Origin of the sequence: Methylobacterium sp. R2-1 (assembly GCF_014191355.1) — a bacterium.
Lineage (GTDB): Bacteria > Pseudomonadota > Alphaproteobacteria > Rhizobiales > Beijerinckiaceae > Methylobacterium.
The window spans coordinates 54,696-219,676 of the sequence record NZ_JACHWM010000014.1 but is presented as its reverse complement, the minus strand read 5'-3'; the positions used below and the strand labels follow the sequence as shown (position 1 = coordinate 219,676).

The 164,981-nt window shown below is 68.4% G+C and carries 174 protein-coding genes, 1 tRNA gene and 3 pseudogenes (1 of these 178 only partly in view); 87 read left to right on the top strand and 91 right to left on the bottom strand.

Annotated features, from left to right (window positions below; genetic code table 11):
• The 14 genes and pseudogenes from FHU13_RS20180 to FHU13_RS20120 form a co-directional block, all read left to right on the top strand.
• Positions 1-97, top strand: a pseudogene (locus tag FHU13_RS20180) (elongation factor Tu); the annotation flags it as partial.
• A 79-nt stretch (positions 98-176) separates the two neighbouring features.
• Positions 177-485, top strand: coding sequence for a 30S ribosomal protein S10 (rpsJ, locus tag FHU13_RS20175; protein ID WP_003597088.1), 309 nt, complete (start codon positions 177-179; stop codon positions 483-485).
• A gap of 50 nt (positions 486-535) precedes the next feature.
• Positions 536-1,276 carry a 50S ribosomal protein L3 gene (gene rplC / locus FHU13_RS20170; protein ID WP_183437624.1) on the top strand — a complete coding sequence of 247 codons (741 nt, stop codon included), beginning with the start codon at positions 536-538 and terminating at the stop codon, positions 1,274-1,276.
• Entirely contained in the window at positions 1,276-1,896 is a 621-nt protein-coding gene (gene rplD, locus FHU13_RS20165; protein ID WP_183437623.1) for a 50S ribosomal protein L4, read from the top strand. The genes rplC and rplD overlap by 1 nt, the downstream gene beginning before the upstream one ends.
• Complete coding sequence (locus tag FHU13_RS20160; protein ID WP_183437622.1) at positions 1,893-2,189, top strand: 50S ribosomal protein L23; 297 nt, start codon at positions 1,893-1,895, stop codon at positions 2,187-2,189. The genes rplD and FHU13_RS20160 overlap by 4 nt, the downstream gene beginning before the upstream one ends.
• Positions 2,190-2,214: 25 nt before the next feature.
• Positions 2,215-3,051 (top strand): 50S ribosomal protein L2, encoded by an 837-nt coding sequence (gene rplB / locus FHU13_RS20155; protein WP_183437621.1) that lies wholly within the window; start codon positions 2,215-2,217, stop codon positions 3,049-3,051.
• Between the two features lie 5 nt (positions 3,052-3,056).
• Positions 3,057-3,335, top strand: coding sequence for a 30S ribosomal protein S19 (gene rpsS / locus FHU13_RS20150; RefSeq protein ID WP_003597098.1), 279 nt, complete (start codon positions 3,057-3,059; stop codon positions 3,333-3,335).
• A 1-nt stretch (position 3,336) separates the two neighbouring features.
• Positions 3,337-3,720, top strand: a complete 384-nt coding sequence (gene rplV / locus FHU13_RS20145; protein ID WP_009865531.1) for a 50S ribosomal protein L22 — start codon at positions 3,337-3,339, stop codon at positions 3,718-3,720.
• 10 nt (positions 3,721-3,730) lie between these two features.
• On the top strand, positions 3,731-4,477 hold the full coding sequence (gene rpsC, locus FHU13_RS20140) for a 30S ribosomal protein S3 (RefSeq protein WP_003597102.1): 747 nt from the start codon (positions 3,731-3,733) through the stop codon (positions 4,475-4,477).
• 33 nt (positions 4,478-4,510) lie between these two features.
• Positions 4,511-4,924, top strand: coding sequence for a 50S ribosomal protein L16 (rplP, locus tag FHU13_RS20135; protein WP_017485512.1), 414 nt, complete (start codon positions 4,511-4,513; stop codon positions 4,922-4,924).
• A 12-nt stretch (positions 4,925-4,936) separates the two neighbouring features.
• On the top strand, positions 4,937-5,152 hold the full coding sequence (rpmC, locus tag FHU13_RS20130; RefSeq protein ID WP_003597107.1) for a 50S ribosomal protein L29: 216 nt from the start codon (positions 4,937-4,939) through the stop codon (positions 5,150-5,152).
• An 11-nt stretch (positions 5,153-5,163) separates the two neighbouring features.
• The gene (gene rpsQ / locus FHU13_RS20125) at positions 5,164-5,430 is read left to right on the top strand and encodes a 30S ribosomal protein S17 (RefSeq protein ID WP_183437620.1); all 267 of its coding nucleotides are present in this window, start codon (positions 5,164-5,166) and stop codon (positions 5,428-5,430) included.
• Between the two features lie 324 nt (positions 5,431-5,754).
• Positions 5,755-5,967 carry a hypothetical protein gene (locus FHU13_RS27900; RefSeq protein ID WP_246714759.1) on the top strand — a complete coding sequence of 71 codons (213 nt, stop codon included), beginning with the start codon at positions 5,755-5,757 and terminating at the stop codon, positions 5,965-5,967.
• Positions 5,968-5,971: 4 nt separating this feature from the next.
• Complete coding sequence (locus tag FHU13_RS20120; RefSeq protein ID WP_246714758.1) at positions 5,972-6,442, top strand: AAA family ATPase; 471 nt, start codon at positions 5,972-5,974, stop codon at positions 6,440-6,442.
• 145 nt (positions 6,443-6,587) lie between these two features.
• On the opposite strand, the gene FHU13_RS20115 is transcribed toward FHU13_RS20120, so the two are convergent.
• The 21 genes from FHU13_RS20115 to FHU13_RS20015 form a co-directional block, all read right to left on the bottom strand.
• Positions 6,588-7,046, bottom strand: a complete 459-nt coding sequence (locus FHU13_RS20115; RefSeq protein ID WP_183437619.1) for an NUDIX hydrolase — start codon at positions 7,044-7,046, stop codon at positions 6,588-6,590.
• Between the two features lie 242 nt (positions 7,047-7,288).
• Positions 7,289-7,753: a MarR family winged helix-turn-helix transcriptional regulator gene (locus FHU13_RS20110; protein ID WP_183437618.1), complete on the bottom strand. Its 465-nt coding sequence runs from the start codon at positions 7,751-7,753 to the stop codon at positions 7,289-7,291.
• Positions 7,754-8,045: 292 nt separating this feature from the next.
• Positions 8,046-8,462 (bottom strand): 50S ribosomal protein L17, encoded by a 417-nt coding sequence (gene rplQ / locus FHU13_RS20105; RefSeq protein ID WP_183437617.1) that lies wholly within the window; start codon positions 8,460-8,462, stop codon positions 8,046-8,048.
• A gap of 228 nt (positions 8,463-8,690) precedes the next feature.
• Positions 8,691-9,710 (bottom strand): DNA-directed RNA polymerase subunit alpha, encoded by a 1,020-nt coding sequence (locus tag FHU13_RS20100; protein ID WP_017485517.1) that lies wholly within the window; start codon positions 9,708-9,710, stop codon positions 8,691-8,693.
• Positions 9,711-9,806: 96 nt separating this feature from the next.
• Positions 9,807-10,688, bottom strand: coding sequence for an MBL fold metallo-hydrolase (locus tag FHU13_RS20095; protein WP_183437616.1), 882 nt, complete (start codon positions 10,686-10,688; stop codon positions 9,807-9,809).
• A gap of 37 nt (positions 10,689-10,725) precedes the next feature.
• Complete coding sequence (gene rpsK, locus FHU13_RS20090) at positions 10,726-11,115, bottom strand: 30S ribosomal protein S11 (RefSeq protein ID WP_183437615.1); 390 nt, start codon at positions 11,113-11,115, stop codon at positions 10,726-10,728.
• A 170-nt stretch (positions 11,116-11,285) separates the two neighbouring features.
• Positions 11,286-11,654, bottom strand: a complete 369-nt coding sequence (gene rpsM, locus FHU13_RS20085; RefSeq protein ID WP_012454040.1) for a 30S ribosomal protein S13 — start codon at positions 11,652-11,654, stop codon at positions 11,286-11,288.
• A gap of 313 nt (positions 11,655-11,967) precedes the next feature.
• Positions 11,968-12,570, bottom strand: coding sequence for an adenylate kinase (locus tag FHU13_RS20080; RefSeq protein WP_183437614.1), 603 nt, complete (start codon positions 12,568-12,570; stop codon positions 11,968-11,970).
• Between the two features lie 158 nt (positions 12,571-12,728).
• A complete protein-coding gene (gene secY, locus FHU13_RS20075) occupies positions 12,729-14,072 on the bottom strand; it encodes a preprotein translocase subunit SecY (RefSeq protein WP_183437613.1) in 1,344 nt (447 codons plus the stop codon).
• 114 nt (positions 14,073-14,186) lie between these two features.
• Positions 14,187-14,696: a 50S ribosomal protein L15 gene (rplO, locus tag FHU13_RS20070; protein ID WP_183437612.1), complete on the bottom strand. Its 510-nt coding sequence runs from the start codon at positions 14,694-14,696 to the stop codon at positions 14,187-14,189.
• 13 nt (positions 14,697-14,709) lie between these two features.
• Positions 14,710-14,904, bottom strand: coding sequence for a 50S ribosomal protein L30 (gene rpmD / locus FHU13_RS20065; protein WP_183437611.1), 195 nt, complete (start codon positions 14,902-14,904; stop codon positions 14,710-14,712).
• Positions 14,905-14,915: 11 nt separating this feature from the next.
• Positions 14,916-15,494, bottom strand: a complete 579-nt coding sequence (gene rpsE / locus FHU13_RS20060) for a 30S ribosomal protein S5 (RefSeq protein ID WP_183437610.1) — start codon at positions 15,492-15,494, stop codon at positions 14,916-14,918.
• Positions 15,495-15,585: 91 nt separating this feature from the next.
• The gene (gene rplR / locus FHU13_RS20055; RefSeq protein WP_017485522.1) at positions 15,586-15,948 is read right to left on the bottom strand and encodes a 50S ribosomal protein L18; all 363 of its coding nucleotides are present in this window, start codon (positions 15,946-15,948) and stop codon (positions 15,586-15,588) included.
• Between the two features lie 11 nt (positions 15,949-15,959).
• Positions 15,960-16,493, bottom strand: coding sequence for a 50S ribosomal protein L6 (gene rplF / locus FHU13_RS20050; RefSeq protein WP_183437609.1), 534 nt, complete (start codon positions 16,491-16,493; stop codon positions 15,960-15,962).
• 16 nt (positions 16,494-16,509) lie between these two features.
• The gene (rpsH, locus tag FHU13_RS20045) at positions 16,510-16,905 is read right to left on the bottom strand and encodes a 30S ribosomal protein S8 (RefSeq protein ID WP_108940104.1); all 396 of its coding nucleotides are present in this window, start codon (positions 16,903-16,905) and stop codon (positions 16,510-16,512) included.
• A gap of 12 nt (positions 16,906-16,917) precedes the next feature.
• Complete coding sequence (gene rpsN / locus FHU13_RS20040) at positions 16,918-17,223, bottom strand: 30S ribosomal protein S14 (protein WP_012454048.1); 306 nt, start codon at positions 17,221-17,223, stop codon at positions 16,918-16,920.
• A gap of 41 nt (positions 17,224-17,264) precedes the next feature.
• On the bottom strand, positions 17,265-17,831 hold the full coding sequence (gene rplE, locus FHU13_RS20035) for a 50S ribosomal protein L5 (protein WP_012454049.1): 567 nt from the start codon (positions 17,829-17,831) through the stop codon (positions 17,265-17,267).
• On the bottom strand, positions 17,824-18,138 hold the full coding sequence (gene rplX, locus FHU13_RS20030; RefSeq protein ID WP_017485523.1) for a 50S ribosomal protein L24: 315 nt from the start codon (positions 18,136-18,138) through the stop codon (positions 17,824-17,826). The genes rplE and rplX overlap by 8 nt, the downstream gene beginning before the upstream one ends.
• A complete protein-coding gene (gene rplN, locus FHU13_RS20025; RefSeq protein WP_012253654.1) occupies positions 18,138-18,506 on the bottom strand; it encodes a 50S ribosomal protein L14 in 369 nt (122 codons plus the stop codon). The genes rplX and rplN overlap by 1 nt, the downstream gene beginning before the upstream one ends.
• A 422-nt stretch (positions 18,507-18,928) precedes the next feature.
• Positions 18,929-19,210: a hypothetical protein gene (locus tag FHU13_RS20020; protein ID WP_183437608.1), complete on the bottom strand. Its 282-nt coding sequence runs from the start codon at positions 19,208-19,210 to the stop codon at positions 18,929-18,931.
• A 261-nt stretch (positions 19,211-19,471) separates the two neighbouring features.
• Complete coding sequence (locus FHU13_RS20015; RefSeq protein ID WP_183437607.1) at positions 19,472-20,011, bottom strand: thermonuclease family protein; 540 nt, start codon at positions 20,009-20,011, stop codon at positions 19,472-19,474.
• A 995-nt stretch (positions 20,012-21,006) separates the two neighbouring features.
• On the opposite strand from FHU13_RS20015, the gene FHU13_RS20010 reads away from it, so the two are divergent.
• The 3 genes from FHU13_RS20010 to FHU13_RS20000 all read left to right on the top strand — a co-directional run bounded on the left by FHU13_RS20010 (position 21,007) and on the right by FHU13_RS20000 (position 23,955).
• Positions 21,007-21,387 carry a hypothetical protein gene (locus tag FHU13_RS20010; RefSeq protein WP_183437635.1) on the top strand — a complete coding sequence of 127 codons (381 nt, stop codon included), beginning with the start codon at positions 21,007-21,009 and terminating at the stop codon, positions 21,385-21,387.
• 110 nt (positions 21,388-21,497) lie between these two features.
• Positions 21,498-22,751, top strand: coding sequence for a diguanylate cyclase (locus FHU13_RS20005; RefSeq protein ID WP_183437606.1), 1,254 nt, complete (start codon positions 21,498-21,500; stop codon positions 22,749-22,751).
• Positions 22,752-22,842: 91 nt separating this feature from the next.
• Positions 22,843-23,955 carry a phosphatase PAP2 family protein gene (locus FHU13_RS20000; protein ID WP_183437605.1) on the top strand — a complete coding sequence of 371 codons (1,113 nt, stop codon included), beginning with the start codon at positions 22,843-22,845 and terminating at the stop codon, positions 23,953-23,955.
• 18 nt (positions 23,956-23,973) lie between these two features.
• Here the strand turns inward: FHU13_RS20000 and FHU13_RS19995 are convergent, their stop codons facing one another.
• Positions 23,974-24,414: a hypothetical protein gene (locus tag FHU13_RS19995; protein WP_183437604.1), complete on the bottom strand. Its 441-nt coding sequence runs from the start codon at positions 24,412-24,414 to the stop codon at positions 23,974-23,976.
• A 204-nt stretch (positions 24,415-24,618) separates the two neighbouring features.
• On the opposite strand from FHU13_RS19995, the gene FHU13_RS19990 reads away from it, so the two are divergent.
• A complete protein-coding gene (locus FHU13_RS19990; RefSeq protein WP_183437603.1) occupies positions 24,619-25,098 on the top strand; it encodes a DUF992 domain-containing protein in 480 nt (159 codons plus the stop codon).
• A gap of 87 nt (positions 25,099-25,185) precedes the next feature.
• On the opposite strand, the gene FHU13_RS19985 is transcribed toward FHU13_RS19990, so the two are convergent.
• From FHU13_RS19985 to FHU13_RS19970, 4 genes are all read right to left on the bottom strand, one after another.
• Positions 25,186-25,272 (bottom strand) — tRNA-Leu (locus FHU13_RS19985).
• 34 nt (positions 25,273-25,306) lie between these two features.
• On the bottom strand, positions 25,307-26,494 hold the full coding sequence (locus tag FHU13_RS19980; protein ID WP_183437602.1) for an FAD-dependent oxidoreductase: 1,188 nt from the start codon (positions 26,492-26,494) through the stop codon (positions 25,307-25,309).
• A 14-nt stretch (positions 26,495-26,508) separates the two neighbouring features.
• Positions 26,509-26,775: a zinc-finger domain-containing protein gene (locus tag FHU13_RS19975; RefSeq protein WP_183437601.1), complete on the bottom strand. Its 267-nt coding sequence runs from the start codon at positions 26,773-26,775 to the stop codon at positions 26,509-26,511.
• 387 nt (positions 26,776-27,162) lie between these two features.
• The gene (locus tag FHU13_RS19970) at positions 27,163-27,570 is read right to left on the bottom strand and encodes a VOC family protein (protein WP_183437600.1); all 408 of its coding nucleotides are present in this window, start codon (positions 27,568-27,570) and stop codon (positions 27,163-27,165) included.
• A gap of 363 nt (positions 27,571-27,933) precedes the next feature.
• On the opposite strand from FHU13_RS19970, the gene map reads away from it, so the two are divergent.
• From map to FHU13_RS19940, 6 genes are all read left to right on the top strand, one after another.
• Complete coding sequence (gene map / locus FHU13_RS19965; RefSeq protein WP_183437599.1) at positions 27,934-28,791, top strand: type I methionyl aminopeptidase; 858 nt, start codon at positions 27,934-27,936, stop codon at positions 28,789-28,791.
• A gap of 14 nt (positions 28,792-28,805) precedes the next feature.
• Positions 28,806-29,552, top strand: a complete 747-nt coding sequence (gene radC, locus FHU13_RS19960; protein ID WP_183437598.1) for a RadC family protein — start codon at positions 28,806-28,808, stop codon at positions 29,550-29,552.
• Positions 29,552-30,508: a hypothetical protein gene (locus tag FHU13_RS19955; RefSeq protein ID WP_183437597.1), complete on the top strand. Its 957-nt coding sequence runs from the start codon at positions 29,552-29,554 to the stop codon at positions 30,506-30,508. The genes radC and FHU13_RS19955 overlap by 1 nt, the downstream gene beginning before the upstream one ends.
• Positions 30,509-30,763: 255 nt before the next feature.
• Positions 30,764-32,203: a circularly permuted type 2 ATP-grasp protein gene (locus FHU13_RS19950; protein WP_183437596.1), complete on the top strand. Its 1,440-nt coding sequence runs from the start codon at positions 30,764-30,766 to the stop codon at positions 32,201-32,203.
• 107 nt (positions 32,204-32,310) lie between these two features.
• Complete coding sequence (locus FHU13_RS19945) at positions 32,311-33,255, top strand: alpha-E domain-containing protein (RefSeq protein WP_183437595.1); 945 nt, start codon at positions 32,311-32,313, stop codon at positions 33,253-33,255.
• A gap of 672 nt (positions 33,256-33,927) precedes the next feature.
• Positions 33,928-35,361 (top strand): MFS transporter, encoded by a 1,434-nt coding sequence (locus FHU13_RS19940; RefSeq protein ID WP_312889621.1) that lies wholly within the window; start codon positions 33,928-33,930, stop codon positions 35,359-35,361.
• 112 nt (positions 35,362-35,473) lie between these two features.
• Here FHU13_RS19940 and FHU13_RS19935 read toward each other — a convergent pair whose 3' ends face one another.
• The 4 genes from FHU13_RS19935 to FHU13_RS19920 form a co-directional block, all read right to left on the bottom strand.
• On the bottom strand, positions 35,474-35,713 hold the full coding sequence (locus FHU13_RS19935; RefSeq protein ID WP_183437594.1) for a hypothetical protein: 240 nt from the start codon (positions 35,711-35,713) through the stop codon (positions 35,474-35,476).
• 40 nt (positions 35,714-35,753) lie between these two features.
• Complete coding sequence (locus FHU13_RS19930; protein ID WP_183437593.1) at positions 35,754-36,206, bottom strand: hypothetical protein; 453 nt, start codon at positions 36,204-36,206, stop codon at positions 35,754-35,756.
• 8 nt (positions 36,207-36,214) lie between these two features.
• Complete coding sequence (locus tag FHU13_RS19925; RefSeq protein WP_183437592.1) at positions 36,215-36,616, bottom strand: glycosyl hydrolase; 402 nt, start codon at positions 36,614-36,616, stop codon at positions 36,215-36,217.
• Between the two features lie 157 nt (positions 36,617-36,773).
• Positions 36,774-37,235, bottom strand: coding sequence for a hypothetical protein (locus tag FHU13_RS19920; RefSeq protein ID WP_183437591.1), 462 nt, complete (start codon positions 37,233-37,235; stop codon positions 36,774-36,776).
• Positions 37,236-37,772: 537 nt separating this feature from the next.
• On the opposite strand from FHU13_RS19920, the gene FHU13_RS19915 reads away from it, so the two are divergent.
• Both FHU13_RS19915 and FHU13_RS19910 read left to right on the top strand, forming a co-directional pair.
• Entirely contained in the window at positions 37,773-38,633 is an 861-nt protein-coding gene (locus FHU13_RS19915) for a transglutaminase N-terminal domain-containing protein (RefSeq protein ID WP_183437590.1), read from the top strand.
• A 212-nt stretch (positions 38,634-38,845) separates the two neighbouring features.
• On the top strand, positions 38,846-39,592 hold the full coding sequence (locus FHU13_RS19910; protein WP_183437589.1) for a peptidase: 747 nt from the start codon (positions 38,846-38,848) through the stop codon (positions 39,590-39,592).
• Between the two features lie 6 nt (positions 39,593-39,598).
• Here FHU13_RS19910 and FHU13_RS19905 read toward each other — a convergent pair whose 3' ends face one another.
• Entirely contained in the window at positions 39,599-40,312 is a 714-nt protein-coding gene (locus tag FHU13_RS19905) for an SIR2 family NAD-dependent protein deacylase (RefSeq protein ID WP_183437588.1), read from the bottom strand.
• A 22-nt stretch (positions 40,313-40,334) separates the two neighbouring features.
• Positions 40,335-41,606, bottom strand: a complete 1,272-nt coding sequence (locus tag FHU13_RS19900) for a hemolysin family protein (RefSeq protein ID WP_312889623.1) — start codon at positions 41,604-41,606, stop codon at positions 40,335-40,337.
• A 422-nt stretch (positions 41,607-42,028) separates the two neighbouring features.
• Here FHU13_RS19900 and FHU13_RS19895 point away from each other — a divergent pair, with 422 nt between their 5' ends.
• Together FHU13_RS19895 and FHU13_RS19890 are read left to right on the top strand one after the other, a co-directional pair.
• Positions 42,029-45,079: a glycosyltransferase gene (locus FHU13_RS19895; protein ID WP_183437587.1), complete on the top strand. Its 3,051-nt coding sequence runs from the start codon at positions 42,029-42,031 to the stop codon at positions 45,077-45,079.
• A gap of 108 nt (positions 45,080-45,187) precedes the next feature.
• Positions 45,188-45,418, top strand: a complete 231-nt coding sequence (locus FHU13_RS19890) for a hypothetical protein (RefSeq protein ID WP_183437586.1) — start codon at positions 45,188-45,190, stop codon at positions 45,416-45,418.
• A 119-nt stretch (positions 45,419-45,537) separates the two neighbouring features.
• Here the strand turns inward: FHU13_RS19890 and FHU13_RS19885 are convergent, their stop codons facing one another.
• Together FHU13_RS19885 and FHU13_RS19880 are read right to left on the bottom strand one after the other, a co-directional pair.
• Positions 45,538-45,789 carry a hypothetical protein gene (locus tag FHU13_RS19885; protein WP_183437585.1) on the bottom strand — a complete coding sequence of 84 codons (252 nt, stop codon included), beginning with the start codon at positions 45,787-45,789 and terminating at the stop codon, positions 45,538-45,540.
• 264 nt (positions 45,790-46,053) lie between these two features.
• Positions 46,054-46,173 (bottom strand): annotated as a pseudogene (locus tag FHU13_RS19880) (PDZ domain-containing protein); the annotation flags it as partial.
• Between the two features lie 15 nt (positions 46,174-46,188).
• Here FHU13_RS19880 and FHU13_RS19875 point away from each other — a divergent pair.
• A pseudogene (locus tag FHU13_RS19875) lies at positions 46,189-46,272 on the top strand (transposase); the annotation flags it as partial.
• 243 nt (positions 46,273-46,515) lie between these two features.
• Here FHU13_RS19875 and FHU13_RS19870 read toward each other — a convergent pair.
• The 4 genes from FHU13_RS19870 to FHU13_RS19855 form a co-directional block, all read right to left on the bottom strand.
• Entirely contained in the window at positions 46,516-47,997 is a 1,482-nt protein-coding gene (locus FHU13_RS19870) for a DegQ family serine endoprotease (RefSeq protein WP_183437583.1), read from the bottom strand.
• A gap of 216 nt (positions 47,998-48,213) precedes the next feature.
• Positions 48,214-48,996 carry a phasin family protein gene (locus FHU13_RS19865; protein ID WP_183437582.1) on the bottom strand — a complete coding sequence of 261 codons (783 nt, stop codon included), beginning with the start codon at positions 48,994-48,996 and terminating at the stop codon, positions 48,214-48,216.
• Positions 48,997-49,176: 180 nt separating this feature from the next.
• Complete coding sequence (locus FHU13_RS19860) at positions 49,177-49,530, bottom strand: phasin (RefSeq protein WP_183437581.1); 354 nt, start codon at positions 49,528-49,530, stop codon at positions 49,177-49,179.
• A 283-nt stretch (positions 49,531-49,813) separates the two neighbouring features.
• Complete coding sequence (locus tag FHU13_RS19855) at positions 49,814-51,076, bottom strand: glycosyltransferase (RefSeq protein ID WP_183437632.1); 1,263 nt, start codon at positions 51,074-51,076, stop codon at positions 49,814-49,816.
• Positions 51,077-51,302: 226 nt separating this feature from the next.
• On the opposite strand from FHU13_RS19855, the gene FHU13_RS19850 reads away from it, so the two are divergent.
• Together FHU13_RS19850 and FHU13_RS19845 are read left to right on the top strand one after the other, a co-directional pair.
• Positions 51,303-52,577, top strand: coding sequence for a glycosyltransferase family 4 protein (locus tag FHU13_RS19850; RefSeq protein ID WP_183437580.1), 1,275 nt, complete (start codon positions 51,303-51,305; stop codon positions 52,575-52,577).
• A gap of 106 nt (positions 52,578-52,683) precedes the next feature.
• Complete coding sequence (locus tag FHU13_RS19845; protein ID WP_183437579.1) at positions 52,684-52,860, top strand: hypothetical protein; 177 nt, start codon at positions 52,684-52,686, stop codon at positions 52,858-52,860.
• A gap of 43 nt (positions 52,861-52,903) precedes the next feature.
• Here the strand turns inward: FHU13_RS19845 and FHU13_RS19840 are convergent, their stop codons facing one another.
• The 3 genes from FHU13_RS19840 to FHU13_RS19830 all read right to left on the bottom strand — a co-directional run bounded on the left by FHU13_RS19840 (position 52,904) and on the right by FHU13_RS19830 (position 57,947).
• A complete protein-coding gene (locus FHU13_RS19840; protein WP_183437578.1) occupies positions 52,904-54,838 on the bottom strand; it encodes a C1 family peptidase in 1,935 nt (644 codons plus the stop codon).
• A gap of 413 nt (positions 54,839-55,251) precedes the next feature.
• Entirely contained in the window at positions 55,252-56,940 is a 1,689-nt protein-coding gene (locus FHU13_RS19835; protein ID WP_183437577.1) for an acyl-CoA dehydrogenase family protein, read from the bottom strand.
• Positions 56,941-57,056: 116 nt separating this feature from the next.
• The gene (locus FHU13_RS19830; protein ID WP_183437576.1) at positions 57,057-57,947 is read right to left on the bottom strand and encodes a DMT family transporter; all 891 of its coding nucleotides are present in this window, start codon (positions 57,945-57,947) and stop codon (positions 57,057-57,059) included.
• 117 nt (positions 57,948-58,064) lie between these two features.
• On the opposite strand from FHU13_RS19830, the gene FHU13_RS19825 reads away from it, so the two are divergent.
• Positions 58,065-59,012 (top strand): YihY/virulence factor BrkB family protein, encoded by a 948-nt coding sequence (locus FHU13_RS19825; RefSeq protein ID WP_246714767.1) that lies wholly within the window; start codon positions 58,065-58,067, stop codon positions 59,010-59,012.
• Here FHU13_RS19825 and FHU13_RS19820 read toward each other — a convergent pair.
• From FHU13_RS19820 to FHU13_RS19805, 4 genes are all read right to left on the bottom strand, one after another.
• Positions 58,924-59,964, bottom strand: coding sequence for an alginate O-acetyltransferase AlgX-related protein (locus tag FHU13_RS19820; RefSeq protein ID WP_183437574.1), 1,041 nt, complete (start codon positions 59,962-59,964; stop codon positions 58,924-58,926). The two genes, FHU13_RS19825 and FHU13_RS19820, sit on opposite strands and share 89 nt — an antisense overlap.
• Before the next feature lie 79 nt (positions 59,965-60,043).
• Positions 60,044-61,444, bottom strand: a complete 1,401-nt coding sequence (gene cysN, locus FHU13_RS19815; RefSeq protein ID WP_183437573.1) for a sulfate adenylyltransferase subunit CysN — start codon at positions 61,442-61,444, stop codon at positions 60,044-60,046.
• On the bottom strand, positions 61,444-62,373 hold the full coding sequence (gene cysD / locus FHU13_RS19810) for a sulfate adenylyltransferase subunit CysD (RefSeq protein ID WP_183437572.1): 930 nt from the start codon (positions 62,371-62,373) through the stop codon (positions 61,444-61,446). Before cysD ends, cysN begins: the two co-directional genes overlap by 1 nt.
• Positions 62,373-63,182, bottom strand: a complete 810-nt coding sequence (locus FHU13_RS19805) for a phosphoadenylyl-sulfate reductase (protein ID WP_183437571.1) — start codon at positions 63,180-63,182, stop codon at positions 62,373-62,375. The genes cysD and FHU13_RS19805 overlap by 1 nt, the downstream gene beginning before the upstream one ends.
• A 254-nt stretch (positions 63,183-63,436) precedes the next feature.
• On the opposite strand from FHU13_RS19805, the gene FHU13_RS19800 reads away from it, so the two are divergent.
• From FHU13_RS19800 to FHU13_RS19790, 3 genes are all read left to right on the top strand, one after another.
• Positions 63,437-63,940 (top strand): Lrp/AsnC family transcriptional regulator, encoded by a 504-nt coding sequence (locus FHU13_RS19800; RefSeq protein ID WP_183437570.1) that lies wholly within the window; start codon positions 63,437-63,439, stop codon positions 63,938-63,940.
• Positions 63,941-64,052: 112 nt separating this feature from the next.
• On the top strand, positions 64,053-65,828 hold the full coding sequence (locus FHU13_RS19795) for a sulfite reductase flavoprotein subunit alpha (RefSeq protein ID WP_183437569.1): 1,776 nt from the start codon (positions 64,053-64,055) through the stop codon (positions 65,826-65,828).
• Between the two features lie 206 nt (positions 65,829-66,034).
• Entirely contained in the window at positions 66,035-67,873 is a 1,839-nt protein-coding gene (locus FHU13_RS19790; RefSeq protein ID WP_183437568.1) for an NADPH-dependent assimilatory sulfite reductase hemoprotein subunit, read from the top strand.
• A 158-nt stretch (positions 67,874-68,031) separates the two neighbouring features.
• Here the strand turns inward: FHU13_RS19790 and panC are convergent, their stop codons facing one another.
• The 5 genes from panC to FHU13_RS19765 form a co-directional block, all read right to left on the bottom strand.
• A complete protein-coding gene (panC, locus tag FHU13_RS19785; RefSeq protein ID WP_183437567.1) occupies positions 68,032-68,889 on the bottom strand; it encodes a pantoate--beta-alanine ligase in 858 nt (285 codons plus the stop codon).
• Between the two features lie 77 nt (positions 68,890-68,966).
• The gene (locus FHU13_RS19780; RefSeq protein ID WP_183437566.1) at positions 68,967-69,323 is read right to left on the bottom strand and encodes a hypothetical protein; all 357 of its coding nucleotides are present in this window, start codon (positions 69,321-69,323) and stop codon (positions 68,967-68,969) included.
• Between the two features lie 72 nt (positions 69,324-69,395).
• Entirely contained in the window at positions 69,396-70,001 is a 606-nt protein-coding gene (locus FHU13_RS19775) for a helix-turn-helix domain-containing protein (RefSeq protein WP_183437565.1), read from the bottom strand.
• A 264-nt stretch (positions 70,002-70,265) separates the two neighbouring features.
• Positions 70,266-70,820, bottom strand: a complete 555-nt coding sequence (gene ssb, locus FHU13_RS19770; protein WP_183437564.1) for a single-stranded DNA-binding protein — start codon at positions 70,818-70,820, stop codon at positions 70,266-70,268.
• A 205-nt stretch (positions 70,821-71,025) separates the two neighbouring features.
• Complete coding sequence (locus tag FHU13_RS19765) at positions 71,026-72,042, bottom strand: NADP-dependent oxidoreductase (RefSeq protein WP_183437563.1); 1,017 nt, start codon at positions 72,040-72,042, stop codon at positions 71,026-71,028.
• A gap of 91 nt (positions 72,043-72,133) precedes the next feature.
• On the opposite strand from FHU13_RS19765, the gene FHU13_RS19760 reads away from it, so the two are divergent.
• Positions 72,134-72,553: a DUF4174 domain-containing protein gene (locus FHU13_RS19760; RefSeq protein WP_183437562.1), complete on the top strand. Its 420-nt coding sequence runs from the start codon at positions 72,134-72,136 to the stop codon at positions 72,551-72,553.
• 57 nt (positions 72,554-72,610) lie between these two features.
• Here FHU13_RS19760 and FHU13_RS19755 read toward each other — a convergent pair whose 3' ends face one another.
• Positions 72,611-73,144, bottom strand: a complete 534-nt coding sequence (locus FHU13_RS19755) for a hypothetical protein (RefSeq protein ID WP_183437561.1) — start codon at positions 73,142-73,144, stop codon at positions 72,611-72,613.
• A 226-nt stretch (positions 73,145-73,370) separates the two neighbouring features.
• On the opposite strand from FHU13_RS19755, the gene FHU13_RS19750 reads away from it, so the two are divergent.
• Entirely contained in the window at positions 73,371-74,156 is a 786-nt protein-coding gene (locus FHU13_RS19750) for a phosphodiester glycosidase family protein (protein ID WP_183437560.1), read from the top strand.
• 178 nt (positions 74,157-74,334) lie between these two features.
• On the opposite strand, the gene FHU13_RS19745 is transcribed toward FHU13_RS19750, so the two are convergent.
• Positions 74,335-75,453 carry an NADH:flavin oxidoreductase/NADH oxidase gene (locus tag FHU13_RS19745; protein ID WP_183437559.1) on the bottom strand — a complete coding sequence of 373 codons (1,119 nt, stop codon included), beginning with the start codon at positions 75,451-75,453 and terminating at the stop codon, positions 74,335-74,337.
• Positions 75,454-75,622: 169 nt separating this feature from the next.
• On the opposite strand from FHU13_RS19745, the gene FHU13_RS19740 reads away from it, so the two are divergent.
• The 5 genes from FHU13_RS19740 (at position 75,623) to FHU13_RS19720 (ending at position 79,380) form a co-directional block, all read left to right on the top strand.
• Positions 75,623-76,615 (top strand): glutathione S-transferase family protein, encoded by a 993-nt coding sequence (locus FHU13_RS19740; protein ID WP_183437558.1) that lies wholly within the window; start codon positions 75,623-75,625, stop codon positions 76,613-76,615.
• A 72-nt stretch (positions 76,616-76,687) separates the two neighbouring features.
• Entirely contained in the window at positions 76,688-77,212 is a 525-nt protein-coding gene (locus tag FHU13_RS19735) for a hypothetical protein (RefSeq protein ID WP_183437557.1), read from the top strand.
• A 133-nt stretch (positions 77,213-77,345) separates the two neighbouring features.
• On the top strand, positions 77,346-78,254 hold the full coding sequence (locus tag FHU13_RS19730; RefSeq protein WP_183437556.1) for a co-chaperone YbbN: 909 nt from the start codon (positions 77,346-77,348) through the stop codon (positions 78,252-78,254).
• Between the two features lie 85 nt (positions 78,255-78,339).
• Positions 78,340-79,008 (top strand): LON peptidase substrate-binding domain-containing protein, encoded by a 669-nt coding sequence (locus FHU13_RS19725; protein WP_183437555.1) that lies wholly within the window; start codon positions 78,340-78,342, stop codon positions 79,006-79,008.
• A 165-nt stretch (positions 79,009-79,173) separates the two neighbouring features.
• Entirely contained in the window at positions 79,174-79,380 is a 207-nt protein-coding gene (locus FHU13_RS19720) for a Trm112 family protein (protein WP_183437554.1), read from the top strand.
• Positions 79,381-79,465: 85 nt separating this feature from the next.
• Here the strand turns inward: FHU13_RS19720 and FHU13_RS19715 are convergent, their stop codons facing one another.
• From FHU13_RS19715 to FHU13_RS19690, 6 genes are all read right to left on the bottom strand, one after another.
• Positions 79,466-80,458 (bottom strand): TIM44-like domain-containing protein, encoded by a 993-nt coding sequence (locus FHU13_RS19715; RefSeq protein WP_183437553.1) that lies wholly within the window; start codon positions 80,456-80,458, stop codon positions 79,466-79,468.
• A 158-nt stretch (positions 80,459-80,616) separates the two neighbouring features.
• Positions 80,617-81,735, bottom strand: coding sequence for a nitrogen regulation protein NR(II) (locus tag FHU13_RS19710; RefSeq protein ID WP_183437552.1), 1,119 nt, complete (start codon positions 81,733-81,735; stop codon positions 80,617-80,619).
• Between the two features lie 126 nt (positions 81,736-81,861).
• Positions 81,862-82,563, bottom strand: a complete 702-nt coding sequence (locus FHU13_RS19705; protein ID WP_183437551.1) for a transglutaminase-like cysteine peptidase — start codon at positions 82,561-82,563, stop codon at positions 81,862-81,864.
• A gap of 215 nt (positions 82,564-82,778) precedes the next feature.
• Entirely contained in the window at positions 82,779-83,444 is a 666-nt protein-coding gene (locus FHU13_RS19700; RefSeq protein ID WP_183437550.1) for a transglutaminase-like cysteine peptidase, read from the bottom strand.
• Between the two features lie 709 nt (positions 83,445-84,153).
• On the bottom strand, positions 84,154-84,777 hold the full coding sequence (locus FHU13_RS19695; RefSeq protein ID WP_183437549.1) for a PilZ domain-containing protein: 624 nt from the start codon (positions 84,775-84,777) through the stop codon (positions 84,154-84,156).
• 358 nt (positions 84,778-85,135) lie between these two features.
• Positions 85,136-85,756, bottom strand: coding sequence for a PAS domain-containing protein (locus tag FHU13_RS19690; protein ID WP_183437548.1), 621 nt, complete (start codon positions 85,754-85,756; stop codon positions 85,136-85,138).
• Between the two features lie 251 nt (positions 85,757-86,007).
• Between FHU13_RS19690 and FHU13_RS19685 the strand changes: the two genes are divergently transcribed.
• Complete coding sequence (locus tag FHU13_RS19685) at positions 86,008-86,832, top strand: rhomboid family intramembrane serine protease (RefSeq protein ID WP_183437547.1); 825 nt, start codon at positions 86,008-86,010, stop codon at positions 86,830-86,832.
• 230 nt (positions 86,833-87,062) lie between these two features.
• On the top strand, positions 87,063-87,947 hold the full coding sequence (locus FHU13_RS19680) for a transporter (RefSeq protein WP_183437546.1): 885 nt from the start codon (positions 87,063-87,065) through the stop codon (positions 87,945-87,947).
• Positions 87,948-88,068: 121 nt separating this feature from the next.
• Here FHU13_RS19680 and FHU13_RS19675 read toward each other — a convergent pair whose 3' ends face one another.
• Positions 88,069-88,941 (bottom strand): hypothetical protein, encoded by an 873-nt coding sequence (locus FHU13_RS19675; RefSeq protein ID WP_183437545.1) that lies wholly within the window; start codon positions 88,939-88,941, stop codon positions 88,069-88,071.
• Positions 88,942-89,167: 226 nt separating this feature from the next.
• Here FHU13_RS19675 and FHU13_RS19670 point away from each other — a divergent pair, with 226 nt between their 5' ends.
• Positions 89,168-89,884, top strand: a complete 717-nt coding sequence (locus FHU13_RS19670) for a carbonic anhydrase (protein WP_312889620.1) — start codon at positions 89,168-89,170, stop codon at positions 89,882-89,884.
• 377 nt (positions 89,885-90,261) lie between these two features.
• Positions 90,262-90,693, top strand: coding sequence for a CBS domain-containing protein (locus FHU13_RS19665; RefSeq protein ID WP_183437544.1), 432 nt, complete (start codon positions 90,262-90,264; stop codon positions 90,691-90,693).
• A gap of 27 nt (positions 90,694-90,720) precedes the next feature.
• Here FHU13_RS19665 and FHU13_RS19660 read toward each other — a convergent pair whose 3' ends face one another.
• Genes FHU13_RS19660 through folE form a run of 3 tightly spaced genes read right to left on the bottom strand, consistent with a single transcriptional unit; the run spans position 90,721 to position 93,039 of the window.
• Positions 90,721-91,791 (bottom strand): patatin-like phospholipase family protein, encoded by a 1,071-nt coding sequence (locus FHU13_RS19660; protein WP_183437543.1) that lies wholly within the window; start codon positions 91,789-91,791, stop codon positions 90,721-90,723.
• Positions 91,788-92,210 carry a phosphoribosyl-AMP cyclohydrolase gene (gene hisI / locus FHU13_RS19655; protein ID WP_183437542.1) on the bottom strand — a complete coding sequence of 141 codons (423 nt, stop codon included), beginning with the start codon at positions 92,208-92,210 and terminating at the stop codon, positions 91,788-91,790. Before hisI ends, FHU13_RS19660 begins: the two co-directional genes overlap by 4 nt.
• 19 nt (positions 92,211-92,229) lie before the next feature.
• On the bottom strand, positions 92,230-93,039 hold the full coding sequence (folE, locus tag FHU13_RS19650; protein WP_183437541.1) for a GTP cyclohydrolase I FolE: 810 nt from the start codon (positions 93,037-93,039) through the stop codon (positions 92,230-92,232).
• A 224-nt stretch (positions 93,040-93,263) separates the two neighbouring features.
• Here folE and FHU13_RS19645 point away from each other — a divergent pair, with 224 nt between their 5' ends.
• Both FHU13_RS19645 and yidD read left to right on the top strand, forming a co-directional pair.
• Positions 93,264-93,725 (top strand): iron-sulfur cluster assembly scaffold protein, encoded by a 462-nt coding sequence (locus FHU13_RS19645; RefSeq protein ID WP_183437540.1) that lies wholly within the window; start codon positions 93,264-93,266, stop codon positions 93,723-93,725.
• An 8-nt stretch (positions 93,726-93,733) separates the two neighbouring features.
• On the top strand, positions 93,734-94,054 hold the full coding sequence (gene yidD, locus FHU13_RS19640) for a membrane protein insertion efficiency factor YidD (RefSeq protein WP_183437539.1): 321 nt from the start codon (positions 93,734-93,736) through the stop codon (positions 94,052-94,054).
• 130 nt (positions 94,055-94,184) lie between these two features.
• Here the strand turns inward: yidD and FHU13_RS19635 are convergent, their stop codons facing one another.
• The 3 genes from FHU13_RS19635 to FHU13_RS19625 form a co-directional block, all read right to left on the bottom strand.
• Complete coding sequence (locus tag FHU13_RS19635) at positions 94,185-94,952, bottom strand: Bax inhibitor-1/YccA family protein (protein ID WP_183437538.1); 768 nt, start codon at positions 94,950-94,952, stop codon at positions 94,185-94,187.
• 216 nt (positions 94,953-95,168) lie between these two features.
• Positions 95,169-97,751, bottom strand: a complete 2,583-nt coding sequence (locus FHU13_RS19630; RefSeq protein WP_183437537.1) for an ABC transporter permease — start codon at positions 97,749-97,751, stop codon at positions 95,169-95,171.
• 112 nt (positions 97,752-97,863) lie between these two features.
• Complete coding sequence (locus FHU13_RS19625) at positions 97,864-99,279, bottom strand: sensor histidine kinase (RefSeq protein WP_183437536.1); 1,416 nt, start codon at positions 99,277-99,279, stop codon at positions 97,864-97,866.
• 171 nt (positions 99,280-99,450) lie between these two features.
• Here FHU13_RS19625 and FHU13_RS19620 point away from each other — a divergent pair, with 171 nt between their 5' ends.
• From FHU13_RS19620 to FHU13_RS19590, 7 genes are all read left to right on the top strand, one after another.
• Positions 99,451-100,200, top strand: a complete 750-nt coding sequence (locus FHU13_RS19620; protein ID WP_183437535.1) for a pyridoxine 5'-phosphate synthase — start codon at positions 99,451-99,453, stop codon at positions 100,198-100,200.
• The gene (gene acpS, locus FHU13_RS19615; protein ID WP_183437534.1) at positions 100,197-100,607 is read left to right on the top strand and encodes a holo-ACP synthase; all 411 of its coding nucleotides are present in this window, start codon (positions 100,197-100,199) and stop codon (positions 100,605-100,607) included. Before FHU13_RS19620 ends, acpS begins: the two co-directional genes overlap by 4 nt.
• Before the next feature lie 141 nt (positions 100,608-100,748).
• Complete coding sequence (lepB, locus tag FHU13_RS19610) at positions 100,749-101,555, top strand: signal peptidase I (RefSeq protein ID WP_183437533.1); 807 nt, start codon at positions 100,749-100,751, stop codon at positions 101,553-101,555.
• 59 nt (positions 101,556-101,614) lie between these two features.
• Positions 101,615-102,385, top strand: a complete 771-nt coding sequence (gene rnc, locus FHU13_RS19605) for a ribonuclease III (RefSeq protein WP_183437532.1) — start codon at positions 101,615-101,617, stop codon at positions 102,383-102,385.
• A gap of 5 nt (positions 102,386-102,390) precedes the next feature.
• Complete coding sequence (gene era, locus FHU13_RS19600) at positions 102,391-103,335, top strand: GTPase Era (protein WP_183437531.1); 945 nt, start codon at positions 102,391-102,393, stop codon at positions 103,333-103,335.
• 193 nt (positions 103,336-103,528) lie between these two features.
• Positions 103,529-104,455, top strand: a complete 927-nt coding sequence (locus FHU13_RS19595; RefSeq protein ID WP_183437530.1) for a class I SAM-dependent methyltransferase — start codon at positions 103,529-103,531, stop codon at positions 104,453-104,455.
• 13 nt (positions 104,456-104,468) lie between these two features.
• Positions 104,469-105,197 carry a pseudouridine synthase gene (locus FHU13_RS19590; protein ID WP_183437529.1) on the top strand — a complete coding sequence of 243 codons (729 nt, stop codon included), beginning with the start codon at positions 104,469-104,471 and terminating at the stop codon, positions 105,195-105,197.
• Positions 105,198-105,201: 4 nt separating this feature from the next.
• On the opposite strand, the gene FHU13_RS19585 is transcribed toward FHU13_RS19590, so the two are convergent.
• Positions 105,202-105,825, bottom strand: coding sequence for a Pr6Pr family membrane protein (locus tag FHU13_RS19585; protein WP_183437528.1), 624 nt, complete (start codon positions 105,823-105,825; stop codon positions 105,202-105,204).
• 109 nt (positions 105,826-105,934) lie between these two features.
• Here FHU13_RS19585 and FHU13_RS19580 point away from each other — a divergent pair, with 109 nt between their 5' ends.
• Positions 105,935-106,726, top strand: coding sequence for a hypothetical protein (locus FHU13_RS19580; RefSeq protein WP_183437527.1), 792 nt, complete (start codon positions 105,935-105,937; stop codon positions 106,724-106,726).
• Between the two features lie 210 nt (positions 106,727-106,936).
• Positions 106,937-107,242 carry a hypothetical protein gene (locus FHU13_RS19575; protein ID WP_183437526.1) on the top strand — a complete coding sequence of 102 codons (306 nt, stop codon included), beginning with the start codon at positions 106,937-106,939 and terminating at the stop codon, positions 107,240-107,242.
• Between the two features lie 6 nt (positions 107,243-107,248).
• Here FHU13_RS19575 and FHU13_RS19570 read toward each other — a convergent pair whose 3' ends face one another.
• From FHU13_RS19570 to rlmH, 8 genes are all read right to left on the bottom strand, one after another.
• A complete protein-coding gene (locus FHU13_RS19570) occupies positions 107,249-109,171 on the bottom strand; it encodes a potassium transporter Kup (protein WP_183437525.1) in 1,923 nt (640 codons plus the stop codon).
• 94 nt (positions 109,172-109,265) lie between these two features.
• Positions 109,266-109,922 carry a DUF2939 domain-containing protein gene (locus FHU13_RS19565; RefSeq protein WP_183437524.1) on the bottom strand — a complete coding sequence of 219 codons (657 nt, stop codon included), beginning with the start codon at positions 109,920-109,922 and terminating at the stop codon, positions 109,266-109,268.
• A 27-nt stretch (positions 109,923-109,949) separates the two neighbouring features.
• Positions 109,950-110,546, bottom strand: a complete 597-nt coding sequence (locus FHU13_RS19560; RefSeq protein ID WP_183437523.1) for an RNA pyrophosphohydrolase — start codon at positions 110,544-110,546, stop codon at positions 109,950-109,952.
• Between the two features lie 142 nt (positions 110,547-110,688).
• Positions 110,689-112,377 (bottom strand): methyl-accepting chemotaxis protein, encoded by a 1,689-nt coding sequence (locus FHU13_RS19555; RefSeq protein ID WP_183437522.1) that lies wholly within the window; start codon positions 112,375-112,377, stop codon positions 110,689-110,691.
• A 311-nt stretch (positions 112,378-112,688) separates the two neighbouring features.
• Positions 112,689-113,894, bottom strand: coding sequence for a divergent polysaccharide deacetylase family protein (locus FHU13_RS19550; RefSeq protein ID WP_183437521.1), 1,206 nt, complete (start codon positions 113,892-113,894; stop codon positions 112,689-112,691).
• A gap of 344 nt (positions 113,895-114,238) precedes the next feature.
• On the bottom strand, positions 114,239-115,561 hold the full coding sequence (locus FHU13_RS19545; protein ID WP_183437520.1) for a S41 family peptidase: 1,323 nt from the start codon (positions 115,559-115,561) through the stop codon (positions 114,239-114,241).
• Positions 115,561-116,964, bottom strand: a complete 1,404-nt coding sequence (locus FHU13_RS19540) for a murein hydrolase activator EnvC (protein WP_183437519.1) — start codon at positions 116,962-116,964, stop codon at positions 115,561-115,563. Before FHU13_RS19540 ends, FHU13_RS19545 begins: the two co-directional genes overlap by 1 nt.
• The gene (gene rlmH / locus FHU13_RS19535; RefSeq protein WP_183437518.1) at positions 116,961-117,458 is read right to left on the bottom strand and encodes a 23S rRNA (pseudouridine(1915)-N(3))-methyltransferase RlmH; all 498 of its coding nucleotides are present in this window, start codon (positions 117,456-117,458) and stop codon (positions 116,961-116,963) included. The genes FHU13_RS19540 and rlmH overlap by 4 nt, the downstream gene beginning before the upstream one ends.
• A gap of 240 nt (positions 117,459-117,698) precedes the next feature.
• On the opposite strand from rlmH, the gene FHU13_RS19530 reads away from it, so the two are divergent.
• Both FHU13_RS19530 and FHU13_RS19525 read left to right on the top strand, forming a co-directional pair.
• Positions 117,699-119,009: an MFS transporter gene (locus FHU13_RS19530; protein WP_183437517.1), complete on the top strand. Its 1,311-nt coding sequence runs from the start codon at positions 117,699-117,701 to the stop codon at positions 119,007-119,009.
• Between the two features lie 319 nt (positions 119,010-119,328).
• Complete coding sequence (locus FHU13_RS19525; RefSeq protein WP_183437516.1) at positions 119,329-121,281, top strand: putative bifunctional diguanylate cyclase/phosphodiesterase; 1,953 nt, start codon at positions 119,329-119,331, stop codon at positions 121,279-121,281.
• A gap of 40 nt (positions 121,282-121,321) precedes the next feature.
• Here the strand turns inward: FHU13_RS19525 and FHU13_RS19520 are convergent, their stop codons facing one another.
• A complete protein-coding gene (locus FHU13_RS19520) occupies positions 121,322-121,948 on the bottom strand; it encodes a 2-hydroxychromene-2-carboxylate isomerase (RefSeq protein WP_183437515.1) in 627 nt (208 codons plus the stop codon).
• Positions 121,949-122,122: 174 nt separating this feature from the next.
• Here FHU13_RS19520 and FHU13_RS19515 point away from each other — a divergent pair, with 174 nt between their 5' ends.
• Positions 122,123-123,364 (top strand): argininosuccinate synthase, encoded by a 1,242-nt coding sequence (locus tag FHU13_RS19515; protein WP_183437514.1) that lies wholly within the window; start codon positions 122,123-122,125, stop codon positions 123,362-123,364.
• A gap of 79 nt (positions 123,365-123,443) precedes the next feature.
• On the opposite strand, the gene FHU13_RS19510 is transcribed toward FHU13_RS19515, so the two are convergent.
• A complete protein-coding gene (locus tag FHU13_RS19510) occupies positions 123,444-124,109 on the bottom strand; it encodes a hypothetical protein (RefSeq protein ID WP_183437513.1) in 666 nt (221 codons plus the stop codon).
• Positions 124,110-124,238: 129 nt separating this feature from the next.
• On the bottom strand, positions 124,239-124,940 hold the full coding sequence (gene gph, locus FHU13_RS19505) for a phosphoglycolate phosphatase (protein WP_183437512.1): 702 nt from the start codon (positions 124,938-124,940) through the stop codon (positions 124,239-124,241).
• Between the two features lie 182 nt (positions 124,941-125,122).
• Here gph and FHU13_RS19500 point away from each other — a divergent pair, with 182 nt between their 5' ends.
• From FHU13_RS19500 to gorA, 5 genes are all read left to right on the top strand, one after another.
• Positions 125,123-125,644: a hypothetical protein gene (locus FHU13_RS19500; protein WP_183437511.1), complete on the top strand. Its 522-nt coding sequence runs from the start codon at positions 125,123-125,125 to the stop codon at positions 125,642-125,644.
• Between the two features lie 170 nt (positions 125,645-125,814).
• On the top strand, positions 125,815-126,525 hold the full coding sequence (gene rpiA / locus FHU13_RS19495) for a ribose-5-phosphate isomerase RpiA (protein ID WP_183437510.1): 711 nt from the start codon (positions 125,815-125,817) through the stop codon (positions 126,523-126,525).
• Positions 126,526-126,566: 41 nt separating this feature from the next.
• The gene (locus tag FHU13_RS19490) at positions 126,567-127,163 is read left to right on the top strand and encodes a DUF2059 domain-containing protein (RefSeq protein ID WP_183437509.1); all 597 of its coding nucleotides are present in this window, start codon (positions 126,567-126,569) and stop codon (positions 127,161-127,163) included.
• 68 nt (positions 127,164-127,231) lie between these two features.
• Positions 127,232-128,389, top strand: coding sequence for an O-antigen ligase family protein (locus FHU13_RS19485; protein WP_183437630.1), 1,158 nt, complete (start codon positions 127,232-127,234; stop codon positions 128,387-128,389).
• Positions 128,386-129,786, top strand: a complete 1,401-nt coding sequence (gene gorA / locus FHU13_RS19480; RefSeq protein WP_183437508.1) for a glutathione-disulfide reductase — start codon at positions 128,386-128,388, stop codon at positions 129,784-129,786. The genes FHU13_RS19485 and gorA overlap by 4 nt, the downstream gene beginning before the upstream one ends.
• Position 129,787: 1 nt before the next feature.
• On the opposite strand, the gene FHU13_RS19475 is transcribed toward gorA, so the two are convergent.
• Positions 129,788-131,197 (bottom strand): TAXI family TRAP transporter solute-binding subunit, encoded by a 1,410-nt coding sequence (locus FHU13_RS19475; RefSeq protein ID WP_183437507.1) that lies wholly within the window; start codon positions 131,195-131,197, stop codon positions 129,788-129,790.
• 95 nt (positions 131,198-131,292) lie between these two features.
• Between FHU13_RS19475 and FHU13_RS19470 the strand changes: the two genes are divergently transcribed.
• The 4 genes from FHU13_RS19470 to FHU13_RS19455 all read left to right on the top strand — a co-directional run bounded on the left by FHU13_RS19470 (position 131,293) and on the right by FHU13_RS19455 (position 135,207).
• A complete protein-coding gene (locus FHU13_RS19470) occupies positions 131,293-131,919 on the top strand; it encodes a RecX family transcriptional regulator (RefSeq protein ID WP_246714755.1) in 627 nt (208 codons plus the stop codon).
• Positions 131,920-132,002: 83 nt separating this feature from the next.
• Positions 132,003-132,434, top strand: coding sequence for an OsmC family protein (locus tag FHU13_RS19465; RefSeq protein ID WP_183437506.1), 432 nt, complete (start codon positions 132,003-132,005; stop codon positions 132,432-132,434).
• 101 nt (positions 132,435-132,535) lie between these two features.
• The gene (locus tag FHU13_RS19460) at positions 132,536-133,747 is read left to right on the top strand and encodes a putative DNA modification/repair radical SAM protein (RefSeq protein WP_183437628.1); all 1,212 of its coding nucleotides are present in this window, start codon (positions 132,536-132,538) and stop codon (positions 133,745-133,747) included.
• Positions 133,747-135,207, top strand: coding sequence for a UdgX family uracil-DNA binding protein (locus FHU13_RS19455; protein ID WP_183437505.1), 1,461 nt, complete (start codon positions 133,747-133,749; stop codon positions 135,205-135,207). The genes FHU13_RS19460 and FHU13_RS19455 overlap by 1 nt, the downstream gene beginning before the upstream one ends.
• Before the next feature lie 260 nt (positions 135,208-135,467).
• Here FHU13_RS19455 and FHU13_RS19450 read toward each other — a convergent pair whose 3' ends face one another.
• Together FHU13_RS19450 and FHU13_RS19445 are read right to left on the bottom strand one after the other, a co-directional pair.
• On the bottom strand, positions 135,468-137,072 hold the full coding sequence (locus FHU13_RS19450; RefSeq protein WP_183437504.1) for a DUF2336 domain-containing protein: 1,605 nt from the start codon (positions 137,070-137,072) through the stop codon (positions 135,468-135,470).
• A complete protein-coding gene (locus FHU13_RS19445) occupies positions 137,069-138,199 on the bottom strand; it encodes a transglycosylase SLT domain-containing protein (RefSeq protein WP_183437503.1) in 1,131 nt (376 codons plus the stop codon). Before FHU13_RS19445 ends, FHU13_RS19450 begins: the two co-directional genes overlap by 4 nt.
• A 177-nt stretch (positions 138,200-138,376) precedes the next feature.
• On the opposite strand from FHU13_RS19445, the gene FHU13_RS19440 reads away from it, so the two are divergent.
• Both FHU13_RS19440 and FHU13_RS19435 read left to right on the top strand, forming a co-directional pair.
• The gene (locus tag FHU13_RS19440) at positions 138,377-139,036 is read left to right on the top strand and encodes an aldolase (protein ID WP_183437502.1); all 660 of its coding nucleotides are present in this window, start codon (positions 138,377-138,379) and stop codon (positions 139,034-139,036) included.
• A 37-nt stretch (positions 139,037-139,073) separates the two neighbouring features.
• A complete protein-coding gene (locus FHU13_RS19435) occupies positions 139,074-139,661 on the top strand; it encodes a glutathione S-transferase family protein (RefSeq protein WP_183437501.1) in 588 nt (195 codons plus the stop codon).
• Positions 139,662-139,818: 157 nt separating this feature from the next.
• Here FHU13_RS19435 and FHU13_RS19430 read toward each other — a convergent pair whose 3' ends face one another.
• From FHU13_RS19430 to FHU13_RS19420, 3 genes are all read right to left on the bottom strand, one after another.
• The gene (locus tag FHU13_RS19430; protein ID WP_183437500.1) at positions 139,819-140,376 is read right to left on the bottom strand and encodes a hypothetical protein; all 558 of its coding nucleotides are present in this window, start codon (positions 140,374-140,376) and stop codon (positions 139,819-139,821) included.
• Between the two features lie 118 nt (positions 140,377-140,494).
• On the bottom strand, positions 140,495-141,100 hold the full coding sequence (locus FHU13_RS19425) for a flavin reductase family protein (RefSeq protein ID WP_183437499.1): 606 nt from the start codon (positions 141,098-141,100) through the stop codon (positions 140,495-140,497).
• Between the two features lie 9 nt (positions 141,101-141,109).
• Positions 141,110-141,709 (bottom strand): nitroreductase, encoded by a 600-nt coding sequence (locus FHU13_RS19420; RefSeq protein ID WP_183437498.1) that lies wholly within the window; start codon positions 141,707-141,709, stop codon positions 141,110-141,112.
• Positions 141,710-141,843: 134 nt separating this feature from the next.
• Between FHU13_RS19420 and FHU13_RS19415 the strand changes: the two genes are divergently transcribed.
• Together FHU13_RS19415 and FHU13_RS19410 are read left to right on the top strand one after the other, a co-directional pair.
• Entirely contained in the window at positions 141,844-142,764 is a 921-nt protein-coding gene (locus FHU13_RS19415) for a hypothetical protein (RefSeq protein ID WP_183437497.1), read from the top strand.
• 15 nt (positions 142,765-142,779) lie between these two features.
• Positions 142,780-143,172, top strand: coding sequence for a hypothetical protein (locus FHU13_RS19410; protein ID WP_183437496.1), 393 nt, complete (start codon positions 142,780-142,782; stop codon positions 143,170-143,172).
• A 13-nt stretch (positions 143,173-143,185) separates the two neighbouring features.
• Here FHU13_RS19410 and FHU13_RS28270 read toward each other — a convergent pair whose 3' ends face one another.
• Entirely contained in the window at positions 143,186-143,311 is a 126-nt protein-coding gene (locus tag FHU13_RS28270; protein WP_281411634.1) for a hypothetical protein, read from the bottom strand.
• Positions 143,312-143,379: 68 nt separating this feature from the next.
• On the bottom strand, positions 143,380-143,511 hold the full coding sequence (locus FHU13_RS28265) for a hypothetical protein (RefSeq protein ID WP_281411633.1): 132 nt from the start codon (positions 143,509-143,511) through the stop codon (positions 143,380-143,382).
• 125 nt (positions 143,512-143,636) lie between these two features.
• Between FHU13_RS28265 and FHU13_RS19405 the strand changes: the two genes are divergently transcribed.
• Positions 143,637-145,031 carry a PLP-dependent aminotransferase family protein gene (locus tag FHU13_RS19405; protein ID WP_183437495.1) on the top strand — a complete coding sequence of 465 codons (1,395 nt, stop codon included), beginning with the start codon at positions 143,637-143,639 and terminating at the stop codon, positions 145,029-145,031.
• Between the two features lie 27 nt (positions 145,032-145,058).
• Here the strand turns inward: FHU13_RS19405 and thrS are convergent, their stop codons facing one another.
• The 4 genes from thrS to FHU13_RS19385 all read right to left on the bottom strand — a co-directional run bounded on the left by thrS (position 145,059) and on the right by FHU13_RS19385 (position 150,232).
• Positions 145,059-147,086: a threonine--tRNA ligase gene (gene thrS / locus FHU13_RS19400; protein WP_183437494.1), complete on the bottom strand. Its 2,028-nt coding sequence runs from the start codon at positions 147,084-147,086 to the stop codon at positions 145,059-145,061.
• Between the two features lie 110 nt (positions 147,087-147,196).
• Positions 147,197-147,922, bottom strand: coding sequence for a hypothetical protein (locus FHU13_RS19395; RefSeq protein ID WP_183437493.1), 726 nt, complete (start codon positions 147,920-147,922; stop codon positions 147,197-147,199).
• Positions 147,919-148,884 carry an ROK family protein gene (locus tag FHU13_RS19390; protein WP_183437492.1) on the bottom strand — a complete coding sequence of 322 codons (966 nt, stop codon included), beginning with the start codon at positions 148,882-148,884 and terminating at the stop codon, positions 147,919-147,921. Before FHU13_RS19390 ends, FHU13_RS19395 begins: the two co-directional genes overlap by 4 nt.
• Complete coding sequence (locus tag FHU13_RS19385) at positions 148,844-150,232, bottom strand: dicarboxylate/amino acid:cation symporter (RefSeq protein WP_183437491.1); 1,389 nt, start codon at positions 150,230-150,232, stop codon at positions 148,844-148,846. Before FHU13_RS19385 ends, FHU13_RS19390 begins: the two co-directional genes overlap by 41 nt.
• A gap of 526 nt (positions 150,233-150,758) precedes the next feature.
• Here FHU13_RS19385 and ileS point away from each other — a divergent pair.
• From ileS to bioD, 9 genes are all read left to right on the top strand, one after another.
• Positions 150,759-153,734, top strand: coding sequence for an isoleucine--tRNA ligase (gene ileS, locus FHU13_RS19380; protein WP_183437490.1), 2,976 nt, complete (start codon positions 150,759-150,761; stop codon positions 153,732-153,734).
• Positions 153,731-154,246, top strand: a complete 516-nt coding sequence (gene lspA / locus FHU13_RS19375) for a signal peptidase II (RefSeq protein ID WP_183437489.1) — start codon at positions 153,731-153,733, stop codon at positions 154,244-154,246. Before ileS ends, lspA begins: the two co-directional genes overlap by 4 nt.
• Positions 154,247-154,412: 166 nt before the next feature.
• Complete coding sequence (locus tag FHU13_RS19370; protein ID WP_183437488.1) at positions 154,413-155,105, top strand: hypothetical protein; 693 nt, start codon at positions 154,413-154,415, stop codon at positions 155,103-155,105.
• A 191-nt stretch (positions 155,106-155,296) separates the two neighbouring features.
• Positions 155,297-156,679 (top strand): pitrilysin family protein, encoded by a 1,383-nt coding sequence (locus FHU13_RS19365; RefSeq protein ID WP_183437487.1) that lies wholly within the window; start codon positions 155,297-155,299, stop codon positions 156,677-156,679.
• 72 nt (positions 156,680-156,751) lie between these two features.
• Complete coding sequence (locus FHU13_RS19360; protein ID WP_183437486.1) at positions 156,752-158,035, top strand: M16 family metallopeptidase; 1,284 nt, start codon at positions 156,752-156,754, stop codon at positions 158,033-158,035.
• Positions 158,036-158,218: 183 nt separating this feature from the next.
• Positions 158,219-159,151 (top strand): ring-cleaving dioxygenase, encoded by a 933-nt coding sequence (locus FHU13_RS19355; protein ID WP_183437485.1) that lies wholly within the window; start codon positions 158,219-158,221, stop codon positions 159,149-159,151.
• Positions 159,152-159,425: 274 nt separating this feature from the next.
• Positions 159,426-159,662: a DUF4431 domain-containing protein gene (locus FHU13_RS19345; RefSeq protein WP_183437483.1), complete on the top strand. Its 237-nt coding sequence runs from the start codon at positions 159,426-159,428 to the stop codon at positions 159,660-159,662.
• Positions 159,663-159,842: 180 nt separating this feature from the next.
• A complete protein-coding gene (locus tag FHU13_RS19340; RefSeq protein ID WP_183437482.1) occupies positions 159,843-160,616 on the top strand; it encodes a ferredoxin--NADP reductase in 774 nt (257 codons plus the stop codon).
• Between the two features lie 155 nt (positions 160,617-160,771).
• A complete protein-coding gene (gene bioD, locus FHU13_RS19335; protein ID WP_183437481.1) occupies positions 160,772-161,452 on the top strand; it encodes a dethiobiotin synthase in 681 nt (226 codons plus the stop codon).
• A gap of 14 nt (positions 161,453-161,466) precedes the next feature.
• Here the strand turns inward: bioD and FHU13_RS19330 are convergent, their stop codons facing one another.
• Entirely contained in the window at positions 161,467-161,811 is a 345-nt protein-coding gene (locus FHU13_RS19330; protein ID WP_183437480.1) for a photosystem reaction center subunit H, read from the bottom strand.
• Positions 161,812-161,844: 33 nt separating this feature from the next.
• On the bottom strand, positions 161,845-162,264 hold the full coding sequence (locus FHU13_RS19325; RefSeq protein WP_183437479.1) for a response regulator: 420 nt from the start codon (positions 162,262-162,264) through the stop codon (positions 161,845-161,847).
• 267 nt (positions 162,265-162,531) lie between these two features.
• Between FHU13_RS19325 and FHU13_RS19320 the strand changes: the two genes are divergently transcribed.
• The 4 genes from FHU13_RS19320 to FHU13_RS19305 form a co-directional block, all read left to right on the top strand.
• Positions 162,532-163,206: a YoaK family protein gene (locus tag FHU13_RS19320; protein WP_183437478.1), complete on the top strand. Its 675-nt coding sequence runs from the start codon at positions 162,532-162,534 to the stop codon at positions 163,204-163,206.
• A gap of 17 nt (positions 163,207-163,223) precedes the next feature.
• Entirely contained in the window at positions 163,224-164,246 is a 1,023-nt protein-coding gene (locus FHU13_RS19315; protein WP_183437477.1) for a WD40 repeat domain-containing protein, read from the top strand.
• 10 nt (positions 164,247-164,256) lie between these two features.
• A complete protein-coding gene (locus FHU13_RS19310) occupies positions 164,257-164,517 on the top strand; it encodes a hypothetical protein (protein WP_183437476.1) in 261 nt (86 codons plus the stop codon).
• Positions 164,518-164,584: 67 nt separating this feature from the next.
• Positions 164,585-164,981, top strand: partial view of a DUF2937 family protein gene (locus tag FHU13_RS19305; RefSeq protein WP_183437475.1) — the 5' portion only. Its footprint extends 134 nt past the window's final position; 397 of the gene's 531 nt are visible here — the first part of the coding sequence; it begins with the start codon at positions 164,585-164,587; the stop codon falls past the right edge of the window.

Sequence of the window (164,981 nt, the reverse complement as noted above, 5' to 3'; positions counted from 1 at the left end):
GATCGTGCCGGTGGCCATGGAAGAGAAGCTGCGCTTCGCCATCCGCGAGGGCGGCCGCACCGTCGGCGCCGGCGTCGTCGCCGCCATCAACGACTAACCGCAAGCATCATCGACAGGGGACGTAAGAGGGGCGGGCCCTCGCGCCCGCTCCTCAACGTTTCCGCCGAGGTCAGGTCATGAACGGTCAGAACATCCGCATTCGCCTCAAGGCGTTCGATCACCGCATCCTCGATGCGTCCACCAAGGAGATCGTCTCGACCGCGCGCCGCACCGGCGCGCAGATCCGGGGCCCGATCCCGCTGCCGACGCATATCGAGAAGTTCACGGTGAATCGCTCGCCGCACATCGACAAGAAGTCACGCGAACAATTCGAGATGCGCACGCACAAGCGGGTGCTCGATATCGTCGACCCGACGCCGCAGACCGTGGACGCGCTGATGAAGCTCGACCTCGCCGCTGGCGTGGACGTGGAGATCAAGCTCTAAGTCCGCGCTGGATTTAGAGCTTACCGTTTCATCGCGCGAGGGAGAGACCTATGCGCTCAGGTGTCATCGCACGGAAGGTCGGCATGACCCGCGTCTTCACGGACGCAGGCGAGCATGTGCCCGTCACCGTGCTTCAAATCGATCAGTGCCAGGTTGTGGCACACCGCACGACCGAGAAGGACGGCTACGTCGCTCTTCAGGTCGGCGTCGGCAAGGCCAAGGTGAAGAACGTGTCGGCGGCCGAGCGCGGTCGCTTCGCGGTCGCCAAGGTCGAGCCCAAGAAGAAGCTCGCCGAGTTCCGCGTGTCGCAGGACGCGCTGATTCCGGTCGGTGCCGAGATCACCGCGGACCACTTCATCCCGGGCCAGTTCGTCGACGTGACGGGCACCAGCACGGGTAAGGGCTTCGCCGGCGGTATGAAGCGCTGGAACTTCGGCGGTCTGCGCGCCACCCACGGCGTGTCGATCTCGCACCGCTCGATCGGTTCGACCGGTGGCCGCCAGGATCCGGGCAAGACCTTCAAGAACAAGAAGATGCCGGGCCACCTTGGCGTCGAGCGCGTCACCACGCAGAACCTCAAGGTCGTCCGCACCGATCCGGAGCGCGGCCTGATCCTCGTCGAAGGCGCCGTACCCGGCGTTGCCGGCGGCTGGATCCAGGTTCGCGATTCGGTGAAGCGCAAGCTGCCGGCCGATGTGCCGCTGCCGGGCAAGTTCCGTGAGAACGGTTCCGCCGGCGGGTCCCAGGTCGACGCGGCCCCCGAGGCTCCGGCGTCCGAGGAGAACGCGTGATGAAACTCGATATCACCACGCTCGACGGCGGCTCCGCCGGCTCGGTCGAGCTCAACGAGGCGATCTTCGGCCTTGAGCCGCGCGCCGACATCCTGCAGCGCATGGTGCGCTACCAGCTCGCCAAGCGGCGCGCCGGCACCCACGCGGTCAAGAACCGCTCGGATGTCGATCGCACCTCGAAGAAGCTGTACAAGCAGAAGGGCACCGGTAACGCCCGCCACGGCGCCGCGTCCGCTCCGCAGTTCCGCGGCGGCGGCCGGGCCTTCGGTCCGGTGGTGCGCGACCACGGCCACGACCTGCCCAAGAAGGTCCGTGCGCTCGCCCTCAAGCACGCCCTGTCGTCGAAGGCCAAGACCTCGACCCTGATCGTCGTGGACGATATCAAGGTCGATAGCCACAAGACCAAGGCGATGATCGAGCGCTTCGAGAAGCTCGGCCTGTCGAGCGCACTGATCATCGGCGGCTCGGAAGTCGACGAGAACTTCGGTCGCGCCGCCCGCGCCATCCCGAAGATCGACGTGCTGCCCGTGCAGGGTGTCAACGTCTACGACATCCTGCGCCGCGACACGCTCGTGCTGACGCGCGCCGCCGTCGACGCGCTGGAGGAGCGTTTCAAATGAGTGCCGATCCGCGCCACTACGATGTGATCGTCTCCCCCGTCATCACGGAGAAGGCGACCAATCTCACCGAGCAGAACAAGGTTGTCTTCCGGGTTGCCCCGAAGGCTACCAAGCCGCAGATCAAGGAAGCGGTCGAGCGTCTGTTCGACGTCAAGGTCACGGGCGTGAACACGCTCACGACCAAGGGCAAGAAGAAGTTCTTCCGCGGGCAGCGCGGGCAGCGTTCGGACGTGAAGAAGGCGATCGTGACCCTCGCCGAGGGTGATTCGATCGACGTCACGACCGGCCTCTGAGACTTGAAGCGTTAGGATCAAGCCGATGGCCTTGAAGACATTCAAACCGGTCACGCCGAGCCTGCGCCAGCTCGTGCTCGTCGACCGCCGTGAGCTCTACAAGGGCAAGCCGGTAAAGGCGCTGACCGAGGGCAAGAGCTCCTCGGGCGGACGCAACAACCTGGGCCGCATCACCGTCCGCTTCCGCGGCGGTGGCCACAAGCGGGTCCTGCGCAACGTCGACTTCAAGCGTCGCGAGAACCTCAACGTTCCCGCGACGGTGGAGCGGATCGAGTACGATCCCAACCGCACCGCCTTCATCGCTCTCATCACCTTCCCCGATGGGAAGCAGAGCTACATCCTCGCCCCCCAGCGCCTGTCGCCGGGCGACAAGGTGGTCGCGGGTGAGAGCGTTGACGTGAAGCCGGGCAATGCCGCCCCGATCGGCTCCATGCCCGTGGGCACCATCGTCCACAACGTCGAGCTGAAGATCGGCAAGGGCGGCGCGATCGCCCGCTCCGCCGGCAACTACGCTCAGATCGTCGGACGCGACCAGGGCTACGTGACGCTGCGCCTGAACTCGGGCGAGCAGCGCCTCGTGCACGGCCAGTGCTTCGCGAGCGTCGGTGCGGTGTCGAACCCGGACCACATGAACATCTCGCTGGGTAAGGCCGGCCGCAACCGCTGGCTCGGCAAGCGCCCGCACAACCGCGGTGTCGCCATGAACCCGGTCGATCACCCGCACGGCGGTGGCGAGGGTCGCACCTCGGGCGGCCGGAACCCGGTGACGCCGTGGGGCGTGCCGACCAAGGGGAAGAAGACCCGGTCCAACAAGCGGACCGACACCTTCATCCTGTCCAGCCGCCATAACCGCAAGAAGTAACAGCCATGGCACGTTCCCTCTGGAAAGGGCCGTTCGTCGACGGCTACCTCCTCAAGAAGGCCGACGCCGCCCGCGGCGGAAGCCGCAACGAGGTCGTCAAGATCTGGAGCCGCCGCTCCACGATCCTCCCGCAGTTCGTCGGCATCACCTTCGGTGTGCACAACGGACACAAGCATATCCCGGTCTACGTTACCGAGGAGATGGTCGGTCACAAGTTCGGCGAGTTCTCGCCGACCCGCACCTTCCCCGGTCACGCGGCCGACAAGAAGGCGAAGAGGCGCTGAGATGGGCAAGCCTGCCACCCCCCGCGCGCTCCCCGAGAACGAAGCGAAGGCCGTCGCGCGGATGCTCCGCGTGTCGCCCCAGAAGCTCAACCTCGTGGCGGCGCTGATCCGCGGCAAGAAGGTCGATACGGCCCTTGCCGACCTCGAGTTCTCCCGCAAGCGCATCGCTCGCGATGTGAAGAAGTGCCTGGAGAGCGCGATCGCCAACGCCGAGAACAACCACGACCTCGACGTGGACGATCTCGTCGTGTCCCAGGCCTTCGTCGGCAAGGCGCTCGTTCTCAAGCGCTTCCACGCCCGTGCCCGCGGTCGCGGCGCGCGCATCCTGAAGCCCTTCTCGAACCTCACGATCGTGGTTCGCGAAGTGCGCGCTGAAGCGGCCTGAGGAGACCACCATGGGTCAGAAGATCAATCCGATCGGCCTGCGTCTCGGCATCAACCGGACCTGGGATTCCCGCTGGTTCGCCGAGAAGGGCGAGTACGCCAAGCTGATGCACGAGGATGTGGCCATCCGCGCCGCCCTCATGAAGCAGCTCAAGCAGGCCGCCGTCTCGAAGATCGTCATCGAGCGCCCGCACCGGAAGTGCCGCGTCACCATCCACTCGGGCCGTCCGGGCGTGGTGATCGGCAAGAAGGGCGCGGACATCGAGAAGCTGCGCAAGCTCGTCGGCACGATGACCAAAGCCGATGTGACGATCAACATCGTCGAGGTGCGTAAGCCCGAGATCGACGCGACGCTCGTCGCCGAGTCGATCGCGCAGCAGCTCGAGCGCCGTGTCGCGTTCCGTCGCGCCATGAAGCGGGCCGTTCAGTCGGCCATGCGTCTCGGCGCCGAGGGCATTCGCATCAACTGCGCCGGCCGTCTCGGCGGTGCGGAGATCGCCCGCACCGAGTGGTACCGTGAGGGCCGCGTTCCGCTGCACACGCTGCGCGCGGACGTCGATTACGGTACCGCCACCGCCTTCACGACCTACGGGACGTGCGGCATCAAGGTTTGGGTGTTCAAGGGCGAGATCCTCGAGCACGACCCGATGGCGCAGGACAAGAAGGCCCAGGAAGAGGGTGGCCGTTCCGGCGGGCGCCGCGAGCGTGACGGTGACGACCGGGGTGGCCGCGGCCGCCGCGAGCCGTCGCACGCCTGACGCTCGATCGCGTAGAGATCTTGAGAGGCTGCCATGCTGCAACCCAAGAAGACCAAATTCCGTAAGCAGTTCAAGGGTCGCATCCATGGCGCGGCCAAGGGCGGCTTCGAGCTGAACTTCGGCCAGTTCGGCCTCAAGTGCCTGGAGCCCGAGCGCATCACCGCGCGGCAGATCGAGGCGGCCCGCCGCGCGATCACCCGCGAGATGAAGCGTCAGGGCCGGGTGTGGATCCGGGTGTTCCCGGATCTACCCGTCACCGCCAAGCCCACCGAGGTCCGCATGGGCTCCGGTAAGGGTGCCCCCGAATACTGGGCGGCCCGTGTTCATCCGGGCCGCATCATGTTCGAGGTCGATGGCGTTGCCGAGGACATCGCCCGCGAGGCCCTGCGCCTTGGAGCCGCGAAGCTGCCGGTGCGCACCCGCGTCATCCAGCGCATCGCTGATTGATAGGAAGAGATCATGAAGTCCGACCAGAGACTGTCTGATCTGCGCGCTCTGTCGGCGGATCAGCTTTCCGACGAGCTCATCAGCCTGAAGAAGGAGCAGTTCAACCTGCGCTTCCAGGGCGCGACGGGCCAACTCGAGAACGTCGCCCGGGTCCGTGAGGTCCGCCGCGACATCGCCCGTGTCCGCACGCTGCAGCGTCAGAAGACGCTGGACGCGGCCAAGGCCTGAGGAGATTCCACATGCCCAAGCGCGTCCTTCAAGGCGTCGTCGTCAGCGACAAGACCGATAAGACCATTGTCGTGAAGGTGGAGCGTCGCTTCACCCACCCGGTGATGAAGAAGACGGTTCGCCGCTCGAAGAACTACCATGCGCACGACGAGGCCAACGTGGCCAAGGTCGGCCAGACGGTGTTCATCGAGGAATCCCGTCCCTACTCCAAGACCAAGACCTGGAAGCTGGTCGAGGATCAGGCGGCGGCGGCCGAGGCTGCCGGCACGGCGGCCTGATCGATCCGGCAGGATCCAATTTCGACGCGGGCGCGAGAGCTGAGGCTTTCGCGCCCGTTTTCGTTTTTCCGTTCGCAGACCGGTCCGTGGAAAGAGCACCGCTGTCCATCAGCCTGCATTCTCCAGAGTAGGTCGTGGAGGTGCCCGGCGCCCGAGGGTATCGGGTGACAGGTTTTCCGTTTGATCGCCTTAGTTCCGCACGTCGCCGTCATCGCGAGGCGAAGCCGAAGTGATCCAGGGCGCGACCTCTCCCGAGCATGCGGAAACCTGGATTGCTTTCGCCTCGCCACGCGAGCACGGAGAGGACATCGATCGTGAGGGTGGATGTTTTCGCCTCTCGGCCGACAAGTCCGTGAAGGGCCCTGCACCGGCAAGACCCACGTCATCCGCTACATTGCCTCGAACCGTCCCGAGCGCACGACGGTCCTGATCACAGCCGAGCAGGTCACAATGCTCGGCCGCTACATGCTGCTTGCCCGCACGCTCCAGCCCAGTATCGTCGTGCCGAGGATGTCGATTGGTCGGCCGCTTCCGTGAGGGCATGAACAGCCCCAATACCGAGGTGCTGCTCAACCGTCTGCTCAACGAGACGGACGGCCTGCACGACGACGCCGACGTGCTGTTCATTCTCACCACCGATCGTCCTGAAGAGATCGAGGAGGCGCTGGTCTCACGCCCCGGTCGCGTGGACGAAGCGATCGAGATCACGAACCCGGACGCCACCTGCCGCGGTCGGCTCGCCACCCTCTACGGACAGGCCCTGGCTTTCGAGGAAGGAGCGATCGAGGCCATCGTCCCGATCGGAGGGAGCGAGCGCGGCCTTCATCAAGGAGATGGTCCGCCGCCTCGCACAAGCCGCCGTTGCCGCGGGCTCGGACAACCGGATCACGACCGCGACGGTCGAAGCTGTCCTCGGCGAAGCGGTCGGCAGCCGCAACCGCATCGGCCGCCGGATCGTCGGCCTCGCGCCCGGTCGCGTAGGCAAGCAGGCGTCGCCCTCGGACGGCTGTGATGCGATCTCTGAAGCCTCATCCCGAATGCCGGACGGGGCGTGAGAGACGCCGGCTCGCACAGGCCGCGGGAAACCCCACATCCGACCCGCCGAACGGGCCCGCAGCCACCCTGACGCAGCCGCGAGGATGAGCGCCGTCCCACCCTCAGCGCTTCTTCTTCGGATCGCGGTTGCCTGCCGCGCGGATCAGGCCAGCGAGGCCCGCCTCGATCACCATCTCGGCGGCCTCGGAGGGTGAGAGCCAGCGCGCCTCGCGCTGTCCTCGCTCGGGGAACTTCTTGAGCTGCTTGCGCACCTCGAGCGGGAATACCGTCACCTGGCAGAGCACCGCATCGCGGTTTTTCAGGCGCTTCTCGTAGAGATAGAAACCAATCGGGCGCTTGCCGACGCGGCCGACAATGCCGGCCTCCTCGTAGGCCTCGCGGGCGGCCGCCTCGAACGGCTTGCGCCCCTTCATCGGCCAGCCCTTCGGGATGATCCAGCGCCGCGTCTCGCGGGAGGTGACGAGCAGCACTTCCGTTCCGCCCTCAGGCGTCCGGCGCATCGGCAACACGCCGACCTGGGGCCGCGCTTCGCGGCTGCTCTCGATCGGGCCGGCCGTCATACTTCTGAAACGCCCTGCGGCCGGCGCAGTTCGCGCTCAGCGTTTGCCTCCGGGCCTGTCCCGATCGGGCCAAGACAAGGCCAAACTTCCTTGAAGGATTGATGACGGGGAGGCACGTCGCTGCGATCGAAGCTGCCGTCGCCTTTCAGCTCTGAGCGACAAGGGTCACTACCGGAAGCAGGGGCTGTAACTCAATCGAAATTTAACCGGCAAAGGGACTCGACGCGCGCGGTCTCCGGCGATCAACTCGCGGTCGACAGGTTCTCGATGAGTGCGTTCAGATCGGCCCGCATGGCCTGGATCTCCGGCTCCGACATGTTCAGCTGGCACATGACGGATTGGCGGACGGCGATTGCCTCCGAGCGGAGCGCCCGGCCCTGATCGGTCAAAGCAATCTCCACCTCCCGCTCGTCGGACTGACGGCGGCTGCGATTCAGCAGCCTGCTCGTTTCAAGCCGCTTGAGGACGGGCGTGAGTGTGCCGGAATCCAGGCGCAAGCGTCGGCCGATCTCGGAGACGGTAATGCCGTCGTTCTCCCAGAGCACGAGCAGGACGAGATATTGCGGGTAAGTCAGCCCCATCCGTTCGAGCATCGGCCGGTACGACTTCGTCATCCGGTGAGCCGCAGCGTAGAGCGCGTAGCAGAGCTGGTTGTCGAGCAGCAGCGGATCCCTCAGCACCTCTGCGCTCTCATTGGGAGCATTCACGGTTCACATCCTGCCGTTCGACAACGCCTTCCGGCCGGCCACACCAGGAAAAGGGGCGCCTACCTGCCAGTGATCTTCAACCCTGCCGCGCTTCCCGACGATAACGGATGCAAGCCGGCAAGGCATATGCACAATTGTCCCAGTGCCCGCGTCCCGGTGTTTTCTCCACCGCCGGTTCGGACTCTCGTTCTTACCTCTCTTGGGCGAACACGCAAAAAGGCGGCCCTGAGGCCGCCTTTCGCACGTGTCGCATTGTCACCGGATCTGCCGCGCATCGCGGCAGGAGACGAGCTCAGGCGGCGTCGCCAGTCTCGACCGCGGTCGGGCCGGAATCCTTGCCGCGGGCATCGACGTCGCGGTCCACGAACTCGATGACGGCCATGGGAGCGTTGTCGCCGTAGCGGAAGCCCGCCTTCATGATGCGGCAGTAGCCGCCCGGACGCGACTGGTAGCGCGGCCCGAGCACCGTGAAGAGCTTCTTGACCATGTCGGCGTCACGGATCTGCGCCATGGCGAGGCGGCGAGCATGGATGCTGTCGGTGCGGCCAAGCGAGATCAGCTTCTCGACGACCGGACGCAGATCCTTGGCCTTCGGAAGAGTCGTGACGATCTGCTCGTGCTTGATCAGCGCGGCGGACATGTTGGTGAACATCGCCTTCCGATGCTCGGCGGTACGGTTAAAGCGGCGACCGCGATAGGCGTGACGCATGGTGGCTGGTCCTTCTCAGTCACGGCCGCCGTGCCACGGTACGGCCGAGTGCCCTAAGGCTGTTTTCAAGAATCCGCATAACCCCGCGGCGGGATTTTTGTAGAAGTGCCCGCCCCGGCTTCGCTGGGGCGGGAGGTCGAGCCGACGCATTTCGCGCTGGATCGGATCGGCCAAGCAAGCGACGCCGTGCCGCGCCGCCAAGTTCGACCCGGGGCAGACCTCGCCCGCTCAGTAGTGCTCTTCGAAGCGCTTGGCGAGATCCTCGATGTTCTCCGGCGGCCAGCCGGGAACGTCCATGCCGAGGTGCAGGCCCATGCCGGCGAGCACTTCCTTGATCTCGTTGAGCGACTTGCGGCCGAAGTTCGGCGTGCGCAGCATCTCGCCCTCCGACTTCTGAATGAGGTCGCCGATATAGACGATGTTGTCGTTCTTCAGGCAGTTCGCCGAACGGACCGACAGCTCCAGCTCGTCCACCTTCTTGAGCAGCGCCGGGTTGAAGGGGAGCTGCGGCGCGAGCGGCGCGGCCTCTTCCTTGCGGGGCTCCTCGAAGTTCACGAAGACCTGGAGCTGATCCTGGATGATGCGGGCGGCATAGGCCAGCGCATCTTCCGGCGAGACGGCACCGTTGGTCTCGACCGTCATGGTCAGCTTGTCCTTGTCGAGATCCTGGCCCTCACGGGTGGTCTCGACGCGGTAGCTGACCTTGGTCACCGGCGAGTAGAGCGCATCGACCGGGATCAGGCCGATCGGCGCGTCCTCGGGGCGGTTGCGGTCGGCCGGGACGTAGCCCTTGCCAGTGGCGACGGTGAATTCCATGCGGATCTCGGCCCCGTCGTCCAGGGTGCAGATCACGAGGTCGGGATTCAGGATCTGGATGTCGCCGACGGCGCCGATATCACCCGCGGTGACGAGGCCGGGGCCCGTCTTGCGCAGGGTCATGCGCTTGGGCTGGTCGGTCTGCGAGCGAATGGCGATGGTCTTGATGTTGAGGACGATGTCGGTCACGTCCTCACGCACGCCGGGGATCGACGAGAACTCGTGCAGCACGCCGTCGATCTGCACCGAGGTGACCGCGGCGCCCTGAAGCGAGGAGAGCAGCACGCGGCGCAGGGAGTTGCCGAGGGTCGTGCCGAAGCCGCGCTCCAGCGGCTCGGCCACGACGGTGGCGACCCGCTTGGGATCGTCGCCGGCGGAGACCTGCAGCTTGTTCGGCTTGATGAGCTCTTGCCAGTTCTTCTGAATGACCACGGTCCTACCTCTTGCCAAACCTGCGCCGCCGGCGTCCCGGAAGGCGCTTCGGCCGGTCCTCAAATGCTCTGAGAGCATCCGGACCGGTCCCAAAAATCACTGCTGCTCGCCCGCCACCCAGAGGGCGGGGACGAAGCTGTAGCCCTCACGGTCGCGAGCCACATATCCGAACGCCGGGAACTCGAGATGCGAGCCGGCGATGAAGGTCTTCTCGATCGCCACCTCGTCGAGCACGCGCTTGCGAGTGGCGCAGGCCTGATCTCCGTCGACGTCGAAGGCGACACCCGCTTCCGGCTGCTTGAACTGGATCGCCGGCATATGCACCACGTCCGTCCACATCAGCAGGGACTTGTCCCCCGATACAATCCGCATGCCGCAATGCCCCGGCGTATGGCCGGGCAATGGCACGGCGGTGATGCCAGGGACCAGCTCGCCGCCCTCATGCTTGCGCAGCCGGGCGGCATAGGGTGAGACAGCCTTGCGGGCGTTCTCGAAATACGGCTTCGCCTCGTCCGGCGCCCGCGACAGCGCCTCGTCGGGAAGCCAGTGCGCAGCTTCCGTCGTGTGCATCACGAGCTCCGCGTTCGGATAGGCCGCGGTTCCATCCTCCTTGATGAGCCCGCCCGCATGGTCGGGATGGAGGTGGGTGAGGAGCACGGTCTCGATCTCCTCCGGCTTCACGCCGGCGAGAGCGAGCGCGGCCGGCACCCGGCCCATCGTGGCGGGGCCGAGATGGCCGTAGCCCGAATCGATCAGCACCGGCTTGCGGCCGGCGCCGGTGACGAGGAAGGCGTTGAGCGTGACGACCGGAGCCTGGGAACGGAAGCCCGCACGCTGGAGCGCGCCGGCCTCCTCCTTGGAGATACCCGTGACGAGATCGAGGGAGCCCTGAAACCAGCCGTCGTTGAGCGCGGTGACCGTGAGGTCGCCGAGGTTCCAACGCAGCGCGCCGGGAAGGGGCTTCGATCCGTCCGCCATGGGCTTCTCCGTCCGAGGGGGCTCCGGTGTCGTCCGATCAGACGCGGCGGCGCTTGCGCGGGCGGCAGCCGTTGTGCGGGATCGAGGTGACGTCGCGGATCGAGGTCACGGTGAAACCAGCGGCCTGGAGCGCGCGCAGCGCCGACTCGCGGCCCGAACCGGGACCGGAGACCTCGACCTCGAGGGTGCGCATGCCGTGCTCGGAAGCCTTGCGGCCAGCATCCTCGGCGGCGACCTGGGCTGCGTACGGGGTCGACTTGCGCGAGCCCTTGAAGCCCATCGCGCCGGCAGACGACCAAGAGATCGTGTTGCCCTGCGCGTCGGTGATGGTGATCATCGTGTTGTTGAACGAGGCATTCACGTGCGCCACGCCAGAGACGATGTTCTTGCGTTCGCGGCGGCGGACGCGGGTCGGTTCCTTGGCCATCTTTTTCTCGCTGGTCCTTCAATCACGCCCGTAACACCAGGCGCTCGGGATTCTTTTGTCACCTGGGCGCGGCTGCCGTGCAGCACCGTCCCGATCAACCGACGACGCCGAGTGACAGCCGACGCGACGGAGAGAAGGCCGAGCCAAGCACGGCCTTCCGATGCCAGATATTACTTCTTCTTGCCGGCGATCGGCTTCGCCTTGCCCTTGCGGGTACGGGCGTTGGTGTGGGTACGCTGGCCGCGGACGGGGAGCTGCTTGCGGTGACGCAGGCCGCGGTAGCAGCCGAGATCCATCAGGCGCTTGATGTTCATCGAGACTTCACGCCGCAGATCGCCCTCGACGAGGTAATCACGGTCGATGGTCTCGCGGATCTGGAGCACCTCGGCGTCGGTGAGCTGGTTCACCCGGCGCTCGGCCGGGATGCCGACCTTCTCGGTGATCTCCTCGGCCTTCTTCGGGCCGATGCCGTGGATGTACTGGAGCGCGATGACGACGCGCTTGGCGGTCGGGATGTTGACGCCTGCGATACGGGCCAAGATGATCTCTCCATGTGGCGGGCCGCTCGGCCTGCCATCACACAAGGATAAGCGCGCGTCCGGTGGAGGCCGGCCCCTGCACGCCCGCCCGAAACGACAAATCGGTCCGCAAGCAGCCTCTCAGAGGTGCCTCGAACCACATCCCGTTTGGACGAAGGGGGTCCGCCTAGCGCGGGGCCGCTGACTTGTCAACGCTTTGCAAACCGGAATGCACTTCGGGGCCGCCGGCCGACCAGCCATGCACGGGAAGACATGAGAAAGCCCGCCCCGTCGAAACGGCGGCGGGCTTCAAGATCGTCGCTCGTCGGTGGCCTCAGGAGGCGGCCGTTTCGCGGAAACCGTCGAGCAGGCGGGTCACCTCTGCCGTGACGTCATCGATCGGCTTCATGCCGTCGATCTTCCGCAACAGGCCGGTTCCGGCGTAGTGGTCCGAGAGCGGCGCCGTCTGCTTCCTGTAGGCGTCGAGGCGCGTCTTGAAGACTTCCGGCGTGTCGTCCTTGCGCACCGGTTGTCCGCGGGCGGCGGTCTCCTCAGCACGCTTGGCGATGCGGCCGACCAGGGCGTTTTCGTCCACGACGAATTCCACCACCGCGTCGAGAGCGATGCCCTTCTCCGCCAGCATGGCATCGAGAGCCTTGGCCTGCTCAACCGTCCGCGGGAAGCCGTCGAGGATGAAGCCGTTCTTGGCGTCCGCCTCCTCGATGCGGTCGGCGACGATCCCGACCACGACCGCGTCCGGCACGAGGCCGCCGCTCTCCATGATCGACTTCGCCTCCAGTCCCACCGGCGTCCTGGCGGCCACCGCCGCGCGCAGCATGTCGCCCGTCGAAAGCTGCGGAACGCGGTAGCGCTCCACGATACGCTCGGACTGCGTGCCCTTCCCCGCTCCCGGCGGTCCGAGCAGAATGATCCGCATAGCGTCTCCCCGTCCTCAAGGCCCGGCGCCGGGCTCGTTCTTCATGGGCGGCGCGCCTGCCTTCTACAGGCCGCGCCGTCGTCACACCGCTGTGATGCGCAATTCCGGCTCGCGCGTCCACCGAACCTTTGTCGAAGGCTGCCCTGTTGTCGGCCTTCTCAGCGGCGGCGAGTGGTGGAGGCACCGCGCAGCTTCGCCTTCTTCACGAGGCCCTCGTACTGGTGCGCCATCAGGTGCCCGTGGATCTGCGCCACCGTGTCCATGGTGACCGAGACCACGATCAGGAGAGAGGTGCCGCCGAAGCCGAGAGCGGCCGAGGTATAGGAGGCCACGATCTCCGGCACGAGGCACACGAAGGTCAGGTAGGCCGCGCCGATCACCGTGATGCGGGTCAGCACCTTGTCGATGAAGGCGGCGGTGCGCTCGCCGGGGCGGATGCCGGGGATGAAGCCACCCTGCTTCTTCAGGTTGTCCGCGGTTTCCTGCGGGTTGAAGACGATCGCCGTGTAGAAGAACGTGAAGAAGATGATCAGGCCGGCATAGGCCACCATGTAGAGCGGCCGACCGTGGCCGAGATAGGCCGTCAGGGTGCCCAGGATGCCGGTCGAGCCTTGGCTGGCCGAGAAGCTCGCGACGGTGGTCGGCAGCAGCAGCAGCGAGGAGGCGAAGATCGGCGGGATCACGCCCGACGTGTTGAGCTTGAGCGGCAGGAACGAGGACTGCCCCTCGTACATCCGGTTGCCGACTTGGCGCTTCGGGTAGTTGATCAGGAGCCGGCGCTGGGCGCGCTCCATGAACACGATGAAGTAGATCAGCGCGATCGCCGCGATGCCGGCTCCGAGTAGGATAGCAGGCGAGAGCGCGCCGGTGCGGGTCAGTTCCAGCGCTCCGAAGATCGACGCCGGCAGATGGGCGACGATGCCCGCGAAGATGATGAGCGAGGAACCGTTGCCGATGCCGCGCGAGGTGATCTGCTCGCCGATCCACATCAGGAACAGCGTGCCGCCGGTCAGCGTCACCACGGTCGAGAGGACGAAGAACGGGCCCGGATTGATGACCGCGTTCGAGCCCTGCAGGCCGAAGGCGATTCCCCAGGACTGGACCAGCGCCAGCACCACCGTGAGGTAGCGGGTGTACTGGTTGATGACCTTGCGGCCCGACTCGCCCTCCTTCTTCAGCGCCTCGAGGCTCGGCACGACCGAGGTCAGGAGCTGAACGATGATCGAGGCCGAGATGTAAGGCATGATGTTGAGCGCGAAGACCGCCATGCGCTCGACGGCACCGCCGGAGAACATGTTGAACATGCCGAGCACGCCGCCGGCCTGGTTCTGGAAGTTCCGCGCGAACTGCTCGGGATCGATGCCGGGGATCGGGATGTAGGTGCCGAGCCGAAAGACGATGAGCGCGCCCAGGGTGAACCAGATGCGCTTCTTGAGCTCGTCGGCCTTGGCGATGGCGCCGAAATTCAGGTTGGCGGCGAGCTGCTCGGCGGCTGAGGCCATGTCATTGATCCCGGAAAATGCCGTCGGGACGCGTCTCGAGCGGTCCCTGAAAGCGAAAGCGGCGGCCGCGTGCGAGCACGGGCCGCCGCTTCGGCGTTCGACTTAATCGTGGTGTCAGGCGGACGCAACCGCGCCTTCAGCCGCGCCGCGATGGGCGACGCCGGCGGCGAAGGTCGTGGTCACCGAACCGCCGGCCTTCTCGACGGCCTCGACAGCCGACTTGGAGGCGCGGGTCACCTCGAAGCTGAGCTTCGAGGTCAGCTCGCCGACGCCGAGCAGCTTCACGCCGTCGCGGGCCCGGGCGATGATGCCGGCCTTCACCAGCGCATCGACCGTCACGGGGGCATTGGCGTCGAGCTTGCCGGCATCCACCGCCGCCTGGACGCGACCGAGGTTCACCTCGTTCAGGTCGTGGGCATGGATGTTGTTGAAGCCACGCTTCGGCAGGCGACGATGCAGCGGCATCTGGCCGCCCTCGAAGCCCTTGATGGACACGCCGGTCCGGGCCTTCTGACCCTTCACGCCGCGGCCACCGGTCTTGCCTTTACCGGAGCCGATGCCCCGGCCGACGCGCATCCGGTTCTTGGTCGCGCCTTCGTTGTCGCGGATCTCGTTGAGCTTCATGGTGGAGCCCTCCTCACGCCGCGGCGTCATCGAGGACGCGCACGAGGTGCGCGACCTTGCGGATCATGCCGCGGACCGAGGGAGTGTCCTCCAGTTCGGCGACGCGGTGCAGCTTGTTCAGCTTGAGGCCGATCAGCGTCGCGCGCTGGGAGGCCTCACGGCGGATCGGCGAGCCGATCTGCTCGATGCGGACAGTCTTGGTTGCCATGCTGCCCTCCCTTACGCGACAGCCGCTTCGGAGCTGTCGGCCGGGTCGGCATCGCGGCGACGGGCCTGGAGGGCCGACACCTTGAGACCGCGACGGGCCGCGACCGAGCGCGGGCTGTCCTCGTTCTTGAGCGCGTCGAAGGTGGCGCGCACGAGGTTGTAGGGGTTGGACGAGCCGAGCGACTTAGCGACGACGTCCTGCATGCCGAGCGTCTCGAACACGGCGCGCATCGGACCGCCGGCGATGATGCCGGTGCCCTGCGGGGCCGCACGGAGGATCACCTTGCCGGCGCCGTGGCGGCCGTTGACGTCGTGGTGCAGGGTACGGCCCTCGCGGAGCGAGACCCGGATCAGGCCGCGCTTGGCGGCCTCGGTCGCCTTGCGGATCGCCTCCGGCACCTCACGGGCCTTGCCGTGGCCGAAGCCGACGCGGCCCTTCTGGTCACCGACGACGACGAGCGCCGCGAAGCCGAAGCGACGGCCACCCTTCACCACCTTGGCGACGCGGTTGATGTGGACGAGCTTGTCCACGAACTCGCTGTCGCGCTCCTCGCGGTCGTCGCGGCGACGACCCTCGCGTTCACGTGCCATATTCTTTTCCTGTTATCTCACTGACGCGGATCGGAAAGACCCGCTCGCTCGATGTGCCGCCCTCCCCACGAGGGGGAGGGGGGAACGCGTCTTAGAAGTCCAGGCCACCCTCACGTGCGGCGTCGGCGAGAGCCTTGACGCGGCCGTGGAAGATGTAGCCCGAGCGATCGAAGACGACCTTGGTGACGCCCGCAGCCTTGGCACGCTCGGCGACGAGCTTGCCGACCGCCTCGGCCGCCGCCTTGTCGGCGCCGGTCTTGAGGCTGGCCTTGAGATCCTTGTCGAGGCTGGACGCGGCAGCGAGCGTGCGGCCCGCGGCGTCGTCGATAACCTGGACGTAGATCTGCTTGGATGAGCGGAACACCGACAGCCGCGGACGGCCGTTGGCGGTGGCTTTGAGGGCCCGACGGACCCGCGCCTTGCGGCGCAGGAGGGCTTCGTTCTTGTTCGACATGATCGCCCCCCTTACTTCTTCTTGCCTTCCTTGCGGAAGATGAATTCGCCAGCGTACTTGACGCCCTTGCCCTTATAGGGCTCGGGACCGCGGTACTCGCGAATCTCCGCCGCGACCTGACCGACGCGCTGCCGGTCGATGCCCGACACCACGATCTCCGTGGGCTTGGGCGTCACGATCGTGATGCCGGCCGGGATTTCGTACTCGATGTCGTGGCTGTAGCCGAGCGAGAGCTTGAGCGCCTTGCCGGCCATCGCGGCGCGATAGCCGACGCCGGTGATCTCCAGCTTCTTCTCGAAGCCCTTCGAGACGCCCTCGACGAGGTTCGCCACCTGGGCGCGCGAGGTGCCCCACAGAGAGCGGGCCTGCTTCGTCTGGTCCTTGGGCTGCACCGAGACGGCGCCGTCCTTGAACTCCACGATGACCTGGGGCGGGACGACGAACTGGAGTTCGCCCTTCGAGCCCTTCATCTTCACCGTCTGACCCGTAACCGTGGCGGTGACGCCGGACGGGACGGGGACGGGCTTCTTGCCTACGCGAGACATGTCGCTGTCCTCCGGATCAGAACACCTTGCAGAGCACTTCACCGCCGACGTTGCGCTCGCGCGCCTCGTGATCGGCCATGACGCCCTGCGGGGTCGAGATGATGGTAACGCCGAGACCGTCGGCGACGCGCGGCAGCTCGCCAACCGACGAGTAGACGCGGCGACCGGGCTTCGAAACGCGCTTGATCTCCCGGATGACCGGGCGACCATCGTAGTACTTGAGTTCGATCTGGAACTCGGTGCGGCCGTTGCCGAGATCCGCCACGGCGTAGTCGCGGATGTAGCCCTCGGACTTCAGCACGTCGAGAACCGAGGCGCGCAGACGCGAGCCGGGGGTCTGGACGACGTTGCGGCGACGGCTCTGGCCGTTGCGGATGCGGGTGAGCATGTCACCCACGGGATCGTTCACCATGGATGCCTCCCCTTACCAGCTGGACTTCACGAGGCCGGGGATGAGACCCCGGTTGCCGAGCTCACGCAGAGCCACGCGCGAGATGCCGAGCTTACGGTAGTAGGCCCGCGGACGGCCGGTCATCTCGCAGCGGTTGCGGATGCGGGTGGCCGACGAGTTGCGCGGCAGTTCCGCGAGCTTCAGGCGCGCCTCGAAGCGCTCCTCCATCTCACGGGACTCATCGTTGGCGATGGCGAGGAGGGCCTTACGCTTCTCGGCGAAGCGCTTCACCAGTTCCTTGCGGTGGTTGTTCTTCTCGACTGAGCTTTTCTTAGCCATGTCTGTCTCCAGTGTCCGCGTCTAAGCGACGTTGCCGCCGCTTACTGCCGGAACGGGAATTTGAAATGGGCGAGGAGAGCCTTGGCCTCTTCGTCCGTGGTGGCGCTCGTCTGAACGACGATGTCCATGCCCCAGGTCTGCTCCGCCTTGTCGTAGGAGATCTCCGGGAACACGAGGTGCTCCTTGAGGCCCATGGCATAGTTGCCGCGGCCATCGAAGGAACGCGGGTTCAGGCCGCGGAAGTCGCGAACGCGCGGCAGCGCGATCGTGATCAGGCGGTCCATGAACTCGTACATGCGAGCCTTGCGCAGGGTCACCTTGCAGCCGATCGGCATGCCCTCGCGGACCTTGAAGGTCGCGATCGCCTTGCGGGCGCGGGTGATGACCGGCTTCTGGCCGGCGATGAGCGCGAGGTCGCCCGCCGCAACGGTGGCCTTCTTCGAGTCCGCGGTGGACTCGCCGACGCCCATGTTGATGACGATCTTCTCGATCTGCGGGACCTGCATCGGGTTCTTGTACCCGAACTGCTCGATCAGCTTCTGCCGGACGACCTCGTCGTAGTGCTTGCGCAGACGCGGGACGTAGGCGTTCTTGTCGGCCTCAGCCATCGATCTGATCCCCCGTGGTCTTGGCGAACCGGACCTTGCGTCCGTCTTCGAGGATGCGGAAACCCACGCGGGTCGGCTTACCGTTCACGTCCTGAAACGCGAGGTTGGAGAGCTGGATGGCAGCCTCCTTCGAGATGATCCCGCCCTCGGCGTTCTGCGTCTGCTTCTGGTGCTTCTTCACCAGGTTGACGCCGCGCACGAAGGCCTTGCCGTCCTTCGGCATGACCTGGATGACCTCGCCGGAGCGACCCGCGTCGCGACCGGTGAGAACGACGACCGTGTCGCCCTTCTTGATCTTGGCGGCCATCACAGCACCTCAGGAGCGAGCGAGATGATCTTCATGTGGTTGCGGGCGCGCAGCTCGCGCGGCACCGGCCCGAAGATGCGGGTGCCGACCGGCTCCTTCTGATTGTTGATCAGAACGGCGGCGTTCTTGTCGAAGCGGATCACCGAACCGTCGGCGCGCTTCACGTCCTTGGCCGTGCGCACGACGACCGCCTTCATGACGTCGCCCTTCTTCACGCGGCCGCGCGGGATCGCCTCCTTGACGGAGACGACGATGATGTCGCCGACGCCGGCATACTTGCGCTTCGACCCGCCGAGTACCTTGATGCACATCACGCGGCGCGCACCCGAATTGTCGGCGACGTCCAGATTCGTCTGCATCTGGATCACGGGAGTGACCTTTCCTTGTTTCAGGCGGGTTTCCGCACACGGACGGTATTGCCCGGCGGACGACGCCTGATGGGGATCTGATGTCCCCGGCTCATGTGAGAGACCGCGCTATCGGCGTGGAAACGCCGGCGCGGTCACCGCGTACGAAGGGATGCGAACATCCCAAGGACTGTCGCGAAGGCGTGCCCGATACTACGGACGCGTGCGGCGTGCAAGCCTGGAGTGATGCGAAATCGCGTGGCGATCCCGGCCGGCGGGCCGCACGCGGTGGGGTTTCAAGGGTGAAATGTGCCGGCGCGGACGCCGGCTGAAACCCTGCCATACGCCCTTGCGGATGCTGCGACGGCGTCGTCCGCGTGGGGTCGTCGCGGAGCGGGTGATGCGGATTGAGCTGGTTCGGTTGCGCCGGTCGGTGGCTGTCGTCAGCAGCCCTTGCAGATCGAGCCCATGGTCTTGTTCATCTTGGCATCCCAGGCCTTGTCGCGCGCCTGCGCGGCGCGCTGGGCCTTGAGCATCTGGTCCTGGGAGGCCGGAGACACTTGGCCCTGCGGAGCGCCCGGCGCCGGCGGCTTGGTCTGCCCCGTCGTCGTGACCGTGCGCCCGGTCGGGCTGAGCCGGGTATCGCCCGCATCCTGGCCGAGGGCCGGGACGGCGGCCATGAGGCCGGTGAGCAGGAGGGCGGAGACGGCGATCGGGCGACGCATGGCTTCTCAATCACTCCCTGGCGCGGGCCACCGGTGCCGACGGGCCCGGGCAGGCACAGTGTGGCGCGAAGGATGACCTCCGACTCGACATCGGGGCGACGTCCCTGCCGCGCGCCTGAGCGATCTAGTTGACACCGGTGCGCGCCGGCCGCAAGCGGCGCGGCGGCGATGCGTCGGCCGGTCCCGTGCGGAGACGCACCCGCGCTCTCGAAGGCGTCTCTCGGATACCGCCTCCGTCCTCGCCTCGATCCGCGGGGGCCCTCAATACGTCTCGGGCTGGGCGTCGGCCACCGTGTTGGCCTTCGAGTAGCTCGTCCGCGGCCGCCCGGTCGGATCCTCGAAGGAGCCCGCCCAGAGGCCGAGGCGCTTGCCCCATGCGACGGTCTCTGCGCCGACATAGGCAGCCTTTCCGCCCCGTTCGGCCATGGCGAACCCCTTCTCGGCCATCCAGGCGCTCAAATCCTCTTTGTCCCGGTGGCAGACGGAGAGCGCACGGCCGTAGCTGTCCGTCTCGCGGATCTGGCAGGTGACGGTCGCGTCCTTCAGGTGCGCTGCGAGCGCCTGGGCCGACGAGGCGCCGCAGGCGTAATTCTGGCCCTTGGCGTTCAGGCAGGTCTGCTTGAGGCTTGGCGCCGCCACGCCGTAGAGGCCGATTATGCGGCCGCCCACGACCAGCGTGTCGCCGCTCAGGATCCGCGGTCGCCCGCTCACGCTCTCGCTGGCGTGAGAAGGGCTGATGTCGCGCGCGCCGGCTGCGGCGAGGAGGATGAAGCTGAGGCCGAGTAATCCCGTTCGTCTCATCGAAACACCATGGGTTTCCGACGCTTCCCTGCGGAGGTGCCGGCCGGTTGCTCTGCCGAAGTCTGTCACGTGTCTGTCCTCCACGTGTCCGACCAAGCGCTCAATCTCCCCGGCGCCGAGCTTCTGCCGGGGAGCGAGCCTATGTCGGAAAACCTAAAGCAGGGCTTATGCCCATTTCGTGGCCGGCGGCATGTCGTGGCGTCATGCCGGTGCCGCATCGCTCGTCGCAGGCCGGCCTCGCCGGCTGACAGCTCGGTTACGGCCCCTCAACCAAGAGCCGCGGTTCCGGCGCGTTCGGACAACGATTGTATCGGCCGCCTCTGTCGGAGCGGCGCGTCAACCCTATCCTCCGCGTCGCCGGCCGATGCGTCCGCCGGTCGCCCGCGCCCACCGGACGGCAATGCCCCCAAACCGTTCGGTGAGCGCGAGCGTTGAGGGGGGGTCTCCGACGCGCCGCCTTCCGGTCCAGAGGCTTGCGAGACCTGATCCGCGTCCGCGCTCTTGCTCACACGCCCGACCGGCACGGAGATCCAGCGCACGACCAGCCCCGTGCCACCGCGCGCGATGTGCCGGTCCAGGCGACGACGGGCCCATGAGGGCAGGTTCTCGAAATCAAACATCACCGCTGCCGATACTGGTCTTCGCTCCCCTGGGGCGGGGAAAGTGCAGATCGGCGCTGAGTGTGAAGGCAATAAGGCGCAATCAAGGGCGTCTTGGTGGGGTTTCGTGCAGGATCATGGCGCTGAAATCGCCGATGCCCTGATCTGCGCGTTGAACCTCTGCGTGCCTCGTCGGAACTGGACGGATCGAGGCAGGTGGATCGTCTCAGCCTCACCGCCGATCTGTCCGCGCCAGGCGAGGCAGGTCAAGCGTGGCGGGACGAGGGGGGCGCCGCGATGTCGACAACGCGGCCTCTCCGAACGGGAGTGGCGCTGGCGGCGTTGGCAGGAATCGAGGCCGGGCGCGTGCCCGCCTGGGGCGAGGAGACAGGCAGGGTGGCGGAGAACTTGGCAGATCTGATGCGCGCAGCGGCGGCGGAGGCCCGGCGTCTCGCGGCCGCCTTCCCGGCGGGCGGTCGGAAGGACGACTTGCCCTGGGCGGTGATCGCCGCCTTCGATGCCGACGTGCGCGGCCATGTCGAGCGCGACCGGCGGATCGAGGACGAGCGCGACCGTGTGCTGATCGCATCCGTGACGCTGGCCGAGACGCCCGAAGATGCCGAGGCGGACGAGTGGGATCGGGCGCGCCGCGGTCTCGTCAGGGCGATCGACTACCTGGAGGAGACGGTCCTGCGCTTCGGCATCGTCAACCGCGCTGCGGCCAAGCGCGGGTACGGCCTAGCCGGCGATCCGGTTTCAGCGCCACCGAACCAGTGACAAGGCGTGGATGACACACACTTCCGCGCATCCCGATTGACATTCGGCATTGAGCGGACTCGGCCTCATACGGTAACGCTTGAACAGCAGAGGCTTGACTTGGCGCATCGATGCTACAGCCGATCGAAGCCGGCCTGAGCCGCCCCTGGTACCGGCTCACGCTGCCGGATGTGCTCGAAGCGCAGTACCGTATCGAGACGGCTCGTCAGGACGGCTTCTACGTGCAGTCCTGGCTCGCCGTCTTCACCCTGTTCAACATCCTCTCCCTCGTGATGGACCGCGAAGTCTTCGGTCCGGAGGGCTTCGTCGTGCCGCTGGCGATGACGCTCGGTGTGTTCTGCCCGGTTGCGCTGGCGGCGATCGCCTCCCTGCGGGGGCGGCCGACGATGGTGCGGATCTCCGGCGCCGTCCTCGCAACGGCGCTCGTCGACATCGTCGTCGTCCTCAACAGCGCGCGCCTCGCGCCAGCCCCGCACACCGACGTCTACATCATCATCGCCACGATCGTTCCGCTGGTGGTGGGGCTGATCGCACCGCTGCCGTTCCGGCACAGCCTGTGGTTCTGCGGCTGCTCCTTCGCCCTCTATGTCGGCCTCGTTCTGGGCCTCGGGCTGTGCACTGCGGAGCGCAGTGGCCTGCCCCTGCTGGTCTCCGGGCTGATCCTGGTGCCGCTGAAGCTCTGCTACTCGCGGGAATGGGAGGCTCGGAAAACCTTTCTGATCGGCCTGCGGGTCAAGCTTCAGGCCGAGGCGCTCGCCCGCGCCAACGCGCGGCTCACCGTGCTCTCGGAGACCGATTCGCTGACGACCCTGTCGAACCGCCGCCATTTCACCGAACGGCTGGAGGCTGCCTGGGGTCTCGCCGCCGAGCAGGATGCGTGGCTGGGCGTGATCCTCATCGATATCGATCACTTCAAGCTCTTGAACGACACGGCCGGGCATGCCGAGGGCGATCACTGTCTGGTGGCGGTAGCGGCGGCGCTCCAAGCCTCCGTCGAGGCCCATGGCGGTCTCGCGGCGCGCTACGGCGGCGAGGAGTTCGCGGTTCTGCTGCCGGGCGCCGAACCGTCCGCGGCGCGGATCGCGGGTGAAGCGATCCGAGCGGCCATCGCCGATCTCGCCATCCGCCATCCGGGGCTGTCCGCGGAAACGCCGCTGACCGTGAGCGTCGGCGTCACCGCCGCGCGGGGACGCACGCGGGATTTCGGCATCCAGGCCTCCGATCTGTTGAGGGCCGCCGATTTCGCGCTCTACGCGGCCAAGAACGAGGGCCGGAACCGTGTGGAGAGCTTCATGCCCGCCGCGAACGCGAACCGGCCGGTAGCGAGCAAGGCGCGCGCCCACACCGCTCTCCCTTCCGCCTGAAAAGGCCCGCGTTCCGAACCAAAGCGGGCGTTGCCGCGTCTTCCCGTCCGGGGCGGCCCAAGGGGCGCGCGCCGGAAGGAGTGACGAACGGATGCTGCTCGACGAGGAACGCGGGGCCGGCCCAGCGGTGGCTGGCCCGCTGACCACCCGACCCTTCGGCCCACCGGCCGGCACGGGCTCGCGGCGGCCGAGCGCGGGACTCGCCGCACCCGGCTCCGGATATTGGGCACTCGTCGGCGTTCTGGTCGGGCTCGATGCCCTCTGGCTCGCCGTCACCGGAATCGGCGTCGCTTGGCCCGGTCTCCTCGCCGTGTCCGCCGCGGTAGCCGTCCTGCTCGGGCTCGCCCTGCTGTTCAGCGCCGTCAAGCCGGAGCCGAAGCTGCGGGCCATGGCCCTGTCGAGCGCCTATCTTGCCGCCTTCACCACCGCGGCGGCCCTCCTGCACTACCTCAGCGCGACGCTGGCGTTGCCCCTCGCCGATCCTGTTCTCGCGCATGTCGAGTCGATTTTGGGATTCGACTGGCGCGGCTGGGTCGGTCTCCTCGCCGACCATCCCGGTCTGTCGCGGTGGCTGGCGCTCGCCTACCATTCGAGCGGTCCTCAGGTCGGCCTCGTCGTCATCGCCCTGAGCGCGGTGTCGCGGGTCGCTCGCCTCTGGGCCTATGCCCGCCTGTTCACGCTGGCGCTGCTCGCCTCCATCGCGGTCTCGGCCCTGTTTCCGGCGGTCGGCCCCTACGCCTTCTACGCGCCGCAGGCCTATCCGCAGGGACATCTCGAAACGGTCGGCGCCCTCTGGCATCTCGAGGCGCTGCACGCCCTACGTGACGGCACGCTGCCGACGATCGCGCTCTCGGAGATTCGCGGCCTCGTCACCTTCCCCTCCTTCCACGCCTGCCTCGCGGTCCTCACCGCATGGGCGCTCGCCCCGGTCCCGGTGATCGGACCGCTCGCCCTCCTTCTCAACGGTGCGATCATCGTCGCCACGCTCGGCGCGGGCGGGCATTACCTGCCGGACGTGCTGGCCGGGACGCTGATGGGGGTTTTTCTGGTGACGTGCCACCGCGTCCGGCATGGGCGTTCGATCGAGTCGGGACGCGGGGCGCTTGCTGTGCGGTTGAGCCGAAAGGTGGGACCGGTCTCCGGCCCACCCTCTGGGATACGCGCGATCGATGCGAGACGCTCCGCCCCGGCCGGAGGCGGGTAAGGGGAGCGCGTAAGCGACTCAGCGAAGATCGGCGAACAAGTCGAGCTGGGCCGAGGCCACCGAGCGGCGACGGGGCCGGCGTGCGACGAAGCGCGGGAGCGGGATGCCCGGCTTGCCGTAGAGGGCCACGCCGATCACGCGGGTGCGGTCCGCGCTAAGGACGATGGACGCGGTGTGCGGGCCGGACCGGGCGACTTCCTCGATGAGCGGTTCCGCGACCGGAAGCGCGGCCAGCGCGCTCACCATGTCGGACAGGCCGGCGGTCTCGATACCCATGACACGGAAGTCGAAGCTCCTGCCCGCCCAGGTGTTGCGCGCCGCGGCGGCGCGGGTCGCCGAGAACGGGTTCTCGATGAGTTTCGTGGCCGGATCGCGGAGGAACGCCGCGACGCGTTCACGCTCCGGAACGTCGGGCGCGTCGGTGAGCTGCGCGCAGAGTTGAGGCTTGGTGATCGACACCGGGCGAGGCTCGCATGGCTTGGCCGGCTGCGTCGAGCGTGGGTCCCGCAAGCCCTGTGGAGAGCGCGTTTCCGCGTCACCTCCAGCACTGCCTTATGCCCACGCAACAATCGACGGAATACGCCCGCAACGACGCCCCCTCACGGTTAACGCAACGTTTCAATGCGAAGCGACCAACCAACACCAACAGCCAAGGGGGCTCCCATGCGGTCACTCACTCTCGCCTTCACCGTCGGCATCCTCGCTGCGGGGGCTGCCTATGCTCACGGCCTCGGGTCCGAGTCGCCCGCCCAGCAGACCGCCGGCATCCTCACCTGCGTGACCAAGCCCGAGGCCAGCCTCGTGTTCGGGCGCACGCCTGTCGCGGATTGCACCTTCGCGGCGGAGCGCGGCGGCTTCCGTCAGAGCTACGTGGCGGTCTTCTCCCCGGCGGCCACCACGGCAGAGCTGGAGACCGCGCAGAAGGTGACGTGGCGGGTGCTGACCAAGGGCGGCTTCTCCCGGCCGGGCATGCTCGCCGACAATTTCACGGCGCCGCAGAGCCAGCCTGCCGCCAAGCCCGAACTGGTTGGCCGCACAGCCATTCTTCAGCTCCTCAGTCACTCCGGGCAGTCGAGCGCGAAGTTCGCTCTGGCCCAGCCTCGGGTCCAGCTCGCGGCGGCTGAGCCGGGCATGACGCGCTGAAGGGCAGGGTCTGTTTGCAGGGACGGGGATCGGGCCGGGCGGCCGGCGCCAAGCGCATGACGCTTCGAGGAGGCTGTCTCAATCCCCTGGTGCGGACGGCGGGACTCGAACCCGCACAGCCTTGCGGCCGCAAGATTTTAAGTCTCGTGCGTCTACCGGTTTCGCCACGTCCGCATCCGGGCAGCGGTAGCCGTCCGGCGGAGCCAGATCAAGCGGGCGGGCGCCAGCCGTAGATCCAGGCGTAGCGGTTACTCATACCCTCCGGCCCCAGGCGGCGCATCACCGTGTCCCGGGCGAAGCCGATCAGGCGGCCGGCGTGATAGACGCGGCCGTTGCGGCGGGCGGCCCGCTGCACCGCGCGCACGCGGGGCTGGCGCACTGCGGCGTAGGCCGCCAGCGCCTCGGGCACGCTCGCCTGGGCCGACAGGCTCGCCGCCAGCACCGCCGCGTCCTCGATGGCGAGCGCCGCGCCCTGAGCCAGGAACGGCAGCACCGGATGGGCGGCGTCGCCCAGAAGCGCGATCCGGCCCCGCGCCACCGGTCGCACCGCCGGGCGGTCCACCAGCGACCACACCACCCAGGTGTCGGGCAGGCTCAGCAGCTCCGTCAGCGGACCGGCCGCGTCGGGAAAATGGTCGCGCAGGACCGCCGGATCGCCGAGCCGGCCCCAATCCTCGTCGCCCTCGCGCTCGGGGACGATCGCCACGACGTTGAGCCGTTTGCCGCCGTTGATCGGGTAATGGACCACGTGCCGCTTGCGCCCGAGCCAGAGCCCGGTCTCATTGCCTTGAAGCGCCTCGGGTGCCGCTTCGCGCGGAATCACGGCCCGCCACGCCGCTTGCCGGTGGAGCCGCAACGGGCGTGTGTCGAAGTGTCGGCGCAGGGTCGAGCGCACCCCGTCGGCGCCGACGACGAGATCGGCGCGCAGGCACTCGCTGCGGTCGCCGTCGATGCTGCGCATCGTCAGGCTGACTCCGTCCGCAGCCTCTTCGATGTCCGACACCTCGCGCCCGACGCAGAGACGGATGCCGGGGCGCCCGCGCACGGCGTCGAGCAGGATGGTTTGCAGATCGGCCCTGTGCAGCACGTAGTAGGGCGCGCCGTGGCGCTCGCGCATGCTTGGTCCGAGACGGATGCCGCCGATGACGTGGCCGGAGGCCAGCGCGCGCACCGTGACGCCCGGCGGCTCGTCACCCGCCCGGCGCAGGGCCGCGCCGAGGCCGAGGCCGATCAGCACCGCGCTGGCGTTCGGCGAGAGCTGGAGGCCGGCGCCGACCTCTGAGAACCCGGTGCGGCGCTCGATCAGCGTGACGGAATGACCGGCCGCGGAGAGCGCCAGCGCTGCGGTGAGGCCGCCGATGCCCGCACCGACGATGACGATGGAGAGCGCCGCCACGTGGGCGAAGCCTCTCAGGCCGCCTTGGGTGCCTCTGCGGGCGCCTCGTCGTGCCACACGCACTCGGCCGGCTCCGCCGTGCCCGATTTCAGCTTCGGGTCGTAGCGGAACAGGGTCGAGCAGTACTGGCAGATGATCTCGGTGTCGCTGCCCATGTCGAGAAAGACGTGCGGATGATCAAACGGCGGCAGCGCCCCGATGCACATGAACTCCTTCGAGCCCACTGCGATCACGGTCACGCCGGCCTGGTTGTGGAAGTGGGGAACCGCCTTGTCAGCCATCGCACGTCCCTGAAAACGGAGGCCGTGGTCTAGCGCGTTCGCGGCTTGAAGCCTAGGGTCCACCCCCGGCAAGCCTGACCGTGTGATGGACCGCGGAGGGTGGAATGCGGCCCGAAGCCGCCATTTGCTCCGCGCCCGCGACCGTCGCCAAACCGATGCTCTCGCTTCTTGTTTTTGCATCGTCTTTTCCGAAAGCCGGTGGTCACCTTTCGGGACGATGCTCTGGGTATCTCTCACGAAACGCCCGCCGCGCTGTCGTCGCCAAAGCGAGAACGGTCAGGGGCCGGGAGTTTTGCGTGGCGCTCTAAATTGGGAGGACGCCGACAGGCTGCTGCGGCAACCCCTCGGTGAATGGTCGGCGGATCGCTCCACCGACCATGAGACATCCTACCGGCGATCCCCCTTCCAGGCTTCTTCCGGGCGGATCGGAGTGCGGGTCGTGACCTCGACGAAATAGCCGCCCTTGGCTCGGAAATAGAAGGACCAAGCGCCGTGCGTGTCGTGCGGCGCCTGCGCCTCCCAGCCGTCCGCATGCAGGCTGGCGTGCAGGGCATCGACGGCCTCACGCGACTCAAGGATGAAACCGATGTGCAGGATGTCGAGCTGCTCGGGATAGTCGAAGCCTCTGAGCTTCTTCTCGAAATGATTGACGATCAGTACCAGCCCGTCATCGTCCTGCATGATCCCCATCACGTCGCCGCGCACGACGAGCGTGCGCAGGCCAAAGTAATGCTCGAACATCGCCCGATCGGCCTTGATGTCGTGGCTGTAGAGATTGATGTGGTTCAGCTTCATGGTCGTGCCCTTTCGTCCGAGAAACGGACACGGATCGACCTGGGCTTTCGGCAACCATGACCGATCACGCGCATGGAGGAGGCTCCATGCTGTGTCCGGCCAAGGCCAAGAGCGGCGTTACCCGCTCAAGCGTGACTGTCTCCGGGGAGACCGCAGGTTGTCACCATACCTGCATCGCTGTCTTTTTAGGCGGAACGCCATGTAGCAGAAGCCGTTGCCGCATCAAGGCGTCCCGGGCTTGTTCCGAGGGCGATCGCTTCCAAGCGATGGTCCTGGGTGAGGCGTGCGGTCGGGTTGGCGCCGGCCGTGCGGCGGCGTAAGACGGACTTCAGCTTCGAATCTCCGCCAAAGCGCCCGAATCCCATGAGCCGTGAAGAGCAAGCCGTCGCCGAAGGCGGGCGCCGCGCCCCGGAGCCGCCGATCCACGGCCCGGAAGGATTCGAGGGCATGCGCCGCGCCGGCCGCCTCACGGCGGAAGCGCTCGACCTCCTGGTCGAGGCCGCCCAGCCCGGCGTGACGACGGAATATCTCGACAAGCTCGCCTTCGAGTTCGGCATGGACCACGGCGCCTACCCGGCCTCGCTGTTCTACCGCGGCTACCGCAAGTCGATCTGCACCTCGATCAACCACGTCGTCTGCCACGGCATCCCGAACGACAAGCCCCTGCGCGAGGGCGACATCGTCAACCTCGATTGCTGCCTCATCCTCGACGGCTGGCACGGGGATTCGAGCCGCATGGCCTATATCGGCGAAGTGCCGCGCAAGGCGCAGCGCCTGTGCGAGATCACCTACGAGGCGCTGATGCGCGGCATCCGCGCAGTCAAGCCGGGCGGATCCACCAACGACATCGGCCGCGCGATCCAGACCTACGCGGAAGCCGAACGCTGCTCGGTGGTGCGCGATTTCTGCGGCCACGGACTGGGCCGCGTCTATCACGACGCGCCGACCATCCTGCATTACGTTGAGCCGAGCTACGACGTGCCGCTGAAAGCCGGCCAGTTCTTCACCATCGAGCCGATGATCAATCTCGGCCGCCCGGCGGTGAAGGTGCTCTCCGACGGCTGGACCGCGGTAACCCGCGATCGCTCGCTCTCGGCGCAGTTCGAGCACACGGTGGCGGTGACGGAAGACGGCTACGAGATCTTCACGCTCTCGCCCAAGGGCCTCGACCAGCCCAAGCCGCACGGTCTCGAGCCGCACCACGGCACGCAGGCCGACTGACGGCCAGCCGGGCGATGGTCCGCCGGAAGGCCGAACCGCCCGCCCTGCCGGGGTTCGCCGAGGCGTCGGCCCCAACCTCCGCCGAGGAGACGCCGCACTATCACGGCCACCGCGAGCGCCTGCGCGCCCGCTTCGCGGAATCCGGCGCCGACGCTCTGGCGGATTACGAACTCCTCGAACTCGCCCTATTCCGGTCGATCCCGCGGCGGGACGTGAAGCCGCTCGCCAAGGCGCTGATCCGCCGGTTCGGCTCGTTCGCCGAGGTGATCAGCGCCGAGCCCGCCCGGCTCGCCGAGGTGGAGGGCGTCAGCGCCAGCGTCGCCGCCGACTTGAAGCTGATCGAGGCTGCCGGCCGACGCTTGGCCCGCGGCGCCATTGCCGCCCGCCCGCTGCTCTCCGCGTGGAGCGCCCTGCTCGAATATCTGCGCGCCACCATGGCCTTCTCAGGCCGCGAAGAGTTCCGGGTGCTCTTCCTCGACCGGCGCAACCACCTGATCGCCGACGAGGTCCAGGGCCGCGGCACCGTCGATCACACCCCGGTCTATCCCCGCGAGGTGGCGCGCCGGGCGCTCGAACTTGCCTCCACGGCGATCATCCTGGCCCATAACCACCCCTCCGGTGACCCGACGCCGTCAGGAGCCGACATCCGCATGACGCGGGAGATCGTCTCGGTGCTCGATCCCCTCGGGATCGTCGTGCACGACCACGTCATCCTCGGCCGCGACGGCCATGCGAGCCTGAAGGGGTTGAAGCTGATCTAATGGAGCGCGGCGCCCCGTACTCGGATCAGGACGCAGACGATCCGGCCGATCTCCTCGGACGCTCCGTTCACGACGCGCGGGTGGTCGCCCGTCTGATCCGTCACGGCGCGACCGAACCGGACACCCTCATCGAGGGCGTCTTCGCCGCCTACGGACGGCCGGACGATACGGGGTTCGGCCTCTCGGCCGAGGGGCTCGCCAGCTACCGCGCGACGATCGGCGAACCCCGCTCTGTCGTGATCGGCACAGAAGCGGACCTGATCGTTTCCCGCATCGACTTCTCCGATGCCGATTGCGCGGGGCCAGGGTCGCGCGCCTATGGGGGGCCGTTGCCGTTCGGCCTGTACTTCGGCGATCCGGCCGAGGCGGTCAGCGGAAGGCTCAGCGCGAAGCCGCGGCGGAAGGGGCGCTCCGGCGATCTTCCCGGGCAGAGCCCGGTCGCCTTCGTCTGGGATTATCAGGTCGGCGACCTTCTGGTGATCGCGAAGCTGACGGCGCAGCATCGCCTCGCTGCGGTCTACATCGCTCCGCTCGACCGCCCCGCACGACAGGTGCGCGAACGCAAAGCCTCGCTCAAGGCGATGAGCGGGAGGATCGATCCCGCCTCCGCCCCGCGTATCGAGGCCCTGCGCGCGGCGATCCCGACCACCCGCTGGTGCGAGAGAGCCGCTGCGGCCGACGCAGACATGGACGAGCGCGACATCGCCGAGGCGGAAGCCCTGCTTCACCGCTATCTCGACGCGGTGAAGTCCGCCGCGGCGCGGCGCTCCGCGCCCGCCCTCCATCGCGAAACAGAGCGTCTCGTCCTCTCCCTCAATCGGCTCAATCGCCGGAACGGCTTGATCGAGACCCTGGAGCGCGACGAGCTCGGCGTCTTCATCGACGCCGTGCTGACGGAGGCCGGCTTCGAATGGAGCGAGGGCGAGGACATCACCGCGCCCTGGCGCGAATGGTGACAGCCCGCCCTCGGCATCGCCTTTTTCTCCACCTCCATCCGCAATCGACGGGGCGGCGGGGATAGGCCCGCGCGAAGCGTCCGCTACATCGATGACAGATTGTCCGGCAAACCCGCCGCCGAGCGGGTCGCGGGCCGCTGGCCGGGGCGGCCTGCCACGGCAGGTTGAGGAGATGCGGAGTTGGGCGCGCCGGAAACCTTCCGGGTGGCCTGCCTCTTGCTCCGGTCGAACGAGGCATCAGGGGGAATTGCGCGGATGGCGCTCACGGCGTTCGACGAGATGAACGGAGGCGGGGCGGGGCAGCCGGAGCAGGCCGCCGTTCGGGAGGCCTACGACATCCTCAAGGCCTGGCTCGACAAGACGCCGCCGGAGCACTTCAACACCCGCCGCAGCCAGGCCGAAATGCTGTTTCGGCGCATCGGCATCACCTTCGCTGTCTACGGTGCCAACGAATCGACCGAGCGGCTGATCCCCTTCGACATCATCCCCCGGGTGCTGACCAAGCCCGAATGGGACTTCCTGGAGCGCGGCCTCAAGCAGCGGGTCACCGCGCTCAACGCCTTCATCAATGACATCTACGGCGCGGAGGAGTGCATCAAGGCCGGAATCATCCCGCCCGACCTTATTTACCGAAACCCGCATTACCGCATGGAGATGCGGGCCTTCGACGTGCCGCACGACCTCTACGTCCACATCGCCGGCATCGACATCGTGCGCACCGGCGCGAACGACTTCTTCGTGCTGGAGGACAACGCCCGTACGCCGTCCGGCGTCTCCTACATGCTGGAGAACCGCGAGGTGATGATGCGGCTCTTTCCCGAGTTGTTCTCGCGCCACCGCGTCGCGCCGGTCGAGAACTATCCCGACGCCCTCCTGGCAACGCTGCGCAGCCTCGCGCCCGCTTCCGCCACGCGGGATCCGACCGTGGTGCTGCTGACGCCCGGCCGCTACAATTCGGCCTTCTACGAGCACTCCTTCCTGGCCGACAAACTCGGCGTCGAGCTGGTGGAAGCGGGCGACCTCTTCACCAAGGACGAGGTCGTCTACATGCGCACGACCGAAGGTCCGCGCCGCGTCGACGTGATCTACCGCCGCCTCGACGACGACTTTCTGGATCCGCTCGTCTTCCGACCCGATTCCGTGCTCGGCGTGCCGGGCCTGATGAACGCCTACGAGCGAGGCAATGTCACGCTCTCGAACGCGGTCGGCACCGGCATCTCGGACGACAAGGCCGTCTACAGCTACATGCCGGAGATCGTGAAGTTCTTCACCGGCGAGGAGCCGATCCTGCACAACGTGCCGACCTATCGCTGCCGCGAGCCGGAGGCGTTCTCCTACGTCATCGACAACCTCAAGGATCTCGTGGTCAAGGAGGTCAACGGCTCGGGCGGCTACGGCATGCTGGTCGGCCCGCACGCGACGCGCCGGGAGATCGACGAGTTCGCCAAGAAGCTGCGGCACGCGCCCGACAATTTCATCGCCCAGCCGACGCTCTCGCTCTCCACCTGCCCGACCTTCGTCGCCTCCGGCGTCGCTCCGCGCCACGTCGACCTGCGTCCCTTCGTGCTGGCCGGCGCCGACGAGATCCGCATCGTGCCGGGCGGCCTGACCCGCGTCGCGCTGAAGGAGGGCTCGCTGGTGGTCAATTCGAGCCAGGGCGGCGGCACCAAGGACACCTGGGTGCTCGATGCCTGAGCGTTTTGCCCGATCGTTTTGCATTTCTTCGGCGGACCGGGCGGCGTCGGTGGTGAAACACCGCGCATCTGCCGTCCCGGTCGCCACCGCGCCCGCGAGCTGACCCCATGCTGTCCCGGACTGCCGACAACCTCTACTGGCTCTCGCGCTACGCCGAGCGGGCGGATTTTCTCGCCCGCATCCTCGATGCGGCCCTGCGGCTCACGGCATTGCCGTCGAACTACGGCGGACGCACCTCGAACGAGTGGGCCTCGGCCCTGTCCTCGGCGGGCGATCCCGCGCTGTTCAAGACGCTCTACGACGCGGTCAACGAGCACACCGTCTGCAACTTCCTGGCCTTCTCAGCCCACAACCCATCCTCGATCCGTTCCTGCATCGCCACGGCGCGGGAGAACGCCCGCTCGATCCGCACGGCCCTCACCACCGAGATGTGGGACACGATCAACGGCGCGTGGCTGGAACTTCGCTCCTATGAAGGCCGCGACCTCTCCCGCGAAGAATTCACGCAGTTCCTCGACTGGGTGAAACGGGTCTCGCTCACCTTCGACGGCTCGGCCTACCGGACGATGCTGAGGAACGACGCCTATTGGTTCACCCGCGCCGGCACCGCCATCGAGCGGGCGGACAACACCGCGCGCATTCTCGACGTGAAGTACCAGATCCTGCTGCCGGCCTCCGAGCGGGTCGGCGGCTCGCTCGACTACTTCCAATGGACCACGATCCTGCGCGAGGTCTCGGCATTCAATGCCTATCACTGGGTCTATCGTGAGAGCATCAAGCCGGTGCTCGTCGCCGACCTGCTGATCCTCAATCCCGAGATGCCGCGCTCGCTCGCGAGTTGCTACCGGATGCTGGTGGAGCATCTCGATCTCATCGCCGACGCCTACGGCCGCCGCGGCGAGAGCCAGCGGCTGGCGAGCAACATGCGGGCGAAGCTCGCGGGCGCCGACATCGAGCGCATCTTCGCCTCGGGCCTTCACGAGTTCATCCAGGGCTTCATCGTCGAGAACAACGGGCTCGGGGCGGCGATCAGCGAGCAATATCTGGTGTGAGGACCGGATAGGAGCGCAGGAGAGCCGCCTCACCGTCCGGAAAGCTTGCAGGGCGAGCACTTCGCGGTAGGCTGGCCGACCGCGGTCTTCGTTGATCGCGGAGGGACTTGCTCGATTTCGGCTCGAATTGGTGTCGGTCGCACGAGGGACGCCACGATGTCCGGCGCGACCCTGATGTCGGGCGATGCGCGTCGGCGGCCGCCTGTTGCTGCCTTGATCGTGGCCTGAATTCTCATAAAGATCGTGGGCTCGGATTGCTTTCGTTGAAGTCGTCGCGACGTGTGGCGGCGACTGAATTTGCTGCATTGCACCTATAGTCCACGGGATTGACTGAGCCGCATTGTAACAATCTGCAAAAAAATGTCGCTTCGTGACAAGTCGCGGCCGAAGGCTCGATCAAAGTAGTCCCTGGTTGCAGCCTGTGCGGGCGCCGGCTGCGGCTCTAATGGATAAAAATTATTCGGCCTTGCCGTTCGGGAGGAAGACCAGCGCCGGTCTTCGACTATTGCTTATTCATGATCGCCGCAGCGACTGTATCGCGGCGATGAGCGCATCAGCGTGCCTGTCATTTCAGTAATGTATTTTTCTTCTCAGTAGCCCTGCGGAGATATACAAGCTATGCTGTCAATGCATGTTGACGACGACAAAGATTGGAAGGCTTCGGACTGTACTGTGACCGAGCCGTCGACGATCCGGCGCGCCATCTCGGCCGCTTCGATCGGAAATGTCGCCGAGTGGTACGATTTCGGCGTCTACGCCTTCTTCGAGCCGACGATTCAGAAGGTGTTCTTTTCCAATCTCTCGCACACGATGGGTGAGATCGCGACGTTCGGACTCTTCGCGGTCGCGTTCCTGATCCGGCCGCTCGGCGGCATGTTCTTCGGTCCGCTGGCCGACCGGATCGGCCGCAACAAGGTGCTCGCGGCCACGATGATCCTGATGGCCGTCGGCACTTTCGCGATCGGCTGCATCCCGAGCCAGGAGAGCATCGGCATCGCCGCGCCCCTTCTTCTTCTAGTCGCGCGGCTGGTCCAGGGATTCTCCACCGGCGGCGAGTACGGAAGCGCCATGACCTTCATCGCCGAGTACGCACCCGACCGGCGCCGCGGCTATCTCGGCAGCTGGTTGGAATTCGGAACCTTCACGGGATACCTGCTGGGCGCGATCGTCGTGACCTTGGCTGGCGTTGCCCTGACCGAGGAGCAACTGCTCGACTGGGGCTGGCGCCTGCCGTTCTTCCTGGCCCTGCCGCTCGGGCTCGTCGGCGTCTACATGCGCTCGCAACTCGCGGAAACGCCCGCTTTCGCCGCCCTCGAACAGGAGGCGGAGGATCGCGAGAAGAGTCTGCGCGCGGGGCAGACCGCGAAGGACATCTTCGTCCTCTGGCCCTACGTCCTCGTCTGCATGGGCCTGGCGCTCGCCTGGAACGTGCCGAACTACATGCTGACATCCTACATGCCGACCTACGTGACGCAGACCCTGCCGATGATGCAGCAGGCCGGCGGCATCTCGCCGACGGAGTCGCAGGTCCTGCAGATCGTGGTGATGGTGCTGGCGCTCCTGTCGATCCCGTTCATCGGCCGCCTGTCCGACCGTTTCGGGCGCAAGCCTTTCGCCCTGATCGGGTCGGTCGGTCTCGTGGTCCTGGCGTTGCCGATGATCCTGCTGATCCGCAGCCAGAGCGAGGCCGCGGTGTTCTCCGGCCTGCTGATCATGGGGCTGCTGCTGATCTGCTTCAGCGCCACGATGCCGTCGACGCTGCCGGCCCTCTTCCCCACGAATATCCGTGCGAGCGGCCTCTCGATCTCCTTCAACGTGTCGGTTTCGCTGTTTGCCGGAACGACGTCGGTCGTCGTCGGATCGCTCGTGGCATATACGGGCGATCTCAATTGGCCCGCCTATTATCTGATGATCGCCGGCGTGATCGGCGCCGTCTCGATCCTCGTCATCCGTGAGCCCAACGGGACGAGCATGTGGGGGTCGCCGCCGGCCGCCGCGAGTGAGCAGGAGGCGCACGACCTCGTCCAGAGCTACAACGCGAGCCCGCTCAGCGACGGGCCGAGAGGTCCGATGCCGGCTGGCGCCGTGCAGCGCCGGATGGCCTGAGCGCCGAATTCGCCGACAGCCGTGTCCGGCCTCGTTGGCCGGGGCACGGCTGCCGGTTCGAGCGGCCCCGGTTGGAGCCGATGCACTCCGCGCGAAGCGGAGAGCCATGCGGTCAGTAGCGGTACCGGTCGTAGCGCCGCCGCTCGTCGTACCGGGAGCGGCCATAATGGCCGCCGAACTCGTGCTTGCGCCGCCAGCCGTGAGCCGGTGCCCAGGGCGGCGGGCCGCCATGATGGAAGCCGCGTCCGCCGCGTGCCCAGGGCGGGTCGGCCATGGCGGCCGAGGTGGTGCCGAGGATGCCGCCGGCAAACGCCAGGACGGAGAGAAGGGTCAGAGTCGGTTTGCGCAGCATCGGGCCTCCTGCGGTCGGATCGGATAAAATCGGTTCGGTCTCACTGGCCGGTCGTCGAGCCGGTGGTGGTCGTGGATTTGACGGGCTTCGAGCCGGGCTCGTGCGACATGGTCTTGGTGCGCGACTCGACGCTCTCTCCATCACGAACCTTGGTCTTGGTCTGCGACTTCGAGAACGTGCCGCCGTCATGGGCCATGGCCTTTGACTGGCCGTTGAGGCCACCATTGCCGGTCTCGTTCACGTGCGAGCGGTCCATGGTCTTGCCGCCGGCGGCAGCGCCGCCCGTCGCCAACGAAGAGCCCGTGCCGCCATTCGCGCCGGCCGAGGTACCGCCCGTGCCGACGGTCGAGGCGGATGTGCCGCCGGACGCCGCCGAGCCGGCGCTGCCCGCCGTCGCGCCTCCGCCCTGCGCATGCGCGAGAGCCGGGACAAGGACGAGACCGAGGGCGGCGAGCGCCGTCGTTGCCCGGATGGTCGTCTTGGTGATGCTCATGGAACCTCTCACTTCCTGCTCGGCACGGTGATCACGCAGTCGCCGTCACCGGTCGTCGTCACTGTGCTGCCGCCGCCGGTGCTCGAACTTGAGGCCGAGCTGCTGCTCGTGCCGTTGCCCGATCGTGTCGTCACCGATGGGCCTCCGGTGGTGGAACTCTTCACGCCATCGGGACCGGCCGTGACCGAACTCGACAGCGTGCCGGTGTTGTTCGCGGCGTTCTTGGCATCATCGGATTGGACGACCCGGCACGGCTTGCCATTGGGGCCGGTGGTGACGGTCGTGCTGCCCGAGACGCCGTTCGGACCTGTCTGAACGGTGCTGGTCTGAGCGCTGGTCTGGGTCTGACTCGCGGCGATGCCGGACAGAGCGAGTGCACCGCCGAGAAGCGGTAGGATCACGCGTGCCATGGTGCGTCTCTCCTCAGAAGCTAAGAGTGCCTCACAAAACTTCCGGCCTCTGACCGTTCTCGCTCTGGCGATGGCAGCGCGGCGGGCGTTTCGTGAGAGAGACCAGGACGGGCGCGGCTCGTCCGAACCGCGCCCGCGCCGTCACGCCCGTCGAGGCTCAGCGCTTGTTGTGGCCCGGAGCGTTCTCGGAGTTTCCAGGGCCGCTCTTGTCATGGCCCGGAGCGCTGCCCGACTTGCCCGCGCTGTCGGACATGCCGGACGAGGAGCCGCCCGAACCCATGGAGGAGCCGCTGCCGCTCTTGCCGGCCGAGGACCCGCCGGTGCCTACGGAGGAGCCCGAACCGCTGCCCGAACCGGTCGAGGAGCCGCCGGTCCCCACCGTCGAGGAACTGGTGCCGCCGCCTGCCGAAGAGCCGCCGGTGCCGAGCGTCGAGGACGAGCCCGAGCCGCTGCCCGAGCCGGCCGAGGAGCCGCCGGTCCCCACCGTCGAGGAACTGGTGCCGCCGCCCGCCGAGGAGCCGCCGGTGCCGGTGGTCGAGGATGACTGGGCAAGGGCAAGTGCCGCGCCGCCGATGACGAAGGTGCTGGCAAGAGCTGCAACGCGAATGTGCTTGAGCATGTATTCCTCCAGATGTTTGGGTTGTTGCGGGACCAGAAACGGAAGAGTCAGAAAGACCGTTCCAGGAAATCTGCGTCCATATCGAACAAAATGCTGCAATGAACGGCAGATTAACGCAATCCGATACTCAAAATGGCAAAACTCTCCCGTTGGGCTGTGGCCCTGGAGGCGAGCGAGGATTGCGAAAATCGGGATGCGAGGTTGTAACTTCTGGTCGGATTGTCTCTCAACGGGCTGAACTGTTGACCCGGGCGCCAGAAACGGTGCTCCTGGCCATATCGTTCCGGGTCATTTCCGGCGCTGCTGACGGCACGACCCTGCCGTTCCTGTCGCATGCTGCCCGTGGACTGGTTCAGGTGCTGCGTCCTTGTCCGGGACATCCTCCGGTCTGTCGCTTCGCAACACCGCGCCGAGGCGACTCCATGAGAGCGACCGGGCGAGAAAACCCATGTTGCCAAAGCTTTGGGCAAGCCTCCCGATTTCCAAACCGCCTCCCGTGTCCTAGCTTGCCGCGAGTTGTCCCGGCAGGATCAAGGCATGCGCATCCGGATCGTCCACGATACGGTCTACACCTACGAGCAGCCGGCTCGCGGCCTCATCCAGATCCTGAGGCTGACACCGCGCGACCATGACGGGCAGCACGTGCGCGAGTGGCGGATCGAGCCTTCCGTCAACGGGCGGCTCACCGCCCGCGAGGACGGCTTCGGCAACCTCGTCCACTGGTTCACCGCCGACGACCCCACCGACGCGCTCACCGTACGGGTGACCGGCGAGATCGAGACCTTCGAGACCAACGGCATCGTGCGCGGCGCGGTCGAGCGCCTGCCCGACCTGTTCTACCTGCGCGACACTCCGCTCACCGAGGCGAGCCCGGAACTCAAGGCCTTCGCGAAAAGGGTCGCCGGGGAGGGGGAGCGCGATCCGCTCCCGACACTCCACCGCCTTCTCGCCGCCGTGCACGACGCCGTGACCTTCGAGCCGGGCCCGACCAGCGCCAGCACCAGTGCCGCCCAGTCCTTCGAGGTGGGCAAGGGCGTGTGCCAGGATCTCACCCACATCTTCCTCGCTGTCGCCCGGCACCTGGAGATCCCGTCCCGCTACGTCTCCGGCTATTTTCGCCGGGACGACGGCGGTGATGACCAGAAGGCGGGGCATGCCTGGGCCGAATCGCTGGTGCCGGAACTCGGCTGGGTCGGCTTCGACCCCGCCAACGGCCTTTCCGCGACCGAGGCGCATGTGCGCGTCGCCATCGGACTCGACTATCTCGGCGCCGCACCGATCCGCGGCAGCCGCATGGGCGGTGGCACCGAAACCCTCGACGTGGCCCTGCGGGTCGAGCAGGTGCAATCGCAGCACCAGGCACGAGGCCAGCAGAGCCAGAGCCAATCGCAGGGCTAATACGGTCTCTGCTTGATCGAGGCGGGGACCGTATCAGCCAAGCCCGCGCGGTGCCTGAGCGGATTTGGTAAGAGCCGAGACTCGGCGCGGAGTCTCGGCCCGGAGGTTCCGCTTCGAAAAAGTTGTCTTGCGGCCCGCGCTCGGCGCGTGCGAAGCGAGCCGCCTCGTTCCGCCCGGCTCGCCGGGCCCTTCTGCCTGAGGCGGGTGCCGCCATGACCTACTGCGTCGGAGTGCTCGTCGAGGACGGGCTGGTGATGATCGCCGACACCCGCACCAATGCGGGGCTCGACAACATCTCGACCTATCGCAAGTTGCACATGTTCAACGTGCCGGGTGAGCGGGTGATGATGCTGGCCTCGGCCGGCAACCTCTCCATGACGCAGTCGGTGCTGAGCATGCTCCGCGAGGGCGTCGACGACGTCGAGGGCGAGACGCCGCCCAAGCTCGAGGACGCGGCGACCATGTTCAAGGCGGCTCAGCTCGTCGGCCGGGCGATCCGCCGGGTGCGCGAGATCGAGCAGGCCGGCTTCGAGGCCGCCAACCTGCGCATGGAGGTCTCGTTCCTGTTCGGTGGCCAGATCGGGGACGAGCCGATGCGGCTGTTCATGATCTACTCGGCGGGCAACTTCATCGAATGCAGCCGCGAGGCGCCCTTCCTCCAGATCGGTGAGCACAAGTATGGCAAGCCGATCCTCGACCGGGCGGTGACCTTCGAGACCGATCTCTACGACGCGCTGAAGGTCGGCCTCGTCTCGATGGACTCGACCATGCGCTCGAATCTCGGCGTCGGCCTGCCGATCGACATCGCCATGCAACGCCGCGGCGCCCTCGACCTCGAAGTGAGCCACCGCATCGAGGCCGGCGAGAGCTACTTCCACGATCTGCGCGAACGCTGGTCGGCGGCGCTGAGGGCGGCCCACCGTGCGATCCCGCGGCCGCCCTACGGGCCGCAGCGGTAGGCAGGGCTATCGCCGCTCGCCCAAGACCTCCTCCACGAAGGCCGGCACCGTCTCGCTCGCGCGCCCGAGCCGGGTCGCCTCGAACATCCCGGCATTGTCGGCGGCCTCCAGGTTGAGGGCGAGCGTCGGGATGCCGAAGGCGCGGGCTTGCGCCACGTAGCCCGCGGCCGGGTAGACCGCGCCGGAGGTGCCGACCGCCACGAACAGGTCGGCCTCGGCCAGCGCCTCGTCGATGGTGTCGAGATGTTTGGGCATCTCGCCGAACCACACCACGTCGGGCCGCATCCCGCCGCTGCGGCCGCAATGCGGGCAGGGCGTCTCGACGGTGAGATCGTCGTGCCAGACGGCTTCCGTGCCGCAGGCGGTGCAGCGGGCTCTCAGCAACTCGCCGTGCATGTGAACGACGTGGCGCGAGCCTTCCCGCTCGTGCAGGTCGTCGATGTTCTGCGTGCACAGGAACAGCCGACCGCCGCGCTCCGCCAGTTCCGTTTCCAGCCGGGCCAGCGCCGCGTGCGCCGGGTTCGGCGCGGCGGCAAGCGCGTCGCGGCGGCGATGATTGTAGAACTCGTGGACGAGCACCGGATCGGCGGCGAAGCCCTCAGGCGTCGCGAGGCGCATGGGATCGAAGCGCGCCCACGCGCCGTCCGTGTCGCGGAACGTGCCGAGCCCGCTCTCGGCGGAGATCCCGGCGCCGGTGAGGGCGAAGACGTTGCGGGTCATGGTATCGCTGTCATGGCATCGCTCAAGCGTCGGGCAGACGCGCGGCGAGCACCTTGTCGATGCGCCGCCCGTCCATATCGACGACTTCGATCCGCCACCCTTGCGTCTCGATCGCATCGCCCTCCGTCGGGATGCGTCCGAGCTGGACGATGAAGAAGCCGGCGAGGGTGGAAAAGTCGTCCGAGCGCGGCCGTTCCGGAAAGCCGAGGCGATCGAAGGCGTCGGTCGCCGACATCATGCCGTCGATGAGCAGCGAGCCATCCTCGCGCTCGACCACCATCCGCTCCTCGCCGGGCTCGGGGATCTCGCCGGCCATCGCCTCCAGCAGGTCGGTCTGGGTGACGATGCCCTCCAGGCTCCCGTACTCGTCCACGACGATCGCCATGCGTACGGGCTTGGTCTGGAACATCTCCAGCACTTTCAGGATCGCCAGCCCCTCGTGGACGACGATGGGCTCGCGGGTCGCTCCCTTCACGTCGAGGGGCTTGCTGTCGAGAAACTGGTCGAGCAGGTCCTGCTTGCGCAGCACGCCGACGACGTCGTCGATCTGCGCGCGGCTCACGACGAGCTGCTCGTGGCGGCACGCCCGCACCGCCTCGATGATCTCCTCCTGGGTATCGTCGAGATCGACCCAGTCCACCTCGTTGCGCGGCGTCATGATCTCGCGGATGCGCCGCTCGCCGATGGCGAGGATGCGTGCCACCGCATCCTCCTGTGCCTCGTGCAGCAATCCCGCCTCGTGGCTCGCGGTGACGAGCAGGCTGAGCTCCTTCGGGGAGGGGAGATTTCCCTCGCCCTCGCCGGGCCGCAGGCCGAGCATGCGCAGCACGCCGTTGCCGAGACCGTTGAGGAGGTGGATCGCCGGGCCGAAGATCAGCAGGAACAGGGTCAGTGGCCGGACAATCACGAGCGCCGTACGCTCGCTGCGCTGGAGCGCGAGGCTTTTCGGCGCCAGCTCACCCAGCACGATATGCAGCGTGGTGATGACGGCAAAGGCCAGGGTTACGGCCAGCGTGTGCGTGGTGACGCCGACGGCCCCGTCGGGCAGCCACTGGAACAGCGGCTCGATCAGGTGGGCCAGGGCCGGCTCGCCGACCCAGCCGAGCGCCAGCGAGGAGAGGGTGATGCCGAGCTGCGTCGCGGCGAGATGCGCGTCGAGCCGGTCGGTGGCGCGCTGAAGCGCCTTAGCATTGAGCCGCCCCTCGTTGACGAGTTCGGCGACCCGGCTGCGCCGCACGGCGACGAGGGAAAATTCCGCCGCGACAAAGAAGCCGTTGGCAAAGACGAGCGCGATGACCGCGACGAGGCCGAGCGCCGATGACCAGAGACCGTCCGAAATCGTGCCCTCCCGGGGCCAAGCCGCACTGCTGACCGCACCTGAGGCGGCACCGATGCTGAATGTCTCTCACAAAACGCCCGCTGCGCCGTCGCGCCCGGAAAGCAACCGTACGGTGATCGGGAGTTTTGTGAGGCACTCTTAGAGCCGAACCCCGTCGCGGGGGAAGAGGTTCGGGCGCATTCTCGCGTGGGCCACCTCGCCTGCGTCACGAGATTGGCGAGCGCAGCGTCATTTTCGTAAGAGCCGCCCGCCACCTTTCGGAACGATGCAGTATGGAGACAGCATCGCCCCGGCCGCGCCACACTTCGTTCCCATGCTTTCCAAGGGGCCAATCCCGGCGGCGGGGCCCGGTATCTGCGTTGTCGAGGGATGTGGCCGTGATCAAGCTGCCGAAGCTGTTTCGGCCCAAGCGCCGTGATGCCGCGACCGCTGCCCCCTTCTTCGATCCCGCCTTTTACCGCTCGGCCTATCCCGATGTGGCTGCGGGCGGGGGCGATCCGCTCCTGCACTACCTCGACCACGGCTGGCTTGAAGGCCGCGACCCATCGGCCGTGTTCTCGACCCTGTTCTACCTCGACCGCCACCTTGCCGACCGTGCGCCGATCAACCCCCTTCTCCACTACGCGGGACTCTCCGGAGCAGAGCGGCTCCGGGTCGCGACGCAGCCCGGTCCGGATTTTCCGGCGCTCCAGGCCGCCGTCGTCGAACCCTATTTCGATGCGCCGTACTACGCCCGCCTCGCCGGTCTCGAGGGGGGAGAGGACCCGCTCGCCCACTACCTGACCAAGGGCTGGCGGCGCGGGCTCGACCCCAACGACGCCTTCTCGGGCGATGCCTATCTGCAGCGCCACGCCCATATGCGGCGCCTCGGCGTCAGCCCGCTCTACCATTTCGCCGCCACGCGGCGGCTCCAGGCCTCGGAGGCCGCCACCCCGCCCGTGCGACGCGCCAAGCCGCAAGCCATGGTGCTTCCCGCCGATCCGGCCGAGGCCTCCGACGCGCAGATCTACGAGACGGTCGCGGCCGCCTTCGACCGGGAGCACTACCTCGACACCAACGCCGACATCCGCCGCTCCGGCGTCGATCCGGTCCGCCATTTCCTCGATTTCGGCGCCCGCGAGGACCGCGACCCGAGCCCCGACTTCTCGGTCCGCTTCTATCGGAAGCATTACCGGCGGGAGATCGGTGCGGGGGTCAACCCGTTCTTCCACTATCTCGCGGTGGGCCGCGCGCGCGGCTACCGGCCGACGCCCTTCGGCCTCGGCACCTGGCCCGCGCAGGTCGCGCCGACGCCCGCCGAGTGGAAGCAGGCGGAGCCCGCCGCCGACATCGCGGCGGCGCGGGCCGTCCTGATCATGCCCGTCTACAAGGGCTACGACGACACCTTGCGGGCGATCCACTCGGTGCTGAGCGCGAAGCAGGTCGCATCCTTCGCCCTCCTCGTCATCGACGATTGCAGCCCCGATCCGCGCCTGAGCGCGGCGCTCGCCGATCTCGCCGGCCGGGGTCTGTTCGCCCACCTCGTCAACGACGCGAATCTCGGCTTCGTGCGAACCTGCAACCGCGGCCTGGAACGGGCGGCGGGCAAGGATGTCGTGCTCCTCAATGCCGATATCGTCGTCTACGGCGACTGGCTCGATCGCCTGCTCTGGCACATCGACGCCGACCCCCGCGTCGCGACGGTCACGCCGTTCTCCAACAACGCCACGATCTGCAGCTATCCGCGGCCGAATATCGACAATCGGACCCGGCTCGAGATCACGCCCGCCGAGATCGACGCCTTCACCCGCGCCTGCAACGCCCGCACGAGTTCGCCGGTGCCGACGGGCGTGGGCTTCTGCATGGCGATGCGCCGGGAGGCGATCGCGGCGGTGGGTCTCCTCGACGCCGAAACCTTCGGGCGCGGCTACGGCGAGGAGAACGACTTCTGCATGCGAGCCCTCAAGGCGGGCTTCATCAACCTGCTGGCGCACGACGTCTTTGTGTTCCACTCCGGCAGCGTCTCCTTCGGCGCGCTGCTCGCGACCAAGGGCGCGGACATCTTCCGTACGCTCCTGATCAAGCATCCCGACTATCAGCGCCGGATCCACAACCACATCAAGGTCGATCCCGCCCGCTTCGCCCGGCGCCGACTCGACCTTTACCGCTTCGCCAAGCGCGCCACGGGCAGCGTAGAGCGTGGTCTCGCCCTGATCGTGACCCACGATCTCGGCGGCGGCGTCGAGACCCATATCGAGGCGCTGGGTCTCCGGCTTGCCGAGGCCGGACTCGCCGTCGTCTACCTGCGCACCGACGAGCCCGGCGGGTTCAAGCTCGGGTTGCCCGGAGGGAGCGGGATCGATTTCCCCGTCTCCATCCTCGACCCGCTTTCCCTCGACCGGGACGCGGATCTCCTCGCTGAGCTGATCGGTTGGCTCGGCCCGTCGATGGTGCATGTCCACTCGCTGGCGGGGCTCGATGCGCCCTCGACCCGTGCGGCGATGCGGCTGATCGAGGAGGCAGGCATCGGCTACGCCGTCACGCTGCACGACTACGCCACCGTCTGCCATCGCAACAATCTCGTTCGGCCCGATGGGGTCTATTGCGGGCTGGCGGAGCCTGCCGCCTGCCGCGCCTGCATCCGTCTCGACCGCGACGCCGACCGGATCGCTCTGCCCGATCCCGCCGAGCGGCGGCGGGCCTGGGCCGGATTCCTCGGCCGCGCCGGAACGGTGTTCGCCCCATCCGCCGATCTCGCCGATCGGATCGGTCCCGCGCTGCATCTCGACGGCATCGTGCTGCGCCCGCACGAGGAGACGCTGACCGGCGTCGAGTTCAAGTCGCGCCAGCGCCGGGAGGGTCCGCTGCGGGTCGCGGTGATCGGTTCGATCGGCCCGCAGAAGGGCTTCGACGTGATCCACAACATCGCCCTTGATGCTCAGCTCAGGCAACTCCCGCTTGAGATCACGATCATCGGCCGTTCCGCCGATCCGCGGGCCATGGAGGCCGTAGGCGTGCGCGAGACCGGCCCTTACCGCGGTGACGACGCAGCGCTAACGGACATTGCCCGCCTCAATCCAGATTTGGTGCTGGTTCCGTCAATTTCGCCAGAGACCTACTGCTACACGCTCTCCCTCGCGCTGGCGGCGGGCGTGCCGCCGGTGGTGTTCGATCTCGGCGCCCAGGCCGAGCGGTTGAGCGAGAGCGGGCAGGGCCATCGTCTTGATCCAGCTCTCGCCGACGATCCGCAGCGGCTGAACGCGGCGCTGCTCGCGCTGCCGATCGACGCGCTCTGGGCCGCCCGCAAGCCGTTTCGGCCGACCGTCTATCCGCGGATTCTGGAAGACTATTACGGGTTACCCGAAGGCACCCATTCCGCGGCTCCCTCGAACAGATCCGGCACGGGCGTTGGGAGAGGGGGGGCGCGGGGCGAGCGATGCCGAGCGTGATCCCCCCACATGTCATAGACGGGGCTGCGGCCGGGCGGCTACAACGGTCAAGCTAGGCGAGTCGCGCGCGGCCTCGCCTGGCGTTCGTTGCAAGCCAAGGGGAAGCCCATGACCACGCAGAACCTCACCGTCACCGCCCGCGAGCGCGACACGCTTCTGGCGGCGTTGCGCTACTACCAGTTCTACCGGATGCAGGGTCATCCGTTCGACCCCCGGAAGGACGACCTGATCGACACCATCGCCGCCAGCAGCGGCGAGGCCCTCGACGTGACAGAGATCGATGATCTCTGCGCAGGCCTTAACGGCAACCGCCACGCCCTGGCGAGTGTGGCGGCCTGAACAGCGTCCGCAACGCCCGACGCGACTGGATAAGCTTCAGGCGATTAGGGTGTTGAGGAGAGCGGCCGCTCCGAGGCCGAGCAGGAACGCCGCCGCGAGCAGAGTTGTATCGGCGGCGGTCATCGGGAGGTTTCGCCCGTCGAGATGCCGACCAGAAGCGGCCGGCGGGTGACCACGATCTGTCCCGGAATCGGCGCTCCATCGTCGATCCGGGCGCTCACCGGAACTGCGCCGCCGGCCTGTGGCAGGCGCTGCGTGAAGGTTTTTGCCGAACCCGCGGGGCTTGGTACGGCCTCGACGAGCGACGGGGCCAGCAGGGCATAGGCCGCCATCACCGTTCCGGCCGCCGCGATCTTGATCAGGTCCCGCATGATGTCCGCCCCTCGTTCGGAGCCCTTCCGGCTCTCGTGTGGAGCCGTTCTACGGACGCCGGGTTGCCAGCGGATTTCCTCGTACGGTTACCGGATTGCGTCGGCCGACAGCCGAAGAAACATCCGAAACCGAGAGCATCTCCGGGCACCCATTCACGAGACTAGCGGGATGCCTCTCGGGCCGATGAGCGGAATCGCACACGGTGCCACAGGCCGGTTCCGACACGGCGATGGCCGTTATGCTGTGTCCTCGGGGACGGCGTTGCCGAAGTCCTCCGGACGATCGACGGTCTGGCCATCGACCGAGAGGATCACGTCCCAGCGCCTGAAGCCCGCTTCCTCGGCGGGGCTCTTGGCCTGCATGCTCGCCACCAGCACGCCGGTCAAGCCCGACGCTCTGAGGCCATCGAGGCCGCAGGCGCCGAGCTACGCTACCTCCCACCCTACTCGCCGCGCTTCAATCCGATCGAACACGCCTTCGCCGATCGGCTCATTTGCCGGCTGAAGCGCCGGCACGATCCAATACGCCATCTGCTCGAACGTTTTGGTTAGCGCACCTCTCCTCCCCCTTGTGGATAGGAGGCAGGAGGTGGGGGTTGGTTCAGAACGGGGCGGTGTGGGCCTTCTGCACCAACCCCCACCCCGAACCCTTCCCCGCGAGGGGGAGGGGCAAGCGATGCCCCGACCGAAGCGATCAACCGGAAACCGTATAACTCAGCCAGAGGCTTACCCGCCGAACACCGAGGTGAGCACCTCGCCGCCGCGTTTGATCGCGACCTCCCACAGGCCGAGATTGCGCTGCGTCAGCCGATCCAGATCCTTGGTCGATGCGATTGGCATGCCGTTGACCGCCACGATCACATCGCCCTTGCGGAAGCCCGCCCGGCCCGCGAGCGAACCGTCATCGACGGCGGTCACCGCCACGCCTTCCTCCGGCAGGTCCGCTTGAAGCTCCTCGCTCACCGCGGGCGAGGTGTTGACGAAGGTCGCGCCCGCGAACGGCGTGCGGGTGCGAATTTTGAGGCTGTCGCGGGGGCGCGTCTCAGGCGCGGGGCCGAGCTTGACCTGGATCGTCTGGCGCTTGGTGCCGCGCAGGATGCCGAGATCGGCCGCGCCTGAGATACCCTTGAGGGCGTAGCGGTAGCCGAAGGCTTCCGGATCATCGACGGTCTGGCCATCGACCGAGAGGATCACGTCGCCGCGCTTGAGGCCCGCCTCCTCGGCGGGGCTCTTGGCCTGCATGCTCGCCACCAGCACGCCGGTCGGCCGGTCGAGCCCGACGCTCTCGGCGATGTCGGGCGTCACCGTCTGCACCCGGGCGCCGAGCCAGGGCCGGCGCACGAGGCTGCCGCCGCTCTTGGCGGTCTCGACCACCGCGCGGACCATGCTGGCGGGAATGGCGAAGCCGATGCCGTGGCTGCCGCCGGATTGCGAGTAGATCGCGGTGTTGATGCCGACGAGGTGCCCCTTGAGGTCCACCAGCGCACCGCCGGAATTGCCCGGATTGATCGCTGCGTCGGTCTGGATGAAGAACTGGTAGTCCGATGACCCGACCTGCGTACGGGCGAGCGCCGAGACGATGCCCTGCGTCACGGTCTGCCCGACGCCGAAGGGGTTGCCGATCGCCATCACGAAGTCGCCGACCTCCAGATGGTCGGAATCGCCGATCGGCATCGGCGCGATATCGGCCGGGCTCTTGATCTTGAGGACGGCAAGATCGGTGCGGGGATCGCGCAGCACGAACTGCGCCTCGAACTCGCGCTTGTCGGCGAGCGCCACCTTCACCTCGTTCATGTTCTCGATGACGTGGTTGTTGGTGATGACGAGGCCCGAGGCATCAACGATCACGCCCGAGCCGAGGGAGCGCTGCGCCCGCTCGCCGGGCATGCCGCCGGGGCCGCGGCCCGGCTGGTCCTCGCCGAAGAAGCGTCGCATGAACTCCTCCATGGCGTTGGAGCGCGCGGAACGCTTCTCGACATGCGAGGCGTAGACGTTGACGACGGAGGGCGCCGCCCGCTTCACCACCGGGGCGAAGGAGAGCTGGATCTCGCCCTTCGACAGAGGCACCGCCTTGTCCGAGGATTTATCCGTTGCCGGCTTCTCCGGCGCGGACTTTGCGGGCGTATTCGCCATCTGCGCGCCGACGGGTGCGGCGGCAAGGAGCAGCGCGGATACGAGACAGGCCGGCAGAAGCGGCGAGGAAGGCATGCGGGGTCTCCCGGAGGTCGCTGGAGCGGTGCGGGCTATGTAGACCCCGCGGCGGCAGGGGGCGAGGGGCGGAAGCGCGCCTGTGTCACCCGCGTCACTCAACCAAGAGGTCGACTAAGAAGGCAGTTCGGCAGCGCCGATATGCCGGACGTGAAAAGGGGCAGCCGCCCATCAGACGACTGCCCCCCAAATCGTTCTCGGTAATGAGCGTCGGCCTCAGTGCCGGCGGGCGGTGTCGCCGAAGCGGTTGGCGCTGCGCACGATCTCGCTGAAGCAGGTCAGCGAGGCGTCCGCGGCGCGCTGCATCTCCGTGACCTGAAGCCGGATCGCCTCCGCCGGAGACTTGGCGCGGGCGAGGGCCTGTATATGAGCGATGGCCGCTTCACCCTCGCCCCGGGCAAAGGCGAACAGCCGCGCGTTGATTTCGGTGAGGGGCGCAATTGTGGGCACGAAGGCAAAGCTCGCGCCGATATGGACGCTGTGCGGCTTCGGCTGAAGGTTATCGGACGGCTTGGTCTCGGCGAGGCCCGGCAGCAGCGCGGTCTCGGCCAGTGTCCGTGCGAGCGTCTCGTCCGTCGCCTCGGCCGCCGTCTCCACGGTTTCGGCCGTCTCCGACACGATCTGCTCCGGAGCGGGCGGCGCAAGCGACGCCTCCTCCGCCACGGCCGCAACAGCCCCCAGGGCCTCTTGCGCCGGGCGCTCGACCGACAGGTCGCCCTCGGCGGCCTGCGTCTCGGCCGGGGCAGGATCGGCGGAGGGTTCGGAGGTTTTCGCGGCAACCTCCAAGGCCGGCTGCTCTACGGCGGCCTCTACGGCCGGGACTTCCATCGCGTCCGTTTCAGGCCCCTGTTCGGGTTCCTGTTCGACGGCTTGGCCCTTGTCGGCCGAGGCCTCGGCCAGCAGCGCGTCGGCAACCTCGGATTGAGGCGCAGTCAGTGTCGGCGGCTTGGAATTGGCGGGCGCTCCGGGTGAGCGTCCTCTGCGGCGGCTCGACGACATGGGCCTTCTCCTCGTTCGAAACCCTCGACCTCAGCACGATTCCGGGCAGGACCGGAGCGCTGCGGCGGAGCATAGCGTCGGAGCATGGGGGTGCCGAGCCCGCCCGTCGCGGCTTCGGCCCCTCATGCTCCCGCGACGAGCCATGGCGCCCTGGACGCCGTGGCCCGAAGCCGGACCGGATTAGCGGGCGGCGCTCTGAGCGAGGGCACCGTACTCCTTGGCCTGGGCCTGGAGAGCGGCGAACTGGGTCTTCAGGAACTCGGATTGGATTTCGAAGGCCTCGCGCGGGTCCTTGGCGCGCACGACGCGCTGCGCGTAGTCGAAGGTGGTCTCGGCATTGACCTTGGCGTGGTCGAGGCTCTTGAGCACCGCCGCGTGCAGCGTCGACTGAACGGTCGAGGCCGAGTTCCGGAGCTGCTCGGAGGTCTTCACCGCACCGTTCAGGAACGTGCCGAAGGCGTTGCGAGCCTGATCGACGCTCTTGTCGGCGAAGTCACGGAACTCGGCGGGGATCTCGAAGCTCTGGGTGCTCATCTGTCTCTCCTGTCAGATGGACCGGGAGATTTCGGTTTCGGGGAGCCTACAAGGCCTCCCCGCGGCTAACCGGCCCGCACCTCGTATGTTGCACTGCAACATGAAAGTCAAGGACAGTTTCGGACGATCGATGAGCGATGCCCGGCCACTGGTCGAGTGAGGTTTATGCTTCTGTTACAAATCTAGATTCCGCTTCCGATCCCGACGCAGGGGTGTTCCGCACGAGGGATCGAAACCGGCATTATAATGACGTAATGTGCCCCTTGCCAAGGGCGAGGCCGCCCTAATGTGCCGGCACCGACAGGATGACGGGCCGATCCATGCCGCACTGCCGCATAAAGTATTCTTCGTTCAGTTGCCGGTAGAGAGCGAGCAGGGCCTGGGCGTGGACGGCGAGCGTGAGCGGTGCCCGCCAGTATCGGTCGTACGCCTCCCGGCCGAGGCGAGCGGTCAGTGCATCGCTCTTGATGGATTGGAATGCGCCGGCCAGCGCCGCTGCTTCCGGCTCGACGACGAAGCCCGTCTCCCCATCCACAACCTTCTCCGCGGCGCCAGAGCGTCGCGAGGCCACGACGGGAAGCCCCTGGGCCAGCGCCTCGTAGACGGTGAGTGGCCCGGTCTCGAGCCAGCGCGACGGCGCGCAGACCGCGCGCGCCCGGCCGCGGAGGATCGTCGCGACCGCCTCGGGGCTGCGCCAGCCGAGCACCTCCGCGCCCTCCGCCCGCAACCGCGCCTCCAGCGGGCCGGCACCGATGAAGAGCGCCGGCAGTTCGGCCCGGCGCGCCGCCTCGGCCACGAGGTCCGCGCCCTTTTCCGGCGTGAGGCGCCCGACATAGACGATGGCATCAGCCGCGGCCGGTTCCGCCGGCGCCCTTTGCTCCACCCGCACGGGGTTGTCGATGCGGTGGTGCCGGACCCGTAGGGCGCCGAGCCGTCCCTCCATCCGCACGCGGCTGCCGTCGCAGACATGGACGACGTCGAGCTCGGCTTGGCCCAGCGCCGCCCGCAGGGCGGCGGCGCGACCGACGCGCACAAGCTTGTGCAGCCGGCTCTTCGGATCGCAGGGTGCCGCGAGGCAGGCGCCGGAGAGGGGCGTGAGGGCACAGGGCTCGGCCCGGTCGAAGCGGTAATCGACGCCGTTCGGGCAGGTCAGCGCGTAGTCGTGCAGCGTCAGCACGACGGGAACGCCGCGGCCGAGCAGCACCGGCAGCACGGCAGGCGAGAGCGCGCGAGTCCACTGGTGCAGGTGGACACAGTCGGGCGCGCGCGGCAGGCGGTCGAGCACGGCCGCGAGGCGCGCGGCGGCCTCGCCGTTCCAGATTCCCGACGCCGCACCGCGCCAGGCCGGCAGGGACCACACGTCCGCCAGGCCGAGATCGAGCCGGCGCAGGCGCGGATGATCGAGCAGCGGATCGACGGGGCCGCTGATCGCCTGGATGTAGGTCACCTGCGCGCCGGCCTCCGCCAGCGCGCGGGCGGATTCCACGGCGACCTTCTCGGCGCCTCCGCTCGCGGCAGCGAATTCGGCGAGGATCACCACGTGCATCGATGCGCTCTGCCCGGAGACGGCAGCGTCGTCGCGGCAGGTGATCCGATTCTCGGACAAGGACGACGCTCCCGAGATGAGACCGCAACAGTGCGGCGAACGTCCGCCCCCAAGGTTTACGGGAGATCAACTGCCGGCTGGTAAACGGGGTCGATCGTTCGCGCATCGTCTCGAAAGCGCCTCGCCGGCTTTCGGGACGATGCGTGCGGAAGAGCCGGGAGCCGCCGTGCACGTCGTCCTCGTTCTCGACCATGCCCACATCAACGGCGGCCAATCCAAGGTCGCCCTCGACTCGGCCGTGGGTCTGCGCCAGCGCGGCCACCGGGTCACGGTCTTCGCCGCCGTCGGCCCGGTCGATCCTCGGCTCGACGCGTGCGGGGCGCGGGTGATCTGCCTCGGACAGGACGACATCGCCTCCGCCACGAACAAGCTCGCCTTCGCCGCCCAGGCGATCTGGAACACCCAAGCGTCCGCGCGCCTCGCCGCGGAACTGAGGCTGTGCGATCCCCGTGACACGCTGGTCCATGTCCACGCCTTCGCCAAGGCGCTCTCGCCCTCGATCGGCACGGCAATCCGGCGCTCGGGACTCCCGTGCCTCTACACGATGCACGAGTTCTTCCTCGTCTGCCCGAACGGCGGCTTCTACGAATATCCGGCCGACCGGATCTGCCACCGCACCCCGATGTCGGCGGCCTGCCTCACCACCAATTGCGACGCGCGCTCCTATCCGCGCAAGCTCCTGCGGGTGGTACGCCATCTCGGCCTGGAGCACGTGGCCGGACTACCCGGCCTGTTCCGCCACGTGGTGACGATCAGCGCGCTCCAGGAGCGGGTGATCGCGCCGCTGCTGCCCCCGCGCACGGTGTTCCACCGGATCGACAACCCGATCTCAGTCGAGCGGCAGCCGCCGGAGCGAGAGGGCCGCGGGGACTTCCTGTTCGTCGGCCGCATCTCGACGGAGAAGGGCGCGCCGATCTTCGCCGAGGCCGCGCGGAGGGCTGGCATCCGCCCGGTCTTCGTCGGCGACGGACCGAGCGCGGCGGACCTGAAGGCGCGCTATCCCGAGGCGGTGATGCTCGGTTGGAAGGCCGGACCCGAGGTGCAGGCGCTGATGCGGCGGGCCCGCGCTCTGGTCTTCCCGAGCATCTGGTACGAGGGCCAGCCGCTCACCGTCTATGAGGCGCTCGCCTGCGGCTGCCCGGTCATCGTCTCCGACGCCTGCGCCGGGCGCGAGGCGGTGGAGGACGGCGAGAACGGGTTCTGGTTCCGCTCGGGCGATGCCGGGGCGCTCGCCGCCCACCTGACCCGGCTGTCGGACGACGCGCTGGCCGCCCGCATGGCCGAGCGTGCCTACGAGCGCTACTGGTCGGCGCCGCTCAGCGTCGATGCGCATCTCGACCGCCTGGAACAGGTCTACGGCCTCGTCATGCGCGAGGTCTGTCCCGTTCCGCATCCGACCGAACGGCCGGGCCTGCGCGGCGCCGCGCCCGCGGGACCGTGACCGACCGCGAGATTGCACGAAACAGGAAGGCCGCGCTCGCGTTGGTCCGCATCAGAGCCGCATCAGAGCCCCATTGCGGCGCATGGCGACAGACCGCGAGGTGCCCGTGTCCGACAAGACGAAAGAGACCGACGAGACCAAGTCCAAAGGCTTCCAGCAGGACGGAAAGGGCGACAAGGCGCTTGCCGAGAACCAGAAGGACGAGAAGGACGAGCGCCTCGACGAGGCGCTGGAGGAGACCTTCCCGTCCAGCGATCCGGTCTCGGTGAAGATCACCAAGTAGGAGCGGATGGTGCCGGGCGACGAGCCGCCCGGCACCCGCGCCCTTACCGCACCAAGGCGACGTTCAGCTTTGCCCGGCGGCGCTGCTGCGCCATGGCCGACTTCGCCAGCATCGAGTGTGTCAGGCCCGTCAAGTCGAGGGTGATGTCCTGCCTGAGAATGCGGCCGAGCGTCGTTTGCAGCGTCGTGCCATCGTTGTCGAAATCCCCGTGATGGACGGATTGGCTCTTCTCGCCCGGTGAGAGGAACCAGTTGCATGTCTGCGCACGCCAGAACGATCGGGGAATTGTCTGAGCGAACTTGGCCATCCCCAGGATCGGAACGCCGTCCCGGATTCCCGGAATGCGCGGACTCGCTTCGAAGGCAGCGCTGACGAGATACAGCAGTGACTTGTGGTAAATGTTGGCACAATGATCGTTCTGCTCCGTCGCATCGTCGAGCGTGTAAAGATCAAAGCTCTCGATCTTGCCGTCGTCGATGAGAGGTTTGAAGACGGTATCGAACACCTCCATCGTGCAAGCGGGCGCCCAGAGCGACAGGCTCCTGATCTTGACGTCTTTCTCGACGAGGTACTTCGCCAGTAAAGCGTGCAGGATCGAGCCGGCGCTGTGGCCCACGAGGTGGATCTCGTCGATCCCTCCACTCTTGTAGAGGGCGGCCAGATGGTCGGCCATCAGCCGCGCGCCGCCCTTCTTGTTCTTCGTCGCCCCCTCGGCGTTCTCCTTCATCTCGTCCCAGAGCGCCTTGCCGCCGAGGAGTCGCGCCAGCGGTTCGAGGGTGTCGTCGAGGCGGTCGAGCATGAAGTCCTTGGCACGATCGAGGAAATCCTCGTCGCGCCGGCTGCGGACCGCCTCTCGGAGGATGTTGCCGAGCGTCGTCCAGGCATCCGACCGCCAGATTAGGGAGAGTGGGTATACCTCGGCCTTGAGCAGGGGCTCGCGGTTGTTGGCGACGGTCTGGATCGCGGCATCCTGCGAGACGAGGCCGCCATGCGCGTAGATGACGACCCGCTTCTTCGCCCAACCCTCCATGCGCTTGGGCATCTGTTCGGTGATGAGGCTGCGCAGGGCACCCGGCGTCAGGCCGTAGGAGCCTTTGTCGTCGAGGAGCCCGTCGTCCTTGCAGGCGATGATGTAAGGGCGCAGCGAGGCGTAGATCTGGCTCTCGTAGCTGCGCGGCGCGCCGACCATCATCTCCGATGAGCCGACGGGCCGGCCGACCGCGACCGGTGCGCCGAGCGCCGCCACCCAGACGTCGCTGCCGTTGGTGAGCCAGTCGGCATAGGTCAGGAGGGCGATCCCGCCCCGGCCCCAGCGTGGCCCCCAGCTGTTCTGAATCCAGAAGCCTTCCCGGTTGTATCCGACGATGGCGAAAGCGTGGCCGCCGAGCACGCCGTCTTCGAAGGCGATTGCTTCGTCGCCCTCTCGAACCGTCTGCCATCCCCTGTGCACGCTGGCCGTCGCGAACAGAACGCCCGTCTCGCTGATGGCCGCGTGCATCGCGACCAAGTCCTTGTGGTTGACTCGGAAATACGCGCCCAGGGGCCGCTCCAGGGCATTGGCGGCGCGCTCTTCGGTGAGGGTGATGTCTCCCTTCTTGTCCTTCCAGAGCCTCTCCGCGCAGAGCCCGTGCTTGTGCCAGCCCTTCATGGCGCCCCGGGCACTGGATCCGTCGTAGTCCTCGCCGGGCCATTCGTCGTAGCGCTTGGCCATCGTGTAGAGCATCCAGGCGCTGACCGAGTCGGCCTCCTCCGTGCCGCCGCGCGCCTTGAGTAGGTAGTTCGCAACGGTGGCGAGGCCGTAGCCGGTACAGGCGCCCTCCTTGCCCTGGTCGAGCACTGGAATCTTGTGACTTCGGAAGACCTCGATGTCGGAGGTGGCCCTCACCGCGACCAGGCTCGGCACGTACAGCGTATCGCGGAAGTCGATAGTGTCCGGAAGCGCATCGAATGTGCGTTTGGCGGGGGTTTTCATGTCCATGACACCCTCCCTGTCGCGCGATGGAAAGCCACGGCGTTCGCGCACCCACAGCTTTAGGCGCTTGTGGTGATTTGCGCGAGGGTGGTCGCAATCTCAGGCGATAAAACTCTGCTTTCCGATCGGAATGCGGGCCGCGAAAACTGTAGGCCCGGAGAAATCTCTGATTTTACGAGATATTTTCAGCCGATGCATTTGGGCGGCGTCCTGCACACGCACATCTCCTCAGGTGACAAGTCTCGGATGAGCTGTGACCAAAAGGAGTAACCCGGTCGGAAGTCTGCTTCGGCGCGCTCGATCGGTTCTCCCGTTCCACGCGCCGCTTCCATCGAAAGGGGGCGACGCATGGAAAGCAAAAGCCCCGCCCGGCACAGGGCCGGGCGAGGCTGTTCTCGAACATACGTTTGCCGAGGCGCTTACTGCTCCAGAAGGCGCCGGGCGATGACCTGGGCCTGGATCTCGGCGGCGCCCTCGAAGATCGAGAGGATACGTGCGTCGCACAGCACGCGGCTGATCGGGTATTCCAGCGCGAAGCCGTTGCCGCCGTGGATCTGCAGCGCGTTGTCGGCCGCCGCCCAGGCGACGCGGGCACCGAGCAGCTTGGCCATGCCGGCCTCGAGGTCGCAGCGCTTGCCCTCATCCTTCTCGCGGGCGGAGAAGTAGGTGAGCTGGCGGGCGATGTTGATCTCGACCGCCATCATCGCGAGCTTGTCGGCGACGCGCGGGAACTCCACCAGCGCCTTGCCGAACTGTACCCGCTCCTCGGCGTAGCGCAGGCCGATGTCGAGGGCCGACTGGGCCACACCGATGGCGCGGGCCGCGGTCTGGATGCGGGCCGATTCGAAGGTCTGCATGAGCTGGGCAAAGCCCTTCCCCTCGACCTCGCCGAGGAGGTTCCCGGCGGGCACGGAGAAGCCCTCGAAGGAGAGTTCATATTCCTTCATGCCGCGATAGCCGAGCACCTCGATCTCGCCGCCGGACAGGCCGTCAACGGGGAAGGGGTTCTCGTCCGAGCCGCGCGGCTTCTCGGCGATCAGCATCGAGAGGCCGCGGTGGCCCTTCTCCTCGGGCTTGGTGCGCACGAGCACGGTCATGATGTCGGCGCGCACGGGGTGGGTGATCCAGGTCTTGTTGCCCGTGATCTTCCAGGCGTCGCCCTCCTTCACTGCCTTGGTGCGGAGCGAGGCGAGGTCCGAGCCGGTGTTCGGCTCGGTGAAGACGGCGGTCGGCAGGATCTCGCCCGACGCGATGCGCGGCAGGAAGCGCTGCTTCTGCTCCTCGGTGCCGCCGCACAGGATCAGCTCGGCGGCGATCTCCGAGCGGGTTCCGAGCGAGCCGACGCCGATATAGGCGCGCGACAATTCCTCGGAGACCACGCACATCGCGGCCTTGGGCATGCCCATGCCGCCGTATTCCTCGGGGATGGTGAGGCCGAACACGCCGAGTTCGGCCATCTTCTCGATGATCGCCATCGGGATGTAGGCGTTCTCGCGGTGCCACTCCTGAGCCTGCTCCACCACCTCGGCCTTGCCGAAGCGGCGCATCTCGGAGCGGATCGCCTCCATGTCCTCGTCGAGGCCGGAAAGGCCGATGGTGGCAGCCCCCGATGTCGTAGCCTCGCGGATCTTGGCGATCAGCGCGGCGCGGTTGGCGGGCGTGTTCCCCTCGGCAATCGCCGCGTCGATGGCCGGCGTGCGCAAGGACGCGAGTTCGGCGCTCGTGAAGCCGAGCGCGGTCGGGCGCACGATCTCGCCCTGGCTCATCGGGATGCCGCCGAACATCTGATCGAGATACTCGCCGACACCGATCTTCACGAGCAGCGCCTCGGTCTCGCCGAAGCTGCCCTCGCCCTGCAGCCGTTCGGCGTAGCCGGCGAGTTCGCGCACCGCCTCGCCGTAAGTGGCAAGCCAGGACAGGCCGTGGGCGGCATGCTGCTCGCGCTCCAGCGCACCCGCATCGAGCTTACCCTCCGGGCCCGTCACCCGCGCCTTCACGCGGGCGGTCGCCTCGGCGACGAGGGCCTTGGCGCCCGCGGCGGCGTCCTTGGCCAGCGCGACGAAATCACTCGGGTCATTGGCGGCCTGGATGGCGGGGGATGCTGCCATGGCGAACTCTCTTCTATGAAAGCGATCAGATGGTCCCTTTATAGGCAGGATCGCCGGCACAATAGTGGTTTCTCATCGCCGCATCCCCCGTCTTTAGGCTGAATTCATCATTCGGTTTACCGCGTTGCGCGGGTTTGAGGACCACTCGCCAATCCGACGCCGCAGGCGGCGACCGCCATGCCCGCGATCTGCATCAGGGTCAGCGCCTCGCCGAACATGACGTAGGCGATCGCGGCCGAGACCGGCGGCACCAGGAAGAGCAGCGAGGCGACGCCCGCCACCGCGCCGCGCCGGATCAGCGCCAGCAACAGGAGGATGCCGCCGACCGAGTTGACGAGGACCGACCACGCCATGCCGAGGCCGAGCGGAAGGCTCGGGCTCAGATGCGTCTCGCCGGCGATGAGCGCGAGCGGAACCGCGAAGGCGGTGCCGCCGACGAATTGCAGGCAGGCATTGGTGACGAGGTCGGCCCCGGCGCCTTTCCGCTTCTGCCACAGCGTGCCGGCGGTCATCGCCAGCATGGCGGCGAGCGACACGAGGAGCGCAACGGGCGGAATGCCGGCGGCATCGACCGCGCCGAGCTTCGGCCCGAGCACCAGGCCCGCCCCGAGAAAACCGAGGCCGATGCCGGCCCAGCGCCGCGGCCCGACCCGCTCGCCGAGCAGCGGCTGCGACACGGCCGCCGTGAGGAGCGGCTGAAGGCTGCCGACCAGGGCCGCGATGCCGGCGGGCAGGCCGCGATGCACCGACCAGAACACCCCGGCCACGTAGATGCCCTGCATCAGCACGCCCGCGACCATGCCGTCGCGCCAGCCGGCGGCTTTCCGCGGCCAGCGGGCGCGCCGGACCAACGCGATGCCGGCCAGAACGAGCGCGACCAGGGCAAGCCGTACCGCAACGAAGGCGAGCGGCTCGGCGTAAGGCGCTACGTAGCGCGCGGCGACGAAGCCGCTCGCCCAGATCAGCACGAAGGCGGCCGGGATCAGGCTGGAGAGAACGCTCAACATGGCGCCCGGCAAGCAGCACGCGGGTGACCTTATGGCAATCGGAGAAACCTGAGGGCGGCCATGCTACGCCCGCACCCGAGTGCCCCCGAGATTGACGCGCCGCATCCGATAGCCCGTATGGAGCGGCCCGCCTCGACTCAGCCGAAGAAGCCATCTCCTCCCTTGAGCCGATTCAAAAAGATCCTCGACGTGACGGGGCTGGCTGCGCAGCGCTTCGTCGCCCATGATGGCTGGGCGATTGCCAGCCACATCGCGCTGTCGATGCTGACCTCGCTGTTCCCGTTCCTGATCCTGCTCGCGGCGCTCGCCGGCCTGATCGGCAGCAAGCCGTTGGCGGACGAGGCCGGCACGCTGATCTTCGACGCGGTGCCCCGGGAGGTGGCCAAGCCCATCGTCGGCGAGGTCCATCGCCTTCTCACCGAGCAGCGCGGCGGCGTACTGACCCTCGGCGCCCTGCTGGCGCTCTACTTCTCGTCCTCGGGAGTGGAATCGCTGCGAGTCGGGCTCAATCGCGCCTACGGCATCCGCGAGATGCGCCCCTGGTGGCTCACCCGGCTCGAATCGATCGGCTACGTCGTCTGCGGTGCCTTCGCCATGCTGGCCTTCGCACTCCTCGTGGTGCTCGGGCCGCTGATCTGGCGCCAGCTCGTCTTCGTGGCGCCGGGACTGGAGCCGCTCGCGCTGACGGTCGCCATCGGCCGCATCGGCGTCACCGCCTTCCTGATCGCGCTGGTGCTGGTGATCGCCCACAAGTTCGTGGCCGCCGGGCGGCGTCCGGTGCTGTCCGTGCTGCCGGGCATCGCCGTGACGCTGTGCCTGTGGTTCCTCGCCGGCCTCGGCTTCGGTTTCTATCTCGACCGCTTCTCGAACGCCTACGCCTCGACCTATGGCGGCCTCGCCACCGCGATGATCTTCCTGGTGTTCCTCTACTGGCTCGCGGCGATGTTCCTGTTCGGCGGCGAGGTGAACGGTACGGTCATCGCGGCGCGGCGCCAGCGGCTTCAGGCGCGGATGCGGGCGCGTCAGGCGGAGGCGGCTCAGGTGACGGTGAATCCCCTCCCATGATCGCCCCCATGAGTTTCCGTTCGCGGGCGAGTTCCGCGAGCCGCTCGATCCGGATGCCGTGGGGGGGCACGTCGATCACGAAGCGCTCGGCCGTCTCGCCGAGCACGAAATCGGGGCGGACCGCTTCGAGATAGCGCCAATCGATCCCCGTCGACCACAGGAAGTGCACCTCGCGAAAGGTGTCGGCGAACAGCGCGGTCAGCGTCGCGATCGGGCTGTGGCCGGTGTGCTGCGCGTAGGAATCGCCGAAGATGACGAGACGGCGCGGATCGGCCAGCGGGTCGTCGTTGCGAAACACTGCGTGGGTGCCGAGATGGGCGTCGCCGCCGCGGCCCAGCGCCTCCATCTCCAGCAGGAGATCGTTGGCGTAGACGCGCCGGGCCTCGCTCGCGAGGGCGGTGCCTTCCGCAAGCTCCACGCGATGAGGCGTGAACTTTCGACCGAGATCGCCCGAGAAGGGCAGGGCGGTGCGGTCCCGCCGCGTCCCGATGTCGTCGCGCGGGGGAACGCCCATCCGCCCCAGGATCGTGCTGTAGGCCAGCGCGCAGCCCTCGAACGTCCAGTGGGTGTCGGTGCGCAGATACAGCGGCGGCCCGCCCGTTTGCGCCCGGAACGCACCCGTGAGATCGACCCAGGCCCGGGCGCCCGGCGAGGCGGTGAGCCAGCGGGCGAGCCGGAGCGCGGGAGCGCGGGCCGGATCGAAGGCGAGCCCTTCGGCCCGCTCGGGGTAGACGGTGAGCTTTTCAGGCGCGAGGGCGTGGAAGTAGGTCGCGCCGAGCCGGGCGCAGCGCCGCACACGCGTCTCGATGATCCGCCGCCAGCGCCACAGCGTCCCGCGCGAGACGCCTGGCCGGCCGTACTGCTCCAGCACCCGGTTGTTGCCGCGGATCAGGAACAGCCACCCATCCCGGCCTTCGTACACGTCGGCAACCGGGTCGGGGGCGGAGGTCATGCGCCGGTTCTAATCGGGCGCCAGACTGCCCGCCAGAAAAACCCTCCCCCGCGGGGGAGAGGGCGTGGCGGGCGGCGCGTCAGCCGCCGAACAGTCGCTTGAGGCCGGCGAGCAGGCCGCCGCTGCGGGCCGACTCCTGCGACGTCGTCGCGGACGGTGCGGACGCCTTGGCCGTGGCGACGACCGTCTGGACGAGGCCGAGCGCGGCCGTATCCGTGGTCTCGCGGTCGATCAGGATCAGGCTGCCGGTGTCGCGGTTCTCGACGTAAGGGTCGATGGCGATCTGCCGGTCGAGGGTCAGGGTCACGTCGCCGATATCGTTGACCGCGAGTTTCTCGGCCGGACCCGCCTGTCCGGTCTCCGGGTCGATCCGGCGATGGACCGCCTTCACCACCGCGTTGACGGTCTGCGTGCCGACCTTCGCCCACAGGCTGGCGCCGGGAGCAAGATCGGTCTCCGCTGCCCAGAACAGCCGCACGTCGAGGCTGTCGGTCAGGGTCAGCGGCGCGTCCGAGGTGGCAATCACCGCGCCGCGGGAGGCGTCGACCTCGTCGGCGAGCACCAGCGTGACCGACTGACCCTCGCTCGCCCGCTCCAGATCGCCATCGGCGGTGAAGATGCGGGCAATCGTCGAGGTTTTTCCGGAAGGCGCGACGGTAACGGCGTCGCCGGGCGCTACCGTTCCGCTGGCGATCAGCCCCGAGAAACCGCGAAAATCCGAGTTTGGGCGGTTCACCCACTGCACCGGCATGCGGAAGGCGGCGGCGCGCTCCTCCGACTTCACCGGCACCTCTTCGAGGTAGCGCAGCAGCGGAACGCCGTCGTACCAGGTCGCGGCGGTGCCCGGCAGGACGACGTTGTCGCCGTTCTTGGCCGAGAGCGGGATCGCCCGCACCTCGGAAAAGTTCAGCGGTGCGGCGAAGGCTTGGAAGCCTGAGACGATTGCCTCGAACTTGTCCTGCGACCAGCCGACCAGATCCATCTTGTTGATGGCGAGCGCCACCCGGTGGATGCCGAGCAGCGACACGAGGAGCGCGTGGCGCCGGGTCTGGCGGGTCAGGCCGTGGCGGGCATCGACCAGGATCACGGCGACGTCGGCGGTCGAGGCGCCGGTCGCCATGTTGCGGGTGTACTGCTCGTGCCCGGGGGTGTCGGCGACGATGAAGGAACGCCGCTCGGTCGAGAAGAAGCGGTAGGCGACATCAATGGTGATGCCCTGCTCGCGCTCCGCCTGGAGGCCGTCGACCAGCAGGGCGAGATCGACCTCGCCACCCTGCGTACCGTGCTTGCGCGAGTCGCGCTGAAGCGCCGTCACCTGATCGTCGAAGATCTGCTTGGTGTCGTGCAGGAGGCGTCCGATCAGGGTGGACTTGCCGTCATCGACCGAACCGCAGGTGATGAAGCGCAAGACCTCCTTGTTCTGGTGCTTGTGCAGGAAGGCTTCGTAGCCGAACGCTTCCGGAGACTGATGGATCGTCATCAGAAGTAGCCCTCCTGCTTCTTGCGCTCCATGGCGCCGGCGCCGTCCTTGTCGATGACCCGGCCCTGACGCTCCGAGGTGCGGGCGGCCAGCGTCTCGCCGATGATCTCCGGCAGGGTCGCGGCCGGGCTCTCGACCGCACCGGTCAGTGGGTAGCAACCGAGCGTGCGGAACCGGACTTTTCGTAGTTGCGGGGTCTCGCCTGCTTCGAGCGGGAGACGATCATCGTCCACCATGATGAGCTGGCCGTCGCGCTCGACCACCGGCCGCTCGGCGGCGAAGTAGAGCGGCACGATCGGAATGTTTTCCTGCTCGATATAGAGCCAGATATCGAGCTCGGTCCAGTTCGAGAGCGGGAACACGCGGAAGGACTCCCCGCGTCGCTTCTTGAAATTGTAGAGGTGCCACGGTTCGGCGCGCTGGCGCTTCGGATCCCAGCGGTGCTGCGCGTTGCGAAGTGAAACGATGCGCTCCTTGGCGCGGCTCGCCTCCTCGTCGCGCCGCGCCCCGCCGAAGGCCACGTCGAACTTGTACTTATCGAGCGCCTGCCGCAGCGCCTGCGTCTTCATCACGTCGGTATGCACTTCCGAGCCGTGGCTGACCGGGCCGATGCCCTTGGCGAGCCCCTCCTGGTTGGTGTGCACGATGAGCTCGAGGCCGAGTTCCTTCGCGCGCTGGTCGCGGAAGGCGATCATCTCGCGGAACTTCCAGGTGGTGTCGATGTGCATCAGGGGGAACGGCAGGCGCCCCGGCGCGAAGGCCTTCAGCGCCAGATGCAGCAGCACGGATGAGTCCTTGCCGATCGAGTAGAGCATCACCGGGTTCTCGGCCTCGGCGACCGCTTCCCGGAAGATGTGGATGCTCTCGGCCTCGAGACGCTGCAGATGCGTCAGGCGGGTGCGCGCGGGCGCGGCGACGGCGGCGCTCATCAGACCAGTTCCCTTCTGTGTTCGCGTGAGGTCGCGGCGCTGGCCGGCTCCTCGAAAGCGGCGGCTTCCTGGCCCGGCGCGACGTCCGCTTCCGGCCGGTGCAGGTGCAAGCCGCATTCCTTCTTGGATTCCTGCTCCCACCACCAGCGGCCGGCACGCTCGTCCTCGCCGATCTTCACGGCGCGGGTGCAGGGGGCGCAGCCGATCGACGGGAAGCCGCGGTCGTGAAGGACATTGTAAGGGATGAAATTGTCCAGAACGAAGGCATCGATCTGCGCCCGCGTCCAATCGGCGAGCGGGTTGACCTTGATCAGCCCGCGGCCCTCATCCGCCTCCGCCAACGGCGTGTCGGCCCGATTAGCCGACTGGCCGGCGCGCAGGCCTGTGAACCACGCCGCCGCGCCGTCGAGAGCGCGGCCTAATGGCTCGACCTTGCGGAAGCCGCAGCAGGCCTGCCGCGCAGCGACCGAGTGCCGGAAGCCGTTGATGCCCTCGCGCGCGACGAAGTCCTCCTCGGCCCTCCGCTCCGGCGCGTAGGCGCGGATGCGAATGCCGTAGGCGGCCTCGGTCTCGGTCCAGACATCGTAGGTCTCGGGGAAGAGCCGGCCGGTATCGAGCGTCACGATCTCGGTGCGGCCCTTGTTCAGAGCGAGCGCGTGCGTGAGCGCCTGATCCTCGATGCCGAGGCTGGTGGTGAAGACGAGGCGGCCCGGGATGCGGTCCTCGACGAGGCGGATGCGCCCCCGGAGGTCCAGCCCCGCCATATCCCTGGCGAGGTCCCCGGCCGCTCGGACGAGAGCAGCGGTCATGTGCGTAAAATCGGATTGCCTGCTTGTCGGAGCTCTGAAATGTTCGCTATAACGAACGCTGTCAAGGCGCCGGAGCTGCTGCGCACGCAATCCTCTGCTGCGGCGCGAATGACACGGCAACGGGTTCCGATGGCGTATCGTTGCCCGCTTAGAAAAGAATCTTCTCAACGAGGCGCCCGATCGGGCCTGTCGCCCGGCGCTGCGGGAGACGCTCTCGAGAGACCATCCTCGCCATCAACTGCGGAGAGGCCCCCTTGGACTCGATCGACCTGAAGATCCTCGCGCTCCTGCAGAAGGACGCCACGCTCTCCATCGCCGCCATCGGCGAGCAGGTCGGGCTGTCTCAGACGCCCTGCTGGAAGCGGATCCAGCGCCTCGAGGCCGACGGCGTGATCGACCGGCGCGTGGCCGTGCTCGATCCGGTGAAACTCGGGCTTGGGCTCACCGTCTTCGTCTCCATCGAGACTTCCGATCATTCCAAGGACTGGCTCGAGCGATTCGCCGACCGCATCTCGGCGATGCCGGAGGTGCTTGAATTCTACCGCATGGCCGGCGACGTCGATTACATGCTGCGCGTCGTCGTGGCCGACATGGCGGCCTACGACACGTTCTACAAGAACCTGATCGCGACCCTTCCTCTCAAGAACGTGACCTCGCGCTTCGCCATGGAGAAGGTGAAGTCGACGACGGCCCTGCCGCTGCCGGCCCCCCCGCCGCGCGGGCGGGCCGAGCCGAGGCTGGCCGTGGTTGGAGAATAATCTTCCTTTTTGCGACGCAGCAACGAATAATCTCTTCTCTCTGCAGGGCGTTCTTTAAAACGGACGTTTCGACGTTGACAGCGGCGCTCCGGCGGACGACATGGCACCCACGATGTCCAGGCAAGCACTTCTCCCCCGCACGGCTCCCTTCGGAGACCAGGAACGGGCCCATCTCGACGCGGCGCTCGGCGCGGCGACGCCGATCCAGCGCGCGTGGCTGACCGGCTTCCTCGCCGGGCTCGACGCGGCCGCCGGCCAGCCCGCTGCTGCGGCGGCCGCCCCGGCCGCCCCGCCGAAGGCCGCCGAGCCTTTGACGATCCTGTTCGCGTCGGAATCGGGTAATTCCGAAAAGCTCGCGGGCGACGTGGGCAAGCTCGCCCGCAAGCAGGGCTTCAAGCCGAAGATCGTGGACTTCGCCGACCTCGATCTCGCCACGTTGCCGAAGGCCGGCAAGCTGATCGCCATCGTCGCAACCTGGGGCGAAGGTGAGCCGCCGGCTCGTGCCGTGCGCGCCTACGGTGAGTTGATGGGCGATGCTGCGCCGCGGCTCGAAGGCGTCGAGTTCGGCGTCCTCGCACTTGGCGATACGAGCTACGCAGAGTTCTGCGCCATCGGTAAGGCGCTCGACGCGCGCTTCGAGGCGCTCGGCGCCAAGCGCGCCTACGACCGCGCGGATCTCGATCTCGATTTCGACAAGCCCGCCGCCGAGTGGATCAAGGGCGCGCTCAAGGCGCTCGCGCCGACGGACGCCCCGGCCGACAACGTCGTGGCGGTCGATTTCCGCGCCGGAGCCGAGGACGAGGACGGCGAAGTCAGCCGCGAGCCGGTCGTCGTCGAGGTGATCGACCACGTGAACCTCAACTCCTCGCGCTCCGATAAGGAGACGATCCATCTCGCCCTCGAATTCGAGGACGGGGCGCCGGCCTACGAGCCCGGCGATTCGCTGGAGATCTTCCCGGAGAACGACCCGCAGCTCGTGGACGAGATTTTGCGCGCCACGGGATTGTCCGGCGACGAGGGGCTTCGCCGGGCGCTGCTCGCCGAACGCGACATCACCACGCTCTCGCCCACCACGGTCGAGCGCTTCGCCAAGGCCACCGGCCACGCGGACGCCCAAAAATTCGTGGAGAGCGGCGAGGTGAAGGCCTGGATCGAGGGGCGCCACCTGATCGACCTGATCGAGCGCTTCCCTGCCAAGCTGACCGCCGAGCACCTCAACACCGTGACCCGGCCGCTGCCGCCGCGGGCCTATTCCATCGCCTCATCGCGAAAAGAGGTTCGCGACGAGGTGCATCTCACCATCGCCGCCGTGCGCTACGAGACCCACGGCCGCGCCCGTTCCGGCGTCGCCTCGGTGCATGTCGCCGACCGCATCGCCAACGGCGCCAAGCTGCGGGTGCGGGTGAAGCCCAACAAGCACTTCCGCCTGCCGTCCGACCCGTCGACCGACATCATCATGGTCGGTCCCGGCACCGGCGTTGCGCCGTTCCGCGCCTTCGTGCAGGAGCGCCGTGCCACGGAGGCTCCCGGCCGCTCCTGGCTGTTCTTCGGCGACCGCCACTTCACCCACGACTTCCTGTACCAGCTCGAATGGCAGGACGCGCTGGAGGACGGCTCACTGGCCAAGATCGACGTGGCCTTCTCCCGCGATCAGCCGGAGAAGATCTACGTGCAGGACCGGATCGACCAGAACGCCGCCGAGGTGGTGGCCTGGCTCGACGGCGGCGCGCATTTCTACGTCTGCGGCGACGCCAAGAACATGGCCAAGGACGTGCGCGCCGCAGTGGTGCGCGCCTTCGAGAGCGTGAAGGGCCTGAGCCACGCGGATGCGGAAGCGCATATCGCTTCGCTGGAGCGGACCAAGCGCTACCAGCAGGACGTTTACTGAAGTTCACCCGCACCTCCCCCCTCTGCGGGGGAGGGTGCCGAGCGCAGCGAGGCGGGAGAGAGGCAGCGTGACGGCGCCGAAGGTGGTGCAGCCCGTGCTGTCGAGACTTTTCCGGACAGGGCGCTCCCCTCTCCCGACCCTCGCTGACGCGAGGGCCACCCTCCCCCGCAGCGAGGGGAAGGCTGAGTGTGAAACGGAACACCGCCATGGACGACCACAAGCCGATCGACACCCCTGACGGCCCCGCCGTGGACACGCCCGGCATCGGCGCGCGCCGCTACGAGACGCCGCCGACCGATGGTCCGATCACGGAGGCCGAGGCCGCGCGGGCCGCCGGGCTCGCGCATAACGAGCACCTGAAGATCGCCAGCGGCTACCTGCGCGGTGGGCTCGCCGACGGGCTTTTGAAGCATGCCACCGGCGCGATCTCCGAGGACGACGGCCAGCTCGTCAAGTTCCACGGCATGTACATGCAGGACGACCGGGACATCCGGGCGGAGCGCACCAAGAAGAAGCTCGAGAAGGCCTACAGCTTCATGATCCGCCTGCGCATCGCGGGCGGCGTCGTGACGCCCAAGCAGTGGCTGATCCTCGACAACATCGCCACGACCTACGCCGGAAATGCCCTGCGCGCGACCACGCGCCAGACCTTCCAATATCATGGCGTCATCAAGTCGAACCTCAAGCGCACCATGGCGGCAATCGATTCGGCGCTGCTCGACACCATCGCCGCCTGCGGCGACGTGAACCGCAACGTCATGGCGGCGACCAATCCGGCCCAGGCCGGTGCCCACAAGGTCGCGCTCCAGCTCGCCAAGGACATCTCCGACACCCTGCTGCCGAAGACCGGCGCGTGGCGCGAGATCTGGCTCGACGGCGAGCGCGTGGTCGGCGGCGAGGACGCGGCGGAGGTCGAGCCCGTCTACGGCAAGACCTACCTGCCGCGGAAGTTCAAGACCGTGGTTGCGGTGCCGCCCTCGAATGAGGTCGACATCTTCGCCCACGATCTCGGCTTCATCGCCATCCTCGACAAGAAGAACCGGGTCACGGGCTGGAACGTGACCGTCGGCGGCGGCATGGGCATGACCCACGGCGAAACCGACACGTTTCCGCGCACCGCCGACGTGCTGGGCTTCGTGAAGCCCGAGGATGCGCTGAAGGCGGCCGAGGCCGTGATGACGGTCCAGCGTGACTGGGGCAACCGCAAGAACCGCAAGAATGCCCGCCTCAAGTACACGATCGAGCGCTTCGGCCTCGATGCGTTCCGGGCGGAGGTCGAGAAGCGCATCGGCAAGAAGCTCGGTGAGCCGAAGCCCTTCACCTTCGACGGAAACGGCGACCGTTACGGCTGGGTCGAGGGCGATGATGGGCGTTACCACCTGACGCTCTACGTGCCGTCGGGGCGGATCAAGGACATCGACGGCGGACCGCAATTCCTCTCTGGCCTGCGCCGCATCGCCGAGGTGCACGAGGGCGATTTCCGCCTCACCGGCAACCAGAACGTCATCATCGCGAATGTGCCGGCCGGCAAACGCGCCGAGATCGACGCACTGGTCGACGAGTACGGCCTGACCAAGGGCGCCTCGGCAATCCGCCGCAGCTCGCTCGCCTGCGTGGCGCTGCCGACCTGCGGGTTGGCGCTGGCTGAGAGCGAGCGCTACCTGCCCGACCTCCTCACCGAACTGGAGGAGAGCCTCGCCCGCCACGGACTGCAGGACGAGGAGATCACGATCCGGTCGACGGGCTGTCCCAACGGCTGCGCCCGGCCCTTCATCTCGGAGATCGGCCTCGTCGGCCGCGGGCCCGAGCGCTACCACCTCTATCTTGGCGCCGCCTTCGATGGCTCCCGGCTGAGCAAGCTCTATCGGGAGGACGTGCCCGCCAGCGAGATCAAGGACACCCTGGAGCCGCTGTTCGCCGCCTATGCCAAGGATCGGCAGCCGGGCGAGCATTTCGGCGACTTCGTGATCCGCGCGGGCTTCGTGGCCAAGACGGGCAACGGCCCGGACTTCCACGAGCGGACGGGGCCGCTGCGGGGGGCCTGACGGCTCGGGTTCTCCCCGCGATGACGGTGAGCGTGACACTCCCCGTCATCGCGGGGCCAGGCCGAAGCAGCCCGGTCTGCTGACGGCTCTCGAGAGGGCGCGCAGTTGATTGCTGCGCTCACGCTCGCGATGAAGGCGATTTCTGTGCCCGGCCTGCCTCAGACCGGCACAACCGCCACGTTGTCGATGAGCCGCGTGTTGCCGAGATAGGCCGCCACCAGCACCCGCGCCTCGCGCTCGGCTCTGGCCACGGGCACGAGCGACTGCGCATCGCGCACTTCAAGATACTGGACCGGGCCGAAGCCCGCCGCCTCCAGCGCCGCCATGCCGTCAGCAATCAGCGGAGCCGCCTCGGCGCCGCGAGAGAGGCGCTCGGCCATGTCGGCGAGCACGGCATGCAGACGGGGCGCAATCGCGCGCTCGCGCGGTTCGAGGTAGCGGTTGCGGGAGGAGAGGGCGAGGCCGTCCACCTCGCGCAGGGTCGGCACGCCTTCGATGGCCACCGCCATGTCGAGGTCGCGGACGACCGAGCGGATCACCTGCAACTGCTGGAAATCCTTTTCGCCGAACAGGGCGATATCGGGCCGCACCTGGTTGATCAGCTTGGTCACGACGGTGGCGACGCCGGAGAAGTGGCCGGGCCGGAAGGTGCCGCACAAACCCTCCGCCGCCGGGCCGGGCTCGATGCGCGTCGAGAAGCCGGTCGGGTACATGGTCTCGACCGAGGGGAGCCACGCCGCGTCGGCGCCGGCCCGGGAGAGCAGCGCCAGGTCGGCCTCGGTGTCGCGCGGGTAACGCGAGAAATCCTCGTTCGGGCCGAACTGGGTCGGGTTCACGAAAATGCTGACGACCGCCCGCCGGCCGATCGCCTTGGCGTGCGCCACCAGAGCGAGGTGGCCCGTATGCAGCGCGCCCATGGTCGGCACCAGCACGATCCGGTCGCCGCCCGAGTGCCACGCATCGATCCGCGCGCGCAGGGCCTCAAGGCTGTCGAAGCGGAGAGTCGTGTCGGACATGGAGCGGCTCGGAACTGGGATATCGCGCCGCACAGGTAAGCGCCGCCGCCGCGGGATGCCAGCGTTCCGACTCCATGTCAGGGGCAGTAGCGCAGGGGCCGGTCGAAGGGGTCGTCGTAGCCGAGCCCCGGCCGGAAGCCGTAATAGCTCGGTTTGCCGAGGCCGTATTCCGAGCCGACATAGCTCGGATCGCTCGGTGCGTTGGTCGGCACCGGGGCGACGCGCGGGGCGCAGCCGACGAGACGCCGGGGGAGGGGGCGGATCGGCGCGTCGGCGAGGGCGTCCCCGTCGCCGCGGGGGAAGAAGCGCGGGGCCGGCGGCATGGCGGGAGAACCCGGCTCGAACACCGGCAGGTCGGCGGAGAGGGCAGGCGACCCGAGGAAGCAGCCAAGGGCGAGGAGGATGCCGAGCACCCGCTGCCAACCGGCCGTCATCGCGTCACTCTCCCGCCCTGTCGTACGATGCCTCGCAGGTCATGGTGAACGGATCGTTACCGAGCGCCGCGCTCATGCCCTCGGGTAGACGATCACCGATAGGTAGGTCATTGGCGTCTTGAGCAGTTTGGCCGGGCCGTGCAAGCCGTTCGAATCGAACATCAGCGCGTCACCCGGCTCTAGGTGATAGTCCTGGCCCGAGTGGTGATAGATCACCTCCCCGGTCAGCATGTAGATGAACTCCGTGCCGGTGTGGCGGAAGCTCGTATAGGCTTCGGCCTCGTCCTGCAGGGTGATGAGGTAGGGCTCGACCACCACATCGCCGCGGATGCCGGCCCCCAGAAGTTCGTAGAGATGCCCGACCTTGGTGCCGCGTCGCTCGATCGGCACGCCCTGGCCGCGCTTCACGTGGCTGCAGTCGCGGGTCTCCTCGAAAGCGGCGAAGAGGGCGGTGATCGGCACATTGAGCGCCGAGGCGATGGCGTTGATCGAGGCGAGCGAGGGCGAGATCGCGCCGTTCTCGATCTTCGAGATCATGCCGGGCGAGATGCCGGCTGCGCTGCCGAGATCGGCCACCGAGAGATCGCGCTCCCGCCGCAGCAGGCGCACTTGATGACCCAATGCCTTTTCCAGGGGGCGCTCCTCGACGACGGGCGCATTCGACGCTGTGCTCAGCATGGATCCCTGGCTGCTCCTTCCGCCATTGCGGCGCGGAATCATTATGGCGCAGGAATTCGAGGACGCCACCGGGAACGGTTGTTAGGAACTGCAAGTCTTTTCGGCGGCACACCTCCTTTCAGACGGTGAAAGTCGGCAATCGCAGCATTCAAGTTGCTGTTCCGGCTCCTATCCGTTCCGATGCCGGCGTCCCCTGAGACGGAAAGGGGACCGGCGCTGTCCGCGCCGGTCCCCTCACCGAGCCGCTCCTCGATGCAAAAAGTCCTAGAAAGGAATATCGTCGTCGAGGTCGTAGTTCGGCTTGCCACCGCCACCCGAGGAGGGCCGGCGGTCGCCGCCACCGGAGCGGCTCGAACCGAAATCGTCGCGTCCGCCGCGGTCACCGCCTCTGTCGCCACCCCGATCGCCGCCTCGGCTGATCTGGCCGCCGCCCTCGTCTTCGCCCGCGAAGTCGCCGCCGCCCCCGCCACGACCGTCGAGAATCGTCATCTCGCCGCGGAAGCGCTGGAGCACCACCTCGGTGGTGTACTTCTCCGCGCCGGCCTGGTCGGTCCATTTGCGGGTCTGGAGCTGGCCCTCGATGTAGACCTTCGAGCCCTTGCGCAGGTACTGCTCGGCCACGCGGGCGAGGTTCTCGTTGTAGATCACGACCGAGTGCCACTCGGTCTTCTCCTTGCGCTCGCCCGACATCTTGTCCTTCCAGGACTCCGACGTCGCGATGCGCAGGTTCACCACGGGGTCGCCCGAGGCCAGGCGCCGGGTCTCGGGGTCGCGCCCGAGATTGCCGACGAGAATCACCTTGTTGACGCTGCCCGCCATCTCATCTCTCCATCCGGTCCGATCTCACAGGGCATTTTTTCGATACGCCCGCGAAGGCCACGACTCTTGAGCATGACGCCCAGTCGGGCAAGCCGTCACCGACGCTTGTGCACGCTAACCACCGAGGTCGCCTCCGCTGCGGATGTTCTATATCTGTTCTCGGTGTCGGGCAAGCGCCACTGCGCTCGCCGGACCAAGGATGACATCAGGACACCTTCACGACGAGCTTGCCGAAATTGGCACCCTTCAGCATGCCGGCGAAGGCGACGGGCGCGTTTTCCAGGCCCTCGACCACGTCCTCGCGCGCCTTCACCCGACCGGCCCGCAGCCAGCCGCCGACGTCGCGCAGGAAGTCGTCCTGCATCGCGGAAAAATCCGAGACGATGAAGCCGCGCAGCGTCAGCCGCTTGGTGAGGATGGCGCGCATCAAGACCGGTGACCGATCGGGGCCGGGGGGCAGTTCGCTCAGATTGTAGCCCGCAACGAGCCCACAGACCGGCACCCGCGCGAAATCGTTGAGGAGCGGCAGCACCGCGTCGAACACGGCGCCTCCGACATTCTCGAAATACACATCGATCCCATTGGGACAGGCGCGGGCCAGCGACTCGGGAAAATCGTCGGCGCGGTGATCGACCGCCGCGTCCAAGCCGAGCGTCTCGGTCAGGTAGGCGCATTTCTCGGCGCCCCCAGCGATACCGACGGCCCGCGCGCCCTTGATGCGGGCGATCTGGCCGACGAGGGAGCCGACCGGCCCGGCGGCGGCGGCCACCACGACGGTTTCGCCAGGGCGCGGCCGGCCGATCTCCAGGAGGCCGGTGTAGGCGGTCATGCCGGGCATGCCGAGGATGCCAAGGAACTGGCTCGGCGGCCCGTCCGCGGGGTCCAGGCGGCGCAGGCCCCTGCCGTCCGAGACCGCGAAGTCCTGCCATCCGGAGTAACTCAGCACGAGATCGCCCTCGGCAAAGGCCGGATTCTCCGAGGCGACCACCTCGCTCACCGTCTGGCCGACCATGGTCTCACCGATCTCGACCGGCTTGGCGTAGGACTTCGCCGCGCTCATCCGCCCGCGCATGTAGGGATCGAGGGAGAGCCAGCGGGTCCGCAGCAGAACCTCCCCCGCTTTCGGGGCGGGGGTGCGCCCCTCTTCGAGGCGGAAATGTTCGGGTTTCGGCTCGCCGTGCGGGCGCGCGGCCAGCACGATCCGACGGTTGACGACTGCCATGGAGCGCTCCGGCGTTGTTCGAGACGGAACCGGGCAGATGGGTCGTGCGCTGGTTCCGGCAATGTGAGGCAGCAATCTGCGGAGGTTCGCGATGGCGTGGAAGGCGGCATCCTTGATCGTGGCCCTGACCGCGGCGGTGCTGGCGGCGGCCGGTCCGGCCGGGGCCGTGGAGGGCGATCCGCTGGCGGCCTACCGCTGGAAGTCGCGGGTGCTCGTGCTGGCCGCGAGCGATGCGGGCGATTTCCGCCTCGCAGCGCAAAGACAAGCGCTGGCCTCGGCGCGGACAGGAGCGTCCGAGCGGGATCTCGTCACGGTCGAGGCCGTGGGAAAGGGGGCGGACGCGGTGGCTCTGCGGCGCCGTCTCGGCCTGCCGGGCGACGCGTTCCGGGCGGTCCTCGTCGGGAAGGACGGCGGCGCCAAGCTCACCTCGGAGGAGCCGATTCCGCCCCAGCGCCTGTTCTCGACCATCGATGCCATGCCGATGCGGCAGGACGAGGCGAAGCGGCGCTGATCCGCAAAACAGAAGGGGCCGCGAGCGGCCCCTTCGTCATCTCCGATGATCTCGCGATCAGTAGCAGCGCTCGACCAGGACGCGGCGGTAGCCGTAGGGCGTCCAGGTCAGGCGCGGGACGGTGTAGCAGCCGCCGCTGTAATAGGGATCGTAACCGACCGTCGAGTAGCCGTAGGGGCCGCCCCATCCGCCGTAGCCGTAGGGGTAGCCATAGGCACCGTAGAGGCTACCCGCGGCGAGGCCCAGCCCGAGCCCGAGCCCGACCCCGCCCAGGCCGATGCCGCGCCGGTAGCCCCAGCCACCGCCGCGCCACCCGCCATAGCCGCCGCGCCAGCCGCCGAAGCCGGCACCGCGATAGAAGCCGCCCCGGCCGGCAAACCCGCCGCCGAAGCGCGGACCACCGAAGCCACCGCCCCGGAACCCGCCGAAGCCGCCACCGAAGCGCGGACCGCCGAAGCCGCCGCCGCGGAAACCACCGCCCCCGAAGCCGCCGCCATGGAAGCCGCCGAAGCCCGGGCGGGCATCGGCGGTTGCCGGGATCATCATCAGCGCGCCCGCCATCGCGGCCGATGCCAGAACAACCCTTTTCATCAGATCGTCTCCACCCGAGAGAGAACTTCGCCATCCCCCCGTTGGCTTTGAACGTTCGACGGGAAAAAACGGTCCCTGCGACCTCCGGTCTCAAATGCCTTGTGATGATGCTGCGAGCGATCATGAGGCGCGTGCTGGCCGCTTGAATGCTGCCATGCTTTCGCGCGAGGAGGGCACATACGGCCGAGCCTGCTCCGGACAGGTGGCCGCCAGACAGGAACCGCCCGTGACGCGCCGCCTCGCCGTTCTCGTCCCCGCTCGCTTCGCCGCCTTCTTGGCCGCCCTCGCCCTCGGTCCGCTCGCCTCTGGAGCGGTCCAGGCGCAACCGGCCGCCGCCGCAGCCAAGGGACCGTGCGAGGCGGTCGAATTCGAGGGGCAGCCCTACACGATCTGCACCGTCGATCTGCGGCGCGAGCGCGTGCGGCTGTTCTGGCTCGGAGCGGACGGGCTGCCCTACGGATCTCTGTCGAGCCTCGCCGATCGGCAGGGCCCGCGCCTCAGCTTCGCGATGAATGCCGGCATGTACGACAAGGGGCAGGCCCCGGTCGGGCTCTACGTCGAGGACGGGCGCGAGATGAAGGGTGTCTCCACCGCCAACGGGCCGGGCAACTTCCACCTCAAGCCGAACGGCGTGTTCTACGTGAAGGGCGACCGCGCCGGGGTGCTCGATACCGGCCGCTACCTGCGCGCCAAGCCGGCCCCCGATTTCGCCACGCAATCGGGGCCCATGCTGGTGGTCGAGGGCAAGATCCACCCGAAGATTTCGGCGGATGGCCCGAGCCAGAAGATCCGCAACGGCGTCGGTGTGCGCGACGGCGGGCGCGTGGCTTTGTTCGCGATCTCGGAGCGCCCGGTAACCTTCGGGGCCTTCGCCCGCCTGTTCAAGGACAGCCTGGGCTGCCGCAACGCGCTGTTCCTCGACGGCAGCGTGTCGAGCCTCTATGCGCCCGGCCTCGGTCGTTCCGACCTCAGCCGGCCGCTCGGGCCGCTGGTGGGCGCCGTAGGAAAGTAGAGGCGCGGCAGCAAAACGACGATGTCCGATCCAGGCCCTCATCCTGAGATGCCGCGAAGCGGCCTCGAAGGATCGTCCAGGGATTCGCGCGGGACCTGGACGATCCTTCGAGGCTCCGCCCCCGCTCCGCACCTCAGGATGAGGTTCGAGGATGGGAGTCAGGAGCGAGGCGGAAGCGCTATCGCTGCCCGAAGGCCGCGCTCTTGAACAGGTCCTTGTACTGGTGCGGCTGGCTGCGCCAGTACTGTTTCGGCGCCCGCACCTGCGCACCGAGTTCGGCGGCGGCGTGCCACGGCCAGCGGGGATCGTAGAGCAGGGCGCGGGCGAGCGAGACCGCGTCGGCCTTGCCCTCCGCCAGGATCGCTTCCGCCTGGTGCGGCTCTGTGATGAGGCCGACCGCGATGGTGGTGAGCCCCGTTTCCGCCTTGATCCGTTCGGCGAAGGGCACCTGATAGCCCGGCCCGACGGGAATCTTCTGAGCGGTCGAGAGGCCACCGGTGGAGACGTGGATGGCAGCCGCGCCGCGGGTCTTGAGCGCGCGGGCGAGTTCCAGCGTCTGGTCGAGATCCCAGCCGTCCTCGACCCAATCGGTCGCCGAGACACGCATCCAGACTGGCTTGCCCGAGGGCACGACCGCGCGCACCGCCTCGAAGCACTCGAGGGGAAACCGCATCCGATTCTCCAGGCTGCCGCCGTACTGGTCCTCGCGGCGGTTGGAGAGCGGCGACAGGAACTGGTGCAGCAGGTAGCCGTGGGCGCCGTGCAACTCGACGCCGTCGATGCCGAGCCGCATGGCACGCTTCGCCGTGGCGGCGAAGCCCTCGCGCACCCGCTTCAAGCCCTCCGCATCGAGGGCGTGCGGCGGCACCTCGCTTGTCGCGTGGGGCAACGCCGAGGGCGCCTCGGTCTGCCAGCCGTCGACGGCCTCCGGCGCGATCTGCGCGCCGCCTTCCCAGGGGGCTCGGCTCGACGCCTTGCGGCCAGCATGGTTGATCTGGATCGCCACCGGAATCGGCGCGTAGCCGCGCACCGCGTCGAGCACGCGGGCCAGGGCCCGCTCGGTGGCATCGTCGTAGAGGCCGAGATCGCCGGGGGAGATCCGCGCCTCGGGCGAGACCGCGGTCGCCTCCAGGGTGAGGAGCCCCGCGCCCGACTGCGCGAGCTGGCCGAGATGCATCAGGTGCCAGTCGGTCGCCGCACCGGCGAGCGCCGAGTATTGGCACATCGGCGCGATGATGATGCGGTTCTCAAGCTCCAGGTCGTCCAGGCGCAGGGGCTCGAACAGGCGGGCGGACATCGGCAGGCTCCGGGAGCGAGGGCGGCAATCGGCGGCCTATCTGGGATATGCGGGTCCCGGCCACCAGCCCGGAACCGCGCATGGGACACCCGAGATCCTTGCCGCAGGCTTCCCCCGAAGGCCAACTCCTCCATCTCACCCCGTGCGCAGGGCGAAAGGACCGTTCGGGATGGGGTTGCTGGTCGAGGGCGAGTGGCACGACAAGGGCTACGACACCGCCCAATCCGGCGGGCGCTTCGAGCGTTCGGCCGCCGCCTTCCGCAACTGGGTGACGGCCGACGGCGCTCCCGGTCCTTCGGGAGAAGGCGGCTTCAAGGGAGAGGCGGGGCGCTACCACCTCATCGTCGCGCTCGCTTGCCCCTGGGCCCACCGCACGCTGATCGTCCGCCGGCTCAAGGGGCTGGCGGAGGCCATCACCGTCTCCGTGGTCTCGCCGTATATGCGCGCGGAGGGCTGGGTCTTCCGGGCCGAGGAGGAGGGCGGGGTGCCGGGCTCGACCGCCGACCCGTTGTTCGGCGCCAAGCGGCTCTACGAGATCTATCTCCGCGCCAAGCCCGACTATTCCGGCCGCGTCACCGTGCCGGTGCTGTGGGACAAGCAGCGCCAGACCATCGTCTCGAACGAATCGGCCGAGATCATCCGGATGCTGAACGGCGCGTTCGGGGCGGGCGGACCGGATCTCTACCCGGAAGCGCTCCGCGCCGAGATCGATGCGATCAATGGGCGCGTCTACGACCGGGTCAACAACGGCGTCTACAAGGCGGGTTTCGCCACCACGCAAACGGCCTACGAGGACGCTTTCACCGCCTTGTTCGCCGAACTCGACGCGCTCGAGGAACGGCTCGACCGGCAGCGTTATCTCTGCGGATCGTCGCTGACCGAGGCCGACATCCGCCTGTTCACCACGCTGGTGCGGTTCGACGCGGTCTATGTCGGGCACTTCAAGTGCAACCGGCGCCGGATCGCCGACTACCCCAACCTCTCGAACTACTTGCGCGACCTCTACGCCCTGCCGGGCGTGGCGGAGACGGTGGATCTCGATCAGATCAAGCGCCACTATTACGGTAGCCACGCCGGCATCAACCCTACGGGAATCGTGCCGCTCGGCCCCGAACTCCACTTCGATGCGCCCAACGATCGCGCCCTGCGCTTCGGCAGTTGAACCTGGCCGCCCCGCAGGAAATATCCATCGCGACAAGCGGCATCGGATGCCGATCAGGAGGAACACCACGCCATGACGACCCTTTCGCGCGTCCCGCTTCTCGCGCTCCTCGGCCTGCTCGCCGCAGGGCCGGCTTCGGCTCAGCAGGCCGAGGTGACGATGACCGGCCGGTGCGAGCGGCTGGTGATCGGCGGCCTCGACATTACCCAGAACTGCAAGGAGCAGCTCGTCAACACGGTCGCGCGCGGGCGTACCACCTTCGATTTCGGCGCCTGGGACGGGCAGTCGCTGAGCTTCAGCGGCTCTGGGGCGCAGCACGAGCAGACCGAGGAGACCGAGCAGCTCCAGCCGATCAGCCTCGTGGTGGCGGGCATGAAAAACAAGGAGGGCATCGTTCGCTCTCCCGCCCCCGCGGTCGGCGCCTGCAAGTTCTCGCGCCCGGAGCCCGGCAAGACCATGATCACCTGCGAGGCGACCTCGCAGGGCAAGACCTATGCGGGCGTGTTCATCACCGATGCCAAGGCCGATACCAAGCCCGGGGCCGAGTCCGGCAAGGATGCCGCGAAGGAAGGGGCGACCAGCCCGCCCAAGCCCTGAGCCGGATTCGTTCCCCGGGGGCCTTCGAAAACGTCTGGTCAGCCGCGTCGCGAAGCCCCATGTAACGGGCCGGTGCGCTGCAAGCCTGCGCTGCAGGCACCGAACTGCGTTTTTGTGATTTTTCGAGGGCTCCATGCTCGAAGCCAACGCCGCCGCCGGCGCCCCCGCCGACGGCCTCATCAAGGACACCACCACGGCGGGCTTCCGGCAGGACGTCATCGCCGAATCGATGAACCAGCCGGTGATCGTCGATTTCTGGGCGCCCTGGTGCGGCCCGTGCAAGCAGCTCACGCCGGTCCTCGAGAAGGTTGTGCGGGCGGCCGGCGGCCGGGTGAAGCTCGCCAAGCTCAACATCGACGAGCATCCGGGCGTCTGGCAGCAGATCGGCCAGCAACTCGGCCTACAGTCGATCCCCGCCGTGATTGCGATCGACCGCGGCCGTCCAGTGGACGCCTTCATGGGCGCCGTGCCGGAAACTGAGGTGCGCGCCTTCATCGACCGGCTCGCCGGCCCCTCCGAGATCGATCAGGTGCTCGAAGAGGCGGCCGCGGTCGCCTCGGCCGGCGATCTCGCCTCGGCCTCCGAACTCTACGCCGCGGTGCTGCGCGAGGAGCCGGAGAACCTCAAGGCCATTGCCGGGCTGGCCAAGACCCAGCTCGAACTCGGGGAGACCGAGGACGCCCGGCAGGTGCTCGCCATGGTGCCGCCGGCCAAGGCCGACGACCCGCTGCTCGCAGGCGTGCGCGCCGCGCTCGAACTCGCCGATCAGGCCGAGAGCCTGGGTGACCTCGCCGCCCTGCAAAAGCGGATCGAGGCCGACGGAAACGACTTCCAGGCTCGGTTCGACCTCGCGCTCGGACTCAACGCCGCCGGCAAGCGCGACGAGGCGGTCGATCAGCTCGTTGCCATCGCCCGGGCCGACCGGACCTGGAACGAGGACGCCGCCCGCAAGCAACTGCTTCAGTTCTTCGAGGCTTGGGGCCTGATGGATCCGGCCGCGATCCGCGGGCGCCGCCAGCTCTCGACGCTGCTGTTCTCGTGAGGCAAAGTCTCCGCGAGAGCGTTACGGCGACCGAAGCCAACGGACGGGGCGTCCCATGCCCCCTCCTTCAGCAGGAAAGCCGCGCATGAGCCCGCAGCCGAGCTGCAAGTCGCCGGCGGATTGTCCCGCCATCATCCCGGTCTTCCCGCTGCCCGGCGCGCTGCTGCTGCCGCGGGGGCAGATGCCGCTCAACATCTTCGAGCCGCGCTACCTCGCCATGGTGGACGACGCGCTGCGCACCGAGCGGATCATCGGCATGATCCAGCCCGATCCGGAGGGCGGCGGCTCGCCGCTCAGCCCCCGGCTCTACCGGGTCGGCTGTGCCGGGCGGATCAGCCAGTTCGCCGAAACCGGCGATGGGCGCTACCTGATCTCGCTCACCGGTGTCAGCCGCTTCCGGATCGAGAGCGAGCTCGCCGTCACCACCGCCTACCGCCGTTGTCAGGTCTCCTACGACAGTTTCGCTCAGGACTTCGAGGCGCGGGCTGGCGAGGAGGCGGTCGATCGTGAGGCCGTGCTGCGGACCCTGCGCAACTTCATCGAGGCCAATGAGCTTCAGGTCGACTGGGCCGGCATCGAGGAAGCGCCGAACGAGGCGTTGGTCAACGCGCTCTGCATGATGAGCCCGTTCGGCGTGCGCGAGAAGCAGGCGATGCTGGAGGCGCCCGATCTCAAGACGCGGGCCGAGGTGCTGATCGCCGTGACCGAGATGGAACTGGTGCGTGCCAGCGGGGCGGAACCGACGCTGCAATGATTTGACACGTCCCGCGGTCAGCCGTGCCGACCGCGGGCTAGAGCATCGTCCTGAAAGGTGGTTGCCGTCTTTCGGGAAGTGACGATGCAACATCAGAGACCTAGAGCACCGCTCTGGATACCGGATCCGGAACGACGCTCTAGCCCACCGGAAGTGACAGGAACCATGGCCGACTCCTCTGCCCCGCCCGTCGAAGCGACCCGGGTCGATCCCCGCCTGCTCGAACTCCTCGTCTGCCCGCTGACCAAGGAGCCGCTGGAATACGACGCGGCGCGCGAAGAACTCATCAGCCGCTCCGCGAAGCTCGCCTATCCGATCCGCGACGGCATCCCGATCATGCTGCCGGAAGAGGCGCGCTCGCTGACGGAGTGAGGGCGGCGCGTCAGCATCATCCGGACGTGAAAAAAGGGCGCCCGGCTCTCGCCGGACGCCCTTTCTGTTGAGAGGGTGAGACCGCTCAGCGGCCCTGCTGGATCGCCGAGAGCCGCCAAGGGCCACCGGGCTCGCGCACGAAGGTCCAGAACTCCTTGGCCTCCTGCGGGCCGTTCTCGACGTGGCGGTTGGTGCTGCGCTCGAACACCTCATCGCGCAACGAGAAGCGCATGGCGACGGTGGCGAACTCGACCGGACCCTCGCGCCACGCCTCGGACAGGTCGCCCTGAAGGAGCTTCACGTCCGAGATCCGGTTCACCACGCCGCGGGCGGCGTTGGCGCGCAGATCTTCCTCGAAGTAGCCGACCATCTCCGGCGTCGCGAGACGGCGAAGGGCGGCGACGTCCTCACGGCCATAGGCGCCCTGGATCTCGTTGAGCGAGCGCTCGAAGGCCTGGAAGTCTTCCGGCTGGACCTGCACCGGCTGCGGGCGGGCACCGCCGCTGTAGCTGCCGCCCATCGGGTTCATGCCAGCGTTCATCCCACCGTTCATGCCAGCGTTCACACCACCGGGCATGCCGCCCTGTGGCGGCAATCCGGAGCGGGCATGGGGCGCGTTGCCGGCCATGGCGGGCTGGTTGCCCTCCTGGCGGCGGCGGAAGAAGCGCACGACGAACATCACGAGCAGCGCGATCAGGCCGATCTGGAAGATCAGGCCGATGAAGGAGCCGATGCCGCCGAGGCCGCCGGACAGGCCAGCACCGAGGAGGGCACCGATCAGGCCCGCGCCGAGCATGCCGCCGAGAAAGCCGCCGCCGAAGCGCCGTCCCTGGCTCTGCGCCGCCATGCCGGGATTGTTGAAGCCGGGGCTCGGGCTCGTCTGCGAGCGCTGAATCGGGCCCATCGCGCCCGGCGAGGTCGCGGTGGAGGGCGGCGCGCTGAAGGTCTTCGAGCCGCGCGAGCCCATACCGCCGCCGCCGCCCGGCCGTGCATCAACGGCGGGCGCCGCCAGGGCGAGCGAAGCCGCGAGCGCGAGGAGGGTCACGACGCGCCGACGGCGCGCGGGGGAGGAAGCCATCGAAAGAACCTCGGTCACCAAAAGGGCGAAATGCCCCTTCTTTAGATGGTGACGTCCGGTGCGCGTTTTTAGTCCCGTCCAAGCTCGACTTTTTCGGCCGTGCGGCGAAATTTTCCGTCCGATGGGGTTGGCCCGCGGCGCGGAGCACCCGAACGAGATCAGCGCGCGGCGGGGAAGACGAGCCGCACGGTTGCGCCCTCGCCGGGCCGGCTCTCGATTGAGATCGTGCCGTTCTGGCGCTTCATCAAGCCGTGGACGATGGCAAGCCCCGCACCCCGGCCGGATTCGCGCGTCGTGGCAAAGGGGGCGAGCGCCCGCGACAGCATCTCGGGCGAGAGCCCGTGCCCGTTATCCGAGACTGTCAAACCGACGGCTCCCGCCTCCGGACGCTGCAGCGATCGGTCGCCGGGCTCGACCGCGAACAGCGCTACGCGGATACGCCCCCGCCCAGCCATGGCCTCACAGGCATTGGTGAGGATGTGGCCGAGCGCCAATTCGAGCTGGATCGGGTTGCACAGGGCCGGCGGCAGACCGTCGGGGATCGACAGGTCGAGATCGATTCCCGACGGCAGGCTCGGGCGCAGCCGGTCGAGGCCGGCCTGCACTGCCGCGCCGAGATCGACCGATCGCAGGTCGGGCGCGATCCGCCGGGAATGGGCAAGGAGCTGCCGGGTCAGCACGGCGGCCCGCTCGGAGGCTTCGGTGGAGCGCGTGATCGCCCGCTGGATGAAGGGCTCGGGCCGGTCGCCGAGACGCCGCTTCAGCCCGTCGATGTAGCCGATCAGGATCTGCAGGAAGTTGTTGAACTCGTGCGCGACGCTGTTCGTGAGGAGCCCGAGCGCCTCCCGCTGCCGCGACAGCGCGAGGGCGTCCTCCGCATCCCTCCGCCGCGTCACGTCGACGATCTGGCTGAGGAAGCGCGGAGCCTCGTCGGCGCCGGGCAGGGCTGCGAGGTGGATCTCGCCCCAGAACGAGGCGCCGTCGCCGCGGGCCAACAGCAACTCGAAGCGTCCGGTCTCGCCGCGGGCCAGTGCCTCGCGCAAGGGAGCCCAGCCCGCATGATCGCCATGACGACAGGCGAGCGCCTCGATCGGTTGTCCGACAAGCTCGGCCTCGCCGCGGCCGGTCAGCGCCAGCAGGGCAGGGTTGGCACTGGCGATCGTCGGCCCGGCCTCGGCTTCATCCAGGATGAGCGTGGGGAGCGGGAGCAGGACGAGAAGGTCGGTCTCGGGTCCCCCGTTCGGCGGTCGAGCGCGCACGGCGTCAGTGCGGGACATGGGGCGCCGCCGTCATGGAAGGAGGCGCCGACCGAACGCGAGAACGCCCATCGAGGCGGCGAGCATGGGTGAGGATTTCGGAGCGCGGCAGAAGCATGCCCTTCAACGCCCGAACGACGATCCGGATCAGCGGTTGGCAGTGGTGACGGGCGAAGTGTCGCTATTGAGACTCACCCAAGCCCTGCCGTCCTGCCCCTCGCGCTTGACGAAGCTATAGCCGGTGCGCTGCCAGGGCAGCACCGCATTGGTCTTGTTGTCGAGGATCAGGTCGCCCCGGTCGGTGCGCACCATCAGCACCGCGTGGCCTTCACCGATTTCGTCGATCACGACGGTCATGCGCAGCGCCCGGCGGGGCAGGCGACGCTCCACGAGCATCCGGCGCTTGAGGAGTTGGATATCCTCGCAGTCGCCGAAGCCGTCGTCGGGGAAATCCCAGCGATCGACGACACCCCAGTGGGCCATGTCGGTGATCGGCTTGATGCGGGCGTTGACCCGACGGTTCACGGTCGTGAGCGTGTGCCACGTCGCGGGCGTCAGGGTGACGAGCGCCGGCTCACCGGGATCGACCGTGCATTCGGACGGGTAGCGGGCGCAGAAATCGTTCCAGGCGGCGACGGGCCGGGCGGGGGCGCCCGGATCGGCTGCGGTGCCCGCCTCGGGTAGGCCGGCGGTGCGCGCTTGGCTCGGCTGGACCGGCGCCGCGGCACCACCGAGCAGCAGGGTGGCGCCGACGAGGGACAGATGGGCCACTCGGCCGAGGCGCCGTCTTACGTCCCCGCGGAGGAACGCCGATCCAGTGCCGACGCCCCTAAGCACCGCGTACCGCATGGCCGACCGTCCTGCAGCCCCTTGTTTCCCGGCGAAGCTTGCACGGCCCGGCGCCCGGCTCAATACGAAAGTGAAGGAAGGATGAAGGCGGATCGCTGCTTCCCCGTGCCGGGTTGAGACAACCTCGCTCGGGCTGGCAATCCGGCCACACCGGTCGCCTGTACTGCCCGAGTCCCTGCCGGCCGTGCCGGATCGATCCACGAAGCGGGTCGCGCTCAGCGGTTCGCCGTGGTGACGGGCGAGCTGGCCCCGCCGAGCGAAACCCATGCCAGCGCGTCCTGGCCCTCGCGCTTGATGAAGACGTAGCCGGTCTGGGCCCAGGGCAGCACCGCGCTGGTCTTGTTGTCGAGGATGTAGTCGCCACGGTCGGTGATGAGGGTGAGGACGGCATGTCCCTCGCCCTTCTCGTCGATCACGACGGTCATCCGCATCGCCCGGCGCGGCAGGCCCGCCGCGGCCAGCATCCGGCGCTTGAGGAGCTGGAAGTCCTCGCAGTCGCCCCGGCCGTCCTCGGCGAGGTCCCAGCGGTCGGGCCGGCCCCAATGCTCCTGATCGGTGACGGGGTCGATCGTCCGATTCACCCGGCGGTTGATTGAGACGATGCTCGACCAGATGGCGGGAGTCAGCGCGATCCGGGCGGGCTCGGCCCGGTCGAAGGCGCATTCCGCCGGATAGGATTGGCAGAACTCGGTCCAGGCCAGGATCGGCCGGGCTTCGGCTCCGGTGGTGAGGCCCGCATTCGCCGTGGGCAGCGCGGCCATCGTCTGAGGAGCCGTCTGAGCTTGGGCGCCCTCGCCGAGGAGGCTGACGCAGAGGGTCAGCATCGCCAGAAGCCCCATTTGGAGCCCCGTCTTGAGATGACCCGTCCCGTTGGTGCGCATCGCGGCGTTTCCTTCAACGAGGCCAGGATGTCGCCGCACCCCCTCCGCCGCGCTGAAGCCGATCCGCGCAATTTTATCGATTCGCCATGGCAACGATCTGCCCGTGCGCAAGGGCGAATTGCGGCTCACGGATCTGCGGCAAATGCGGGAGATCGTGTTAGGGACTGGGAAACCGTGAGGGACGCCGGACGGGCGACGAAGGGCACGGATCGGTCGCGGCTACACAATTCCGCCGCGTCCGCCGCGGACAGGGCGTGTTCTGAGAAAGCCGGACGATGGTGTCGATCCGGTCGAGCAGGATCGGCCCGTCATCGTCGGGATATCTCCGGCGATCCTGCGGGGCGGCCTGTTGCGGGCCCTCGGCTTCGACACCCCGAGTCGCTCCTCGGACCACGCGGAGCCGCCGCGCGGTAGGGGACCAGCTCGGTAAGACGGAGACGATTCGACTGAGGATGGCGAGGCGCGGCCTGCATGTGGGCTCATCGCGCCGGCCGCGCCATTTCTGCGCGCTCGCACGACTCGTCTCGGATAGGCTGGCTAAGAGCGCCTCACAAAGCTCCCGCGTACGGATCGGTCTCGCTCTGGCGACGAAGGCGCGGCGCAAGTTTCGTGAGAGACACCGAGCGGGTTTCTGCCAAGTCCTGTCTCAAGTCCTGCCTCTTGCCGCGTCCCACGGACCCTGCAACGCGGCGCCGGCCGCGTCGGAACCTCAGAGCGTGATGCCCTCGTGGAAGCGGTCGGGAGAGATCGGCAGCATGAACTGGGCGCCGATGCCGCCTTCGAAATAGCGCACCACACGCCCGGGCGTGGAGCCGACCATGATGTGCGTGCCGATCGGCGGGGACGAGGACGTCGCGAGCGCCACGCCGGACATCGAGATATCGATGATCCGGGCGGCGATGAACCGGCCGCTCTCCAGGCGCAGGGTCACGCCGGGCTGGTTCGGAACGAGACGCTCGTTGGTCCGGCCCTCCGGCAGGCCGAGGCTCTCCCGGTTGGCGAGCCACATCAACTGGGATGCGATCTTGTCCCGCTTGCGCGGCGTCGCGTTGATCCGCATCGCGAAACCCCGCGGCGGGTGGCGCACGATCACGCCTTCCAATCGGCCGATCTGTTCGAGATACAGCACCACGCGCTCGCCGAGCGCACCGATCACGGCGCAGGTCAGGCGGACGCCGCCCGGGGACATGTCCACGGTCTGGCAAGGATATTCCCGCCGGTCGGCCAGCATGTAGCGGCCGAGCAGAGTCGCGCGCACCCGCTGGTGCCGACGCTGTTCGGCGGCGTAATCCGGCAGAGCGGGGGCCGTCCCGGATCGGGAAAGCTCGGTCATGTCAGCTCGGCGGTCTCGATGTCCCAACCGAATCACTAACCGCGCCACGGTTACAAAAGGCTTGCTTGCACGCGGAAGATGATCCGCCGACGGTCACGAAGACGGAATGGGATGGCGGGCGACGAAGATGGCCCGCTTCGCGCGAAACGATCCGGTCCAACAGAACCGAGAACCGGAAGCTATCGGGCTCTCAGTGCGCACGGCCGGATCGCGTCCATGACGGGTCAGAGCGTCCTGAACATCGAACGGGAGGGCATCGAACCCTTTGTTTTCCTTGTCCGATCCCGCTTCGTCTTGTGCAGGAAACCTTTCAAGCCGTCATGGCGCGACCCGATACTGCGGCTCCGGCCGCGGAAGGTCACGCGTTGCCGCGTCCGCCTTCGTGGACCAGCAAATGACCGAACCGGACCGGACGGGCATCGTTGGCAGGCTCGGGCAAGGTGTCGATGAAGGTTCGCCTCGCCGCCGGCTCGTGCCCGACCGCCTCGAGCACCCGCAGGGACACGGTTTCGGCTCGCAGAATCGGGCGGCTGCCGAGCCATGACGGGATGCAATGCGGACTCAAGGCGCCGAGAATGCGCGCCTGGGTCTTGCCCCGGTGGCGCAGGGGCAGGAGCAGCAATTCGAGATCGAGGGTCTCGTCACGAACCGTCACGCCGGTCAGTCCCGCCACCACGCCGACGGTATCGCAGGCGACCGTTTCGATGAGCTGCCAGGGATCGGCGAAGGGCTGGGGCCGCTCGCCCCACAGGTCGACGAAGGCGCTGCCCCGCAATTCGCGCCCGAACAGGGCGCACAGGCGGGTGCCGGCGAGGCGCACCGCGCTCGTCCGCCGCGCCGGATCGGTCTCCAGAATGAAGCTGTCGGCAAGCAGGTTGCGGATCTCGCCGGGCTCGATCTCGCCGCGCTCCGGCGCGGCCCGCTCTCCGCGCAGCCGGTCCCAATAGGCGTGAAGCTGACGGCTGGTCGGATGCTTCATGATGTTCCGCATCGGTACGGCCCGGGTCCGGATGGGCTCTGTTTTTGATCGGTACGGCACGAAAAGCGTCCCTTCGCGCCGTTCGTGGTCATCCTCCGCACACCCTATGCCGTCCCGTTCGGTCACGCTCGCGCAACTCATCCTTAACCTTAACGGTCGATGGACGGATTCGCTCGCAATTGAGGGATCTTGCGCCGGTCCCGCGCCGATTGGACCTTGCGGCGCTGCACTTCTCCCCGACATGGTGCAGCATGGATGCCTCCCCCGACCTGCCACGCCAGGGCCGCGTGCCCGTCTTCAACCTGCCGGGAATCGTCACCGTCTCGATTGCGGTGCTGGCCGGGATCCACGTCCTCCGCAGCGTTCTGCCGGACGAGGTCGACCTCTCGGTGCTGCTCAATCTCGCCTTCATCCCGGCCCGTTGGACGGCCGCATTCGATCCGTCATCGGCGGCCGAGATCATCCGGGCCGCAGGGGAGGGGGCAGGTGGGCCCGAGATGGCCTCGGCACGCCAGGAATTCGCCCGCTACCTCGTTGCCGATCCCTCGGCGCTGCCCTGGACCGGAGCGACCTATGCCCTGCTGCATGGCTCCTGGGTGCACCTCATCTTCAACGCGGTGTGGCTCGCCGTCTTCGGCACTCCGGTCGCGCGCCGCTACGGCGTCCTGCGCTACGGGCTACTGGCGCTCGCCGGGATCGTGGCGGGTGCCGCCGTTCATCTCCTGGTCGATCCCTACAGCCTGATGCCGCTCGTCGGCGCCTCGGCCGGAATCTCGGCCCTGATGGCGGCAGCGGCCCGCTTCGTCTTCCAGCCTCCGCCGCATTTCGTGGCCGGAGCGCCCTGGCAGATCCCGCCGCGGCCGCGGCTCCAGACCATCCCCGAACTGCTGCGCAATCGCCCGGCGGTGCTGTTCCTCGCGGTCTGGTTCGTCACCAACCTGCTGTTCGGTGTCCTGGCCTTGCCGCTCGGGGGCAGTGAAGGGCCGATCGCCTGGGACGCCCATCTTGGCGGGTTCGCCGCGGGCTTCTTCCTCCTGCCGCTGATGGAGCGAGGCAGCGCCAAAGGGCGAGGTTAGCCACTCGCTCCGCCGCTCGGGTGGCAGAGACAGGTGGCTCGAAAGGTCAGATCGTTGTCATTTGCTGGGAGGCTCGATCAGGAGGCGTTGTGACTTCGATGCCACGTCGAGGTTTTCTGAAATTGCGGCGGCAATAAATGGAGCCACTCGGCCGTCGGTAAGAAGAACGAGAGCGGGCGAAGATCAAAGCCGCACGTAATCGCTCCGTTCCTGATGGAGAGTGGATCCCGGTGAAACATCGTGCAGCCGTCATCGCCCGTCTCGGGCTCGCCCTATCCGGCGTCTGCGGCCTCGGCGGCACCGCCGCCTATGCCGCGTCCGCCGCCCAGCCCGGCCAGACGGTGGGTGTGCCCTTCGGTGCGCCGTTCCCCAAGGGCTTCTACGCCGTGAACCTGTCGAGCTTCGGCGTGCGCGAGACCGCGCCACTCGACTCAGAGAGCAACGTCAACCTGCCAACCCTGCTCTGGGCGACGCCCTTCTCCGTTCTCGGCGGACAGGTGCAGTTCGTCTTCGTGGCGCCGATCGCCGCCTCCAGCGTGCGCGGCGCGCCCTATAACAGCGGCTGGGGTCAGCCCCTGCTCGCGGGCCAGCTCGCCTGGGATCTCGGCGACGGCGTCGGCGTCAGCTACCTTCTCGGCGGTTATCTCCCCTGGGAGACCCGTTTCCTGACCCAGTCGGCCTCGCTGAGCCACCGCTTCGCGATCACCTATGCCGCCAACGATTGGGCGATCACCGCCAACCTGCTCTACGGCCATATGCTGGAGACGCGCTCGCCGAACGGGGTGCTCTATCCCGATTACCTCAACCTCGACGTCACCCTCACGAAGAAGTTCGGCAAGTGGCAGGTCGGCCCGGTGGCGTTTGGCTCGACCGACCTCAAGACCAACGTCGTCGGCTACCGGCAGCAGGGCCAGATCGCGGTGGGCGGCCTCGTCGGCTACAACTTCGGCTTCATGAACGTGCAGGCCTACGTCACCCGTGACGTTGCCGAGCGCAATTACGGCGGCAAGGAAACCCGCGGTTGGCTGCGAGTCGTCGTCCCGTTCCTCCAAGATAAGGGCGAGGCTCAACCGAACCGCACCTTGATCACCCGCCGCCAGGCCGAGGGCCGCTGAGCGGGACCGATCCGTCCGAATCTCAATGCCCGCGCCGTTCCGGATTCGGTCTCCGGGACGGCGCACCGGGCCGTCGGCTGGCCCATTCGCGAAGGAGCCTTATCATCGCCGAGCCCGTTCCTCACACCACGCGGCGATCGCGATCCGACGCGGCCTCGCAGACCGCCACGGCGAGGTCGTCGTAAAAGATCGTCTGACCGGCGGCCCAGTGTTCGAACTCCTCCTGAAGCGACGGGTCGAACATCGTCAGGCGGCCATTGGTGATCTGAAACCATCCCGCCTCCTCGGCTTCCTTGACGAGATTGCCGATATGGGCGCGCGACACCCGCAAGCGCTCCGCCATCATGCGCAGGCTGAGCGGCGGCGCGGCGGGAGCACCGGGGATCGTGGCGGCGTAATGGGCGCCGATCACGGCCGTCAGCAGAGGATAGCCGCAATCGCGCATCGCAAAGCGCAGCACGCGCGGGAAGGGCTCGATGAGCATGCCGTGTCGCAGGACATGCGCGGCCGAGCGGCGGATGAGTTCTCCCAAGTGGTCCGTGCAGTCCAGGCGCTCGGCAACCCCCGGCTGCCTGCTATCGATCATATCCATGGCCGCCACGAACAAGCGCCCGGATCGGCCGATCTCGGTGACCAATGCGGGAGCCGCCTTCAGCAGCTTGATGCGGGCGTCCTCCCGATCCGCTTCGACGGTGATGAAGCGCGCGGCCTTCAGCGTCGACACGAAAGCGGCCGTCTGCCGGCCGCTGGATACGACCATGGCCTGGAGAGCGGTCAGCGTCGGGCGCGGTCCCCGATGATGACGCCAGGCATAATCGTTGTGGATCAGCATGAACGAGACGACATAGCGACCGAACTGGTTGAGCATCTTGTGGGTCGGCCACACGATCTGAGCCGGCTCGGTCATGGTGCGGCAATACAAGGCGAGTGCCGGACGGAAACCGGATCTTCGCCGCAGCGCTGCGATCCGCGCGAAGAAATCGTCGTCCAACATCCGTGCGTCCATTGCGACTCGGATCGGATGATGTGGATGGCCCGCACCGAGCGTCGGCGCGCATCCGGAGCTACCTGCAAAGTTTGGACTCGGCGGTTGCAACCTCGAAGGGTACGAGTCAAGCCGCTCGGGTCGGCGCCGACTCATACGAGACAACCGGCGCGTGATGACGGCCAGGTACCGGTGCCGAACCCGAGATGGACGAGACTTTTCGGGAGCGGCAGCCGTGTGTGATCAGCATGCATCTCAGTTCTCGCGTCGCAGCCTGCTGGCCGCTGCCGCGGTCAGCCCGTTCGCCTCTGCGCCTGCCCTCGCCGCAGCGGCCGAAGCCGCCGTCGATACGCCGCTCCCGAATGCCATTTCCCCGGACGAGGCCATTTCCCGGTTGATCGAAGGGAACAGGCGCTACGCTGCCAACACACCGGCGAACCGGGATTTCTCCGCCGGCCGAGCCGCTCGGGCCGCTGCGCAATACCCGATTGCCTGTGTGGTCGGCTGTGCCGATGCGCGCGTCGCTCCGGAACTCGTCTTCGACCAGGCCCCCGGCGATCTCTTCATCGTTCGAGTCGCGGGGAATTTCGTCAACACCGACAGCCTCGCCAGCCTCGAATACGGCGTGAAGGTGCTGGGCGCCCGACTGATCATCGTGCTCGGTCATTCGAATTGCGGCGCGGTCAAAGCGACGATCGATGTCCTGAAGAAGAACATCGCGCTCCCGGGGCATCTCCCGATTCTGATCGATGCGATCCGGCCGGCGATCGATCTGGCCGAAAAGGCGCAGGCCTCCGATCCGCTCGCCGAGGCCATCGCCCAAAACGTCCGGTACAACGTGCGACGTCTGGAGCAGGCAGGGCCGATCATCTCAGACTATGTTGCCCGTGGACAGGTAAAGGTTGTCGGCGGCTTCTACAAAATTGCCAATGGCGAGGTTGAACTCATCTGAAGATTTGCACGGGCAGATGATCGCCTGATCCTGCGAAGCGATATTGCCTCCGGGCGGCCACTTCGGCGTTCCGTGGCCTCCCTGGCGAGAGCCTGTGCCAAGTGAGCGCCAGCCCGGCCGATTCGCACGGGACCCACAGCAATCGATCGTTCCGGAAAAGTCCCGCTTCGACTCCGAACGGAACGCGCCGCCAGCGGTTTCCCTGGGCGGGCTGAATGCATTTTTGTGCAGGCTGCCTGTTGGTGGTTGTGATTCACGCGCTTGCCAGCGCGGCCAGGACGCCACACAATCGTGTTACAGAGCCGGGGCCAACCCGGCCGAGAGGCTTTTCGGCGCCGCGGGCTGACGGTGCACTTCCCAGGGAGGGGAAATATAAAATGACCGTTGCGCGAATCCTTGCAGAGAAAGGCGGCACGGTGGTCACGGTTGCACCGCACCGCACCATCGACGAGGCCATCCATGTTCTCGCCGAGAAGCGGATCGGCGCCCTCGTGGTGGGTGATGCCGAGGGCCGCGTGATCGGCGTCCTGTCCGAGCGCGACGTGATGCGGGCGCTGGCGACCGAGGGCGCGGCCGCTCTCGACCGTCCGGTTTCGCATTACATGACCGAGAAGGTCGTCACCTGCACCCGGCGGGCGACCATCGAGGACGTGATGGAGACGATGACCAACGGGCGCTTCCGCCACCTTCCGGTGGTCGAGGAGGGGCGCCTTGTCGGCGTCGTGTCGATCGGTGACGTCGTCGCGCGCCGCATCGCCGCCGTCGAGGCCGAGCATCAGGCGATGCGCGATTACATTACGATGGCCTGAGCCGAGGTTCGAACCTTTCGCGGCGGCTCAACTGCGCGCCGTCGCACCCTCGATCATGCGCCGGATCTCCGGCAGCGCTGCCCGCACTGCCTGACGACCGAGGGCAATTCCATCGGCCGCCCGATGGAACTCGAACTGCCCGAACTCGGCGAGAAGCGGCCGGATCGCGACATCGGGCGGATCGCTCGCGAGCCGTGCCCGCGAGATCCGATCCTGGGTGATGTTGAAGGCGTCGAGCATGACGCGGGCCACGCCCGGGCTCGGCCGACCGACGGATGGGGTCGGCGCAGGACCGCGGCGTCCCATCAGGCGGCGACCCATCAAGCGCCGGCTCGCTCCGCTCAACAGGCCCCAGCGGCCCCGGCGGCGCACGCTGGCCTCCAGCGTCTGCTCGATCGCCCGCTCGACCGGCTCGTCGGCTTCGTCGAGCAACGCGTCGTCCCGTTCGGGCCGGATCACCATCGCGGGCGCGCGGGTCTCGCAGGCGAGGTTCACGCAGATCACGAGATCGGCGCCGAGTTCGCGAGCAAGGCGCACGGGCACCGGGTTCACCAGCGTCCCATCCATCAGAAGGCGCCCTTCGAGAGCAACCGGCGGAAAGATGCCGGGTATGGCGTAAGAGGCCCGTACCGCCTCGACCAGAGGCCCACGGGACAGCCAGACCTCGTGGCCGGTGCCGAGTTCGGTCGCCACGCTGGCAAAGGCGAGGCGCAACTCCTCGATGCGGAAGCCTTCCAACTCGCGCGAGAGGCGGCGGCGCAGGCGCTCGCCGGCGATCAGGCCGGAGCCGGTGAGGCGCGGATCGAGCATGCCGACCACCCGACGCCGGGTGAGCGAGAGCGCGAAGTCCTTGAGGGCGCCGATGCGGCCGGCGGCGTAGGCCCCGCCCACCACGGCGCCGATGGAGCAGCCGGCCACGACTTCAGGGAAGATCCCGGCTTCCTCCAGTCCCTCGATCACGCCGATATGCGACCAGCCGCGGGCCGAGCCGCCGCCGAGCGCGAGGCCGATGCGGGGAGAGCGGAAGCGGGGCACCACCGGTTCCACCGCCCCTTCCGGAAAGTCGGGCGGGAGGGAACGGGACGCCTCGAACATCATCGGTCCGGATCGGCGGGGACGAGGGTGACCGCACCGGTCGCGGGGTCGCGCTCGACCGTGCGGTAGAAGCAGGAGCGCCGGCCGGTATGGCAGCAGCCGCCATCGCCGCCGACGGCGACCCGGATCAGGAGTGCGTCCTGATCGCAATCGACCCGCATCTCCACGATCCGCTGGATCTGTCCGGAAGTCGCGCCCTTGTGCCAGAGTTCGCCGCGCGAGCGCGACCAGTACCACGCCTCGCCGGTCTCCAGGGTGCGGGCGAGCGCCTCGGCGTTCATGTGGGCGAGCATCAGCACGCGCCCGTCATGGGCATCGACGGCGATACAGGCCACGAGCCCGTCGGGGCCGAAGCGCGGTGTCAGCCTCGCGCCCTCCTCGACCTCGGCCCGGGAGCCGGGGGAAGCGAACCGGTCGGTCATGGCACGCTGTCCGACCGCCTCAGCCCTTCTGGTTCCGCACGAAGGTCAGGAAGCGGACCTGCTCGGACGGATCGTTCTTGTAGACGCCGCGGAACTGCGTGGTGATGGTGGAGACGCCGGCCTTCTGCACGCCACGCATCGCCATGCAGAGGTGCTCGGCCTCGACCATCACGGCGCAGCCGCGGGGCTGGAGGATGCTCTCGATCGTGTCGGCGATCTGTGCCGTCATCGTCTCCTGCGTCTGCAGGCGGCGGGCGAAAGCATCGACCACGCGAGCGAGTTTGGAGAGACCGACCACGCCCTTGGTGGGGTAGTAGGCGATGTGGGCCAGTCCCATGAATGGCACCATGTGGTGCTCGCAATGGGAGTAGAACGGGATGTCGCGCACCAGCACGGCGTCCGAGTAGCCCTCGACCTCCTCGAACACCCGCTCCAACAGAGCGTCGGCATCGGCGCGGTAGCCGCCGAAGATCTGCTCGTAAGCCTTCACCACACGGGCGGGCGTGTCGATCAGTCCCTCACGGGTCGGGTCGTCGCCGGCCCAACGCAGCAGCGTGCGCACGGCGGCCTCCGCCTCCTGCCGGCTCGGACGGCCGAGCGCCACCTCGTTCGGCACCCGCTGGGCCGATTCAGGCAAGGGGGCGATGTCTGGCGCGATATCCGGAAGGCCCGGATCGTTGGCGCCGCGCATCCCTTGCAGGCCGACGGCGCTCATGCGTCGCTCATCGTCGCTCATGCCGTAGGACAGGGATTTGAGGGCAGCATCCATGGCATCTCCGGCCTTCGCCACACGCGCCTTCATGGTCGTGCTGTCGGGCTTGGCGTACATCGTCGATCCGTCCCGGCGTCTTAAACCTTTAAGTGCCGACGCCCTCGAACGATCCGAATCCTGGGCCAGGGCGTGACCGGGGTCGACGGTGCCATTCTCGCGGAATGGCAGTGTCGCGCCTATATCGTCGCAATCGCGCCGTCGCGCAATGCGTGGCATGCGTATCTGGCTCAACGAATCCTTGAACCCGACCCCAACGGACGCCCGCGAAAGGCGTGTCAGCGATGATCGATGACATCTACAACCGCCGCATCCTGGAACTGGCCGCCGACATTCCACGCCTCGGCCGGCTGGAGGCGCCGGACGCCACCGCCACCGCCCATTCCAAGCTCTGCGGCTCGACCGTCACCGTCGATCTGAAGCTCGATGAGGACGGTGTCACGGTCGCCGACTTCGCCCACGACGTGAAGGCCTGCGCGCTGGGCCAAGCCTCTTCCTCGCTGATGGCGCGGCACGTGGTCGGCGCAACCGCCGAGGAACTGCGCGCCGTCCGCGCCCGGATGCGGGCGATGCTGAAGGAGAGCGGTCCGGCGCCGGACGGCCCATGGGCCGATCTCGCCGTGCTCGAGCCGGTGCGCGATTTCCGCGCCCGCCACGCTTCGACGCTTCTGACTTTTGACGCGGTGGTGGACGCCCTCGATCAGATCGCCGCGCGGAAGGGCTCCGGCGCGCCCGAGGCGGCCTGAGCCTCGTCATGATCCGCCGGGCGGCGCACGGGGCGATCCGCGCCTATCAACTCACGCTTTCCGGGCTGGTCGGGCGCCAGTGCCGACACTGGCCCTCCTGCTCGACCTACACCGACGAGGCGATCCAGCGGCACGGCCTCTGGGCCGGCGGCTGGATCAGCTTCGCCCGCATCTGCCGCTGCGGCCCGTTCGGCACCCACGGCATCGACCTCGTTCCTGAACATCTGCCAGGAGGCACCGCGTGGTACCGGCCGTGGGCCTACGGCCGCTGGCGCGGCGTCGAAGCGCCGCCGCCGCTGGTCTGCGAGGCGGTGGAAGAGGGGAAGTAGCGGGTGGTGCCGCCTCAAACCCTCCCCCTTCTGCGGGAAGGGAGTAGTCGGCACACGCATCCACCAGTCCACGAAAAAGCCCCGGCCTTTCGGCCGGGGCTCTTCCTCGTTTCAGATCCTGTGTCGTCGCTTAGCGGCGGTCGCCCAGCAGCTGCATCAGGAACTGGAACATGTTGATGAAGTCGAGGTACAGCGTCAGCGCGCCGTTGACGGACATCTTGGCTGCACCTTCGGCGTCGAGGCCGCTGTAGAGGTACATCTCCTTGAGCTTCTGCGTGTCGTAGGCGGTCAGGCCGGCGAAGATGAGAACGCCGAGGACCGAGATCGCGAACTGAAGCGCGGAAGACGCCAGGAAGAGGTTCACCAGCGAGGCGATGATGATGCCGATCAGGCCCATGATCAGGAACGAGCCCATGCCCGACAGGCTGCGCTTGGTGGTGTACCCGTAGAGGCTCAGGCCACCGAAGGTCGCCGCCGTGATGAAGAACACCCGCACTACGCTGGCGCCCGTGAACACGAGCAGCAGGGTGGACATCGAGGCGCCCATCACCGCCGCGAAAGCCCAGAACATCGTGCGCGCGGAGGCGGCCGACATTCGGTCCATCCGGAACGAGAACACGAAGATGAAGGCGAGCGGCGCCAGCATCAGCACCCACTTGAAGGGGCTGGTGTACAGGAACTGCCCGAACGGGGTCAGGGCGACGCGGCCGGCGCCGGTCTGCGCGACGGCGGCCATATTGAGGGCCAGCGCCACGAGACCCGAGATCCCGAGGCCGACGACCATGTTGTTGTAGACGCCCAGCATGAAGCTGCGCAGGCCCTGGTCGACTTCGACCTGAGAGCCGGCGTACCCCTGCGGCTGGGCGCCGTAGCGGAACGGGCTGTTGTCGAATGCCATGAAAGTTTCCCTTGGAAGCTCTCGGCGTGGAGTTTGTCGAGGTCCGCACGCAACCCCCGGCGCGTCGAGCACGCCTTGTGCCGGAATATGTTCGCTGCAACAGTCATAAACAAGTGGGGCTTGGCCGAACGGCCGCGTTTTCAAGCCTTACAGAGACGCAAGATTTTTATGGATCTGTGCGGATTAAACCTTCTGCTCGAACGTAAATGAGCGGTCTCAGAACTGGCGCAGGTAGGGGGCCGGCTTCTGGCCGAGGATGCGCCACGTCCCGGCGAGGCCGGCGACGACCGCGAAGATGACGGCGAAGACGGCCACCGCCAGCGCTCCGAGGGGATCGGGCGCGAAGTCGAGACGCATGACGCGGGAGACGATCACCCAGCCCGCGATCGAGCCCGCCAGGATGCCGAAGGCCGCGGTCGCGAGCCCGAGGGCGCCGTATTCGAGGGCGTAGGCCGAGAGCAGCCGCATCCGCGTGGCGCCGAGCACTTTGAGCACCACCGCGTCGTAGAGCCGGGCTCGGTGTCCGGCGGCGAGCGCTCCGGCGAGCACCAGCAGGCTCGCGAGCACGGCGACGATGCTGGCACCGCGGATCGCCAGGACAAGCTTGTGGACGAGATCGTTGACCGCCTCCAGCGCGTCCCTGACCCGCACACTCGTCACCGACGGGAACGCCTTGGCGGCGTCGCGCACCACCTCCGCCTCGAGCTTCGGGTCCGGCCCGTTGGGGAGAGTCAGGGTCGCGAGATCGGCGTGCGGCGCCCCGCGGAACGTGCCGGGGGAGAACACCATCACGAAGTTGATGCCGAGTGAGCGCCACTCGATCTTGCGCAGGTTGGCGACCCGCGCGGTGATCGAGCGGCCGAGCACGTTCACCGTGACCGTACTGCCGACCGTCAGCCCCAGCGACCGTGCCAGCTCGACATCGAAGGAGACGAGGGGCTGGCGCGCCTCCTCCTCGTTCCACCACGTGCCCTCGACGATGGTCGAGCCATCGGGCGGAGCCTCGGCGTAGGTGATGCCCCGGTCGCCGTCGAGCACCCAGGCGGCGTCCTCCGGCGGCTTGATCTGCCCGGCCGGTACGCCGTTCAGCGCGGTGATCCGGCCGCGCATCATCGGCACCCGCTCGATCTTTGCATCCGGCGCGTGCGCGCCGAGGAAGGCGGAGAAGGCGTCCGCGTCGCGCGAGGGCACGTCGAGGAAGAACAGGCTCGGAGCGCGGCCCGGCAGCGAGCTTTCGAGCGCGCGGGTGATGTTGCTGTCGATGGCGCTCAGGGTCACCAGCAGCGTCGTGCCGAGGCCCAGCGAGAGCACCACCGCCGGGGTCAGCGCGCCGGGGCGGTGGAGGTTGGCCAGGGCCATGCGCGGCACCATGCCTTTCGGCCGCGGCAGTCGCGCGGCCAGAACCATCAGCCCCGCGGCAACGAGGCGCAGACCGCCGAAGGCGAGGGCGGCGGCCGCCATGAAGATCAGCGCGATCTTCCGGTCGAAGGCGGTGAAGAGGGCCAGGCCCGCGAGCGCGAGCAGGGCGGCGGCGAGCACCGCGAGGTAGCGCCAGCGCGGGCGGCGTGCGGATGGATCGACGGCATCGCGGAACAGCCCGGCGACGGACACGTCGTGGGCGCGCCCGAGCGGCAGGATCGCGAAGGCGAGCGCCGTCAACAGGCCGTAGGCTCCTGCGAGCGCGAGGCGGGCCGGGGCGATCTCGGGATTGAGCGGAAGGGGAAGCTGGTCGCGGAGCGCGACGTCGAGCCCAAAGGGCAGGGCCGCGCCGATGGCGAGGCCGAGCGCGGTGCTGATGGCGGCGATCAGCATCACCTGGACCAGGTAGAGCCCGACCACCTGCGAGCCCGGCGCGCCGACGCTCTTGAGGGTGGCGATGGAGGCCTGCTTGCCATCGACGAAGGCGCGCACGGCATTCGCCACCCCGACCCCGCCGACGATGAGCGCGGTGAGTCCGACAAGCGTCAGGAACTGTGTGAACCGCTCGATGCCCTTGGCGAAGCGCGGGTCCGCGTTGTCGCGCGAGCGCATCTCGAAGCCTGCTTCGGGCAGGGCCTTCTGCACTGCCGCATTGACGGCGGTCAGGCGTGCGTCGTCGGCGCCGGGCAGTTGCAGGCGATAGGTGAAGCGGTTGAGGCTACCCGGCTGGATCAGGCCGGTGGCGCGCAGCGCCGCGAGTGAGACGAGCAGGCGCGGCCCGAAGCCGATCCCCGATCCGATCCGGTCCGGCTCGGAGACAAGGGCGGCGCGGATCTCGATCGGAAAACCGCCGAGCGTCACCCGATCGCCGACCTTAAGCCCGAGTCGGGTCAGCAGGGCGGGATCGGCCACGGCGCCGTAGACGCCATCCCGCTGGGCGATGAGCGTCTGCACCGGCGCCTGCGGATCGGTCTCGACCGTGCCGACCGCCGGATAGCTCGAGTCGACCGCCTTCAACTCGACCAGGGCCGCGCCGCCGTCGCCCGCCACAGCCATGGCTCGCAGGCTCGCCACCTCCGAGACCGGCGCCTGCCCGTCCAACACGGCGCGCTCGGCCGGCGCCGCCTCGCGGTTGATCAGGCTGTAGGTGATGTCGCCGCCGAGGATGCGTCGCCCCTCGCGTCCGAGCCCGCCCGAGAGCGAGGCGGCGATCGAGGTCACGCCGCTGATCGCGGCCACGCCGAGCGCGATGCAGGCGATGAACACGCGGAAGCCGGACAGCCCGCCGCGCAACTCGCGGAGCGCCAGCCGCAGGGTGAGCGGCAGCCGGGGCGTGGGAGGCGGCTTCGGAGAATCCGGCTGGGACAACGTGCCGTGCATGGGGGCTCAAGCGTTTCGTTGCCGGTCGGGCCGGCCGGGCCAATCTGGGCATTGGTGCGGTCCGCGCAACTGCCCGCACCGCCGCATCGGGATGATGCGGGTCAGGGCAGGGTCACGGCACGGCCACGGGAAGATCGATCGTCACCTGTGTTCCGATGCCCTCCGCGCTCTCGATGGCGATCTGTCCGCGCAGGGTCGACACCACGAGATTGTAGACGATGTGCAGGCCGAGCCCGGTGCTGCCCTTGTCGCGGCCGGTCGTGAAGAACGGATCGAAGATGCGCTGCAGATTTTCTCTCGGGATGCCGCGCCCGTCGTCCCGCACCACCATCCGGATCTGCGCGTCGCCGAGCCGGGTCACGTCGATGAAGAGCGTGCCTGAGCCTCCCTCGGCAAAGGCGTGGACGACGGCGTTGAGCGCGAGATTGCTGACGATCTGCGCCAGCGCCCCCGGATAGGAATCGAGGACGATGCCGTCGGGGCAGGCGAGCCGAACCTCGTGGCCCTTGCGCCGCAGGACCGGATCGAGCGTGCTCATCAGCTCGACGAGCCAGGATCGGACCTCGAAGCGGCGCCGATCCTCCGTCGCCTGATCGACCGCGACCTGTTTGAAGTTGTGCACCAGATCGGCGGCGCGCGTCAGGTTGGCGAAGACCAGTGCCGCGCCCTCGCTCAACCGATCGACGCTCTGCGTCAGGTCGGATCGGCGGATCTGCCCCGAGGCGACGGTTCGGCGCAGTTGTGCGAGGTCGTGGTCGAACGTCGTCGAGGTCGTGAGCGCGAGGCCGATGGGCGTGTTGATCTCGTGCGCCACCCCCGCCACGAGCTGGCCGAGCGCGGCGAGCTTCTCGGCCTGGACCAAGTGGGCCTGGGCGGCCCGCAGTTCGGCCAGCGTCGCCTCCGAGCGCTCCTTCTCGACCTGCAACTCGTGCGTCGTCCGGAACTGGCGCCGGGCGCGAAACTCCCGGGCGCCGACCCCGTAGAGCGAGAGCGCATAGGCCGCGCCGATCTCGGCATTGTTCACGAGCGCGAGGCCGGGATTGTCGTGCGTCGCGAACGTCTCGAACAGGGCGAAGCAGGTCCAGGTCAGCACGGCGAAGACCGCGAACGAGGACACCCGCAGGGGCAGCAGCGTCGAGACGAAGAGAATCACCACGATCAGGCCCGCGGCGCCGTGGTCGAAGCTCGGCCGCAGGAAGACGTAGATCACGCTCAGCACGCAGCCCGGCACGACACAGTAGACGAGGTAGATCTGTTCCGCGAAAGGCCGGGCGCCAGGCCTGGTGAGCAGGAGGGTCGCCGGCAGCAGGACCAGGACGGCGACGGCGAGCCGGAGCGCGGTGGCCACGGCCCAGGCATCCGGGCTGAGGATCCAGTCCATGGCCGAGAACGAGCAGTAGACGAAGGCGCCCAGCACCATCGCGGCCTGCGTGCGGCCGAGGTCGTGGAGCGTGAAGCTCCGCACGAACGACTGTTCCTCGTTCGGGTCGTCGAACCGAAGGCCGAGCTGAATCAGCAGCTTGTGCATCGGGCCAGAGCTACACGCCGACACGGGCTCGGGCGACGTGAAACGCGATCCGTCCCTCGCCTATCCCCAATCCTTCGACCCGTGCCGGCGGCCACCCCCGCACCCTTCCAAGCTCCGGCGGTAGCCGCTACACCGTCAGCCCTGCAATCCGCGGAGCATCGGAAGCCAGCCGTGTCGTCCCTGCGCCTGGGCGTGAACATCGATCACGTCGCCACCGTCCGCAACGCCCGCGGCGGGTTCGCGCCCGATCCGGTGCGCGCCGCCCACGAGGCCGTGGCGGCGGGCGCCGACGGGATCACCGCGCATCTGCGCGAGGACCGCCGCCATATCCGCGACGCCGACATCGCGGCACTGAGGAAGCTGCCGGTGCCGCTCAACCTCGAGATGGCGGCGACCGACGAGATGGTCGGCATCGCGCTCGCCACGCGGCCGCACGCCGCCTGCCTCGTGCCGGAAAAGCGCGAGGAGCGCACCACCGAGGGCGGCCTCGACATCGTTGCCGGCCGCGCGCATCTGGCTCCCCGCATCGCGACCCTGTCGGAGGCAGGCATCCGCGTCTCCCTGTTCGTCGAACCCGACGAGGCGGTGATGGACGCCGCCCACGCTCTCCACGCGCCCGTGGTCGAACTGCATACCGGCTCCTATTGCGAGGCAGTGATCGCGGGTGACGAGCTGAGAACCGCGCACGAACTCGACCGCATCGTGCGCGCCAGCGCCCATGGCGCTGCGCTCGGCCTCGAGATTCATGCCGGCCACGGCCTCACCGTCGAGAGCGTCGGCCCCGTGGCGGCGCTTCCGCAGATCCGCGAACTGAACATCGGCCACGCGCTGATCGCCGAGGCGATCTTCGTCGGCCTGCGGCAGGCGGTTCACGACATGCGTGCGGCGATGGATCGGGCACGGCGGCAGGCCGAGCCGTGATCCTCGGCATCGGGACCGACCTCTGCGACATCCGCCGGATCGAGTCGTCGCTTGAACGCTTCGGCGAGCGCTTCACGCACCGCGTCTTCACCGATGGCGAGCGGGCGAAATGCGACCGGCGCGCCGCCCGCGCACCCTCCTACGCTCGGCGCTTCGCCGCCAAGGAGGCCTGCGCCAAGGCGCTCGGCACCGGCATGAGCCAGGGCGTGTTCTGGCGCGACATGGAGGTGGTCAACCTGCCCAGCGGCCAGCCGACCCTGAACCTGACCGGAGGTGCGCGGGAACACCTCGCACGCATGGTGCCGGCGGGTCACGAGGCGCGGCTCCACCTGACGCTGACCGACGAGCCGCCGCTGGCGCAAGCCTTCGTGATCATTGAGGCAGTGCCGCTCTCGACCCGATCCTAGGTCCATCATAGGTTTGTACCGGCTCATCCTTCGCGTTGCGGGGCGGCGCGGCTTAGTCTAGACCCGCCGCCCAGCACGACAGCCCACCGGCCACAGGGTAGCGGCTGCCGATGACACGGCGGCGCCGGAGGCACACCACTCATGGATACAGGACAGGCGCGCGTGGATCGCGAGGGCAAGACGGAGATCCGGACGGCCGAGCCCGGAACCTGGGCCAGCATCCGGGAAACCGTGAAGGTCGGCGTGCAGGCGCTGCTGATCGCACTGGTGGTGCGCACGCTGCTGTTCCAGCCGTTCAACATCCCGTCGGGTTCGCTGATTCCGACCCTGCTGATCGGCGATTACCTGTTCGTCTCGAAATACACCTACGGCTACTCGAAATACTCGCTGCCGCTGTCCGAGTACCTGCCGTTCCAGGCACATGGCCGGGTCTGGGCCGCCGAGCCGAAGCGCGGCGACATCGCCGTGTTCAAGCTGCCGAAGGACAACGCGACCGACTACATCAAGCGCGTGATCGGCCTGCCCGGCGACAAGATCCAGGTGATCGAAGGCGTGCTCAACATCAACGGCAAGCCGGTGAAGCGCGAGCGCATCGCCGACTACGAGACCCTGGACGCCTTCGACCAGACGGTGAAGGTCGCGCAGTACAACGAGACACTCCCCGGTGGCGTGACGCACCGGGTGATCGAGCGCGATGGCGACCGTGGATTCTGGGACAACACCGAGGTCTACACGGTGCCGGCCGGCCACTTCTTCATGATGGGCGACAACCGCGACAACTCGACCGATTCGCGCGACCTCGCCAGCGTCGGCTACGTGCCCTTCGAGAACTTCGTCGGCCGGGCGGAGATGATCTTCTTCTCCATCGACGAGCGCACCCCCGCTTGGCAGATCTGGCGTTGGCCGTCGGACGTGCGCTGGGGCCGCATTTTCTCGACGATCCACTGATTCCTCACGAACGTGACAGCGACGGGACGATCCGCCGTTCTCCCTCGGGACGGATGGCGATGAGTGAGGACGGCGAAGGCGCCGCTCACTCCAGTCGCGCCCGGCGCGCGCACCGTCCGCGGCCGAGCCTCGAGGTGCTGGAGGCGCGCATCGGTCATGTTTTCGCTGACCGCACCCTGCTCCCCCTGGCGCTCACTCATGTAAGCAAGGCCGGCCCGTCGGGCCGGGTCGGCAGCTACCAGCGCCTCGAATTCCTCGGTGACCGAGTGCTGGGTCTCGCGGTGGCCGAGACGCTCTACAAGGCGCTGCCGGAGGCGGAGGAGGGCGAGCTGTCGCGTCGTCTCGCCGGCCTCGTCCGGCGCGAGACCTGCGCCGCGGTGGCCGAGGCCTGGGAGGTCGGGCCGCATCTCAATCTCGGCCCCGGCGAGATCCAGACCGGCGGGCGGCGCAACCAGACCATTCTGGCCGATGTCTGCGAGGCGATTCTCGGCGCGGTGTTCCTCGATGCCGGCTACGAGGCGACGCGGGCCATCGTGCAGCGCGCCTTCCGCCCCGGTGAGGAAACCGCGGCGCCGCGCGGGCGCGACGCAAAATCGGCCTTGCAGGAATGGGCGATGGCGCGCAGCCTCGCGATCCCGGTCTACGAGGTGGTGGAGCGCTCCGGCCCCGACCACGCCCCGGTCTTCCGGATCGCGGTGCGGGTCGACGGCATTGAACCGGGATACGGTGAGGGCGCCTCGAAGCGCGTGGCGGAGCAGGAGGCGGCCCGGACCGTGCTCGCGCGCGAAAACATCGGCGGGACGCAGGGACAGGATGGATCAGGTGGTTAGGTCGGATGTCTGAGCACGAGCCGGAACACGAGGCTGACGAAGGCGCACCGCCTCAGGCAACGCGAGCGGGCTTCGTCGCGCTGATCGGCGTGCCGAATGCCGGCAAGTCGACCCTGCTGAACGCACTGGTCGGCGCCAAGGTCTCGATCGTGTCCCGAAAAGTCCAGACGACGCGGGCGCTGGTACGCGGCATCGTCATGGAGGGCGAGGCGCAGATCGTGCTCGTGGACACCCCCGGCATTTTCGCGCCGAAGCGCCGCCTCGACCGGGCGATGGTGCACTCCGCCTGGAGCGGTGCGGCCGACGCCGACGCGATCTGCCTGCTGATCGATGCCCGGAAAGGGGCGGACGACGAGGTTGAGACCATCCTGCGCCGCCTGCCCGAGGTGAAGCGCCCCAAGATCCTGATCCTCAACAAGATCGACCTCATCGCCCGCGAACGCCTGCTCGAACTGGTAGCCAAGCTCAACGCGATGGTGCCGTTCGAGGACACCTTCCTGATCTCTGCGCTCAAAGGCGACGGTGTCGCCGACCTGCGCAAGGCGCTGGCCGCCCGGATGCCGCCCGGCCCCTGGCTCTACCCGGAAGACCAGATCTCGGATGCGCCGCTGCGGATGCTCGCCGCCGAGATCACACGGGAAAAGATCTACGACCGGCTGCATGAGGAGCTGCCCTACCGCTCCACCGTCGAGACCGACCAGTGGCAGGTGCGGCCCGATGGCTCGGTGCGCATCGAGCAGACGATCTTCGTCGAGCGCGAGAGTCAGCGCTCGATCGTGCTGGGCAAGAATGGTCAGACCATCAAGGCGATCGGGCAGGCGGCACGCCTGGAGATTACCGAAGTGGCCGAGGCCAAGGTGCACCTGTTCCTGCACGTGAAGGTCCGCGAGAACTGGGCCGACGATCCCGCGCGCTATCGCGAGATGGGTCTCGAATTCCCGACCGGCTGACCTTTATCTCTCTCCGTCCGATCTCCGCCCCATCCTGAGGTGCCGGCGCGAAGCGGCGGCCTCGAAGGATCTTCCAGAAGACGCGCGATTACTGGAATACCCTTCGAGGCCCGCTGGCGCGGGCACCTCAGGATGAGGGACAGATTGGGTGAACCCTTCTGTGCCGATCGCTGCGGCTCGAACACCAAACCCCATGCCTCATCCTGATCCCGACATCCGGGCCATCCTCTATGGCCTCCCGCCCGCCGAACTCGCGGCCGTGCCGGAACGCGCCGCCCAAGTCTCGCCGCTGATCCCCGGCTCAGCGCGGCTGGAGGATGTCGCCGAGGCAAGCCTTGAGGCCGCCCTTCTGCTGGCACCGCCCGGCACGGTCGAGCGGCGCTACGCCCTGGCGCTGGCGATCCGCGCCGTGCGGCCCGGTGGGCGATTGGTGGCGCTGGCGCCCAAGGACAAGGGCGGCACGCGGCTCGCCAAGGAACTGCGCGGCTTCGGCTGCGCCGTCACCGACGAGCCGCGCCGCCACCACCGCATCTGCACCGCGACGCGGCCTGAGACGCCCGTCGGCATCGAGACGGCGGTGGCGGGCGGGGCTCCGCGCCACATCGACAATCTCGCGCTCTGCACGCAGCCCGGCATCTTTTCGTGGGACCGGCTCGATCCCGGCAGCGCCCTGCTGCTGCGCCACCTGCCGCCGCTGTCGGGGCGGGGCGCCGATTTCGGCTGCGGTCTCGGTATCCTGGCCCGCGAGGTTCTGAAGTCCGAGAAAGTCGCGTCGCTCGCGCTGATCGATCTCGACCGCCGCGCGGTCGAGATGGCCCGGCGCAATGTCGGTGACCCGCGCGTCAGCCTGCACTGGGCCGATCTGCGAGGGCCGGAGCCGGCCCTGTCGGGCCTCGACTTCGTCGTCTCGAACCCACCCTTCCACGATGGCGGCGCCGAGGATCAGGCGCTCGGCCAAGCCTTCATCGCCCGCGCGGCCGCCGCCCTGCGGCCGGGCGGCACGCTGCATCTCGTCGCCAACGCCCATCTGCCTTACGAGGCGCCCCTGCGGGCCGCCTTCCGCACCGTCACGCCGGTAGTGACGGAAGGAGGCTACAAGCTGTTCGAGGCGCGCAAGTGATCGAGACCAGCAAGTGAAGGCCGTCCGCCTCGACCGGCTGTTGGCCAATCTCGGCTACGGTTCGCGCCGGGAGGTCGAGGGGCTGGCCCGGGCCGGCCTCGTCCGGCTCGACGGGCAGGCCCTGAGGGATGCCTCGCAGCGCATCGCGCTCGAGCCCGACCTCTCCGCCCGTATGACGGTGGAGGGGAGGGGGCTCGATCCACTGCCCGGCGTCTGCCTGTTGCTGCACAAGCCGCTCGGCGTCACATGCTCGCACAAGGAGGCTGGGCCGCTGGTCTACAGCCTGCTGCCCGAGCGCTGGCGGCGGCGCGATCCGGCGCTCTCCACGGTCGGGCGCCTCGACAAGGAGACCTCGGGCCTCCTGCTGATGACCGACGACGGCGCACTCCTGCACCGGATCATCTCGCCGAAGGCCAAGGTCTCCAAGCGCTACCGGGTAACGTTGGCCCGCCCGCTCCAGGGCGACGAGACCGCGATCCTCGCCTCCGGCGAACTGATGCTGGACGGCGAGGACAAGCCGCTCCTGCCGGTGGAGATGGAGGCGGACGACCCGACCCACTGCACGGTCACCCTGCACGAGGGCCGCTACCATCAGGTTCGGCGCATGTTCGCCGCGCTCGGCAACCATGTCGACGCGCTTCACCGCGACCGCGTCGGCGGCCTGGCGCTCCCCGCCGATTTGCCGGCAGGGGAGTTCCGGATCCTGGGGCCGGGCGAGATCGCCACCGTGTTCGAGGGGTAGCGGTCTATCCGGCGACGGCCCTGCGCCGGGCGAGGCGCCGGTCGAGGAGCACCAGCGCCCATCCGACGCCGAGGAAGGCCGCCGCGATCACCCCGGAATAGGCCGCGACCGGCCCCCAGCCGATCTTCCCCACATCGAGGAACGGATAGGGATAGCGGGCGTCGTAGGCGCCGCGCACGAGCGTGTAGCCGAGATAGATCAGCGGATAGCTCGCGAACAGCGCGAGGTCGCGGAGCGCGAGGCGCCCCTTCGGCACGAAGACGAGCCAGAACAGCGGCACCAGGACCGGCAGCACTTGGTGGAGCAGGACGTCGCCGACGAGGTCCCCACCCCTCAGGGTCTTGACCCCGTAGAGCAGCAGCCGCTGCACGAGTCCGACGAGCAGGGTCGCGAGCAGGGTCGTGGCGACGAGCCGGGGCTGAGCCAGGGTCGGCACCCGCAGGGCGATCCCGCCGAACACCGAGAGGACGAGGAACCCGGTCAGGTTCGTGAAGTAGGCGGCCATGATCCAGGCCGTGAGCGGCACCGAGCCGGTTCGGCCGAACACGGCGGAGAAGCCGAACCCGACGCCGATGGCAGCACAGAGCGCGATCAGGGCCGCGGCAAGGCGAGCGCTTCGCGAATTCATGGTCGGTCGAGTTGGAGCCGGGGAGGGGAGCGTTCTGGCCGCCCATCGTGACCATGACATGACGCGGACGGCTTGACAGGTCAGGCCCGGTGCCGGACGCCACGCCACCGTGCTGCTCGACCTCCTGCATCTTCTGACCACGCCCGCGCCGCAGGCCCAGCGCCGGCTCGGCTACCTGCGCGACAGCATCTGGCTGATGTCGCGCGCCCGCCGCTGCCGCCGGGCCTGGGCGCCGCATCTCGAGGCGAGCCGGGCCGTGATGCGCGCGGCCATCGCCGCCTGCGAGCGGCGCGACACCGCCGTGGTGCTGGGCTCCGGCCTCCTGCTCGATGTGCCGCTGGAGGATCTCGCCGCGAGCTTCCGGCGTGTCGTGCTGGTCGATGCCGTGCATCTCCGGTCCGCCCGGCGGGCGATCCGCGCTTTTCCCAATGTCGAGGCGCTGACGGCGGATCTCAGCGGCGCGATGGCGCTGATGACCGGCGCCGCGCACGATCTCGCGCCGCGCCTGCCGCCGGTCTGCGCCGAGCCGGCCACCGGTCTCGTCATCTCGGCCAACCTCCTCTCGCAGCTGCCGATCCGCCCGGTCGAGCGACTGGAGGCTTCGCGTCATCCCCTCGGAGCCTGGGAGCCTTCGGCCGGCGACGCCTTCGGCCGGCGGATCGTCGAGGGCCATCTCAAGGCCCTGGCGGGCCTGAAGGCGCGGGTCTGCCTCGTCACCGACATCGACGAGGTCGGAGAGGATCGGCAGGGGCAGGTCCGGGCGCGGCACGACCTTCTCTACGGCGTGCGGCTCGAAACCCCTGAGCGGGCCTGGACCTGGGAACTCGCGCCCTTCGGCGAGACCGCCCGCAATCGGCGCCTGATCCACCGCGTCGTGGGCTTCTCGGATTGGCGGCCGTGATGGAAGTGGCCGGTTCCGACGTAACGGGGAGCCGCATGAGCCTTAGAGCAAAATAAGAAGTCGGAAGCATAACTTCGGCTGCCCAGCGGTGCGGAAGGGTTTATCTGGCAAAATCGTCCGAAATGGCCATCTCGACTATTGGGATCGAGAGGGAGTGTTTGGAAGATGGATGCGGGAAAACCAGAAAAGCATTCGGGAGGTTTTTGCACGATGCGCCGCTTCTCCGCCCTGTTTTTGGCCGCAGCGCTTATGCCCGGTGCCGCCAGCGCCCTGTCGATGACGGACACGCTGGAGGCGTGGCGGCAAAGCTCGGCCAAGGATCGCCTCCAGCTCGCGACCCGCTTCGGCAAGTCGTTCGTGTCGGTCAACGAGAGCTTCACCGCGGGCTACTTCGTCAAATGCATCGACGAGGTGGCCGGCTACGCCAACGCGCAGAAGGCGAAGATCGAGGACGCCGTGCGCGAATGCGTCGCCTCGCAACTCCGGATGACCGGCAAGGGGCAGGCGGACGAGTAGGCGTCCTCAAATCTCGATCTCGGTGCCGATCTCGATCACCTGTCGGGCCGGCACGCAGAAATGCGCGCCGGTGCGCTCGGCGTTGTTCTGCATCACCGCGAAGACCGTCTCACGCCAGTCCGACATGCCGCGCTGGTTGGAGACGGGAATGATCGTCTCGTGGCCGACGAAGACGGTGAGATCCGCCGTGAATTCCCCCGGCAGGAGACCGGCACCGACGGCGCAGTCCAGACCCTCGGGAATCGAGGCCGACTGCATGAAGCCGTAACGCAGCACCACGCGGCGGATGTCGGGGGTGATCTCGATGACGCGGGCGCGCTCCTCCCGCGGCACCGTCGGGGTTTCCTCGAACAGGGCGGTCACGATCAGCACGCGGGCGTGCAGCGCGCGCAGGCGCTCGACGAAGCGCATCATCGGCAGCGGGATGCCCTCGGTCGCCGAGGACAGGAAGGCGGCTGAGCCCGGCAGGGTCATCGGCGCATCCTGGCGCAGGCCTTCGAGGAACTGCGCCTCCGGCTGGCGCAGGCCCGTGCGGGCCTCTTCCAGGCAGAGATTGCCCTTGCGCCATGTCAGCATCAGGAAGGCGATCACGCCCGCCAGCAGCAGCGGAAACCAGCCGCCCTCGAACAGCTTCACGCTGTTGGCGGAGAGGAAGATCAGGTCGATGACGAGGAAGAAGCCGTTGACCGCGAGCACCACGGGCAGGCCGAAGCCCCATTTGCGGGCGATGAGACCGGCGAGCAGGGTCGTGATCGCCATCAGCAGCGACACCGCGATTCCGTAGGCACCGGCCAGCGCGTCGGAGGAGCGGAAGATGAGCACTGCCGAGATCGTCGCGGCGGCGAGCACCCAGTTCACGAGCGGCACATAGATCTGGCCGCTCTCGTCGGGGGCGGTGTGGACGATGTGCAGCGGCGGCAGGAAGCCGAGCTGGATCGACTGCCGGGTCAGCGAGAACACGCCCGAGATCACCGCCTGCGAGGCGATGACGGCGGCGAGCGTCGCCAGCCCGATCAGCGGGTAATGCAGGACGCTCGGCGCGAGACGGTAGAACGGGTTCTCGGCGGCGGAAGGGTCGACCAGCAGGATCGCGCCCTGTCCGAAATAGTGGATGACCAGCGCCGGGAGCACGAGGACGAACCACGCGACGCGAATCGCCCGCGCGCCGAAATGGCCGAGATCGGCGTACATCGCCTCGCCGCCCGTAACCGCGAGGAAGGCCGCGCCGAGCATCGCGAAGCCGACATGAAGGCCGGCATGAGACGTGAACTCGACCGCGCGCAGCGGATTGATCGCCGTTAAAATCTGCGGCGCCTGCACGATACCGCCCATGCCGAGCGCCGCCAGAACCAGGAACCAGACCAGCATCACCGGCCCGAAGATTTTTCCGATGAAGGCGGCGCCCCGGCGCTGTACGAGGAAGAGCGCCACGAGGATCACGAGCGCAATCGGCACGATGAAGCGATCCAGGGCGGGGGCGTCGACCCGCAGGCCCTCGACTGCCGAGAGGACCGAGATCGCCGGCGTGATCGCCCCGTCGCCGTAGAGCAGGGCGGCGCCGATGAGACCGACCACGAGCAGCAGCGCCTGCCGCGAGCCCGGCTGCGCATGGCGGGTGCCGAGCAGCGCCAGCATTGCCACGATTCCGCCCTCGCCGCGGTTGTCGGCGCGCAGGATCAGCACCGCGTATTTCAGCGCGACGACGAGGATCAGCGCCCACAGGATCAGCGAGACGGCGCCGGTCACCGCGACGGGGCTCGGATCGCCTCCAGGGCTCGCGGCGCGCACCGCTTCCTTGAGGGCGTAGAGCGGGCTCGTGCCGATATCACCGTAGACGACGCCGAGGGTCGCGATGAGAAGCCCCGCGCCGAGGCGGCGGCCGGGGCCCGAAACATCGGCTCCCGAAGTGTGTGCAGCGTCCTGGTCCAAGGCAACGCTCCGGAGGCGGGGCCGATCGTGGCGGCTCAGCTATGGACGGCGTGGCCGACGTCCATAGCGCAGGTTCGAGAATCGTGTGGTGATGTCAGGGATCGCGAGGGGCGGGCGCCTCAGAGGGCGCTTTGTCCAAGGCCGGGCGCCCGTCGCGCAGACGGGCGGCTGCGGCGGCAGCCTTCTCGGCGATGCGGCGGCGCAGGTCGTCGGACAGTTCGATATCGACGAGGCGCCAGCTCCAGTCGCGCAGGCGCAGGCGGATGCGGAACTGCTCTTGGCGGGGACGGTCCGGCGGCACGGCGATCAACACGGAGCGGAAGCCGCGCATGTCGGAGGCAAGATAGTAGCGCAGGAGTCGCCCGACATCGGGGATGCGCAGGCCGTCACGCCGCTCGTGCCGGCCGGTCGGCGCGGCGAGATCGGCACCTTGCGGCCAGCCGTCGTCGAGCAGATCGATCACGGCTTTGGGGGTCAGGGCCGATTCCATCACCGGGAGCGCCACCGCCGCCGCCGCGTCGGCGATGCGCTGCCGCTCGCGCGGATCGAGGGCGTTGCTGTCGGCCTTCACAGCGGCGCTGATCTGCCGGGCGAGCGACAGGCGCAGCGTGCGGAAGTTGACCCGCTGTTCGACCGAAGCGGCGTCGCCCGCCTGAACTGCCGCGGCGAAGCCGTAGAGCGACCAGAACGGCGTCAGCGTGTAGGCGAACCAAGCCGCCACCGCGAGAAGGGGAATGAGCCACCACCGCATCGGATCAGCCGCGGATGCGCGGGTGCATCATGCCGGATCGCCCTCGACGCCTTGCTCGGCGCCTCGCCCTGCCGCTTGCCAGCCCGTCAGCCCGGAGAAGGCGGCGACGACACCCTCGTAGACCGGGCGCTTGAAGGTGATGATGAGGTCCGGCAGAGCCTCCAGCCGCTCCCAGCGCCACGCGTCGAATTCGGGCTTGTGCCGACCGTCGCCGGGTGACTCCACGTCGATCACCGAGTCGCTGCCGGTCAGGCCGAAGGCGAACCATTTCTGGCGCTGGCCGCGATAGCGGCCCTTCCAGGCCTGTTTCATGATCGCCGGCGGCAGGTCGTAGGCGAGCCAGTCGCGCGTCTCGCCGAGCAGCGTGACGGCCTCGGCCGGTACGTTGGTCTCCTCGTGGAGCTCGCGCAGGGCCGCGTCGAGGGGCGCTTCCCCCTCGTCGATCCCGCCCTGCGGCATCTGCCACGCGCGATCGCCATCGACATGCTCGGGGCCGGCCTCGCGCTTGCGCCGCCCGATGAAGACGCGGCCGTCGCGGTTGAAAAGGGCCACGCCCACGCAGGGGCGGTAAGGCAGCGCACTGCCCTCGGGCAGGCGTAGAAGATCATCGTCGGGGCGGGTCATGGCGGGCTCGTGCTGGCGGCGCGACCATAGGAGGCCGAACCGGTGCGGGCAACGCCGACCTACCACCCATCTGAGGCCGTAAAACGAAGGCGGGCGCAGCCTTGGCCGCGCCCGCGTTCTTCTCGGCCGTTCCCGCTTTCGGTCAGGCGGCGCGCACGTTCGCCAGGAAGCGGCCGACCTCGCTGCTGAGATGCTCGGACTGGCGCGACAGTTCGGAGGAGGCGGCGAGGACCTGGGCGGCGGTGGCCCCTGCCTCCTCGGCGGCCTGCGCCACGCCCGAGATGTTGCTCGTCACCTCGCCCGCGCCCATCGCGGCCTGGGCGACGTTGCGCACGATCTCCTGCGTCGCCGCCCCCTGCTGCTCCACCGCCGCGGCGATCGAGGCCGCCACGGAGCTGATCTCCTCGATGCGTCCCGTGATGCTGCCGATGGCCGAGACCGCGTGGCCCGTGGTCTCTTGGATCCGGCCGATCTGACCGGAGATCTCTTCGGTTGCCCGGGCGGTCTGGTTGGCGAGTTCCTTGACCTCGGCGGCGACCACCGCGAAGCCGCGGCCGGCTTCACCCGCGCGGGCCGCCTCGATGGTGGCGTTGAGCGCGAGCAGATTGGTCTGCCCGGCGATCGTGGTGATCATGGTGACGACGTCGCCGATCTTGGAGACGGCCGCGCTCAGCGCCCGGACATGGGCCGCCGTCTGCGCCGCCTCTCCGACTGCAGCCTGGGCGAGGCTCGACGAGCCGCTCACCTGCCGGCCGATTTCCTGCACCGACGCACCGAGTTCCTCGGCGGCCGCCGCCACCGTGTTGACGTTGGTGGCCGCCTCCTCGGCCGCGGCCGCCACGCTGATCGACTGGTTGGCGGTGCGGGTCGCGGCACCGGTCATGCCGTGGGCCGAGGCCTGCAACTGGGAAGCGGCGGAGGAGACGAGGCTGACGACGCTGCCGACCGCACCCTCGAACCGCTCGGCCATCTCGCGCATCGCCGCCTTGCGCTGCGCCTCCGCGCCGGCGCGGGCGGCGGCGCTTTCCTCTTCGAGGCTGCGCATGCGGATCAGGCCGTCCTTGAAGATCTGCACCGCGTCGGCGATCGTCCCGATCTCGGTCCGCTGACCCTGGTGCGGGATCGTGACCGAGAGGTCGCCCGCAGCCAGCGCCTGCATCGGCTGGACCACGGAGGCGATGCCGCGCGTCACGCCGCGGGTGATCAGGACCGCGAGCAGGACCGCGAGGCCGAGGCCGAGAGCGAGGACGGCCAAGCCGATCGTCCGCACCCACTGGAACATGACCTGACCCTTCTCCATCGCACGGGCGGCGCCCTCGTTGTTGAAGACGATCAGCTTCTCCAGGGCATTCGACATTGCCCGACGCGGCGCGATGCCCTTCGCTTCGTAATGGGTGAAGGCGTCCGCCTTCCGGCCCTGGCGTGAGAGATCCATCACGATCCGACGCTCGCTCTCGAAGGCGGCGGCTTCCCGTGAATAGGTCTCGTAGAGCGCCCGCTCCTCGGCATTGGTGATCAGAGCCTCGTAGGCCAGGCGCTTGTCGGTGATGAGCTTGCCGAAACGCTCGAGATCCTTGTCCATCGGCGGGATCATCTGCGGATCAACCGCCTGCGTGTGCCGCAGCATCACGCCATTCATTCGCGCTGTCGCGGTGTCGAGTTCGCCGAGCAGACGCACGCTTGGGAGCCAGTTGCGCTCGACGTCGAGCGCCTGATCGCGCATCGTCTGCGTTCCGACGACACCGAGAATGCCGAGGCCGACGAGAAGGACCGTCAGCAGCGCAAACGAGGCGATGAGCTTGCTGCGGATGGGAAGCGTTTGGAGCGACACGGATGAACTCCGACAGGACGGCTTGGCCCGGATCTGTCGGCCGAGCGGCACGACCTTGCCGGAAAACACTTACCGGATCACGAACCGTTCATCGAAATCGATTCGGTGGGATGGATTAAAATCGAACTACGCCTCGAACTGGGCAGAAACAATCAAAGGAATGCTTCTCTTCTTTGTCTCGGCTTATGCTAACTCCGAAGAGGACATCTCAGGCATGTGCTGTTTGGGGATTGTGCGCACCGTTATCTGAAAGTGGTCATGCAGAGAGTCTCTGCGGGACAGTACGGCACCGATGCTCTTCAGCCAAAATGCTAAGGCGCGGCGCTCGTCAGCTTGGCGACGCCGGCACGGCGCAGCAGCACGCTGACCGGCACGAGCCGGACGCCCCGTGCCTCAAGATCGCGCGACCAGCGAGACAGGCGGTCGATCGTCAGCGGCGAGGCGCTGGCGGAGGCGAGGACGGAACCTTTCTGCCGGGCGATGGTCTCCAGGCGGGCGAGTTCCGCGTCGATCGCGTCGGGCCGGGCAATGGCATCGATCACGATCTCGGCGCGCGCAGTCGGCAGCTTGGTCTTGGCCGCGACCCCTGCAATCTGCGAGCCGGAGGCTGAGCCGTCGTCGACGAAGCCGAGACCGCGGGCGGAGAGATCCTTCAGCACCGGCTCCAGGGCAGCGGGCTCGTTCATCAGCTTCGCGCCCATGAAATTCACGGCGCCGATGAAGCCGGGAAACCGGCTCATCGCCCAGGCCGCCCGGTCGAGGTTCTCGCCGGGGCGGGCCGAGGCCAGAAGCGTCTGCGGCCCGGGATCGCTGTCGGGATAGTCGAACGGCTCCATCGGCAGTTGCAGAAGGATCTCGTGGCCGGCCTCGCGTGCGCGGGTGGCGGTCTTCTCCAGATCGCCGCCATAGGGGGAGAGCGCGAGGCTCACCGCCGCGGGAAGCCGGGCGATGGCGCCGAGGGTGGCGTTCTCGCCGATGCCGAGGCCGGAAACGAGCACGGCGATGCGCGGCCCGTTGCCGGGTTCTTCCGGACGGGCATAGACGTCGAGAGGCCGCAGCCGGCCCTCGCCGATGCGGGGCAGCGGACCGTGACGCCCGCGCTCGGTCAGGCGCGGATCGGGCGCGGGCGTGAGCTTCACCTGGGTGGCGTTCGGGACGCGGATGATCACCGGCGCGTCGGGCGCCGTCGAGCCGTCGGGGCGAAACACGCTGACGCCGGAGGCCTGCTCGATCTCGCTCGCGGATTGGGCCGGGCCCTTCGGGACGGGCGGTGCGGCGTCGGCAACACGGGGGGGGGAGGAGGCGGGGGCCTCACGGATTTCGATGACCGCCTGCGCCCGAGGTTCGCCGCCACGGGGATCACCGGTGAGGGCGACGCCCCCGGCCAGAAGGACGAGCGCCAGCACCCCGGCGCCGGTGATCGCGCCCGCGGACGAGCGCAGGGCGAAGCGCGGCCGGGCCGCCTTGTCCGCGACCCCGAGGGGTTTCGTCAGGATGTCGTCGGCTGCGTCGCTCACCCGCCGTCCCGCCCTGTTGGCGCATGTTCGGACGACCGGGCCCGGCCTTCAACGAGAAACGGCCCGCAACCTCGGTCTGAACCGGTATTGCGGGCCGTCATGGTTAATCTTTTGCTAATCCAAGGTGATCGCTTCCAGCGGTCACCTTGGGTTTTACGATGGCGTCAGTCGCCGGCGTCCGCCTCCGCGGGCTCAGGCTTTCGCTCCGCTCGATGCTTTCCAGGGCTTACGCCCCGAAAAGCCCGCTCCGCGCGGCGCTCTTCGTGCCGCGAAGCCGTCCACGCGGCTTCGAGCAAGGCCCGGTTTGTAGATCCCGCCGCGGAGGCCCGCCGCAGGCCTCGCAATCAGTTTTGCGTGGCCGGCTTCGTGACGTTGGCGGCGCCCTTCTGGATGCCGTGTAGGAAATCGACCGCGGCGATGAGCTGCTTGTCCTTGGCCGGGTCCGGCGGGATGTAGGCCGAGGAACCGCCGCGCTCCTCGGTATCCTTCTGCTTCAGGTGACCCTTCAGGCCGGCCTCGCCCTTGGTCTCGTCCTTGCCCTTCAGATCGTCGGGCACCTCCTGCAGCACCTCCTGATCCGGCTCGATACCCTTGGCTTGGATCGAGCGGCCGGACGGCGTGTAGTAGCGCGCGGTGGTGAGACGCAGCGCGCCCTGGCCACCGAGCGGGATGATCGACTGCACCGAACCCTTGCCGAAGGAGCGCGTGCCCATGATCGTCGCGCGCTTGTGATCCTGCAGGGCGCCGGCCACGATCTCGGAGGCGGAAGCCGCGCCGCCGTTCACCAGCACGACGATCGGCTTGCCCTTGGCGAGGTCGCCGGCCTTGGCGGAGAAGCGCTGCGTCTCGTCCGGGTTACGGCCGCGGGTCGAGACGATCTCGCCGCGATCGAGGAAGGCGTCGGAGACCATCACCGCCTGATCAAGCAGGCCTCCGGGGTTGTTGCGCAGGTCGATCACGTAGCCCTTGAGCTTGTCGCCGCCGATCTCGCTCTGGAGCTTGTCGATCGCCGTCTTGAGGCCGTCGTAGGTCTGCTCGTTGAATTGGGTCAGGCGCACGTAGCCGACATCGCCGCTCTCGACCTTCGACCGGACGGGGCGGATCTTGATGATGTCGCGCGTCAGCGAGACGTCGATCGGATCCTTGGCTTCCTTGCGGGAGATCTTGAGCTTCACCGTGGAGTTCACGGGGCCACGCATCTTATCGACCGCCTGGTTCAGGGTGAGGCCCTGGACCTGATCCTCGTCGATCTGGGTGATGATGTCGTTGGCGAGCAGGCCGGCCTTGGAGGCGGGCGTGTCGTCGATCGGCGAGACCACCTTGATCAGGCCGTCCTCCATGGTGACCTCGATGCCGAGACCGCCGAACTCGCCCTTCGTCGTCGTCTGCATGTCGCGGAAGGCTTTCGCGTCCATGTAGCTCGAATGCGGATCGAGCGAGGTCAGCATGCCGTTGACGGCCGACTCGATCAGCTTCGACTCCTCGGGCTTCTCGACGTAGTCGGTGCGAACCTTCTCGAACACGTCGCCGAACAGGCTCAGCTGCCGGTAGGTCTCCGCCGAGGCCGCGATGGCGCTCGTGCCGGACAGGAGCTGGGTCTGGGTCGACAAGGCCGAGGCGCCGATGCCGAGGGCCGCGCCGAGCAACACGAGGGACACTTTGCGCATTATCCGCGAACCTTCTCGCTGGAACTTCTCGCCCACCACGGCTCCGGATCGATAGAGCCGCCGTCTTTCCTGAACTCGACGTACAGGACGGGATCAATCCGATCATCGTCCTTCTGTGACGCAGCCTGCGTCACGTTCGACGGCGTGCTTGCCGGGGTGCCGCTGCCCTCGCCCATCACGGCCACCGGTTCGCCCGCCAGTACGAACTGGCCGACCTCGACGTTGATCTGATCCATCCCCGCGAGCAACAGATAGTAGCCGTCGCCCGCATTGATGATCAAGAGACGGCCGTAGGAGCGGAACGGTCCGGCGAAGGAGACCCAGCCCTCCGCGGGCGAGGAGACCACCGCCTTCGGCCGCGTCCGCAGCGAGATGCCGCGGGTGGTGCCGCCCTGGCCGTCGGGTTGGTTGAAGCCGCGCAGCAGGATGCCGCTCACCGGCCTGGGCAGATCGCCGCGGGCCTCGGAGAATTTCACCTTCGGCGTGAGCCGTGCCGGATCGCGCGCACCGGCGGCCGCAAACTTCTCCTGGATTGCCCGCTGCTCCCGCTCCGCGGCGGCGCGGACCTCATCGGCGGCCCGGCGGGCGCTCGACAGCTCGCCCTCCATCCGGTCCACCAGATCCTTGAGGGATTTCGCCTGGGCACCGAGTTCGGCGCTTTTCTGGCGCTCCGCGGTGAGGCTGGTTTCGACTTCCGCCTGTCGGCTGCGGCGGGCGGCGATCAGCGCGTCGAGGCGCTGGCGCTCGGCGGCCCAGCCCGCGAGATCTTTTTTGAGCGCTTCGCGGTCGGCGGCGATGAGGCCGCGCACGCGCACCAACTCGGTCAGGTCGCCGGCCAGGGTATCGGCCTCGCCGCGCAGCTCCGGCACCACGGCGCCGAGCATCATCGAGGTGCGGATCGCCGCGAGCACATCCTCGGGGCGCACCAGCACGGCCGGCGGTGGGCGCCGGCCCATCCTTTGGAGGGCAGCGAGGATCTCGGCGATGACCGCGCGGCGCGCCTCCAGCGACTTGCGGATCGCCGCGTCGCTGTTGGTGAGCGCGCGCAGGCGCTCCTCCAGCCGGTTCATCCGATCCTCGGTCGCCTGGGCCTGGCGCCCGGCATCGAGCAGGGCGGCGCTGAGCTTGGTCCGGTCGGAGCCGATCGCGGCGATCTCGGCTTCGAGCGCCGCCCGGCTGCCGCTACTGGCCGCCAGTGCGTCCTGGATCTGCTTGAGGTTCTGGGCGCGCCGGTCCCGCTCCTCCTGCGTGCGCCGCATCGCCTCCGGATCGGGCGGCGTCTGTGCCAGCACGGGCAGAGCGAGGCCGCCCGCGAGGCAGGCGAGCGCCATCAGCACGGCAGCGGACCTGATGGCCGCCTGGTTCGTCGCGAGCCTCGGATCGGTGGTCACCGGTGGTCTCATGCCTCGGGATCGCCCCGGTGATAGGGGTGCCCGGCCAGGATGGTCAGTGCCCGGTAGACTTGCTCGAGGGCGAGCACGCGTACCAGGCCGTGCGGCAGTGTCGCCGCTCCGAAGGCGAGAATATGGTCGGCGCGCCCGCGCACGTTCTCGTGAAGTCCGTCCGCTCCGCCGATGACGATGACGAGGCTGCCGCGCCCCGCGTCGCGCCACGCCCCGATCTTGTCCGCGATGCGCTCGCTCGGCCAGTCCGAGCGGCCGCGCTCGTCGCAGGCGATCACCGCTGCATCCGCCGGCACGAGGGCCAGGATCGCGGCCGCCTCCTCGGCGACGCGATCGGAAGCCCGGCGCGCGCGGGACTCGGGGATCTCGGTGAGATCGCAGGACGTGACGCCGAGGCCCTTGCCGAGCGCAACCGCGCGCTCGCGGTAGCGGGCGGCGAGATCCCGCTCCGGCCCGTTCTTCAGGCGTCCGATGGCGACGACGAGCAGGCGCAAGGGGGGGGACAGTTCCGAAAGACGAGGTGCAGCGGCGCGATAGCACGATCGGGCCGGGCACAGGGAGCCGGCCGGCTCAGGAAAACGTGGCCGGCAACACGAGGCGGCCCGCCGGATAGGTGAACCGGCCGGGGTGGCGGTGTGTCGGCGACGACCTAACTGCCGCCCGCAACCGACGACCTTTGCCCGGACCCAGCCTCCTCTGCCTCACCCGTCCGGGACTTCACGACAGGGATGCTGATGCACTCGCCCGCAAGCGCCGCGCCGCCGCGCCTCGACCGCAAGGCCGTGGGAGCCGTCGTGCTCGGCAACGCCCTCGAATTCTACGACTTCACGATCTACGCCTTCTTCGCCAAATCGATCGGCGCGACCTTCTTCCCCTCGGCCAGCCCGACCGACAGCCTGCTCGCCTCGCTCGCCCTGTTCGGGATCGGCTACGTGATGCGCCCGGTGGGCGGCGTGCTGATCGGCGCCTTCGCCGACCGGGCCGGTCGCAAGCCCGCCATGCTGATCACCATCGCGCTGATGGCGGTCGGGATGCTGATGCTGGCGGGCTGCCCCGGAACGGCGGTCATCGGCGGCTGGGCGCAGGTGATCGTCATCGCCGGGCGGCTGATCCAGGGGCTGGCACTCGGTGGCGAGGTTGGCCCCTCCACCGCCTACCTGATCGAGGCGGCCCCGGCGCGCCACCGCGGCTTCGTCGCGAGCTGGCAGATTGCGAGCCAGGGCTGCGCGGCCCTGTTCGCCGGCCTCTTTGCCACCGTGCTGACCCTCGTGCTCGGCGATGCGGCCATGGCCGACTGGGGCTGGCGCCTGATGTTCGGCCTCGGCCTGCTCGTCGTGCCCGTCGGCCTCGTCATCCGCAGCCACCTGCCGGAGACGGCGGGCGAGGGGCACGATCCCGCCGCCGCACCCTCGACCGCTGTGGTCCTCGGCCGCCTCCTGCGCCAGCACGGGCGGATGCTCGGCCTGGCCTTCCTCGTCATCGCCGCCTCGACCGTCTCGAACGCCGTCGGCACCAACATGCCGGTCTATGCCGGGGCGACGCTCGGCCTCTCGGAGATGGCGGCCAACGCCGTGCCGATCGCGCTGGGGTTGGCCTCGGTGGTCTTCCCGCTCCTCGGGGGCTGGCTCGCCGATCGGTTTGGGCGCAAGCCGGTGATGATCTGGCCGCGCGCGCTGATTCTCGTGCTCGCCGTGCCGGTGTTCCTGTGGATGTTGGGCAGCCCGAGCGCGTTCAGCGTCTACGCCGTCACCTTCCTGCTGTCGGCCCTGTCCTCGATCAACGCCGCGGCGATCATCGTCGGCATCCCGGAGGCCCTACCGCGGGCGGTGCGCAGCGCCGGGCTGTCCATCGTCTACGCCCTCTCGGTCTCGATCTTCGGCGGCAGCACCAACTACGTCGTGAACTGGCTGATCGCCGCGACCGGCGACCGGATGGCGCCGGCCTACTATCTCGCCGCCTTCAGCCTCGTCGGCACCGTGGCCGCCGGGCTGCTGCCGGAGACGCGGGGCCGCGACATCCATGTCGACACGGCGACGCGCGGTTGAGCGACATGGAGCCGATCCGTCACAGGTCGTTCCGCAAGATGACCGCGGAGTCTTGGTGCCGTGACGATGCAGCCTTGGTCGGTGGGGTATCCTCTCGAACCCAGCATTCAAGACGATGATCGTAAAGGAAGGCGCCTCCACACGTGTAGAGCGGAAGCGATTGGACTTCGCGATCTTTCCACTCGTCGGCCGCCGCACCGCCTTCTCGGAGTACCTGAATTCGCTGCAATGAATCCTTAGGAAAAATGATCCCTATTACATCGCTGGGGAAGGAGCGCACGCAAGACGTGTTGGCGTCATGGCGTTCGGCAAGACGAGAATGACCCTCTTTCATGACCGCCGACAGCTTCTGAGCGGGATTATACCGAGTTACACCGATCCCGAGGCTTGCCTCCGGCAGCTGATAGAGTTGCAGAAGCAAGTTCCGTCGCTCTACGCGCTGCTCTCCGTCAACGCTTGCACCCTCGCCTTCACCCATCACGCCCTCGCGCCGGCCTGGATGACCGTCGGGTTGCCGAGCGGGATGATTGGCCTGTGCGTGGTCCGCGCCATGCACTGGTGGCGCCTCCGGCCGCAGGAGATCTCCGGAGCGGAGGCCTTCAACCGGTTGCGCGCCACGAGCCTCCTCACCGTGCTGTTCTCGGCCCTCTTCGTCGGCTGGGCCTTATGCCTCAATGCATATGGCGGTCCGTTCGAGCAGGGTCACGTCGCGATCTTCGTCGCGATCACTGTGGTCGCCTGCATCTTTTGCCTGACGCATCTCCCGGTCGCGGCTCTCCTGGTGACCGTCATCGTCATCGGCTGCTTCCTCATCCACTGTTTCACCAGCGGAAACAGCGTCTTCATCGCGATCGCGCTCAACACGGCCTTCGTCACGGTGGTGATGGTGCGCATCCTCACCAACAACTTCCTGGCCTTTCTGCAATTGGTCGCGTCCAAAGCCGAGGCGCAGCGTCTCGGTGAGGAGAATCAGCGGCTGGCGCATACCGACAGCCTGACCGGACTGCCCAACCGGCGCTACTTCTTCCAGCGCCTCGATGCGTTGATCGCGGCATCGGCCGGCCGCGACGCCGCCTTTGCCCTCGCGATCTTCGACCTGGACCGCTTCAAACCGATCAACGACACGTTCGGCCACACCGCGGGAGACCGGGTGCTGGAGGAGACGGGGCGACGTCTCGGGGCCTTCGCCACGGGCGGCGTGATGGTCGCGCGCCTCGGCGGCGATGAATTCGGCGTCCTGATCCATGCGGTCGATGGTCCCGACGAGGTGGTGGAGCTCTGCAATCGGATCTGCTCGGCGCTGCACGCACCGATCTCGCTCGGTGAGACGCAGGTCATGCCGGGATGCTCCGGCGGCCTCGCGCTCTACCCTCACGCAGGGCGCGCGGCGGACGCGCTGTTCGATCGGGCGGACTACGCGCTCTACCATTCCAAGGAGCGGAAGCGGGGCTCCGCGACGCTGTTCTCGCAGGAGCACGAGGACGCGATCCGGGCCGAGCGCGCGGTGGAGACGGCGCTGCAGGGGGCCGACCTCGCCGCCGAGATGGAGATGCACTACCAGCCGATCCTCGACACCGCGACGGACCGGATCACGACGGTGGAGGCGCTGGCGCGCTGGACCAACCCGAAGCTCGGGCGCGTACCGCCAGACCGCTTCATTGCCGTGGCGGAGCGTTGCGGCATGATCCACTCGGTGACGCTCCTTCTCCTGCGCAAGGCGCTGGCCGACGCGGCCCAGCTCCCGCCCGAGATCGGCCTGTCGTTCAATCTCTCCTCGCACGACCTCGCCTCATCCGAGACCGTCATCGCCGTCCTTGCCGCCGTGCGGCAGAGTGGGCTCGATCCCCGGCGGATCACGCTGGAACTCACGGAGACGGCGCTGATGCGCGACTTCGAGGGCGCGCAGCAGGCGATCACGCTCCTGCGTGCGCTGGGCATCAAGATCGCGCTGGACGATTTCGGAACCGGCTATTCGAGCCTCAACTACTTTCACCGCCTGCCGCTGGACGGGATCAAGATCGACCGCGGCTTCATGGCCGATGTCGAGTCCGATCTCGGCCGCAGTGTCGTGAGCACCATCCTCGACCTGTGTCAGAACCTCGGGCTGGACGGCATCGCCGAGGGGATCGAGACCACGGAGCAGTTGAAGGCCGTGCGCCGTCACGGCTGTCGCTACGTGCAGGGCTACCTCATCGGCATGCCGCAGCCGATGACGGAATTGCTCGAGGGCTTCCGGAAACGGACGCTGCCGGTGGAGCCGGTTGCCGTCTGAAGGCCTGCCGGATCGAGCGCGACGCCTCGGCCCTGCCCCGTCACCGCAAGCCGTCGGGCCGGTCACCGGCGGCCCAGGCGAGCGCCTGCTCCAGGCGGTCGTTGCCCCAGAACAGCTCGCCGTCCTCCGTGAGGAAGCTCGGTGCGCCGTAGATGCCGCGGGAGCGCGCCTCCTCGCCCGCGACCTTCAGGCGGCCCTTATTGGCCTCGGAGGCTGCCGCCTTGAGGATCTGGGTGCCGTCGAGCCCGAGCGAGTCGAGGACGCGCCCCACCGCCGCCGGCTCGGCGATGGAGCCGCCCTTGGCAAAGCTCGTCTCGAACACTGCCTTTGTGAACGGCACCAGCCAGTTCTGATCGGCGCCGTAGGTCGCCACGCGCACCGCGCTCAGGGAATTTTGCGGGAAGGGATTGGGCCGCGTGATCGGCGGCAGCCCGAGCCGTGCGGCCTCTCGGTCGAGGTCGCGCCACATGTTGCGGCCCTTTGCCGGGTAGAGGTTGAACGGCGAGTTGGTCCACCCCTGCGTCGCGAAGATCGGCCCGAGCAGGAACGGCCGCCAGCGCAGTTCGACATCGGCTGCCTCAGCCAGCGCCTCGATGCGCATGGCCGAGAGGTAGGAATAGGATGAGGCGAACTCGTACCAGAATTCCAGGGTCGCGCGCCGCGCCATTCGTCGGTTCTCCGGTCGTCACATCCGTCCTGCCGGTGGCTGCGCCGCGTCCGCGGGGATGCATCCGAAGTAGGCCGGATCGGAAACGAGGCAACGGGCATGCCGCCCTGCCGGTTGCGCGCCGCGCACCTCCGCTGTTAATCCGCCTGCACCCTGTTGCCCGAGCCCGACACCATGTCCGACGCCCGTCTGAACAAATCCGTCAAGAAGGTCGTTCTCGCCTATTCCGGCGGACTCGACACCTCGATCATTCTGAAGTGGCTTCAGACCACTTACGGCTGTGAGGTCGTGACCTTCACCGCCGATCTCGGCCAGGGCGAGGAACTGGAGCCGGCGCGCCGCAAGGCGGAGCTTCTCGGCATCAAACCGGAAAACATCTTTATCGAAGACCTGCGTGAGGAATTCGTCCGCGACTACGTCTTCCCGATGTTCCGGGCCAACGCCGTCTACGAGGGCGTCTATCTGCTGGGCACCTCGATCGCGCGGCCGCTTATCGCCAAGAAGCAGATCGAGATCGCCGAACGGGTCGGCGCCGACGCGGTCTGCCACGGTGCCACCGGCAAGGGCAACGACCAGGTCCGGTTCGAACTCGGCTACTACGCGCTCAAGCCCGACGTGACGGTGATCGCGCCCTGGCGCGAGTGGGACCTGCGCTCGCGCGAGCAACTCATCGCGTTTGCCGAGCAGCACCAGATCCCGATCGCCAAGGACAAGCGCGGCGAGAGCCCGTTCTCGGTCGATGCCAACCTCCTGCACGCCTCGTCCGAGGGCAAGGTGCTGGAAGATCCCGCTGTCGAAGTGCCGGATTACGTCTACTCCCGCACCCTCTCGCCGGAGGAGGCGCCGGACCAGCCGACCGTCATCACCATCGGCTTCGAGCGGGGCGATGCCGTCTCGATCGACGGCGAGCGTCTGTCGCCCGCCACCTTGTTGGCGAAGCTGAACGAGCTCGGCCGCGCCAACGGCATCGGCCGGCTCGACCTCGTCGAGAACCGCTTCGTCGGCATGAAGAGCCGCGGCATGTACGAGACGCCCGGCGGCACCATCCTGCTGCCGGCTCACCGCGCCATCGAGTCGATCACGCTGGATCGCGGTGCGGCGCACCTCAAGGACCAGCTCATGCCGCAATACGCGGAGCTGATCTACAACGGCTTCTGGTTCTCTCCGGAGCGCGAGATGCTCCAGGCGCTGATCGACAAGAGCCAGGAGAAGGTGACGGGCACCGTGCGGCTCAAGCTCTACAAGGGCGGCGTTCACGTCATCGGCCGTGAGAGCCCGCACTCGCTCTACGATCAGGACCTCGTCACCTTCGAGGAGGGCGCTGTCGCCTACGACCACCGCGACGCGGCCGGCTTCATCAAGCTCAACGCCCTGCGGCTGCGTACCCTGGCGCAGCGCAAGAGGCGCGAGGGGTGAGACGCCACGGGTTTCCCCTCTCCCCGCCATGCGGGGGGAGGGGATGCGAAGACCCGAATAGCAGGTCGATCGAACCTGGTCAGGCCGGCTCCCAGCCGATCGCGCCCTGGGGCCGCCGGAACAGCCCCGGCCCGAGGTCGCCGTAGCGCAGAAAAATCTGCATCGCCGGCTGCATCTCGCGGTGCAGGCGCTCCAGGCGGCTCTCCTGTTCGTCCGTCAGGATGGCTCGGCCCTCGGCGTCCGTCTCCGGCGGCTCGCCGAGACGGACCGCCATCTCGACCGTGTACCAGGCCATGTCGCCGTAGGGCCGCTTCGGATCGATGCTCGGCACGTCGTACGCATCGTCCCATTCGAGGCTCAGAGTCCGCAGCAACCGCAGGTGCTCGTCGGTCACCTCGAAGGTGATGTGCTCGGGCGTCTCGCCGGTGGCCTCGTCGCGGAACACGTCGAAGACCGCGCTCGATGCCAGCTTGGCCAGCGGATTGTGGTACTGGTAGCGGCCGGGCTTCAGCGTGGCGTTTTGCAGGAAGACGGCGAGCGCATCACCCATCGCCCGGTGCTCCTCGTCCGCCCCCTCGTCGTCACCGGTGACGTTGAAGATGTCGCCGTCGCGGTCGGTGCTGCCGTAGGGCGCGTCCGGATGGATCATCGGCGCGCCGGTCTCCGCTCCGTTCCAGGCCACGACCATCCGCCGGATCAGCGCGATGCGCTCCAGCGTCAGGTCGAAGGTATCCGTCTCGTTCATGTCGCCGGTCTGCCTCTCGCACCCTGCGGGGCGACTCCGGCCCCGTCGCAACGCTCAGTGGCTCAGCGCCCGCGCGGGTGCAAGGCGTCGAGTCCTTCCCCGGCCTCTCTGGCCTGCTCGCGCGGCGCGTCAGGCCGCCGGCTTCACGGTCTCGCGGACGAGAAGGGCATCGACCGCTTCGGGCAGGACGTCGAAATGCTCGATGATCCAGTCGGGCGCGAGATCACGCATCGGCACGGGGGTGTAGCCGAAGGTCACGCCGACGACCGGGATGCCGGCGGCCTTGGCCGCGGCGACATCGGCCTTGGAATCGCCGACCATGACGGCGCGGTGCACGTCGCCGCCGGCGCGCTCCACGGTCATGGTGATGTGGCGCGGGTCGGGCTTCGAGAAGGCGAAGGTGTCCTTGCCGACGATCGTGCGAAAGCGGTGTCCGATGCCCAGCGCATCGAGCAGGGCCACCGCATGCGACTCGACCTTGTTGGTGCAGATCGCGAGGCGGAAGCCCACGGCTTCAAGCCGGTCCAGCGCCTCGACCACGCCGGGGAAGAGGTAGGAATTGTCGGTGAGATGGTCGCCGTAATAGGCGAGGAAGTCGTGGAACAGCACTTCCAGCCGCTCCGGCGTCAGGGTCGCGCCGGCCACCGTGAAGCCGCGCTGGATCAGGGCGCGCGCGCCCGCGCCGAGCAGGTCACGGGCCTGTTCGAGGGGAAGCGGCGCGTGGCCCTCGCGGGCGAGGATGACGTTGAGGGTGCCGATCAGGTCGCCCGCGGTCTCGGCGAGGGTGCCGTCGAGATCGAACACGACGATCGGGGAGCTGTTCACGGTCATCGGCGTCCCGGTGCATTCCATTGTCAAGTTGGCTAGCGGTCGTGTCCCTTACGATCAACCCTAGCGGTTGATGCGCGGTTAGCGCGAGCGATCGGTGTTGCCTCTCTGCCCAAGCTCCGCCACGGAGCGGGTGCTTGATCGTGCCGCCGACGATTCGCCGTTTCGCTCCCCGCAACAGGACGATGTTCCGCCCCATGCGTTTCACATCGCGTTCCCCTTCGCGTCATTCTCTCCCGCGTCTGTCTCCCTGCCTGCTCATCGCGGCCCTGCTCGGTCTGCCGGTGGCAGCCGAGGCCGCCGGGCCCTACGAGTTCGTCGCTGCGCCTGCCGTCGATCTGAACCGGATCTACCGCATCGACCGCGCCAACGGTGAGGTTACCTCCTGCCAGTACGGCCTGCGCGACGACAGCGTCGGCGTCACCCTGTGCTTCGCCGCCGGAGAGGGCGCCGGCCCCCAGACGCCGGGCGAGTACGGCCTGATCGCCTCGCGCCACGCTCGCGAGTCGGGGATCTACCGGGTCAACTACCGCACGGGGGAAACCAGCGCCTGTTACGTGCAGATCCGCCAGGAACTCGTGGTCTGCACCGAGCAGGCCGGACCGCCGCCCGCCGGCACCGCGAGCGGAGCGGGCGCCGCTGCGACCGGTCCGGCCCCCGGTCGTGCCGGCCCGAGTGCCACGCCGCCGCAGGGAACGCGGCCCTGATGGCCGACGAGCCGCCGGAAGAGCGTGTCCCGGAGCGTCCATGCTTCTTTGCGTCCGGCTTTTGCGGCGGCGGGGAGGCGTGCTAGGGCCTGCCTCCTCAACTGCCCCAGATTCGACGGTCCGATACAGCCGATGAATTCACTTCTGAATTCGCTTCCCGAGATCGTTTCGTGAGCGCGCCGGACCTGAAGCGGGCGGCGGCGGAGCGCGCGATCCCCCTGGTCGAGGATGGAATGCGCCTCGGCATCGGCACGGGCAGCACGGCCGCCGCCTTCGTCGCGCTGCTCGGCGAGCGCGTGCGCGCGGGCCTCACCGTGACCGGCGTGCCGACCTCGGAGGCGACCCGCATCGCCTGCGAGCGCGAGGGGATCCCGCTCGCGACGCTCGAGGAGATGCCCGAGCTCGATCTAACCATCGACGGGGCCGATGAGGTCGATGGAAACTTGCGCCTCATCAAGGGCGGCGGCGCTGCCCTGCTCCGAGAAAAGATCGTCGCGGTGGCGAGCCGCCGCATGGTGGTGATCGCCGACGCCTCGAAGCGCGTCGAGACCCTGGGCGCCTTCCCGCTGCCGGTCGAGGTGAACCTGTTCGGCATCGGCGCCACCACCCGCGCCGTCGAGGCGGCCGTGGCGCAGACCGGTTGCGCGGGCGAGATCGTGCGCCGCCACGACGCGTCCGGTGCGCCCGTTCTGACCGATGGTGGTCATGCCATCCTCGACCTGCGGCTCGGCCGCATCCCCGATCCGGAAGCTTTGTCCGCTCGGCTCTGGGCGGTGCCGGGCGTGGTCGAGCACGGCCTGTTCCTCGGCATCGCCGATGCGGCCATTCTCGCCGCGACTGACGGCGACACAGCGGTCATCAGTGTTCTCGGCCGCCTCTGACGCCTGACGGTACTTTTTCCCTTCTTCGGAGCTTCTTCCGCATGGTTCTCCGTCTCGCCGCTCTGGGCGGCCCCTTCCTCGCGGCCCTGCTGTCGCAGGCCGTCCTCGTGCCGGCGGCGCTCGCGCAGCAGCCGGCCGCCAAGCCCCCGGCCGCCTCCCCGAAGCCGACCGCGAAGCCCGGTGCCACCCCGCCGCCGGCGCCCGCGCCGGAGCCGGACATCACCGCCTCCCATCTCGCGCTCGCCCGCGAGGTGATGCTGAGTTCCGGCATCGCCCGCTCCTTCGACTCGATCATCCCGACCATGGCCGATCAGATCCGCAAGAACGCGGTGACGCGGCCCGATCTCGCCAAGGACCTGGACGAGGTCCTGAAGGGTCTTGATCCCGAGATGGAATTGCAGAAGCAGCGGCTGATCAACATCGCCGCGCGCATCTATGCCATGCGCTTGAACGAGGCCGAGTTGAAGGACATCGTCACCTTCTTCCGTTCACCCGCGGGCAAGCGCTACGTCGAGACCCAGCCGCAGATCCTCGATGACATGGTCGGCGCCATGCAGGACTGGACCCAGGAAGTCTCGGAATACATCATGGTCCGCACCCGCGCCGAGATGGGCAAGCGCGGCCACCAACTCCAGTGATCGCAGGCCCTGCTGCGGCGTCGCGCCTCTACGCGGCCGGCGCCGTCGCGCTGGCCCTGGTGGCGCCGATGATGGCGCTCGCCAACCGTTCGAGCCCGCTCGTCGTCGGCCTTGCCGCCCTGCTGTTCCTCGCCGGCGCCGTCGCCGAGCAGGGCGGGCGGGCGCTCTCCCTCCTGGTCGGCCCGCTGCGCTCGCCGCTCGGCCTTGCCGCGCTCGCCTTCCTCGGCTGGTGCCTCGTCTCGCTGGCCTGGAGCCCGTTTCCCGCGCTCTGGGGCCGGGTGCTGTCCGAGTTCCTGCCGACGCTCGTCGCAGCGGCAATTCTGGCCCGGCTCGCACCGACCCGGCTGGCGTCCTGGGCGCTGCCCCTCGGCGCCGGCCTGCTCGCCGCCGCCTGCCTCTACATCGTCGCAAGCCTCGCCCTCGGCCTCGCGCCGCAGGCTTGGCTCGGGCAGCGCGTGGCCCTGTTCATGTTCAACCGCCCGCTGCTGACGCTGCTGCTGCTCGTCGGGCCGCTCGCCGCCTTCCTCGCCCTGCGCGGCCATCGCCTCGCCGCCGTGGCCCTGCTCGCGGTGGCAGCCCTGGCGATCCTGCGCTCGATCAGCGGCGCGGCCGCCCTCGGCCTGATTGCGGGCGGCGTGATGTTCGGCGTCGGGCGCCTGGCGCCCCGGCGCGTGGCCCTGGCGCTGGCGGCGCTCACCCTCGGGCTCGCCTTCGCCCTGGCGCCGGTCGAGGGCGACCTCCTGCACCGGCTGATGCCGGAGGCGGCGCATGAGCGGCTGACGCAGAGTTCGTCGCGGGCGCGGGTCGCCATCGCCCAGAGCTTCGGCGCCGCGGTGGTCCAGGCGCCGTGGATCGGCTCCGGCTACGGCATGGGCCTGCGCTTCGCCGAAGTCCCGGCGGCGCGGGCGCTGGAACCGGAGATGCGGGCGATGCTGGCCGTCGGCCACCCCCACAACACCTTCCTCCAGATCTGGTCCGAACTCGGCCTCGTCGGCGCGGGGCTGGCGGCGCTGGTCGCCTTCCTGGCGCTGCGGGCGGCCTCGGCCCTGCCGCGGCTCCTGTTCGCCACCGCCCTTGGTCTGCTGGGCGCGGCGGTGGCGGTGATGTTCGTCGAGCACGGGGCGTGGCAGGGTTGGTGGACGGCGGGCTGCGGGGCCGCCATCACATGGCTGCGGGCGGCCGCTTGCGCGCGGCCCGCATACGAGAGCGCTAACGAGCGCGTATGAGCGAGACAGAGATGAGCGAGTCCTTCGACGTCGACCTGTTCGTGATCGGCGGCGGCTCGGGCGGGGTGCGGGCGGCCCGCATCGCCGCGGGCCACGGGGCGCGAGTGATGCTGGCGGAGGAGTACCGCGTCGGCGGTACCTGCGTGATCCGCGGCTGCGTGCCGAAGAAGCTGATGGTCTATGCCGGCCGCTTCACCGACGAGTTCGAGGACGCGGCCGGCTTCGGCTGGCGCCTGGAGAAGCCGAGCTTCGACTGGGCTGTACTGAAGCGTTCCCGCGATGCGGAAGTCGCGCGATTGGAGGGCATCTACGGCCGCAACCTCGCGGGCGCGGGCGTCGAGGTGGTGGCCGACCGCGCGGTAATCGAGGACCCGCACACGGTGCGCCTCGTCGGAGCAGACCGCACGGTCCGGGCCCGCTTCATCCTGATCGCCACCGGCGCGACGCCGGTGCGCGAGCCGCTGATCCCCGGCGCGGACCTCGCCATCGATTCGAACGGCGTGTTCGAGCTGGAGCGACAGCCCGAGCGCATCCTCGTGGTCGGCGGTGGCTACATTGCCGTCGAGTTCGCCGGAGTCTTCGCCAGTCTCGGCTCGAAGACGACGCTGCTCCACCGCGGAAAGAGCTTGCTGCGCGGCTTCGACCCCGAGATCGTTGATGCGCTCGGCGAGGCTTACGCCAAGCGGATGGATCTGCGCCTGGAGCAGACCGTCGAGCGCTTGGAGCGCGACGGCTCGGCGATCCGCGCGACCTTGAGCGGCGGCGAGAGCCTGACTGTCGACTGCGTGCTGGTGGCCACCGGCCGGCGCCCGAACGTCGCCGGTCTCGGGCTGGAGCGGGTCGGCATCGACCTCGATGCGCGCGGCGCGATCCCCGTCGAGGCGGATTCGCGCACCAAGGTGCCGTCGATCTACGCCGTCGGCGACGTGAACGGCCGCGCGGCGCTGACTCCCGTCGCGATCCGCGAGGGTCACGCCTTCGCCGACACGGTGTTCGGCCAAAAGCCCTGGTGCGTCGATCACCGCCTGATCGCCACTGCCGTGTTCTCGACACCGGAGATCGGCGTGATCGGCCACAACGAGGACGTGGCCCGTCGCTGCTACGAGGCCATCGACGTCTACAAGGCGAGCTTCCGCCCGATGAAGGCGACGCTCTCGGGCCGCGATGAGCGGGTGCTCATGAAGGTTCTGGTGGACCGAGCCAGCGACCGGGTGGTCGGTGTCCACGTGCTCGGGCCGGATGCCGGCGAGATCATCCAGGCAGTCGGCATTGCGGTGACCATGGGCGCGACGAAAGCCGATTTCGACCGCACCATCGCCGTGCATCCGACGCTCGGCGAGGAACTGGTCACGATGCGCACGCCGTTCGTGGTGAAGCATCCGGTGGGCGTGGGTTAGCCTACTCCGCGGCCGGCAGGCTCAGCGACAGCAGCCGCGCGGTCCGTGACCGGCTGCCGTTGCTCGGGTCGGCGCCGGGCTCGAAGGCGCGGCGGCCGTCGTCGAGGGCGCCGTTCACCGCGTCGATGGCGAGGATCAGCGCGCTGATCATCCGCGAATCGATGCTGCGCTCCCGGGCTTGCCGCACCACGTCGGCGATCAACGCGTCGGTCTCGCGGGTGAGCGCATCGAGCGCCGCCGCCGATTGCGCCTCGCGGGCCTCGGCCAGGATGTCGAGCAGGCGATCGAGGATGACGTCGATGCGCTCGCGCCGCTTGCGCGCGAGGCGTTGGCCGAGCCACGCGATGCCGGAGCCCACCGTGCCACCGAAGAAGGCGAACAGGTAGATCCAGTCCTCGTAGCGGTCGAGGAACGTCTGCTGCTCGCGCTCGAAGTAATCCACCGCGCCCGGGTGGTTGGGAAGCTGCGCGCTCGTGGCGGTGACGGTGGTGTCGTAGTCCGGCGGCTTCATTTGGTGGGCCACCGGTGCGGCGGCGGCGAGCCGCGAGCGCCACTCGAACAGGTGCTGCACCACCGAGGCCACGGCGACGCGGCTCACGGCGCCGCGGGCCATCAGCCGGTAGGAGACACCCACCGTCTCGACATCCTCCTCCGGGCGCTTGGGCCGCCCGCCGAAGGTGCCCGCCGAGAGGGTGACCGGCTGGAGCGCCGGCACGCGCTGCACGATCGCCTTGCCGTCCGGCACGCTGACCAGGGTGACTTTGCGCTCCGGCGAAGCCGCCTCGACCGCTCGCAGCATGGCTTGCACCGGCTTGGCCGTGGGGGAGGCGATGATCGCCACGGCGTCGACCCGCTTCGCCTCCAGCGCCTGGGTGATCTCGCCGGCTTTGAGCGGCACGAGGCCGATGCGGCCGGCCGCGAGCGCTTCGCTGCCGAGCGCTTCGGCTTCCGGGGCCGCTTTGAAGTCGTAGAAGTCGAGCAGGCTCGTCACCATCGGCAGGTCGGCCTCGTGGCGCGCGACGACGCCGACGCGCCGGGTCGAGAGGTCGGAAAAGCTCTCGATCTCGTTGGCCTCGGGCGCGGCGACGATCAGCGCCTCGTCGTGCAGGATGGCGAGCGTCAGGCCGTTGTCCGGCAGCTTCACGTCTGGCCGTACTACGGCGAGGTCGGCGCGCCCCTGCTCCAAGGCGGCGGCGCTGTCGCGCACGTCGTCGAAAGGGACGACCTGAAGCCGCACATCTTCGTGATTGCGGTTCAGCGCTCGCGCATAGGTCTCGATCAGCACCGCCTCGACACCGTCGCGCGGGCCGACCGCCACGGTGAGCAGCGTGGGGCGAGAAAAATAGACGACGAGGCCGGCCACGGCCGCGAACCCGAGGGCCAGCAGCACGTAGAGCCATTCGCGCCTCATGAGCACGGCCACCATGTGGCGGCGGAGCCCTCGAAATCGCGTGCGATCCATCCAAGATTCATGAATCGAAAACCTGTCCGGATCGTGAAGAACGGATGATCACGCGAACCGTTTCAAACCGAAGTGAGGGCCCAGGTGATGGGCGACGTGAAGCAAGGCCCGAACCGCCGGTCACCGCCGCGTGGCTGGAGCGGGTGACGACGCACTATCTCGATCGCTACGGCGCCTCCTCCGAGATGCTGCGCCGAGTGCTCGCCCGCCGTATCGAGCGCCGTTGCCGCTCTCGCGACGAGGACCCGAGCGCGCATGCCGGGCTGATCGAGGAGACGGTCGCCCGGGCACAACGCTCTGGGCTGGTCGATGATGCGCGCTTCGCCGCGGCCCGCCTTCGTGGCCTGAGGCGGCGCGGCACCTCGACCCGTCAGGCACAAGCGCGGCTCGCCGCCAAGGGGATCGATGCGGAGACGATCGCGGCGACCCTCGCCGAGGAGCGGGAGGAGGCGGAAGGCACCGACGGGGGCGAGGCCGACACCGAGGAACGGGCAGCCCGTGCCTATGCCCGCCGTCGGCGCCTCGGCCCCTATCGCCGGCCGGGCACCCGCGAGGCCAACCGCGAGCGCGACCTCGCCGCTATGGCACGGGCGGGTTTTTCTTACGCGCTTGCCAAGAATGTGATCGCCGGTGAGGCGGAAGAGGATGAGACATCCTTCGGTGAAGCGTGAGGGGACCCCTCGACAGGCTCCCTCGCCGCTCCACGTCCGAGGCCACGCGGATCGCTTCCGCTCACGACGACGAGGACGACAGCATGACCGACCGCCACGCGAGCGCCCATTGGGAAGGCGACGGCAAGACCGGCAAGGGCAAGATCACGACGCAGTCCGGCGTGCTCTCGGACAACCCCTACGGCTTCAACACCCGCTTCGAGAACGAGCCGGGGACCAACCCGGAAGAGCTGATCGCGGCGGCGCATGCCGGCTGCTTCACTATGGCGCTGGCCTTCCAACTTCAGGCGGCCGGACTCAAGGCGACCTCCCTCGACACCAAGGCGGTCGTCACGCTCGTCCAGGACGGTGACGGTTTCAAGGTCACCAAGTCGGCTCTCACCCTCGAGGCGGTGATCCCCGGCATTGACGAGGCGAAGTTCGACGAACTCGCCGGCAACGCCGAGAAGGGCTGCCCGATCTCGAAGCTGCTCAACGCCGAGATCACCCTCGACAAGACACTCGCCCGAGGCTGACGGGTGCCCGCCCTCCCGGCGCACGGCGGGAGGGCGCTTTTCCGGTGCGCGGGCCAACGCGCCGCATTGATCCCGGCGCGCGTGTGTTCATCTTCCGTTCGATGGACGACAAGCTCGCGCGCAAGCTGCGCATCCTCGCGGATGCGGCCAAATACGACGCTTCCTGTGCCTCCTCCGGTGCGCCCAAGCGCAAGGCCGGTGCGGACGGGCTCGGCTCGACTACGGGGGCCGGCATCTGCCATGCCTACACGCCGGACGGACGCTGCGTCTCTCTGCTCAAGATCCTGCTGACCAATTACTGCCTGTTCGACTGCGCCTATTGCGTGAACCGGCGCTCCTCGAACGTTGCCCGCGCGCGCTTCTCGGTCGAGGAGGTCGTGACGCTCACGATCGAGTTCTACAAGCGCAACTACATCGAGGGGCTGTTCCTCTCGTCGGGCATCATCCGCTCGCCCGACTACACGATGGAGATGCTGACCCGCGTCGCCAAGAAGCTCCGGCGCGAGCACGGCTTTCGCGGCTATATCCACCTGAAGTCGATCCCCGAGGCGAGTCCCTGGCTGATCGAGGAAGCGGGCCTCTACGCCGACCGGCTCTCGATCAACCTCGAATTGCCCACCGAGGCGAGCCTGATCCGCCTCGCGCCGGAGAAGGACGGCGCGGCGATCGAGGGTGCGATGAGCCAGATCAGCGAGCGCATCGTCCAGGCCAAGGAGGAGCGCCGCCGCTTCTCCCCCGCGGGGCAATCGACGCAGGTGATCGTCGGAGCGGATGCCACCACCGACGAGGCGCTGATCCGCAAGTCCGCGCTGCTCTACGGCACCTACGGCCTCAAGCGCGTCTACTACTCGGCCTTCAGCCCGATCCCCGACGCCTCCGCGGTCCTTCCGCCGCAGGCGCCGCCTCTTCGGCGCGAGCACCGGCTTTATCAGGCCGACTGGCTGATCCGGTATTACGAGTTCTCCCCCGACGACGTGGCCGGCGCGTCGGAGGACGGCATGCTTGCCCTCGACATCGACCCCAAACTCGCCTGGGCGCTGAAGAACCGCCACCGCTTTCCCGTCGACGTGAACCGCGCCGACCGCGAGATGCTGCTGCGTGTGCCGGGGCTCGGGGCGCGGGCGGTCGACGCCATCATCAAGGCCCGCCGCCACGGCCGCCTGCGCCTCGACGACGTGGCCCGGTTGAGTTCGGGGCTGAAGCGGGCGCGGCCCTTCCTCATCGCGGAGGACTTCCGGCCGACGATGCTGACCGACCGGCTGGATCTGCGGATGAAGCTGGCGGAGCCGGCCGAGCAGTTGAGTCTGTTCTGATGGGGGAGGCGTTGCTCCCGCGAAGTTCTTTCTCCCCCTTTGAGGGGAGAGGGAAGTTGGGCAGCATCCACGTTGTCAGCCTTGCCCCCGGCGCAGATCTCGCCAGCTTCCGCGCGGCGGCCCGTCGCCTGATCGCGGCCGAGATCCCGCCCGACAACATCGTCTGGCAGACCGAAGCCGCGAGCCTGTTCGGCGCCGACACCGTGTCGGCGGAAGGTCCGCCGCTCCCGCTCCCCCGCGCGGTGGCCGAGCTGATCCCGATGGTGGTGCCCCATCGCGATCCCGAGCGCTACGGCTTGCTCTACGGTCTGCTCTGGCGCGTCACCCACGGCGAGCGGGCGCTGATGGAGGTGGCGAGCGATCCGCTCGTCCACCGCCTCCACCGGATGCGGAAGGCGATTCAGCGCGACCTGCACAAGATGCACGCCTTCCTGCGCTTCCGCCGGGTGCCGGGGGAGGGGCAGGAACGGTTCGTGGCTTGGTTCGAGCCGGACCACCACATTCTGGAAGCCGCCGCTCCCTTCTTCGTCGACCGCTTCCGCGCGCTCGAATGGTCGATTTTGACACCGGAAGGGTCGGCCCATTGGGACGGTGCGCTGACCTTCGGCCCGCCCGGCCGCCGGGAGGACGTGCCGGAGGGCGACGGGTTCGAGGCGGGCTGGCGCGACTATTACGAGAGCACCTTCAACCCGGCCCGGCTCAACCTCGACGCCATGCGCGCCGAGATGCCCCGCAAGTACTGGCGGAACATGCCGGAGACGGCGGCGATTCCTAGCTTGGTACGGGCCGCGAGCGCCCGCGCGCAGGCGATGATCGAGAAGGAGCCGACCATGCCGGCCAAGCGCGACCCCGTCCGCGCCGTGGCGAAGATGGCGCAGGACGAACCGGATTCGCTGGACGCGCTCAACGCGATCATCGCGCGCTCGGAGCCGCTGGTGCCCGGCGCGACCCAGGCGGTGCTCGGCGAGGGGCCGGTCGGCGCGCGGATCGCTTTCGTCGGCGAGCAGCCGGGCGATCAGGAGGACCGGCAGGGCAGGCCCTTCGTCGGCCCGGCGGGGCAACTCCTCTCCCGCGCGCTGGAAGAGGCGGGGATCGACCGGCGTGAGGCTTACCTCACGAATGCGGTCAAGCATTTCAAGTTCAGCTTACGCGGCAAGCGCCGCATTCACGAGAAGCCGACGGCCGGCGAGGTAAGCCATTACCGCTGGTGGCTCGAGCGGGAACTAGATTTCGTCGCCCCGAAGCTCGTTGTGGCACTCGGCGCCACGGCGGTACTGGCGCTGACGGGAAAGCAGATCCCGATCACCCGTGCCCGTGGCCCCGCCGATTTCGGACGGCCGTTCGAGGGTTTCATCACGGTCCACCCGTCCTACTTGCTGCGCCTGCCCGACGAGGCGAAGGAGGTGGCCTATCAAGCCTTCGTCGATGATCTGCGGCGGGCGAACGCCATGGCGGCGTGAAACACATACTCTCCTCTCGAAGACATCCGGGCAGAGCGCTCAAGCAGCCGGTGCCGGATTCGCTCCCCGACGAGCAGGCGCCGCTCCGGCACTCGCCGCGAGTCCGCCGCGATTATGGAAACCGCAGCGGCTTCCCGGAGTCGCCAGAGGCGATGCGCAGCCGGGCGAGCGATTTCGCGCTGCCGTCGGACATCGTTGGGCCGCAAGCGATGCGTGCCTGGACGCCGGCGTAAGCGGCGGAACATGCCGCCGGTCCGGCCTCACGCCGCGAGGCGCTGGCGCTCCCGATCCGCGCGGTAGCTGAGGATCAGATCCTCCGGGATCATTCCGGCGGCCACCGCCACGGCAATCGCGCGCGGCCGTGCGGTGCGCTTCGGCTCGACCATGATCTCAGGCGTGGTCGCGGGCAGCACCTCCGGCGCCGGGGCCGGGAGTTGCACCATCGCGGCGGCCCGGTCGGCCAGGAAATGTGCCATGATCTCGTCGGCGAGGCCGGCGAGCACGGTCTCGGCCGTCTCCGGCACGATCTCCGCCGCCACGGCCGCGCCGATGCGCTCCTCGGGCCGGGGCGCCAGCGGCCACGCAGTGGCCGTGTCGGGCAGGCTCGGCTCCGAGGCGGTAGAGGCCGGCGACAGGATAAGGATATCCGACGACACCTCCGCGACGAGGTTGCCGACGGTCTCCGGCGCCGGCAGCAGGGTGGGCGCCTCGGCCACTTCCCGTGCCTGGGCCTCGGCCTGCTCATGCGCCAGGATGCGCGCCTCGTCACGGGCCGCTTCGGCCTCGAAGCGAGCGAGCAGCGCCATCAGGCCTCGGGCCTCGGCGAAGGGCATGGTCTCGCAGGCAGTCAGCGCCGCCTCGATCATCGAGCGGGCGAGGCGCGGTCCGTCCAGGCCGTTGCGGCCGCCATTGGCGTCGCGCCAGACGGTCAAGCCCGCCCGGATCGCCGGCAGCAGCAGGGCGGGCAGACCCGCGCGTCGGTGCAGGGCGGCGAAGCCGGCGCCGTGCGGCTCCAGCATCAGCCCGGCGACGCGGGCGCGGCTCAACCCGCTCAGCTCGGCCAAGGCGATCTCGGCGAAGGGCAGGCGGAGCGAGAGGATCGCCCGCAGGATCAGCCCGGCGGTGAGCTGCTCCTGCACCCGCAGATGCGCGACCAGTCGGACGAGCTGCGCTTCCTCGGCCTCATCGCTGAGCGCGAGGGCGGCAGCGTCGCGGGCCTCGCGGGCGGCGCGGTCGCCGCGCTCGGAGCTGATCCAGCCGGCGTTCTGGCCGAAGCGCGAGAGTTGTTCGGCCATCAGGGCGACGATGGCGTGGCGCACCTCGATGGCGAGGTCGGTGCGCGCGAGGAGCGCTTGGCGCAGCTCCGCCTCCTCCCCGTGCCGCTCGACCATCCGCATCAGGGCGGCGGTGCCGATCGCGGCGAGCGGATTGCGTGCGAGCGCGATCAGCGAGGGAGCTCCACCCACCTCCGCCAGTGCGGCGGCCACCGGCTTCGACAGATCGGACCGCCCGGCCACCGCCGCGCGGGTCTCCTCGCAGCCCATGGCGACACAATCGACGAGGTCGGCATCCATCAGCACGGGCGAGCGCGCCAGCACGAGGCTGGCGATGTCCGGCTGGTCGGAGGCCAGCGCCACGATCAGCGGGCGCGGTGCCTGATCGGAATCGGCGCAGGCCTGCGCCAGCGCCCGGCGCACCACCGCGGCCGGATCGTCGAGCAGCGCGAGCAGGGTGGTCTTGGCCTCCCAGGCGGCCTCCGGCCCCAGGGTGCCCTGGAGGTAGCTGCGCGTCAGGGTCCCCGCGGCCTCGGCGCGGCGCTCGGGCGTGGCGTTCTGGGTGAGGGTGAGGAACTGGCGAAGGATCATGAGCCGCTCCTGAGCCGCAAGGCGGAGGGGTCGAACAGGGAATTTTTCGCGAGGGGGGCACTCGGCCGGTCCGTCGTCGGGCCGGCCATGAAGGTGGTCGCAGTCGCGGAGGTCGTCGCGGCGGCCGTCGTCGGTGCCGTCAGCCCTGCCGGCCGGCGCGGCGGCAGCGGCACGAGGATGGGCTCCGAGACGGCGACGGTTTCTGCCAACGTCGCGGGCGCCGCCACCGTCGCGGCGGCGGCCGGCGCGGCCGTGCCGTCCGTTTCGCTCCCCCCGTCGGAGCGCGGGAAGTAGGTTGGAGCGGTGCGGGCGGCGGTGCTGGCGGCGCGGTTCTGCCAGAGTTTGGCCACGCCTTCCGAGATCGCACCCTGGCGCCGGTCGGTCTGGAACAGCGAGCGCAGGCCGCCCTCGAGCGAGGCATAGGCCGTCGGCGGGTTCTCATCGGCCGCGGCGGTCGCGACGGGCGTCGCCACGCCGGAGGTCGTCTGGCTCAACAGCCCATAGAGTTCGGACGCGCTGCGTGGACGGCCGGCCCGGTCGTAGAACAGGCTACGGTTGGCGGCGGCCGCCTCCGGCAGGTCGAGAGCGGCGGGCCGCGACGGGCTCGCCTGCGCCGAGGCGATCAGCGCGCTCGCCCCCTTGGCGCCGAGAACGTGGGCCGCGTAGAGGTCGCCCGCATTCGGCTCGCGCCCGAGGGCCGCGCTCAGCGCCTCGCCGTTGCGCTGCGTCAGCGCGCCCGCCATCGCCGCCGAGATCTTCGGGTCGCGACGCAGGTCGAGGATCGCCTGCCGCGCCGCCGGGTCCGCCACGGCGTAGCGGCCGTCCGCACCCGTAGTGATCGCATCGGCGTAGGACGAGAGGCCGAGCTTGGGCCCGGCATTCTTCATCACGCCGAGCCAAGTCTGCTCGATGAACTGGAACAGACCGGTCGCCGTCGAGGTGCTCGCCTTGGCCGACGGGTTGAGACTCGATTCGCGCTGAGCCGTGGCGAGCAGGTAGTCGAAGCCGACGCCGCTCGTCTGCGCCCCCTCGCGGATCGCCTCGACGACCTCGCCGTTCGCCGCGGCGGCCCGTGCCGGGGCGGCCGTCTCGCGGGTGCCGATGGGAGCATTGGTGAACAGGAACATGACGTGTCCCGCCGGGACCGTCATTCGGACCCGCGAGGCCCGACATTCCTGCGCATATGGTAAAGGAAGCTTGAATGAGACAGCTTCCGGCTTGCCGCCTTGAAGGAAAGCGTAAGTTTTTCGCCCCTTTGCAGGGAGAGGAGCCGTTCGAATCCGTCCCGATCCATCGAAGGCCGCATGAGCCCCGCGTCGCCGCATCCCGAACCTGACGCGGCGTGGCGCATCGGCACCGTCGCGGACCCGGCCGCGGCCGAAGCGGCTCTGGCGGCGGGGGCGGACGCGCTGGTGTTCGAGGCCGCACCGCCGCAGGGCTTCATCGCTGATTTGCGCGCGCGCCGGCCCGGTCTGACGATCTACGCCGCCCTCGACGGCCCCGACGATCCAAGCCTCGACGGCCTCATGGCGGAGCGGCCGGATGGTGTGCTGCTGCGCGATGCCCGCTCCGGCCGCGACGTGGCCGCCCTCGGAGGACGCCTCGCCGTCTGCGAGGCGCTGGCCGGCTTTCCCGACGGTGCGACGGTGATCCTCGCCGCGATCGGCCATCCTCTCGGCGTGCTCGATGCCCGCAGCTTCGCCGGTGCGAGTCCGCGACTCGCCGGCCTCGGCCTCGACGAGACGGCTCCTGCGGCCAGCCTGCGTGAGGCGAGCGCGCTCCCGCAGATCCGCGGCCTCATCCGCCTTGCCGCCGAAGCGGCCGGTGTGGCCTGCTTCGAAATGCCGACGGTGGACGAAGAGCGCTCGCCCGAGGGGCTTGCAGCGCCGCCGGACGGCTTCGGGTGGATCGTGGTGCGAGCCCGGCCGAGCATCGCGGCCCGGTCGCGCGATCGGGCCGGGTGAGACATCATTGGCCGCAAGACCGACAGGAGAGGTTCGCATGCTCACCGTCTACGGCGACCACAAGTCGGGCAATTGCCTGAAGGTGGCCTGGGTCGCCGCGCATCTCGGGATCGATCTCGATTGGCGCGAGGTCGACATCCTCAAGGGCGAGACGCGCACGCCCGGCTTCCTCGCCCTCAACCCGGACGGGCGCGTGCCGACTCTGGTGCTGGAGGACGGGCGCAGCCTCGCCGAATCGAACGCGATTATCGGCTATCTCGCCCGCGACTCCGCGCTGATCCCGGCGGATGCCTTCGCGCGGGCGAAGATGCGGCAATGGCTGTTCTGGGAGCAGTACAGCCACGAGCCTTACATCGCCGTGCGCCGCTTCCAGCTCTTCTATCTCGGTCGCACGGAGGCGGAGTTGGAGCCGAAGCTGTTCGAGCGGGGCCACGCCGCGCTCGCCCTGATGGAGGGCGCCCTGGCGGATCGGCCGTTTCTCGTCGGCTCCGATCTGAGCCTCGCCGACGTGGCGCTCGTGGCCTATACCCGCCTCGCGCACGAGGGTGGCTTCGACCTCGCGCCCTATCCGGCTCTGCGGGCCTGGATCAACCGTGTCGAAGCCGGGCTCGGCGTTGCTAGTTAGAAAGGTTTTCTGGCGAGACGGTGCGCGCCCGGCCCATGGCCAGATTCTGCAATATCGCGTGTGAGCCCGGCTTTCGGTCCAACGCCGCCCGTCAACGCTTGTCCACGTCGAAGGTCGCGCGCTCACCAGAGCTTCGATGATGCCGGGGTGAGTGGGCCTACCGCCCGCCGAACTTCCGGAAGAGGCGCATATCCGTCTTGATCAAATCATCGTGGAAGCGACGCCGTTCTGGTCCGTTCTTGCCGCGTGTCACCTGATGCACGCGGCATCCAAGTGTAGAGTCGGCAAGCGAGAGCAGATCCGCTTCCAGAGCCTCATTGCGTCGGGTCGGCGGGGGTGTCCGCAGCGACATACTGATCGAGCGATTGCCGAACGGGATCTGTATCAGCGTGGCTTCTCGGCTTTGCGCATCGATTGCGAGAGTGTCCCGCGGTAGCAGCACTGGCTGCTGGAGCTTCCGTGCGGCCTCGGCTTTATTGAGAACCACAAAGCCGCGTTGACGGAAAAAAGCCTCGGCTTTCTCGTCGATAATGGCAGCATCGGGGTCGTCACATGCGACGTGAAACGACAGGTCGGCCCGGATTGTCTGAACGCCAGCTCCGCTCATTAAGTAAATTAAAAATGCAATAACGCCAAGTCCGCTGAAGCAGAGGAGGCCAAGCAGACTGAGCCGCACGCCGCGCGTGACCTGACCAGCGAGAGAGGAAGCCGTCACTCGGTGAGTCCTACAACCTCGTTGCGACGGTTGTGCTTACCCTCACCAGCATAGCGCTGTCGTCCGCGGCCAAGCACCACCCAAAGTGACAATTCCCTCGATCAACCGGATTGAAATCTCAACCTCCCTTCGGCCGCCGCAGCTCGAACCGGTTCTCGGACTCGGCGGTGAAGTAGTCGAAGTAGCCGCCGCGCAGGATCGGACGCATCGCCCCCGTATCGACCCGGCCGTCCCTCACGAAGCGGTCGTCGACGTAGATCGAGACCACCTGCCCGATCACCATGAAGTTTACTGGCTCACCGCCGCCGAGCGGTACCAGCGGCACGGTCTGAAGCCACTTGCACTCGATCGCCGCGGGCGATTCGGCGACGCGAGGCGGGCGCACGCGGCGCGAGGGCGCGGGGGTCAGTCCGGCGAAGTCGAACTCGCTCTCTCCTCGGGCGAGCGGGGCCGAGGTGGCGTTGACCGCCTCGCGCAGGTCGAAGGTGGCGAGGCTGCACACGAACTCGCCGCCCTCTTCCGCGAAGGTCATCGCGTCCTTGCGGCCCGAGGAGGAGAACATCACCATGTCGGGCTCACCGCCCACCGCGTTGAAGAACGAGTAGGGCGCAAGGTTCACCCGGCCCGCCCGGTCCATGGCGCTGATCCAGCCGATCGGGCGCGGCGCGACGATGGCTTTCAGGGGGTTGTGCGGCAGGCTGGGATTCTCGACCTCGTAATGCATGGAGCACCCTCAGAGCCGCGTGACGATCTGCGCGAGGTCCGGCCGCGGCCGGTCGGAGGGCACTTCCTTCGCGCGGCCGATATGGATGAAGCCGGCGATCCGCTCGGCCGGATCGAGGCCGAGCGCGTCGAGCACCCGGCGGTCGTAGGCGAACCACTCGGTGAGCCAAGCCGTGGCGTAGCCCGCGGCGTTGGCGGCGACCACGAGGTTCATGCAGACGGCGCCCGCCGAGAGCACCTGCTCCCATTCGGGGATTTTGACGTGCGGTCCGGCGCGAGAGACGACACCCACTACCACCGGCGCATGGGTCAGCCGCTGCCGCTCCTGGGCGCGCCGCTTGTCGTCGGCCTCGGGAAAGTCGGCCAGGAAGGTCCGCTCGATGATCGCGCCGACGCGCTCGCGCGCCTCGCCCTCGATCACGAGGAAGCGCCAGGGGGCGAGCTTGCCGTGGTCGGGCACCCGCGCCGCGATCGCGAGCCAGCCGTCGAGTTCCTCCGCCGTGGGGCCGGGCGCGTCGAGCAGCATCGGCGGCACCGAGCGGCGGGTGCGCAGCAGATCGAGAGTGCTGACAAGGGTGCTGGCTTGGGCGGCGTCTCGGATCTCGGTCATGGACAATCCGCGTGGAGAGGGTGAAGCTCGGGTCACGACCGCCATGCCGCCGCCACGGTCGGGTTTCAAGAGCGCAGGGGCGCAACGAGGGCCGAGATAGCCCCGGACGGCGCGAGCAGAAGGATCGAGGGACGATGGGACGCGGGTCCGCAGGCGGCAAGACCTTCGCTTCGATTGCCTCCCTGGCCGCTCTCCTCACGATTGCGCCGGCCGCCGCGCAAGCGCCGGCGCCGTTCGGGCCGGGCCTGCCCTCGCCTGGCGTCACCGGGCCGATGCTGCCCCCACCCGTGGCGGAGGGCGAGGCGGACCTGTCGCTCTCGGCGGTCTTCGTCGGCTCGAACGGGCCGGTCCGCTCAGGCCTGACCTGGCGCATCTACGGCGAGAACGGGGACGGCGGCCGCCCGGCCATCGTCGCCCGCTCGAACGATCCCGCCCCGACCTTCAAGCTCGCGGCCGGCGCCTACGTCGCCACCGTCACCTACGGATATGCCAGCGCGTCGAAGCGGATCACCATGGCGGGCACCGCCAGCACGGACCAGCTCCGCGTCGCAGCGGGCGCCCTCAAGCTGTCGGGGGCGGTCGGCGACCAGAAGATCCCGGGCACCCAGCTCGGCTTCTCGGTCTACGTGCCAATCGGGACGAACTCGGAAGGGCGCCTCGTGCGCAGCGGCATCAAGGCCGGCGAGATCGTGCGGCTGCCCGAGGGCACCTACCACGTCGTGTCGAGCTACGGCGATTCGAACGCGATCCAGCGCGCCGACCTCAGGGTCGAGAACGGCAAGGTCACCGACGCGACCATGAACCACCGTGCCGCCACTGTGACCCTGAAGCTGGTGGCCGCCCCCGGCTCCGAGGCTTTCGCCGGCACCGCCTTCAGCGTGCTGACGCCGGGCGGCGATACGATCCGCGAGGCGATCGGCGCCTTCCCGTCGGTGACCCTGGCGGAGGGCGATTACGTGCTCATCGCCCGCCACGACGGGCAGGTCTTCACCCGCGAGTTCAAGGTGGAGAGCGGCATGGACCGCGACATCGAGGTCGTGGCCAAGGGAAGTTGAGGGAAGCTGAGCCCGATGCGCCTGCCCAAGACCGCCCTCGCGGCCCTTCTAGTCCTATCCGGTGCGAGCGGGGTGGGCGCTCAGTCCGTCGTCGACGGCTCGGATGCCGGCGTCGGTGCGGAGGCGGCGCGCACCGCGCTGATCCTGATCGAAAAACAGATGCGCGACCCCGAGGCCCGGATCGCCGCCCTGCGGATCGGCCGGGCTGGGGCGCTGTGCGGCACCGTCGATGTGCGGAACCGCATGGGCGCCTATACCGGCCCCCGCCCGTTCGTCGCCGACCTCTCCGAGCCGTTTCTCGGGCGGCTGCCCGAGGGGCCGGAGCTGCGCAGCCCGGGCTCCATGGCGGCGTTCCGGGCCATGGAGCGGGCGAAGGCGCTGTTCGAGGCGAACTGCACCGCCGGCTGAGCGGTCGGCTGTTTCAGCCGAAGGGCGCGACCAGCACCAGTGCCAGAATGAACCCGACAGCGACGACGATCGCATCACGGACGCCGTAGGCGGCCCACTCCGCCGAGGCAGCGTCCCGTGGATGGAACCGAAATTCCACGTCTTGCCCCTTCCGAGTTTGAGTGAGTTGCCCGCACGACCTTCGGCTGAGAGCGCCGTCCCGGCGCGTCAGCCGAACGGCAGGATCAGCGGCAGAGCGAGCACCGCACCGGCGGCCAGGACGATGACGTCGCGGAGGCGACGGCCGATCCAGGCGCGGGTGCCGGGATGGCGCGCACGGTTGGCTTCTGAGAGCGTCATGATCTGTCTCCAATGTCTCGGTGGACCCGATATGAAGGGAGCACCGCTTCCCCGACAGAGACAGTTGCAGTACGATTTCGAAGAACTGTCCGGTACGAGGGGCGGTACAGTTCGGAGGGGCGACCATGACGGTGACGGTTGCGGAACCAGCGCTTTCGCGGGTCGAGACGGTGATGCGCGCCATCGAGGCGCGGATCGAGGGCCGAGCGCTCAGCCCCGGCGCCCGGCTGCCCTCTGTGCGCGGATTGGCCGAGAGCATGCAGGTCTCGAAATCGACGGTGGTCGAGGCCTACGACCGGCTGGCGGCGCGCGGCGCCATCGTCTCGCGGCCGGGCTCCGGCTTCTTCGTCTCTGCCCGCCCGGAGCCGCTCTGCCTGACCGCGATCGGGCCGCGGCTCGACCGGGCGGTCGATCCGGTCTGGATCACTCGGCAATCGCTGGAGGCACGCCCGGATTCCCTGAGGCCCGGCTGCGGCTGGCTCCCGCCGGACTGGCTGCCCGAGGCGGAACTGCGCCGGGCCCTGCGCCAGGTCGCACGCCAGAGCGCGGCGGTGATGTTCTACGACACGCCGCAGGGCCACGCGCCCCTGCGCCAGCAACTGGCGCTGCGGCTGACCGAGCGCGGCATCCGCGCCCATCCCGATCAGCTCGTGCTGACCGACTCGGTCACCCACGCACTCGACCTGATCATCCGCTTCCTCGCCGAGCCCGGCGACACGGTGCTCTTGGATGATCCCTGTTACTTCTCGTTCCAGGCGCTCGCCCGCGCCCACCGCCTGCACATGGTCGGCGTGCCGTTCGGGCCGGACGGGCCGGATCTTGCCGCGTTCGAGCAGGCGTTGATCGAGCACCGTCCCCGCTTCTACATCACCAATTCCGGCCTCCAGAACCCGACCGGCGCCACCTTGAGCCCGGTCGCCGTCCACCGCATCCTGCGGCTCGCCGAGATGCACGGTACGCTCATCGTGGAGGACGACGCCTACGCCGATTTCGAGGCGGAGCCGGGTCCGCGTCTCGCCGGCTTCGACGGGCTCGACCGGGTGATCCATGTCGGCGGCTTCTCGAAGACGATCTCGACCGGCGCCCGCGTCGGCGCGATCGCGATCCGCGGCGACTGGGTCGAGCGGCTCGTCGATCTCAAGCTCGCGGTGTCTCTGAGCGACAACCACCTCACCGCGGCGACCGTCCACCGCTTCCTCGACGAGGGCAGCTACCGCCACCACGTCGATACCATGCGCACCCGGCTGGCGGAGGCCCGCGGCACGGTGGTGCGGCGGCTCGCGGAGGTGGGCGTCACCGTGCCCTTCGTGCCGAAAGGGGGCATGTTCCTCTGGGCGCGCCTGCCGGAGGGCCTCGACGCGACCGAGATTTCCCGCCGGGCGCTCGCCCGCGGCGTGGTGCTGGCGCCGGGCAACGTCTTCTCGCTGAGCCAGGGCGCCGCCGACGCCATGCGCTTCAACGTGGCGCAATGCGCCGACCCGCGGGTGTTCTCGGAGCTGGCGCGGGCGATGGAGGGGTGAGGCACTCAAGCCCCACCCCCCTCTTCATCAGGGCGCCGGAAGCTCGATGTGCTGGCCGTCGAGCACCGTGTCGGTGCTCGGGAGGCTCTCGGCGGCGGCCTCGGCCCGGCGGCGGTCCGGGGAGGTCGCTTCCTCGACGAAGGCGGCGAGCGCCGCGTCGAGAGCCATCGTGGTGGTCTTCTGGCTTCCCATGCGCCGCACCGAGACCGTGCGCTCCTCCGCCTCGCGGCGGCCGAGCGCCAGCAGCACCGGCACCTTGGCCAGCGAGTGCTCACGGACCTTGTAGTTGATCTTCTCGTTGCGCAGGTCGGCTTCGACCCGGAGCCCGGCGCGCTCCAGAACGCGCACGACGTCTCGGGCGTAGGAATCGGCGTCGCTGGTGATCGTCGCCACCACCACCTGCACCGGCGCGAGCCAGAGCGGGAAATGGCCGGCGAAATGCTCGATCAGGATGCCGGTGAAGCGCTCCATCGAGCCGCAGATGGCGCGGTGGATCATCACCGGCGGCTTCTTCTGGCTGTCGGCGTCGATGTAGCTGGCGTCGAACCGCTCCGGCAGGTTGAAATCCACCTGCGTGGTGCCACACTGCCAGTCGCGGCCGATGGCATCGCGCAGCACGTACTCGAATTTCGGCCCGTAGAACGCGCCCTCGCCGGGATTGACCGCGGTCTTGATCCGCCCGCCGGACTGCTCCTCGATCTGCGCCAGCACCCGCGTCATCACCGCTTCGGCGTGATCCCACAGGGCGTCGGAGCCGACGCGCTTCTCCGGCCGCGTCGAGAGCTTCACCAGGATCTGGTCGAATCCGAAATCCGCGTAGGTCGAGAGGATCAGGTCGTTGATCTTCAGGCACTCGGCGGCGAGCTGGTCCTCGGTGCAGAAGATGTGCGCATCGTCCTGGGTGAAGCCGCGCACCCGCATCAGGCCGTGCATGGCGCCGGACGGCTCGTAGCGGTGGACCACGCCGAACTCGGCCATGCGCAGGGGCAGGTCGCGGTAGGATTTCAGGCCGTGCTTGAAGATCTGCACGTGGCCCGGGCAGTTCATGGGCTTGAGGGCGAACCAGCGCTTGTCCTCGGCCTCCTCGCCGGCGGATTGGGCGGCGAACATGTTCTCGCGGTACCAGCCCCAGTGGCCGGAAGTCTCCCACAGCGACTTGTCGAGGATCTGCGGGGCGTTCACCTCGGCGTAATCGCCCTTCAGGCGTCGGCGCATGTAGGCGATCAGCTCCTGGAAGATCGTCCAGCCCTTGGCGTGCCAGAACACGACGCCCGGTCCCTCCTCCTGGAAGTGGAAGAGGTCCATCTCCTTGCCGAGCCGGCGGTGGTCGCGGCGCTCGGCCTCCTCCAGCCGGTGCAGGTAGGCGTCGAGATCTCCCTGAGAGGACCAGGCGGTGCCGTAGATGCGCGTCAGCATCGGGTTATTGGAATCACCCCGCCAATAGGCGCCCGCGACCTTCATCAGCTTGAAGGCCGCGCCGACCTTGCCCGTCGAGGTCATGTGCGGGCCGCGGCAGAGGTCGAACCACTCGCCCTGGCGGTAGATCTTGAGGTCCTCGCCCGGCGGAATCGCGTCGACCAACTCGACCTTGTAGCTCTCGCCCTTGTCAGCGAAGAGCTTTTTCACGTCGTCGCGCTTCCACACTTCCTTGGTGAAGGGCGCGTCGCGCGAAATGATCTCGCGCATCTTCGCCTCGATCTTCGGGAAGTCCTCGGGCGTGAACGGCTCTTCCTTGGCGAAGTCGTAGTAGAAGCCGTTCTCGATCACCGGGCCGATCGTCACCTGCGTACCGGGCCACAGCGCTTGCACGGCTTCCGCCAGCACGTGGGCACAGTCGTGGCGGATCAGCTCCAGCGCGCGCGGATCGTCGCGCGAGATGAACTCGATCGCGGCGTCCCGCTCGATCGTGTCGTCGAGGTCGCACACCGTGCCGTCGAGCGCCATGGCGACCGTGCGCTTGGCGAGCGACTTGGCAATGCCCTCCACCACGGTCCGGCCGGTCACCGCGGCCTCAAAGGCGCGGGTGTTGCCGTCGGGGAAGGTCAGGATGGGCATGATGGGACCGTATTTTTCGTAAGCTGCGCCCCGCGGAGGGGACGGCGGGTTTTCGGAAGGCGCGCTTGGTAAGTCAATGCTGACTTACTATCCGTGCGACGCGGCGGCCCTCAGAGATCCTCCGGACCCCAGCCGAGGCGCAGAGCGATTGCCCGGGCTTCGGCGTCTTCGAGGAACATCACCAGCCCCGCCCCACCATCCGCGGCGACCCGGAAGCGCCGCCGCTCGCCCGCCGGCCGGCACGTGTCGAGTTGTTCGAGCAGGCTCCAGTCGAAGTTCTTGTCGGCCGGGACGGTGAGGGGCGGGATCGGCGGCTCGGTCTCGAACCCGACGCGAAAGCCGTGGCCGTAGGGGCCGAGCCCCGGCACGGGGGAGACGGTGATGCCGCGGCAGGTCCAGACCCCGGCGATTTCGATCAGCCGGGTGAACAGCGCGCGGTAGGTCTCCGAACTGGCCCCGTCGTAGCAGTGATCGACGAAGATCGCCGCGTTGGCGAATTCGTCCTCGATCCCGTCCGCCAGGGCGCGGTGGCTCCACAGGATGTCGATCGACAGCGCCTCCGCGCTTCGTTCGGTCAAGCGTAGGGTCTCGTTGTCGTCGCCGAGGGCGAATTCGGAATGCTCCGCCATGGCCCGCGCGACAGCACGCCGGTCCAATCCTTCGTAGTGAGGACCGAGGCGGAGGCCGGCGGCGATCAAGCCCTCCAGGGCCGCCTCGACGGCGTCGATCTCCGCCTCGCTGCGCGGCTGCGGCAGTGGCGGCTCCGGTTCCCACGGCTGCATGGGCGGCGCGGGCGAGCGGGCTTGGCCGAGAAGGCGGCGGAGCCAGCCGATCATGTCGTGCCCCAGAGCCACGCCGCGCCGCGCACGCCCGAGGCGTCGCCGTGCAGGCTTGCCCGCACCGGCGTGTCGAAGGCGTCGGAGAAGACGTGCGGCGCGATTGCTCCCGGCAGCGCGGCGACGAGGCCTTCGACCCGCGAGAGGCCGCCGCCGAGCACGATCACGTCGGGGTCGAGGATGTTGACCACGTGGGCGATGCCGCGACCGAGCCGGTCGCGGTGGCGCGCCATCGCCGCGGCGGCGGCCGCGTCTCCGGACTGAGCGCGCGCGACGATCTCCTCACCGCTCCGGCGTTCGCCCGTGCTGCGGAAGAAATCGGCGGCGAGGCCGGGACCCGAGAGCCACGTCTCGATGCAACCGTGGCGGCCGCAATAGCAGGCGGGGCCGGGGCGCTCGTCGTCGCGGGGCTGGGGGAGCGGATTGTGGCCCCATTCTCCGGCAATGGCGTTGCGGCCCGTCAGCGCTTGCCCGCGCAGCGCGATCCCGGAGCCGACGCCGGTGCCGAGGATGATCGCCCAGACGATGGCCTCGCCCGCACCGGCCCCATCCACCGCTTCCGAGACGGCGAGGCAATTGGCGTCGTTCTCGACGCGCACCGGACGGCCCAGCTGAATGGCGAGATCCTGGGCGAACGGCCGGCCGTTCAGCCAGACCGAGTTGGCATTCTTGATCAGGCCCGTGGCACGGGAGATCGCGCCGGGCATGCCGACGCCGACGCTCGCCCCCGCCGCACCGGCCTGCCGCTCCAGTTCAGCGACGAGGCCGCCGATGGCGTCGAGGGTACCAGCATAGTCGCCCCGCGGCGTCGGCACGCGGGTCTCCGCGCGCGTCGCCCTGTCGGCATCGAGGACGATCCCGGCGATCTTGGTGCCGCCGAGATCGATCCCGATGCGCAACCGATCGGAGGCCAAGGGACGCTTACTGCGCCGCCACGGCCTTCGGAGCGGTGGGGGGCGCATCCTCGCCGGGGCCTTCCGGCGCCTCGTCCGAGATCTCGGTGCCGATCGAGACCGGATGCGCCATCACCTCGGCGAGCTTCTTCGTGTCGAGCTCGCCCTCCCAGCGGGAGACGACGATGGTGGCCACGCCGTTGCCGATGAGGTTGGTCAGCGCGCGGCACTCCGACATGAACTTGTCGACGCCGAGCACCAGGGTCATTGCCGCCACCGGCACCGGGTTGCCCGGGATGGCGGCGAGCGTCGCGGCGAGCGTGATGAAGCCGGCGCCGGTCACGCCGGAGGCGCCCTTCGAGGTCAGCATCGCCACGAGGAAGATCGTCGCGTACTGCCCGAACGAGAGATCGGCGCCCACCGCCTGCGCAAGGAACAGGGTGGTGAGCGTCATGTAGATGTTGGTGCCGTCGAGGTTGAACGAGTAGCCCGTCGGGATGACGAGGCCGACGACCGAGTCCGAGGCACCGAGGCGCTTCATCTTGGTCATCATGTGCGGCAGCACGGTCTCGGAGGACGAAGTGCCGAGCACGATCAGCAACTCGTCCTTGATGTAGGCGAGGAACTTGATGATCGAGAAGCCGGCGAAGGCCGCGATGCCGCCGAGCACGACGAAGATGAACAGCAGCGACGTGGTGTAGAAGGTGCCGACCAGCCAAGCGAGGTCGATGACCTTGCCGATGCCGTACTGGCCGACCGTGAAGGCCATCGCACCGAAGGCGCCGATGGGCGCGAGCTTCACGATGAGGCCGATGATGCGGAAGAAGACCTGACCCGCCGCGTCGATGCCGCGGGTGATGCCGGCACCCTTCTCGCCCATGCCGGTGAGCACGACGCCGGTCAGCATTGCGACCAGCAGGACCTGAAGCAGGTCGCCGGTGGCGAAGGCGTCGAAGAAGCTCTTGGGAATGATGCCGAGGATGTGGGCGACCGTCGAATCGGCCGCTGCCTTGCTGGCATAGCCCTCGACCGCCTTGGCATCGAGCTTCGATACGTCGGCGCCGAAGCCGGCGCCCGGCTGGATCACCTCGCCGACGATGATGCCGATGAGAAGCGCCAGGGAGGAGACCACCTCGAAGTAGATCAGGGCCTTCAGGCCGACCCGGCCGACCTTCTTGAGATCGCCGATCGAGGCGATGCCGTGGACGATGGTGCAGAAGATGATCGGCGCGATCAGCATCTTGATCAGCGCGATGAAGCCGTCGCCGAGCCACTTGAGCGACACGCCCGTTTTCGGGCTGAGCCAGCCGAGCAGGACACCCAGCACGATGGCGATCAGCACCTGGATGTAGAGCACCCGGTACCAGGGCACGTGCGCGGCGTGCGCGCCCGCATCGTGCGTTGCGGAATGAGCCATGTTTCCTCACCGATACCGTGTTGCGCGGCCTCGCCCGGGCGGCTTAGACCGGACGCTAGTCTCTTTAATTTCAGTCCTCAATCGCGCCCCGGTAGTCGGCGCCGCCTTTGTAACTGATGACGCCTCGGGCAGCCCAACACGGCTTCGCTGCCCGCCGCGGCCGCGCTTGGGCCGGGCTGATGGCAAGGATGTGGTGTTCATGCAAGGGCGAGGCGGTCCGATGCCGCATGCATGTCGATGGATTAACGGTGTTCGAGAGACGTGAGGGATTGGCGTTTGGCTTCCCGCAACGGCGGTCGGCCGACTTCCTCCCAGCCGTCATGCGGGCCCTTGTCGTAAGCCCTTCCCCTTGGCGGGGGAGCGCTCTAGAAGCACAGCATGTTCGGCCTCATCTCCAGCGCGACGCGAATTACGGGCCCGGCTTCCGCGTAAGGCGCCGCATTGGCGGCCGCCCCGGATGCCGGGTGAAGCCCTCCGCCCGTTCCCCTATCGCCGTCCTTCGCGACGAGAATCCAGCCGAACCCCCATGAGCGACCAGACCAGCGCTGCCCCTGCGGCCGCCCGCGATTATTCGCGAACCCTGTTTCTCCCGAAGACCGACTTCCCGATGCGCGCGGGGCTACCCACCCGGGAGCCGCTCCTGCTGGAGCGCTGGGCGAAGATCGACCTCTACGAAAAAATCCGCGCCGCCGCGAAGGGGCGCCCGCGCTTCGTGCTGCATGACGGACCGCCTTACGCCAACGGCAACATCCATATCGGCCACGCGCTCAACAAGATCCTCAAGGACGTCGTTGTCCGCTCCCAGGGCGCGCTCGGCCGCGACGCGGGTTACGTGCCGGGCTGGGACTGCCACGGCCTGCCAATCGAGTGGAAGATCGAGGAGCAGTATCGCTCGAAGGGAAAGAACAAGGACGAGGTGCCGGTCCTGGAGTTCCGCCAGCAATGCCGGGCTTTCGCGGCCGAGTGGCTGAACATCCAGAGGGAAGAGTTCAAGCGGCTCGGCGTCGCCGGCGACTGGGACCATCCCTATTCGACCATGGCGTATCCTGCCGAGGCGCGTATCGCCTCGGAGCTGATGAAGTTCGCGGTGAGCGGCCAACTCTATCGCGGCTCGAAGCCGGTGATGTGGTCGGTGGTGGAGAAGACCGCGCTCGCCGAGGCCGAGGTCGAGTACGAGGAGCATGTCAGCGACACGGTGTTCGTGGCGTTCCCGATCCGCGAGGGCGCCCCGTCCGAGCTCGCCGGCGCCCGCGTCGTGATCTGGACGACCACGCCCTGGACGCTGCCGGCCAACCGCGCCGTCGCCTACTCGAAGCGTGTGGCCTACGGGCTCTACCGTGTCACTGATGCGGCCGCGGACAACTGGGCGAAGGTTGGTGACAGCTACCTACTCGCCGACGCGCTCGCCGAGGGCGTGTTCAAGGCCGCCCGCGTCGAGGCCTACGAGCGCGTGGCCGACGTACCGGCGGCGAGCCTCGCCGGGCTCACCCTGTCACACCCGCTGGCCCCCTTCGATCCCGGCTACGGCTTCCCCGTGCCGATGCTCGACGGTGACCACGTCACCGACGAGGCCGGCACCGGCTTCGTTCACACGGCGCCGAGCCACGGCCGCGAGGATTTCGAGGTCTGGATGGCCAATGGCCGCCGCCTCACGGAAGCCGGCATCGACACTCGCATCCCCTACACCGTCGATGCCGACGGGGCGCTCACAAAGGAGGCGCCCGGCTTCACCGGTCGGCGCGTCTTCAACGACAAGGGCGAGAAGGGCGACGCCAACAAGGCGGTCATCGCCGCGCTGACCGAAGTCGGCGCGCTGGTCGCCCGCGGGGTTCTGCGCCACCAGTACCCGCATTCCTGGCGCTCGAAGAAGCCGGTCCTGTTCCGCAACACGCCGCAATGGTTCATCGCCATGGACCGGCCGGTGGACGCGCTCGGCAACCGCACGCTTCGCGAGACGGCTTTGCACGCGATCGAGCAGACGCAGTGGGTTCCGCCGCAAGGCAAGAACCGCATCAACGGCATGGTCGCGGGCCGGCCCGACTGGGTGGTCTCGCGCCAACGCGCCTGGGGCGTGCCGATCACCGTCTTCGTCGAGCGCGAGACCGGGGCGGTGCTGCGCGACGAGGCGGTGAACGCCCGCATCGCCGAGGCCTTTGCGCAAGAGGGCGCGGATGCGTGGTTCGCGGACGGCGCCACGGAGCGTTTCCTCGCGCCCGAGCACGATCCGGCCAGGTACGAAAAGGTGACGGACGTTCTCGACGTCTGGTTCGACTCCGGCTCGACCCATGCCTTCGTGCTCGACGATCCTCAAGCCTTCCCCAGCCTCGCCGGCATCCGCCGCGCCGTCGATGGCGGGCCCGATACGGTGATGTATCTCGAAGGCTCCGATCAGCACCGAGGCTGGTTCCAGTCCTCGCTGCTCGAATCCTGCGGCACACGGGGCCACGCCCCCTACGACGTGGTTCTGACCCACGGCTTCGTTCTCGACGCCAAGGGCGAGAAGATGTCGAAGTCGCGCGGCAACGTCGTCGCGCCGCAGAACGTCATCAAGGAATCGGGCGCCGACATCCTCCGCCTCTGGGTCGCGGCGGCCGACTACTCGGACGACCTGCGCATCGGGCCGGAGATCGTGAAGACCTTCGCCGAGACCTATCGCAAGCTGCGCAACAGCTTGCGCTGGATGCTCGGCTCGCTCGCCCATCGGGTCCCGGGCGACGACGTCCCCTTCGCCGAGATGCCGGAGCTCGAGCGCTTCATCCTGCACCGCCTCGCGCAGCTCGACGGCGAGATCCGCGAGGCCTACGCGGCCTTCGACACCAAGCGGATCGTCGCGCTGCTCAACGGCTTCATGACCGGCGACCTCTCGGCCTTCTACTTCGACGTGCGGAAGGACGCGCTCTACTGCGATCCGATCTCCTCGGTGACCCGCCGCGCCGCGCTGCAGGTCATCGACGAGGCGTTCCGCCGGGTCATGATCTGGCTCGCGCCGGTCCTCGCCTTCACGGCGGAAGAGGCGTGGCTCGACCGCTACCCGTCGCAGGACGGCTCGGTGCATCTCCAGACCCTGCCGGAGACGCCCGCCGAGTGGCGCGACGAGGCGCTCGCTGCCCGCTGGCAGAAGGTGCGCAAGGTCCGCCGTGTTGTCACCGGCGCGCTCGAGATCGAGCGCGCGGCCAAGCGCATCGGCGCGAGCCTGGAGGCGGCCCCCACCGTCTACGTCGCCGACCCCGACCTGCTCGGCGCCCTCGACGGCGTCGATTTCGCCGATGTCTGCATCACCTCGGCGATCACTGTCCGCCCCGGCGAGGGGCCGATGGAGGCCTTCCGCCTCGACGAGGTGAAGGGCGTTGCGGTGGTGCCCGAGCGCGCGTCCGGAACCAAATGCGCCCGCTCCTGGCGGGTCACGCCCGAGGTCGGTGCCGATGCGGACTATCCTGACGTGACGCCCCGCGATGCCAAAGCCCTGCGGGAGTGGGATGCAGCCCATCCGGAGGCGGCGTGACTCCCTTCCGCTTCGGCCTGATCGCGGCACTGGCCACGCTGGTCCTCGATCAGGCCTCCAAGCTCTGGCTCTATTTCGGCACCGATCTCGTGATGACACAGCCCTGGCGGCTGGCGCCGTTCGCGGACTTCGTCGTCGTCTGGAACCGGGGTGTCTCCTACGGCCTGTTCCAGCAGGAGGGCGGGTTCGGGCGCTGGCTGCTCGTCGGCGTCTCGCTCGCGGCCGCAATCGGCTTGTCGGTCTGGATGTATCGATCCGGCTCGCGGCTGCTCGCCGTGGCGCTGGGCCTCATCGTCGGCGGCGCGCTCGGCAATGCCATCGACCGGGCGGCCTACGGCGCCGTGTTCGACTTCGTCCACCTTCATGCCGGCACTTGGTCCTGGTACGTGTTCAACGTGGCGGATGCGGCCATCGTCGCGGGCGTCATCGGTTTGATCATCGACAGCCTGCGGCCCGCCGGGCGCGCGTCCCGGGCCGACGTCGCGGAGAACGGCGGCCGTCCCCAGGCTTGAGGCGAAGCCCGTCCCGGCCGCGTCAAGGCGCCATACCTTCGCCCGAAACCCGGCTCACCTCGGTTGCGAAGGTCTCGGTCCGCGATTCACCTTGAATCGCCCTCCGGCTGACTGCCCCGGATGAAAAGCGGGCGGAGCCGGTCCTTGAAACCTTGGGGAACATCGCATGAACGGGCGGCGCAGCGTCTCGCGGGCTTTCGGATCGATCCGTCCCTTGGCCTTGAGTGCGGCTCTGATGCCGTGCCTCGCCGTCGGCGCGGCCCGCGCCGAGGGTGAGTTCATGCGCGACACGCTGAGCAATCTCGGCCTGATCGAGCCGGATCGCCCCGCTATCACCTATCGTGAGCGCGCGCCGCTCGCCATGCCGCCGAAGCTCGGCGGCAAGGAGGACCTGACTGCCGGCCTGCCCGTGCCGCGCGCCCGTCAGGCGGATCCGGCGTGGCCGAAGGACCCTGAGCTGATCCAGCGCGAGCGTGCCGCCGTCGAGGCGAAGAAGCCGATCGTGCGTGGCGCCCAGGGGCGCATGAACGACAACAACGAGACGCTCTCGGTCTACGAGATGGACGCTGGCCGTCGTGCCGGCGCCGGCGGCCTGTCCGGGCCGGCGAACACGCCCGGCGAGGGCGATACCCGCACCTCGACCTGGCTCAGCCCGTTCGAGCTCCTTAAGGGGACGCCCGACAAGACCGAGCCCTCGCTGGTCGAGCCCGACCGCGATACGCTGACCGATCCGCCCACCGGCTACCGCAAGGCGCCGATCAAGGTGGCCAAGCCGCAGGGCGGCCCCGTCGGCGGTCCGATCAACGACCGCGACGAAGCCGATCCGCGTGCCTATATCAGGAATCCGTCCGGGCGCTGAGCGCCAGCGTCCTTCGCGCCTTTCCGCGCCTCGAAGGGCTCGCGAACTCGCCGGGCGTTTGGACGGACTGTCACCGCGCGGACACGTCGCGCGGTATGGGATTTGCCACCGGCGACCAATCTCGGGACAATGCCGGGACTCTTGAGACGGAAAGCGCGGAGGGCGGAAGAGCCCCCGCAAAGGACAGCAGGATGCACCTCTACCGGAAGGCCATCGCGCCCGTGGGACCGCAGCGAGGCCTGAACCACGCCGGTCGCGTGGACGCCGCCCCGTTCGGGCGCTCCGAGGCCGGCGGCCCGGAGGTCTCCGCCTTCGTGCTTGATAATGGGCTCGACGTGGTGGTGGTGCCGGACCACCGTGCGCCGGTGGCGACCCACATGATCTGGTACCGCAACGGCTCGGCGGATGATCCGATCGGCCAGTCCGGCATCGCCCACTTCCTCGAACACCTGATGTTCAAGGGCACGGAGCGGCATCCGGCCGGCGCCTTCTCGAAGGCGGTGTCGTCGCTCGGCGGCCAGGAAAACGCCTTCACCAGCTACGACTACACCGCCTATTTCCAGCGCGTCGCCCGCGACCATCTCTCGACCATGATGAGTTTCGAGGCCGACCGCATGAGCGGCCTCGTTCTCGACGACGCCGTGGTGGCGCCCGAGCGCGACGTGGTGCTGGAGGAGCGCCGCATGCGGGTCGAGACCGACCCGTCGGCGCAGCTCTCCGAGGCGATGGCGGCCTCGCTGTTCGTGCACCACCCCTACGGCATCCCGATCATCGGCTGGATGCACGAGATCGAGGAGCTGAACCGCACCCACGCCATCGACTACTACAAGCGCTTCTACACCCCCGAGAACGCGATCCTGGTCGTCGCCGGCGACGTGACGCCCGACGAGGTGCGGCGGCTGGCCGAGGACACCTACGGCCGGGTCACGCCGCAAGGCGCGCGACCCCTGCGGACCCGCCCGCGCGAGCCGGAGCCGCGGGCGATGCGCCGCATCGCGGTGGCCGACCCGAAGGTCGAGCAGCCGACCCTGCAGCGCCTCTACCTCACCCCATCCTGCATGACGGCCCGCGACGGCGAGGGTCACGCCCTCGAACTGCTCGCCGAGGTGATCGGCGGCGGTGCGACCTCGTTCCTCTACCGCAAGCTGGTGCTGGAGATGGGCGTCGCCGTGAATGCCGGCGCTTGGTACATGGGCTCGGCCATCGACGACACGCGGTTCGCCGTCTACGCCGTGCCGGCCGAGGGCGTGACGCTGGAGGCCCTGGAGGAGCACGTCGACCGCGTGCTGCGCCGCGCCCCTGAGGCGCTCGACCCGGAAGCGATCGAGCGGGCCAAGATCCGGCTCGTGGCCGAGACGGTCTACTCCTCCGACTCGCAGAGCTCGCTCGCCCGCATCTACGGCTCGGCGCTCGCGATCGGCGAGACCGTCGAGGAGGTGCGCGCTTGGCCGACCGAGATCGAGGCGGTGACCCGCGATCGGCTCGTGGCGGTCGCCGCCCGCTACCTTGTGCCCGCTCGCTCGGTGACCGGCTACCTCACCAAGGCGCACGACACGGACGTGACGGTCGCCTGAGGCCACCCGATTCTTCGCGTCGCCGGAAGGCCGGGGGCGCCGTTTGCGAAAAGACGCTTTAAGGAACTTCCGATGAATCTCGCCGAGACCGGCACCCGCATCGCGACCTCGCCGACTCAGGCGCTGCCGCTCGCGGCCGCCCCCGGCATCGAGGCTTGGCACGTCGCCTCGCCGGTGGTGCCGATGATCGCGCTCTCCTTCACCTTCGAGGGCGGTGCGGCGCAGGACGCGGAGGGCAAGGCAGGCACCGCGCAGATGATGGCGCGGCTCCTCGACGAGGGCGCGGGCGACCTCGATTCCGACGCCTTCCAAGAGGCGCTGGCAGCCCGTGCGATCGAGCTGAGCTTCCACACAGGACCCGATTCCATCGGTGGCTCGCTCAAGACGCTGACGAAACACGCCGACGAGGCGATCCGCCTGCTCAGCCTTTCCCTCGCCGAGCCGCGCTTCGACCCGCCGGCGATCGAGCGGGTGCGGGCGCAGATGATCGCCGGCCTGCGCTACCAGCAGAACGATCCCGGCGTGCTGGCCTCCCGTCGATACTTCCGCGAGGCTTTCCTGGGCCACCCCTATGGTCGCCCGTCCGCCGGAACCGTGGAGACCCTGTCGGCGATCACCCGCGACGACCTCGTGGCCCTGCACCGTGCCGTGATCGGACGCGGCGGCCTCAAGGTCGCCGCCGTCGGCGCCTTCGACGAGGCGGAGATCACCGGGATGATCGCCCGCGCCTTCGGCGGTCTGCCCGAGGCTGGCCCGCTCAAGCCCGTGCCGCCGACTGCCATCAATGAGCTCGGCCGGCGCATCGTTGTCGATCTCGACGTTCCACAATCGGTGATCCGCTTCGGCCTGCCGGGTGTGGCGTGGCGCGACCCCGACTTCATCCCTGCCTATGTGCTGAATCACATCCTGGGCGGCGGCGCCTTTACCTCGCGCTTGTTCCAGGAGGTGCGCGAGAAGCGCGGGCTGGCCTACTCGGTCGGCACCTCGCTCACTTCGCACCGGGGGGTGGCCATGACCTGGGGCTACACCGCCACCAAGAACGAGCGCGTGGTCGAGGCCCTCGACGTGATCGGCGACGAGATCCACCGCCTCATCACCGACGGCCCCTCCGACGAGGAGTTGCAGAAGGCCAAGGACTACCTGACCGGCTCCTACGCACTGGGCTTCGACACCTCGACCAAGATCGCCAACCAGCTCGTGCAGATCGCCTTCGAGGGCCTCGGCATGGACTACATCGCCCGCCGCAACGACCTCGTGGCAAGTGTGACCCAGGCCGACATCCGGCGGGCCGGCGCCCGCACCCTTGGCGATGGCCGGATGCTGGTGGTCGCCGCCGGCCGGCCGACGGGGCTGTAAGCGGTTCTTTCTGAAGCGGGTCTGGACGAGGCCGGCACGCGGGAACGCGTGGCCGGCCTTTTTCATGCCTGATCAGTGGCTTGTCCTGCCGTAGAGTGAAGACGTGAGGCCGGTGCCTTGGGCTGGCGCCCAGAACCCCTATCTGGTGGGCTCGAACCCGCTTCTCGCGCGAGGTCTCAAGCGATGCAGCTCACCGGACTCCACCACGTCACCGCCATCACGGCGCGGGCGGCCGACAATCTCGCCTTCTACACCCGCGTGCTGGGGCTCCGCCTCGTCAAGAAGACGGTCAATCAGGACGATGTCTCGGCCTACCACCTGTTCTACGCCGACGGCCGCGCCTCGCCAGGCACTGACATCACCTTCTTCGACTGGCCGGCGCCGGCCGAACAGCGCGGCACCGACAGCATCGCGCGCACCCTGCTGCGCGTCGGCGGCGCGGCGAGCTTCGACTGGTGGCGCGAGCATTTCGGCCGCCAGGGCGTGAGCCACCATCCGGCGATCGAGCGGGACGGGCGCCTTACCCTGGATTTCGAGGACGGTGAGGGCCAGCGCCTCAGCCTCATCGATGACGGCGGCGTGGGTGAGGCGCACGCTTGGGAGGGCAGTCCGGTGCCGCCCGAGCACCAGATCCGGGGACTGGGGCCGATCCGCCTCACCGTCTCGCAGCCCGAGCGCACCGAGGCGGTTCTGACGCAGATCCTCGGCTTCCGCCGCGCCCGGACATTCGAGCTGCCCGAGGGCGAGGTGACCGTGTTCGAGACCGGCGCGGGTGGCCCTGCGGCGGAGGTCCAGCTTCTCAAAGGGTCGGGCCCGCAGGCCCGCCAGGGCGCGGGCGCCGTCCACCACGTCGCCTTCCGCATTCCGGACGCCGATTACGACGCTTGGGCCGACCGCCTCAAGCAGCGGCGCATCCCTTCCAGCGGACCCGTGGACCGCTACTACTTCCGCAGCCTGTATTTCCGCGAGCCGAACGGCATCCTGTTCGAGATCGCCACCGACGGACCGGGCTTTGCCACCGACGAACCGATGGAAGCGCTCGGCGACCGCCTCGCCTTGCCGCCCTTCCTCGAACCGCGCCGGGCCGAGATCGAGGCGGGGCTTAAGCCGCTTTAGGTCGAGGCAACCGCAAGAACCCGCCGCAGGGCATGCTACGGTCGGGGCCGAAGGCGATTCGACGCGGGGGAGGCGGCGAATGCGGCGTGTCACGGCTGGGTTGATGCTCTTGCTGGTGGCAGCCGCGTCGCCCGCCTCCGGAACGGGCGCCGGCGCGACTGCTACCTGCTTCCGCTACACCGAACGTCTGACGCTCTCGGGGAGACTGTCGATCAAGACCTATCCGGGGCCGCCGAACTAGGAGAGCGTCGCTCGGGGCGATACGCCCGAGACCGTGCTGGTGCTGCGGCTGCCCAAGCCCATCTGCATGGAGGCGAACAGGGCCGACGAGGCTGGCCTCGATGAAGCGGTATCCGGCGTCTGGGCGGTGCAACTGGCCGCCACACGCAGGCAGCTCGGGGTCGCCCCCGGCCGAGCGGTGCGCGTGTCGGGTACCGTCTTCGCGGCCCATACCGGCCATCATCACACGCCGATCGTGATGAGCGAGGTGCGGGTCGAAGAGATCCGCTGACAGCCGAGCCATGCCCACGTGCGATGCACGCTCGCCAAGGCAGGCATGCACCGGCTTCAAGAACAGTTCTAGACAAACTCACATTTCAGCCGCTGTGGCAGCGCTGCGTCTTGACGCGGATGCTGCGACTGCGAGAAGAGCCCCGTTTCGACGCTTCGACAATCGGGAAACCTGCGGCCGATGAGCAAGTACAACGAGGAGCGCGTCCTCTCCGTCCACCACTGGACCGACACGCTCTTCTCCTTCCGCACGACGCGCGATCCCTCGTTCCGCTTCCGCAACGGCGAGTTCACGATGATCGGCATCGAGGTCGAGGGCCGGCCGCTGCTGCGCGCCTACTCGGTCGTGTCGGCCAATTACGAGGAGGAGCTGGAGTTCTTCTCCATCAAGGTGCCGAATGGCCCTCTCACCTCGAAGCTGCAGCACCTCAAGGTCGGCGATCCGATCATGATCGGCAAGAAGCCGACCGGCACGCTGGTGCTCGACAACCTCCTGCCCGGAAAGAACCTCTACCTGCTCGGCACCGGCACGGGGCTCGCCCCCTTCCTGTCGATCATCAAGGATCCGGAGACCTACGACCGCTTCGAGAAGGTCGTGCTGGTCCATGGCTGCCGTCAGGTGCAGGAACTGGCCTACGGCGAGACCATCACGGAGACGCTCCCGAAGCACGAGTTCCTCGGCGAGATGATTGCCAACCAGCTCATCTACTACCCGACGGTGACCCGCGAGCCGTTCCGCAATCGCGGCCGGATCACCGATCTGATGACCTCGGGCAAGCTGTTCGAGGATATCGGCCTGCCGAACATGTCGATCGAGAACGACCGCTTCATGCTGTGCGGCTCGCCGGAGATGATCAAGGACACCCGCGAGCTGCTGACCGGCCTCGGCTACGAGGAAGGCAACCACGGCGAGGCGGCCCATTACGTGATCGAGAAGGCCTTCGTCGAGAAGTGAAGCCTTCCAGGCTTCAGTGAAGAACGGCCGGCGTCGCGCCGCTGGATGGCTTCCCTGGCGCTCGCAATGACGATGTGACCGTCCCACCTCGTCATCGCGAGCGAAGCCATCCAGGGCGTCGTGACCAGGTGAATTTGAGCGCCGACGCACCCGATATGACGCATTTGCCCGCCCTGTTCGTCGTCGGCGCCGGCACCGAGATCGGCAAGACCTACACCACCGCCGCCCTCGTCCGCAGGCTGCGCGGCCGGGGCCGGCGGGTGCGCGCGTGCAAGCCGCTCGCGAGCGGCGTTCCTCCGCTCGACCATCCCGACTTCGCCGAGAGCGACACCGGCCGGCTGCTCGCTGCGCAGGAGCTCGCCGTGACGCCTCAAACGGTGGCCGCCTGCTCACCCTGGCGCTTCACGGCTGCGCTGGCTCCCGATATTGCTGCCGCCCGCGAGGGGCGCAGCCTCGCGCTGACCCAGCTCGTCGATTGGTGCCGGTCGCGGCTCGCCGAGGCCGATGCGAGCGAGACCGTCGTGATCGAGGGCGTCGGCGGCGTGATGAGCCCGATCACCGAGGCCGCGACCGGCCTCGACTGGCTGAAATCACAGGAGATCCCGGCCCTGCTGGTGTCCGGCAGCTATCTCGGGGCGATCAGCCACGCGCTGACCGCCGCCGAGACGCTTCGGGCGCACGGCGTTCCGCTCCTCGGGATCGTGGTCAGCGAGAGCGAGGGTGCGCCGACCTCGCCGGAGACGGTCGCCGGGCAGATCGCGCGCTTCATATCCGTACCGGTCGTCTGCCTGAGGCGAGGCGGGGATTTTCCGGACGGTCTCGCCGCCTTGGACTGAGAGCTGGACTGAACCTAGCGGCCGCGAGGGGTCTTCGGTTCGCGGGATTCCTGGATCTCCTCGGCCTTCTCCTCGTCGGTGTCGCTGCTGCGCTTGATCGTGTCGTCGGGCTTGGCGGCCAATCCCTTTACGATCGAGACGAGGCGCTTGCACTCGTTCGGGAAGCCGTAGGACTCGAGCACGATCGCGGCGTCGCGCAGGGTGCGCAGATCGCGCACGATCTGCGCGTTCTTGGCTTCTTGGAGCTCTTTTTTCGCGGCGATGGCCGGCTCCAACCCGGTATCCTCGACATCGCATTCGGCTCTTGCTGCCGGCATCGCGGCGAGCATCAGGAAGGCGCAGGCGATCAGGCGACGCATGGTCACGTCTCGTATGGGTTGAGGGTGGGAAACTCAGCCGCGGTGGCGCAGCAGGTCGTTGGTCACGGCCACGAGCTGCGCGGCGCGGTAGGGCTTGGGCATGAACACCGACTCGTTCACCGCCTCGGCGGGCGACAGGCCATCGCGACCTCCGGAGGTATAGACCACGGGCAGGCGCGGCAGGCTACGCCGGGCGCGACGGGCCAGCGCGATGCCGTTCGTGTTGCGGGCCAGATCGATATCGGTGAAGAGCAGGTCCACGCGCTCGCTCGACAGGATCGCCTCGGCCTCGTCCGCATCGGCGGCGGTCAGCACCCGGTAGCCTTCGTCGAGCAGCGCCTCGGCGGCCAGCTCGCAGACGAAGGATTCGTCCTCGACCACGAGGATCGTGTCGGCGTGCGGCGGAAGGGAGAACGGGGGCAGGACGGCGGGGGCGCAAGCGAAGGGGATCATGGCAGAACTCCAACTCACCCGTGCTCGGACAACGGCCGAGCTTGCGGATCGCCGGACCAACGGGGCCGTGAAGGGCCGCGTTCACCGTGATTGCTTCGATTTGCGCGCATTTGGTAACCGATTGGTTAACCTTGACGGCACGGTGCGGGGACTGCATTCGGCTGCACCCGGCGCGACCAAACCCCTAAACCCTTGTCGGCCCGAGCCATCTCTCTCCCCGGTGGCAGCCGGCCCCTCGAAGAGCGCCTTAACGACCGTGCCCACTCTGTGACCCGACCCTGGCAGATCGGCTTCGGCGTCGTGCTCACCGCGCTCGCCGGCTTCGTAGACGCGCTCGGCTTCATTCGGCTCGGCGGCCTCTACACCTCGCTCATGAGTGGGAACACGACCCAGCTCGCCGTGTCGCTCGGCCACGGCGAGCCGCTCGGCGCCGTGCTGCCGGCGCTCCTGATCGCCGCCTTTCTCGTCGGAGCGGTCTCGGGTGGGGCGATCGCGGCCCTGTGCCCGCCCCGCTGGGTCATCCCGGCAGTACTCGGCCTGGAGGCCGCGGCGCTGAGCGCGGCCGTCGCCTTGGCCGCCGAGCACGCCCATGTCGGCGTGGCCTCTTTGTTCCTGGCGCTCGCCATGGGCGGACAGAATGCGGTGCTCGCGCACGTCCAGGGCTTTCGCGCCGGCACCACCTTCGTCACCGGCGCGCTGTTCGCGTTCGGGCAGAAGGCGGCGCTGGCGCTGGCCGGAAGGGGACCGCGGCTGGGCTGGGTCGGCGACGGCTCGGTCTGGCTCTCGCTCCTCGTCGGGGCGGTTGCGGGCACCTTCGCTCATGCGCATCTCGGGATCGCAGCCCTGGCGATTCCCGCCTGTATTGCGGCCGGGCTATGCCTAGCCGCGAGCCTGTTCACCCTGATCTACCGGCAGCCGCCGGTGACGCTGACCAAGATCTGAAGGAAGGCCCCTCCGGCATGAGCGTCTCCGCTCCCTCCCTCACCGACCATGTCGCGGACATCGCGGCCGGCGCCCAAGTCTCCGGCGCCCACGTCACCGCCGCCCACTGGCTCAAGGGGACGTTGGCCCTGGCGCTCGCCGATGGTGGCGTGCTGCTGGTCCGCGACGGCGCGACCGAGACCGCTTCCGCCCATCCCGACAGCGGTATCCTCGTCGCAGTCGGCGACGGCGCCCGGCTGGTGAGCGGAGGTGACGATGGCCGCGTGGTCGCGACTGGGGCGGACGGCCGGTCGAGCGAGCTGGCCCAGGCCAAGAGCGGCGGCTGGATCGACGCCCTCGCGCTCCACGGCGACGGCTCGGTCGCCTATGCCTCGGGGCGCAACGTCGTCGCCCGCGACGCCAAGGGCCGGGAGAAGATCCTCGCCGCTCCCTCCACCGCCCGCGGCCTCGCCTTCGCGCCGAAGGGCTACCGGCTCGCGGTGGCCCACTATAACGGTGTGAGCCTCTGGTATCCCAACCTCGAGACGCCGCCCGAGTTCATCGAATGGAAGGGCTCGCATATCGACGTGACATGGTCGCCCGACGGCCGCTTCGTCGTCTCGACCATGCAGGAGAACGCGCTCCACGGCTGGCGCCTCCAGCCCGACCGCGGCCACATGCGCATGTCCGGCTACCCCGCCAAGGTGCGCTCGCTGTCCTGGTCGGCGGACGGCAAGTGGCTCGCGACCAGCGGCGCCGAGGCTGCCATCGTCTGGCCGTTCGACTCGAAGGAGGGCCCCACCGGCAAGGCGCCGCGGGAATGCGGCGTGCGCCCGGCGCGGGTCTCGCGGGTTGCGTTCCACCCGAAGGCGCCCGTCCTGGCGGTCGGTTACGAGGACGGCTGCGTGCTGCTGGTGCGCTTCACCGACGCGTCGGAGCTCTTGGTGCGCCCGGCGGTGAAGGGCAGTGCGATCTCGGCACTGGCCTGGGACACCAGCGGCGGGCGCCTCGCCTTTGGCTGTGCCGATGGGCAGGCCGGGCTGCTCTCGCTGCCGGCTTGAACATCGAGCCATGGCCCTGTTCGGACGCGCGCCGAAGCCGGACCCCGCTGCACGGCGGCGGGTGGAGGCTTGGATTCGGGAAGCGGGCGGCTACGGGCCGGATACGGCGATGACCGTGAACGAGATCGTCTGCGCGGACCCGGCCTGTCCCGGGACCGAAACGGTGGTCCTGATCTTCGCGCCGGGCGAGAAGACGCGGGCCGTGAAGATCGCCGGGGCGCTCGACGCCCTGAGCGAGGCGGATGTGGCGGCTGCTCTCGGCCAAGATTGAGCCGTGGCCCTCCCCGCGGCCGCGGATCGCCCTACAAACCGGGAAGCCCGTTCGAAGGAAGACCTTGATGTTCCGTGTCGTGCGAACGCTCGGCCTCGCCTTCGGTCTGCTCGCCGCGGTGATCGCCGCGCAGGCGCCGGAATTCGCCCAGCAATACACCCAGCGCCTCGGCGGGGCGCTCGACGAGCTGCGTCGCTCCATTGCCTCCCTCGACGCCGATGCCAGGGCCACCGGCCGCAGCCGCGATGAGGCGCTGGCGCTCCTGCGGACCAACCCGGACGCCTTCATCGCCCGGCGCGGCGAGTCGGCCCGGACCGATGTCGAGCGGCTGAAGCGGCTGGAGGCGCAGAAGCTCGCGCTCGACACGGCGGCGAGCCCGCTGGGACGCCTTACCGTGATGGTCCGCGACCCCGACATGGACATCGCCCGCGCCGCTTACCGCGACTACCAGCCGGCGGTGCCGA

Bases quoted from the DNA above. Each gene is read 5' to 3' on its own strand.
- rpsJ (WP_003597088.1), top strand. From the start codon at position 177: ATGAACGGTCAGAACATCCGCATTCGCCTCAAGGCGTTCGATCACCGC.
- rplC (WP_183437624.1), top strand. From the start codon at position 536: ATGCGCTCAGGTGTCATCGCACGGAAGGTCGGCATGACCCGCGTCTTC.
- rplD (WP_183437623.1), top strand. From the start codon at position 1,276: ATGAAACTCGATATCACCACGCTCGACGGCGGCTCCGCCGGCTCGGTC.
- FHU13_RS20160 (WP_183437622.1), top strand. From the start codon at position 1,893: ATGAGTGCCGATCCGCGCCACTACGATGTGATCGTCTCCCCCGTCATC.
- rplB (WP_183437621.1), top strand. From the start codon at position 2,215: ATGGCCTTGAAGACATTCAAACCGGTCACGCCGAGCCTGCGCCAGCTC.
- rpsS (WP_003597098.1), top strand. From the start codon at position 3,057: ATGGCACGTTCCCTCTGGAAAGGGCCGTTCGTCGACGGCTACCTCCTC.
- rplV (WP_009865531.1), top strand. From the start codon at position 3,337: ATGGGCAAGCCTGCCACCCCCCGCGCGCTCCCCGAGAACGAAGCGAAG.
- rpsC (WP_003597102.1), top strand. From the start codon at position 3,731: ATGGGTCAGAAGATCAATCCGATCGGCCTGCGTCTCGGCATCAACCGG.
- rplP (WP_017485512.1), top strand. From the start codon at position 4,511: ATGCTGCAACCCAAGAAGACCAAATTCCGTAAGCAGTTCAAGGGTCGC.
- rpmC (WP_003597107.1), top strand. From the start codon at position 4,937: ATGAAGTCCGACCAGAGACTGTCTGATCTGCGCGCTCTGTCGGCGGAT.
- rpsQ (WP_183437620.1), top strand. From the start codon at position 5,164: ATGCCCAAGCGCGTCCTTCAAGGCGTCGTCGTCAGCGACAAGACCGAT.
- FHU13_RS27900 (WP_246714759.1), top strand. From the start codon at position 5,755: ATGTTTTCGCCTCTCGGCCGACAAGTCCGTGAAGGGCCCTGCACCGGC.
- FHU13_RS20120 (WP_246714758.1), top strand. From the start codon at position 5,972: ATGAACAGCCCCAATACCGAGGTGCTGCTCAACCGTCTGCTCAACGAG.
- FHU13_RS20115 (WP_183437619.1), bottom strand. From the start codon at position 7,046: ATGACGGCCGGCCCGATCGAGAGCAGCCGCGAAGCGCGGCCCCAGGTC.
- rplQ (WP_183437617.1), bottom strand. From the start codon at position 8,462: ATGCGTCACGCCTATCGCGGTCGCCGCTTTAACCGTACCGCCGAGCAT.
- FHU13_RS20095 (WP_183437616.1), bottom strand. From the start codon at position 10,688: ATGGCGGACGGATCGAAGCCCCTTCCCGGCGCGCTGCGTTGGAACCTC.
- rpsK (WP_183437615.1), bottom strand. From the start codon at position 11,115: ATGGCCAAGGAACCGACCCGCGTCCGCCGCCGCGAACGCAAGAACATC.
- FHU13_RS20080 (WP_183437614.1), bottom strand. From the start codon at position 12,570: ATGCGGATCATTCTGCTCGGACCGCCGGGAGCGGGGAAGGGCACGCAG.
- secY (WP_183437613.1), bottom strand. From the start codon at position 14,072: ATGGCCTCAGCCGCCGAGCAGCTCGCCGCCAACCTGAATTTCGGCGCC.
- rplO (WP_183437612.1), bottom strand. From the start codon at position 14,696: ATGAAGCTCAACGAGATCCGCGACAACGAAGGCGCGACCAAGAACCGG.
- rpmD (WP_183437611.1), bottom strand. From the start codon at position 14,904: ATGGCAACCAAGACTGTCCGCATCGAGCAGATCGGCTCGCCGATCCGC.
- rpsE (WP_183437610.1), bottom strand. From the start codon at position 15,494: ATGGCACGTGAACGCGAGGGTCGTCGCCGCGACGACCGCGAGGAGCGC.
- rplR (WP_017485522.1), bottom strand. From the start codon at position 15,948: ATGTCGAACAAGAACGAAGCCCTCCTGCGCCGCAAGGCGCGGGTCCGT.
- rplF (WP_183437609.1), bottom strand. From the start codon at position 16,493: ATGTCTCGCGTAGGCAAGAAGCCCGTCCCCGTCCCGTCCGGCGTCACC.
- rpsH (WP_108940104.1), bottom strand. From the start codon at position 16,905: ATGGTGAACGATCCCGTGGGTGACATGCTCACCCGCATCCGCAACGGC.
- rpsN (WP_012454048.1), bottom strand. From the start codon at position 17,223: ATGGCTAAGAAAAGCTCAGTCGAGAAGAACAACCACCGCAAGGAACTG.
- rplE (WP_012454049.1), bottom strand. From the start codon at position 17,831: ATGGCTGAGGCCGACAAGAACGCCTACGTCCCGCGTCTGCGCAAGCAC.
- rplX (WP_017485523.1), bottom strand. From the start codon at position 18,138: ATGGCCGCCAAGATCAAGAAGGGCGACACGGTCGTCGTTCTCACCGGT.
- FHU13_RS20020 (WP_183437608.1), bottom strand. From the start codon at position 19,210: ATGCGTCGCCCGATCGCCGTCTCCGCCCTCCTGCTCACCGGCCTCATG.
- FHU13_RS20015 (WP_183437607.1), bottom strand. From the start codon at position 20,011: ATGAGACGAACGGGATTACTCGGCCTCAGCTTCATCCTCCTCGCCGCA.
- FHU13_RS20005 (WP_183437606.1), top strand. From the start codon at position 21,498: ATGCTACAGCCGATCGAAGCCGGCCTGAGCCGCCCCTGGTACCGGCTC.
- FHU13_RS20000 (WP_183437605.1), top strand. From the start codon at position 22,843: ATGCTGCTCGACGAGGAACGCGGGGCCGGCCCAGCGGTGGCTGGCCCG.
- FHU13_RS19990 (WP_183437603.1), top strand. From the start codon at position 24,619: ATGCGGTCACTCACTCTCGCCTTCACCGTCGGCATCCTCGCTGCGGGG.
- FHU13_RS19975 (WP_183437601.1), bottom strand. From the start codon at position 26,775: ATGGCTGACAAGGCGGTTCCCCACTTCCACAACCAGGCCGGCGTGACC.
- FHU13_RS19970 (WP_183437600.1), bottom strand. From the start codon at position 27,570: ATGAAGCTGAACCACATCAATCTCTACAGCCACGACATCAAGGCCGAT.
- map (WP_183437599.1), top strand. From the start codon at position 27,934: ATGAGCCGTGAAGAGCAAGCCGTCGCCGAAGGCGGGCGCCGCGCCCCG.
- radC (WP_183437598.1), top strand. From the start codon at position 28,806: ATGGTCCGCCGGAAGGCCGAACCGCCCGCCCTGCCGGGGTTCGCCGAG.
- FHU13_RS19955 (WP_183437597.1), top strand. From the start codon at position 29,552: ATGGAGCGCGGCGCCCCGTACTCGGATCAGGACGCAGACGATCCGGCC.
- FHU13_RS19950 (WP_183437596.1), top strand. From the start codon at position 30,764: ATGGCGCTCACGGCGTTCGACGAGATGAACGGAGGCGGGGCGGGGCAG.
- FHU13_RS19945 (WP_183437595.1), top strand. From the start codon at position 32,311: ATGCTGTCCCGGACTGCCGACAACCTCTACTGGCTCTCGCGCTACGCC.
- FHU13_RS19935 (WP_183437594.1), bottom strand. From the start codon at position 35,713: ATGCTGCGCAAACCGACTCTGACCCTTCTCTCCGTCCTGGCGTTTGCC.
- FHU13_RS19930 (WP_183437593.1), bottom strand. From the start codon at position 36,206: ATGAGCATCACCAAGACGACCATCCGGGCAACGACGGCGCTCGCCGCC.
- FHU13_RS19925 (WP_183437592.1), bottom strand. From the start codon at position 36,616: ATGGCACGCGTGATCCTACCGCTTCTCGGCGGTGCACTCGCTCTGTCC.
- FHU13_RS19920 (WP_183437591.1), bottom strand. From the start codon at position 37,235: ATGCTCAAGCACATTCGCGTTGCAGCTCTTGCCAGCACCTTCGTCATC.
- FHU13_RS19915 (WP_183437590.1), top strand. From the start codon at position 37,773: ATGCGCATCCGGATCGTCCACGATACGGTCTACACCTACGAGCAGCCG.
- FHU13_RS19910 (WP_183437589.1), top strand. From the start codon at position 38,846: ATGACCTACTGCGTCGGAGTGCTCGTCGAGGACGGGCTGGTGATGATC.
- FHU13_RS19905 (WP_183437588.1), bottom strand. From the start codon at position 40,312: ATGACCCGCAACGTCTTCGCCCTCACCGGCGCCGGGATCTCCGCCGAG.
- FHU13_RS19890 (WP_183437586.1), top strand. From the start codon at position 45,188: ATGACCACGCAGAACCTCACCGTCACCGCCCGCGAGCGCGACACGCTT.
- FHU13_RS19885 (WP_183437585.1), bottom strand. From the start codon at position 45,789: ATGCGGGACCTGATCAAGATCGCGGCGGCCGGAACGGTGATGGCGGCC.
- FHU13_RS19870 (WP_183437583.1), bottom strand. From the start codon at position 47,997: ATGCCTTCCTCGCCGCTTCTGCCGGCCTGTCTCGTATCCGCGCTGCTC.
- FHU13_RS19865 (WP_183437582.1), bottom strand. From the start codon at position 48,996: ATGTCGTCGAGCCGCCGCAGAGGACGCTCACCCGGAGCGCCCGCCAAT.
- FHU13_RS19860 (WP_183437581.1), bottom strand. From the start codon at position 49,530: ATGAGCACCCAGAGCTTCGAGATCCCCGCCGAGTTCCGTGACTTCGCC.
- FHU13_RS19855 (WP_183437632.1), bottom strand. From the start codon at position 51,076: ATGCACGTGGTGATCCTCGCCGAATTCGCTGCCGCGAGCGGAGGCGCC.
- FHU13_RS19840 (WP_183437578.1), bottom strand. From the start codon at position 54,838: ATGGACATGAAAACCCCCGCCAAACGCACATTCGATGCGCTTCCGGAC.
- FHU13_RS19835 (WP_183437577.1), bottom strand. From the start codon at position 56,940: ATGGCAGCATCCCCCGCCATCCAGGCCGCCAATGACCCGAGTGATTTC.
- FHU13_RS19830 (WP_183437576.1), bottom strand. From the start codon at position 57,947: ATGTTGAGCGTTCTCTCCAGCCTGATCCCGGCCGCCTTCGTGCTGATC.
- FHU13_RS19825 (WP_246714767.1), top strand. From the start codon at position 58,065: ATGGAGCGGCCCGCCTCGACTCAGCCGAAGAAGCCATCTCCTCCCTTG.
- FHU13_RS19820 (WP_183437574.1), bottom strand. From the start codon at position 59,964: ATGACCTCCGCCCCCGACCCGGTTGCCGACGTGTACGAAGGCCGGGAT.
- cysN (WP_183437573.1), bottom strand. From the start codon at position 61,444: ATGACGATCCATCAGTCTCCGGAAGCGTTCGGCTACGAAGCCTTCCTG.
- cysD (WP_183437572.1), bottom strand. From the start codon at position 62,373: ATGAGCGCCGCCGTCGCCGCGCCCGCGCGCACCCGCCTGACGCATCTG.
- FHU13_RS19805 (WP_183437571.1), bottom strand. From the start codon at position 63,182: ATGACCGCTGCTCTCGTCCGAGCGGCCGGGGACCTCGCCAGGGATATG.
- FHU13_RS19795 (WP_183437569.1), top strand. From the start codon at position 64,053: ATGTCCAGGCAAGCACTTCTCCCCCGCACGGCTCCCTTCGGAGACCAG.
- FHU13_RS19790 (WP_183437568.1), top strand. From the start codon at position 66,035: ATGGACGACCACAAGCCGATCGACACCCCTGACGGCCCCGCCGTGGAC.
- panC (WP_183437567.1), bottom strand. From the start codon at position 68,889: ATGTCCGACACGACTCTCCGCTTCGACAGCCTTGAGGCCCTGCGCGCG.
- FHU13_RS19780 (WP_183437566.1), bottom strand. From the start codon at position 69,323: ATGACGGCCGGTTGGCAGCGGGTGCTCGGCATCCTCCTCGCCCTTGGC.
- FHU13_RS19775 (WP_183437565.1), bottom strand. From the start codon at position 70,001: ATGCTGAGCACAGCGTCGAATGCGCCCGTCGTCGAGGAGCGCCCCCTG.
- ssb (WP_183437564.1), bottom strand. From the start codon at position 70,820: ATGGCGGGCAGCGTCAACAAGGTGATTCTCGTCGGCAATCTCGGGCGC.
- FHU13_RS19765 (WP_183437563.1), bottom strand. From the start codon at position 72,042: ATGGCAGTCGTCAACCGTCGGATCGTGCTGGCCGCGCGCCCGCACGGC.
- FHU13_RS19760 (WP_183437562.1), top strand. From the start codon at position 72,134: ATGGCGTGGAAGGCGGCATCCTTGATCGTGGCCCTGACCGCGGCGGTG.
- FHU13_RS19755 (WP_183437561.1), bottom strand. From the start codon at position 73,144: ATGAAAAGGGTTGTTCTGGCATCGGCCGCGATGGCGGGCGCGCTGATG.
- FHU13_RS19745 (WP_183437559.1), bottom strand. From the start codon at position 75,453: ATGTCCGCCCGCCTGTTCGAGCCCCTGCGCCTGGACGACCTGGAGCTT.
- FHU13_RS19740 (WP_183437558.1), top strand. From the start codon at position 75,623: ATGGGGTTGCTGGTCGAGGGCGAGTGGCACGACAAGGGCTACGACACC.
- FHU13_RS19735 (WP_183437557.1), top strand. From the start codon at position 76,688: ATGACGACCCTTTCGCGCGTCCCGCTTCTCGCGCTCCTCGGCCTGCTC.
- FHU13_RS19730 (WP_183437556.1), top strand. From the start codon at position 77,346: ATGCTCGAAGCCAACGCCGCCGCCGGCGCCCCCGCCGACGGCCTCATC.
- FHU13_RS19725 (WP_183437555.1), top strand. From the start codon at position 78,340: ATGAGCCCGCAGCCGAGCTGCAAGTCGCCGGCGGATTGTCCCGCCATC.
- FHU13_RS19720 (WP_183437554.1), top strand. From the start codon at position 79,174: ATGGCCGACTCCTCTGCCCCGCCCGTCGAAGCGACCCGGGTCGATCCC.
- FHU13_RS19715 (WP_183437553.1), bottom strand. From the start codon at position 80,458: ATGGCTTCCTCCCCCGCGCGCCGTCGGCGCGTCGTGACCCTCCTCGCG.
- FHU13_RS19710 (WP_183437552.1), bottom strand. From the start codon at position 81,735: ATGTCCCGCACTGACGCCGTGCGCGCTCGACCGCCGAACGGGGGACCC.
- FHU13_RS19705 (WP_183437551.1), bottom strand. From the start codon at position 82,563: ATGCGGTACGCGGTGCTTAGGGGCGTCGGCACTGGATCGGCGTTCCTC.
- FHU13_RS19700 (WP_183437550.1), bottom strand. From the start codon at position 83,444: ATGCGCACCAACGGGACGGGTCATCTCAAGACGGGGCTCCAAATGGGG.
- FHU13_RS19695 (WP_183437549.1), bottom strand. From the start codon at position 84,777: ATGACCGAGCTTTCCCGATCCGGGACGGCCCCCGCTCTGCCGGATTAC.
- FHU13_RS19690 (WP_183437548.1), bottom strand. From the start codon at position 85,756: ATGAAGCATCCGACCAGCCGTCAGCTTCACGCCTATTGGGACCGGCTG.
- FHU13_RS19685 (WP_183437547.1), top strand. From the start codon at position 86,008: ATGGATGCCTCCCCCGACCTGCCACGCCAGGGCCGCGTGCCCGTCTTC.
- FHU13_RS19675 (WP_183437545.1), bottom strand. From the start codon at position 88,941: ATGTTGGACGACGATTTCTTCGCGCGGATCGCAGCGCTGCGGCGAAGA.
- FHU13_RS19665 (WP_183437544.1), top strand. From the start codon at position 90,262: ATGACCGTTGCGCGAATCCTTGCAGAGAAAGGCGGCACGGTGGTCACG.
- FHU13_RS19660 (WP_183437543.1), bottom strand. From the start codon at position 91,791: ATGATGTTCGAGGCGTCCCGTTCCCTCCCGCCCGACTTTCCGGAAGGG.
- hisI (WP_183437542.1), bottom strand. From the start codon at position 92,210: ATGACCGACCGGTTCGCTTCCCCCGGCTCCCGGGCCGAGGTCGAGGAG.
- folE (WP_183437541.1), bottom strand. From the start codon at position 93,039: ATGTACGCCAAGCCCGACAGCACGACCATGAAGGCGCGTGTGGCGAAG.
- FHU13_RS19645 (WP_183437540.1), top strand. From the start codon at position 93,264: ATGATCGATGACATCTACAACCGCCGCATCCTGGAACTGGCCGCCGAC.
- yidD (WP_183437539.1), top strand. From the start codon at position 93,734: ATGATCCGCCGGGCGGCGCACGGGGCGATCCGCGCCTATCAACTCACG.
- FHU13_RS19635 (WP_183437538.1), bottom strand. From the start codon at position 94,952: ATGGCATTCGACAACAGCCCGTTCCGCTACGGCGCCCAGCCGCAGGGG.
- FHU13_RS19630 (WP_183437537.1), bottom strand. From the start codon at position 97,751: ATGCACGGCACGTTGTCCCAGCCGGATTCTCCGAAGCCGCCTCCCACG.
- FHU13_RS19625 (WP_183437536.1), bottom strand. From the start codon at position 99,279: ATGCACAAGCTGCTGATTCAGCTCGGCCTTCGGTTCGACGACCCGAAC.
- lepB (WP_183437533.1), top strand. From the start codon at position 100,749: ATGGATACAGGACAGGCGCGCGTGGATCGCGAGGGCAAGACGGAGATC.
- rnc (WP_183437532.1), top strand. From the start codon at position 101,615: ATGAGTGAGGACGGCGAAGGCGCCGCTCACTCCAGTCGCGCCCGGCGC.
- era (WP_183437531.1), top strand. From the start codon at position 102,391: ATGTCTGAGCACGAGCCGGAACACGAGGCTGACGAAGGCGCACCGCCT.
- FHU13_RS19595 (WP_183437530.1), top strand. From the start codon at position 103,529: ATGCCTCATCCTGATCCCGACATCCGGGCCATCCTCTATGGCCTCCCG.
- FHU13_RS19585 (WP_183437528.1), bottom strand. From the start codon at position 105,825: ATGAATTCGCGAAGCGCTCGCCTTGCCGCGGCCCTGATCGCGCTCTGT.
- FHU13_RS19575 (WP_183437526.1), top strand. From the start codon at position 106,937: ATGCGCCGCTTCTCCGCCCTGTTTTTGGCCGCAGCGCTTATGCCCGGT.
- FHU13_RS19565 (WP_183437524.1), bottom strand. From the start codon at position 109,922: ATGCGGTGGTGGCTCATTCCCCTTCTCGCGGTGGCGGCTTGGTTCGCC.
- FHU13_RS19560 (WP_183437523.1), bottom strand. From the start codon at position 110,546: ATGACCCGCCCCGACGATGATCTTCTACGCCTGCCCGAGGGCAGTGCG.
- FHU13_RS19545 (WP_183437520.1), bottom strand. From the start codon at position 115,561: ATGCGCAAAGTGTCCCTCGTGTTGCTCGGCGCGGCCCTCGGCATCGGC.
- FHU13_RS19540 (WP_183437519.1), bottom strand. From the start codon at position 116,964: ATGAGACCACCGGTGACCACCGATCCGAGGCTCGCGACGAACCAGGCG.
- FHU13_RS19530 (WP_183437517.1), top strand. From the start codon at position 117,699: ATGCACTCGCCCGCAAGCGCCGCGCCGCCGCGCCTCGACCGCAAGGCC.
- FHU13_RS19525 (WP_183437516.1), top strand. From the start codon at position 119,329: ATGACCCTCTTTCATGACCGCCGACAGCTTCTGAGCGGGATTATACCG.
- FHU13_RS19520 (WP_183437515.1), bottom strand. From the start codon at position 121,948: ATGGCGCGGCGCGCGACCCTGGAATTCTGGTACGAGTTCGCCTCATCC.
- FHU13_RS19515 (WP_183437514.1), top strand. From the start codon at position 122,123: ATGTCCGACGCCCGTCTGAACAAATCCGTCAAGAAGGTCGTTCTCGCC.
- FHU13_RS19510 (WP_183437513.1), bottom strand. From the start codon at position 124,109: ATGAACGAGACGGATACCTTCGACCTGACGCTGGAGCGCATCGCGCTG.
- gph (WP_183437512.1), bottom strand. From the start codon at position 124,940: ATGACCGTGAACAGCTCCCCGATCGTCGTGTTCGATCTCGACGGCACC.
- FHU13_RS19500 (WP_183437511.1), top strand. From the start codon at position 125,123: ATGTTCCGCCCCATGCGTTTCACATCGCGTTCCCCTTCGCGTCATTCT.
- FHU13_RS19490 (WP_183437509.1), top strand. From the start codon at position 126,567: ATGGTTCTCCGTCTCGCCGCTCTGGGCGGCCCCTTCCTCGCGGCCCTG.
- FHU13_RS19485 (WP_183437630.1), top strand. From the start codon at position 127,232: ATGATGGCGCTCGCCAACCGTTCGAGCCCGCTCGTCGTCGGCCTTGCC.
- gorA (WP_183437508.1), top strand. From the start codon at position 128,386: ATGAGCGAGACAGAGATGAGCGAGTCCTTCGACGTCGACCTGTTCGTG.
- FHU13_RS19475 (WP_183437507.1), bottom strand. From the start codon at position 131,197: ATGAGGCGCGAATGGCTCTACGTGCTGCTGGCCCTCGGGTTCGCGGCC.
- FHU13_RS19470 (WP_246714755.1), top strand. From the start codon at position 131,293: ATGATCACGCGAACCGTTTCAAACCGAAGTGAGGGCCCAGGTGATGGG.
- FHU13_RS19465 (WP_183437506.1), top strand. From the start codon at position 132,003: ATGACCGACCGCCACGCGAGCGCCCATTGGGAAGGCGACGGCAAGACC.
- FHU13_RS19460 (WP_183437628.1), top strand. From the start codon at position 132,536: ATGGACGACAAGCTCGCGCGCAAGCTGCGCATCCTCGCGGATGCGGCC.
- FHU13_RS19455 (WP_183437505.1), top strand. From the start codon at position 133,747: ATGGGGGAGGCGTTGCTCCCGCGAAGTTCTTTCTCCCCCTTTGAGGGG.
- FHU13_RS19450 (WP_183437504.1), bottom strand. From the start codon at position 137,072: ATGATCCTTCGCCAGTTCCTCACCCTCACCCAGAACGCCACGCCCGAG.
- FHU13_RS19445 (WP_183437503.1), bottom strand. From the start codon at position 138,199: ATGTTCCTGTTCACCAATGCTCCCATCGGCACCCGCGAGACGGCCGCC.
- FHU13_RS19440 (WP_183437502.1), top strand. From the start codon at position 138,377: ATGAGCCCCGCGTCGCCGCATCCCGAACCTGACGCGGCGTGGCGCATC.
- FHU13_RS19435 (WP_183437501.1), top strand. From the start codon at position 139,074: ATGCTCACCGTCTACGGCGACCACAAGTCGGGCAATTGCCTGAAGGTG.
- FHU13_RS19425 (WP_183437499.1), bottom strand. From the start codon at position 141,100: ATGCATTACGAGGTCGAGAATCCCAGCCTGCCGCACAACCCCCTGAAA.
- FHU13_RS19420 (WP_183437498.1), bottom strand. From the start codon at position 141,709: ATGACCGAGATCCGAGACGCCGCCCAAGCCAGCACCCTTGTCAGCACT.
- FHU13_RS19415 (WP_183437497.1), top strand. From the start codon at position 141,844: ATGGGACGCGGGTCCGCAGGCGGCAAGACCTTCGCTTCGATTGCCTCC.
- FHU13_RS19410 (WP_183437496.1), top strand. From the start codon at position 142,780: ATGCGCCTGCCCAAGACCGCCCTCGCGGCCCTTCTAGTCCTATCCGGT.
- FHU13_RS28265 (WP_281411633.1), bottom strand. From the start codon at position 143,511: ATGACGCTCTCAGAAGCCAACCGTGCGCGCCATCCCGGCACCCGCGCC.
- FHU13_RS19405 (WP_183437495.1), top strand. From the start codon at position 143,637: ATGACGGTGACGGTTGCGGAACCAGCGCTTTCGCGGGTCGAGACGGTG.
- thrS (WP_183437494.1), bottom strand. From the start codon at position 147,086: ATGCCCATCCTGACCTTCCCCGACGGCAACACCCGCGCCTTTGAGGCC.
- FHU13_RS19395 (WP_183437493.1), bottom strand. From the start codon at position 147,922: ATGATCGGCTGGCTCCGCCGCCTTCTCGGCCAAGCCCGCTCGCCCGCG.
- FHU13_RS19390 (WP_183437492.1), bottom strand. From the start codon at position 148,884: ATGCGCCCCCCACCGCTCCGAAGGCCGTGGCGGCGCAGTAAGCGTCCC.
- FHU13_RS19385 (WP_183437491.1), bottom strand. From the start codon at position 150,232: ATGGCTCATTCCGCAACGCACGATGCGGGCGCGCACGCCGCGCACGTG.
- ileS (WP_183437490.1), top strand. From the start codon at position 150,759: ATGAGCGACCAGACCAGCGCTGCCCCTGCGGCCGCCCGCGATTATTCG.
- FHU13_RS19370 (WP_183437488.1), top strand. From the start codon at position 154,413: ATGAACGGGCGGCGCAGCGTCTCGCGGGCTTTCGGATCGATCCGTCCC.
- FHU13_RS19365 (WP_183437487.1), top strand. From the start codon at position 155,297: ATGCACCTCTACCGGAAGGCCATCGCGCCCGTGGGACCGCAGCGAGGC.
- FHU13_RS19360 (WP_183437486.1), top strand. From the start codon at position 156,752: ATGAATCTCGCCGAGACCGGCACCCGCATCGCGACCTCGCCGACTCAG.
- FHU13_RS19355 (WP_183437485.1), top strand. From the start codon at position 158,219: ATGCAGCTCACCGGACTCCACCACGTCACCGCCATCACGGCGCGGGCG.
- FHU13_RS19340 (WP_183437482.1), top strand. From the start codon at position 159,843: ATGAGCAAGTACAACGAGGAGCGCGTCCTCTCCGTCCACCACTGGACC.
- bioD (WP_183437481.1), top strand. From the start codon at position 160,772: ATGACGCATTTGCCCGCCCTGTTCGTCGTCGGCGCCGGCACCGAGATC.
- FHU13_RS19330 (WP_183437480.1), bottom strand. From the start codon at position 161,811: ATGCGTCGCCTGATCGCCTGCGCCTTCCTGATGCTCGCCGCGATGCCG.
- FHU13_RS19325 (WP_183437479.1), bottom strand. From the start codon at position 162,264: ATGATCCCCTTCGCTTGCGCCCCCGCCGTCCTGCCCCCGTTCTCCCTT.
- FHU13_RS19315 (WP_183437477.1), top strand. From the start codon at position 163,224: ATGAGCGTCTCCGCTCCCTCCCTCACCGACCATGTCGCGGACATCGCG.
- FHU13_RS19310 (WP_183437476.1), top strand. From the start codon at position 164,257: ATGGCCCTGTTCGGACGCGCGCCGAAGCCGGACCCCGCTGCACGGCGG.